The 230,686-nt window shown below is 35.4% G+C and carries 245 protein-coding genes, 6 tRNA genes, 1 riboswitch and 1 other annotated feature (2 of these 253 cut by a window edge); of the genes, 212 read left to right on the top strand and 39 right to left on the bottom strand.

Going from position 1 to position 230,686, the window contains the following annotated elements; genetic code table 11:
• Together rsfS and GGQ92_RS03225 are read left to right on the top strand one after the other, a co-directional pair.
• Nucleotides 1–137, top strand: partial view of a ribosome silencing factor gene (gene rsfS, locus GGQ92_RS03230; protein WP_184244485.1) — the final stretch only. 208 nt of this gene lie to the left of the window's left edge; only the last 137 of its 345 coding nucleotides appear in the window; its start codon lies off the left edge, out of view; its stop codon occupies nt 135–137.
• A 1-nt stretch (nt 138) separates the two neighbouring features.
• Nucleotides 139–891, top strand: coding sequence for a class I SAM-dependent DNA methyltransferase (locus GGQ92_RS03225; protein WP_184244483.1), 753 nt, complete (start codon nt 139–141; stop codon nt 889–891).
• A 46-nt stretch (nt 892–937) separates the two neighbouring features.
• Here GGQ92_RS03225 and GGQ92_RS03220 read toward each other — a convergent pair whose 3' ends face one another.
• From GGQ92_RS03220 to GGQ92_RS03205, 4 genes are all read right to left on the bottom strand, one after another.
• Complete coding sequence (locus GGQ92_RS03220; RefSeq protein WP_184244481.1) at nt 938–1,936, bottom strand: pectate lyase family protein; 999 nt, start codon at nt 1,934–1,936, stop codon at nt 938–940.
• Between the two features lie 310 nt (nt 1,937–2,246).
• Nucleotides 2,247–2,552, bottom strand: a complete 306-nt coding sequence (locus tag GGQ92_RS03215) for a hypothetical protein (protein ID WP_184244479.1) — start codon at nt 2,550–2,552, stop codon at nt 2,247–2,249.
• 204 nt (nt 2,553–2,756) lie between these two features.
• Nucleotides 2,757–3,296 (bottom strand): YcxB family protein, encoded by a 540-nt coding sequence (locus GGQ92_RS03210; protein ID WP_184244477.1) that lies wholly within the window; start codon nt 3,294–3,296, stop codon nt 2,757–2,759.
• A gap of 141 nt (nt 3,297–3,437) precedes the next feature.
• Nucleotides 3,438–3,965: a YcxB family protein gene (locus GGQ92_RS03205; RefSeq protein ID WP_184244475.1), complete on the bottom strand. Its 528-nt coding sequence runs from the start codon at nt 3,963–3,965 to the stop codon at nt 3,438–3,440.
• Nucleotides 3,966–4,261: 296 nt separating this feature from the next.
• Between GGQ92_RS03205 and GGQ92_RS03200 the strand changes: the two genes are divergently transcribed.
• The 3 genes from GGQ92_RS03200 to GGQ92_RS03190 all read left to right on the top strand — a co-directional run bounded on the left by GGQ92_RS03200 (nt 4,262) and on the right by GGQ92_RS03190 (nt 5,955).
• Nucleotides 4,262–4,966 carry a hypothetical protein gene (locus GGQ92_RS03200; protein ID WP_184244473.1) on the top strand — a complete coding sequence of 235 codons (705 nt, stop codon included), beginning with the start codon at nt 4,262–4,264 and terminating at the stop codon, nt 4,964–4,966.
• A gap of 16 nt (nt 4,967–4,982) precedes the next feature.
• Entirely contained in the window at nt 4,983–5,201 is a 219-nt protein-coding gene (locus GGQ92_RS03195; protein ID WP_184244471.1) for a hypothetical protein, read from the top strand.
• Between the two features lie 112 nt (nt 5,202–5,313).
• Entirely contained in the window at nt 5,314–5,955 is a 642-nt protein-coding gene (locus GGQ92_RS03190) for a hypothetical protein (RefSeq protein WP_184244469.1), read from the top strand.
• Nucleotides 5,956–6,017: 62 nt separating this feature from the next.
• On the opposite strand, the gene GGQ92_RS03185 is transcribed toward GGQ92_RS03190, so the two are convergent.
• On the bottom strand, nt 6,018–6,716 hold the full coding sequence (locus tag GGQ92_RS03185; RefSeq protein ID WP_184244467.1) for a cysteine hydrolase family protein: 699 nt from the start codon (nt 6,714–6,716) through the stop codon (nt 6,018–6,020).
• A 75-nt stretch (nt 6,717–6,791) separates the two neighbouring features.
• Nucleotides 6,792–6,897, bottom strand: a riboswitch (SAM riboswitch).
• Between the two features lie 148 nt (nt 6,898–7,045).
• On the bottom strand, nt 7,046–7,159 hold the full coding sequence (locus tag GGQ92_RS16275; protein ID WP_184244465.1) for a YjcZ family sporulation protein: 114 nt from the start codon (nt 7,157–7,159) through the stop codon (nt 7,046–7,048).
• Between the two features lie 151 nt (nt 7,160–7,310).
• Here GGQ92_RS16275 and GGQ92_RS03175 point away from each other — a divergent pair, with 151 nt between their 5' ends.
• A complete protein-coding gene (locus GGQ92_RS03175; protein ID WP_184244462.1) occupies nt 7,311–8,084 on the top strand; it encodes a DUF2935 domain-containing protein in 774 nt (257 codons plus the stop codon).
• 65 nt (nt 8,085–8,149) lie between these two features.
• Here the strand turns inward: GGQ92_RS03175 and GGQ92_RS03170 are convergent, their stop codons facing one another.
• Nucleotides 8,150–9,313 (bottom strand): MFS transporter, encoded by a 1,164-nt coding sequence (locus tag GGQ92_RS03170; RefSeq protein WP_184244460.1) that lies wholly within the window; start codon nt 9,311–9,313, stop codon nt 8,150–8,152.
• Between the two features lie 196 nt (nt 9,314–9,509).
• Between GGQ92_RS03170 and GGQ92_RS03165 the strand changes: the two genes are divergently transcribed.
• The 8 genes from GGQ92_RS03165 (at nt 9,510) to GGQ92_RS03130 (ending at nt 20,057) form a co-directional block, all read left to right on the top strand.
• Nucleotides 9,510–10,361: a patatin-like phospholipase family protein gene (locus GGQ92_RS03165; RefSeq protein WP_184244458.1), complete on the top strand. Its 852-nt coding sequence runs from the start codon at nt 9,510–9,512 to the stop codon at nt 10,359–10,361.
• A gap of 13 nt (nt 10,362–10,374) precedes the next feature.
• Nucleotides 10,375–11,091, top strand: a complete 717-nt coding sequence (locus GGQ92_RS03160) for an HAD-IA family hydrolase (RefSeq protein WP_184244456.1) — start codon at nt 10,375–10,377, stop codon at nt 11,089–11,091.
• Nucleotides 11,092–11,425: 334 nt separating this feature from the next.
• Complete coding sequence (locus GGQ92_RS03155; protein WP_184244455.1) at nt 11,426–15,586, top strand: bacterial Ig-like domain-containing protein; 4,161 nt, start codon at nt 11,426–11,428, stop codon at nt 15,584–15,586.
• 111 nt (nt 15,587–15,697) lie between these two features.
• The gene (locus GGQ92_RS03150; RefSeq protein WP_184244453.1) at nt 15,698–16,261 is read left to right on the top strand and encodes a thioredoxin family protein; all 564 of its coding nucleotides are present in this window, start codon (nt 15,698–15,700) and stop codon (nt 16,259–16,261) included.
• 307 nt (nt 16,262–16,568) lie between these two features.
• Nucleotides 16,569–16,664, top strand: a complete 96-nt coding sequence (locus tag GGQ92_RS03145) for a putative holin-like toxin (protein WP_221437202.1) — start codon at nt 16,569–16,571, stop codon at nt 16,662–16,664.
• Between the two features lie 261 nt (nt 16,665–16,925).
• Nucleotides 16,926–18,458, top strand: a complete 1,533-nt coding sequence (locus GGQ92_RS03140) for a hypothetical protein (RefSeq protein ID WP_184244449.1) — start codon at nt 16,926–16,928, stop codon at nt 18,456–18,458.
• Between the two features lie 2 nt (nt 18,459–18,460).
• Nucleotides 18,461–19,123 (top strand): reverse transcriptase-like protein, encoded by a 663-nt coding sequence (locus tag GGQ92_RS03135; protein WP_184244446.1) that lies wholly within the window; start codon nt 18,461–18,463, stop codon nt 19,121–19,123.
• Between the two features lie 112 nt (nt 19,124–19,235).
• On the top strand, nt 19,236–20,057 hold the full coding sequence (locus tag GGQ92_RS03130; protein WP_184244444.1) for a metallophosphoesterase: 822 nt from the start codon (nt 19,236–19,238) through the stop codon (nt 20,055–20,057).
• 225 nt (nt 20,058–20,282) lie between these two features.
• On the opposite strand, the gene comER is transcribed toward GGQ92_RS03130, so the two are convergent.
• Nucleotides 20,283–21,107, bottom strand: coding sequence for a late competence protein ComER (gene comER, locus GGQ92_RS03125; protein ID WP_184244442.1), 825 nt, complete (start codon nt 21,105–21,107; stop codon nt 20,283–20,285).
• A 79-nt stretch (nt 21,108–21,186) separates the two neighbouring features.
• Here comER and GGQ92_RS03120 point away from each other — a divergent pair, with 79 nt between their 5' ends.
• From GGQ92_RS03120 to GGQ92_RS03110, 3 genes are all read left to right on the top strand, one after another.
• Nucleotides 21,187–21,765 carry a helix-hairpin-helix domain-containing protein gene (locus tag GGQ92_RS03120; protein ID WP_184244440.1) on the top strand — a complete coding sequence of 193 codons (579 nt, stop codon included), beginning with the start codon at nt 21,187–21,189 and terminating at the stop codon, nt 21,763–21,765.
• Nucleotides 21,766–21,810: 45 nt separating this feature from the next.
• A complete protein-coding gene (locus GGQ92_RS03115) occupies nt 21,811–22,260 on the top strand; it encodes a ComE operon protein 2 (RefSeq protein ID WP_184244438.1) in 450 nt (149 codons plus the stop codon).
• A gap of 116 nt (nt 22,261–22,376) precedes the next feature.
• Nucleotides 22,377–24,662 (top strand): DNA internalization-related competence protein ComEC/Rec2, encoded by a 2,286-nt coding sequence (locus tag GGQ92_RS03110; RefSeq protein ID WP_184244436.1) that lies wholly within the window; start codon nt 22,377–22,379, stop codon nt 24,660–24,662.
• Between the two features lie 108 nt (nt 24,663–24,770).
• On the opposite strand, the gene GGQ92_RS03105 is transcribed toward GGQ92_RS03110, so the two are convergent.
• Nucleotides 24,771–24,902, bottom strand: a complete 132-nt coding sequence (locus GGQ92_RS03105; RefSeq protein ID WP_184244434.1) for a YqzM family protein — start codon at nt 24,900–24,902, stop codon at nt 24,771–24,773.
• 375 nt (nt 24,903–25,277) lie between these two features.
• On the opposite strand from GGQ92_RS03105, the gene holA reads away from it, so the two are divergent.
• Nucleotides 25,278–26,333 carry a DNA polymerase III subunit delta gene (holA, locus tag GGQ92_RS03100; protein WP_184244432.1) on the top strand — a complete coding sequence of 352 codons (1,056 nt, stop codon included), beginning with the start codon at nt 25,278–25,280 and terminating at the stop codon, nt 26,331–26,333.
• Between the two features lie 28 nt (nt 26,334–26,361).
• On the opposite strand, the gene rpsT is transcribed toward holA, so the two are convergent.
• Nucleotides 26,362–26,628, bottom strand: a complete 267-nt coding sequence (gene rpsT, locus GGQ92_RS03095; RefSeq protein WP_184244430.1) for a 30S ribosomal protein S20 — start codon at nt 26,626–26,628, stop codon at nt 26,362–26,364.
• Nucleotides 26,629–26,813: 185 nt separating this feature from the next.
• Here rpsT and gpr point away from each other — a divergent pair, with 185 nt between their 5' ends.
• The 36 genes from gpr (at nt 26,814) to GGQ92_RS02915 (ending at nt 64,666) form a co-directional block, all read left to right on the top strand.
• Nucleotides 26,814–27,905, top strand: coding sequence for a GPR endopeptidase (gpr, locus tag GGQ92_RS03090; protein ID WP_184244428.1), 1,092 nt, complete (start codon nt 26,814–26,816; stop codon nt 27,903–27,905).
• Between the two features lie 119 nt (nt 27,906–28,024).
• Nucleotides 28,025–29,197, top strand: coding sequence for a stage II sporulation protein P (spoIIP, locus tag GGQ92_RS03085; RefSeq protein ID WP_184244426.1), 1,173 nt, complete (start codon nt 28,025–28,027; stop codon nt 29,195–29,197).
• The gene (locus GGQ92_RS03080; protein ID WP_184244425.1) at nt 29,194–29,493 is read left to right on the top strand and encodes a hypothetical protein; all 300 of its coding nucleotides are present in this window, start codon (nt 29,194–29,196) and stop codon (nt 29,491–29,493) included. The genes spoIIP and GGQ92_RS03080 overlap by 4 nt, the downstream gene beginning before the upstream one ends.
• Before the next feature lie 161 nt (nt 29,494–29,654).
• On the top strand, nt 29,655–31,469 hold the full coding sequence (gene lepA, locus GGQ92_RS03075) for a translation elongation factor 4 (RefSeq protein WP_425486368.1): 1,815 nt from the start codon (nt 29,655–29,657) through the stop codon (nt 31,467–31,469).
• A 262-nt stretch (nt 31,470–31,731) separates the two neighbouring features.
• Nucleotides 31,732–32,907 (top strand): radical SAM family heme chaperone HemW, encoded by a 1,176-nt coding sequence (gene hemW, locus GGQ92_RS03070; RefSeq protein ID WP_184244421.1) that lies wholly within the window; start codon nt 31,732–31,734, stop codon nt 32,905–32,907.
• A gap of 106 nt (nt 32,908–33,013) precedes the next feature.
• Nucleotides 33,014–34,036: a heat-inducible transcriptional repressor HrcA gene (gene hrcA, locus GGQ92_RS03065; protein WP_184244418.1), complete on the top strand. Its 1,023-nt coding sequence runs from the start codon at nt 33,014–33,016 to the stop codon at nt 34,034–34,036.
• 113 nt (nt 34,037–34,149) lie between these two features.
• Nucleotides 34,150–34,728, top strand: a complete 579-nt coding sequence (gene grpE / locus GGQ92_RS03060) for a nucleotide exchange factor GrpE (protein ID WP_184244416.1) — start codon at nt 34,150–34,152, stop codon at nt 34,726–34,728.
• A gap of 32 nt (nt 34,729–34,760) precedes the next feature.
• Nucleotides 34,761–36,605 (top strand): molecular chaperone DnaK, encoded by a 1,845-nt coding sequence (gene dnaK / locus GGQ92_RS03055; protein ID WP_184244414.1) that lies wholly within the window; start codon nt 34,761–34,763, stop codon nt 36,603–36,605.
• A 146-nt stretch (nt 36,606–36,751) separates the two neighbouring features.
• A complete protein-coding gene (gene dnaJ, locus GGQ92_RS03050) occupies nt 36,752–37,879 on the top strand; it encodes a molecular chaperone DnaJ (RefSeq protein ID WP_184244411.1) in 1,128 nt (375 codons plus the stop codon).
• 27 nt (nt 37,880–37,906) lie between these two features.
• Nucleotides 37,907–38,848, top strand: a complete 942-nt coding sequence (gene prmA, locus GGQ92_RS03045; protein ID WP_184244409.1) for a 50S ribosomal protein L11 methyltransferase — start codon at nt 37,907–37,909, stop codon at nt 38,846–38,848.
• A 14-nt stretch (nt 38,849–38,862) separates the two neighbouring features.
• Nucleotides 38,863–39,615: a 16S rRNA (uracil(1498)-N(3))-methyltransferase gene (locus tag GGQ92_RS03040; protein ID WP_184244407.1), complete on the top strand. Its 753-nt coding sequence runs from the start codon at nt 38,863–38,865 to the stop codon at nt 39,613–39,615.
• Between the two features lie 4 nt (nt 39,616–39,619).
• Nucleotides 39,620–40,957, top strand: a complete 1,338-nt coding sequence (gene mtaB, locus GGQ92_RS03035; protein ID WP_184244405.1) for a tRNA (N(6)-L-threonylcarbamoyladenosine(37)-C(2))-methylthiotransferase MtaB — start codon at nt 39,620–39,622, stop codon at nt 40,955–40,957.
• 94 nt (nt 40,958–41,051) lie between these two features.
• On the top strand, nt 41,052–41,726 hold the full coding sequence (deoC, locus tag GGQ92_RS03030; protein WP_184244403.1) for a deoxyribose-phosphate aldolase: 675 nt from the start codon (nt 41,052–41,054) through the stop codon (nt 41,724–41,726).
• A gap of 449 nt (nt 41,727–42,175) precedes the next feature.
• Complete coding sequence (gene rpsU / locus GGQ92_RS03025; protein WP_184244401.1) at nt 42,176–42,352, top strand: 30S ribosomal protein S21; 177 nt, start codon at nt 42,176–42,178, stop codon at nt 42,350–42,352.
• A gap of 15 nt (nt 42,353–42,367) precedes the next feature.
• On the top strand, nt 42,368–42,814 hold the full coding sequence (locus GGQ92_RS03020; protein WP_184244399.1) for a GatB/YqeY domain-containing protein: 447 nt from the start codon (nt 42,368–42,370) through the stop codon (nt 42,812–42,814).
• A gap of 281 nt (nt 42,815–43,095) precedes the next feature.
• Nucleotides 43,096–44,361, top strand: a complete 1,266-nt coding sequence (locus tag GGQ92_RS03015; protein ID WP_184244804.1) for an NfeD family protein — start codon at nt 43,096–43,098, stop codon at nt 44,359–44,361.
• Nucleotides 44,362–44,375: 14 nt separating this feature from the next.
• Nucleotides 44,376–45,371 carry a flotillin-like protein FloA gene (gene floA / locus GGQ92_RS03010; protein ID WP_184244397.1) on the top strand — a complete coding sequence of 332 codons (996 nt, stop codon included), beginning with the start codon at nt 44,376–44,378 and terminating at the stop codon, nt 45,369–45,371.
• A gap of 42 nt (nt 45,372–45,413) precedes the next feature.
• Nucleotides 45,414–45,938, top strand: coding sequence for a hypothetical protein (locus GGQ92_RS03005; protein ID WP_184244395.1), 525 nt, complete (start codon nt 45,414–45,416; stop codon nt 45,936–45,938).
• A 370-nt stretch (nt 45,939–46,308) separates the two neighbouring features.
• Nucleotides 46,309–46,620 carry a sporulation protein YqfC gene (gene yqfC / locus GGQ92_RS03000; RefSeq protein ID WP_184244393.1) on the top strand — a complete coding sequence of 104 codons (312 nt, stop codon included), beginning with the start codon at nt 46,309–46,311 and terminating at the stop codon, nt 46,618–46,620.
• Complete coding sequence (gene yqfD / locus GGQ92_RS02995; protein ID WP_184244390.1) at nt 46,617–47,846, top strand: sporulation protein YqfD; 1,230 nt, start codon at nt 46,617–46,619, stop codon at nt 47,844–47,846. The genes yqfC and yqfD overlap by 4 nt, the downstream gene beginning before the upstream one ends.
• A gap of 2 nt (nt 47,847–47,848) precedes the next feature.
• Complete coding sequence (locus GGQ92_RS02990; RefSeq protein ID WP_184244388.1) at nt 47,849–48,814, top strand: PhoH family protein; 966 nt, start codon at nt 47,849–47,851, stop codon at nt 48,812–48,814.
• A gap of 39 nt (nt 48,815–48,853) precedes the next feature.
• Nucleotides 48,854–50,989, top strand: coding sequence for an HD family phosphohydrolase (locus tag GGQ92_RS02985; RefSeq protein ID WP_221437201.1), 2,136 nt, complete (start codon nt 48,854–48,856; stop codon nt 50,987–50,989).
• Nucleotides 50,989–51,456 (top strand): rRNA maturation RNase YbeY, encoded by a 468-nt coding sequence (gene ybeY / locus GGQ92_RS02980; protein ID WP_184244800.1) that lies wholly within the window; start codon nt 50,989–50,991, stop codon nt 51,454–51,456. Before GGQ92_RS02985 ends, ybeY begins: the two co-directional genes overlap by 1 nt.
• Nucleotides 51,434–51,820: a diacylglycerol kinase family protein gene (locus GGQ92_RS02975; protein ID WP_184244386.1), complete on the top strand. Its 387-nt coding sequence runs from the start codon at nt 51,434–51,436 to the stop codon at nt 51,818–51,820. The genes ybeY and GGQ92_RS02975 overlap by 23 nt, the downstream gene beginning before the upstream one ends.
• A gap of 341 nt (nt 51,821–52,161) precedes the next feature.
• Entirely contained in the window at nt 52,162–53,061 is a 900-nt protein-coding gene (era, locus tag GGQ92_RS02970) for a GTPase Era (protein WP_425486367.1), read from the top strand.
• A gap of 106 nt (nt 53,062–53,167) precedes the next feature.
• The gene (locus GGQ92_RS02965; protein ID WP_184244383.1) at nt 53,168–53,311 is read left to right on the top strand and encodes a YqzL family protein; all 144 of its coding nucleotides are present in this window, start codon (nt 53,168–53,170) and stop codon (nt 53,309–53,311) included.
• Nucleotides 53,312–53,334: 23 nt separating this feature from the next.
• Nucleotides 53,335–54,081 carry a DNA repair protein RecO gene (gene recO / locus GGQ92_RS02960; protein WP_184244380.1) on the top strand — a complete coding sequence of 249 codons (747 nt, stop codon included), beginning with the start codon at nt 53,335–53,337 and terminating at the stop codon, nt 54,079–54,081.
• A gap of 68 nt (nt 54,082–54,149) precedes the next feature.
• Nucleotides 54,150–54,322 (top strand) — a binding site (T-box leader).
• Nucleotides 54,323–54,414: 92 nt separating this feature from the next.
• On the top strand, nt 54,415–55,308 hold the full coding sequence (gene glyQ / locus GGQ92_RS02955; protein WP_184244378.1) for a glycine--tRNA ligase subunit alpha: 894 nt from the start codon (nt 54,415–54,417) through the stop codon (nt 55,306–55,308).
• On the top strand, nt 55,292–57,388 hold the full coding sequence (gene glyS / locus GGQ92_RS02950; protein WP_184244376.1) for a glycine--tRNA ligase subunit beta: 2,097 nt from the start codon (nt 55,292–55,294) through the stop codon (nt 57,386–57,388). The genes glyQ and glyS overlap by 17 nt, the downstream gene beginning before the upstream one ends.
• Before the next feature lie 25 nt (nt 57,389–57,413).
• The gene (locus tag GGQ92_RS02945) at nt 57,414–58,235 is read left to right on the top strand and encodes a pyruvate, water dikinase regulatory protein (protein ID WP_184244374.1); all 822 of its coding nucleotides are present in this window, start codon (nt 57,414–57,416) and stop codon (nt 58,233–58,235) included.
• A gap of 466 nt (nt 58,236–58,701) precedes the next feature.
• The gene (gene dnaG / locus GGQ92_RS02940) at nt 58,702–60,528 is read left to right on the top strand and encodes a DNA primase (RefSeq protein ID WP_184244372.1); all 1,827 of its coding nucleotides are present in this window, start codon (nt 58,702–58,704) and stop codon (nt 60,526–60,528) included.
• 26 nt (nt 60,529–60,554) lie between these two features.
• On the top strand, nt 60,555–61,661 hold the full coding sequence (gene rpoD, locus GGQ92_RS02935) for an RNA polymerase sigma factor RpoD (RefSeq protein ID WP_184244370.1): 1,107 nt from the start codon (nt 60,555–60,557) through the stop codon (nt 61,659–61,661).
• Between the two features lie 86 nt (nt 61,662–61,747).
• Nucleotides 61,748–62,293 (top strand): hypothetical protein, encoded by a 546-nt coding sequence (locus GGQ92_RS02930; RefSeq protein ID WP_184244368.1) that lies wholly within the window; start codon nt 61,748–61,750, stop codon nt 62,291–62,293.
• Nucleotides 62,294–62,412: 119 nt separating this feature from the next.
• Nucleotides 62,413–62,772: a c-type cytochrome gene (locus GGQ92_RS02925; RefSeq protein WP_184244366.1), complete on the top strand. Its 360-nt coding sequence runs from the start codon at nt 62,413–62,415 to the stop codon at nt 62,770–62,772.
• Nucleotides 62,773–62,874: 102 nt separating this feature from the next.
• A complete protein-coding gene (locus GGQ92_RS02920; protein WP_184244364.1) occupies nt 62,875–63,567 on the top strand; it encodes a tRNA (adenine(22)-N(1))-methyltransferase in 693 nt (230 codons plus the stop codon).
• Nucleotides 63,551–64,666, top strand: a complete 1,116-nt coding sequence (locus tag GGQ92_RS02915; RefSeq protein ID WP_343068742.1) for a Nif3-like dinuclear metal center hexameric protein — start codon at nt 63,551–63,553, stop codon at nt 64,664–64,666. Before GGQ92_RS02920 ends, GGQ92_RS02915 begins: the two co-directional genes overlap by 17 nt.
• A 146-nt stretch (nt 64,667–64,812) precedes the next feature.
• Here the strand turns inward: GGQ92_RS02915 and GGQ92_RS02910 are convergent, their stop codons facing one another.
• Nucleotides 64,813–65,754, bottom strand: coding sequence for a 4-hydroxy-3-methylbut-2-enyl diphosphate reductase (locus tag GGQ92_RS02910; protein ID WP_184244362.1), 942 nt, complete (start codon nt 65,752–65,754; stop codon nt 64,813–64,815).
• Nucleotides 65,755–65,890: 136 nt separating this feature from the next.
• Between GGQ92_RS02910 and GGQ92_RS02905 the strand changes: the two genes are divergently transcribed.
• Both GGQ92_RS02905 and GGQ92_RS02900 read left to right on the top strand, forming a co-directional pair.
• Nucleotides 65,891–67,204, top strand: a complete 1,314-nt coding sequence (locus tag GGQ92_RS02905; RefSeq protein ID WP_184244360.1) for a DEAD/DEAH box helicase — start codon at nt 65,891–65,893, stop codon at nt 67,202–67,204.
• Nucleotides 67,205–67,225: 21 nt separating this feature from the next.
• Nucleotides 67,226–68,119, top strand: coding sequence for a deoxyribonuclease IV (locus GGQ92_RS02900; RefSeq protein WP_184244358.1), 894 nt, complete (start codon nt 67,226–67,228; stop codon nt 68,117–68,119).
• A 43-nt stretch (nt 68,120–68,162) separates the two neighbouring features.
• On the opposite strand, the gene GGQ92_RS02895 is transcribed toward GGQ92_RS02900, so the two are convergent.
• Nucleotides 68,163–68,447, bottom strand: a complete 285-nt coding sequence (locus GGQ92_RS02895) for a DUF2624 family protein (RefSeq protein WP_184244356.1) — start codon at nt 68,445–68,447, stop codon at nt 68,163–68,165.
• Between the two features lie 132 nt (nt 68,448–68,579).
• Here GGQ92_RS02895 and GGQ92_RS02890 point away from each other — a divergent pair, with 132 nt between their 5' ends.
• Nucleotides 68,580–68,978 carry a DUF4190 domain-containing protein gene (locus GGQ92_RS02890; protein ID WP_184244354.1) on the top strand — a complete coding sequence of 133 codons (399 nt, stop codon included), beginning with the start codon at nt 68,580–68,582 and terminating at the stop codon, nt 68,976–68,978.
• A gap of 55 nt (nt 68,979–69,033) precedes the next feature.
• On the opposite strand, the gene ispG is transcribed toward GGQ92_RS02890, so the two are convergent.
• The gene (gene ispG, locus GGQ92_RS02885; RefSeq protein ID WP_184244352.1) at nt 69,034–70,140 is read right to left on the bottom strand and encodes a flavodoxin-dependent (E)-4-hydroxy-3-methylbut-2-enyl-diphosphate synthase; all 1,107 of its coding nucleotides are present in this window, start codon (nt 70,138–70,140) and stop codon (nt 69,034–69,036) included.
• A 178-nt stretch (nt 70,141–70,318) separates the two neighbouring features.
• Here ispG and GGQ92_RS02880 point away from each other — a divergent pair, with 178 nt between their 5' ends.
• The 14 genes from GGQ92_RS02880 to phoU all read left to right on the top strand — a co-directional run bounded on the left by GGQ92_RS02880 (nt 70,319) and on the right by phoU (nt 82,756).
• Nucleotides 70,319–70,951 carry an NfeD family protein gene (locus GGQ92_RS02880; protein ID WP_184244351.1) on the top strand — a complete coding sequence of 211 codons (633 nt, stop codon included), beginning with the start codon at nt 70,319–70,321 and terminating at the stop codon, nt 70,949–70,951.
• A 269-nt stretch (nt 70,952–71,220) separates the two neighbouring features.
• Nucleotides 71,221–72,852 carry a Na/Pi cotransporter family protein gene (locus tag GGQ92_RS02875; protein ID WP_184244348.1) on the top strand — a complete coding sequence of 544 codons (1,632 nt, stop codon included), beginning with the start codon at nt 71,221–71,223 and terminating at the stop codon, nt 72,850–72,852.
• A 155-nt stretch (nt 72,853–73,007) separates the two neighbouring features.
• Nucleotides 73,008–73,082: transfer RNA gene (locus GGQ92_RS02870), tRNA-Asn, on the top strand.
• Between the two features lie 3 nt (nt 73,083–73,085).
• Nucleotides 73,086–73,162: transfer RNA gene (locus tag GGQ92_RS02865), tRNA-Met, on the top strand.
• An 11-nt stretch (nt 73,163–73,173) separates the two neighbouring features.
• A tRNA-His gene (locus tag GGQ92_RS02860) sits at nt 73,174–73,246 on the top strand.
• Nucleotides 73,247–73,271: 25 nt separating this feature from the next.
• Nucleotides 73,272–73,348: transfer RNA gene (locus GGQ92_RS02855), tRNA-Ile, on the top strand.
• A 9-nt stretch (nt 73,349–73,357) separates the two neighbouring features.
• Nucleotides 73,358–73,450, top strand: a tRNA-Ser gene (locus GGQ92_RS02850).
• 43 nt (nt 73,451–73,493) lie between these two features.
• A tRNA-Phe gene (locus GGQ92_RS02845) sits at nt 73,494–73,566 on the top strand.
• Between the two features lie 147 nt (nt 73,567–73,713).
• Nucleotides 73,714–74,325 (top strand): superoxide dismutase SodA, encoded by a 612-nt coding sequence (gene sodA / locus GGQ92_RS02840; RefSeq protein ID WP_184244346.1) that lies wholly within the window; start codon nt 73,714–73,716, stop codon nt 74,323–74,325.
• A gap of 279 nt (nt 74,326–74,604) precedes the next feature.
• Nucleotides 74,605–77,397, top strand: coding sequence for a family 43 glycosylhydrolase (locus tag GGQ92_RS02835; protein WP_184244344.1), 2,793 nt, complete (start codon nt 74,605–74,607; stop codon nt 77,395–77,397).
• Between the two features lie 149 nt (nt 77,398–77,546).
• Nucleotides 77,547–78,764, top strand: coding sequence for an MFS transporter (locus GGQ92_RS02830; RefSeq protein ID WP_184244342.1), 1,218 nt, complete (start codon nt 77,547–77,549; stop codon nt 78,762–78,764).
• A 46-nt stretch (nt 78,765–78,810) separates the two neighbouring features.
• Nucleotides 78,811–80,943: a peptidoglycan D,D-transpeptidase FtsI family protein gene (locus tag GGQ92_RS02825; RefSeq protein WP_343068741.1), complete on the top strand. Its 2,133-nt coding sequence runs from the start codon at nt 78,811–78,813 to the stop codon at nt 80,941–80,943.
• A gap of 317 nt (nt 80,944–81,260) precedes the next feature.
• Entirely contained in the window at nt 81,261–82,073 is an 813-nt protein-coding gene (pstB, locus tag GGQ92_RS02820; RefSeq protein WP_184244340.1) for a phosphate ABC transporter ATP-binding protein PstB, read from the top strand.
• 29 nt (nt 82,074–82,102) lie between these two features.
• Complete coding sequence (gene phoU / locus GGQ92_RS02815; RefSeq protein WP_184244338.1) at nt 82,103–82,756, top strand: phosphate signaling complex protein PhoU; 654 nt, start codon at nt 82,103–82,105, stop codon at nt 82,754–82,756.
• 80 nt (nt 82,757–82,836) lie between these two features.
• On the opposite strand, the gene GGQ92_RS02810 is transcribed toward phoU, so the two are convergent.
• The gene (locus GGQ92_RS02810; RefSeq protein ID WP_184244336.1) at nt 82,837–83,331 is read right to left on the bottom strand and encodes a hypothetical protein; all 495 of its coding nucleotides are present in this window, start codon (nt 83,329–83,331) and stop codon (nt 82,837–82,839) included.
• A gap of 42 nt (nt 83,332–83,373) precedes the next feature.
• Nucleotides 83,374–83,706: a hypothetical protein gene (locus GGQ92_RS02805; RefSeq protein WP_184244334.1), complete on the bottom strand. Its 333-nt coding sequence runs from the start codon at nt 83,704–83,706 to the stop codon at nt 83,374–83,376.
• A 158-nt stretch (nt 83,707–83,864) separates the two neighbouring features.
• Between GGQ92_RS02805 and rpmG the strand changes: the two genes are divergently transcribed.
• The 4 genes from rpmG (at nt 83,865) to GGQ92_RS02785 (ending at nt 86,530) form a co-directional block, all read left to right on the top strand.
• Complete coding sequence (gene rpmG, locus GGQ92_RS02800) at nt 83,865–84,014, top strand: 50S ribosomal protein L33 (protein ID WP_184244332.1); 150 nt, start codon at nt 83,865–83,867, stop codon at nt 84,012–84,014.
• Between the two features lie 100 nt (nt 84,015–84,114).
• Nucleotides 84,115–84,669 carry a 5-formyltetrahydrofolate cyclo-ligase gene (locus GGQ92_RS02795; protein ID WP_184244330.1) on the top strand — a complete coding sequence of 185 codons (555 nt, stop codon included), beginning with the start codon at nt 84,115–84,117 and terminating at the stop codon, nt 84,667–84,669.
• Between the two features lie 53 nt (nt 84,670–84,722).
• Nucleotides 84,723–84,902 carry a hypothetical protein gene (locus GGQ92_RS02790; protein WP_184244328.1) on the top strand — a complete coding sequence of 60 codons (180 nt, stop codon included), beginning with the start codon at nt 84,723–84,725 and terminating at the stop codon, nt 84,900–84,902.
• A gap of 65 nt (nt 84,903–84,967) precedes the next feature.
• A complete protein-coding gene (locus GGQ92_RS02785) occupies nt 84,968–86,530 on the top strand; it encodes a rhomboid family intramembrane serine protease (RefSeq protein ID WP_184244326.1) in 1,563 nt (520 codons plus the stop codon).
• A gap of 136 nt (nt 86,531–86,666) precedes the next feature.
• On the opposite strand, the gene GGQ92_RS02780 is transcribed toward GGQ92_RS02785, so the two are convergent.
• The gene (locus GGQ92_RS02780; protein ID WP_184244324.1) at nt 86,667–87,524 is read right to left on the bottom strand and encodes a hypothetical protein; all 858 of its coding nucleotides are present in this window, start codon (nt 87,522–87,524) and stop codon (nt 86,667–86,669) included.
• A gap of 120 nt (nt 87,525–87,644) precedes the next feature.
• Between GGQ92_RS02780 and GGQ92_RS02775 the strand changes: the two genes are divergently transcribed.
• The 4 genes from GGQ92_RS02775 (at nt 87,645) to GGQ92_RS02760 (ending at nt 92,381) form a co-directional block, all read left to right on the top strand.
• Nucleotides 87,645–89,087: a spore germination protein gene (locus GGQ92_RS02775; protein WP_184244793.1), complete on the top strand. Its 1,443-nt coding sequence runs from the start codon at nt 87,645–87,647 to the stop codon at nt 89,085–89,087.
• Between the two features lie 84 nt (nt 89,088–89,171).
• A complete protein-coding gene (locus tag GGQ92_RS02770; RefSeq protein WP_184244322.1) occupies nt 89,172–89,387 on the top strand; it encodes a YqgQ family protein in 216 nt (71 codons plus the stop codon).
• The gene (locus tag GGQ92_RS02765) at nt 89,380–90,342 is read left to right on the top strand and encodes an ROK family glucokinase (RefSeq protein WP_184244320.1); all 963 of its coding nucleotides are present in this window, start codon (nt 89,380–89,382) and stop codon (nt 90,340–90,342) included. The genes GGQ92_RS02770 and GGQ92_RS02765 overlap by 8 nt, the downstream gene beginning before the upstream one ends.
• 122 nt (nt 90,343–90,464) lie before the next feature.
• Nucleotides 90,465–92,381, top strand: coding sequence for an LTA synthase family protein (locus GGQ92_RS02760; protein ID WP_184244318.1), 1,917 nt, complete (start codon nt 90,465–90,467; stop codon nt 92,379–92,381).
• 126 nt (nt 92,382–92,507) lie between these two features.
• Here GGQ92_RS02760 and GGQ92_RS02755 read toward each other — a convergent pair whose 3' ends face one another.
• Nucleotides 92,508–92,690 (bottom strand): DUF2759 domain-containing protein, encoded by a 183-nt coding sequence (locus GGQ92_RS02755; protein ID WP_184244317.1) that lies wholly within the window; start codon nt 92,688–92,690, stop codon nt 92,508–92,510.
• 158 nt (nt 92,691–92,848) lie between these two features.
• Between GGQ92_RS02755 and GGQ92_RS02750 the strand changes: the two genes are divergently transcribed.
• Nucleotides 92,849–93,466 (top strand): MBL fold metallo-hydrolase, encoded by a 618-nt coding sequence (locus GGQ92_RS02750; RefSeq protein WP_184244315.1) that lies wholly within the window; start codon nt 92,849–92,851, stop codon nt 93,464–93,466.
• Nucleotides 93,467–93,557: 91 nt separating this feature from the next.
• On the opposite strand, the gene GGQ92_RS02745 is transcribed toward GGQ92_RS02750, so the two are convergent.
• The 8 genes from GGQ92_RS02745 to comGA form a co-directional block, all read right to left on the bottom strand.
• Nucleotides 93,558–93,800, bottom strand: a complete 243-nt coding sequence (locus GGQ92_RS02745) for a DUF2626 family protein (RefSeq protein WP_184244313.1) — start codon at nt 93,798–93,800, stop codon at nt 93,558–93,560.
• A gap of 87 nt (nt 93,801–93,887) precedes the next feature.
• The gene (locus GGQ92_RS02740; RefSeq protein ID WP_184244311.1) at nt 93,888–94,262 is read right to left on the bottom strand and encodes a hypothetical protein; all 375 of its coding nucleotides are present in this window, start codon (nt 94,260–94,262) and stop codon (nt 93,888–93,890) included.
• Nucleotides 94,234–94,647 carry a ComGF family competence protein gene (locus GGQ92_RS02735; protein ID WP_184244309.1) on the bottom strand — a complete coding sequence of 138 codons (414 nt, stop codon included), beginning with the start codon at nt 94,645–94,647 and terminating at the stop codon, nt 94,234–94,236. The genes GGQ92_RS02740 and GGQ92_RS02735 overlap by 29 nt, the downstream gene beginning before the upstream one ends.
• Nucleotides 94,634–94,966 carry a hypothetical protein gene (locus tag GGQ92_RS02730; RefSeq protein ID WP_184244307.1) on the bottom strand — a complete coding sequence of 111 codons (333 nt, stop codon included), beginning with the start codon at nt 94,964–94,966 and terminating at the stop codon, nt 94,634–94,636. Before GGQ92_RS02730 ends, GGQ92_RS02735 begins: the two co-directional genes overlap by 14 nt.
• Entirely contained in the window at nt 94,956–95,393 is a 438-nt protein-coding gene (gene comGD / locus GGQ92_RS02725; protein WP_184244305.1) for a competence type IV pilus minor pilin ComGD, read from the bottom strand. Before comGD ends, GGQ92_RS02730 begins: the two co-directional genes overlap by 11 nt.
• Nucleotides 95,386–95,706 carry a competence type IV pilus major pilin ComGC gene (gene comGC, locus GGQ92_RS02720; RefSeq protein WP_425486371.1) on the bottom strand — a complete coding sequence of 107 codons (321 nt, stop codon included), beginning with the start codon at nt 95,704–95,706 and terminating at the stop codon, nt 95,386–95,388. Before comGC ends, comGD begins: the two co-directional genes overlap by 8 nt.
• Before the next feature lie 6 nt (nt 95,707–95,712).
• Nucleotides 95,713–96,768: a type II secretion system F family protein gene (locus GGQ92_RS02715; RefSeq protein ID WP_184244303.1), complete on the bottom strand. Its 1,056-nt coding sequence runs from the start codon at nt 96,766–96,768 to the stop codon at nt 95,713–95,715.
• Nucleotides 96,716–97,738, bottom strand: a complete 1,023-nt coding sequence (gene comGA / locus GGQ92_RS02710) for a competence type IV pilus ATPase ComGA (RefSeq protein ID WP_184244301.1) — start codon at nt 97,736–97,738, stop codon at nt 96,716–96,718. The genes GGQ92_RS02715 and comGA overlap by 53 nt, the downstream gene beginning before the upstream one ends.
• A 102-nt stretch (nt 97,739–97,840) precedes the next feature.
• Here comGA and GGQ92_RS02705 point away from each other — a divergent pair, with 102 nt between their 5' ends.
• Nucleotides 97,841–98,332: a shikimate kinase gene (locus GGQ92_RS02705; protein ID WP_184244299.1), complete on the top strand. Its 492-nt coding sequence runs from the start codon at nt 97,841–97,843 to the stop codon at nt 98,330–98,332.
• A 51-nt stretch (nt 98,333–98,383) separates the two neighbouring features.
• Complete coding sequence (locus GGQ92_RS02700; protein ID WP_184244789.1) at nt 98,384–98,563, top strand: YqzE family protein; 180 nt, start codon at nt 98,384–98,386, stop codon at nt 98,561–98,563.
• Nucleotides 98,564–98,595: 32 nt separating this feature from the next.
• Here GGQ92_RS02700 and GGQ92_RS02695 read toward each other — a convergent pair whose 3' ends face one another.
• From GGQ92_RS02695 to GGQ92_RS02680, 4 genes are all read right to left on the bottom strand, one after another.
• Nucleotides 98,596–99,393, bottom strand: a complete 798-nt coding sequence (locus tag GGQ92_RS02695) for a YqhG family protein (RefSeq protein ID WP_184244297.1) — start codon at nt 99,391–99,393, stop codon at nt 98,596–98,598.
• Entirely contained in the window at nt 99,390–101,042 is a 1,653-nt protein-coding gene (locus tag GGQ92_RS02690; RefSeq protein ID WP_184244295.1) for a DEAD/DEAH box helicase, read from the bottom strand. The genes GGQ92_RS02695 and GGQ92_RS02690 overlap by 4 nt, the downstream gene beginning before the upstream one ends.
• Nucleotides 101,043–101,169: 127 nt before the next feature.
• Complete coding sequence (locus tag GGQ92_RS02685) at nt 101,170–101,565, bottom strand: rhodanese-like domain-containing protein (RefSeq protein ID WP_184244293.1); 396 nt, start codon at nt 101,563–101,565, stop codon at nt 101,170–101,172.
• A gap of 117 nt (nt 101,566–101,682) precedes the next feature.
• Entirely contained in the window at nt 101,683–102,057 is a 375-nt protein-coding gene (locus GGQ92_RS02680; RefSeq protein ID WP_184244291.1) for an SA1362 family protein, read from the bottom strand.
• Between the two features lie 195 nt (nt 102,058–102,252).
• Between GGQ92_RS02680 and GGQ92_RS02675 the strand changes: the two genes are divergently transcribed.
• The 28 genes from GGQ92_RS02675 to GGQ92_RS02540 all read left to right on the top strand — a co-directional run bounded on the left by GGQ92_RS02675 (nt 102,253) and on the right by GGQ92_RS02540 (nt 127,740).
• Nucleotides 102,253–102,801 carry a YqhR family membrane protein gene (locus GGQ92_RS02675; RefSeq protein WP_246383900.1) on the top strand — a complete coding sequence of 183 codons (549 nt, stop codon included), beginning with the start codon at nt 102,253–102,255 and terminating at the stop codon, nt 102,799–102,801.
• 109 nt (nt 102,802–102,910) lie between these two features.
• Complete coding sequence (gene aroQ / locus GGQ92_RS02670; RefSeq protein ID WP_184244289.1) at nt 102,911–103,360, top strand: type II 3-dehydroquinate dehydratase; 450 nt, start codon at nt 102,911–102,913, stop codon at nt 103,358–103,360.
• Nucleotides 103,361–103,365: 5 nt separating this feature from the next.
• Nucleotides 103,366–104,430, top strand: a complete 1,065-nt coding sequence (locus GGQ92_RS02665) for a M24 family metallopeptidase (RefSeq protein ID WP_343068740.1) — start codon at nt 103,366–103,368, stop codon at nt 104,428–104,430.
• Nucleotides 104,431–104,459: 29 nt separating this feature from the next.
• Nucleotides 104,460–105,017, top strand: coding sequence for an elongation factor P (gene efp, locus GGQ92_RS02660; protein WP_184244287.1), 558 nt, complete (start codon nt 104,460–104,462; stop codon nt 105,015–105,017).
• 407 nt (nt 105,018–105,424) lie between these two features.
• A complete protein-coding gene (gene spoIIIAA, locus GGQ92_RS02655; protein ID WP_184244285.1) occupies nt 105,425–106,336 on the top strand; it encodes a stage III sporulation protein AA in 912 nt (303 codons plus the stop codon).
• Nucleotides 106,333–106,845 (top strand): stage III sporulation protein SpoIIIAB, encoded by a 513-nt coding sequence (gene spoIIIAB / locus GGQ92_RS02650; RefSeq protein WP_184244283.1) that lies wholly within the window; start codon nt 106,333–106,335, stop codon nt 106,843–106,845. The genes spoIIIAA and spoIIIAB overlap by 4 nt, the downstream gene beginning before the upstream one ends.
• 14 nt (nt 106,846–106,859) lie before the next feature.
• The gene (gene spoIIIAC / locus GGQ92_RS02645; RefSeq protein ID WP_184244281.1) at nt 106,860–107,066 is read left to right on the top strand and encodes a stage III sporulation protein AC; all 207 of its coding nucleotides are present in this window, start codon (nt 106,860–106,862) and stop codon (nt 107,064–107,066) included.
• Between the two features lie 6 nt (nt 107,067–107,072).
• On the top strand, nt 107,073–107,465 hold the full coding sequence (spoIIIAD, locus tag GGQ92_RS02640) for a stage III sporulation protein AD (protein WP_184244279.1): 393 nt from the start codon (nt 107,073–107,075) through the stop codon (nt 107,463–107,465).
• Between the two features lie 14 nt (nt 107,466–107,479).
• Nucleotides 107,480–108,640, top strand: a complete 1,161-nt coding sequence (spoIIIAE, locus tag GGQ92_RS02635; protein WP_184244277.1) for a stage III sporulation protein AE — start codon at nt 107,480–107,482, stop codon at nt 108,638–108,640.
• A 12-nt stretch (nt 108,641–108,652) separates the two neighbouring features.
• Nucleotides 108,653–109,264 carry a stage III sporulation protein AF gene (spoIIIAF, locus tag GGQ92_RS02630; protein ID WP_184244275.1) on the top strand — a complete coding sequence of 204 codons (612 nt, stop codon included), beginning with the start codon at nt 108,653–108,655 and terminating at the stop codon, nt 109,262–109,264.
• On the top strand, nt 109,261–109,911 hold the full coding sequence (gene spoIIIAG / locus GGQ92_RS02625; RefSeq protein ID WP_184244273.1) for a stage III sporulation protein AG: 651 nt from the start codon (nt 109,261–109,263) through the stop codon (nt 109,909–109,911). Before spoIIIAF ends, spoIIIAG begins: the two co-directional genes overlap by 4 nt.
• 21 nt (nt 109,912–109,932) lie before the next feature.
• Nucleotides 109,933–110,529: a SpoIIIAH-like family protein gene (locus GGQ92_RS02620; protein ID WP_184244271.1), complete on the top strand. Its 597-nt coding sequence runs from the start codon at nt 109,933–109,935 to the stop codon at nt 110,527–110,529.
• 232 nt (nt 110,530–110,761) lie between these two features.
• Complete coding sequence (gene accB, locus GGQ92_RS02615; RefSeq protein WP_184244268.1) at nt 110,762–111,259, top strand: acetyl-CoA carboxylase biotin carboxyl carrier protein; 498 nt, start codon at nt 110,762–110,764, stop codon at nt 111,257–111,259.
• Between the two features lie 12 nt (nt 111,260–111,271).
• Nucleotides 111,272–112,627 (top strand): acetyl-CoA carboxylase biotin carboxylase subunit, encoded by a 1,356-nt coding sequence (accC, locus tag GGQ92_RS02610; protein WP_184244266.1) that lies wholly within the window; start codon nt 111,272–111,274, stop codon nt 112,625–112,627.
• A 20-nt stretch (nt 112,628–112,647) separates the two neighbouring features.
• Nucleotides 112,648–113,037 (top strand): Asp23/Gls24 family envelope stress response protein, encoded by a 390-nt coding sequence (locus GGQ92_RS02605; protein ID WP_184244264.1) that lies wholly within the window; start codon nt 112,648–112,650, stop codon nt 113,035–113,037.
• 324 nt (nt 113,038–113,361) lie between these two features.
• The gene (gene nusB / locus GGQ92_RS02600) at nt 113,362–113,745 is read left to right on the top strand and encodes a transcription antitermination factor NusB (protein ID WP_184244262.1); all 384 of its coding nucleotides are present in this window, start codon (nt 113,362–113,364) and stop codon (nt 113,743–113,745) included.
• Between the two features lie 12 nt (nt 113,746–113,757).
• Nucleotides 113,758–114,606: a bifunctional methylenetetrahydrofolate dehydrogenase/methenyltetrahydrofolate cyclohydrolase FolD gene (folD, locus tag GGQ92_RS02595; protein ID WP_184244260.1), complete on the top strand. Its 849-nt coding sequence runs from the start codon at nt 113,758–113,760 to the stop codon at nt 114,604–114,606.
• A 158-nt stretch (nt 114,607–114,764) separates the two neighbouring features.
• Nucleotides 114,765–116,123 carry an exodeoxyribonuclease VII large subunit gene (gene xseA / locus GGQ92_RS02590; protein ID WP_184244258.1) on the top strand — a complete coding sequence of 453 codons (1,359 nt, stop codon included), beginning with the start codon at nt 114,765–114,767 and terminating at the stop codon, nt 116,121–116,123.
• A complete protein-coding gene (xseB, locus tag GGQ92_RS02585; protein WP_184244256.1) occupies nt 116,113–116,340 on the top strand; it encodes an exodeoxyribonuclease VII small subunit in 228 nt (75 codons plus the stop codon). The genes xseA and xseB overlap by 11 nt, the downstream gene beginning before the upstream one ends.
• Nucleotides 116,340–117,224: a polyprenyl synthetase family protein gene (locus GGQ92_RS02580; protein ID WP_343068739.1), complete on the top strand. Its 885-nt coding sequence runs from the start codon at nt 116,340–116,342 to the stop codon at nt 117,222–117,224. The genes xseB and GGQ92_RS02580 overlap by 1 nt, the downstream gene beginning before the upstream one ends.
• Nucleotides 117,225–117,947: 723 nt before the next feature.
• Nucleotides 117,948–118,529, top strand: a complete 582-nt coding sequence (locus tag GGQ92_RS02575; protein ID WP_184244254.1) for a hypothetical protein — start codon at nt 117,948–117,950, stop codon at nt 118,527–118,529.
• Nucleotides 118,530–118,614: 85 nt separating this feature from the next.
• Nucleotides 118,615–120,519 carry a 1-deoxy-D-xylulose-5-phosphate synthase gene (gene dxs, locus GGQ92_RS02570; protein ID WP_184244252.1) on the top strand — a complete coding sequence of 635 codons (1,905 nt, stop codon included), beginning with the start codon at nt 118,615–118,617 and terminating at the stop codon, nt 120,517–120,519.
• Nucleotides 120,520–120,523: 4 nt separating this feature from the next.
• A complete protein-coding gene (locus tag GGQ92_RS02565; RefSeq protein ID WP_184244249.1) occupies nt 120,524–121,342 on the top strand; it encodes a TlyA family RNA methyltransferase in 819 nt (272 codons plus the stop codon).
• Nucleotides 121,343–121,397: 55 nt separating this feature from the next.
• Nucleotides 121,398–121,847, top strand: coding sequence for a transcriptional regulator AhrC/ArgR (gene ahrC / locus GGQ92_RS02560; RefSeq protein ID WP_184244247.1), 450 nt, complete (start codon nt 121,398–121,400; stop codon nt 121,845–121,847).
• A 15-nt stretch (nt 121,848–121,862) separates the two neighbouring features.
• Nucleotides 121,863–123,587: a DNA repair protein RecN gene (recN, locus tag GGQ92_RS02555; protein WP_184244245.1), complete on the top strand. Its 1,725-nt coding sequence runs from the start codon at nt 121,863–121,865 to the stop codon at nt 123,585–123,587.
• 123 nt (nt 123,588–123,710) lie between these two features.
• Nucleotides 123,711–125,000 (top strand): SpoIVB peptidase, encoded by a 1,290-nt coding sequence (gene spoIVB / locus GGQ92_RS02550; RefSeq protein ID WP_184244243.1) that lies wholly within the window; start codon nt 123,711–123,713, stop codon nt 124,998–125,000.
• A gap of 277 nt (nt 125,001–125,277) precedes the next feature.
• Complete coding sequence (gene spo0A, locus GGQ92_RS02545) at nt 125,278–126,009, top strand: sporulation transcription factor Spo0A (RefSeq protein ID WP_246383990.1); 732 nt, start codon at nt 125,278–125,280, stop codon at nt 126,007–126,009.
• A 378-nt stretch (nt 126,010–126,387) separates the two neighbouring features.
• Complete coding sequence (locus GGQ92_RS02540; RefSeq protein WP_184244239.1) at nt 126,388–127,740, top strand: aspartate kinase; 1,353 nt, start codon at nt 126,388–126,390, stop codon at nt 127,738–127,740.
• 91 nt (nt 127,741–127,831) lie between these two features.
• Here GGQ92_RS02540 and GGQ92_RS02535 read toward each other — a convergent pair whose 3' ends face one another.
• Entirely contained in the window at nt 127,832–128,098 is a 267-nt protein-coding gene (locus GGQ92_RS02535; RefSeq protein WP_184244781.1) for a DUF2627 domain-containing protein, read from the bottom strand.
• A gap of 225 nt (nt 128,099–128,323) precedes the next feature.
• On the opposite strand from GGQ92_RS02535, the gene GGQ92_RS02530 reads away from it, so the two are divergent.
• The 6 genes from GGQ92_RS02530 to GGQ92_RS02505 are packed head-to-tail and all read left to right on the top strand — an operon-like array spanning nt 128,324 to nt 135,673.
• The gene (locus GGQ92_RS02530) at nt 128,324–129,868 is read left to right on the top strand and encodes an AAA-type ATPase lid domain-containing protein (protein ID WP_184244237.1); all 1,545 of its coding nucleotides are present in this window, start codon (nt 128,324–128,326) and stop codon (nt 129,866–129,868) included.
• A complete protein-coding gene (gene buk / locus GGQ92_RS02525; RefSeq protein ID WP_221437195.1) occupies nt 129,855–130,940 on the top strand; it encodes a butyrate kinase in 1,086 nt (361 codons plus the stop codon). Before GGQ92_RS02530 ends, buk begins: the two co-directional genes overlap by 14 nt.
• Before the next feature lie 16 nt (nt 130,941–130,956).
• Nucleotides 130,957–132,375, top strand: coding sequence for a dihydrolipoyl dehydrogenase (gene lpdA / locus GGQ92_RS02520; protein ID WP_184244235.1), 1,419 nt, complete (start codon nt 130,957–130,959; stop codon nt 132,373–132,375).
• Complete coding sequence (locus GGQ92_RS02515) at nt 132,368–133,366, top strand: thiamine pyrophosphate-dependent dehydrogenase E1 component subunit alpha (RefSeq protein WP_184244233.1); 999 nt, start codon at nt 132,368–132,370, stop codon at nt 133,364–133,366. The genes lpdA and GGQ92_RS02515 overlap by 8 nt, the downstream gene beginning before the upstream one ends.
• Nucleotides 133,366–134,349, top strand: a complete 984-nt coding sequence (locus tag GGQ92_RS02510) for an alpha-ketoacid dehydrogenase subunit beta (RefSeq protein ID WP_184244230.1) — start codon at nt 133,366–133,368, stop codon at nt 134,347–134,349. The genes GGQ92_RS02515 and GGQ92_RS02510 overlap by 1 nt, the downstream gene beginning before the upstream one ends.
• 19 nt (nt 134,350–134,368) lie before the next feature.
• Complete coding sequence (locus tag GGQ92_RS02505; protein ID WP_184244228.1) at nt 134,369–135,673, top strand: dihydrolipoamide acetyltransferase family protein; 1,305 nt, start codon at nt 134,369–134,371, stop codon at nt 135,671–135,673.
• A gap of 78 nt (nt 135,674–135,751) precedes the next feature.
• Here GGQ92_RS02505 and GGQ92_RS02500 read toward each other — a convergent pair whose 3' ends face one another.
• The gene (locus GGQ92_RS02500) at nt 135,752–136,438 is read right to left on the bottom strand and encodes a TerC family protein (RefSeq protein WP_184244226.1); all 687 of its coding nucleotides are present in this window, start codon (nt 136,436–136,438) and stop codon (nt 135,752–135,754) included.
• Between the two features lie 173 nt (nt 136,439–136,611).
• Between GGQ92_RS02500 and GGQ92_RS02495 the strand changes: the two genes are divergently transcribed.
• Nucleotides 136,612–137,043, top strand: coding sequence for a BrxA/BrxB family bacilliredoxin (locus GGQ92_RS02495; RefSeq protein ID WP_184244224.1), 432 nt, complete (start codon nt 136,612–136,614; stop codon nt 137,041–137,043).
• Nucleotides 137,044–137,160: 117 nt separating this feature from the next.
• Here the strand turns inward: GGQ92_RS02495 and prli42 are convergent, their stop codons facing one another.
• Nucleotides 137,161–137,262, bottom strand: coding sequence for a stressosome-associated protein Prli42 (gene prli42 / locus GGQ92_RS02490; protein ID WP_184244222.1), 102 nt, complete (start codon nt 137,260–137,262; stop codon nt 137,161–137,163).
• Nucleotides 137,263–137,348: 86 nt separating this feature from the next.
• Between prli42 and GGQ92_RS02485 the strand changes: the two genes are divergently transcribed.
• Nucleotides 137,349–138,464 (top strand): M20/M25/M40 family metallo-hydrolase, encoded by a 1,116-nt coding sequence (locus tag GGQ92_RS02485; protein WP_184244220.1) that lies wholly within the window; start codon nt 137,349–137,351, stop codon nt 138,462–138,464.
• A 10-nt stretch (nt 138,465–138,474) separates the two neighbouring features.
• Entirely contained in the window at nt 138,475–139,584 is a 1,110-nt protein-coding gene (locus GGQ92_RS02480; protein WP_184244218.1) for a DNA polymerase IV, read from the top strand.
• A 138-nt stretch (nt 139,585–139,722) separates the two neighbouring features.
• Here GGQ92_RS02480 and rnz read toward each other — a convergent pair whose 3' ends face one another.
• Complete coding sequence (rnz, locus tag GGQ92_RS02475; RefSeq protein ID WP_184244215.1) at nt 139,723–140,640, bottom strand: ribonuclease Z; 918 nt, start codon at nt 140,638–140,640, stop codon at nt 139,723–139,725.
• A gap of 48 nt (nt 140,641–140,688) precedes the next feature.
• Entirely contained in the window at nt 140,689–141,438 is a 750-nt protein-coding gene (locus GGQ92_RS02470; protein WP_343068738.1) for a glycerophosphodiester phosphodiesterase, read from the bottom strand.
• 114 nt (nt 141,439–141,552) lie between these two features.
• Here GGQ92_RS02470 and GGQ92_RS02465 point away from each other — a divergent pair, with 114 nt between their 5' ends.
• Together GGQ92_RS02465 and GGQ92_RS02460 are read left to right on the top strand one after the other, a co-directional pair.
• Nucleotides 141,553–142,332 carry an SDR family NAD(P)-dependent oxidoreductase gene (locus tag GGQ92_RS02465; protein WP_184244211.1) on the top strand — a complete coding sequence of 260 codons (780 nt, stop codon included), beginning with the start codon at nt 141,553–141,555 and terminating at the stop codon, nt 142,330–142,332.
• A 13-nt stretch (nt 142,333–142,345) separates the two neighbouring features.
• Nucleotides 142,346–142,678, top strand: a complete 333-nt coding sequence (locus tag GGQ92_RS02460; protein ID WP_184244209.1) for an iron-sulfur cluster biosynthesis family protein — start codon at nt 142,346–142,348, stop codon at nt 142,676–142,678.
• Between the two features lie 163 nt (nt 142,679–142,841).
• Here GGQ92_RS02460 and GGQ92_RS02455 read toward each other — a convergent pair whose 3' ends face one another.
• Complete coding sequence (locus GGQ92_RS02455; protein WP_184244207.1) at nt 142,842–143,756, bottom strand: aldo/keto reductase; 915 nt, start codon at nt 143,754–143,756, stop codon at nt 142,842–142,844.
• Between the two features lie 123 nt (nt 143,757–143,879).
• On the opposite strand from GGQ92_RS02455, the gene GGQ92_RS02450 reads away from it, so the two are divergent.
• The 9 genes from GGQ92_RS02450 to GGQ92_RS02410 all read left to right on the top strand — a co-directional run bounded on the left by GGQ92_RS02450 (nt 143,880) and on the right by GGQ92_RS02410 (nt 151,688).
• The gene (locus tag GGQ92_RS02450) at nt 143,880–144,419 is read left to right on the top strand and encodes an NUDIX hydrolase (RefSeq protein ID WP_184244205.1); all 540 of its coding nucleotides are present in this window, start codon (nt 143,880–143,882) and stop codon (nt 144,417–144,419) included.
• A 5-nt stretch (nt 144,420–144,424) separates the two neighbouring features.
• The gene (locus GGQ92_RS02445) at nt 144,425–145,588 is read left to right on the top strand and encodes an endonuclease Q family protein (protein ID WP_184244203.1); all 1,164 of its coding nucleotides are present in this window, start codon (nt 144,425–144,427) and stop codon (nt 145,586–145,588) included.
• 64 nt (nt 145,589–145,652) lie between these two features.
• Nucleotides 145,653–146,285, top strand: coding sequence for a stage II sporulation protein M (spoIIM, locus tag GGQ92_RS02440; protein ID WP_184244201.1), 633 nt, complete (start codon nt 145,653–145,655; stop codon nt 146,283–146,285).
• Nucleotides 146,286–146,397: 112 nt separating this feature from the next.
• Nucleotides 146,398–146,859 (top strand): ferric iron uptake transcriptional regulator, encoded by a 462-nt coding sequence (gene fur, locus GGQ92_RS02435; RefSeq protein ID WP_184244199.1) that lies wholly within the window; start codon nt 146,398–146,400, stop codon nt 146,857–146,859.
• Between the two features lie 70 nt (nt 146,860–146,929).
• Entirely contained in the window at nt 146,930–147,148 is a 219-nt protein-coding gene (locus tag GGQ92_RS02430; RefSeq protein WP_184244197.1) for a DUF4227 family protein, read from the top strand.
• A gap of 2 nt (nt 147,149–147,150) precedes the next feature.
• Nucleotides 147,151–148,050 (top strand): site-specific tyrosine recombinase XerD, encoded by a 900-nt coding sequence (gene xerD / locus GGQ92_RS02425; RefSeq protein WP_184244195.1) that lies wholly within the window; start codon nt 147,151–147,153, stop codon nt 148,048–148,050.
• A 283-nt stretch (nt 148,051–148,333) separates the two neighbouring features.
• On the top strand, nt 148,334–149,518 hold the full coding sequence (gene deoB, locus GGQ92_RS02420) for a phosphopentomutase (RefSeq protein ID WP_184244193.1): 1,185 nt from the start codon (nt 148,334–148,336) through the stop codon (nt 149,516–149,518).
• A gap of 22 nt (nt 149,519–149,540) precedes the next feature.
• Nucleotides 149,541–150,362 (top strand): purine-nucleoside phosphorylase, encoded by an 822-nt coding sequence (locus GGQ92_RS02415; protein ID WP_184244191.1) that lies wholly within the window; start codon nt 149,541–149,543, stop codon nt 150,360–150,362.
• Nucleotides 150,363–150,383: 21 nt separating this feature from the next.
• Nucleotides 150,384–151,688 carry a pyrimidine-nucleoside phosphorylase gene (locus tag GGQ92_RS02410; RefSeq protein WP_184244189.1) on the top strand — a complete coding sequence of 435 codons (1,305 nt, stop codon included), beginning with the start codon at nt 150,384–150,386 and terminating at the stop codon, nt 151,686–151,688.
• 74 nt (nt 151,689–151,762) lie between these two features.
• Here the strand turns inward: GGQ92_RS02410 and GGQ92_RS02405 are convergent, their stop codons facing one another.
• Nucleotides 151,763–152,665 (bottom strand): ArsR/SmtB family transcription factor, encoded by a 903-nt coding sequence (locus GGQ92_RS02405; protein ID WP_184244187.1) that lies wholly within the window; start codon nt 152,663–152,665, stop codon nt 151,763–151,765.
• Nucleotides 152,666–152,946: 281 nt separating this feature from the next.
• Here GGQ92_RS02405 and GGQ92_RS02400 point away from each other — a divergent pair, with 281 nt between their 5' ends.
• The 18 genes from GGQ92_RS02400 (at nt 152,947) to GGQ92_RS02315 (ending at nt 173,804) form a co-directional block, all read left to right on the top strand.
• Nucleotides 152,947–155,838 carry an extracellular solute-binding protein gene (locus GGQ92_RS02400; RefSeq protein WP_184244185.1) on the top strand — a complete coding sequence of 964 codons (2,892 nt, stop codon included), beginning with the start codon at nt 152,947–152,949 and terminating at the stop codon, nt 155,836–155,838.
• A 14-nt stretch (nt 155,839–155,852) separates the two neighbouring features.
• Entirely contained in the window at nt 155,853–156,734 is an 882-nt protein-coding gene (locus GGQ92_RS02395; protein ID WP_184244183.1) for a carbohydrate ABC transporter permease, read from the top strand.
• 14 nt (nt 156,735–156,748) lie between these two features.
• Nucleotides 156,749–157,618, top strand: coding sequence for a carbohydrate ABC transporter permease (locus GGQ92_RS02390; RefSeq protein ID WP_184244181.1), 870 nt, complete (start codon nt 156,749–156,751; stop codon nt 157,616–157,618).
• An 8-nt stretch (nt 157,619–157,626) separates the two neighbouring features.
• Nucleotides 157,627–159,669: a YIP1 family protein gene (locus tag GGQ92_RS02385; protein WP_184244179.1), complete on the top strand. Its 2,043-nt coding sequence runs from the start codon at nt 157,627–157,629 to the stop codon at nt 159,667–159,669.
• The gene (locus GGQ92_RS02380) at nt 159,656–162,007 is read left to right on the top strand and encodes a DUF5696 domain-containing protein (RefSeq protein ID WP_184244177.1); all 2,352 of its coding nucleotides are present in this window, start codon (nt 159,656–159,658) and stop codon (nt 162,005–162,007) included. Before GGQ92_RS02385 ends, GGQ92_RS02380 begins: the two co-directional genes overlap by 14 nt.
• Entirely contained in the window at nt 162,007–162,861 is an 855-nt protein-coding gene (locus GGQ92_RS02375) for a carbohydrate ABC transporter permease (RefSeq protein ID WP_184244175.1), read from the top strand. Before GGQ92_RS02380 ends, GGQ92_RS02375 begins: the two co-directional genes overlap by 1 nt.
• A gap of 17 nt (nt 162,862–162,878) precedes the next feature.
• Entirely contained in the window at nt 162,879–163,877 is a 999-nt protein-coding gene (locus GGQ92_RS02370; protein ID WP_184244173.1) for a carbohydrate ABC transporter permease, read from the top strand.
• A 48-nt stretch (nt 163,878–163,925) separates the two neighbouring features.
• On the top strand, nt 163,926–165,377 hold the full coding sequence (locus GGQ92_RS02365; RefSeq protein ID WP_184244171.1) for an ABC transporter substrate-binding protein: 1,452 nt from the start codon (nt 163,926–163,928) through the stop codon (nt 165,375–165,377).
• A gap of 139 nt (nt 165,378–165,516) precedes the next feature.
• Nucleotides 165,517–166,722 carry a D-alanyl-D-alanine carboxypeptidase family protein gene (locus GGQ92_RS02360; protein ID WP_246383894.1) on the top strand — a complete coding sequence of 402 codons (1,206 nt, stop codon included), beginning with the start codon at nt 165,517–165,519 and terminating at the stop codon, nt 166,720–166,722.
• Nucleotides 166,723–166,925: 203 nt separating this feature from the next.
• On the top strand, nt 166,926–167,279 hold the full coding sequence (gene spoIIAA, locus GGQ92_RS02355) for an anti-sigma F factor antagonist (RefSeq protein ID WP_184244169.1): 354 nt from the start codon (nt 166,926–166,928) through the stop codon (nt 167,277–167,279).
• Complete coding sequence (gene spoIIAB / locus GGQ92_RS02350) at nt 167,276–167,716, top strand: anti-sigma F factor (protein ID WP_184244167.1); 441 nt, start codon at nt 167,276–167,278, stop codon at nt 167,714–167,716. The genes spoIIAA and spoIIAB overlap by 4 nt, the downstream gene beginning before the upstream one ends.
• Before the next feature lie 5 nt (nt 167,717–167,721).
• The gene (gene sigF, locus GGQ92_RS02345; protein WP_425486366.1) at nt 167,722–168,471 is read left to right on the top strand and encodes an RNA polymerase sporulation sigma factor SigF; all 750 of its coding nucleotides are present in this window, start codon (nt 167,722–167,724) and stop codon (nt 168,469–168,471) included.
• A 199-nt stretch (nt 168,472–168,670) separates the two neighbouring features.
• Entirely contained in the window at nt 168,671–169,297 is a 627-nt protein-coding gene (locus tag GGQ92_RS02340) for a stage V sporulation protein AA (RefSeq protein WP_184244162.1), read from the top strand.
• Nucleotides 169,281–169,715 (top strand): stage V sporulation protein AB, encoded by a 435-nt coding sequence (locus tag GGQ92_RS02335; RefSeq protein WP_184244160.1) that lies wholly within the window; start codon nt 169,281–169,283, stop codon nt 169,713–169,715. Before GGQ92_RS02340 ends, GGQ92_RS02335 begins: the two co-directional genes overlap by 17 nt.
• A 32-nt stretch (nt 169,716–169,747) precedes the next feature.
• The gene (locus tag GGQ92_RS02330) at nt 169,748–171,217 is read left to right on the top strand and encodes a spore germination protein (RefSeq protein ID WP_184244158.1); all 1,470 of its coding nucleotides are present in this window, start codon (nt 169,748–169,750) and stop codon (nt 171,215–171,217) included.
• Between the two features lie 200 nt (nt 171,218–171,417).
• Nucleotides 171,418–172,716: a diaminopimelate decarboxylase gene (lysA, locus tag GGQ92_RS02325; protein WP_184244156.1), complete on the top strand. Its 1,299-nt coding sequence runs from the start codon at nt 171,418–171,420 to the stop codon at nt 172,714–172,716.
• Nucleotides 172,717–172,729: 13 nt separating this feature from the next.
• Nucleotides 172,730–173,167 carry a peptidylprolyl isomerase gene (locus GGQ92_RS02320; protein WP_184244154.1) on the top strand — a complete coding sequence of 146 codons (438 nt, stop codon included), beginning with the start codon at nt 172,730–172,732 and terminating at the stop codon, nt 173,165–173,167.
• A 271-nt stretch (nt 173,168–173,438) separates the two neighbouring features.
• Complete coding sequence (locus GGQ92_RS02315) at nt 173,439–173,804, top strand: GNAT family N-acetyltransferase (protein WP_184244152.1); 366 nt, start codon at nt 173,439–173,441, stop codon at nt 173,802–173,804.
• Nucleotides 173,805–173,868: 64 nt separating this feature from the next.
• Here the strand turns inward: GGQ92_RS02315 and GGQ92_RS02310 are convergent, their stop codons facing one another.
• Complete coding sequence (locus GGQ92_RS02310) at nt 173,869–173,958, bottom strand: YjcZ family sporulation protein (RefSeq protein ID WP_184244150.1); 90 nt, start codon at nt 173,956–173,958, stop codon at nt 173,869–173,871.
• Between the two features lie 121 nt (nt 173,959–174,079).
• On the opposite strand from GGQ92_RS02310, the gene GGQ92_RS02305 reads away from it, so the two are divergent.
• The 14 genes from GGQ92_RS02305 to GGQ92_RS02240 all read left to right on the top strand — a co-directional run bounded on the left by GGQ92_RS02305 (nt 174,080) and on the right by GGQ92_RS02240 (nt 185,818).
• The gene (locus GGQ92_RS02305) at nt 174,080–174,802 is read left to right on the top strand and encodes a segregation/condensation protein A (protein WP_281380419.1); all 723 of its coding nucleotides are present in this window, start codon (nt 174,080–174,082) and stop codon (nt 174,800–174,802) included.
• A 22-nt stretch (nt 174,803–174,824) separates the two neighbouring features.
• Nucleotides 174,825–175,427, top strand: a complete 603-nt coding sequence (gene scpB / locus GGQ92_RS02300; protein WP_184244148.1) for an SMC-Scp complex subunit ScpB — start codon at nt 174,825–174,827, stop codon at nt 175,425–175,427.
• Nucleotides 175,428–175,582: 155 nt separating this feature from the next.
• The gene (locus tag GGQ92_RS02295; RefSeq protein WP_425486370.1) at nt 175,583–176,668 is read left to right on the top strand and encodes a D-alanyl-D-alanine carboxypeptidase family protein; all 1,086 of its coding nucleotides are present in this window, start codon (nt 175,583–175,585) and stop codon (nt 176,666–176,668) included.
• Nucleotides 176,661–177,254: a nucleoside recognition domain-containing protein gene (locus tag GGQ92_RS02290; protein WP_184244146.1), complete on the top strand. Its 594-nt coding sequence runs from the start codon at nt 176,661–176,663 to the stop codon at nt 177,252–177,254. The genes GGQ92_RS02295 and GGQ92_RS02290 overlap by 8 nt, the downstream gene beginning before the upstream one ends.
• Entirely contained in the window at nt 177,247–177,780 is a 534-nt protein-coding gene (locus GGQ92_RS02285) for a spore maturation protein (protein ID WP_184244144.1), read from the top strand. Before GGQ92_RS02290 ends, GGQ92_RS02285 begins: the two co-directional genes overlap by 8 nt.
• 73 nt (nt 177,781–177,853) lie before the next feature.
• Entirely contained in the window at nt 177,854–178,576 is a 723-nt protein-coding gene (locus GGQ92_RS02280; protein WP_184244142.1) for a pseudouridine synthase, read from the top strand.
• A 66-nt stretch (nt 178,577–178,642) separates the two neighbouring features.
• Nucleotides 178,643–179,215, top strand: a complete 573-nt coding sequence (resA, locus tag GGQ92_RS02275) for a thiol-disulfide oxidoreductase ResA (protein WP_184244140.1) — start codon at nt 178,643–178,645, stop codon at nt 179,213–179,215.
• 24 nt (nt 179,216–179,239) lie between these two features.
• The gene (gene resB, locus GGQ92_RS02270; RefSeq protein WP_184244138.1) at nt 179,240–180,868 is read left to right on the top strand and encodes a cytochrome c biogenesis protein ResB; all 1,629 of its coding nucleotides are present in this window, start codon (nt 179,240–179,242) and stop codon (nt 180,866–180,868) included.
• Between the two features lie 29 nt (nt 180,869–180,897).
• A complete protein-coding gene (gene ccsB, locus GGQ92_RS02265) occupies nt 180,898–182,088 on the top strand; it encodes a c-type cytochrome biogenesis protein CcsB (protein ID WP_184244136.1) in 1,191 nt (396 codons plus the stop codon).
• Between the two features lie 90 nt (nt 182,089–182,178).
• Complete coding sequence (locus GGQ92_RS02260; protein WP_184244134.1) at nt 182,179–182,898, top strand: response regulator transcription factor; 720 nt, start codon at nt 182,179–182,181, stop codon at nt 182,896–182,898.
• A gap of 159 nt (nt 182,899–183,057) precedes the next feature.
• Nucleotides 183,058–183,435 carry a DUF4430 domain-containing protein gene (locus GGQ92_RS02255; protein WP_184244132.1) on the top strand — a complete coding sequence of 126 codons (378 nt, stop codon included), beginning with the start codon at nt 183,058–183,060 and terminating at the stop codon, nt 183,433–183,435.
• 4 nt (nt 183,436–183,439) lie between these two features.
• Entirely contained in the window at nt 183,440–183,937 is a 498-nt protein-coding gene (locus GGQ92_RS02250; RefSeq protein WP_184244130.1) for an ECF transporter S component, read from the top strand.
• Between the two features lie 170 nt (nt 183,938–184,107).
• Nucleotides 184,108–184,650, top strand: coding sequence for an RNA polymerase sigma factor SigX (locus GGQ92_RS02245; protein ID WP_246383968.1), 543 nt, complete (start codon nt 184,108–184,110; stop codon nt 184,648–184,650).
• Nucleotides 184,631–185,818, top strand: a complete 1,188-nt coding sequence (locus GGQ92_RS02240; RefSeq protein ID WP_184244126.1) for a hypothetical protein — start codon at nt 184,631–184,633, stop codon at nt 185,816–185,818. Before GGQ92_RS02245 ends, GGQ92_RS02240 begins: the two co-directional genes overlap by 20 nt.
• A 129-nt stretch (nt 185,819–185,947) precedes the next feature.
• Here the strand turns inward: GGQ92_RS02240 and GGQ92_RS02235 are convergent, their stop codons facing one another.
• Nucleotides 185,948–186,175, bottom strand: a complete 228-nt coding sequence (locus tag GGQ92_RS02235) for a ferredoxin (RefSeq protein ID WP_184244124.1) — start codon at nt 186,173–186,175, stop codon at nt 185,948–185,950.
• Between the two features lie 149 nt (nt 186,176–186,324).
• Between GGQ92_RS02235 and GGQ92_RS02230 the strand changes: the two genes are divergently transcribed.
• From GGQ92_RS02230 to GGQ92_RS02210, 5 genes are all read left to right on the top strand, one after another.
• The gene (locus GGQ92_RS02230; RefSeq protein WP_184244122.1) at nt 186,325–187,374 is read left to right on the top strand and encodes a YpbB family protein; all 1,050 of its coding nucleotides are present in this window, start codon (nt 186,325–186,327) and stop codon (nt 187,372–187,374) included.
• A gap of 1 nt (nt 187,375) precedes the next feature.
• On the top strand, nt 187,376–188,905 hold the full coding sequence (locus tag GGQ92_RS02225) for a RecQ family ATP-dependent DNA helicase (RefSeq protein WP_184244120.1): 1,530 nt from the start codon (nt 187,376–187,378) through the stop codon (nt 188,903–188,905).
• Complete coding sequence (locus GGQ92_RS02220) at nt 188,898–189,473, top strand: CPBP family intramembrane glutamic endopeptidase (protein WP_184244118.1); 576 nt, start codon at nt 188,898–188,900, stop codon at nt 189,471–189,473. Before GGQ92_RS02225 ends, GGQ92_RS02220 begins: the two co-directional genes overlap by 8 nt.
• A complete protein-coding gene (locus GGQ92_RS02215) occupies nt 189,470–189,682 on the top strand; it encodes a hypothetical protein (protein ID WP_184244116.1) in 213 nt (70 codons plus the stop codon). Before GGQ92_RS02220 ends, GGQ92_RS02215 begins: the two co-directional genes overlap by 4 nt.
• A gap of 101 nt (nt 189,683–189,783) precedes the next feature.
• Complete coding sequence (locus GGQ92_RS02210) at nt 189,784–190,770, top strand: YpdA family putative bacillithiol disulfide reductase (protein ID WP_184244113.1); 987 nt, start codon at nt 189,784–189,786, stop codon at nt 190,768–190,770.
• A gap of 185 nt (nt 190,771–190,955) precedes the next feature.
• On the opposite strand, the gene GGQ92_RS02205 is transcribed toward GGQ92_RS02210, so the two are convergent.
• A complete protein-coding gene (locus GGQ92_RS02205) occupies nt 190,956–191,915 on the bottom strand; it encodes an asparaginase (protein ID WP_184244111.1) in 960 nt (319 codons plus the stop codon).
• An 84-nt stretch (nt 191,916–191,999) separates the two neighbouring features.
• Here GGQ92_RS02205 and prsW point away from each other — a divergent pair, with 84 nt between their 5' ends.
• The 45 genes from prsW to panC form a co-directional block, all read left to right on the top strand.
• Entirely contained in the window at nt 192,000–192,653 is a 654-nt protein-coding gene (prsW, locus tag GGQ92_RS02200; RefSeq protein WP_184244109.1) for a glutamic-type intramembrane protease PrsW, read from the top strand.
• A 288-nt stretch (nt 192,654–192,941) separates the two neighbouring features.
• Nucleotides 192,942–193,973 carry a spore cortex-lytic enzyme gene (gene sleB / locus GGQ92_RS02195; RefSeq protein ID WP_184244107.1) on the top strand — a complete coding sequence of 344 codons (1,032 nt, stop codon included), beginning with the start codon at nt 192,942–192,944 and terminating at the stop codon, nt 193,971–193,973.
• 14 nt (nt 193,974–193,987) lie between these two features.
• On the top strand, nt 193,988–195,325 hold the full coding sequence (gene ypeB / locus GGQ92_RS02190) for a germination protein YpeB (RefSeq protein ID WP_184244105.1): 1,338 nt from the start codon (nt 193,988–193,990) through the stop codon (nt 195,323–195,325).
• A gap of 111 nt (nt 195,326–195,436) precedes the next feature.
• Nucleotides 195,437–196,084, top strand: a complete 648-nt coding sequence (locus tag GGQ92_RS02185) for a flagellar brake protein (RefSeq protein WP_184244103.1) — start codon at nt 195,437–195,439, stop codon at nt 196,082–196,084.
• A 29-nt stretch (nt 196,085–196,113) separates the two neighbouring features.
• Complete coding sequence (gene cmk / locus GGQ92_RS02180) at nt 196,114–196,779, top strand: (d)CMP kinase (protein ID WP_184244101.1); 666 nt, start codon at nt 196,114–196,116, stop codon at nt 196,777–196,779.
• 5 nt (nt 196,780–196,784) lie between these two features.
• A complete protein-coding gene (locus GGQ92_RS02175) occupies nt 196,785–197,375 on the top strand; it encodes a lysophospholipid acyltransferase family protein (protein WP_184244099.1) in 591 nt (196 codons plus the stop codon).
• A gap of 80 nt (nt 197,376–197,455) precedes the next feature.
• Nucleotides 197,456–198,604, top strand: a complete 1,149-nt coding sequence (rpsA, locus tag GGQ92_RS02170) for a 30S ribosomal protein S1 (protein WP_425486365.1) — start codon at nt 197,456–197,458, stop codon at nt 198,602–198,604.
• Nucleotides 198,605–198,667: 63 nt separating this feature from the next.
• On the top strand, nt 198,668–199,348 hold the full coding sequence (locus GGQ92_RS02165; protein ID WP_184244097.1) for a YphA family membrane protein: 681 nt from the start codon (nt 198,668–198,670) through the stop codon (nt 199,346–199,348).
• A gap of 3 nt (nt 199,349–199,351) precedes the next feature.
• On the top strand, nt 199,352–200,242 hold the full coding sequence (locus GGQ92_RS02160) for a YIEGIA family protein (protein ID WP_184244095.1): 891 nt from the start codon (nt 199,352–199,354) through the stop codon (nt 200,240–200,242).
• On the top strand, nt 200,242–200,427 hold the full coding sequence (locus GGQ92_RS02155; protein ID WP_184244093.1) for a capping complex subunit for YIEGIA: 186 nt from the start codon (nt 200,242–200,244) through the stop codon (nt 200,425–200,427). The genes GGQ92_RS02160 and GGQ92_RS02155 overlap by 1 nt, the downstream gene beginning before the upstream one ends.
• A gap of 162 nt (nt 200,428–200,589) precedes the next feature.
• Nucleotides 200,590–201,900 (top strand): ribosome biogenesis GTPase Der, encoded by a 1,311-nt coding sequence (gene der, locus GGQ92_RS02150; RefSeq protein ID WP_184244091.1) that lies wholly within the window; start codon nt 200,590–200,592, stop codon nt 201,898–201,900.
• A 12-nt stretch (nt 201,901–201,912) separates the two neighbouring features.
• Nucleotides 201,913–202,953: an NAD(P)H-dependent glycerol-3-phosphate dehydrogenase gene (locus GGQ92_RS02145; RefSeq protein WP_184244089.1), complete on the top strand. Its 1,041-nt coding sequence runs from the start codon at nt 201,913–201,915 to the stop codon at nt 202,951–202,953.
• A gap of 60 nt (nt 202,954–203,013) precedes the next feature.
• On the top strand, nt 203,014–203,274 hold the full coding sequence (locus GGQ92_RS02140) for a stage VI sporulation protein F (RefSeq protein ID WP_425486364.1): 261 nt from the start codon (nt 203,014–203,016) through the stop codon (nt 203,272–203,274).
• Nucleotides 203,275–203,700: 426 nt separating this feature from the next.
• Nucleotides 203,701–203,898, top strand: coding sequence for a DUF2768 family protein (locus GGQ92_RS02135; RefSeq protein WP_184244087.1), 198 nt, complete (start codon nt 203,701–203,703; stop codon nt 203,896–203,898).
• 20 nt (nt 203,899–203,918) lie between these two features.
• Nucleotides 203,919–204,641, top strand: coding sequence for a hypothetical protein (locus GGQ92_RS02130; protein WP_184244085.1), 723 nt, complete (start codon nt 203,919–203,921; stop codon nt 204,639–204,641).
• Between the two features lie 199 nt (nt 204,642–204,840).
• The gene (gene spoIVA / locus GGQ92_RS02125) at nt 204,841–206,319 is read left to right on the top strand and encodes a stage IV sporulation protein A (RefSeq protein WP_184244083.1); all 1,479 of its coding nucleotides are present in this window, start codon (nt 204,841–204,843) and stop codon (nt 206,317–206,319) included.
• Between the two features lie 452 nt (nt 206,320–206,771).
• Nucleotides 206,772–207,044, top strand: a complete 273-nt coding sequence (locus GGQ92_RS02120; protein ID WP_184244081.1) for an HU family DNA-binding protein — start codon at nt 206,772–206,774, stop codon at nt 207,042–207,044.
• Between the two features lie 435 nt (nt 207,045–207,479).
• Nucleotides 207,480–208,184 carry a heptaprenyl diphosphate synthase component 1 gene (locus tag GGQ92_RS02115; RefSeq protein ID WP_184244079.1) on the top strand — a complete coding sequence of 235 codons (705 nt, stop codon included), beginning with the start codon at nt 207,480–207,482 and terminating at the stop codon, nt 208,182–208,184.
• A gap of 47 nt (nt 208,185–208,231) precedes the next feature.
• Complete coding sequence (locus tag GGQ92_RS02110) at nt 208,232–208,942, top strand: demethylmenaquinone methyltransferase (RefSeq protein WP_184244077.1); 711 nt, start codon at nt 208,232–208,234, stop codon at nt 208,940–208,942.
• Between the two features lie 19 nt (nt 208,943–208,961).
• The gene (gene hepT / locus GGQ92_RS02105) at nt 208,962–209,933 is read left to right on the top strand and encodes a heptaprenyl diphosphate synthase component II (RefSeq protein WP_184244075.1); all 972 of its coding nucleotides are present in this window, start codon (nt 208,962–208,964) and stop codon (nt 209,931–209,933) included.
• A 13-nt stretch (nt 209,934–209,946) separates the two neighbouring features.
• Nucleotides 209,947–210,393: a nucleoside-diphosphate kinase gene (gene ndk / locus GGQ92_RS02100; protein WP_184244073.1), complete on the top strand. Its 447-nt coding sequence runs from the start codon at nt 209,947–209,949 to the stop codon at nt 210,391–210,393.
• 29 nt (nt 210,394–210,422) lie between these two features.
• Nucleotides 210,423–211,193 carry a CheR family methyltransferase gene (locus tag GGQ92_RS02095; protein WP_184244071.1) on the top strand — a complete coding sequence of 257 codons (771 nt, stop codon included), beginning with the start codon at nt 210,423–210,425 and terminating at the stop codon, nt 211,191–211,193.
• A 58-nt stretch (nt 211,194–211,251) separates the two neighbouring features.
• A complete protein-coding gene (gene aroC, locus GGQ92_RS02090; protein ID WP_184244069.1) occupies nt 211,252–212,418 on the top strand; it encodes a chorismate synthase in 1,167 nt (388 codons plus the stop codon).
• Nucleotides 212,418–213,488: a 3-dehydroquinate synthase gene (aroB, locus tag GGQ92_RS02085; RefSeq protein ID WP_184244067.1), complete on the top strand. Its 1,071-nt coding sequence runs from the start codon at nt 212,418–212,420 to the stop codon at nt 213,486–213,488. Before aroC ends, aroB begins: the two co-directional genes overlap by 1 nt.
• 2 nt (nt 213,489–213,490) lie before the next feature.
• The gene (gene aroH, locus GGQ92_RS02080) at nt 213,491–213,859 is read left to right on the top strand and encodes a chorismate mutase (protein ID WP_184244065.1); all 369 of its coding nucleotides are present in this window, start codon (nt 213,491–213,493) and stop codon (nt 213,857–213,859) included.
• A gap of 24 nt (nt 213,860–213,883) precedes the next feature.
• A complete protein-coding gene (hisC, locus tag GGQ92_RS02075; RefSeq protein ID WP_184244063.1) occupies nt 213,884–214,987 on the top strand; it encodes a histidinol-phosphate transaminase in 1,104 nt (367 codons plus the stop codon).
• A 37-nt stretch (nt 214,988–215,024) separates the two neighbouring features.
• A complete protein-coding gene (locus GGQ92_RS02070; protein ID WP_184244061.1) occupies nt 215,025–216,125 on the top strand; it encodes a prephenate dehydrogenase in 1,101 nt (366 codons plus the stop codon).
• Between the two features lie 10 nt (nt 216,126–216,135).
• Nucleotides 216,136–217,431: a 3-phosphoshikimate 1-carboxyvinyltransferase gene (aroA, locus tag GGQ92_RS02065; RefSeq protein WP_184244059.1), complete on the top strand. Its 1,296-nt coding sequence runs from the start codon at nt 216,136–216,138 to the stop codon at nt 217,429–217,431.
• 181 nt (nt 217,432–217,612) lie between these two features.
• Nucleotides 217,613–218,884 carry a tetratricopeptide repeat protein gene (locus tag GGQ92_RS02060; protein WP_184244057.1) on the top strand — a complete coding sequence of 424 codons (1,272 nt, stop codon included), beginning with the start codon at nt 217,613–217,615 and terminating at the stop codon, nt 218,882–218,884.
• A gap of 90 nt (nt 218,885–218,974) precedes the next feature.
• A complete protein-coding gene (locus tag GGQ92_RS02055; RefSeq protein ID WP_184244055.1) occupies nt 218,975–219,541 on the top strand; it encodes a ReoY family proteolytic degradation factor in 567 nt (188 codons plus the stop codon).
• Between the two features lie 86 nt (nt 219,542–219,627).
• Nucleotides 219,628–220,086, top strand: coding sequence for a DUF2487 family protein (locus tag GGQ92_RS02050; RefSeq protein ID WP_184244053.1), 459 nt, complete (start codon nt 219,628–219,630; stop codon nt 220,084–220,086).
• 148 nt (nt 220,087–220,234) lie between these two features.
• Nucleotides 220,235–220,744, top strand: a complete 510-nt coding sequence (locus GGQ92_RS02045; protein WP_184244051.1) for a QcrA and Rieske domain-containing protein — start codon at nt 220,235–220,237, stop codon at nt 220,742–220,744.
• Nucleotides 220,745–220,746: 2 nt separating this feature from the next.
• Nucleotides 220,747–221,421, top strand: coding sequence for a menaquinol-cytochrome c reductase cytochrome b subunit (qcrB, locus tag GGQ92_RS02040; RefSeq protein ID WP_184244049.1), 675 nt, complete (start codon nt 220,747–220,749; stop codon nt 221,419–221,421).
• A gap of 21 nt (nt 221,422–221,442) precedes the next feature.
• Entirely contained in the window at nt 221,443–222,234 is a 792-nt protein-coding gene (locus GGQ92_RS02035; RefSeq protein ID WP_184244047.1) for a c-type cytochrome, read from the top strand.
• Between the two features lie 107 nt (nt 222,235–222,341).
• Complete coding sequence (gene lhaT / locus GGQ92_RS02030; RefSeq protein ID WP_246383889.1) at nt 222,342–222,935, top strand: lipoprotein heptaprenylglyceryl N-acetyltransferase LhaT; 594 nt, start codon at nt 222,342–222,344, stop codon at nt 222,933–222,935.
• Nucleotides 222,936–222,998: 63 nt separating this feature from the next.
• A complete protein-coding gene (locus GGQ92_RS02025; RefSeq protein ID WP_184244045.1) occupies nt 222,999–223,718 on the top strand; it encodes a sporulation protein YpjB in 720 nt (239 codons plus the stop codon).
• Nucleotides 223,719–223,793: 75 nt separating this feature from the next.
• Entirely contained in the window at nt 223,794–224,474 is a 681-nt protein-coding gene (locus GGQ92_RS02020) for a zinc metallopeptidase (protein WP_184244043.1), read from the top strand.
• 84 nt (nt 224,475–224,558) lie between these two features.
• Nucleotides 224,559–224,906 carry a nucleotide pyrophosphohydrolase gene (locus GGQ92_RS02015; protein WP_184244041.1) on the top strand — a complete coding sequence of 116 codons (348 nt, stop codon included), beginning with the start codon at nt 224,559–224,561 and terminating at the stop codon, nt 224,904–224,906.
• Entirely contained in the window at nt 224,899–225,699 is an 801-nt protein-coding gene (gene dapB, locus GGQ92_RS02010) for a 4-hydroxy-tetrahydrodipicolinate reductase (RefSeq protein WP_184244039.1), read from the top strand. Before GGQ92_RS02015 ends, dapB begins: the two co-directional genes overlap by 8 nt.
• 9 nt (nt 225,700–225,708) lie before the next feature.
• Complete coding sequence (gene mgsA, locus GGQ92_RS02005) at nt 225,709–226,101, top strand: methylglyoxal synthase (protein ID WP_184244037.1); 393 nt, start codon at nt 225,709–225,711, stop codon at nt 226,099–226,101.
• Nucleotides 226,102–226,128: 27 nt separating this feature from the next.
• Nucleotides 226,129–227,262, top strand: a complete 1,134-nt coding sequence (gene bshA, locus GGQ92_RS02000; RefSeq protein ID WP_184244035.1) for an N-acetyl-alpha-D-glucosaminyl L-malate synthase BshA — start codon at nt 226,129–226,131, stop codon at nt 227,260–227,262.
• Nucleotides 227,255–228,448: a CCA tRNA nucleotidyltransferase gene (locus GGQ92_RS01995; protein ID WP_184244033.1), complete on the top strand. Its 1,194-nt coding sequence runs from the start codon at nt 227,255–227,257 to the stop codon at nt 228,446–228,448. Before bshA ends, GGQ92_RS01995 begins: the two co-directional genes overlap by 8 nt.
• Nucleotides 228,424–229,392 (top strand): biotin--[acetyl-CoA-carboxylase] ligase, encoded by a 969-nt coding sequence (locus GGQ92_RS01990; protein ID WP_184244031.1) that lies wholly within the window; start codon nt 228,424–228,426, stop codon nt 229,390–229,392. The genes GGQ92_RS01995 and GGQ92_RS01990 overlap by 25 nt, the downstream gene beginning before the upstream one ends.
• Before the next feature lie 11 nt (nt 229,393–229,403).
• A complete protein-coding gene (gene panB / locus GGQ92_RS01985) occupies nt 229,404–230,246 on the top strand; it encodes a 3-methyl-2-oxobutanoate hydroxymethyltransferase (RefSeq protein WP_184244029.1) in 843 nt (280 codons plus the stop codon).
• Nucleotides 230,243–230,686: the 5' portion of a pantoate--beta-alanine ligase gene (gene panC, locus GGQ92_RS01980; protein ID WP_184244027.1), read on the top strand. 429 nt of this gene lie beyond the right edge of the window; the window shows 444 of its 873 coding nt (coding positions 1–444); it begins with the start codon at nt 230,243–230,245; its stop codon lies beyond the right edge, outside the window. The genes panB and panC overlap by 4 nt, the downstream gene beginning before the upstream one ends.

Raw genomic sequence — 230,686 nt, 5'->3', positions numbered from 1 at the left:
AAGGGTTCGATCAAGCTCGTTGGGTGTTAGTTGATTTAGGAGATATCGTTTGCCATATCTTTCATCGCGAAGAAAGAAGCTATTATAATTTAGAGAAACTGTGGGGAGATGCTCCACAATTAGAAGTGAATTTATAAGATGGCTTACTCGAAACTAGCCTACATTTACGATAATTTGATGGAGGATGCTCCATATGAAGAGTGGTATAACTTTGTGAATCACTATATTCAAGAGTTAAATCCAAACGGCAAAAAGCTTTTAGATCTAGGTTGTGGTACGGGTAAAATGAGTATTCGATTTACAAAATCAGGGTTTGACGTGACTGGTGTCGATATGTCGGAGGACATGCTTGCTTATGCTCAAGCTGAAACTGTTAGCGAAGGGGAAAGTGTCCATTTCATTCAACAAGATTTGCGGACATTAGAAGGCATTCATAATTGTGACATTGCAGTAAGTCTTTGTGATGTGGTGAATTATATAACAGAGGAAGATGAGTTAGAGCAAGCATTTACCCGAATAGCGACTTCTTTATCCGAGAATGGCTTATTTATATTCGATGTCCATAGTGTCAATCACTTTGAACATAATATGAAAAATCAAGTTTTTTCTGAAATATATGAGGATTTAACATATATTTGGCTTTGTTCAGAAGGAGAGCGAACTGGAGAACTCATGCATGATTTAACCTTCTTTCTACAAAGTGATCAAAATAATTTATATGAACGATTCGATGAAACACACATTCAACGTACGTTTCCCATCTCGACGTATAGAGAGTTATTAGAAAAAACAGGATTTGTGATTCATCAAATAAGTGCGGATTTTAAACCCGAACCCATTTTGTCAGAAGAGAGCGCAGAGCGGATTTTTTTGGTTTGTATAAAAAAATAAGATATAGAGAAAGAGGCCACTTTGTGACCTCTTTCTTTGCTTAAATCTACGGTTGTACTACCCCGACACCAGCATACTGCTGAACCAGTGATTTCACATCTTCTACTGGAGTAAGTGTGTAGGAGTACGGTACCGTATAATTTGTAGTAGAAGTAGTAGGCTGACTGCCACTACTATTAATATAAAGGTTATTCGAGACGTTCCAATAGCCTGTAGAATTGCTATACCAATAGCCTAAAGGATTGTTGGAATTCTCAAAAACATTATTTTCTACAAGTAACTCCGCACCCATTCTCGCATTGATACCTGTGTCAATAATCCCTTCAAAATAGTTGTTATATAAATGTCCCTTACCATACCGGAAGCTTGGGACCCGAGAATTTAAATCTTTAAAATGATTGTGGTGTAACGTAATATTTCTATCATAGTTGTCACTATCAGATGAACCAAAAAGCATGGATTTCCAGCCGTCATGGACATAATTCCAAGAAAACGTAATATTATAGGCATCACGTTTTACATCAAATAGACCATCATAATAGTCTTTATCGACATTTAAGCTCGCATAAAGCTCATTATGATCGACCCATATATTATTGGAAGGTCCTTCAATACTTATTGCGTCTTTGTCACCAGTACGAACTTCATGAATAGTTAGATTTCGAATAATGATATTCTCAGCTCTCCAAACCTTAATACCAATACCGTCCAACTCACCATTTGTACCTACTCCTAAGATGGATAAATCTGAAACATCCTTCACATTAATTTTGCTATCGGACGTATTACTTGGTGTAATTGTACCATCAACATAAATAGTGAGTGGTGTATTGTTATCTTTATCTTTAATAGCTTGGATTAATTGATCGCCGGTATGAACAGTTACAGTATCTCCACCTTCACCACCGGTCGTACCACCATCGAATGTAGCAAAGCCGGTTTGACTAAAATCAGGACTAGAGGCAACAACGCTTTGTAAAGCTAGACCAAAGGAAAGAAATGCGACGAGAGTAACTACAGCAAAATTACGTAAATTCTTCTTCATTTTCTTTCACGTCCTTTTCAGTTTTTTGGTTCATCCAGCGGCTAATAGACAACGGCTAGTCACCCACCCTCCTTTCCTATAAATTCCATTCTATTATACCAAGAAAACGCATACATAAAATAATCATTATGTAAGGTATTGTAAATTCCGTGCTTTTATAAGCTAAATATAGAAAATAAAGCCATTTATGTCATAGTAAAAGCAAAAATGTACAAGAAAAAAAGATAAATGAAAAAATATTAGCCAATAGAACGGTGAGTAATATGAAAAAATGATTATTGTAATCAAATAAAAAATTGAGAATTTTACATTAAATATTATTAGGTTGATTCTTGATAAATAAATATAGTAATGCAATGAGATTTATAATTCCAGGTAATATAAACAAATAAGCAATAGATATGACACCTAGTACAGTGGATACAATTAACAATAAGAAAGAAATTTTTAGATTTGTATGTATCTTATTAGCACTAATTATTGTTAGAATCCCACTTAGTACTCCAATAAACCAAATATTACCCATCGTGTAGGAGTCATCAATAAAAGCTGTCAATTGCGCAGCAATAGATATGAGTATGGTTAAGATACCAGCAACTTTAATTAAAATTTTCACTGTTAACACCACCTAAAAAATAATAGTAAATCATCGAAAATAGTAGATGTTTAGTGCTAAATAAAAGTGCAGAGTTATGAAGGAAGAAAATACATAACTTTGCACTTAAATTGTATTTTTAAAATGACTTGCCAGCCTTCCATAAAAACTCTGATGATTGGGATAGGAGATTACTGTAAGTAACTTCACTGATTATAACTAAGTTTATACGTTTCTATCAATATCGACATGGTCTCTTTTTAACTTTATTTTTATATTCTCACTTACGATTTTCTTAAATAAAAGTTCATCCTCTTTTGAAGAGAAAAATCTCTTTGGTAACATAAGTATATTATTAGAAAAGTAAATAACAATAAATATCTTATTGAGTTCAAAACCCATTGCTATATCATCCCACTCAATAGACACGTGTGATGCTTCTGAAGAATGAGTAATTCCTTTACATGTTATTTTAAAGTTTCGTTCGAGTTTAACTAATCTATCATTATTGTATTGCTTACGAGCTCTATTCTTGAGAATTATCATGAAAATAAATGTAATTAAAAAAGCGAATAGCAGCACAAGTGGGATTCGAATTATAACAGGCATATCCAACAAAAGTTCAGATGGAATCAAACAATATATCATAGTAACAACAAAGATTAAAATAGAAATTCTTTTTCTGAGAAAAGAATTTAATTGTTCAACTTCTTCTCTAGAATATGTTCCCGATGCGTTTATTTCATGAGTTATATTATTATCCATTTTCTTTATCCCCGTCCCCGTATACAGATAATTACAATCATCCAATCTCTCCCAAAAGACTAGTTTCTGTGTGTAAGAGAAAATCTAGAGAAGTACAATTACTATCCTTTAATAATTTTCAAAAATTACTTTTTAGGTATTTTAAATAAACTTTCTTTTGAATTTAATACTTAAATTTTCCTTTGCCATTTGCTTTACTAAAAGTTCGTCATCTTTTGAATCAAAAAAGCTTTTAGGCAACAAGAGTGAAGTATTATTTGAAATATATAAAACAAACATCTTATCGAGTTCAAAACCTTTGACTATGTCACTCCATTTAAGAGTTATGTATGATTTGTTCGGGATTTTCTGAGTTATACCCACATTAGTAATTATAAACTCCCTTTGAAGTGTGAGGAAGCTATTATTGTTGTACTGTTTACGGTAACCGAACTTGAAAATCAATTTTAAGATTATTATATATAACCAAACAAAAATTAACACAATCGGTGAGATAATAATAAAAGCAGCGATATCTAACAATACATATAGTGGGAGTAAGCAAAAGAATAGAGTAACAAGAAAGAGAACAACAAAAATTTTCCTAAATTGAAAAGCGTATAATTGTACAACGTCAACTTTAGAGTATGTACCAGAAGCATATATTTCGTTCGTTTTGTTATTATCCATTTTTATTCCCTCCGAACACTATTGACAATTTTACCCTATAAAAGATCTATTTACTAGGGTAAATTCAAAAAACTTGGTTTAGTGGTAATTCATCCATGTATATGGAATTAATTGATTTTCGACTAGTACTATTTTCTACAAATAGACCAATTATTTATAAATTTCATAAGTGATGTTTAATTCTAATATAGCATTAGACTTTTTTATAATATTACAATAGAAATACTTATTGTCATAGATTGTATATTATGGAATAATGGTAGCGGATTCTTTTTTACAATTAAAGGAGGGCTGGGATGGAAGTGGAAGAATCAAATCAAAAGTACAGAAGAACATTGCTTTTCCTACGTGTAAGTTTACTTATCATGTTAGTAATCACTCTATCATTGTTTATCTATGGAAAAGTAAATCTAGGAAATGAAAAAGAAAAGGCTAATAAATTGGGTGAAGAACCTTATATTCAACCTATGGAAATGACAGAACGAGAATATGATATTTTTCGAGCTGCAGGGACAGATAATACTTTAGCGTATGATATATATTTCCCTAACGATGCTGATCTCGAATTACACTTACACTATTGGATAGAACATTATCAAAATGGTATACAGCAAGATAATTTGATAGAAAATAGTTTTATTCTCGTATCAGGTGTTAATAAATATAGCTTTATCTTAGTTGAATCTCCGGTGTATGAGAAGACAGAGATTGTCTATAATACTTATAGGGCAAGCCTTTTAGGAGATAGAAAAGGAAATCAAATTGGAGCCATTTTTTCTAGTGTACCTAGGTATCCAAACAATTTAAGCTCTTTTGAAGATTTATCAGTTCGTAAGTCTATTAAATTGAATGAAGAACTAATTCTTGCGACTAAAATAGAATCTGTCGATGGAAAGGTTGATTTCACCGGAATACTAGATGAAAGCGATCCTAATTTCCAGACTATGTTGGATGATGCTGATCATGCATACATATATAAAATAAAAATAAAATCTAAATAGTTAGGAGGAATTCTTTATGTTTGAGATTATTTTTTACTCGGCTATATTAATAACGGTAATAATTATCATAGCAACGTTAATTACTTGGTCCAAATCGGGATTGAATCGATTTCAAGACATAGGTAAGAATAATGCAAACGCAATGCGGGAAGCAATAAAAATTAGAGAAGAAATGTTGCAAGTCCAAAAGGAAATCTTAGAAGAAATAAAGACCTTAAAAAATTCTAAGGAATAATATAAACTCAAAGAATGCAACACTTACAGGAAATTGCAATTAATAATATTAGCTATAACTAATTAGTACGATAAGCCCAATCTGAATCCATTTCTATGGGAAGGAGGGTTTTATGAGAAACAAAAAAAGCATCATTATATCTATATTAGGTGGGATTTTCTTAATAGTTATTTCACTAGGCGTTGTCTATCAATTTCATGATAGAGATGGAACAGAAAATCAAGAAGCTCCTGTAATAAAAAATGAAGTGGGAGAAAAGAATGAAGCTACGACTGTGAATAGTGATGGAAACTCTGATAATAAGGATGAGAATGGAGATATCGGGGTAACAGAGGAAACTGATGAAACAACTCATAATCAGAACATTTCCCTATTTATAGCTGAATACCATCAAATTTTGAATGAAATAACTACCTACAATAGACATGAATTTATAGACTGGGATAACATGAATTCAGTTAGAGAAGAAATGTCCTATCATATTAACAAATTATTAGAACAGAAAAAGTCATTTCCATCTTCAATGCAGATCGATTTAGAGCGAATGCTTCTTTTAGCAGACATAGGGACAGAAAGCCAGGACTCCACAGCAATTATATATATTCATAGAATTCTTCATGATTTAGACGTAGAGTACAATAATTATAAACCGAATAATAAATTTGGCTTTTCTAACTATGATAGTGGGGGAGAAAACCAAATGGTTCTATCTAATTACATAAAAGAGAACGGCTTATCAGAAGATACGTACTAAGTATCTTCTGATATTTAAATTTTTCTTATAATTAGTTTATGAACATACTTGTTGTACTTACATTATTCCTCATCATTAAGTAACGAGACAAACTGTTCAGAAGATAGCACAGGAGCAAAGATATTATTTATTCTCTCGAATGCAGCTGGTTCTTGTTCTTCTAACTCGCACCCTGTAGCATCTCCAATAACAATTGGTAAGTAGCCATTATCCCGTGCAATGCGAACATTACCTTCTACACACCAATCCAGATGAACTCCCGTAAAGACTATTACTTCTACTTGTTTGCGCTGTAATTCAAGAGGAAGTTGAGTACCAAAAAATGCAGATTGAAGTGCTTGTTCAAAGAAGTGATTATCTCCGGGTTGGACAACTTGTTGAAGTTCATCCGCTAACTCATTATCGAAGCGAATTTTATCTTCCGATACATCGATATTTTCTACCCAAGTAGAATATTGTGCCTGGTCAAAGACAGATTGCGGATAATCATGACGGTAGATATTATACCCAACCCAGTTATAAGAAACGAAATTATCTCTTTTCCGCGCTGCTTCTACAGTTCGTATTGTTGCCTCCAAGCTACCACGTTCATAATGTCTTTCGTGGCCTAAACCTCCTTCAGATGTATATAGCCCTTTGTTTTGGCTAATAGATACAAAAGCAGCCTTCTTTTTAAGAATCTCTCTTAAGTTTAATTTTTGCCATTGTGGTGCTAATTCTGGAATGCTATTCACATTAGAATTGAAATTTTTAATTGACATTTTCTCCACTCCTCTGAATAAAATAAAAAATCCCCTTCTTTGATAAGAAGAGGATGATAGACATGGTCAATCTTCTTCTTATCTTCAAAGCATAAAGCTTTCTGGAATTGGCACAGTGCATTCAAAAATGCCTGTTGCCGAGGCTTCAAAGGGCCAGTCCCTCCACCTCTCTTGATAAGAGAATAACTATTCAATTTGCAATTAACAAAATATTACTCTAGAATCTACTTTTTGTCAATGAAAATTTATAAAATAGTTCATTTGTAGTATGTATAAGGCAATCACCTCGAATAGATGATTGCCTGGGAGAGTTTATTATTCATTTTAAATTAAAAACCGAAGCCACCGCCTACATATGCAGTACCGACGATAATTAATAGAATGAACAATACAACGATTAACGCAAATCCGGAACCTGAACTATACCCATATCCGCCGCTCACTGTAACACCCCCTTACAAAGTGGAGTCAGTTTATAGTATGTAAGTTATAAGAGAATGTTATGGCAAATATCCAATTCACAGAGTTAAATAATTAATATTTTTTTGATGGATGAATACAATTAATCGATAAGCAATTAAGGGGGGATGTCCTATGGACGAAAAATATATAAAAGATGCTACCTTTGAACATGAGTTTTGGTTACGAGTTATGGAAGAGCACGCTTTATTTATTCATGATGCCTTAGCATCTAAGGAAAATAAAGATCAAGAGAAGACATTTTACTTCATGAATGGTTTCTATACATTAAGAAGTGAACTTCAAGAGCTTAATCCCTCTAATGCTATTTCGTTCGCTAAAAAGGCAGAAGAACTAACGAAGGAAATGAGAGATTATAAACTATCCATTCTTGAAAGACAATTGAAAGGTAATGTCGTCATCCATTTAACCCCGACTTTTATTAATCATATGGTTAATGAGTTAGAGGAGTATATTTTAATATTAGATTATTTAAAACAAGGTGCAACGCCCCCTATATTTCACGAATTACATCATCATTTACTCTGGTTAAGAGATGCTTCTGGGCATGCAAGCTCTATCAATGATAAGTTGGATGGAGTGGAGAAACGTTTAAAAGAGAAAAGTTTTAGTTTTGCTCACCATTTTGAACAATTTTATATGAAGGCAATAGAATTAACGGATTATTTAAGAACAAATGAAACCTCTTTTCCAGCATTAAAGAGGTTTAACCATGACGTAGAAATAGAACTAAATCTGTTCAAGGTTTTCTTACATGAATTAGAGGAAATGGAGTTAAGTGCTGAAGTATTAAGTTCATTTACTGCATCGATGGCTGATCATATGGCTAGGGAAGAGCATTATTATCTGAGTAAAGTAGCAGCTTCCAAACAAATGACTAATAATTAGCTTGCTTTCTATCATAAATAAAAGGTCCCCAGTTTATGTTTCGAATGTAACTGGGGATTTGCCTATTATTTTAATGTGGGAGTTATTAAATTTCGTTTAAACGTTACTAGTAAGATGACAAGAAATAATCCACTTAATAAATAGAAAAAGCTAACGGAAGGGAATACTTGAATAAACAATCCACCTAAGGAAGGACCAATCAAACTACCAAAACTAAAAAATATTCCACATAAAATATTTCCTGTTGGTAGTAGTTTTTTTGGTGTTAAATCGGCCATATATGAAATACCGAGAGAAAACATCGAACCTACAAACATTCCTGCTATGAAAATAAAGGTTAGCGAACCAAAGTAATTTCCATCGAGCATTCCTGCAAACGTAAAACATACAAATCCGATAAATAATGCTCCAGTAATCGTTTTGTTTCTGCCAATTTTATCTCCAATCATCCCTAATGGAAGTTGAAAAGCAATCGTACCTATAGAAAAAGCTACTAATAAAGTTGAAACACTTGTTAAGTCCATTCCAATTCGTAATGCGTAAACAGGAAAACTAGCATTCAAAGAAGTTTCTAAAAAGCCATAAGCAAATGGAGGTAAAAATGCCACCCATGCATATCGCCAAACATTTGCAAATCGATGAAAAGTTTCCCTGAAGGATGTCATTTCCAAATCTTGTTCAGGAAGTTCATTATGTAATAAGAATAAGAATAGCCAACCAATGAAACTAATGATAGATGTAAGAATAAAAGGTAAGCTTTCACTAACATGGACAAGTGGCACCATCAATGGAGCAACAGCAAATCCGAGTCCAAAAAAGAGACCATAAATAGCAATATTTCTACCTCGTTTATTTGCTGGAGAAAACTCTGTAATCCATGTTTGGGACGCAAAATTCAGAGCATTATCTCCGATACCTACTATTAACCGTAATATAAACCAAAACCAGAAATTTTGCCATACTGGAAACAAAGCAAGCGCGATTAACACTAGCAATCCCCCTGTTATTAAAATTGGTTTATAACCAAATTTTCTTAGTGGGATTTCCATAAACGGGGAGATGAAAAGTATTCCGATATATAGGCCAGTTGCATTCAGTCCATTTAAAAATGAAGAAACACCATTATTTTCAAAAATAACTGCGATAAGCGGTAATAACATTCCTTGGCTAAAGCCGGATATTGATACAATGGATACTAATATCCAAAATCTTCTTCTATACCGGTTCACACTAACACCAACCTTCTGACTATACTAAGATGAATAAATGCTTTGTCTCTATTATGTTATTTTCCCAATAATTTATCCTTTACGGGCGAAATTGCGTTTTTGAATGTTTCTATTTTTTAAGGTAAGATAAAATTATACATTTTCATGAACAGATTGAAAAGGAAAATGAACATCATAGCAAAGAAGGTATGAAAGAATGAAGCAAATGGGCTTAGTTTTAGAAGGCGGCGGAAGTAGAGGTGTCTATACTGGAGGTGTGATACGCTATTTAATGGATAATGATATTTACATTCCATATGTAATAGGCGTTTCAGCCGGTGCTTGTAATGCATCGTCTTACCTTTCACGTCAATTAGAACGAAATAAACAAACAACGATTGATTATGCCGATCATCCTGAATATTTGTCTTTACGTAATTGGTGGAAAAATCGACAACTATTTGGGATGGATTTTATTTTTGACACATTACCTAACCAATTAGTACCATTTGATTTCGACGTATTTAACAATGCGCAGGAAGAGTTAGTTGTTGGTACAACGGATTGTCATACTGGTGACACTATTTATTACAAAAAATCCGAGCGTGCTAGCGATATGTTAACCATTTTAAGAGCTTCTAGTTCATTGCCTTTAGTGGCGCCTGTTGTAAAGTATGATAACCGAATTTTAATGGATGGAGGCATAACGGACCCCATACCTATCAAACAATCGGTTAAAGATGGAAATAAAAAGAATGTCGTCATTCTTACTCAGAACAGAGGATATGTAAAACAACCTCAGTCATTCATTTGGTATATTAAGAGAAAGTATGGTGAATATTCTGGCCTAATCAATGCTATTGAGAGACGACATCATATATACAATGAAACCATCAGCTATTTACTAGATGAAGAGAAAAAAGGTAATGTGTTTATTATCGCACCAACCGAAAAACTCGAGGTCGGACGAATGGAGCGAAATAAAGACAAGTTAAACTATTTATATAATCAAGGTTATCAGGACACTAGTCGATTAAGTGAATCATTAAGAGAGTTTTTAGAAGATTAAAGGAGCCACGATAGTGCAAACCATTATTTTTGATGTAGATGATACCCTATACGATCAATCTTTATCTTTTTATCGAACTGTACGCCACTTAATTAGTAATGAATTATCAGATGAGCAAATAGCAGCTATATTCAAAGCTAGCCGAAAGCACAGTGAATATCTATTTGACTTAAGTGAGGCGGGTAAGATAACGAGAAAAGAATGGCAAATTGGAAGAATGAAAAGAGCGTTGGAGGATTTTAATATAAAGATTACGGAAGAAGAAGCCGAGAACTTTCATAATCATTATGTAAAAGAGCAAAGTAATATAGAACTTTTTCCAGAGATAAAAGAGCTACTACAGGAATTAAAGCTCGCAGGCTATCCACTCGGTATTTTAACTAATGGTGAGAAGAACCATCAACAAATGAAAATTGATCAATTGCAGCTGCATCACTGGGTACGACATGACCACACATTTATCTCCGGGGCATATGGATATGCAAAACCTATGAAGGAAATTTTTGAAATAGTGGAGCATCAGCTGCACCTAAGTAGTGATCAGATCACATATATTGGAGATTCTTATGAGAAAGATATCATAGGTGCCAAGAGTGTAGGATGGAAAGCTATTTGGATGAATCATCGAAAGAAAGCAAAACCTAAGGGGATTAACCTATCTCCTGATAATGAGGTACATAGCGCAAAACAATTATATGAATTAATAAAAGTTGAATTTTTAACTGACTAAAGTATGACGATACGGTAAGGCCAAACAGAAGTTATTCGATATTTTGTTTGGTCTATATTTTCTTTTATAAAATTACCCTTGACTTACAAAATGTATGCGTTTACAATTTAAGATAATTACATCTGCTTTATTCACCTCATTTTAACAACGTTGTTAATTCTGCGCAATGATACCTTACAAACTTAGAACTCCACCCTAGTAATTCCTTATTATTTAATTCCTTTTATGGAAGTTAAATAACATAATCTTCATTAACAACGTTGTTAAGACGTTGTATTTAATAAGAAAAGGAGGATAGCTGTTTTTTTATAATTAATTATAGGGAGGTATATCGTTGAAGTCGTTTAAAAAATATGTAGCTATATTTAGTGTGTTTGCACTTCTCTTTTCTAATGTCCACCTTACGGCATTATCTGCTGTCATTAATGAAGAAAAACATAATTTTAGTGCATTTGGTGCCAGTATAAGTGAGGCTGATAATCCGCCACCTATTTGGAATAATGACAATTCGGTTACGATGGAATCTCGTTCAGGTAAAATAGCAGGAAGCGAGATCGGTATTGCTTTTTTATATGAAGAGTTGGAGGCAGGTAGTAATTTTGAAATTACTGCAAAAGCTATCGTTCAAGACTTTGGTGCAAATAACCAAGTATCTTTTGGCCTAATGATTACGGATGAAGTTGGAGAGAATTATACTAGTTCTAATAAGGATACGAACTATATTGCGGTAGGTGCACTCGATCAAGTGATGAAAGGTTTTTATCACAATGGGGACGGTGACCGTACGAAATTAGAGACATATCAAGAATCGCGAGCGCCGGGAACGAATGAAGAATATCAACTCTCTCTACAAAAGTCAGGTGATATGTATGTATTAACTGTAAACGGAGAAAGTCAGACATTAACAGAATCAGATCTTTTTACAGATGATACTTATGTTGGTGTGTATGTAGCTAGGGATACTCAAGTAACATTTGAAGATATTACAATTTTACAGTCTCAGCAAGTAGAGGCATTAACAATTGATACGTCTCAAATGGTAAAGCAAGAATATTTAGTCGGGGAAGATTTAATTTTGGATGGAATACAAGTAAAAGCTGATTACACAGATGGTAGTTCAGCTTTCTTATCGCCAGATGACTATATTATTACGAATTTTGACAGTAGTGAACCAGGTAAAACAGCTGTGACGATTAACTATAACGGTATAGAAGAAACTTTTTATGTAAATGTAGTTTCTCTAACAGTAACAGACTTACAGGTAATGTACTATCCGGCAAAATTAGATTATTATGTTGGAGACACTTTTGATTCCAGTGGCTTAGTTATCAGAGCAACATATAATGATGGATATGAAACAAAAGATTTGAATTCATCACAATATCGATTTTTAATAGACGGCGAAATTGTTGAAGAGAATGATCTATTACTTGACCCAGGTACAAAAACCGTTATGGTAGAGTCAACGGAAACGGAGGAAGTTGTGACATCTTTTGAAATACATGTTAATGAAGCGAACCTTACCAACCTAGATATAAGGAGAGAACCAGCTAAAACATCCTACTTTATCGGTGAAGATTTAGATTTGCGGGGGATTTCAGTTTTTGCGAAATACGGAGATGGCAGTGAAAAACGTTTGGATAAGGACCAATTAGTTGTTGAGGGATTTGATTCGAGCACAGAAGGAGAGAAGAGTGTCCAAATTAAATACCAAGATGTCGCATCCTCATTTACCGTGACGGTGAAGGAGAGAGAGTTAGTGGGAATGGAACTCACAGATTATCCGCAAACAACGTTCCATGTTGGAGAAGCCTTTAATCATGACGGCTTATCTGTGTCTGTTGTTTATGACAATGGTGACGAAGAAGAACTACCTACTGAAGCATATACGATAGATGCTTCCAACTATGACCAGACGAATCCAGGTGAATATACAATCCATATTAATTCATCACATGCTAATTTATCTTCTATTTCTTATCCTGTCACTGTTCGGGAGAAAGAAGAAGTGGAGTGGAAGATGATACGGTTTGGTCAATCTACGTCTGATAGTAAAAATATAATTGAAGAATTAGATGACGATGTTATAAGAATTATTGCTGACGATGGTGCTGGTAAAGTAACGGGTGATCATGACGGAATAACATTCTATTATACAGAGATGGATGCAACGAAAGATAATTTTACGCTATCAGCAGATATAAAAGTGAACCACTATGCAAAAGATCCACATGATGGACAAGAATCCTTCGGTATTATGGCTCGAGATGCAATAGGAGAACCAGGAGATTCTGCAGTTTTTTCTTCCAATATAGCGGCAATCGGTGGTTATAGTGGAGGGACAAGAAATCCAAATGGCACCCAATTATTTGTTCGTACAGGTGTTCTTTCACCGGATGGAGAAGGAAGTAATGGGATTCAATCTATCATGATAAATGAGGAAAAACCAACAGCTGATAACACCGTAAACAATTATCAACTCACACTTGCTAAAACAAATAGTGGATTTGTTGGTCAATTGAATGATGGAGAAAACCATACTATTTTTGAACCGGAAATCCTCCAAGTGCAAGAGGATACGATGTATGTAGGGTTCTATACGGCTAGAGTAGCTTCCATAGATATAAGCAATATTGAGCTATCCATTACAGACGTTAAGACAGATGCACCAAGAATAGAACCACCTAAAGAACCAATTGAACCAAGTATTGATATTGTTTCACGAACGCAAACCTCAGATAAAACATATACATTAAGAATGCTTGCAAATGTAGATGGATACTTAACAGTAAAAAATGGGGCGGAAACAGTTATTTCGAGTGAACGAGTTAACGCTAATCAATTAGAAGAATTAGAAATTCAATTAGAAGAGAATGAACAATCTAACTTTACTATTGATTTTCTACCTGATGATACACAGTTCTTAACAAATGATGACCGTATCGTAACAAACTTCTCGGTTACAATGAAAACGTTTGAAGGAGAGAATGGAGAACTGTTTGTTTCTCCAGAAGGAAGCCCTAACGGAGATGGGACACGAGGTCAGCCATTAGATTTAGACACTGCTATTACGTATGTACAAAAGGGGCAACAGATTATTGTACAAGAAGGACACTATGTGAGGAACAGCCCATTAGTTATCGAGAAATATAACGATGGAACAGAGGAAAATAGAAAAGTGTTAAAAGCAGATCCTCAAGCTGCAACACGACCTATTATTGATTTTGATAAACAATCCGAGGGTGTCGTCCATAGTGGGGATTATTGGCATGTAATCGGAATTGATTTTGCACGTTCAGCAGGAAATACGAAAGGTTATACGGTAGGAGGAAACCATAATATTATTGAAAATGTCGCCGTGTATGAACATGGAGATACTGGTCTTCAAATTAGTCGAACGGATCAATCTGATAATATAGAAGACTGGCCATCTTACAATCTAATTTTAAATAGTATATCGTTTGATAACCGTGATCCTTCTGAGAACAATGCGGATGGATTTGCCGCTAAGTTAACGGTTGGAGAAGGCAATATATTTAGAGGAACGGTAGCTCATAACAATATCGATGATGGATGGGATTTATATACGAAACTAGGTACAGGCCCTATAGGAGCAGTGCTAATTGAGAATAGTATCGCTTTTAATAATGGGTTCTTAACAGATGGAACAGATGGTGCAGGGGATAAAAATGGTTTTAAGCTTGGAGGAGAAGGTATCCATGTTCCACATATAATAAGGAATAGTGTCGCCTTTGGAAACGGAGCTTACGGATTTACAAGTAATAGTAATCCAGGAGTAATTGCTATAAATAACTTTGCATTTGACAATAGTAAAGGTAACTTGGACTGGTCAACGTACTCTACGATAACGGAAGATTTCCAACTGGAAGGCTTTTTATCATTCCATCGTGAAGCTGAACAACCAAGAGATTCTTATCCTGCTAGATTAGCTGCAGACAATAATTTTTTATATGATGGGACAGACAGTCTTAACCTATCCGAAGATTCTCTACCTGACAATCTAAAGAATCTACTTGCTAGCATCGAAAATGTTGAGAGAGATGAAGATGGACGGATTGATTGGGGGGAGGTTTGGAAAGAATTTGATACATTTATCGCTGAATATTCTTCACCAATAGTACCTGAAGATCCTGAAAATCCTGAAAATCCTGAAGAACCTGAAGAACCTAAAGAATCAGATGACCAAGAGGATAATACGGAAAGCGAACAAGAAGATGATACGACGGACGAAACGGACGAAGAACAAGAAAATAGCTTTAATGAAAATACACATCACGAAGAAAACGATTTAAGCCAGGAGGATGAATCTCCAGAAACAGAGAAAAAATCAGAATCAAGTAAAGAGTTAGATCAACTAAATAATTCTGAAAAAGTTCTTCCAGATACTGCTACAAATATATACAATTTGGTCGCTTTAGGTTTCGTAATTTTATCTCTGGGATATATTCTTTTTAGGCGTTCAAAAGTTAAATAATGAATAAGAAAAGTTATCTGTCCATAAAGGCAGATAGCTTTTCTTATTACGATCAATTGGATAAGATATGTATTAATACAAAACATCTCAATGAAATATAGGAGGGTACATATGAAGACTGAGCAACAGTATTACGAAGAAGGTCAAACGTTACAAGATTATATGGATAATATGTCAAAATTAAAAGAAGAAAGCTTCACTGTATTAAATAATTTTCAACTACCAGATGATGCTACTTTTTTTAATCAATTGAAAAAGGCAGACCTACACTTATTAATCATTACCGAGGACTGGTGTGGCGATGCAATGATGATTAATCCTGTTGTAAGAAAAATAGCAGAAGCTGGAGATTTAGATGTTAGAGTAGCCTTAAGAGATGCAGACACAGATTTGATTGATCGCCATTTAACAAATGGAGGAAGAGCAATACCAATCGTTTTAATATTAAACAATGAAGGCGAATTAGTTGGAAAATGGGGTCCACGAGCACCAGAGGTACAAGAAATTGTTGATGGTTATCGAATTAACTTACCAGAAAAAGAAGATCCTGCTTTCCAAGAAAAACAAAAAGAAATGATTGCTACTTTACAGGATAGATATCTCAAGGAAGAAGCTTTATGGAATTATGTGTATCAAAGCGTAAAAAGTAGTTTATTAAATGTAATAAATGCTTAATTAATATCGATTAACAGTGTCTGCTCTTTATGAGTAGGCACTTTTTTTAGGATAAAGAAGCATAAAACCCAAATTGAAGCCAGATTCAGTTCACATATTTTAAAGGTCTAACTTTCCTAAAAATCTGAGGGAGGACAATTTACCTAAAATAAGACAGGGAAAAACATGGATGATAGTAGTAAAAAGTAATTAAATTAACAACAAACACGAATATATGTTCGATTCTTGTCCATATTATGCTATAATAAAGTTGGATAAAGTTCTTATCGGGTATAATCGGTAAACCCTTGAGAGAGGGGGAATGCCATTGAGTGTATACGAGAGTATCATGACAATGCTGTCTTTCGGCACACTAATAATCGCTTTAATCGCTCTCGTTGTTACAATGAACAAAAAAAAGTAGACCTCCCTATTTATAATTCTGCGACTAGGTGAGGTCTATTAATGTAGAGCCGAGTAGCCCTTAGGTTAGAACAATTTGTCCCTGCCCACAGTAATGGCTGTGGGTAGTCAAATTTAATAATCCGTTTTGTCTATAGTATATCACATATTTGTTTTCGTTTGAATGCTTTAGTAACTATGTTTGATGTATGACTATTATTATTTTTAGATTGCTTGTAATCGAGTGTATAATTAGATTACCAGCATAGGAGGGGTGTATCATATGAATGAAAATCAACTTGTAGACGGACTAGTAAGCCTTAATGGAAAATCATTAAGGATGGTATACTCTTTTTTATATAAAACGAAACCACAACATGTTATTAATAAAACGAAAAAAGATGAAATGCTACGTTACTTTCATTTGATAGAACAAGAAGCTGAGAATTTAACAGAAGTAGAAGATGCTGTCCTACAATTGGATATTTGGTTGCAAATACTTAAATCACTTCATATTAAAATTAACTTTGAGATGAATCAAGACAAAATCACACACTTAACGAATCGAATTGTTACTGAAGTGTATAATTTTTATAAACGAGATGAAAACTTTGAAAAATTCGTACATAGTCAAGGAAATAATGATCGATTAACTACTATTCTTCTCTATGAGATTAAATTGCAAATACAAAGATTTAGTAAAAGAATGAAAAAAGAGAATGTTAACAGTATCCATATCTTTATGAATGATTTTAAAGCGCTAATTGAGTCAATTCCAGAAAATGAAGCAACTAAAAAATCACTTGAAATGTTAGATAATCCAAAATTTGAGGATATTATTATTACTACCCTGAATAAACAAGGGATAAAATATTATCGAGATATACTTCAACTTATATGGAGACATGGAGTGAGCATGGGGATCTTCAATGAGCAGGGGGACTCTGAGATGGAGCCTCTCTATATCATGATGTCACCACTATTTATCGCCGAACAAGTTGAACCTAAAGATTTACGAAGTTATCTACAAATTGAATATTTCAGAAAAAATCTTCTTCCTAATCTATTGCTCCAGTTATATATATCCAGCCTTAATTCCAATGGATTAGCAACTTATGATTCAATATGGAATGAATGGTTGAAGCGAAAGAATCAATATAAAGAAAAAATTTTGGAGCGGGATCAGCTTTTACACGAGATAGCAGACTTAGATAAAGAATTAGAAACCAATCAAATGAAATTAAAAGATATCTATTATGAATCGAAGCAGATAGGCAATCAGATAAAGGCAGATAAGGCAAGTATTTATAATGCGTTAAAGTATGCTGACGTTACAGAATTAGATGTTAACTTAGCTTTTGAAGTTCACCGTCGGGAATTTCTAAATATCCAACACAAGATGAACCATTTATTATACGAAAAACATAAACATACCTCTAAAGCGGGTATTATTAGTAAATTAAAAAGCAAAGTTTCTAATGTCGGAACTACTATTCAATTACAAAATGAAAAACGAAAATTGGATTATTATATAAAAGAAATGACCGAAGACTTACTTGCCTCCTCGTCTGAATTTAAGATGCAGGAAAGAGTTAGAATAAAAGAGGCTGAAAAACGTTTGAAAGAGCTGAAGAAATGGCAAAAACAGCATCAAGATTATCAAAAACTCCTGAAAGCGGACCTTACAAAATGCAAGGCTCGATTATGGAAAGTGAAGCGAGAAGTAAAAGAGTTTGAAAAAGAGTATTATGGAATAAAGGATACATTTACTAATTCTCAAAAGAATTACTTAGAGGAACTTAAAGAGGATGAATAATTGTGAAGCTCACTTTATCGGTTAGCTATAAAGTCCAATCGAAAAGAATAGTAACTTTGACAAGTGAACCACTAGCATTGAAAGATGTTAAAAGCCTTCTTCCTGAATTAAAAAAACAAAAAACTATTATTCGTATTGATATGGAAGATGAATTCGGTTCCTTATGGTCTGAGAAGGAGTTAAATAAGTATTTGGAAAGACTTAACGAGGAACCGCATGAGGTTACATTATATTTTGATGGTGGTTATGATAAAAGTCATAAAATAGCTGGGTTAGGAACCGTGATTTATTTCATAAAAAATAATAAGCGATATCGAAAAAGAGTGAATAGACAACTGGACCTAATTCAGGACAATAATGAAGCGGAATTTGCCGCACTTTATTTTGCTATTCAACAATTAGAAATCATTGGTGTCCACCAGCAATCCATACAAATTCAAGGTGACTCCATGCAAGTTATTCACCAAATGAATGATGAGTGGCCGGTAACAAATGATGCATTTCATTACTGGATAGATAAGATAGAACATCTTCTTAAAAAATTAGGTATTCGTGCTACGTATGAATTATTGCCACGTAATAATAATAAACAAGCAGATAAACTTGCCACTCAAGCTTTAGCAGGCGAGGAAATAGATGCTATATATGAAATTGAAAACGAATAAACATAAAGAAACATTTCTGTTCTTCAAGCGCGTATACTATAGAAAGGTTGTTATAGTTGAGTTAGGAGTTCACTTCCATAACACAAAGTAATGAAATCAGAGGTGTAAATGCATGCAAAGTAAAATTATTCTTTCTGCACTATTCGTAAGCATGGGGATAAAACTTATTAACGACACATGCTCAGTAACTGTTAACAAGGTACAAATTGAAAGCGAAAAATGGAATAATAAACAACCTCTTAGAATCATTCAAATATCAGACATGCATAATAGAAAGTTCGGAAAGAATAATGAAAAAGTGTTTCGTCAGTTAAAGAAATTTACACCAGATATCGTTCTAATAACTGGTGACTTAATTGATCGGAGTACAAAGGAATTCAGTCGTGTGAAAGGATTTATTCAAGAGCTAACATTAAACTATCCGCATGTTTTCTTTGTAAATGGAAATCATGAATGTGAACATCCAAGAGAACAGCAATTGCATCAGATTCTAATTGAAAATGGTGTGAAGATTCTTAATAATGAAAATAGTGTATGTAATGTCGAAGGTACTTCTGTAAACATTATCGGAATCAATGATGCTGCAACAGATCATGACGATTTACAAAAAGCAACAGACAGAGTAGACGGCAATTATTATACGATCTTACTTTCTCATGCTCCTAATATTGTTTGGAAAGAAGAAGAAGCAATTTCCCAAATGAATCTGATTTTATCAGGTCATACACATGGTGGGCAACTCCGGATACCTTTTATTGGAGCGCTAGTTATCCCAGAACAAAAATTCCCTGCAACGTATGATCAAGGCACGTATAAGCTAGATAAAGATTGTACGTTGTATATTGATCATGGATTAGGAACAACTCGATTGCCTGTTAGACTTTTCTGTAGAAGTCAAATCACATATATGGAAGTATTCCATAAGGAGAATTAGAAGAATATAATCGTGCGGCTAGCTTTTATCACTGCTAGCCATTTTTTAATATAAAAAAGAAGGAATTTGCGGATATTTATCGAATTATATTACTTAGAATGGTGTGTCGTAGCTATTCGCGTCGTTTTCTGCGCTTTCCCGGGTAATAAAACTAACCATTTCCATAAAAAAATACCTTTGAAAGTGAGGTCTCAAAGGTTGGAATTTTCTATTAACTTTCTACTATTACCTATAGGATAAAAGACGATTCAATGTTTTTTTCTCATGGTTGAACTTATCATGTGTAGCCTTAATAAGGTGTTGGAAGAGTTGACTACCATTTGCTTCTATTGCAGCTATTCCCTCACCAGTAATTCCACCTTTCACACAAACCTTTTCGATTAATTCCTCTAATGTAAAATGTCCATCCTCAAGTAGCTTACCAAAACCAATAAACATTTCTTGTAATAGAGTTGTTGCTTCTTGATACGATAAATCTGTTAAAGCATCCGCATCTTTAATATACTGTTCTGCTAAAAATGCAAAAAAGGCTGGTCCGCAAGAAACTAAATCAGAAGCTATTCTTACTTTTCCCTCTTCAATTCTAACAGGTTTTGAAAAGGATTTTGCCCATTCCTCTATCCAGAGTTTTTTTGATTCTGGCACTCTTTCCCCAAAAGTTAATAATGATACACCAGCTAAAGAGAAATTAGTAATACTAGGTATTAGTCGCATCACTTGGCAAGAAACATTCTGTTCAAGCTCTTCTACAGAAAAAGCACTTGTTATGGAAATAAGTAATTGGTCTTTTCTTAATTGCTCTCCAAGTATAGGTAGTACAGTGATAATATCCTTAGGCTTCACACATAAAAATACTACATCACAATGAGTAGTTATATCATGTATTTCTTCTACAACATGAATCTTAGGATATTTTTTTTGAAGTAATTCAGCTTTTGCGAGCGTACGATTTGTAACATACAATGCGGATGGATTGGTTACCTCTGCTTCCAATAAAGCAGTGACGATAACTTGCCCCATATTACCTGTTCCTATAACTCCCCAATTCAACATGCTCGCCTCCTTTGGTTGTTCTCTATCGTCATCATATGCCCGGAAAATATAAACTATGATAAAAGGGTGACATTATATGCAATTTTTCAAACAGTATTGGTATGTAATACTTATTGTTATTCTTATAGTAGGGGGAATGATATTTAAGAATGAAGATAACCCCCAAGAGACTAGCGTAATTTTGGAATCGAATGATGAAAATTCTCCTTTAAAACTAGAAAAAGAAAAGGTTGATACGGATGTTTTTGTAGATATAAAAGGTGAGATAAAAATGCCAGGTGTATACACATTAAAGGTAGGAGACAGGGTAGAAAACGCTATAGAGATAGCAGGAGGATTAACCGAAAATGCAGATAGTAACCAAATAAATATGGCTGAACGAGTCTATGATGAAATGGTTATTTATATTCCGTCTACACAAGAAGACGTAGGCATCTCAGAGGGTAATCAAACAGGAAACGATAAGATAAAAATTAATCTTGCTACGGCTGATGAATTAACATCACTTCCGGGTATTGGTCAGTCAAAAGCGAATGCAATTATCGAATATAGAGAACAGTATGGAACGTTTAATACGGTCGAAGACTTAACGAATGTAAGTGGAATTGGCGAGAAAACAGCCGAACGCTTAGCTGAATTTATTATTGTTCCATAGTATAATAAAAATGTCATAGATAGAGAAAGAGAGGAGAAGAGACATATGAAACGAATTTCTTGGCATCAATATTTTATGGCGCAAAGCCACTTACTAGCGTTACGCAGTACATGTCAACGACTCATGGTTGGAGCAACTATTGTAAGGGATAAGCGGATTATTGCAGGAGGATATAATGGGAGTGTGTCAGGAAGTGTCCATTGTATAGATGATGGGTGCTATGTCATAGAGGGACATTGTGTACGAACAATACATGCTGAAATGAATGCTATCCTACAATGTGCAAAATTTGGTGTCCCTACGGAAGGCGCAGAGATTTATGTCACACATTTTCCGTGTTTGAATTGTACAAAGGCCATTATTCAAAGTGGTATTAAAACAATTTATTATGCAGAAGATTATCGAAATCATCCATATGCTATGGAGTTACTAGAGCAAGTAGGAGTACATGTGCAAAAGGTTGAACTGGAACAAACACAACTAAAACTTAAATAGATACATACGCCAATATGGGACAAGGTGCAAATAAACGCGCTAATGTTAACTAACTTGAACGTCTGTTTAATGGATGTACTTTTGTCCCTACTTTTATTAAAGATAGGAGGTATGTAGTGAGTGGTCAATGGCATTGGCTAGTAATAGTATGTTCACTAGCTTATGTTGCAAAGTCTACAGATTTTCCCCTTATTTTCCTTCCCATTATTCTTCTTATCTTTCTTCACAAAAAGTTTAAACCGTTGTTTATATTGTTTTTAGTACTTCTGTTCTGCTTTTTTTATCTGTTGATCGTACCAAACAAATGGGAGTTGACCTGGACCGAAGATATCGTAACTTTTCGTGGGAATATAGTAAAACCACCGAAAGAAACAAATAAAACGATACAACTAGTCATTCAACCAGAGAATTCACCGGTACGAATCGAAGCACTCCATTTTAAAACAGAAGGAACGATTCCTCTTCAAGATATTCATCCAGGAATGACCTGTGAATTTACAGGGAAATTACAGGAAATACAACGAGCAACGAACCCGGGCCAATTTGATTACAAAGGATATGCTCAAACGGATAATATTTACGGACAAATTGTATTAGAACCTCCGTATTTACACGGTTGTAGTGGTAGTAATTTATTTACTAATTTGTATGCTATCCGGCATAAGATGATTGAACGTATTACTCTACACTCTAGTGAAGAAAGCAATGCGTGGCTATTAGCACTATTATTCGGAGATCGCTCTGCTATACCGGATGATGTAACGCAATTATTTCAGGAATGGGGATTGTCTCACCTATTAGCAATTTCCGGATTACATGTTGGATTATTAGCTGCGTGTTTTTATTTTCTATGTTTATATATCTTTAGGCTTTCCTATGAAAGAACAACTATGATTCTTATTTGTTTTTTCTCACTTTATCCACTATTATCCGGTGGTGCACCCTCCGTATGGCGTTCCTCTCTTTTCTATGTCATAATCCTAATTTTTTCTTTATCAAATAAAAAGTGGTCGTTTACAGACTTATTGAGTGTCGTTTTTCTATTGATGATCATTGTAGATCCAATCATTATTGAAAAAATTGCTTTTCAATTTAGTTTTATCGTTACGTTCACCATCCTACTATCAAGAAATATATTGAAAGGCTTATCTATCCATTGGGGATCGCTCGTAATTAGCTTAATTAGTATGCTTGCCATATTGCCCATCCAACTTTATCATTTCTATCAGCTGCAGCCTTTATCCGTTCTTGTAAACTTTTTTGTAATTCCTTATTTTTCAATTTTTGTTATGCCAACATTATTAGTACTTGTAATAACCATGCCTTTTAATCCAATTCACACATTCCTCGATTTTTTATTTATTCAAGTACATGAACGTTTTCTGGATGTATTGTTTATTGTAGACGAGCTATTACTGGATCCATGGGTTGTTGGTCAATTTCCCCTTGAATACTTTTTGGTATATTATTGCTTTTTCTTCTTGATGATGAAAGCATGGGACAGTGGACTTTTAAAGAAGAGTTTTATCTATGGATTGTTATTAACTTTGTTAGTAATGATCGTAAGTGTCACGCCTTTTCTGAAAAATGAAGCAAGGATAACAATGCTTGATATAGGACAAGGAGATGCTATTGTAGTTGAAACATCCAAACGAGAAGGAGTGTATCTCATTGATGCAGGGGGGACTTTTTCTTTCTTGGATAATCAGCCTTCTAATCAAGTGTTTAAACAGGTAATTGACCCGTATTTGAAATATCGGGGTATTACATCGATTGATGGTATTTTTTTAACTCATGAGGATACGGATCATATTGGGAGTGTTCCGTTTATTTTGGATCAATATAAAGTGGATACTATTTATACGCATCCTTATTTTGATCCGGATATTTTAAGACAGTTCCAAGCAATAAGTCCGCAAACAAAATTTGAATTCTTAATAACAGGGGAAAGCTATGGTGTAAAAGGGTTTACATTTACTGTTCTTCATCCTGGGCATGATAGTAAAGATAGAAATGAAAACTCACTCGTCCTGTATGCAAATTTTGGTCAAATTGAAGGTTTATTAACAGGGGATATTGGGGTTGAAACGGAAGAGTTGATCGTTAACAAACTAACACCACTTCAAGTTGATTTCATAAAAGTTGCACATCATGGTAGTAATACTTCAACAGGGCAATATTTCTTAGAAAAAGTAAATCCTAATGCTGCATTCATATCTGTTGGAAGGAACAACCGATATGGTCATCCACACGATGAGGTATTAGAACGTCTTGAAAAAAATGATATCGCAGTTTGGCGAACCGATAAACATGGAGCGATTTCAATAAAAATTAATCAAGGAAGTGGAACGATTACGACTTATTTGCCATATGATGAAGTAGAGAGAGTTGATGAGCACTAATGGATTGTCTGTTAGTAAGAGATATTCTATATTTTACAACACTCTAATAAAAAAACTTGACAAAACAATTGCTTTGCCAAGTTTCTTTGTAAAAGATTTCTTTGTTAACTAATTTAGTGCGTCGAAAATTACCCCAATAAAAAATATAATCATGAAGAATAAAAATGAAGCCACAAATCCAACACCAGCGTCTATAATATCAGGACGTTTTGACTGTGGATCTTTTTCGAATTCGTTCATTCTGATTGCCTCCCTTATACTTATCGCAGTATTCCCTTACTTAGCAAGACTTAACAACCATAAAAAACAGATTTTAGAACAATCTATATAGTGACAAAAACATCGCCTTGTTATTGGACTTCCCGGGACCTTTAATAAGGCGTTTATATAGATTGCTGAGGGAGGACTTCTGTCGCTCCCTCTTTATTTTCTAACTTAAGATAACTATAATTCCTTAAATTATCCATCATATGTAAAGCCGTAAAGAAATTACTGCCATTGATACTTTAACCATTCTTATTATACAATAAAACATATTGTGAAATATTTCAACTTTAAAATAAAGACAGGCTCCTGTAAATGAGCTTAGTTGGGAAAGTTTTTTGAGGTGGTAAGATGGATTATTTAGAGTGTATGCAACAAATAAAAAAAGATAAAATAGCTCCCGTTTATTATTTGTACGGAACAGAGAATTATATGACTGATATGTTACGAGCTACTTTAACAAAGAAAATTGTCGAACCGGAAGACTTAGATACTAATTTATCAACATATGACTTAGAGGAAACAACGATACAAGAAGTAATAATCGATGCGGAAACTTTCCCGTTTTTTGGAGAACGAAAGCTTATAATTGCTCATAACGCAGATTTCCTTAAAGCAAAACCATCCGTAACTGACATACTACATCAGCCGGAATCATTAATAACGTATTTGGAAAATCCTGCACCTTATACTGTGTTGGTTGTTATAGCGCCTTACGAGAAAGTAGATGAGCGGAAAAAAATCGTAAAAGCATTAAAAAAGCATGCTGCGTTTGTAGAATGCCAACCCTTAAAAGAATATAATATGCAACAAACTGTAAAAACGCTTGCGAATGATCTACATATTACAGTTTCAAATCAAGTGGTTGATTTTTTAATTGAGACAATTGGCTCAAACTTAATGGTGATTCAGTCGGAGTTAGAAAAAATGGCTTTGTATGCAGGTGCCGGAAATGAAATTCAACTAGAGACAGCAAAATTACTTATTTCGGAACAAGAGAATAGTACAGCCTTCCAACTTGTTGATGCTGTATTAACGAGTGATTTAAAAGCCGCAATTAATATTAAAAAGGATTTGGAAAAGAAGGGCGAGGATCCGATAGGAATGCTAGCACTTATAACATCTCAGTTCCGGACTATTTTACAAGTTAAAGTGTTAAAACAAAAAGGTTACACACAGCAACAAATAGCACAGCAATTAAAGATTCATCCATATACAGCAAAATTAGCATTAAATAGGCAGGCTAGCTTTACATTTGCTGAGTTAAAAAAAATGATTGATAAAATGGCTGAGACAGACTTACAAATGAAGACAGGAGCAATGGACAAAAGCATAGCCTTTGAGCTACTACTTTACTATTTAATCCAAGAGAGACATAAAAACAATACTAAACCCAGCCTTGCTTAAGGCTGGGTTTAGATGTGAAAAATCGTAATTAAGCTCCTAGACCTTTCAAATGCTTAGCGAGGCGAGCTTTTTGACGATTCCCGTTATTTTGATGAACTAATCCTTTTTGGACCGCTTTATCGATTTTTTTAACCGCAGTAAGGTATGCTGCTTTCGCTCCCTCTACGTCTTTTTTCTCGATTAACTTTTCAACTTTCTTAATATGTGAACGCATTTCAGATTTCACAGGTTGGTTAAGTAAACGACGATCTTCATTAGTACGTACTCGTTTAATTGCTGATTTAATATTAGCCAATATCTTCACCTCCATATTGCTTCATACCCGGTTTTTTCAGGTCAAAAGTCATTTTACCAAAGCTCACCCTTTTTTTCAATAAAAAATTGCTTTACTGACGCTCCTCAATTCATTAATTATTTAACGCATGATAAAAGCTGAGTTGGAGAAAAATAAATTTATCATCATTAGAGGAGTGGAATGAAGTGGATGAGAAGTCTTTTGAAATACGTACTGATCTCGCAGTAGAAGCAAAAGATATGTACGTTAGTCGACAAACGAAGAAAGAATCAGAAATACCTGGTGTGAACATTAAAGAACGAAAAGAAGGCCGTATACGTGTTACTCAAGTAGAAGTGGATGAAACGGGATCCGAGCATATAGGAAAGAAAAAAGGCTCTTACCGAACCATTTATTCGGAAGCAATTAAGCAACAAGATACTAAATATATTGAAGAGACTGCTAAAGTATTTGCTAAAGAATTACTAGATTTGCTTGAGAAAAATAATATTTCTAAAGATGATTCCGTTTTAATTGTTGGATTAGGAAATAGAAACGTAACACCAGATGCGTTAGGTCCATTAACTACTGATAAAGTTTTAGTAACCAATCACTTATTTCTTTACGAGCCACAATATGTAAAGGAAGGGTACCGAAAAGTCGCACTCATGGAGCCCGGAGTGATGGGGGTTACTGGAATTGAAACGAGCGATATTATACTTGGTGTGGTAGAAAAGTATAAACCGGATTGTGTAATTGCAGTAGACGCATTAGCAGCGCGATCAATGGAACGAGTAAACACAACAATTCAATTATCGGACTCGGGTATTCATCCAGGATCTGGTGTTGGTAATAAACGAAAAGAATTAAGTAAACAGACATTAGGAATTCCAGTAATTGCTGCTGGAGTCCCTACGGTTGTCGATGCTGTAACTATAACGAGTGATGCGATAGACTTTACATTAAAACATTTTGGAAAAGAGGTCAGGGAGAAGGATAAGCCGTCAAAATCATTAACCCCTGCTGGAATGACCTTTGGAAAAAGGAAATTATCTGAGGAAGATATGCCCTCGAACGAACAAAAAGAGAAGTTTTTCGGGATGATTGGTACTTTAAACAATCAAGAGAAACGTGCTTTAATTACCGAGGTACTTTCTCCTTTGGGACATAATTTAATGGTTACTCCTAAAGAAGTGGATGGTTATATGAAAGATATGGCGCATTTAATAGCAGAAGGTCTGAATGCAGCATTACACGAAAATGTAACGGTTGAGAATTTTGGATCCTATTCTAGATAATCATAAACATCTAATCTAAAAGGAAAAGTCATTTGGCTTTTCCTTTTTTTGTTCTACTCTCTATTGCATCCACATACACTCTAGTAGAGTTGATAGGCTGTGATAGAAAGGGGAGAAAGATGACACTACGTAAACAATCAAAAAAAGTAATCTTATTATCAAAAAATAAAGTTTTTTTAATCCTAGCAATATTTATTACATCATTTTTTTCCATGTTTATTCTAGTAGGAATGATGACAAGTTTAGATCCATCTTATCGAGTTGCTTCCCATACTGTTAAAAAATGGACTTCAGAGGTTAGTGAATTGCACTATTTAACATTAATGGCTGGAGAAAATCGATTATTTGAAGAAGCTTTACCCGAAGGAGAAGAACCAATTGATATAGGGAGAGTACTATTTGAATTAGGTACAAACGTGCGTGTACATGACGTAAGAAGTTTATTAGGTAGGGAGTTGCCTGGGTTTAATTTTTATGATCGAGAAATATTGATTGCAGGAGAAGGTACCGATTTTACTAATTTGACAGTAGAATCTACTCCTCCTTTAGAAATTGTATTAGAAGAAAGAGAAGCAACGATACCAGAGGAGTTAGAAGAAGAGAAAAAGCCGGCTCCTACACCTAATGATAATAAGAAGGCTGTTTATATATACAATACCCATAACCGAGAGTCCTTTTTACCATATCTACCGAACACAGATGAACCAAATGATGCATTTCATAAAGATATAAACATTACGAGAGTAAGTGAACAACTAGGAAAAGATTTATCTAAATTTGGAATCGGCTCGCAAGTGGAGAAAGCGGATATTGGTTCGATGCTGGTGGAAAGAGATTGGAATTATTCGAGAGATTCTTATAAGGCTTCTAAGGAAGTCGTTACAGCAGCATTAGCAGAAAATCAGGATATACAGTATGTATTTGATCTACATCGAGATAGTGTGAGAAAGGATATTACAACGAAGGAAATAGACGGGAAAAATTATGCGAGACTTATGTTTGTAATTGGCGGGGACAACCCTAATTTTGAGGCAAACTTTGCATTAGCAAATAGATTGCACCATGCCCTTGAAGAAAAATTCCCCGGATTGAGTAGAGGCGTAGAGAAATATGGTGGAGAAGGCAGGAATGGTGTATACAACCAAGATGTCTCGAATAATGCACTACTAATTGAGTTTGGAGGTGTTGATAATACATTTGAAGAACTCAATAATACTTCCGCAGTCTTTGCAGAAATTTTTAGTGAAATCTATTTTGAAGCTGAGAAAGTATCCAAGGAGGAAGGTCAGTGAGATTCCTATTAACCTGTTTGTTATTAGTTGCTATTTTTTCTCTAGGTGTTTATATGGGAGGGAATACGAGCTCTGAAAACTCTTCAGAGCCACCAGTTCCCGAGGTTGAGTTTGTCGATACTACTTCAATAAAGGAAGAAGTTGAGGAAAGTACTGTCGAGATTGTACCGTTGGAAGCAGAAGATTATGAGCCAAGTGTTTTATACACATTTGCGGAAAATGGTGGAAATGCAATTGGGAAAGTAGCGAATAGTATCCTAACAGTTTGTAGTGAATTTATTGATATATTGTTCTAGCTTATTAAAAATAGATATGTAAATTTACTTGTCTTCGTTATAGATATTAGTCGGTTTGTAGCAATTTTGTTTCAAATTTAAATCAGGAATAATTGAACATCTTGCTACAGACTGCTATAATCTAACCTAGTATTGACGTGCTATATAGGAGTTGAATGACGTTGACAAACATAAAAAAACAGAGCAATGTAAGGAATTTTTCCATCATTGCACATATCGATCATGGAAAATCGACATTAGCTGATCGTATTTTAGAACATACAAAAGCACTTACATCAAGGGAAATGAAAGAGCAGTTTCTAGATGCGATGGATCTAGAACGCGAACGCGGAATTACGATTAAATTAAATGCTGTTCAATTAAAATATATCCGAGAAAATGGGGAGGAATATATTTTCCATTTGATTGATACACCAGGTCATGTCGACTTTACATATGAAGTTTCGCGGAGTCTTGCCGCTTGTGAAGGTGCTATTCTTGTAGTTGATGCGGCTCAAGGGATTGAAGCACAAACTTTAGCTAACGTATACTTGGCATTAGACAATGATTTAGAAATCATCCCTGTGATTAATAAGATTGACCTGCCAAGTGCAGATCCTGAACGTGTTAAAAAGGAAATAACGGATGTTATTGGAATTGATGGGGACGAAGCTATTTTAGCAAGTGCTAAAGCTGGAATTGGTATTGAAGATATTTTAGAACAGATAGTTGAACGAATTCCTGAACCCGAAGGCAAATCAGAGGACCCATTAAAAGCGTTAATCTTTGACTCTCTGTATGATCCATATCGTGGTGTTATTGCCTATGTCTGTATTAAAGAAGGTAGTGTTAAAGTAGGCGATAAAATAAAGATGATGGCGACAGGGAAAGAGTTCGAAGTAAATGAAGTTGGTGTATTTAATCCAAAGCCATCAAAACTTGATTACTTAACAGTCGGTGATGTTGGTTATATCACTGCTTCTATTAAGAATATTATGGATACACAAGTCGGGGACACGATAACATTAGCTAATAATGAAGCAACAGATCCACTTCCTGGTTACCGAAAGCTAAACCCGATGGTGTTCTGTGGTCTTTACCCTGTAGATGCAGCAGATTATAACGATTTACGGGAAGCATTAGAGCGATTAGAATTAAACGATTCTTCTCTTCAATATGAAGCAGAAACGTCCCAGGCGCTTGGGTTTGGATTCCGTTGTGGATTTTTAGGATTACTTCATATGGAAATAATCCAAGAACGTATTGAACGTGAATTTGGTATTAATCTCATTACTACTGCACCAAGTGTAGTATACAAAGTAGTTAAAACAGATGGAGAGGAAATCATTATCGATAACCCTTCCGAAATGCCAGATAATCAATCGATCCAAGAGGTTCAAGAACCTTTTGTAGAAGCAACAATTATGGTGCCTAATGATTTCGTAGGTGCGGTTATGGAAATTTGCCAGAAAAAACGAGGCGAATATAAAGATATGCAGTATCTTAATGATAATCGAGTAAACGTTATTTACGAAATTCCTTTATCAGAGATTGTGTATGACTTTTTTGATCAATTAAAATCGAATACAAAAGGATATGCTTCGTTTGATTATGAGATGATCGGTTATAAAGCGTCTAATTTAGTGAAGATGGATATCCTATTAAATGGCGATACAATAGATGCTCTTTCTTTCATTGTTCATCGTGACTTTTCGTTCGATCGAGGAAAGCAAATTGCAGAGAAACTAAAGACACTTATTCCTAGACAACAGTTCGAAGTGCCGATTCAAGCAGCAATCGGGAATAAAATTGTTGCAAGGACGAATATTAAAGCGATGCGTAAGAATGTTCTAAGTAAGTGTTATGGTGGTGACATTTCTAGAAAGAGAAAATTACTTGAAAAACAAAAAGAAGGTAAGAAACGTATGAAGATGGTTGGATCTGTAGAAGTACCACAAGAAGCATTTATGGCCGTCTTAAAAATGGATGATGATTAATACATTTAAAGTACACATATAGAAATAGTAATTGAAAAGAAATCGCTGCTTGTTATTCTTTTTATAACGACAGTTGATTTCTTTTCTGTTTTAATTAAAAAGAGCAGGGAGTTTATAAATCAACTTGGATTTGTCTAGCTCCTGCGCTTAAATGTATTCTGTGGCAAAGAGCGCCACGTCAAGCCTTACTAAAGCTTGTCGAGGTTGGACAAGGCGCCTGCGCTTTTCTATGTGAGAATTCGATATTTAGAGGAGGGGAAGTATGATCACTTCCGCATATATTCATATACCGTTTTGTGAAAAGCTCTGCCACTATTGTGACTTTACGAAGTTTTTTTATGATGAAAAAATGGCAGATGAATACCTTGTAGCACTTGAAAAAGAAATTAGTACGGCTATTGAACAACCGAGGAAAAAAATGAAGACAATCTTTGTTGGAGGTGGAACTCCGACAGCCCTAAATAATCGTCAGCTATTACAATTAGTCGAAATGATCGCACATTATTTTGATGTGAGCGGAGTAGAAGAATATACCTTCGAAGCTAATCCAGGTGACTTAACAAAAGAGAAGATTGATATATTGGTTAGTCATGGAGTGAATCGTATATCAATGGGCGTTCAAGATTTTAACGACGAAATGCTGGAAAAATTAGGCCGACTTCACCGAGTAAAAGATGTGTATCAAAATGTGAATGATTTACAAAATGCAGGACTTACGAATATTAGTATAGACTTAATGTTTAGTTTGCCTAACCAAACGATGGAGCATTTTTCGAAGACTCTTGAAGAAGCGATTTCATTTAATTTACCACATTATTCTGCTTATTCTTTACAAATAGAACCAAAAACGGTTTTTTATCAACGTTATAAAAAAGGTACACTATCTAAACCACCAGAAGAAGTGGAAGCAGACATGTATGAATTGTTACGTAAAAGAATGAGAGAAGAAGATAAGAACCAATATGAAATTAGTAATTTTGCAAGAGCTGGTTACGAAAGTAAGCACAATCTAACGTATTGGAACAATGAGTATTATTATGGGTTTGGCGCTGGAGCGAGTGGCTATTTACCAGGATATCGAACAATTAATGTTCGTCCATTCCCAGCGTATGTAAAAGAAGCTCAAGCATCCGGAAAACCTGTATTATACACGGATGAGATTACAAAAAAAGAGCGCATTGAAGAAGAGATGTTCCTTGGTTTACGAAAAAGTGAGGGAGTTTCATTACAATCGTTCTATTCAAAATATCATTTGGATTTGAAAAAAATATATAGTGATACGTTTGAAAAGCTTATGCAGAAAGGCTGGATGGAACTAAGTGATGGGTTTGTTCGTTTAACGGAAGATGGAAAACCTTTTGGAAACGAAGTATTTCAAGAATTTCTATTAGAAGACGATGTTTGGGAGCAATGGAAAGACGCTATTAAAGAGTCTTAAGCCTAGAAAAAAGGCAGCATTATTGATTGACAATTCTTTCTCTATTTGATAATTTAATAATAGATTTAGCACTCATAATAAGGGAGTGCTAACAGAGGTGATCATCATGCTTACACAAAGGCAACTTCAGGTTTTACAAGTAATAATTGATGAATTCATCCATACAGCTCAGCCAATAGGATCTCGTGCCATTGCTAAAAAGGGTGAAATCTCTTTTAGTTCGGCTACGATTCGGAATGAAATGGCAGATTTAGAAGACATGGGACTTATTGAAAAAACCCATACTTCTTCAGGACGTGTTCCGTCCGAAAGAGGTTATCGCTTCTATGTTGATCATTTACTTTCTCCGATTCGTCTTTCGCAAGCAGAAATGCAACGGATTGGCTTAGCTTTCGAAAAGGACTACATTCACTTTGAAAAGGTGGTCCAAGAATCTGCACGGATTCTATCTGAATTAACAAATTATACATCAATTATACTTGGACCAGAAGTATTTAATAGTACTTTACGTCAGATTCAAATAATCAGTCTTTCTGAAAATACTGCAGTCGCAATTCTTGTAACAAATAATGGCCATATGGAGCATCGTTATTTCAATGTGCCAAAAATGATGAAGATGTCTGATTTAGAGCGTTTAGTAAATATTTTAAATGACCGATTAGCAGGTGTACCGTTAATCCAACTTAAAGAAAAACTTTACGGAGAAATAACCGAGCTTCTGATGAAATACAGTGAAGATTTTGAATCTACCTACTATTTGCTTCAACAAGCTCTGCTAGAAGAGCAGCCTGTAAAGCTATATGTAGATGGTATTTCTAATATCATGTATCAACCAGAATTTAAAGATATTGAAAAAGTACAATCATTATTTACGGTAATGGAACAGGAAGATGAAATGGTTAATCTTCTTCGTAAGTCAGATGAAGGTATTCGTGTTTCTATCGGTCAGGAGATTGAATTAGACGCCATGCAAGATTGTAGTTTAATTACAGCAACTTATACTTTGGACAATAGTCATTTAGGTACGATTGCTTTACTGGGGCCTACTAGAATGGATTATTCTCGAGTTATTTCATTGCTAAATGTATTATCAAAGCAGATGAGTAAATCTCTTGATGGATTGTATTGATGAAGAGAGAAAGGGGTATGGTTGTACTATGCTCTTTTCTCTTGTATGTGTTATCGTTGAAAAGTTTATCAATTTATGTTTATGTATAGAGTGGTCTATAGGAGGTGACTGGAATGGAAAAAGAACAACAAGATGAATTAAAAGATGAAACAGTTGAAGCTGAAGAAATGGATATTGATAACATTCCTGAAGAAAAATTGGACGAACAGAAAGATGAACAAAATGAAGAAGCAGTTGTAAGCATAGAGGATTATCAAAAACTTGTGAACGAACATAAAGAAATGGAAGAGCGATTGTTACGTGTTCAGGCCGAATATGATAACTTTAGAAAAAGATCGCAACGCGAAAAGGAAGCGTCCTTAAAATATAAATCACAAGATGTAATAGAGGAATTGCTTCCGGTTATGGATAATTTCGAGCGAGCTTTACAAGTAGAGGCACATGATGAAGCGGCAAAGAATATTATTCAGGGAGTAGACATGATCTATCGTCAGCTCCATACGGTTCTTGAGAATCAAGGAGTTTCAGAAATCAAAACTGTTGGTGAGGTATTTGACCCTAATCTACATCAAGCCATTGCTCAAGTGAATGAGGAAGGGTTTGAATCAGGTCAGATTACTGAAACCTTGCAAAAGGGATATCAATTAAAAGATCGTGTAATCAGACCAGCAATGGTGAAGGTAAACGAATAATTACATAGTATAGTCAAGGAGGAAATTGTCTTATGGGAAAAATAATTGGTATTGATTTAGGAACAACAAACTCTTGTGTTGCTGTAATGGAAGGTGGAGAACCACAAGTTGTAGCAAACCCTGAGGGTAATCGTACAACTCCTTCCGTTGTTTCCTTTAAAAACGGAGAACGACAAATTGGAGAAGTAGCTAAACGACAAGCTATTACGAACCCAAATACGATTCAATCGATTAAACGTCATATGGGTACAGATTATAAGGAAGAAATTGAAGGTAAGGATTATACGCCTCAAGAAATTTCGGCAATCCTTTTACAATACTTAAAGTCATATGCGGAAGATTACTTAGGTGAAAAGGTAGATAAAGCAGTTATTACAGTTCCAGCTTATTTTAATGATGCGGAAAGACAAGCAACAAAAGATGCTGGTAAAATCGCTGGTTTAGAAGTTGAGCGTATTATTAACGAGCCAACTGCGGCAGCTTTAGCTTACGGTATTGATAAAGCAGATCAGGATCAAACTGTACTTGTATATGACCTTGGTGGGGGAACATTTGACGTTTCTATTCTTGATATTGGAGACGGAACTTTCGAAGTAATTGCTACAGCGGGTGATAATCGCCTAGGTGGAGATGATTTCGACCAAGTAATTATGGATTATATGGTACAAGAATTTAAAAAAGAAAATGGTGTTGATCTTTCTCAAGATAAGATGGCACAACAACGATTAAAAGATGCAGCTGAAAAGGCGAAAAAAGATTTGTCAGGTGTATCTCAAACGCAAATTTCGCTTCCGTTTATCACAGCAGGTGAAGCAGGTCCACTTCATTTAGAAATGACACTAACACGTGCTAAATTTGAGGAACTTTCCTCTGATCTTGTAGAGCGTACGATGGGGCCAACTCGTCAAGCAATGCGAGACGCAGATCTGTCACCAAGCGAAATCGATAAAGTTATCCTAGTAGGTGGATCTACTCGTATTCCTGCAGTACAAGAAGCGATTAAAAAAGAAATCGGCAAAGATCCTTCTAAAGGAGTAAACCCAGACGAAGTAGTTGCATTAGGTGCAGCAATTCAAGGTGGAGTACTTCAAGGTGACGTGAAAGACGTAGTTCTATTAGACGTTACCCCTCTATCCCTAGGTATTGAAACAATGGGTGGAGTGTTTACGAAGTTAATCGAGAGAAATACTACGATTCCAACTAGCCATTCACAAGTTTTCTCAACTGCAGCAGATAATCAAACGGCTGTTGATATCCATGTACTACAAGGTGAACGGGAAATGGCAGCTAATAACAAGACACTTGGCCGTTTCCAACTGACGGACATTCCACCAGCACCACGTGGCGTTCCACAGATAGAAGTTAAATTTGATATCGATGCGAACGGTATTGTAAATGTACATGCAAAAGATTTAGGTACAAACAAAGAACAGTCTATTACTATTCAGTCTTCTTCTGGTCTTAGTGAAGATGAAATAGATAAAATGGTAAGAGAAGCTGAAGAAAATGCTGAAGAAGATAAAAAACGTCGTGAAGAAGTAGAATTAAGAAACGAAGCTGACCAATTGGTTTTCCAAACGGATAAGACGTTAGAAGATCTTGGTGATAAAGTGTCTGACGAAGAGAAGCAATCAGCACAAGAAGCGAAAGAGGAATTGAAGAAAGCTATTGAGTCCGATGATCTTGAGCAAATCAAGGCAAAGAAAGAGGCACTAGAACAACAAGTTCAGGCTCTGACTGTAAAATTGTATGAGCAAGCACAACAACAAGCACAGCAAGCTCAACAGGCAGATGGCTCAGCTACTGGCTCCGAGGAGCAAGCGGATGACGTAGTAGATGCTGATTACGAAGAAGTAGACGATGAAGATAAAAAATAAGCAGGAATTGTAAGGTGAAAAGTCAAAGTCAAACATAGGTGGCTTTGACTTTTCCCATGTTATAAAAGGTCTTTCATTTCTGTTGTTATCTCGGTAATTGAATGTTAAGATAAAATTTATGTTAAGTTCGGGAGCGTGATTCGTTAGTGAGCAAAAGAGACTATTATGAGGTTCTAGGTGTATCGAAGAGTGCCTCCAAAGAAGAGATAAAAAAAGCATACCGTAAACTTGCAAGACAGTATCATCCAGACGTGAACAAAGAAGCAGGTACAGAGGAAAAATTCAAAGAAGTAAAAGAAGCATATGAAGTTTTAGGTAATGAACAAAAGAGAGCCCAATATGATCAATTTGGCCATGCAGGTCCACAAAGTCAAGGCTTTGGTGGTGGCGGCTTTAGTGCTGAAGATTTCGGTGGTTTTGGCGACATATTTGATATGTTCTTTGGTGGTGGCCGAAGACGCGATCCAAATGCACCACAACAAGGAAACGACCTTCAATATACGATGACAATTGAATTCGAAGACGCAATCTTTGGAAAGGAAATGGATATCCATATTCCAAAAGAAGAATCTTGTGATACTTGTCACGGAAGCGGTGCGAAACCAGGTACTTCAGCTGATACGTGTCATCATTGTAATGGAAGCGGTCAGTTAAATGTTGAACAACAAACACCATTTGGAAGGGTAGTTAATCGACGCGTTTGTCATCATTGTCAAGGTTCTGGTAAATTAATTAAAGAAAAATGTACTACCTGTGCAGGAGCAGGTAAGGTGAAAAAACGTAAGAAGATTAGTATTAAAATTCCAGCTGGTATACATGATGGTCAACAAATTAGAGTAACTGGTCAAGGAGAAGCTGGAGTGAATGGTGGTCCTGCAGGTGACTTATTTGTTGTTGTTCAAGTAAAGGAACACGAATTTTATGAGAGAGATGGCGACAATATCTTCTGTGAAATGCCATTAACGTTTGCGCAAGCAGCACTCGGTGATGAAATCGAGGTTCCTACCTTATATGGAAAAGTCAAACTGAAAATCCCAGCTGGAACGCAAACAGGTCGAACTTTCCGATTGAAAGGGAAAGGTGCGCCAAACCTTAGAGGTTATGCACAAGGTGATCAACATATCAAAGTTCGGGTTATTACCCCAACGAATTTAAGTGAGCAACAAAAGAGTTTATTACGTGAATTGAATGAATTAGCGGGAAACCAACCAGCTGATGAACATGAAGATTCTTTTTTTCAACGAGTGAAAAAGGCGTTTAAAGGAGATTCATAATCCTATTGAAAAGTGAGTTGATTCTGTTTGAAGTGGACAGAGTTAAGTATTTATACAACTAACGAAGCTGTTGAGCCAATATCTAATATACTACATGAAGCTGGCTCAGGTGGAGTAGTTATTGAAGATAGTCAAGACCTAAAAAAAGAAAAGAAGGGTTCCTTCGGAGAGATCTATGAATGGGATACTGACAGTTTCTCAGAGGAAGGCGTAAGGCTAAAGGCTTATTTACCTGTAAATAGCTTTTTAGGTGAGACGATATCCGAGATCAAGCAAGCAATTACTAACTTAATTTCATATGACATTGATATTGGCCTTAATAAAATCACATTAACTGAAGTAAATGAAGAAGATTGGGCAACCGCGTGGAAGAAATACTATAAGCCTGTGAAAGTCTCTGAAAGAATAACTATTACACCAACGTGGGAAGAATATAATAAAGAGTCAGCGAATGAGATTGTTATTGAGTTGGACCCCGGGATGGCATTTGGAACAGGAACACATCCAACTACGGTATTGAGTATTCAAGCTCTTGAGAGGCATATTCGTAAGGGTAACCAAGTGATGGACGTAGGATGTGGATCTGGAGTCCTCTCAATTGCAAGTATTTTATTAGGCGCAGACCATGTATTGGCACTAGATTTGGATGATGTAGCAGTACAAACTACGAAAGCAAATATGAAAGTTAATCACTTAGTAAATGAGATTACAGTAAAACAAAACAATCTATTAGAAGGTATAACAGCACAAGTAGAGGTCATTGTCGCAAATATTTTAGCCGAAATTATTCTTCAATTTGAGAAGGATGCTTTTCAACTACTCAAACCGGATGGGATTTTCATCACGTCTGGAATCATCCAAACTAAAAAAGAAGAAGTAAAAGAAGCGCTTATAAATGCAGGTTTTGCTATTCTAGAAATCAATGAGATGGAAGATTGGGTATCCATCATAGCTAGAAAGCCAAGATGAAAGTAGGAACGTAAATGCAACGATATTTTGTCCCATACGAGAATTGGAATGGTGATACTGTCTCAATCAAACAAGATGATTACCACCATATTGTCCGTGTAATGAGAATGAAGATTGGTAATCAAGTTGTTGTTGTGCACCCAAAAGATGGAGCGGCAATCACAACCATAGTAGATATTAACGACAATTCAGTGACATGTAGGATTGATAGTTGGCCTGACTACGATACCGAACTTCCCGTGGATGTAACAATTGGTCAAGGAGTACCTAAAGGGGAAAAATGGGAGTGGATTCTCCAAAAAGGAACGGAGTTAGGTGCGAAACAGTTCATCTCTTTTCAAGCAGAAAGATCAGTAGTAAAATGGGATGAGAGAAAACTCGTTAAAAAGACTTCACGTTGGGAAAAGATAGTAAAAGAAGCAAGTGAACAATCTCATCGTAATTTTATCCCATCTGTTCAGTGGATGAATAGGTGGGAGGAATTTCTTGAATACAGTAAAACATTTGATATCCGTTTATTTGCATATGAAGAAGAGGCTAAGCATTTGTCATCTGTATCACTTCATTCCGTCTATCAAACAATTAACCCAGGTGCTAAAATACTTATATGTATCGGTCCAGAGGGCGGCTTTTCTGAAAAAGAGGCAAGAGACTTGAGATCGCATGAATTTCAATCGATTCGCCTAGGTCCTAGAATATTACGAACAGAGACAGCACCTCTATATGCATTAGCAAGCTTATCCTACTACTTTGAAGAAATGAGGTGATGAAATGCCAACAGTGGCTTTTCATACATTAGGTTGTAAAGTTAACCATTACGAAACAGAAGGTATATGGAATAGATTTAAATCAGAAGGATACGAGCGTGTAGATTTCGATCAACATGCAGAGGTATATGTTATTAATACATGTACCGTAACGAACACGGGAGACAAAAAAAGTCGCCAAGTGATCAGAAGAGCAGTAAGGAAAAATCCCGATGCTGTTATTTGTGTTACAGGTTGCTATGCACAGACCTCACCAGGTGAGATTATGGAAATCCCAGGTGTTGATGTTGTTGTAGGAACCCAAGATCGTGGTAAGATGATTGCGTATATTGAAGAACATTTAGAACACCGACTACCAATTAACGGTGTTTCGAATATAATGAAAAATCGTGTATTTGAAGAAATGGATGTACCAGATTTCTCGGATCGTACGAGAGCATCGCTTAAAATTCAAGAAGGTTGTAACAATTTCTGTACGTTTTGTATCATTCCATGGTCGCGAGGTTTGCTACGTTCTCGTAAGCCAGAGAACGTCTTAAAGCAAGCGCAACAGTTAGTGGATGCTGGATATAAAGAAATTGTACTGACCGGAATTCATACTGCGGGTTATGGGGAAGATATGAAAGATTATAACTTCGCTCAATTACTGCATGAACTTGAAACTAACGTAAGAGGGCTAAAAAGAATTCGTATTTCCTCTATCGAAGCTAGCCAGATAACAGATGAGGTAATTGATGTTCTAAATTCTTCGGAAAAAATAGTACCACATTTACATATTCCTCTACAATCTGGCTCGGATACAGTTTTAGAGCGTATGAGACGTAAGTATTCTACAGAATTTTACAAACAAAGAGTGAATAAAATCAAGAAGATTTTTCCTAATCTTGCTATTACTTCTGATGTCATCGTTGGCTTTCCAGGTGAAACAGAGGAAGAGTTTCAGGAGACAATGGACTTTGTAAAAGAAATTGGTTTCTCTGAGCTACATGTTTTTCCATTCTCCCGTCGTACAGGGACACCTGCAGCACGAATGGATAACCAGGTAGACGATGAGGTGAAAAATCGTCGTGTGCAGCAATTAATTGATTTATCTAATGAACAAGCTCTTTCATACGCAAAAAATTATGAAAATGAAGTGTTGGAAGTCATACCTGAAGAATCATTAGATGAAGAAAATCCTAATGTTCTTGTTGGTTATTCAGATAATTATATGAAAGTAAAATTTGAAGGATCATCGGACTTAATAGGCCAAATTGTAAGAGTAAAAGTAACAAAAGCAGGGTACCCTTATAATGAAGGAGTTTTTGTACGGGTGATGGATGACGCTGCTTTATCTATTTAGTACCCATTACCATAGTTGCTCTATAAGAGAGTTACTATGGTTTTTTATATTAAATCCCCACGCTATTCGCAAAAAAATATTTGGAGGTAAGCTAATGAATACTCAAGAGATAGCAAAAATGATTGATCATACATTATTAAAGCCAGAAACTACGAAATCACAAATCGATCAATTACTTAAAGAAGCAAAAGAATATCGATTTGCTTCCGTTTGTATCAATCCATCATGGGTGAAGTATGCGAGCGAACAATTGCAAGGTACAGAAGTAAAAGTATGTACGGTTATAGGTTTTCCTTTAGGAGCTACGACAACAGAGGCAAAAGTTTTCGAAGCAAAACAAGCAATTGAGAATGGTGCAAATGAAATAGATATGGTGATAGCTATTGGACAATTGAAATCAGGTAACACGGACTATGTAAAAAATGATATAGAACAAGTGAAGAAAGCAGCTGGTAAGGATATTATTGTTAAAGTGATCATTGAAACAACATTATTAACAAATGAAGAGAAAGAGATAGCTTGTAAACTGTCCCAGGAAGCTGGTGCTGATTTTGTTAAAACATCAACTGGTTTTGCAGGTGGGGGTGCCACAGTAGAAGATGTGCAATTAATGCATCGAGTTGTCGGGAGTGATTTGCAAATTAAGGCTTCAGGAGGCGTACGTAATTTAGATGATGCCTTACAAATGATAGAAGCAGGGGCATCTAGACTTGGAGCCAGTGCAGGTGTAGATATATTAAACGGCTTAGAGTCAAAAACGGACTATTAACAGCCACATATTTAGCTGAAAATCAAATCAATCGAAGAGATGAAATTGAGTTACACGAAAAATCAGATGGTTTTTGGATTTCGGATCCTTGTGGAACGATTCTTCGTGTTAATCCTAAAATAAAGTAACGAATGGGAAATATTTAGGAGAAAGATAAGTATATAAGTGAAGCGATATAGAAAACGAACATTGGATACAAATCTATCAATATGTCGTTTTCTATGTTGTTGTTTTGCGTATTTTTAAAAATAAATTATGGAATGTATCGATTACATAGATAGAGCAAATGGATTTTATCCAAGAATCTCAAACATTCATAATCGCTTGCCGATATGGAAAGAAAAACAGTTGACCTCATAAAAAACGTATATTATAATGGCAAATAGACATATGTGATCATACATATGCAGCATAATTTGGTCTTATGCTTCGGAGGGAGGGAAATTAGCATGTCTAACACAACTCGCGTTCGTAAAAACGAGTCTCTTGATGATGCTCTTCGTCGCTTTAAACGTAGTGTATCTAAATCTGGTACATTAAGTGAATACCGTAAGCGTGAATTTTATGAGAAACCTAGTGTACGTCGTAAGAAAAAATCTGATGCAGCTAGAAAGCGTAAATTTTAAAGAGGGTGTAGTCTGATGGCAGTTACAGAGCAGTTAAATCTGGACATGAAACAAGCCATGAAGGATAAGGATAAGCTAAAGCTAGGTACCATTCGAATGGTAAAAGCAGCTTTCCAAAATGAAGCTATTAAATTTAAAAAAGATTCATTATCTGAAGATGAAGAATTAACTGTACTAGCTAGAGAGCTAAAACAGCGTAAGGATTCCCTCCAGGAATTTGAAGAAGCTGGACGTCAAGATTTAGTCGATAAGCTGCATGAAGAGATTGAAGTTATACAAGCATATATGCCTGAACAACTCTCTGATGAAGAACTCGAGCAAATTGTTCAGCAAACGATAGAGGAAGTGCAAGCTGAATCTAAAAAAGACATGGGTAAAGTAATGGGCGCGTTGATGCCTAAAGTAAAAGGTAAGGCAGATGGAAATAAAGTGAATCAACTCGTCCAAAAACATTTATCTTAATGTTGACATAAAATCCTTAACCATTTAATGGTTAAGGATTTTTGCATATATGAAATAACTATGTTCATAATATATTTATATTTTACTATGTTGAGCACAGAACTAGTAATAAAGAGCCGATATATTTTCGCGCTATTTATGAAATTGTGTTACACTAAAATTTGAAACCTTGCTGCGATTCCATACGTATTAACAAATATAACATAAAAAAAGGGGGGGAGATATTGGCTCGTTTCTTTCGGATTCTTTTGCTAGTCCCTTTGCTTTTTCTATCATTGGTTATGAATGAGATAGTTGCAGAGGATAATGGCGATGGAAAGCTGGTATATATCATACCAATTGAAGATAATGTTGAACGTGGATTGGAAGCATTTATACGAAGAAGTACAGACGAAGCAATTCAGGCTAATGCTGACCACATCATATTTGAAATCAATACACCAGGTGGTAGGGTAGATGCTGCACTTGAAATAGGTGCAATCCTACAAAATTTAGACGCAGAGACTACTTCCTTTGTCACCGTTAAAGCACTCTCGGCCGGTTCGTACATAGCTTTAAATACAGATAACATTTACCTTACACCCCAGGCGAGTATGGGAGCGAGTCAAGTGATAACCGGTGACGGTAATGCTGCTGACGATAAATCACAATCAGCGTGGATTGCTGCCATGAGAGGAGCTGCTACTTCTAAACAGCGAGACCCAATCTATGCAGAAGCGATGGCTGATCCAGAAGTTGATTTACCAGACTTCGGAGCTGATAAAGGTAAATTATTAACATTGGATGCTAGTAGTGCTGTAGAAGTAGATTATGCGGAAGGAATCGTCCCACATCGTACTGAGTTGTTGCACCAACTAGGACTGTCGAATGCTGAGATAGTCGAAATGGAAACGACTGCAGCAGAGAGTATTGCACGTTTTCTTACGGATCCTATTGTTGTGCCAATCTTGCTCTCCTTAGCAAGTATTGGACTGGTGGTAGAATTATATTCGCCAGGATTCGGATTGCCAGGATCTATTGGATTAGCTTCTCTCATACTTTATTTTTATGGCCACTTTGTCGCCGGACTAGCGGGTTATGAAGCGCTTATTCTATTAGTTGTAGGTATTATACTTCTGGTGATAGAAGTATTTGCCCCTGGAGGTATTTTAGGGTTCATTGGGATAGGTGCAATTGTAGGATCACTTTTCATGACGACAGACGATGTAGGCCATATGTCGATGAGTATTGCAATTGCACTTGTCTTAACAATTATTGTTTCCGTTATCCTGTTTAAAACAATTGGATTGGAAAAAGGAATTTTTCGACATGTTATTTTGAGAGAAGCAACAACAACGGAAGGCGGGTATATATCCAATGTGAATCGCTTAGATCTTATTGGAAAGGAAGGCAAAACAGTTACCCCGTTACGACCTGCGGGTACAGCCATATTTGATGGTGAACGATTAGATGTTGTTTCGGAGGGTGCTTATATATCTGCCGATGTTGATGTCAAAATTGTTAAAACAGAAGGTTCACGGGTAGTAGTTCGTGAAGCAAACGACTAAAAGGAGGAAATAAAATGGAATCAGAATTAGAATTCATTGTACCGATTATTATTATCGGACTAATCGTTATTGCACTAGCTATATTATTTACGTTTATCCCAGTAATGCTCTGGATTAGTGCATTAGCAGCGGGTGTTAGGGTTAGTATCTTTACGTTAGTAGGTATGCGTTTAAGAAGGGTAGTACCTTCTCGAGTTATTAATCCATTAATTAAAGCACATAAAGCTGGTATCGATGTTACAACAAATCAATTAGAGAGTCATTTTCTTGCAGGTGGAAATGTTGATCGAGTTGTAAATGCTTTAATTGCTGCACAACGTGCCAATATTGGATTAAGCTTTGAAAGATGTGCGGCCATTGACTTAGCTGGTCGTGATGTATTAGAAGCAGTTCAGATGAGTGTAAATCCAAAAGTAATTGAAACTCCATTTATTTCTGGTATTTCTATGAATGGTATTGAAGTAAAAGCAAAGGCTAGAATAACTGTTCGAGCAAATATTGATCGCCTTGTTGGTGGTGCGGGTGAAGAAACTGTTATTGCCCGTGTTGGTGAAGGTGTAGTTAGTACAATCGGTAGTGCAGAACATCATAAAGATGTCTTAGAAAATCCAGATTCGATTTCACATAACGTATTAAATCGTGGACTTGACGCAGGGACTGCTTTCGAAATCTTGTCAATCGATATTGCAGACGTGGATATCGGTAAGAACATTGGAGCAATTCTTCAAACAGATCAAGCTGAAGCAGATAAAAATATTGCACAGGCGAAGGCAGAAGAACGTCGTGCAATGGCTGTAGCGCATGAGCAGGAAATGGTTGCGAAAGTACAAGAGATGCGCGCGAAAGTTGTGGAAGCAGAAGCGGATGTACCACTTGCATTAGCGGAAGCATTACGCTCCGGTAAAATGGGTGTAATGGATTATTTACAATATCAGAATATCAATGCTGATACTGATATGCGTGATTCGATTAGTAAGTTATCTAAAGATGAACAAGATGAAGACAATTAATAGTAATGCAAATTGCACCTCGCTAAAGAGAGGGTGATTAATATGGAAGGAATTTTCGCTCTATTATTTCCCATCTTAGCAATAGTTTTCGGACTAATTGGTTCCAAAAATAATAAAGATGAGAATATGGAGACGCCAACTCCGATTCCACAATCACGGAGAAATCAACAAGAACGCCCAATAAATAACACAGAACCAAGAAGAACGGCAATGAATACATCACAAGAAACAAAGCAACAAGAAACAAAGCAACAAGAAACAAAGCAACAAGAGACATATACGGCTTCTACACAGGAGATGGAAAGAGCTGAGGATCAATTTAATAAGCAAATGGAAATGCTGAAAAAGGATATTACTAGCTCACAGCCGATTAGTGATTTAGGTGAAAGTAAACAGGATCAACCAATTCAGCTAAAATCACGAACTAGAAACTCAACTAACGATAAATCAACAATGTCTATTAGGCAATCCTTAACGAAAAGTGGTATAAGAGAAGCAATCATTATGTCAGAAGTTCTTGCTCCGCCTAAATCGTTGTCTAACAAACGAACTAACAGAGTAAATTAATTAGATGTTAATAAGAGAAACGGAACGATTCATTTATGAATTTGTTCCGTTTCTTTTTGATTATAGAAAGAACGGTTGAATGTCAAGCTAAAGCAGCATGCGTAGTGTCGAAGGTACTTAATAATTCTATTTATTCGTAGCTTGTAGTAACTACTAATCAGTAGCAACCCCTCTATTCCATCCTCTTAAAAACGTTACATCCACACAAATTAACGAATTTTTTTATATGGCATATTCATAGGTTTAACCTATACAGTAACTGCACACCAATACAGAGATATTTACCCTATGCTTTCTCTTTTGGAAAGGAAATTCTATGTTCTTAATTAACGGAATTCTCATACAATGAACATATAAGGAGGGTTGCGGAGTGAAGAAAATAAAAAAGAAAATAATCGAGGTGTTTTCTCGATCATTTGAGCTTCCTTCCGAAGTGACATTAAAACTCCCCCGAATTACTTTAATAGGATCTATCCACGCGTATATTGAAAATCATGATGGACTGGTCGTGTTTTCCAATGACAAACTAGTTCTCGATGTTTATCAAGGACGTGTTCATATTACAGGGAAAAATTTTGTGCTAAAAATGATGTTAGAACACGAAATTTTATTAGAAGGTGATATTTCTGATGTACGATATGAACCAGTAGAATCGAAGCATCAGGGAGAGGAGGGGCTATGAGAGGAAATCGAAAAAATTGGTTAGCAGGTTATGTAGTTGTGAAAGTAAAAGGGGATTATCCAGAACGATTTTTTGAATTATGTGCAAGAAACGGTATAAAAACATGGGACATTATCAAGCAAGATTCACAAACGTGTACAGGTAGAATTTTAAAAAATGACGTACCTTTGTTACGACAGCTTAAACGAAGAACAATCTATAAAATATATTTCAAAAATAAATTCGGCTTACCATTTCAACTACAATCCTTATCGAAACAGAAGCCTTTTATGATAGGTGTTTTTTTAGCCTTTCTTTCCATTTTCTTTTTATCTAATGTTATTTGGCGAATCGATATTGTCGGATTAGATAATGAAATGGAAAAAAAAGTGACGGACAAGCTACAAACCTATGGGGTAACGATAGGAAATTTTCAATGGAATGTTGCTTCTCCCTTAGAAATACAGAAACAATTATTAGAGGATATTCCAGAATTGTTATGGATCGGAGTAAATAAACAAGGCAGTGCCTTTCATTTAGAAGGTGTGGAGAAAACCATTGTAGAAAAAGAGGAAGAGCTAGGCCCTGCTCATATCGTTGCTAATAAGGAAGGTGTCATTGCTGATATATATGCAGAGAACGGCCAACCATTAGTTAAACCAAATGATGTAGTAGCAAAAGGGGACAGGCTTATATCGGGAATAATGGGGAATGAAGAAAATGAGCAAACGGATGATGAGGAGAATGATAAAAAGGAAGAAAAGAAACGCACGCTTACTTCTGCTAAAGGAGAAGTAATTGCCAAGGTATGGTATAGAAGCGAAATTGAGATTCCTTTAGAAGAAAATTATTCCACTCTTACTGGTGAATACAAAAAAAGAAATTATGTAAAAGTTTTCAAGTGGAAAATTCCGATTTTTAGCTTGTCGACTCCTTTTGAGGACGTACATCAAGACATTGAAGAAAAAGATATTTATTTTCTGAAGTGGAAGCTACCTATAACTTGGATAAAGGAAATGAATTATGAAAGAGAGTCTAAATTAGAAAAACGTACAGTAGAGGAAGCTAGAGAATTTGCTAAAAAACAAGCCCAAATTCAACTCCTAAGAAACTTGCCTAAGGATGCGGAAATATTAGAGGAAAAAGTTTTGCACGAAAGAGAAGAGAATGGTAAAGTAAAAATAACTCTATACTATACTGTGTTAGAAAATATCGCAAAAAGACAACCTATTAATCAAGGAGACTGAGTATGTCAGAAGAGTTAAAGATCATGAACTTCGAATTCGAAGATGCAAATGAAACTTTAAAGCTGTTTGGTACAGAAGATAGGCATTTAAAGCAAATCGAACAGCTTATGGAAGTAAATTTAGTTACTAGAGGCGAAAAAGTAAGTCTAAAAGGTGATAAACTAGCAGTTGAACAAACAGAAGCATTAATTGAGGCTTTATTAACTGTCATACGGAAAGGTATCTCTATAACAGAGCGGGATGTCATATACGCTGCTAATTTAGTAAGGCAAGGCAAAATCAATCAATTAGATACACTTTTTGAAGACGAAATCACAAAAAATGCACAAGGCAAACCGATTCGAGTAAAGACATTAGGACAAAGAAATTACTTGCAAGCAATAAAACAAAATGACCTCGTTTTTGGTATTGGACCAGCAGGAACAGGTAAAACATATTTAGCGGTTGTGATGGCAGTACATGCACTCAAAAATGGAAAAGTAAAACGTATTATACTGACAAGACCAGCAGTAGAAGCTGGAGAAAGTCTCGGTTTTTTACCTGGTGACTTAAAAGAAAAAGTCGACCCTTATTTAAGACCCCTCTATGATGCTCTACACGATGTTTTAGGGTCGGAACATACGCTACGATTAATCGAGCGGGGTACCATTGAAATTGCTCCGCTTGCTTATATGCGTGGACGAACGTTGGACGACGCTTTCGTCATATTAGATGAAGCACAGAATACTACAACAGCTCAAATGAAAATGTTCTTAACCAGGTTAGGCTTTGGTTCGAAAATGGTTATAACAGGAGATATTACGCAAATTGACTTGCCTAAGGGCGTTTTCTCGGGTTTAATAGAAGCTAAAGAGAAGTTATCGTCCATTCAGGGGATTGGTATTGTACATCTAAAACAATCAGATGTTGTCCGACATCCAATTGTTCAACAAGTTATTCAAGCATATGAAGGTAAGCAAGAAGATTAATTATACGCTGCGTTTTTCCTAGAACAGGGGTTGAGCTACTTGAAGCTAAAAACATGGTACAAAAAGTCGCATAATACTTGGAAGAAAGTCTTACAATACACCTATATTCGAAACATATTCTTTGCTGTTATAATTGCAGGAATTTTCTTTGCCGCTTGCTATCAACATATAGCGGCAGAAACATATGACATCGAAAAATACACGATTGCACCAGAAACGATTCGCTCGCCAATTACGGTAGAGAATACAAAAGAAACCGATCGACGAATACGGGAAGTTGTTCAATCTGTCGAAGAACATTACGATGTGTCTCTTGATATTGCAGATGAGCAACTCGGCTACGTACAAGAAATTTTTGAAGCAATCGAAGAAATAGAGAGTAGCAATACGGAAGATAGTGAAGTAGAGTTAAACACTGTCGAAGAGAAAATTAATCACTTGAATAATATTATACATCAAGACCTTGTTGTATCCATTGAAAATAGTACCTTTAAGGAACTTTTTCAAGCGAGTAAGGATGAAAGAATTCTAGCAAAAGAATTATTGACTACTGCTCTAAATGACTTATATCATACAGGGATTAAAGCAGACGAAGTTGACTCAGCAATCAACACAGTAAAACAACGTTTAAGCTTTTCTACCCTTGATGACACGTTTGTAGAGAATCTGTCACCTATTGTAGAATTTAGTGTCGAAGCTAATTCTTTTTTCTCTGCTGATAAAACAAATGAAGCGCAAAAACGCGCAAGGGACAGCGTAGAGCCCGTTATGATTCGTGCTGGAGAGGTAATTGTGGAGGATGGTCAGTTAATTACGACGGACATCTATGATCAACTCGATTTAACGGGACTACTTAATGAGGAAGGCAATATCTTCCCTATATTTGGATTAGCTCTTCTAGTAATACTTATGGCTTTAATCATCGTTTTAGAACTACAACAAAACAAGCAAGTAACGATTCCTTTATTAACTGTACTTGTTATTTTATCTGCGGTTGCGGTAGGTATGATGAAATTAGTTAGCTTATATGTAACACCAATTAATCCTGTATATTTTGTTACACCTATAGCAGTAATATCGATGCTAATCACAATGTTGACTAACAGAAGGCTAGCATTGGTAATGGCAGTTTTATATGGTTTAGTGGGAAGCGTTATATTTAATTCTAATATTCCTGGTTTACTTAACATGGAAGCCGGAACGTTTTTAATTTTCTCTCAGTTTGCTAGTACTTACTTCTTATCCATGGTACGTGATAAATCATCTGTTATCTATTCCGGTTTATGGACAGCAGTAGTTAATATAGGGACAGTGTGCTTATTCCTACTCCTGTCTTACGAAAAATACAGTTGGAATGATTATTTAATCTTTAGTGGATATGGCCTTTTATCAGCCGTGCTAGCAACGGTTCTTACAATTGGTATGTTACCATTTTTCGAAACTGGATTAGGCATTTTGTCAGATTCTCGTTTACTTAGTTTATCCAGTCCAAATCAACCACTGTTACGAAAACTTTTGGTAGAGGCACCTGGGACTTATCACCACAGTATTATGGTAGCAAATCTCAGTGAGGCGGCATGTGAATCGATTGGAGCAAATGGTTTACTCGCTCGTGTTGCTGCGTATTATCATGACTTAGGTAAAACGAAGAGACCACATTATTTTATTGAAAATCAAATGGGTAAAAAAAATCCTCATGACTATCTTGACCCTTACCAAAGTGCAGAAATTATTTTGGAGCATCCAAAGGACAGTGCAGATTTATTAAAGCAGGAAAAGATGCCTCAAGAGATTGTAGATGTTGCATTACAACATCACGGCACTTCTTTATTAAAGTATTTTTACTACAAAGCGAAAGAAACGCATACGCTAGTTTATGAAGAAGATTTTCGTTATGAAGGTCCAAGACCAAAAACGAAGGAAGCTGCTATTGTATCACTTTGTGACTCCGTTGAAGCAGCTGTTCGTTCATTGGAAAATCCTGAACAGGAAAAAATTGAAGAAATTGTATCGTCTATCTTTTATGAACGAATCAATGATGGACAGTTAAATGAAAGTTCTTTGACACTAAGTGAGTTAGATACTGTAAAATCAGTCATTTGTGAAACGTTAAAAGGTATTTATCATTCTCGTATACAATATCCTTCAGAGGACAAAAAAATGAAAGAGGCGTGATAAACATGCATATTGACTTCTTAGATGAAACTGGCGATATTACTAAAGAGCAACAAGAATTATTATTAAATGTACTTCAGCTTGCTTCCAATATGGAAGAGATACCAAAAGATGCAGAAGTATCCATCTCATTTGTAAGTGATGAAGAAATACATCGTTTAAACAAAGAATATCGCCAAATAGATCAACCGACTGATGTGTTATCATTCGCTTTAGAAGAAGGGGAAGATAATTATTCCATAGAAGGAAACGAGATTCCTCGTATGCTTGGCGACATCATTGTATCTGTAGATAAGGCGAAGGAACAGGCGGAGACATACAATCATTCTTTTAATAGAGAATTAGCTTTTTTGACTGTCCATGGATTTCTACATCTTCTTGGTTATGATCATATGAGTGACGAAGATGAAAAGAAAATGTTCAGCAGACAAGAGGAGATACTTCATGAATTCGGGCTCAAAAGGTAGGAAGAAACGTTGGTATGATATAGGCCTTCGATATGCCCTAAATGGGCTGATTGAATCCATTAAAACAGAGCGTAATATGAAAGTTCATATTACTGCTACTGTTATAGCAATAATACTTGCGTTTGTTTTGAAGCTATCCGTTATGGAGTGGATGATATTATTATTGACGATAGCAATGGTAATAGGCATGGAACTAGTGAATACAGCATTGGAGCATGCGCTTGATTATGTAGCACCAGAACGCTCGAGTGAGATAAAGATAGCGAAAGACATAGCTGCTTCGAGTGTTCTACTGCTATCCATTGTTGCGTTCGTTATCGGATTGCTTTTATTTTTACCAAAGTTCATAGCTTTCCTGACTTAGTATTTTTACTGTATTCTTTTATTTAATCATAAGAATATAGGAAGGAATACTAAGTTTTTTTGTGGTGCCTACGTAGTAATTAAAGCTTTCCTAGTATAGTGAACAATTTTTAAAAAATAAAAGAAGCGTTGCTCCGATATTAGAACATTGTTTCATTTTTTAGAATAAAGGGAATGAAACGAATTAAAATAACTAAAGACAAGTTATTAGTGAATTAAACAACGATGTGTAATAATGCATAACTTTATCACTAGTTTTGTCGAAAGTATGAATTTTAAATGAAAATATAGTATGCTATACATACAAAACAGACAGCATGCAGCTTAACTGGAGGAATGAATATGACAGAGTATAAATCCGGCTTTATAGCTATAGTAGGTCGCCCTAATGTTGGTAAATCAACTTTTATGAATAGAGTTATAGGTCAAAAAATTGCGATTATGAGTGATAAAGCTCAAACAACACGGAACAAAATTCAAGGTGTATATACAGATAATGAGAAACAGATTATTTTCATCGATACACCTGGTATCCATAAACCTAAACACAAATTAGGCGATTTCATGGTCAAAGTTGCTGAGAACGCTTTAAATGGCGTGGATGCTGTTATGTTTATGATTAATGCAGAAGAGGGATACGGAAAAGGAGATCAGTATATTATTGAACTTCTCCAATCCATTCAAAAGCCTGTTTTTTTAGTCATTAATAAAATTGATTTAATTCACCCGGATGATTTACTACCATTAATTGAGGAATACAAGAGCAAATATTCTTTTAAGGAAATCGTTCCAATATCCGCGTTAGAAGGTAATAATGTCGATCACTTTATGAATGTCCTAGCTGAGTACTTACCGGAGGGTCCGCAATATTATCCAGAAGATCAAATAACCGATCATCCAGAACGATTTATTATTAGTGAATTAATTCGAGAGAAAGTACTTCATCTAACAAGAGAAGAAATCCCGCATTCTGTTGCGGTAGTTATCGAACAAATAAGGAAAAAAGAAGATGAGAAAGTACTAGTACAAGCATCTATTGTAGTAGAACGTAAATCACAAAAAGGAATTATCATTGGTAAACAAGGTAAGATGTTAAAAGAAATTGGTACCCGAGCAAGAAAAGACATTGAATTGTTATTAGGGTCTAAGATTTATTTAGAGCTTTGGGTAAAAGTACAAGAAAATTGGCGAAATAAAAGTTTCCATCTTCAGGAATATGGCTTTAAAGAAGATGAGTATTAATTAGTACTAATACATGGTAAATATTATTAGTCATGTAACTGATTTTTTTGGTGAATCTATTAATGAGCACAATTTCAATCAACCATAATGAAAGGTGATGTTTGTTGTGACCGATATACCATGGAAAATATTCAGTCAAACTGGTAATATTGAAGCGTACTTGTTAATGAAAGAGATGGAAGATACTGAAGAACAATTATATCAAGATCATATGGATGGCCAAGAGTTATTCGAAGACCATCGATTGTAATCGTATAAAGAAGGGTGAAGCTAATGTTTCAAAAAATAGAAGGCTTCATACTAAGAACACAGGATTATGGAGAAACTCATAAAATTGTCACATTGCTTACTCGGGAAATGGGTAAAATTGGTGCTATTGCTCGAGGAGCGAAAAAAACAAGAAGTAGAATGGCTGCTATTACGCAGCCTTTTATTCATGGGAGCTTTTTAATACAGACAGGATCAGGGTTAGGTACGATTCAACAAGGGGATGTCATTCACTCTCATAGGAAAATTAGAGAAGATATTTTTCTAACGGCTTATGCAAGCTATATGGTAGAAATGACGGATAAATTTACTGATCAAAAAAAGTACTACCCTGGTTTAATGGAAGAATTGCTAGAAGCCATGACACGTATGGAATCCGGACAAGATCCAGAGATTCTTGCCTCTATGTTTGAATGGAAGATGTATGAAGTCGCAGGATTTTCTCCAATTGTTCATCAATGTACGAATTGTGGAAACAATCAACCTTACGCTGCATTCTCTATCCAAGAAGGTGGTTTACTATGTTCGCGTTGTCGCCATATTGACGTCCATGCAATTTCTATATCAGAGAAGATTGCTAAGTTGTTACAGATTTTCTCGATGGTACATATTCGTCAAGTTGGAAATATTTCTATTAAGCCGAGCAATAAACAAGTAATACGAAAAATCATGGACGATTATTATGAACAATATGGTGGATTTCATTTAAAATCCAAACGTTTTCTACAGCAGATGAATAAATTAAAAGAGTAAAACATAGAAAAGAACCAATACATTGACTTTTCTGCTTACATTACTTAATATGTATTATTAGAATCAAATATGTTGCGTTGACAGAGAATAGTATGCTTAATGCCTCATTGTAGAGAGTCTGGGATGGTGAAAGCCAGGCATGAGATTAAGTAGAAGGCACTCTCGAGCAAAGATGAAGAAAGTGGTTATTTTCTTATGAAAATAACAATTAGGGTGGAACCGCGGTCTTGCCGTCCCTATGTGTTTATTATCGACACATAGGGACGGCTTTTTATTTGAAAAATAAAGTTTATTAGGATTCAAACAATTATCAATTTTATGGAGGTAATACCAATGAATATCCAAAATATGATACTTACGTTACAACAACATTGGTCTGAGCAGAACTGTATCCTAATGCAAGCCTATGATACAGAAAAAGGCGCAGGAACAATGTCGCCGATGACTCTATTAAGAAGTCTAGGGCCAGAGCCTTGGAATGTTGCCTATGTTGAGCCTTCAAGAAGGCCAGCGGATGGCCGTTACGGTCAAAATCCAAATAGATTGTATCAACATCATCAATTCCAAGTAATTATGAAGCCGTCTCCTGACAATATACAAGATCTCTATTTAGAATCTTTACGCAAGCTAGGGATCAATCCTTTAGAACATGATATTCGTTTTGTAGAGGATAACTGGGAGAACCCAACACTTGGTGCAGCAGGGCTAGGATGGGAAGTATGGCTAGACGGAATGGAAATAACTCAATTTACCTATTTTCAGCAAATAGGGGGTCTAGAAGCAAATCCTGTATCTGTCGAAATAACTTACGGAATCGAAAGATTGGCTTCATATATTCAAGATAAAGAGAATGTATTTGATCTAGAATGGACGGATGGGGTAACGGTTCACGATATTTTTTACCAACCGGAATATGAGCATTCTACTTATACGTTCGACGAATCAGATACTGACATGCTGTTTAATCTTTTCAATACGTATGAGAAAGAAGCAAAACGAACGATGGAGAAAGGTCTGGTTTTCCCAAGCTACGATTATGTTTTAAAATGTTCCCATACATTTAATTTACTTGATGCAAAAGGGGTTATATCGGTTACTGAACGAACTGGATATATTGGCAGAGTAAGAAACCTTGCTCGAGAAATATCTAAGTTATATGTAGATGAGCGAGAAAGATTAGGCTATCCGATGCTGAAAGGAGACCAAAGAAATGACGCAAACATCTAATGTTTTATTTGAAGTCGGTTTAGAAGAAATGCCAGCACGATATATGAACGAAACAGAAGTACAAATGAAAGAAAAAACACAACAATGGTTAGAAGAAATTCAGTTATCTTATAAAAACATAAAAACCTTTATTACTCCTAGGCGAATTGCAATTCAAATTCAAGAATTACAATTGAAACAAGATGACCAAGAAGAAGAGGTAAAAGGTCCAGCTGAAAAAATTGCAAAAGATGAAGCTGGAAATTGGTCAAAAGCCGCAATTGGTTTCTCTAAAGGACAAGGAAAATCAGTCGATGACATTTATTTTAAAGAAGTAAATGGTACAAATTATGTATTCGTAAAGAAGTATACAAAAGGTAAAACACAAGATGAATTACTTCCTGATTTTAAGCAGATTATTATGCAATTAACATTTCCAAAGACGATGCGCTGGAAAAATCACAGTTTTCGCTTTATTCGTCCGATCAAATGGCTTGTAGCATTAAAGGATGATGAAGTAATACCATTTGAAATTACGGATGTATCAACAAGTAATGTGACATACGGACATCGTTTCCTAGGTGGGAAAATAGAATTATCACATGCTCTTGACTACGAACAACTGTTAAAAGATCAATACGTTATTGTGGATAGTAGCATTCGTAAAAATCAAATTCTTCAGCAAACCGAAAAATTACAAGAAGACAAGGATTGGAGAATAAAAATTGACGAAAACCTTCTAGATGAAGTAACGAATTTAGTAGAATACCCGACAACTTATTATGGCGAATTCAATGAGGAGTTTCTCTCCTTACCTAAAGAGGTATTAATTACTTCAATGAGGGAGCATCAGCGATATTTTCCTGTGGAGAATGCAGAGGGAGATCTACTACCATATTTTATTTTTGTTCGTAATGGAAACGATGATCATATTCAAAATGTATCGAAGGGAAATGAAAAAGTACTACGTGCACGTTTAAAGGATGCACAGTTTTTCTACGAAGAAGATCAAAAGCAATCAATACAAGATAACTTAATAAAGCTGGAGAAAATTATTTTCCAAGAGAAGCTAGGTACGATTGCCGATAAAGTGAACCGAACGAAACAAATTGCAGAATTAGTAGCGTCCCAGCTAAATGTAAGTGAAGAGACAGTTAAAAAAGTAACTAGAGCGGCGACTATCTCAAAATTCGATCTAGTAACAAATATGGTCGACGAATTTACAGAACTTCAAGGTACGATGGGACATCAGTATGCTCTACTGGCTGGGGAAGATGAGGAAGTAGCAAAAGCAATTGAGGAACATTATATGCCTACACAGTCTCACGGCCAACTACCTGAGACAACAACTGGCGCAATATTAAGTATTGCAGATAAGATAGATACCATTGTAGGATGTTTTACTGTTGGCTTAATCCCGACTGGATCCCAAGACCCATACGCTTTACGACGACAAGCCATCGGAATTTTAGAAATTATGAAGGAAAATAAGTGGAGTATACCTTTATTTACAATCATTGAACGTAGTTTTGACATCATTAGTACTGGAATTGATCTAGAAACGAATAAAATAGAAATTTTAGACCAATTAAAAACATTTTTTAATCAACGTACGGCATATATTATGAGAGAAGCAGGATTAGAGCAGGATATTATTGACGCTGTGCTCATTCATAGAGTCGAAACATTATCCTTTCTCATTGCAAAGGGAAAATATTTATCCAAGAAACGCAATGATCCTTCCTTTAAAAACAAAGAAGAAGCCTTTGTACGTGTAATCAATTTAGCGCAGAAGGCTGAGGAGAATTATTCCATTGATGAAACATTGTTAACACAGAAAGAAGAAAAAGCATTATACACGACTTGGAATGATATAGTCCCCGAGTATAATCAAGCTCTTCAACAATTCAATGTAGAAGAAGCAATCACTCAGTTGATGAAATTAGTTGAACCAATTCATGAGTTCTTCGATCATATTATGGTAATGGATAAACAGGAAAGCATTCGTAATAACCGACTTGCATTATTAAAACAAATATCCAATAGTATTCTTGACTTTGCAGATTTCACTAAAGTCCAATGGAAGCAAAATCATGCATAAGCTAACATAAAGGAATGAATCGTGTATGCCAAAATCGATTGTTTACGTTGTGTCCGATTCCGTAGGAGAAACAGCTGAAAGTGTAACGAAGGCAGCAATTAGCCAATTTATGCGGGAGGATCAATATGAAATTGTCCGGATACCATATGTAGAAAATAAGGAAATAATTTTAGGTACGGTTTTTCAAGCAAGCAAGTTAAACGCGATGGTTTGCTTTACACTTGTAAATCCAGAATATAGAGATTTACTTATTCAAGAAGCAACTCAAAAAGGCGTAGAATGCGTAGATATTATGGGACCCTTATTACAAGCGATGGAGCGTAAATTTCAATCTAAGCCAAAGGAAGAACCAGGGCTTATTCATCGCTTAGATGAGGAATACTTTAAACGAGTGGAAGCTATTGAATTTGCTGTTCGCTACGATGACGGAAGAGATCCTCAAGGGATAATGTTAGCAGATATCGTGCTTATTGGGGTGTCACGAACGTCTAAAACTCCATTGTCTCAATATTTAGCGCATAAGCAATTAAAGGTAGCCAATGTACCGATAGTTCCAGAGGTTGATCCGCATCCTACATTGTTTACTATTTCATCGAAAAAATGTATCGGGTTAAGAATCAGTCCCGATAAATTAAATACTATTCGTAAAGAACGACTAAAAAGCCTTGGGCTAAATGACATGGCTAATTATGCAAGAATGGAACGAATCCATGAAGAATTGCGTTTTTTCGATGAAATTATTGAAAAGATAGATTGTCCAGTAATTGATGTCACAAACAAAGCAGTGGAAGAAACAGCTAACATAATTCTAAGCAAACTACATCAATCATATCTTTCTATAGATTAATAGTGTCTTTTATTTGCTAGCTGATAGATGTGGTGATAAGATATAGTATTGGTATGAGTTTTTAATAGAATGTCATATTTTAATAAAGAAATGGTAAGAATAGTTCGTAAGTATCTGTTTTCATTCACAATTATGATGTCTTTGGTTTAATTTATATGGAAATCAAAGATGAAAAGGTTCGAAACAAAAATAATTTTCGTAAAAAGAAGGATTTTTACGAAGGGGTGTAGAAATTATATGACAAACACCACTTTAATTTTCGACATTTTTTATTCCTCAAGAGAATGTAGCACTCTTCTTTTTAAAATAAACCAACATGAAATCGAACCGTTTAACAATGGCTGAATAGAGGTAATATGTTACTAAAGGAGGAGTGCGAAAAGCTCCTCCGGTCTTGTTTTTTCTTTTGAGTGAGAAATATGTCGAAAAAATCAATATACTATCTAGGCAAGAATGGTGATGGGTAATGTCAGGTCAGACACAAGTCAGTAACGACCTTATTGATGAAATACGCCGTAGCAATGATGTTGTAGATATAGTTGGTGAATATGTCCAATTAAAAAAACGGGGACGTAATTATTTTGGACTTTGTCCATTTCATTCGGAAAACACTCCATCCTTTTCTGTCAATCAAGAAAAGCAAATCTTTAATTGTTTTGGTTGTAGTAAAGGTGGAAATGTTATTACATTTATCATGGAGATAGAAGGATTTAGTTTTCATCAAGCTTTACAGCATCTAGCAAACAAATCTGGTCATTCTATACCACAGTTTGAGCATGCTCAAGAACAAACAAATAATCATGAGGATCAAACCGTATTGGAAGCCTATGGTTGGCTTACTAAACTCTATCATCATTTACTTCGCCGAACGAAAGATGGTAAAGAGGCAAAGGAATACCTATACGAGCGTGGTTTTACAAATGACACTATTAATGAATTCAAAATCGGATACTCTCCGAGTGTAAAAGACTTTGTCGTACAATTTTTAGAAAAAAAAGGTATTCATAAGCAAATTATGGTTAAAGCTGGTTTGTTAAAGGCGACGGAATCGAATGACTATGTAGATCGTTTTCAAGGAAGAGTTATTTTCCCTATTTCGAACCACTTAGGTAAAACAATCGGTTTTGGCGGTCGATCACTAACGGATAGACAAGAGCCAAAGTATTTAAACAGCCCAGAGAGTTCTTTGTTCCGAAAAAGTAAACTATTATTTAACTTCGACAAAGCAAGAAGTGAAATACGGAAAAAAGAAGAAGTCATTCTTATGGAAGGCTATGCGGATGTCATTATCGCTTATCAATCAGGTCTGAAAAACACTGTAGCTTCGCTAGGAACTTCCTTAACCGAATCTCATGCAACATTACTTCGAAGATATGTAGATAATGTTATTATCTGCTATGACGGAGATGAGGCAGGAATTAACGCTTCCTATAAAGCACTCCAATTGCTAAGAAAAACAGGCTGTAATGTCAAAGTTACCGTAATACCAGACGGTCTTGATCCGGATCAATACATTCGGGAATATGGTAAAGACACATTCCATCAATTAGTTTATCAACAGTCTATGACAGAAATGCAATTTATTATGTACTACTTTAGAAAAGACTTTCGATTAAGTCAAGAAGGTGAACGACTAAGGTATGTAGAAAAGGTGTTAGAGCATATTGCGTTTCTTGAGACTTCTGTTGAAAGAGATTATTACTTAAGAGAGCTGGCTGAGGAGTTTAATCTTTCATTAGATTCATTGAAAGAAGACCTTAATCAGCGTATGCAAAAAAGTAAAAAAAGTGATGATAACAAACGATTGTTTGGCAATACTAATGGTGGTTATCAACATCAACATCAACAAATTAGTACGAAACGAATTTTACCTGCATATCAAAATGCAGAGCGTAGATTGCTTTCTTATATGCTTACCAATCATTATATAGCAGAAAAAGTAAAAAATAAAATTGGATCAAGATTTAATTTAGAAGAACATCAAATTATTGTAACCTATCTCTACGGCTATTATGAAGAAGGAAATGAACCGAGCCCAAGCGATTTTATTACTTATTTACCGGATCAACATTTACAACATTTAGTTGTAGAACTAACGATGAATCCTGTGGACTGGGAAGTATCTGACAGAGAATTAGAGGATTATATTCATCTTATACTATCTGAGCAGACAGAACAAGTGAAGATTAAGCGATTGAAAGAGGAGCAAAAATCACTTGAAAAAACAGATCCTTTAAAAGCAGCGCAAATAGCTATGGAGATAATAAAGATAAAGCAAAGTTTAAATAAATGAATTGTTTTTGGAAGGAGGGGGCACTCATGGCAAACAATCGCTCCAAGGAAGAAGAATTAACTTTGGACCAAGCGAAAGAACAATTGCTTGAAATAGGTAAAAAACGAGGCGTGTTAGCATATGAAGAAGTAGCAGATAGATTATCCCACTATGAACTAGAGACAGAACAAATTGATGAGTTTTATGAGTTCCTAGGCGAACAAGGGGTGGAAGTAATTGGTGAATCGGAGGATGATCCTTCTATGCAAGAGCTCTCCAAAGAGGAAGAATTTGATCTAGATGATTTAAGTGTTCCTTTAGGAGTGAAAATTAATGATCCTGTTCGCATGTATTTAAAAGAAATTGGTCGAGTAGATCTTTTATCTGCAGAAGAGGAAATAGAATTAGCGAAACGTATTGAAGAAGGAAATGAAGAGGCAAAGAAAAGACTCGCTGAAGCCAACCTCCGTCTAGTTGTTAGTATAGCAAAGAGATATGTAGGTCGCGGTATGCTGTTTTTAGATCTGATTCAAGAAGGTAACATGGGATTGATTAAAGCAGTTGAAAAGTTCGATTATCGTAAAGGTTTTAAATTTAGTACGTACGCAACTTGGTGGATACGTCAAGCTATCACACGTGCTATCGCGGATCAAGCTAGAACGATTCGAATTCCTGTGCATATGGTAGAAACAATAAACAAGCTAATACGTGTTCAACGACAACTTCTCCAAGACTTAGGTCGTGAACCAACACCTGAAGAAATAGCTAAAGATATGGATTTAACTCCTGATAAGGTTCGAGAAATCTTGAAGATTGCACAAGAACCGGTTTCCTTAGAGACACCAATTGGAGAAGAGGATGACTCTCACTTAGGTGATTTTATCGAGGATCAGGAAGCTACTTCGCCATCTGATCATGCTGCGTATGAACTTCTTAAGGAGCAGCTAGAAGATGTACTAGATACTCTGACAGACCGTGAAGAAAATGTATTGCGCCTTCGTTTTGGTTTAGATGATGGGCGTACTCGCACGCTAGAAGAGGTAGGTAAAGTGTTCGGTGTAACAAGAGAGCGAATTCGACAAATCGAAGCGAAAGCATTAAGAAAGCTACGCCATCCAAGTCGAAGTAAACGACTTAAAGATTTTCTTGAGTAAGATATTGAAAGTGAAACAGTTCCGTTCGTTTCACTTTCCGCTTTTCTTTTTTTGGTAGAGGAAAACGCTAACCTGGGGAATTAAATATGGATCAAAATAGAAAAAAGATAATTATTGAGGAAATTCGCTATTGGAAAGAACATAAGCTACTGCCAGAAACATATTGTAATTTTCTTCTTACCCTTTATACTCAAGGAAACACAGATATTGATAATGAGATGAAAGAGGATAAAAAGGATAAATTACCATACTATTTATTATGGTATGTAGCAAACACGCTTTTACTTTTAATACCCTTACTATTTTTTGTCACAAACAAGGTTGTTTTTTTAGAATCGTTGATAGGTGGACTAGCTATCGTAATCGCATATATGTTCCATCGAAAGTATAAAAAACATCCGAAGCTAGCACCATCGTATTCCATATTAATTTTATTCAGCCTCTTTTTTCTTGCTACTGTTAGTATAGGGGATGAATATGTTAAAAATAATTTACTTATATACGGTTGGACATTACTAAATTCGGTTATATGGATAATAGTCGGGAAAAAAAGTCGATATTTGTCTTTGCAAATAGCAGGAATCATTGTATTTATTATTATTGGCATCGTTATAATTTTCGACATAATTTAGACAAAAAGGTGAACAATTAGCCTTTTGCTTTAATATTTTAAATTTATAGAGTAAAATAGAGTTGGTTTACGTAACTAAGATTACATATTAGCAACGAGATGGTAAGGAGGGGAAGTTGTATGAGCAGAAATCCATTAATTCCATTTGGACTTATTGCGGTAATCGGGATAGTAGCTGCTATCATTTTTTCAGTTATTGGATTAAGTGAGCAGCAAAACATTGCTGAAGGCGATGAAGGTGGAGAAAATGTTAGTAGCTTAGATCCTGAAGCAATTGCACAATCTTGTATGGGATGTCATGGACAAGAACTTGCAGGTTCTGATACGGCTCCAGGTTTACAGGATGCAGGTAGTAAATTCTCTGAAGAGGAACTTTATGATATCATTGTAAATGGTATTGAAGGTACAGCAATGCCAGGTGGCGTTGTATCTAACGAAGAAGCCCAAGTGCTAGCAGAATGGTTAGCAACACAAGAATAACCGAATAAACCAAAAAAAGCTTTCTGTAGGATTGTTGCAGAAGGCTTTTCTTTTCCTTATTTAACAATTTAGTTGGAAGTTAAACGACAGAAAGGAAACATTATGATATCAAAACGATTAAAAAGAATTGCAGATTATTTAGTAGATCCTATTTATTTTGCTGATATCGGGTCGGATCATGCGTATTTACCAACCTTTGTTTGTTCGAATAATCCACTCGCTCGCGCTATAGCAGGTGAATTGAATAGAGGACCATACGAAAGAGCTGTACAGACTGTTAAGGAACATAACCTAGAAAATAAAATTGAAGTTCGACAAGGCAACGGGTTAGAAGTTTTAACCGTTGGAGAAGTAAACCAAGTTGTTATAGCTGGAATGGGTGGCAAACTCATTAAGAAGATTTTAGAAGAGGGAAAACAAAAATTAGATAGTGTGTCACGTCTAATTCTTCAACCAAACCTTGATGCACCACTCGTCCGAAAATGGTTACATCTACACTCTTACGAAATAACAGCTGAAGAGATTGTTGAGGAAGATGGCTATATTTACGAGCTAATCATTGCTGACAAAGTAGAAAAAACTGTTCAACTTGATGAGATATCTTTTCTATTCGGACCTTTTCTACTGAAAGAAAAAGGCGATATATTTCAAGCTAAATGGGTATCTGAGCTAGGAAAAAGAAAGCGCCTAGTGAAACAGATGGAGAAAGCAACAAACACTCCAGATGAGAAGATCAATCACTTACTACATGAAATAACGTTGATTAAGGAGGTACTAGATGATGACATCGGTTAATCACGTAATTAAATTAATGGAACGTTGGGCACCGAAAACGTTAGCAGAAGAATGGGACAATGTTGGGTTATTAGTTGGAAACAAGAGCCAAAAAGTTAAGAAGATTATGGTTACACTAGACGTATTAGAATCTGTGGTAGATGAGGCAATAGAGAAGAGTGTAGACCTTATCATCGCACATCACCCTCTTATTTTTCCGAAAATAAGTCAAATCAATTTCTCGACTCCAAAAGGAAGGGTATTAGAAAAGCTAATAAAGAATGATATCTCTGTTTATGTAACGCACACTAATTTGGACATAGCAAATGGCGGAGTAAATGATATGATGGCAAATGCTCTTCAGCTTCAACAGATTAAGCCATTGGTTCCAAAGTTTAGTGAGAAGCTATATAAACTTAGTATTTTTGTACCTAAATCCCATGTTGAACAGCTACGTGTCGCACTTGGAAACGCTGGTGCAGGGCATATTGGAAACTATAGCCATTGTACTTTCCAAACGGAAGGAACGGGCTCCTTTTTGCCTTTAGAAGGAACTACTCCATATCTTGGAGAACAGGGAAAGATAGAACACGTATCCGAATATAAGATTGAAACCATAGTGAAGGAAAATGACTTAGATAAAGTAATCACAACAGCAAACAATGCTCACCCATATGAAGAAATGGCTTACGATATCTATCCATTAGAGAATAAGGGAACAACACATGGCTTAGGGAGAATAGGTAAGTCTTTACAGGAAATGAGACTTTCTGAATATGTAGAGGTTGTAAAAGAAGCATTGGACATTCCATTTGTACGATTTACTGGTGATAAGGACAAAATAGTTAAGAAGGTTGCTGTTCTTGGAGGAAGTGGAAAAAGCTATATTCCTTATGCAATATCAGGAGGCGCAGACGTTTACATAACGGGCGATTTAACGTTCCATGAAGCGCAGGACGCGCAACAAGATGGATTGGCACTTATCGATCCAGGACATTATGCGGAAAAGATTATGAAAAAAGGTGTCAAGGAATATTTCGATAATAATAAGGATAAACTGTCAGATGAAGTAGAAATAATACTATCCGAGATTTCAACCGATCCATTTATTTATCAATAGAAAAAAGAGAAGCCGAACTAACTCGGCTTCCACGTTTATTTTAAGAGATAAAGCCCTCGATGGCTTACGTAATGCTATTCTGTGGCGAGGAACACATCAATCCTTACGTAAGCTTGTCGGGGGTGAAAAAGGCACTTGCGCCTTTCTTATTTAGCCTTAACTCTTGGTAGTATTTTATCTTTTTTCACCTTGGATGTTTTATCCCATGTAGATGAATCATTTGCATCATATTGTTCAATAAACGTAATTACTTCTTTCGTAATTGGAGTAGGGGTAGATGCACCAGCTGTAATAGCTACTTTCTCAACACCTTCTAACCAATTAAAATCAATCTCCGTTACATCTGCAATTCGGTATGCAGGAGTATCGGCTAATTCAATTGACACCTGTGCTAGACGGTTAGAGTTATTACTACGTGGGTCACCGACTACTAATGTTAAATCTGCATCTTTTGCTTGTTCAGCAACAGCTTCTTGTCTAACTTGAGTTGCCATGCAAATTTCTTGTTCCATTATGGTCTGAGGGTATTTCTCTTGTACTTTTAGCATGACATCATATACGTCCCATTGACTCATCGTTGTTTGGTTCGTTACCAGAATTTTATCGCTCTTAATATCTAGAGAGTCAACATCTTCTTCTGTCTGAATTAAGTGTACGTGATTAGGTGCAACACCTATCGCGCCTTCCGGTTCAGGGTGATTCTTTTTACCAATATAAACAATTTCGTAGCCTTCACTAACTTTGTTTCGAATAAGATCGTGTGTACGAGTAACATCTGGACATGTTGCATCTAGTACGGTTAATCCTTTTTCTTCAGCACGTTTCTTTACTTCTGGAGATACACCGTGAGCAGTAAAAATAACCGTTCCTTCATCGATGTCCTCAAGTAAGTCTAGCCTACTTTTGCCGTCTAACGTATATACTCCTTGTTCTTCGAAAGCTTTATTAACATGTGAATTATGCACTATCATCCCTAGAATATATATTGGACGAGGCAAGTTAGGATCACGTACTGCATTTTGGGCAATGACCATCGCATCTACCACACCGTAACAGTAACCTCTAGGAGCTATTTTAATAACTTCCATCCTGATTCCCCCTCTGTACATTCATTTTAAGTTCAAGTAAAATATGAATAGCGGACAAAAAATGTCCAATACTTTCATTATAAGGGTTGTTCGCAAAAATGACAAAGATATTCATTTTAGAATAGAAGGAGATCGTATGAAAAACCATCTTTTTAGACAATTTGCATTAGAAGAATGGATGAACCAAGTAATTGATAAATTGGGTTTTTATGAACCTACAACAATTCAGAAGAAAGTTATTCCAGAAACATTAAGAAATAAAGATATTATAGGTCAATCTGAAACAGGATCGGGTAAAACGCATGCTTTCTTAATCCCTTTACTGCAACAATTAGATCCAGATTTGGAAGAGACACAATTTATATTCACGGCTCCAACAAGAGAATTGGCTAGTCAAATTTATGAAGAAGTAAAGAAGATAATGGAGTATTCGAATAATACTGATGTATGGCGTGCTAAGCTAATTATTGGTGGAACAGACAAGAAGCGGATGGTTGAGAAGATGAAACGGCCACCACATATAGTTGTCGCAACTCCAGGTCGTTTATTAGATCTTGTGGAGGAACAAGTACTTCAAGTTTACAAGGCAAAAGCATTCGTTATAGATGAAACAGATTTAATGTTAGAGCTCGGGTTAATTGAAGAAATTGATAAAATCTTGGTACGTTGCGACCCAAATATTCAATTGTTAGTTTTTTCAGCAACAATACCAGAAAAGCTTCAACCCTTCTTAAAAAAATATTTACAGAATCCGACGTACATCAAAATCGAGGACCGTTTAACACCCGAGAAGCTAGAGCATCGACTCGTACCACTTAAGCATCGTAAACAAGCAGATGTGATTCATAATATTTCAAAAACAATCCACCCGTACCTTGCAATCATCTTTACAAACGGAAAAGACAAAGCGGACGAGCTTGCGGGTGAATTGATTGAAAGAGGTTTAAACGTTGGAGTCATTCATGGAGGACTGGAACAGCGTGAGAGAAAAAGAGTACTTAAGGAGATTCAACAGCTTAATTACCAATATATTGTAGCTACTGATTTAGCTGCACGAGGTATTGATATCGCTGGAGTAAGTCATGTCATTAATGCAGAATTACCTAAGGAAGACTCCTTTTATATTCATCGAGTAGGTAGAACTGCTAGAGCTGGTATGGAAGGAATTGCAATCAGTTTATATAAAGAGGAAGACATTGAATTAGTTAAAAAGCTAGAAAATCAAGGATTGAACTTCACATTCTATGATATAGTTAAAGATGAATGGCGAGAAACCAAACCTTATAATGCTAGACAAATCAGAAAAAGAAAAGAAAATGACATTGATCGACAAGCTTGGCAGAAGGTAAGAAAACCTAAAAAAGTAAAACCAGGCTATAAAAAGAAACTTAAAGCAAAGCAACAGAAAATTAAACGGAAACTAAAGCAAAATGAATATAAAAAGAAATAGAGAGAAAAGGTGAGTGGGGAAATGCTAAAATTAGGATCACATGTATCAATGAGTGGTAAGAAGATGCTCTTAGCCTCAAGTGAGGAAGCAGCATCTTACGGGGCGAATACGTTTATGATTTATACAGGGGCACCGCAAAACACGCGCAGAAAGCCGATAGAGGAATTAAACATCGACGCTGGAATTCAACATATGAAGGATAATGGTATTGTTGATATCGTTGTTCATGCACCATACATTATTAATATTGGTAATTCTGTAAAGCCGGAAACATTCGAATTAGGAGTGAATTTCCTGAAAAGTGAGATTGACCGTACAGAAGCTTTAGGAGCAAAACAAATTGTTCTACATCCTGGTGCGCACGTAGGAGAAGGTGTCGAAAAAGGTTTACCGAAAATTATCGAAGGTTTAAATGAGGTACTTGATCCGAAACAAGATGTACAAATAGCTTTAGAAACGATGGCTGGTAAAGGTTCCGAAATTGGTAGGACATTTGATGAATTGGCTCGAATCATTGATGGTGTTACGCACAATGAAAAATTATCTGTATGTATGGATACATGCCATATCCATGACGCTGGTTATCCAATAGTAGAAGATTTTGATGGCGTATTAGAAGAATTCGATAAAATTGTTGGTTTAGACCGTATAAAGGTCGTTCACGTTAATGATAGTAAAAATATCCAAGGGGCTGCTAAAGATAGACATGAAAATATTGGCTTTGGTCATATAGGGTTTGACACGTTACACTATATTGTACACCATCCACAATTGCAGGAATTACCCAAAATATTGGAAACACCATATGTAGGCGAAGATAAGAAAAACAAAAAACCACCTTATAAATTTGAGATAGGCATGTTGAAAAAAGGTCAATTTGATCACGAGTTAAAAAATCAAATTATGGAACAATAAAATAAAATAACGGTCAGATCGTTTTGACCGTTATTTTGCTATTTTACTTAAATATATCCTCGACGCCGTATTGTTTAATTAATTTGTTGAATAACCTATTACATTTTTGAGCTGTTTCTAAGTCAGTGATTTTAGCTAGCTGTTTTAACATTTTCGTACGATCCTGCTGATTTGTTGGATCATATGAGGAAGATTGAATATGTTTAGATATCTGTTTCGCTTGATCTGCTGAGATAGATATCCCATATTCTTTTGCATAGGAATAAATATCTTCGCTTTTAATTTGCTTCCATTTACTTAGTATTATTTTCTTTTTGATTCCATCCATGCTATCACTCCTTCAACACACTATATGCCCTCCGTTAATTTTCAATGCCTGAACTTGTTTAAATTACCATGCAAATAATTTGATATGAAAGCCATACTAGAAATGTACCTCTCAATAAAGGAGGGTTGTACAATGGATGAAAACAAAGGGAAGCACATTGAAGATGCACCAAAAATAGATAACGGTGATATCGAAAGTGATGAATCGAAGCAAATTCCTCAGGTGGATGAGTTGTATGCTATGGATGACACTTATAAAAGAGAAGAAGAGACAGCTCAAGAATTTGCTGGTGATTTCAATCGACCGATGTATTCAAATGCAAATGATCAATCGGAAGTGAATACGGTATTTGGATGGATTGGTATTATCGCAGCAATTGCTTCTTTCTTCATGTGGCCATTGATTATGGGAATTGGAGGAATCGTTTTAGGTTTTATCTCTAAACGACAAGGAGCGGATTCTTTAGGGAATACCGCTATCGTAATCTCCGTAATTTCGATTATACTATCACTAATACTGCCGATGTTTTGATATAGCTAAAGCGTCATCGTCATAGTAAAAAGGAGGCTGAAATCAGCCTCCTTTTTTAGACGTTTTGTTCTTGTTCTGCTTTTTGCTTTTCAAAATATTCTTCAGCTAATTTGTCGACTTCCTTTTTAAGTTCATCTACCATTGTTTCCTCAGGAACTTTTCGAATAATTTCCCCGTGGCGGAATAATAGACCTTCTCCACGTGCTCCCGCAATTCCAATGTCAGCTTCCCTTGCTTCACCCGGACCGTTTACTGCACAACCAAGTACAGCAACTTTAAGTGGTGCTTTAATCGTCGAAATATAATCCTCTACTTCATTTGCAATCTTGATTAGATCAATTTCGATACGTCCACAAGTAGGACATGCAATTAAAGTAGCAGCATTCGAAGAAAGACCAAATACTTTTAGTAGTTCTCTAGCAACTTTAATTTCTTGCACCGGATCCGCACTAAGCGATATACGCATCGTGTTTCCGATTCCTTTATTTAAAAGAACACCTAATCCAGCAGCACTTTTTATACTTCCGTTAAATAATGTACCAGATTCTGTTATACCAAGGTGTAATGGATAGCTTATAACTTCAGCAGCTTTTTCGTATGCCTCTACAGCTAAAAGAATATCGGATGCTTTTAATGAGACAACAATATCATGAAAATCAAGATCTTCAAGGATTTTAATATGGTGTAGCGCACTTTCTACCATACCTTCTGCAGTCGGATAACCATACTTTTCTAAAATATGTCGTTCTAACGATCCAGCATTTACTCCGATTCTTATAGGTATTCCTTTTTCTTTAGCAGCATTAACAACCATTTCTACTTTGTCACGTTTACCAATATTCCCTGGATTAATTCGGATTTTATCGGCGCCTGCTTCAATAGCTTTTAATGCCAGTTTATAGTTAAAATGAATATCAACTACTAATGGAATATTAATTCTTTTCTTAATTTCTGGAAGGGCATTTGCAGCACGCTCATCAGGACACGCCACTCGAACAATTTGACATCCAGCCTCTTCCAATCGTCTAATTTCTTCAACGGTAGCATCCACATCGTGCGTTTTTGTTGTTGTCATCGATTGGATAACTATTTCATCTTTCCCGCCAATGACCACATCGCCTACTTTGACAGGACGTGTGTCTTTACGGTGTGTAAAAGCCATAAATAAAATCGCTCCCTTAATTTCAAATCGATGTAGATTGAACATCTAATAATTTGATACATATTACATTATAAAGCTTATTTATATAATTGAGAAGTATAAAAACTTTTTAAAGAAACTTCATTGTAACTTCACACGTATGATAAGATAGAAAGAGGAAAGAAAGTGGGGGATGAAGATGTTTACATTAACAGCAGACTGGATGAGTATGTTAGTTGTTGGATTTGCTACGTTATTTCTTATCGGTGAAGTCTTAGTAAATGCAAGAGGAATATTTGCAATATTAGGTATCGGCTTTATAACAATTTTCTTTTCTTCATTTCTAGATACCGGGATGTTCTTTATTATGATATTAGTATATATCATTGGAATATTGTTTATTGTGATAGATGGGAAATTATTAAATGACGGTACATTGAGTGTTATCGGCCTAGCCATGATGATATTTTCAGTTGGATTAGCAGCTCCGAATTGGATAAGTGGATTATATGCTGTAATAGGAATTTTTATAGGAAGTGTTTTATCCTTTACATTCTTGAAGGTTTTTAAAAGGAGAAGTATGTGGCAGAAAATCACGTTATTTGATAAATTAACGGAGGAAGCAGGATACTCTAGTATAAATGAAAGTTATCGAGAATTAATTGGTGAAACTGGAATTACTGTTACCGATATGAGACCTATAGGAACTGTAAGAATCAATGACAAAGAATATAGTGCTATTACCCAAGGGAAATGGCTTGTGAAGGATACAGAGATTGTTGTTGAACAGGTCGATGGTACAAAAATACAAGTTAAAGAACTGGAAAATTAAAAAATATAGAGTGTTTATTATCTGGGGTTGAGAACTCCAGATTTTTTTATTTTTAAAATAATCTTGAACAAAATTTTAAATTTACTGATATAATTAATTTGGTTTGTAAAGGTTTTGTAAATTTTTAAAGAATCTCTTTACAAAACGACTAACAATTGATAAAAATGTATTGGTGTGTGATAGAAATACATAGAATTCCGTCGAATACAGAAAATAAGCTATAGTATGACTTTTGAAGTGATAGGTTAATATTAGAAGGGATGAGCATATTGGAGCTAAATATTCAAGCAATGCTTTTCGATTTTATCGGAGGGTTAGGGATTTTCCTTCTTGGTATCAAATACATGGGGGATGGATTACAACGAACAGCAGGTGATCGATTAAGAAATATCCTTGATAGGTTTACTAGTAACCCAGTTATGGGAGTTATTGCTGGAATCGTTGTAACAGTATTAATACAATCTAGTTCCGGTACAACCGTATTAACAGTTGGACTTGTTAACGCAGGATTTATGACACTGAGACAAGCAATTGGAGTTATCATGGGTGCTAATATCGGAACAACGATTACAGCATTTATTATCGGTTTTGACCTAGGAGCCTACTCATTACCTATTATAGGTATTGGAGCTTTTATGTTGTTCTTTTTTAAAAACCCAAAAATAACGAATATAGGATTAACTATATTTGGATTTGGAGCTCTTTTCTTCGGTTTAGATTTAATGAGTTCCGGAGTGAAACCATTAAGTACCTTACAAACATTTAGTGATTTAACATTAAGTATGTCTGAATATCCAATTTTAGGAGTAGTAGTTGGTACTGTATTCACTATGATTGTTCAGAGCTCTAGTGCAACGATTGGTATTTTACAGAGCTTAATGTTGGAAGGTGCTATTGAATTAAAAGCAGCACTGCCAGTACTTTTTGGGGACAACCTAGGAACTACTATTACAGCTATTTTAGCTTCCATTGGTGCTACGATTACAGCTAGAAGAGCAGCGCTAACACATGTCATATTTAACTTACTTGGTACGATAATCATACTAATACTGTTAACACCATTTACATTATTAGTTGCTCATATTCAACAGCTGGTAAATCTAAATCCAGCTATGACGATTGCATTCGCACATGGTATTTTCAACTTTTCTAACACACTTATTCAGCTTCCGTTTATAGGAATACTAGCTATGATTGTAACGAAGCTTGTTCCAGGAGAAGATACCGTTATTCAATATAAACCACAGCATCTTGATCCAATATTCATTCAACAATCTCCGACAGTAGCGTTAGACCAAGCTAAATTCGAAGTAATTCGTATGGGAGAGTATGCGATTCAAGGTTTAGAGGAGACAAGCACCTTTTTAAATACAAATTCAAAAAAGAATGAAGAATTAGCGATGCAAATAGAGGGTGCGTTAAATAATCTCGATCGTGAGATTACAGACTATTTAGTCAAGCTTTCTAGTAGTGAATTCTCTGAGGTAGATCGTACGAAGCACACCATGTTATTGAATTCTGTTCGAGACATCGAACGAATTGGAGACCATTACGAAAATGTCATTGAATTGATTAATTATAAAATATCAAATAAAGTAGATATTACAGAGCAAGGTATGATTGATTTAAATGAAATGTTCGATCTTACAATTAGCACTGTAAAAGAAGCAATTCAAGCACTTAGTGAATTAGATCGTGAGGCGGCACTAAGTGTTGTACAAAAAGAAAAGCAAATTGATAATATGGAAAGAGCATTCCGTAAAAAGCATATCATTCGTTTGAATGAAGGAGCATGTACAGGAACTGCTGGAATTGTTTTTGCTGATATTTTAAGTAACTTAGAACGAATTGGAGACCATGCTGTAAACATGGTAGATGAAGTACTTGGTGAAAAACACTAAATAGTAGTAAGCCAGGAATGCATGTGAATCGTGCATTCTTGGCAATTATTAACTCTATTTCAATGAAAAAAATCTATTTTTTTAAAAAATAGAGATAAAAGTATTGACGAACAAAAATCTATATGGTAAATTATTAAATGTCGCTTCAGTGATATTCCACAGTAGCTCAGTGGTAGAGCAATCGGCTGTTAACCGATCGGTCGTAGGTTCGAATCCTACCTGTGGAGCCATATGGCGGTGTAGCTCAGCTGGCTAGAGCGTACGGTTCATACCCGTAAGGTCGTGGGTTCGATTCCCTCCGCCGCTACCAATATTACAATGGCGATCGTGGTGAAGTGGTTAACACATCGGATTGTGGCTCCGACACTCGTGGGTTCGAATCCCATCGTTCGCCCTTCATACTATACATTGTTAGTCTTGGACCCTTAGCTCAGTTGGTTAGAGCTATCGGCTCATAACCGATCGGTCGCAGGTTCGAGTCCTGCAGGGTCCACCATTTTAACTCGGAGGTATACCCAAGTCTGGCTGAAGGGATCGGTCTTGAAAACCGACAGGCGGGTCAAACCGCGCGGGGGTTCGAATCCCTCTACCTCCTCCATACATATTATATTTTGGAACGCATGAGAAAAATATGAATATTCGGCTCGGTAGCTCAGTCGGTAGAGCAACGGACTGAAAATCCGTGTGTCGGCGGTTCGATTCCGTCCCGAGCCATCATTAAACAAGCAACTAATGCTTGTTTTTTTCTTTCCGTATTTTTTATGCTATTCTTAAAAGCGAAATATTTGCAATTTTTACATATGTTGATTAACATTTTAAGTGGAAGATATTCTATTACGATTAAATAGGAGGAGTTATCACATGGCAAACTTTACATTACCTGAATTACCATATGCATACGACGCATTAGAACCACATATTGATAAGGAAACAATGAACATTCATCATACGAAACATCATAACACGTATGTTACTAAGTTGAATGAAGCTCTAGAGGGACATGATGATCTTGCTGGAAAGTCCATCGAAGAGATTTTAGCAAATCTAGATGCAGTACCTGAAAATATTCGTACAGCAGTTCGTAACAATGGTGGAGGACATGCAAACCACTCATTATTCTGGACCCTATTATCACCAAATGGTGGCGGTAATCCAGAAGGTGAATTAGCAGATAAAATTAATGAAACATTTGGAAGCTTTGAGAAGTTTAAAGAGGAATTTGCAAATGCTGGTGCTGGAAGATTTGGATCTGGCTGGGCTTGGCTTGTAGTAAACAATGGTAATCTAGAAATTACAAGTACACCAAATCAAGATACTCCTATTTCAGAAGGAAAGACACCTATTTTAGGACTAGACGTATGGGAGCATGCATACTACCTAAAATATCAAAATAAACGTCCTGACTATATTGCTGCATTTTGGAATGTAGTAAATTGGGATAAAGTAACAGAGTTATACAACCAAGCAAAATAATAACAATCTTAAAAACTACCATTGGACTTTTGTCCATTGGTAGTTTTTTTATGTATGAAAGAACATGTACAATCAAAAACAACTTGTCAGTCCAACTGTTGTATAGTAAAGTGGGAATTGACAACTTATACGTATGATATGGAAATTTTTAAGGGAATTTCATTCTAAAATTGATTAAATAGGAGGTGAAACCGATTTTGGCCATTACTTTTTGTTAATTAAATAATGAAAGCGTTTTATATACATGCGTATAAGCTAGTGATTTTAGGAGGATTTTAAATGAAAAAAATAGGTGTTTTACTTATAATGATGTTCACGGTAGTATTACTTTCACTTTCATATCCTACACAAGCGCAATCTCCCCAGACTTTTAGCAATGCCTCCGTACATGATCCCTCTGTGATAGAAGTAGATGGGGAATATTATGTTTTTGGTTCTCATTTAGCTCTAGCTAAATCCTCTGATTTGAAGAATTGGACACAGTTAGAGGACAGAGTTCATTCATCCAATAGATTATTTGATGATGTAACAGAAGAATTATCGGAAGCGCTAGAATATGCTGAAACTGATACATTATGGGCACCTGATGTTATTGAATTAGAAGATGGTCGATTCTATATGTATTACAATGCATGTGAAGGCTCATCTCCTCGATCTGTCTTAGGTATTGCTGTTTCAGATAATGTAGACGGACCATATGAAGACTTGGGTATTATTTTACGATCTGGAATGACGCCAGAAGAATCTATCTCAATAGATGGCACACCCTATGATGATATCCATTATCCAGAAATATACGATGCTACTATTCATCCAAATGTAGTAGATCCTCACGTGTTTTTTGATAAAGAAGGTAAACTTTGGATGGTGTACGGATCATATTCCGGCGGGATATTCATTCTGGAATTGGACCCACAGAGTGGTAAGCCTTTTGCCAATCAAGGCTACGGTACAAAACTATTAGGTGGAAATCATAGCAGAATAGAAGCGCCGTATATCGTGTATAGCGATGAAACTGATGCCTACTATTTGTATTTATCCTATGGCGGTTTAGATGCTGATGGAGGCTACAATGTGAGAGTGGCTAAGTCTGCTAATCCAGATGGACCATATTATGATATTCAAGGTAACGATATGAGGACTGTTAAAGGAGAGGATGGTAGCTTTTTTCAAGATGAGGCAATTGCTCCAACAGGATCCAAAATAATAGGAAACCATATATTAACAAGCTCATTAGGAGAGCCCGGAAATTCTGTTGGGTACGTGTCTCCAGGCCATAATTCTGTTTATGTAGATGAAACTACTGGCAATCAATTTTTGATTTTCCATTCTCGTTTTCCTAATCAAGGTGAGTTGCATCAAGTGAGAGTACATTCTTTATATATGAATGAAGATGGTTGGCCAATTGCAGCGCCATTTCGTTATCACGAAGATCGAGTTATGGAAGCAAGTGTTGAAGAAATTACTGGTTCATATAAATTGTTGTTATACTCTTCAGAAATAAACAATGAACTGGATGAGTCCATATCTGTTCGATTAGAATCTGACGGTTCTATCGTAGGTGATGTGTCTGGTTCTTGGACAGTAAATGGACAATATATTCAACTGGAAATAGCAGAAGAGACATATAAAGGGGTTGTATTGCAACAATGGAATCCTATTGCAGAAAAAGATTCTATTACATTCTCCTCTATTGCATCTAATGGTTTAAGTTTATGGGGGGTAGAGACAGAGGATCGAATCTTGTCTGACCAGGAGATAGTAGAAAGAATAGCTGATGACATTGATATAGGCAATACAAATGAGGTTTTAAATGATTTAAGTTTACCGACGGATGGTGGAGAAGGAACGAGTATTAGCTGGTCATCTTCGAATCAAGAAGTAGTGACGGATACGGGTAAGATAAATCGGCCTCCGTTTGGTTCAGATCCTACCCATGCTATCCTCACAGCTACAATTCAAAAAGGTGATGCAATTACAGAAAAAACATTTGATATTTATGTTATACCAGAAACAGTGAAGGGTCTTGTCGCTAAATATAGTTTTGAAAATAATTTACTAAACCAAGTTAATGGAGAAGAAGCAACGATAACAGGCGAATTAATTAATGATGAGGGTGGCAGTATTTCTTTCGAAGAGGGGAGACGAGGAAAAGCAGCAAAGTTTGATGGTTCATCCGGAGTACGATTGCAAGATGGATTGATAAGCGGAAACACGTTTTCTATAGCACTTTGGTTACAACCTGAAGAGCTTACTTCGTTTACTACAAGTTTCTTTGGTAGTGAATCACCTGATAATTGGATTAGTTTAGTACCTGCTGGAATTATGGAAAGAAATGATTGGATGCTATGGTCTGGAGAAAATTGGTTTGACGGTTATTCCAATATAGAGCTTAGTCTTGAGGAATGGTATCACATCGCTCTAGCGGTAGATAATGGTGCACTATCACTTTATATGAATGGGGAATTAATCGAAGAGTATGACGGTTTTCCAACTGTATTTCAAACTACGAATGGAATTTTTAGCTTAGGCGTTAATTACTGGGATATACCTTATAAAGGTTTAATGGACGAAGTGATGGTTTTTAATAACTACGCACTGACAGATGATGAAGTGGAGGAAATTTATCATACTGGCAACTTTTCTCTAGACAGTACGATACTAGACAATTTGTTAGATGAGGCAAAGCAATATCTAGAAGATAACCGTTTTACAGAGGAATCAAGAAAAAATTTAAGAGATATAATTCTAGATATAGAAAGTGATCAATCTTATCTTAATAATGAAGAATTAGAAGCAGATGTGTCTAAAATAAAAGAAGCCATTGAAAATCTAAAGAAGGTACATGTTGATGACTCGATAATTACTGACAATGATAATCAAAAAAATGAGCAAGTAAATTCGAATAACGATGGTGAAACTGAAGGCGATATAGAATCTGAAGGGAATACGCATACTTTGCCAAAGACTTCTACAAACATGTTCTCTGTTTTGTTTATAGGTTTACTTATACTGGCTTCTGGTTTTACAATCTTCCACATAGCTAAGAAAAAAAAGAATTTTAAAATGTAATAATATCAATGTCTGAGTTTATTCATGGAATAGGCTCAGTCTTTTTTTTGAGAAAGTTGTACATGTATCTATATTAATTATGTAAAAAAAGAGCATACCTCGAACAAACTAGCAAACACTAGTGGTTAGATTGATTTGAGGTGAATGTAATGATTCGTTGGAAAGGCTTGAATACCAATCGAGATTTAAAGGTGCTGTTGATGATTGGTGGGTTATTTGCATTTGCAACATTCTTGTCCAACACATTCGTAAATGTATTTTTGTGGAAGCAGTCTAATGATTATCTGAATATTGCAATTTACAACTTATTTGTTTCCATTTTTAGTCCCTTATCTTTCTTATTAGCAGGAAGATTCTCGAAGATGGTTGATCGGACGATTATTATCAGATTTGGTATGGGTTTTCTGATGGGTTTTTATCTTATCATTTTGTTCCTAGGAGATCACACATCATCCTATCCATTTATAATCGGTGCGATTTTAGGGATTGGGAACGGATTTTATTGGATGTCGTTTAATTTGCTCACTTTTGAGGTAACGGAACCAGACACTAGAGATTATTTTAATGGGATACTAGGTTCTTTACAATCGTTTGGTGGTATGGCAGGCCCGTTTATAGCAGGATACATTGTATCTTTATGGGATAACTTTAAAGGATACAGCATTATTTTCTTTATCTCATTTGTCTTTTTTCTTGTCGCTGCTGCATTGTCCTTTCTGTTACATAAACGTCATGTGACAGGAAGACTATATTTAAAAGACGTAATACAAGAAAGAATCGCAAATAAAAATTGGAGACATATTTTATATGCCCATACCTTTCAAGGATCACGAGAAGGCTTGTTCGCCTTTATTATTACAATTTGGATATATGTTGCCACGAGTAGTGAATTTGCTATAGGTACTTTTAATTTACTACTATCCTTATCTTCCTTTATTGGATATTATATCGTATCCAAATTTCTTAAAGATACATTACGAAAAAAGTATATCTTTTATGGAGGATTATTTCTTTATTTATCTGTTTGGTTATTTGTATTTCAAACAGAGACGTGGATGCTATTTTTATATGGTGTATTAGCTGGATTAGCTTATCCGGTATATAACGTGCCGTTTATTTCATTAACCTATGATATTATAGGTACTGCTAAGAAGGCAAGAGAATTACGAGTTGAATATGTAATTTTACGTGAAATCTTTCTTAATATAGGAAGAATAGCGGCAATCGTGATATTTATTATATCGATACAATTTATGGATCCAATTTCGAGTATTCCAATACTATTGCTTAGTTTAGGTGCGGGAAATTTAATTGCTTCTTTATTTGTTAAAAAAATAGAACACCCCCTTATTAAAAATAGCCAATAAAAAGGTAAACGTGCTATACTTAGGAAGTGAGGGAGGGGGAGAACAATTGAACCAACCTATTCAATTAAAGAAAAATAGAAAGCAAATGAAAAAGAAAAAATCACAAATCCCATTACGTTTAAATATACTTTTCATCGTGATATTTTTAATTTTTTCACTATTAATTGTACAGCTTGGAATCGTACAAATTTTGAATGGTGAGGAAGCGCAAAGACAAATAAATGCAACTGAAAATACACCTTCAGAAAAACCTGTACCACGAGGGAAAATGTACGATAATAACTATAATATAATTGTGGACAATAAACCTGTTAAAGCAATCACATATACTCCTCCGAAAAATGGTGAATCCGCGAAAAAGCGATTGGAGTTAGCAGAAGACCTAGCTAAATTTGTTACCGTCATTAAAGATAAGGAAGAATTAAAAGAGAAAATTACGGAACGTGATAAAAAAGAATATTACTATTTATTAAATAACGAAGAAATTCAAGAAAGACTTACAGAGGAAGAGTCAACATTAGAGGGTGGAGAGTTATACCAAGCGCAACTAGATGCAATTACAGAAGCTGATTTAGAGACAATTTCATGGACGGATGAATTGTTAAATATGCTAGCAATTAAAAAAGAATTAGATGCCGCTTATCAGCTTTCACCGCACGTTGTTGTTAATGAAGGAATTACAGAAGAAGAGTACGCACAAGTAGCAGAGCATCTTTCTGAACTTCCAAATATTGATGTCGTAGTGGACTGGGAACGCGAGTATAACTATGAGGATACATTCCGTTCGTTCTTAGGTAATATATCAAGTAGCAACGAAGGTATTCCGAGAGAAAATAGTGAGTTTTATTTGGCAAATGGATATACATGGAACGATCGTGTTGGTACAAGTGGATTGGAACAACAGTACGAGCATGTCCTAAGAGGAAGAAAAGAAAAAACTCAATTTACGACTGATACTCAAGGTAATGTAATTGATTCAGAGATCGTTGCTGAAGGTGAACGTGGAAAAGATTTAGTGTTAACGATAAATATGGAATTACAAGAAGAGATGGACCGAATCGTGGAAGAAGAGCTTCGAGCGGCCATCAATAATTCCGGAAATAACAATGGATATTTGGAAGATGCTCAAGCTGTCATTATGAACCCCCAAACAGGTGAAATTCTCGGAATGTCAGCTGTACACTATGATCGAGAAAAGAAAGAATATAGTGTTCAAGGTCATCGTACGGTTTATGATTCCCATATGCCTGGTTCGTCGATGAAGGGTGCAACTGTCCTAACTGGTTATGCAACAGGTGTGATTGACATTGGTACGTATTTGGATGAGTCAGGTATTAAGATAGCAGGTACGAAAGAAATAAAGTCACACGCATATTTAGGTTCTGCACTCAATGATTTACAAGCGTTAGAGAAATCGTCAAACGCGTATATGATGCGGATTGCATTACGCCTGAGTGGTGCATCATATGTAAGGGATCAACCATTACGTAATTTTGATTTTAATTCGTTTCAAACGATGAGAAATCATTACGAACAATTCGGCTTAGGAACAAAGACAGGAATTGATTTACCGTTTGAAGCATCCGGTGTTATTGGAACCAATCCACAAGCAGGTAACTTACTTCATTTATCGTTCGGTCAATATGATGCGTATACTACTTTACAATTAGCTCAGTACGTGTCAACAATTGCGAATGATGGTTACCGTGTAAGACCAAGATTGGTTAAAGAAATTCGAGATCCTGTTAGTACCGAGGGAGAAATTGGTCCAGTTGTTGATTCATTTGAACCAGAAGTGCTGAATAAAGTTGGAGTCGATGATAAATACATTAAACGCGTTCAAGAAGGATTTCGTCGAGTATATACAAGTGGTACTGCAGCTGGTCAATGGAGAGGTTTTCCATACCCAATGGCTGGAAAAACAGGTACCGCAGAAAACCCGCAATATGTTGTCGAGAATGGAAAAGTAGTTCGAACAACAATGACGCATAATTTAACGTTGGTTGGTTACGCACCTTATGATAACCCCGAAATGGCTTTTGCAGTAGTCGTTCCAAAGAACGGAACTAGCAGCTCACGTAATCCGATACACCATAATATCGGTAAACGAATAACCGAAGCGTATTTCGATTTAAAAAACGGAAAACAACAAGATAACGATGAAGATGATGAAGAGTAATAAGCAAAAAGCTTATTGCTCTTTTTTTGTTCATAAAGTTTTTGGAAATAACACATATGTAAGCAAGATTCGTTAAATTTACATTTACTTTACATAGAGTTAATAGCTGATTAATAAACGTTCGGTAAGATAAGGTTAAGGCTAAAAAGAAATAGAACATTATTCATGATGAGGGCTTATCGTTCTCATCTTGTATGCTTTTTAGTGATCTTGTATCAATTCGAAAAAATGATTAATTGAATTAATAAGCCATTTTTATACGTACTTAAATTCAGCAAAGATATTAGATTATTCAACTATGTAGAAGGAGTGGAAATATGAACGTATCTATAGTCGAAAAGATTAATCCAGTAACTAAACATATAGATGAAAAACGTAGTATTGTATACGATACAAATCAATTGAATTTATGGTATGGAGATACCCATGCATTAAAGGATATTAACTTGGAAATAGAAGAGAATGAAGTTACAGCTATTATTGGACCTTCGGGATGTGGCAAATCCACTTATATTAAAACGTTAAACCGTATGGTTGAATTAGTACCTAGCGTAAGTACAACTGGGACAATTAAATATAAAGGTAAAAATATACTAGATAAATCAGCTAGTGTTGAAGCTCTTCGAACAGAAGTTGGAATGGTGTTTCAAAAACCGAATCCGTTCCCTAAATCTATTTATGAAAACATAGCTTATGGTCCTAAAATCCATGGAATAAAGAAAAAAGCAGTTTTAGATGAGATTGTTGAAAAAAGTTTGAGAGGTGCAGCAATTTGGGATGAAGTTAAGGATAGATTGTATCAAAATGCACATGGCTTATCAGGTGGACAACAACAAAGAATATGTATCGCACGTTGTCTTGCAATTGAACCAGACGTCATCTTGATGGATGAGCCAACATCTGCGTTGGATCCAATCTCCACGTTGAAAATTGAAGAGCTTATTAAGGAATTAAAGCAGAATTATACGATTATTATTGTGACACATAACATGCAACAGGCAGCTAGAATTTCAGATAAAACCGTTTTTATGTTAAATGGAGAAGTGGTTGAATTTTCTAATACGGATCAGCTGTTCTCGAATCCTAGTGATAAGCGAACAGAAGATTATATTACTGGCCGATTCGGCTAACATTATCGATTTTAAAACGGAGGGATTAAATGGCGGGAAGGCAAAGATTTGAAGGGAAATTGTCAGAGGTTGAATCTTTAATAGTGGAAATGGCTAAAGGAACAAAGCAACAATTGACCGAAGCGGTTGAAGCATTGTATCAAAGCAATATAGAAGCAGCTGAACAAATTGTTGAAAATGATAAATTATTAGATAAACTGGATCGTAAAATTAATGAGCGGGCGATTGTTTTACTGGCAAGAGAACAGCCAGTAGCAACAGATTTAAGGAGATTAGTTGTAGCTATACGGATTTCTACTGACTTAGAGAGAATGGCAGATAATGCAAAGAATATTGCAAGAGCAACGATTCGACTTGGTAAAAATCATGGTTTAGAAGTGCATTCATCAATTGATGATATGAGAATTATTGCTGAGGATATGATAGAGCTAGCAATTAAAGCATATGAGAATGAAGATATAACGTTAGCTCGGAAATTATCAGAGATGGATGATCAGTTGGACCATATTTATGCTCATATGATGACAGAGCTACTAACAGCTACTTCTGATAAACAAAAGACACAACTTATTATCCAGATGGCTTTTAGTGGAAGATATGTAGAGAGAATCGGTGACCATGCAACAAACATTGGTGAAGATGTAATGTATTTAGTAAAGGGAGAATCATTTAACCTTAATTAAATATGAACAGAATATCAAACCTTACTTTATAAGAGAAAAACGAATGATTCTAGATAGAATAGAATCATTCGTTTTATCTTTTACTCGCCTGTTATAATTGATACAATTTCTTCATCGGACATATTGGAATGGAGCTCAAAATTGCCGACTTGAATATATCTACTTCTTTCCGATTCTTCTAACGTAGTAATAAAGGAGGCTTCATCGTCAATTATTTGATGATCTAACAAAAGCTGAGTGACATCAGCAACCTGCATTCCCGGCATAATCGAAATATTAATTGCCTCAACATCTTCTTCTAACTCGCTTTCCTCTAGCGACTCATCCTCGTTTGAAGCATTATCAATGTTTTCAAACTCTAATAATTGATTTTCGAGACTTTTCACTTCATTTTCTAAGTCGATAATTTTAGAGTTCATATTTTCTTCATAAATATAATAACCTTCATTCGTAAGTTCTGCTTTCATTGCCGATTCATCCATAGAGGCAGAAGGTGAATCTATGTAATATGCTACTCCAAAAATTCCTCCTGCAACGATGAGTCCTAATGCAAATGCACGGATAAATTGTTTCAACATAATCCCTCATTTAATTCATTTCTATTATTTTAGTATTGTTTAAAATTGATTTAAAATAGATGTCACTTCATATTCATCTAGATTTACTTGTTGTGCAATCGATTTGGTATCATAACCAAGTCGATGAAGCTCCTTAATCTCACGTAATAAAGGTGTATCGTAACCTTCAGTAGGTTGGACAAAACTTTCATCAACCAACAATTCTTCTTCTAGTACTTTTATCTTTCTTTTTAATTGGTAGGTCTCCTGTAAAGATGAAATGGAGACTTGTTCTAGTTGATCCTCTAATTGCTTGAATTTATCTGTCATGAAATAGGAAGCTATCAATAGAACGATTGCGACAGAAATGATAGAAATTATAGCGATAATCAATGATTTACCCCCTTAAATTAATGTTATCTTTATTTATAGTTATACCATAAAGAAGGATTCTATTGAAACATTTACTTGAATTTAAGCTAAGGTTTTGCTATTATATCTAAGGTAAAGATATGCAACCGAAGATGATTGAATAGTTTGGAGGGAAAATCATGCGTGTAAAAATTACTTTAGCTTGTACTGAAACTGGTGATCGTAATTATATTACGACTAAAAATAAACGTGAGAATCCTGAACGTTTGGAGCTTAAAAAATACTCTCCACGTTTAAAAAGACATACGTTACACCGTGAAACAAAATAATTAGTTTGAAAACGAAGACTCTTACCAAATGAAGAATAGGTAGGAGTTTTTAATTTATTCGGATATTTACAATACGGTGTTCATTTTAAGGTGTGAAATTATGAAAACGATAATAAGAAATAAAATGAAACATACAATACTATCTATTAAGAATCGCGCTGAGGTTGAAAAAACAATACACTCTAATCTATTGCAAACTGAATGGTGGAAGAATGCCAAAGTTATTGGTTTGTATTATTCATATGGATTTGAATGGGATACACATGCGTTAATTGATATCGCATTATCGCAGGGAAAAATAGTTACGCTGCCGAGGACAAACCGAAACAACCGCACAATGCAATTCTACCAATTTGAAAATAGAGCTTCGTTAGAAAATGTTTATCAAGATTTATGGGAACCAATTCCAAATCCAGATCTACATTGTGAACCAAATAATCATGATTTAATGATTGTTCCAGGGTTGGCGTTTGACAAGAAAGGGTATCGAATCGGTTATGGAGGAGGCTACTACGATCGTTATCTACAGCATTATCAGCATCGTACGGTTTCGCTTGCACATGATGTTCAAGTAATCGATAAAATACCCATTAACAAATACGACCAACCTATCGAAATGATTATTACGAACACACGGTTACTTGTGTGTACATAATTTATGATGGTTTAACCCAGACTAAGCATACATTTATTAGAAAGGGTGCTTATATGAAGGGATTAAGTGTACTACTTACGATTATTGGAATCGTTCTAGTAATTACGAAATACTCTGGCAAAATTATTTCATTTCTTAGCAAGTTTCCAATGTTACGTCAGAGTGGTGTGAAGCTTGCAATGAATATTCCGGGTGTTCGTGAGAAAATGATTTCTAATTTATTTCAGAAGTAAGATTTTGCGGAATGACATGTACGTTACCGCCATGATATGATAGCACTAATAAGGTTGGTGACGTAATGCAAATCAAACATCAATTTTTACAAGCGCAAATTGCTACGTTATTAATGGAGAATTTAGAGTATGACTTCATTACAGGAACGAGTAATTACGAAGAAATAATATTAAGAAAAAAGGTTAATGGAACCATTCACTTTGTTCGTTTATCTAGAAAGCAACATGATTGGCAAAGGGAAATGGAACGCACACTCCGTCATGTAGAAAATACTTTAATGAACCATTTCCCATCGCCTTTGTTTACTAAAAATGTTCATTTTCATCATCTTTACTTCGTTGACTATGAACCAGTTGACTCGTATGAGCACTTATATAAAACCGAATCCTTTCATAAAAAGGTAAATCAATCTCACCTTTATATTCTTACAAAAGAAACAATTCAATCGGAATTACAAAAATTTGAAAATCAAATTAATTTCAAGCTTATCGATCGCATAACATTCCCAGAGGATCAAATAAGTGTTCTGCATATGGAGCAATTAACATTAGATCTACAACGAAGAATACATACCTTAAAAGAGACAAAGCACAAACAAAGCCGTGAGCTGTTTCATTATGGGAAACCGATACTAACTTTTCTCTTGATCGCCATTAATATTCTTATCTTTATTTTTATCGAATATAAGGGTAGCTCAACTTCAACTGAAACCTTAATCAAATATGGTGCGAAGTATAATATAGCGATTATGGACGGTGAATATTGGCGATTTATAACTTCCATGTTTCTACACATTGGAACTTTCCATCTCCTGTTAAATATGCTAGCACTGTATTTCCTAGGGACTTTAACAGAAAGAATCTTTGGAAATAGTCGTTATTTCTTAATATACATGATTGCTGGTTTAACAGGGGGTCTTGCAAGCTTCGCATTTAATCCAGCGGTGGCAGCAGGGGCTTCAGGTGCAATATACGGCTTATTTGGTGCTTTATTATATTTTGGTTGGCGTAATAAGGAAGTATTCATGAAAACTATAGGTATGAATGTCTTCACTATTCTAGGAATTAATATTATATTTGGATTCATTGCACCACAAATAGATGTTGGTGGTCATCTAGGAGGATTAGTTGGAGGTTTTATTGCCGCTATGGCCGTTGGGCTTCCGAACGCTAAATCAGTCTCTAAGCGTCTAATAGGCTGGCTTGTTTGTGTGGTAGGACTAGGCTCGCTGTTCTTATATGGTGTAAATAATGAAGCAGTACAAAAAAGTAACATCATGCAATTACAACGAATTCAAAATTATATGAAACAAGAAGAATTTGAGAAAATTATACCTGTTGCATCCGATGCACTAGAAAATACAGATGAAAACGAATTTGTTGCAGAATTACTATTTTATCGTTCCTATGCTTATATTCAATCTCAGCAAGTGGATGAAGCAATCGCTGATTTAGAAATAGCTGTTAAGGAATCTCCAGAATTCGAAGAGGCATGGTATAATCTTGCTATTCTATATCAAGGTGAAAATGAAAGAGAAAAAGCAATCGCTGCCGTTGAAAGATTATTAGAGATCGATCAAGATAACGACAGATATGAAGAACTTTTACAATTATTAAGAAAAGAATAAGAAGTTAAAAGAATAGCCTTGGACATACTATTAAACCGTCCCCAAAAGTTGATTAAAAATCATTTTTGGGGACAATTTATACGAATTAAGTTAAATACCACACTAAGGTATTTACGAATTTGTTACATCTCATTAGCTAAAAGGTGTATTGCTGATACAACACTTGAACCTGTTGATCCCCGTCTTCAAATACAACAATAAGGTGTGTATTGTCTTTGGAGAATAAAACAATAGGCATTGGTGTTCCATCTTTCCACTGTTTGTTCAACATAGGTATCACATAATTTTTGTAAAGACCTTCCCATAGCTGGCCTATTACTTTATTTGTTTGTTCTTCTGTTAAGTCAGGTAACGTTTGATCGTTAAAATGAATAAGATCGACTAACTGAACGAGGTCATATTCCTCGATATTAATAGATTTTTCTGTTATCCATTCATTCCAAACATAATGTAAATACTGATTGATAGTTTGATCGACCGTACTGCTCCAGTCTTTTTCATTATCTGTAACCGGTTTGGCAAAGCTAACAAGTTTAGTGTGAGGTGAATCAATTACATACACTTTAGAGGATGACATCGATTGAACCGTTTTTATATCATCTGATGAATAATGTATTTCTCCATGGTGAAAAGTGATTGCTTGAAATAAACTGCTGTCACTCTCTTCAAAACTAGAAGAGAGATGGATATTCTTTTCTTGTTCCTTCCATATGCTCTTCATGCCCTTCAATCTTCCATCCATAAATAAAATAGACACATCTTGTCTTAAGTAAACAGGATCACTAAGTGAGCTGTAACTTTCCCAATCAACGATATACGTATCATCTCCAGTACTCTCTTTGATGGAAATCGATGTGTTGCTTCTATCATATTTCAGACTAGGATCATTAGGAAAATAAGTAATAACTGGCGCAGTAGTTTGATTTAAAAGAATAAATAATAAAATAGCAATGGTTAGAGCTGATGTTATAATAATTTTCCATCTTTGCTTCATCGATATCGCTCCTATAATAATCGGCTTAAACTTCTCCATTATCCTCGCATGAATCTAGAATGTTAGAACAAACTAGGTATGTATATTGAAATGTGAGGAGATGTTAAGTTGGACAAGGAGATGCTTTTATCCAATGACTATGAGCAAAATATCCAATATATACACGATTATTTAGCAATAGACAAAAGTTTTGATCTAATTCAGCTAGATTTACATTACGCCGGGCGAAAAATGGCATTATACTTAGTTGATGGCTTGGCAAAAGATGATATTCTACATTATTTAATGCGATTTTTGGCTGAACTAAAAGAAGAAGATTTAGCCACGAATGCGTTTGAAAAATTAATGAAACGCTATATACCATATGTAGAGGTAGACGAAGAAAAGGATTTAAAAAAAGGTGCAGACAGTGTTCTTGCAGGTTCCTCGTTGCTAATAGTCGAAGGATTAAAAAAAGCAATCGTAATTGATGCCCGTACATATCCAGTTCGCGGCCCAGAAGAGCCGGATCTAGAGAGAGTTGTAAGGGGAGCGAGGGATGGCTATGTCGAAACAATTGTTTTTAATACAGCACTTACTAGACGGAAAATCCGAGATCGTTCGTTAAGAATGGTGTATACCTCTATTGGCCGCCGTTCTAAAACAGATGTTTGTTTATGTTACATTGAGGACATTGCAGATAGCGAAAAAGTCGAAGAACTTAAGAAACATTTAGAAAGTATAGATACCGATGGAATCCCGATGGCAGAAAAGACGGTAGAAGAATTTTTGAGTGGAAAAATGTGGAACCCATATCCGACGATACGGTATACAGAAAGACCAGATACAGCGGCTGAACATCTATACGAAGGGCACATCATCGTTATTATTGATGGTTCACCGAGTGTAATGATTACTCCAGCTAGTTTTTGGCAACATTTACAGCATGCAGAAGAATATCGCCAGAAACCTACTATCGGTGTGTACCTAAGACTTGTTCGTTTTCTTGCTGTATTCGCATCGATATTTCTCATACCGCTTTATTATTTGTTGTCTACTCAAACTGGACTTTTACCAGAAGAATTGTCATTTGTCGGACCTAGAGATCCAGGGACTATTCCGTTATTCTTTCAGTTCATGATTGCGGAAATCGGCATAGATGTACTTCGAATGGCAGCTATTCATACTCCAACAACTTTGGCGACAGCATTAGGTCTCGTATCTGCAATTATTATCGGTCAAATCGCTGTGGATGTAGGGTTATTTTCAACTGAAGTAGTGCTATATCTAGCGGCTGCTGTAATGGGGACATTTGCTACACCAAGTTATGAGTTAAGTTTAGCAAATCGTTTAGCAAGGATCTTTCTATTAGTAGCTGTAGCGTTATTCGGTGTTAAAGGCTTTATTATCGGATCGACATTATTCATTCTATATTTAACACAATTAAAGACATTCTACCTTGGTTACTTCTGGCCATTTATTCCATTTGAGCCAAAGTCTTTTTGGAATATCTTTATTCGACAACCAAAACCATATAATCATACGAGACCTGCATACCTTAATCCTAAAGATCCTGACAAATAAATGTAAACAAGTTATAATAATTTGTAAAGTTAATTAATATTTATTTTTTATAGACCTTCTGCTATAATATCATAGGTGATTAAGATGAAAACCGTCTATGATGTACGACAATTATTAAAAAAGTTTGGTACGATCATCTATATAGGTGATCGTATTGCTGATTTAGAGCTTATGGAAGAAGAATTAATAGAATTGTATAAACAAAAATTACTAACAAATCAAACATTTTTGCAAGCAAGACACATTTTAAACAATGAAATGAGATATATACAATCAAAGGTGGAGAAATCAAATGACTAATAGATTTGTTATCGGTGTTGATATTGGGGGAACAACAGTAAAAAATGCGTTGTTTAGACCTGATGGTGAACTAATAGATAAATGGGAGATTCCTACTCGAAAAACAGACAACGGTTCACATATTCCTGCTGATATTTGGACATCTATTGAAGCGAAAATGAAAACTAACAATTTAGAACGAAACACTTGTTTAGGTATCGGTGCAGGTGCACCTGGTTTTATCGAGCCTGAAACAGGGAAAGTAGCTATCGGGGTAAATATCGGTTGGAAAGATTTCCATTTAAAAAAACAATTAGAAGAATTATCTGGTTTACCAGTATTTTTAGATAATGATGCAAATATTGCAGCACTTGGTGAGACTTGGAAAGGTGCAGGAAAAGATGCGTCCAACATTTTAGCAGTAACCCTAGGAACGGGCGTTGGTGGCGGTATTATTGTGAATCGCCATATCGTTAGTGGTGCTAATGGAACGGCAGCAGAAATCGGACATATAACAGTAGAAGATGAAGGTGCACCTTGTAATTGCGGTAGAAAAGGTTGTTTAGAGACGGTTGCTTCTGCTACAGGAATTGTCCGTCAAGCAAACGAATTACTAGCACAAGGGAAAGCGCCATTGCTTCGTGAAGTAAAAGAAGAATTAGGTAAGATAACAACGAAAGAAATATTTGAAGTAGCATTAAAAGGAGATCAAGATATTCAAAAAATGCTTGATCATGTTTTAGATGTTCTAGGGTTTTCATTATCTAATTTGGCAATTGCTTTAAACCCTTCAAAAATAATTATTGGTGGGGGAGTATCTAAAGCAGGAGACCAAATTCTTACCCCACTTAAGCAAGCATTTAAAAAATATACGTTACCACGTACTGAGGAAATTTGTGAAATTGTTATTGCGAAATTAGGCAATGACGCTGGTGTATATGGTGGTGCATATCTTGTACTTCAGAGCGTAGAATAATAGAAGTGAAAAAACTCTTAAAATATGAAACTTTTTGAGTGTATTTTCCGTCTACTATAAATAGAAAGTAAAATAAAGAGAGAGAAGTAAGATGTTTTTTATTTTTGAGGAGGATAATCATTATGAAAAAGCTGCAGATTCCTTTATATCTTATAGCAGCATTACTGTTCGGTTTAAAAACTTATATAATCTATAGATTTCTGTTTAATATTTCTTTAGATAATATTATGCAAGAATTTATTTTGTTCATTAACGCTTTTATTGTTGCATTCTTTTTATTAGCGTTAAGCACATTATTTAAACAAAGAAGACAGATAAAGTATATGAAATATATTACCTTAATTGGTTCTCTTATTTTATATTTTAATATTGTCTTTTATAGGAACTTTTCAGATTTTATTACGATACCACTTCTATTCCAAGGTAGTAATGCCGCGGATTTAGGCTCTAGTATCTTAAGTTTAATAAAAGTATGGGATATAGTACTTTTTCTAGACGTTGTTATTATTTGGTATTTAGCTAAGAAATACGGTGATGTTTTAACAGCAAGCTATACAAAGCTTCATAGAAGAACTGCAATTGTTTTATCAGTAGGATTACTCGCTTTTAACTATATTTTAGCTGAAATCGAAAGACCAGACTTACTACAAAGAACGTTTGACCGTGAATATCTAGTGAAAAACATTGGTATCTTTAATTATCATGTATATGATGTGGTTCTCCAAACTAAGTCAAAGGCTCAACGAGTTTTTGCAGACGGAAATGAACTAACGCATATCGAAGAGTATCTTAAAGAGGAGACTAAGTTCGAGCCTAGCGAAGAAATGCATGGAGTTGCAGAAGGCAAGAACGTAATCTTTGTTTGGTTAGAATCACTCCAAACATTTGTTTTAAATAATACGATGAATGGTGAAGAAGTAACACCATTTCTAAATAGTTTAATAGATGAGAGTTATTACTTTGATAACTTTTATCACCAAACAGAGCAAGGGAAAACGTCTGATTCTGAATTCCTTGTTGATAATTCCTTATATCCTCTACCTAGTGGAGCTGTATACTTTACACATGCTCAGAACGATTATCATTCGTTGCCTGAAATATTAGGTAACAATGGGTATTTCCCAACAGTGTTTCATGCGAATAATAAAAGCTTTTGGAACCGCGATGTTATGTATGATAATTTAGGCTATGAACATTTCTTTGATGTTGAATCTTACGAAGTTACCGAAGAGAATTCAATAGGTTGGGGATTAAAAGATAAGGAATTTTTTGAACAATCGATTCCTTATATGCAAGAAATACCGCAGCCATTCTATGCTAGATTTATTACGTTGACGAATCATTATCCATTTGATTTAGCACCTGAAGATGCGACGATCGATAAATATGATTCAAACTCACGTACGTTAAATAATTATTTCCAGACCGTTCGTTATTTAGACGAATCGGTTGAGGCTTTCTTCCAGCAATTAAAGGATAGTGGCCTTTATGAAGACAGTATCATTGTTTTAATGGGTGATCACTACGGAATTAGTGATTTCCATAAGAAAGCAATGAGTACGTATTTAGATGAGGAATATACAGACTATTTACACGTACAGCTACAACGTGTCCCACTGTATATCCACATTCCTGGACATGATGGAGAAGTTATTTCCAAAATATCAGGACAAATTGATATAAAACCAACGCTTCTAAATCTACTTGGTGTAGATACAAGTAATGACTTAACGTTTGGTACTGATTTGTTTGCAGAAGAGAGAAAAGATTTTATTGCTTTACGTGATGGTAGTTTTATAACGGACGAATATGTTTATACGAAAGAAACATGTTATGACAGATTTACAGGTGAAATTATAGAGGGTGTAGAAGACGAGGAAACTGGAGAAGTAGTTAACTCTTGCAGTCCTTATATCGAACAAGTAGAGCAAGAATTATCGTACTCAGATCAAATTATTTACGGTGATTTATTTAGATTCTATGATTTTAGAGACCAAACGATTTTATCTGAAGATGAAGTAATAGAAGTGAATAACTAACGGGTGCAATAAGAAAAGGGATAGCGTTCTAAATGAACGTCTATCCCTTTTTGGATTTTCCAACTTTAAATATAAATGCATCTTCCGATTGGCTTTGTATAAAATGAATCGGTTGTTACTGATGGATTATGCATCTGTAAATAGTGGACGTATAATTTCCCAGTAAAGAGTTCCGACTGCAAAAAAGCCGAAGACCAATGTAGATAATCCAGCAAAACCAGATCCGAAAAAGTTTTGTTTCTTTAACTCACGTACTGTTGCAATAGCACAAACAATGGCAACTACGAGAAACATAAAACCTAGCTCCATTATTTTTACCCCCTTCGTGGAATGCATATCATTTCCTTGTTGTTCAATCATCGTTATAATATGTATGAAGAAACTCCTTCTATAATTTTATAGCAAAACGATAGTTTTGTCTAATGAAATAGGGGTTAATTCATTTTTAATACGAAAGGGGTTATTCAGTGAAAATAGAAGTTTTACCATTGGGGCAATTACAAACAAATTGTTATCTCATTCATGATCAACAGGAAGGTTTAATTATCGACCCATCTGGAGATGCAGGTATCATCATTGACACATTAAATAAATTGGATGTTCAACCAAAAGCTATCTTATTAACGCATGCTCATTTTGACCATATCGGAGCATTGGAAGAAGTTCGTAACAATTTTAACATTCCAGTATATGTCCATGAGGCAGAAAAGGAATGGCTATCTAATCCATCTCTAAACAGGTCAGACAAATTCTTAGGGTATGAAGTTGTCGCATCAGATCCTGACTACTTACTTAAAGAAGGGAAACATACGATAGGTGGATTTACGATAGAAGTAAGAGAATCACCTGGCCATTCTCCTGGTGGTTTACTATTTATTTTCCATGAGCAAGAGTGGATTATAGGTGGAGATAGTTTGTTTTATGAATCAATTGGAAGAACCGACTTACCTGGTGGTTCATTAGAACAATTAGTGGATAGTATCCATCAAAAATTTTACACACTTCCTGACACCTATACTGTTTTTCCGGGTCATGGACCTAAAACAAGCATCGCGCACGAGAAAAAGCATAACCCATTTACATGATTTAAAAAATAAAAAATCCGAACATTTCAATTCGAATGGAATCAATCCACGAAGAAATGGTTCGGATTTTTCGTTTCGGTCTCTATCTGTATTAGTGACCAAACCCTGGTACCATGATAAAGTTAGTGTAGAAGGTGAACCCTACAAAGAATACTGTACAATAAGTCGCGAATAAGTATATGTACATTCTTTCAGACAATTTTAGGAAACCAACACCAAAGAAGAAAATAGTTTGAGCTAGAAATAGAAACGCCATCTGCGTCATATCACCAACTAAAAATAAAACAGCGAAAATACCAGTCCAAAATCCTAGCCCTCTGAAAACTCTATCCAATGCTACCCCTCCTTTAACTACAACGATGTATCATCCATATTATAAACGTTTCCTTTAAAAAAGTAAATTAAACTAAAAATAAAATGATTATTTATTTGGAAAAGGGTGACGCACAACAATCTTTCTTTCTGCATTACTATCTGATATTGTTTCTAAGTGCGCATGATAATATGCGGTATCCTCCTCAATTCTATCTAGCCATACTTTTGCCGTGCCATTAGGAAACTGATAATTCAACGGTCCCGGTTCATATGCTGTTTCTTTGCTTAATTTCCGTTTCGTCATATTATATAAAGTATGAAGCTCATACATTTCCTTATCAAGTTTAACTTGTTCTTTTTCCAACTTTATTTCTTCAATACCAGACAGTATAACGATCATCCATAGCATAAGTAGAAATAATAGGAAGGGGTAAACAAAACCAGATTGATTGTTAAGGTGTAATTTCAATATACTTTTCAAGGCTATCTCCATTCCTAAGCGTTATTATCACTTTTAAATGTGAATCTTCTCGTCCACTAACTCGAAAATGTTCAATATCTCTTAATAATATTTCATGACCTTGATAATTGACCTGCTTTCTTATATGAGAGCCATATGTTGAGATACTTATTCTCCGGTTGTTAGTATCTGAGAAAAAAATCGATTGATTGTCCCAACCAATATCTGTGGCTTGTTGTAGCTCTATCTCTAACTGATGATAAAAGAACAGGAGGGGGGATAGCTGATTTTTATTTCCATTCATCAATTGGAACAGTGGGAAAGCCAATTGGATAATGAAAATAAACAAAATGATAGCTAATAACCACTCTGTTAGTATCGCACCTTTCTGATTACGGAAGATCATAGAAACAGACTTCCTTTTGCGTCCGAAAGTTTTCCCACTGTGCACAAGCTTTTACATACGGTTCTTCCACACTCATAATAATGGAAAATTTCTTGTTTTTAATGCTATGTTGAATTTTTTCACCATCTATGATAGCTTGTGTACCCTGTGCTTTTTTTAGCTCTTCGTATAGCGTATGATGAATCAATTTCTCATCATAAAGACTTTTCTTCTCTTGATATATTTGTATGCTTATTGGCAAAATAGTTGTAAGCATACTAAAGAAAAGGATTGTTCCTAACAACACCTCCACAATAGAAAACCCTTTATTATTTTGCATGATAACACCTACCTGATCCGAATGGGCATATAATTTGAAAGCGAAAATGGTTTGTAACAATGCTGAAGGAACCGGGGTTATTCAATGAACCACTACGTGAAAATTGTATGGGCAAGCTAAGACTACCCGTACGGATTTTCCAATGATTAGGTAGTCTTCTTTCTTTTAATGCCTTTCCGTAACCTACTTCTCTAATGGTATAACCATTCTGGTCGGAATGTACGAAAAGCTGATAACGTTGATTTTTTATCATTGTATTCTGCTGCATATATAGCAAATCTTGATTGAATTGGTGTAAAAATTGCTGAAACATCCATCTTTCATACGTAACATAGGTAATGCCCCCAATAACACTTAATAAGAAACTAACAATGCTTAACACAAGTAATAATTCGGTTAATGTATACCCACGTTCTGATTTAAACATCTACTATTTCCAATTCGTAAGGATTTTCTGATTTTATGCTTATTTGCTTTGCGCCATTTCCACATGTTAGATCTTTGATATATCCTTCTTTTACTAACAACTGTAAATTTTGCGGCTTATTACCTTTATCCAACTCGTACGCTAATACCTGATTTTCTACCATGCTTAGTAATGCATCACAGCCTTTTGCCTGGATTTCTGAATTTTGACTAGATAAATTTGGAACCATAATTACAAGTAGAATTGTGATAACAGCAAGAACAATTAACATCTCAATTAATGTGAATCCTTTGTCATTATTAATCACTAGTATCTCTCCTTATAAATATTGAATATATTCGTAAAGTGGTAACATCATTGATAAGTAAATAATCGCGATAAAAATAGCTATAATACCTAATATTATAGGCTGGAACCATTTTAACGTGTTTTCTAGAAACAAATTTATTTCGTTTAATAAATTGGCAGTATACATCTCAAGGTCTTTCATTACCTGTGCATGATGTTTGTTATCCTGTAAAATCCACTGTAATTGTTCTGTTAATAAGGAACAGGTCGGAAGAACGGTTGAGAACGAATAACCGCTAGCCAAATGCTTTTCTATTATGTGTGCATAATAGCTATAGAGAGAATCATTCTCCTCGGCTTTCAATAACTGCATACATTCTTTCAGAGACAAATTTGTATGCATGAAGGATAGTAGATGAGAACAAAGAAGTAATGTTGTTTCTAACGTTTTGTACTTGCGATAAATAGGAAAAAAGCGAATAATCGTAACCTTAGTTTGCGGGGTTATAAGTGGGATGAACCATTTACTAGTACTTGTCCATAGAAGTCCAATAAATAATGTACCTATAATCAAGTAAATAATACTATCGATAATGATATAAGCGTTGTGTAAATAAGGAATTTCTGATTGGAATAGTGAGGTATAGTGGGGGAGTATTACAAGTTTAATCATGATTAACAGAAAAAAGAAGAAGGCTATTAAAAATAACGGATACTTTGAGATGGCAGAAAGTTTTTTCGAAAAGTTTAATTTATTTTCTAGTAGTTGTCTACATAAGGAAATACTATGAAATAGATCGCCATTTTCGATAGCTAAGCTTAATAAAGAAGTAGTATGACTTGAAAAACCAAGGGATTGACAGGTTTTTGAAAAGCTTTGCCCATTTTTTAAAGAATGAACCATCTTTTCTATAAAGGGTTGAATCGATTTATCCCAATGGAGTATGTCAAGAGCCTCTTTTAATGAGTAATTATTTGCTAACAATTGATGGATAGACCGAATGATGATATATTCTTTTTTTATGTGCATAGGACTAATCGGAAGGAGGCGTCGGGCGAACCGGATCATTAATGAAACCATACGCATATGCACGTCTCCTTAATTTTAAAAATGAAGGATTTGGAATTTTATTTTGGTCGTTATCCCCAAATTGAATAATGGACAGTAGGTCATTCCCACTTAATAATTCAATAATGGCTGCTCGTTCATTGTGATATTTTGGGATTGTAAGAGGTAGAAGATTTGTGGAGGCTATAGCAATAAGATTTTGTTCGAGATCCGTGTTCGATATATTCATTTCTTTCAATCGATGGATAGTTCCTATAGTGTTCCTAGCGTGTAGCGTCGAGATAACGAGATGTCCAGTATTAGCTGCTCGAAAAGCAAATTGTGCCGTTTCTTTATCTCTTATTTCCCCGACTAATATAATGTCAGGGTCGTGTCTTAAAGCAGCTTTTAGACCTGTATCATAGGTGAATCCAGAAGATTCATTAATTTGTACTTGCAATACATTGTCTAATTTCTTTTCCACAGGGTCTTCTAACGTTATCGTTTGGCAGTTCGTTCTTTCAACTACAGCCGCAACAATTCCATACATAGTTGTAGACTTACCTGATCCTGTTGGTCCTGTAAACAGAATGATTCCAGATGAATGCTCTAGCAATCGCATCACAGCGTTTGTTTGATTAGGAAATAGGAACAAGCGCTGCAGGCTATAATGAATGCTTTCTTCGAGGATTCGAATAGCTAGGCTTTCCATAGATAGGGAAGGAAGGGTAGAAATACGGAGAGAGTAGTTCGAATTTTTTAATTTAAATGGAATCGTCCCACTTTGAGGTTTACGTGTTTGTCCAATATCCATTTTACCAGTGAATTTTAAATAAGAGAGCAATGTTTGATATTGTGATAGACTAAGCGAGGAGAAGTTGTGTCGATATCCATTAATTCTGTAATATAGTTTGACATTTTCTTCATCTGGAATAAAATGAATATCAGTTGCTAAATGTTTAATAGCTTCTTCAATAATATGGTTGGTAAGGGTAATTGCTTTATCCAATACCTTAGTTAACCTCCTTTTTACTTCGCTATAGTATATAATTCGACAAGGATGTTACTATTCCTTCATTTTTTTGATAATTTTTTTAGAGGAGTCATGTTTATGAAAAGTGTATTTTTAGTTGGATTTATGGGGAGTGGAAAAACAAGTATCGCCAAGGCTTTGCAGACGAAGCTCAGTTGGAAATTGCAGGATACAGATGATATGATTGTTCAAGAATACAAACAAAGTATACCAGAGATATTTAGGGAAAGAGGAGAACAAGTTTTTAGAGATTACGAATCATCTGTACTTAAGAAAACGAACTTAGAGCAAACAATCGTAGCAACTGGTGGAGGAATTATTGAACGAGAAGAAAATCGAAAATTTCTTAAACAACAGGAAATGGTTATTTATCTAGATACTTCATGGGAAGAAATAAATCAACGCTTGTCTGATGATGAAACACGTCCAATTTGGAGCAACGAAAATACAGATAAAAAAGAATTATTAAAGGCTCGCATTTCGAAATATAAAGAAGTAGCTGATTTTATTGTCAAAACAGATGGTAAGTCGGTTGACGAAATAGCGAATGAAATTATTTCATTCATTTAGAATAATATATCCATCCTTGGTAAAGCTAGTTAATAAAAGGATGTGATACCAATAGCAAATCAAGATTATGTAAAATACATGACACAGAGAATTGTAAAGTACATGGATACACCAAAAGATAAAAGAAAGAAACAGAGAGAAGACAAGTCAGAAGAAACGGTTACCTATTCTAACAAATGGTTTGGGATATTGCCGTTTGCATTCCGCCTATTTTTTCAACGAAAGAAATGATAGCTGCGCAGGATATCCTTACGCAGCTATTTTTATTTATCCATCATCAATTTGGATGTGGAGTCATTAGAAATATAAAAAATTCCTGCATTAATAATCTCTATTGAAATGGTAGGATAGAGCCGTTTTGTTAAGTCTTCTTTCTCCTGTTGAAATAACTCCTCTTCATTCTCTTCATAATAAAAATGCTGAAGTAATTCCACTTCCTCATTCAATGTTTGCATTGCTTGCTCCGCCCAGGTTAAATCCTCTTGCTCTATATTACTTTCTATAAAATCGTATACTCTTTTTAATCCACTAACTGGTCGAATGATTGGAGATATCGTGTAGGTATAGTCACTCATCATGCGATCAAATGATAGAGATTCGAGTCGATTCATCATATCTAATAAGATTGCACCGTGTATCAAATGAAGACCAATCGAATAAATTACTTCTTTCTTTTGAAGTCCACAGTAATTAACGCGGAGATTACAGATTAACCATGGATAAAGTGGTTCTTGAACCGTAGACTCCCTTTTTTCGTATAACACAGTATATTTAGCTTTTTTTTCAATAAAATTAAATATTTGTTGTAAACGTGGACTACCAAAATGAATCCACTCTCCATTTGATTCTGATTGCTTTTTATTAATATCTAATTGTAGTGTGGTTGGCTCTCCAACTTGATTTAATTTGTCCATATAGTGCCAATAAAAGGGGCGATTCATTAATGCTTCGTCTAATTCTCTAGTTAGTTTTACATGTAAAAGCCCTTCGTCCGTTTTATGAACTTCACAATCATGAAGCTCGAAAAAATCATGTAGAAAATCATGTAAATTATTTATCATATAGATTTTTCCTCCAATTCAGTATCTGTATTGTGTGAGGAAATAACAGCTGTTAAATTATCTAGCTTGATTTTTGTCTCACCTATTGATTTTGATTCTTTAAAAATAGATTCAATTTCTTTTTCTAAATTACTAACTTGTAGCTCCGATAATATCTCATCTAATTGACCTACAACATTCTCAAACAATTTAATTTTCGAGTAGAGTAAATTCATCACATGTTCATCTATCGTATTACGTATAGCAAAATTATATATATGCACATCATTTTCCTGTCCAAATCGATGCAACCTTCCAATTCGCTGTTCTAGTCGCATCGGATTCCATGGTAAATCATAATTTACTAAGTGATGACAAAACTGAAGGTTTATCCCTTCACCAGCTGCCTCTGTCGCAATCATTACACGGGCCTGATTCTGGAATAGCTGGCGCATCCAGTCCTTCTTACCTTTTTTAAATCCTCCCCGGAAAATAACGGTCGGTATCTTCTCTTGATGCAGCAACCACTGCAAATAGATTTGCGTGGCACGATATTCAGTGAAGACAATAAATTTTTCGTTTGAATTTTTAATTAAGTCGATTAATTTTAAGGCTTTAGAATGGTGTGGTAACTCTCCTATACTTTGTAAAAGTTGCTGTAATTGGACGTCATTATTCTTAGATTCATCTGCTTCTCCCCATTTTTTTAATGACAAATAACAAGCTTCACGGGAACTACATAATTCACGACGATAGGTAAGAGAAGAGATAACCGTTCTTTGTCTGAAAAAATCCTCAATTGCTAAATATGTTTGTTGTTCTTTCTCGGTGAAATCTACCCAAACTGTTTCTATCTTACGGTCTGTCCAGGTTATACCCGTTTCTTTTCTGCGATTTCTTACCATAACCTTACTAATTAGCTGCTTTAAATATGGGTCGCTCACATGTTTGTTTTGTTGACGGTAATTTTTCATAAACTCGTCATAGCTACCTAGATAACCAGGTCGCAAAATAGAGATAAGGTTATAAATGTCCGTTAATTTGTTTTGAATGGGTGTGGCGGTAAGTAATAGACAATATTTCTTTTTCAGTTGTTGCACAAATGCGAAATTCTTTGTTTTATGGTTTTTTAATTTATGTGCCTCATCAACAATAACAAGATCATAATCTTGCTCAAGAATAGCTTTCCGATGTCTTTCGGATTTTGCCATATCTAAGGTAGAAATTATGATATCAGTGTGTTCCCAATTAACTCGCTTAGTAGCAGGGTTTGCAGGTATTAAAAACTTCTGATTAAGTTCGGCGGTCCATTGGTTAACAAGAGATGCTGGAACAAGAATCAATACTTTTTTTACTAATCCACGTACGAGATATTCTTTTAAAATGATTCCAGCCTCTATCGTTTTCCCTAAGCCAACTTCATCTGCGAGTAGTGCTCTTCCGTTCATTTCTTGAATTACAGTTTCGGCACATTCTTTTTGATGCGGCAGAAGTTCTAAATCGGGTAGTAATTTTAAAGAGACTAAATCAGTAAAACTATCAATTTTAACGGTTTCAGCAATTTGGTAGGATTGTTTAAATAAATCCCAGCTTGTTAGACTAGTTGGATCTTCTATTTTATTTTGAAATTGCTCTACATAATCGGTATCTCTATTTATCTGTAGATTCATTTTCACTCTTCCTTTAAATGTGGAATAGTTATTTTCAAATAGTGTTTGCAACAAATTGAATCGTTATACATAAGGAGACAAAAAAACTGCTAACTCATTGAAATAAGTTAGCAGTTTACATTTAAATTTAGTAATCTAATTTTTTCGTTTTCTTAATCTTTCCAGTCCATTTTTTAAAGCCACCCTGTAACTGGTAAAGGTCTTTATAACCATTTTTATTTAACATCAGTGCAGCACGTCCAGCGCGCGAACCTGATTGGCAGTACAAGTAGATAGGTTGGTCCTTGCGTAATTCGGTTAATCGTTGTTTTAATTGAGTAAGAGGAATATTCCTTGCACCAAGTATATGGCCACCGTCATATTCATTAGGTTCCCTTACATCAATTAATTGGGCTTTACGATAACCCTGTCTGAAATCTTCCTCAGGTAAAGAGGTTAGTATTCTTTTTTGTTTGAAAAAACGATAAAGTCCAAATAGGATAAGTAAAGCTATTATTCCTAGTAAAATATATAAGTCTGTCACGTTACATCCCCCAATACAGTTAGAAATTGCTACTACTAGAATTATATCATTACTTTGTTTAAAATAAAGAAAAATCTCTGCTAAAGATAAGCGATCTAAAAAGCAAAAACAGAGCTGTTATAAAGAAGCTCTGTTTTTCTTTTTACCTTTATTTCCCTCAATAACACGTAAGTGAGGTGCATTTTTTCGACTGTTATTAGTTAACTTCATAGAGGAAACATTGAAATTAGACGGATTTGGAGCTCGTTTGCTCTGGGTATGATATTTTCTTTTCGATTGCTTCACTGCTTTTCTATATTTCGTTAATTCATCTGAACGTTTTCTTCTTATAAAAATTAAATAGATTGCTCCAAATAATAATGCACCGATCAATAATGAAGTGACCACGCTAGTAATAAGTCCTGCAGTATCTAAAAACAAAGCAGATAGAAATCCTATAACCGCTAATACAATAACTGCGTAAATCATAATGGGCATTTTATTCGTTTGCATTTCGATAAACCTCCTTTTGTCATCTTGTTGTTTGTATATAGTTATACCCGTTTACTGTCATTTTTTATACAAATAAAAGGAAATTAAGTTAATCTTTATAGATACATGAGAGTCTACCTTTATATTATCTGATGGAAGAGGAGAAAAACAAGTATTAGATAATGAAAGTTTGAGTTGTGAGAGAATATGTTTTGCATGAATTTTTTTGTTCAGGATAAGCTAGCCAATGAGGTGATGATAATGCGAGCAAGGAGAAAAATTGTTCAAACAAACCAGAATGAAAATCCATCTTTTATTCCTAGAGTTTTTAGCGTTGGTATCTTTGGCGGACTAATATGGGGAGTGATTGGGGCGATAACTGGTTATTTTCACTTTACATCAATTACCCCCAAAAGCTTTATTCTTCGTTCCTGGTTGCAGAATGAATGGACTGATACTTGGCTGGGGCAACTAATATCTATACTTGTCTTATGTTTGATATCTTTACTATTCTCTTTTCTAATTTATTTATTAATGAAACAGTTCACGGGCATACTGCCGGGCATAGTGTTAGGAGCCTTGTTATGGTTTGTGGTATTTTGGTTACTTAACCCGATCTTTCCTAATATCCCTGCATTTTATGAGTTAGATAGTGATACTGTAGTTACAACCATATGCCTATTTATATTATATAGTGTTTTTATTCATTACTCGATTTCCTTTAGTTATGAACAGTACGTAAATCAAGCTGATACGGAACAGTAGAGTCTGGAAAATATTTATGTAAAATTAATAGCGCCTGTTTATAAAAATTCCGCTTTTTATGTTAGTATTGTTTGGAGAGGAATTTAAAAGTAGTAAAGAGGTGGCTAGTATGGGGAAGGTGTTAGTTTTAAATGGCCCAAACCTAAACAGACTTGGAAAAAGAGAGCCTGAGATTTACGGTAAAGAAACATTAGCGGATATTGTAAAACGTTTAGAAAGTATAGCTAAAGACGATAACATCTCCTTGGACTCCAAACAATCGAATCATGAAGGTGTTCTTATCGATTGGATTCATGATGCGGAAGGTACTTATGATGGAATTATTTTCAATCCTGGTGCTTATACGCACACGAGTATTGCTTTAAGAGATGCAATTAGTTCGATTAGTATTCCTGTTATCGAAGTACATTTATCAAATGTGCATAAAAGAGAAACGTTTCGCCATCAGTCAATGCTTGCTCCCGTTTGTGCAGGTCAAATAGTTGGCTTAGGAAGTAAGGGGTACGAGTTAGCTTTACAATATTTTATAAATCATATTATTCGAAAAAGTGGAGAGTGAGAAACGTGAGAGTAACAAAATTACGCGAAGCAATGCGCAAAGAGAACTTACAAGCAATGCTTGTTACAAGTGATATCAACAGAAGATATATGACAGGTTTTACTGGAACTGCTGGTGTGTCTGTTATTACCCTAGAAGATGCGTATTTCATAACGGATTTCCGTTATACAGAGCAAGCAAATGAACAAGTAAAAGGGTTTGAAATTATTGAACACAAAGGATTAATCCAAGATGAAGTGGGGAACTTGGTGAAAAAACTTGCTTTAGACCATATTGGATTCGAAAAAAACCACTTAACTTATGGACAGTATGAAATATACAAAAATAAAATTAATGCTCCTTTACTACCTGCTGACAATATCATCGAAAGAATCCGCTTGATTAAAGATAGTGAAGAGATTAATATATTAAAGAAAGCGTGTAAAATTGCTGACGATGCCTTTGAACACATCTTATCTTACATAAAACCAGGCACGAAAGAAATTGATGTTGCGAATGAATTAGAATTCTTTATGCGAAAACAAGGTGCAACTTCTTCTAGCTTTGATATGATAGTAGCTTCTGGTGTTCGTTCCAGTCTACCTCATGGTGTTGCGTCAGAGAAACAAATCCAAGCTGGGGAATTAGTTACACTTGATTTTGGAGCTCTGTATCAAGGCTATTGCTCTGATATTACTAGAACGGTAGCTGTAGGTTCGATTAGTGATGAATTAAAAAACATTTACGATATCGTTTTACAAGCACAAATTACAGGTGTAGAGGGTATTAAAGCGGGTATGAGTGCAAAAGAGGCAGATAGTCTTACACGAGATTATATCGAACAAAAAGGCTATGGTGAGTACTTTGGTCACTCTACTGGACATGGGCTTGGAATGGAAGTTCATGAGATGCCAGGCTTGTCGTTTCGTTCTGAGGAGATGTTAGTTCCTGGCATGGTCGTTACGATTGAACCAGGTATCTACGTTCCTAATGTAGGAGGATGTCGTATCGAAGACGATGTCGTTATTACAGAAAATGGGGCAGAACGATTAACAAAATCAAGTAAAGAGTTAATAATACTCCCAGCCTAACAAGTTATCGATGAACGAGGAGGAATTAAATGATTTCGGTAAACGATTTTAAAACGGGTTTAACAGTAGAAATTGGTGGAGATATTTGGCAGGTGATCGAGTTTCAGCACGTTAAGCCAGGTAAAGGTGCTGCATTCGTGCGTTCGAAATTACGGAATTTGAGAAACGGTAACATTCAAGAAAAAACCTTTCGTGCAGGTGAAAAAGTAAATAGAGCACATATTGAAAATAGAAAAATGCAATACCTATACTCAGCAGGTGATGTTCATACCTTTATGGATACAGAATCTTATGAACAAACAGATCTTCAAACGAGTCAGATTGAATATGAATTAAAGTTTTTAAAAGAGAACATGGAAGTTAGTTTAATGAGTTATGAAGGAGAAACGATCGGTGTATCTCTCCCAAATAACGTGGAATTAGAAGTAGTAGAGACAGAACCAGGAATTAAAGGTGATACAGCTAGTGGAGGTTCTAAACCAGCTACACTAGAAACAGGATTAACTGTTCAAGTTCCTTTCTTTGTAAATGTCGGAGATGTTTTAGTAATTAGTACGAGTGAAGGAAAATATGTATCACGTGCTTAAAATTAAATAATTGAAATATAAAGATGAACTCATATATATACTATGCACTACATTACGAAAAAGCATAGTTATATGAATAGAGTTCATCTTTTTTATTTAATAATTAAAAATCTGTATAAAGTATCCCTACGAGAAAAATCGGATTTTAAAAATTTAATACTACGAACTCTGTTTGTTGATGTATGCTCCAATCAACAAAATAAAATAAATCGTTTTATCCTCGCCATAAATTAGACTAATTTGGAGAGATAATAAAAAATAGATTCTATCTGTAAACCCTCGTTCAGACTGGATTCCCTAAAGATATATCATCTCACTATTTGGTTCCTATTATTTAAGGTAATATCTTGTGTTTGCAAGCATAGAATGTTGATAGAGAAGATGTCATAGGTAAAGGAATGAATGATATGCAAATTATCTATCGTTTATTGCCGGATAGTATAAGAGGGGAACTAGATGAATTTTTTAAACATAGAAGTATAAAGCCCCAAGAAATTAGATTAAGGGTTAATCGTCCGGTTGAAATTAATGATGGTCTTCGGGTGTATTGGTTATCAAAGAGTAGATTTAGTCAGATTGATGCAGAGAATTTTCTAAGTAGTATTTCGGAACATTCCATCTATCGTTTAGAACAAGAATTACGACAAGGATATATTACGATAGACGGCGGTCATCGGATTGGAATTACTGGTCGTGTAAATGTGGAAAATGGCAGGGTAAGATCGATACAACATATTACGTCTTTTAATATTCGGATTGCAAGAGAACAAATTGGTGTCAGTCATTCTCTTATACCAGTACTTTGGGATAATCGTTGGTTAAATACATTAATTATTGGTCCACCTCAATCAGGTAAAACAACTTTGTTAAGAGACATGGCTCGCGTGGGTGCAACAGGCTCTGTTAATAGAGAAGCGACAAAGGTAGGGATTGTTGACGAGCGCTCCGAAATTGCTGCCTCTGTTAATGGAATTCCCCAGATGCAATTAGGATATCGAACGGATGTACTTGATCGCTGTCCTAAATCGGAAGGAATGATGATGCTAATACGATCGATGTCTCCGGAAATAATTGTTGTAGATGAGATTGGCGGAGAAAAAGATGTTTACGCAGTAGAAGAAGCTGTAAGAGCCGGTGCAAGTCTTTTTTGTACAATTCATGGGGAAGATTACCAAGATATTCAAACACGACCAAGTATGAAGAGATTAATGAAAAATCAAGTTTTTGATCGATATGTCATTGTTAAACATAGAAAGATTATCGAAGTTCTTGATAGTAAAGGACAAGCTATACATTGGCATAGCGTGCCTAGCGTATGAAAGTAATTGCTATTCTAATGATCATAGCAGCGTGTAGTGTGGTTGGATTTGAAATATCAAATGGTTTCGCTAGAAGAACAAAAAATCTTCGCTTATGGAAAGATGCATTACGAATTTTAGAAGCCGAAATTGTATATAGTCAGACTCCGATTATCCAAGTTTTTCAAAAATTGAGTAAGCAACTTCCAAAACCAATGAAAGAGCTTTTTGCTCAACTAGCAAAGGAAGTGGCTGATGAGCGGGGCGACTTATATGAAATTTGGAGTGAAAAGTTAGAAGATTTTTCGAAAATCTCTCATTTAAAAACAGAGGATGTAGAAATCTTGAAACAATTTGGTCGAACGTTGGGAAAATACGATATTTTGCAGCATGAAAAGCAAATTCAGTTAACCTTAACACATTTGGATAGAAAAGCAGCTGAAGCAAATGAGCAAAACGCTAAGTTTGGCAAGATGAGTCGTGCTCTTGGCGTGTTATCAGGAATATTTATTGCTTTACTCTTGCTGTAGAGAGGAGTAATAGGATGATCGGAGATACTGGAATACTTTTTCAAGTAGCTGGAATAGGCATCATAGTAGCAATGATTCATACTGTTTTGAAGCAGATGGGGAAAGAAGAGTTTGCACAATTTGTTAGTCTTATTGGCTTTATCATTGTCTTACTCTTTGTATTAAATAGTATTTCAGATCTGTTTCAACAAATCAAATCTGTGTTCTTCTTAAAAGGATAATAAGAGATGGAAATAATCGAAATAGTTAGTTTAGGGATTGTGACAACTATTATTTATTTATTAATCAAGGACAAGCAGCCAGCGATTGCCTTTCTTATCGTATTCATTGCTGTTCTTCTTTTTTTTCTTTACCTCATGCAATACATTCAGCAAATACTTGCTTTAATACAACACTTAGGAGACAAGGCAAATATTAATCAAGTATATATTAAAACCATCATCCAGATTATTGGGATTTCCTATCTAACCGAAATCGGCTCTAACATTGTAAAAGATGCCGGTCTTGACTCGATTGCATCCAAAATTGAAATGGTAGGAAAGCTATTCATTTTAATATTAGCCATACCAATTTTTCACTCACTAATCGAAACCATATTGGGAATTTTCCCTTTATCTTGAAAAGGACGGTTAAAATGAATGTAGCAAAAATTATTATATGCCTTTGTATGCTCTACATCTTTTTACCAATGGTTAATGTTTCTGGAACAGACGGTTTACCGGCAGGCTTTGATTCGCTAATTGATAATTCAGAAGTTGAACAATACTGGGATTACATTGGAGAAGAATATCGTCATGTACTTCCGGATTGGGATAAGGAGAAGTTATGGGCCACAGTAAAAGGGGATACAACAATCTCAATGAAAGAATGGTTTGTAGCAGCATTACACTACTTATTTTATGAAATAGCGGAGAATGGCAAGCTTTTAGCTACACTTTTATTATTAACTCTATTTTGTATTCTTTTACAGACGATACAAAATGCCTTCGAAAAAAAGGTAGTTAGTAAGGTTGCTTATTCCATTGTCTATATCATGCTTATAATTTTGGCAATGCAAAGTTTTTATCTGGCGGCTACCTATGTAGTTGATACGATCAAGCTAACAGAGAATTTCTTAATCGCCTTGTTACCTCTACTTTTAGGGGTACTTGCCTCATTAGGTCATTTGGTAAGTGTATCTTTTTTTCATCCAATGATTATCCTTCTTATCCATGTTTCCGTTTTCACTGTGTCTCGAATCGTTATACCTCTATTTCTCGTGTCAGCTATTTTACAGATGGTAAGTACCATCAGCTCAGAGCATAAAGCAACTAAATTAGCAAATTTAATAAAAAATCTTGCAATTAGTTTAATGGGGATTTTGTTAACTGTATTCCTAGGTGTTATATCTGTGCAAGGTACCGTTAGTGCCATACAAGATGGTATCGCAATGCGTGCAGCAAAATTCGTAACTGGTAATTTCATTCCCGTTATTGGCAGGATTTTCACAGATGCAACGGATACTGTTCTGAGTGCAACAATGCTAGTGAAAAATGCAATCGGGGTAGTAGGTGTCATTATCTTAATTGCAATTGTCTTATTCCCAGCTATTAAAATTTTTGTATTATCGCTTATGTACAAAATAACAACTGCATTATTACAGCCAATTGGTGATGGTCCGATTATTGAATGTTTAGACATCATTGGCAAACATATTTTGTATCTATTTGCAGCACTCTTACTTGTTACATTTATGTTTTTCTTTACAATAGTCATTTTAATGATGCTAAGTAATGTCACGATGATGGTAAGGTAGAGGGGACCAAAAATGATTGAATATTTTATGAATTGGATGCTCCAGATTATCGTCTTTATAATATTAGCGATGTTAGTAGATTTAGTGATACCAGGAAATAAATTAAAGCAATATGTCAAACTTGTCATTGGTTTGCTTCTTATATTAATCATCATTCAGCCGGTCTTGCAGCTATTTAATATGGATCTTCATTTAGTGGAGCGAATGCTGAATACAGATACTTCTACTTTTATAGAAAAAAATATAGAAAATGAGGTAAACGAACAAAAAGAAGAAATAGAATCGATACATCGTGCATATGTATTAGAAGAAATGGTTGTCCAATTAAAAAACGTAGTTGAAAAGGAGTTGATTGAAAATTACCAGCATGAAATAGAGCATATAGAGATAACCATTGATGAGGAAACAACTGATGACATACAATTTTCCAGCATTTATGTCAGATTAAAAGATATCTCCGATCAAACAGGAAGCGAGTACGTAGAAAATGTAGAAATCTCGATCGGTGAATCCGAGGAAGTAACTCCATACCCTGCTGTCAATATTAAAGAAATAAAACAATTTCTAGCAGAGAAATGGGGAGTTGAAGAAGACATTATTAGCATCGGATGGAAGGAGGGATGATTTTGCTCCAATGGCTTAAGAACCTTTTTGAAAAAACAGGTAGTGGTGGTAAGAAACCAACAAAGGTTCAATACGCTGTACTGATAGGTTTAGTTGGTATATTCATATTGCTAGTAAGTCAGTTATTCGACTCGAAGGAAAATACCTCTCCATCTTCTCCGAATCCTATAAATGAGCAACCTGATTTAATGGAGAATGATGCATGGAAACAAAATAGTACTCCTGATTCAGATAAAACTGCCTCAATTACAGAATTAGAGAAAAGTTATGCAAAAGAATTAGAAAACTTATTGAATATGATTACAGGGGTTTCAGATACAGAAGTAATGATTAACATAGACGCTACTGCCGAACAGGTATATCAGACAAATTTAATCGTTGGAACCCAAGTGACGAGTGAGGAAGATCAAAACGGCGGAACTAGAAAAATTGACGATGAAACTCGTGAGCAGAATGTAGTCATTATTCGCAAGGGGGATGAAGAAATACCTTTACTTATTCAAACGAAAAAACCTTCCGTGAGAGGAGTGTTAGTCGTTGCAAAAGGTGTAGATAATTTAGAAATAAAAAGATGGGTTATCGATGCTGTTGCTAAAGTGTTAGATGTACCGGAACACCGAATATCAGTTATGCCGAAAAATAGTTAATTATTTAGGAGGGAAATGATTATGTTAAAAAAGCAGACAGTATGGTTACTAACAATGTTAAGTCTAATGATTGTTCTCAGCGTGTATTATATAAATGCACCTACAGAAGGAGATCTCGCCTATGTTGATAGTAATCAAAATGAAGATGAAGCGTTAACAACAAAATCATTAGAAGAATTTACAGGTGAAGAGGTAAGTAGTGAAGAGACAGAAGGAGATACTGAAGAAAATTCGGAAGAAAACGTTGAAACTGCTACACAAAATCGAGGCGAACACTTCACTGCAGTGAGAATGGAATTAACGAATCAAAGAAGCATGGAAAAAGAAAGGTTAGATACTATTTTATCCTCTAATGAAGCATCATCAACAGAGAAAAATGAAGCCTATGAAGCAATGAAAAATATCGAATTAGTAGAGTCAAAAGAGAGTATAGTAGAAGAGACTTTAAAATCCATTCAAGGGTATAATGAGGTGTTGGTACGAAATGTTTCGGATGACAATGTAGTGGTAACTGTAGAAACAGATACATTAACACCCCAAGAAGCAAATCAAATTATTCAGAAAGCAAAAGAAGAATTTGGAGAAATTAATATAGAAGTACAATATCATACAAGTTAACAAACCAGGCAGTCTCTGCCCGGTTTGTTTTTTCTTACATGTATTCACCTATATTGCTGCTCTTGTTTTCTATTATGTACTTGAAATTACGAGAACTTAATGGTCGTCGTATAACCTCTAATCCATTTATCTTTATAACAAGTGTTGCAGATTTCTTAATGTTTGCGTAAAATGTTAGTAGGTATTATTAGTACCTGTTATTAAATGCGAAGTAATAGAAGGGGTGCAAGACATGTTATCTTTTAATGAAATAGAACAATTAATTGAAAAATTAGATGGATCTTCTATTGATGAATTCAGCTTAGAATCAAATGGAATGAAAATTGCTTTAAAAAAGAATAGAGTAGATATAATAGAACAAGAAGTGGTACAATCAAGACCCGTATCAAACCGTACAGTAACAGTTCCTCAAGTAGAGGAATCTCAATCTGTAGCACAATCAGAAACAAAGCAAGATACAAAGGAAGAATCTACTGCACCAGCAAGCTACGATCACGAAATCGTATCACCTATGGTTGGAACTTTTTATAGTGCACCATCGCCAGAAAAACCGCCATTCGTGCAACAGGGAGACAGTGTAGATAAAAATACGGTTGTATGTATTGTAGAAGCAATGAAATTATTTAATGAAATTGAAGCAGAAGTTTCAGGAACTGTAACAGAGATTCTAGTAGAAAACGGAGAACTGGTAGAGTATGGCCAGCCATTATTCCGCATAAAGACAAAGTAAGGGGTGGACGCTATGATTAAGAAACTCTTAATTGCGAATCGTGGAGAAATTGCGGTACGTATTATTCGTGCTTGTAAAGAGTTAGGAATCGAAACAGTAGCTGTCTACTCAGAGGCAGATGAAGAGTCGCTACATGTGCAGTTAGCAGATGAAGCATACTGTATTGGACCAAAATCAAGTAGTGAAAGTTATTTAAACTTTACGAATATAATGAGTGTTGCTACACTCACTCAGTCTGACGCTATCCATCCAGGGTACGGTTTTTTAGCTGAAAATGCTGACTTTGCAGAGATATGCCAAGCATGTAATGTAATTTTTGTAGGGCCAAGCCCATACGCTATTCAAAAGATGGGAACGAAGGATGTTGCGCGCGAAACGATGGAAGAAGCGGGTGTACCAATAGTTCCAGGTTCAAAAGGGATTATTAAAGATGAGAAAGAAGGAGCTGAAGTCGCTAATGAAATCGGTTATCCGGTAATTATTAAAGCGACTGCAGGTGGCGGAGGTAAAGGAATTCGAGTTGCTAGAAATGAAGAGGAACTTATTAAGGGCATTCGGATTACACAGAATGAAGCCGAGAAAGCTTTTGGTAACCCTGGAGTTTATTTAGAGAAGTATATAGAAAACTTCCGCCATGTGGAAATTCAAGTATTAGCCGATAATCATGGAAATGTTATTCATCTAGGTGAAAGAGATTGTACGATTCAACGTAGATTACAAAAATTAATTGAAGAAACACCTTCACCAGCTATAACGCCTGGAATAAGAAAAGAAATGGGTGACGCTGCAGTAAGAGCGGCGAGGGCTGTTGATTACTCTGGTGCAGGTACGATTGAATTTATTTTTGATTTAAATGATAACCGATTCTATTTTATGGAAATGAACACACGTATCCAAGTAGAACATCCAGTCACAGAAATGGTTACTGGTGTAGACTTAATTAAAGAACAGATTAAAATTGCTAATGATGAAGAACTATCCTATAAACAAGAAGATATAACCTTTCAAGGTTGGTCGATTGAATGTCGGATAAATGCGGAGAATCCTGAAAAAGACTTTATGCCATCTCCTGGTAAAATCGACATGTATTTACCACCCGGAGGATTAGGAGTTCGTGTTGATTCTGCTGTATACCCTGGGTATAGCATTCCACCGTTTTATGATTCAATGATTGCAAAACTGATTACATATGGTGCTACACGTCAGGAAGCAATTGATAGAATGAAACGTGCATTAAGTGAATATGTAATAGAAGGGGTTCATACAACAATACCTTTTCATTTAAAGATGATGGATCACGAAGTATTTAACGAAGGTAAGTTTAATACGAGATTTTTAGAGAATTATAGTATAATGGACAATGATTAGTGAACAAAGGAGGTAAAACAATGGCTGAAAACGAATTGCTAAAGGTTGGAGATACAACGCCTCTTGGAAAAGTTGAAATTGCGCCGGAAGTTCTGGAAGTGATTGCTGGGATTGCAGCTACGGAAGTTGCTGGTGTTTCCAGTATGCGAGGTAATTTTGCTGCTGGTGTGGCTGAAAAGCTTGGTAAAAAGTCACACAGTAAAGGAATTAAAGTTGAATTAACAGATGATGGTGTACAAGTTGACGTTTTTATTGTATTTGATTATGGACATTCTATCCCTACGATTGCACATAAGATCCAGCAAAATGTTAGACAAGCAATTGAAAATATGACCGCGATCTATATTAAAGAGATTAACGTGCATGTAGTTGGTGTGAATACAGAACAAGACGGAAAGCTTGAAGCATAAAGATTGCTTGATGAATCACTAAACATAGAGCTTATATTGACCAAAATTCCGAACAAACTCAAAGATGTAGGTGTTTTATATCTTTGAATCGTTAGTTCGGTTTTTTGTTTCAAAAGTCCAATTTCTTGATAATAGCCATTCACATATTAAGTATGTTATATTTGTTACATAAGAAAAGCGATAAGCACCTTAGTGACTCATTGAAAGCTTCTAATAAAGGCATTGATCGTTCGTTTTATTGTAAGATTTCGTTGAGGTAAGGTGTGGCAGCTAGGTGCTTGACAGTTAAACCAATAAACATCTTCACATAAGGAGAACAAATGCATGAAACGCAGAACGGCTAGAGAAAAAGCTTTGCAAATTTTATATTCAATTGATACAGAGGAATACAACTTAGAATTAACGAAACAAGAAATATTAAAAGAAAATGAGCATCATCCTTTTTTATTAGACCTATTAAATGGTGTAGTGATGAATAAGGATGAAATTGATGAGCGAATTTCGCAATATCTTGAAAAATGGTCATTAAAAAGATTAGCAGGTGTGGAACGAACGTTATTGAGAATTGCTACATACGAACTCTTTTATTTAGAGGATGCACCACCAACAGTGATAATTAATGAAGCGATAGAAATTGCACACAAATTTGGGGATGAAAAATCAGGTAAATTTATTAATGGTGTGTTATCTAAAATGCTTAAGAACTAGGAGGAGAAACAAATGTCTGCTGAAGTTATTTATGGAAGTGAATTATCTCAACAACTTAAAGATGAAATGAAAAATGAAGTTGCTGAAATAAAAAAACAAGGAGTTACCCCAAACTTAACGGTTATATTAGTAGGTGATGATCCTGCTTCGCGGTCTTATGTTCGAGGTAAACAAAAAGCTTCCGATTACATTGGTATAGAAAGCAATCTAATCGAACTTTCATCTGAAACATCTCAAAATGAGTTATTGAAACTTATCACACAATTAAATAATGACCCAAATGTACACGGAATTCTAGTACAGTTACCACTGCCAGACCATATAAATGAACAATCTGTTATTGAGGCAATCTCACCCGACAAAGATGTGGATGGCTTCCATCCGGTTAATATTGGTCGAATGATGACGGGGCAAGATACTTTCTTTCCTTGTACGCCTTATGGGATTATTCAGATGTTAAAATCAAAAAATATCCCAATAGAAGGAAAGCATGCAGTTGTAATCGGTAGAAGTAACATAGTTGGAAAACCAGTTGGTCAGCTTCTATTAAAGGAAAATGCCACGGTTACATATTGTCATTCTCGTACTAAGAATATGGAACAGTTCATTGCGACGGCTGATATATTAATTGTTGCAGTTGGAATCCCACATTTTATTGATGGTACCCACATTAAACCTGGCGCTGTCGTAATAGATGTAGGTGTTAATCGAATAGAGGATGGTAGTTTAACAGGTGATGTAGAGTTTGCTTCAGCGAAACAAAAGGCTAGCTATATAACTCCAGTTCCAAAAGGTGTTGGACCGATGACGATTACAATGCTTATGGGTAACACAATTAAGTCTGCCAAAAACAACCTTTAAACATAGTATAAAATAGGAATTGTATATATCTTCGCTGTTTAAAAAACCGCTAAATGCATGACGAATTTTAGCGGTTTTTCTCATATTAATGACAACTTATTAAATAAAGTAATTGTCATCGTCATGATGAAACTAGAAATTAAAAGAAGGTGTTGGAAGTGGATGATAAATATTTATCCGTTACAGCTCTTACAAAATATATAAAAAAGAAATTTGATATCGACAAGCATTTATCTAATGTATGGCTTCGTGCTGAAATTTCTAATTTTAAACACCATTCACGGGGACATATGTATTTAACCTTGAAGGATGATAATGCGAGTATACGAGCAGTAATGTTTAATCGTTATAATGAAAAATTAGCATTTGAAGTTGAGAATGGGATGAACGTTCTGGTACAAGGATATATTAGTGTTTTTGAAGCTCAAGGGCAGTACCAGTTTTACATTACGGATATGGAACCAGATGGAATTGGAGCGTTACACTTAGCATTCGAACAACTTAAGGAAAAGCTTAATAAAGAAGGACTTTTTGATAGTACTATTAAAAAAGAACTACCAAAGTATCCAAAAAGAATCGCTATCCTAACTTCCCCTACTGGTGCGGCTATTCGAGATATAATCACAACCATAGAAAGAAGATATCCTCTTGTTGATTTACTAGTTGTACCGGTTTATGTTCAAGGTGCGCAAGCAAAGCAGTCCATCGTAAAAGCAATTGATTTCGTGAATGAGAACACTGAGGTCGATACGATTATTTTAGGTAGAGGAGGAGGATCATTAGAGGAACTATGGTCGTTTAATGAGGAAGAAGTAGCAAGAGCTATATATCGATCTAAAATTCCCATCATATCGGCTGTCGGGCATGAAACAGACTTTACAATAAGTGACTTAGTAGCTGATTTACGTGCTCCCACTCCTACTGCAGCAGCAGAATTGGCAGTACCGTCAAAGCAAGATTTATTGGATCGCGTTACACAGTGGAATACCAGATTAGTTGCACAGTTTTCATCTACAGTTCGCCAAAAGAAAGAAACACTAAAATCATTAGAACAAACATATGTATTTAAATATCCACACCGCTATGCACTTGAAAAAGAACAAAAACTGGATCGTGCAGTGGAGCGATTGGATCGTATATCCTCTAGCATTATCGAGAGAAAACATGATGCTTTTTCTCATTTAAATCAGCGATATAAATCTGTGCCACTTCACTATCATATTGAACAACACGGTAATAAAAATAAGGAATTACAGATTCAGCTAAATCGAGTAATCAATCGCCAATTGGAAGCCAAAAAAGATAATTTTTCTAACATTCTGGAACAATTAGAGCTACTCAATCCGATTCACATTATGTCAAGAGGTTATTCTGTAGTTTATAATAAAAATGACGAAATAGTGAGTCGTACAAGCCAAGTCAAACCCGGGGAAACGATTTACATTCAGTTATCAAAAGGAAGAGCAGAATGTACGGTGGAAAATATTAGAGAGGAAGGTACAAATAATGACGAATGATATTAGTTTTGAAGAAGCATTGGAAAAACTAGAAGACATTGTTAATAAACTAGAAGCTGGGGATGTTCCGTTAGAACAAGCAATTGAATATTATGCTGAAGGTTCGAAGTTATCTAAATTATGTCATGATAAATTAACAAAAGCAGATAAACAATTGAAAGAAATTATGAATGAGAACGGGGAAAAAGAGTCTTTTATAATCCAGGAGGAAGAATAGTGAATAAAGAGTTTACTAATTGGCTTGATCAAGAAAAAGAAAAATTTATGGTTGAAATGAATGCTACATTAGATAAATTACATATTCCATCCATGCTACGCGAATCCGTTTATTATTCGATCAATGCTGGTGGTAAGAGATTAAGACCAATACTAATGGGAGCAGCCTGTGAGGCATTTGGAGGAAAGTTAAATAAAGTATATCCTGCTGCGATAGCTTTAGAAATGATTCACACATATTCCCTTATTCATGATGACTTACCTGCGATGGATAATGATATGTATCGAAGAGGAATGCCAACTAATCATATAAAATTTGGAGAGGCCACTGCAATACTGGCTGGAGATGGTCTGTTAACAAATAGCTTTCAAATGATTTCAAGCTCGGACATTTACACTGCCGATCAGAAAGTTTTCTTATTAGATCAGCTTTCAAAAGCTAGTGGATTAGAAGGTATGGTTGCTGGTCAACATCTAGATATGATAGCAGAAACGAAGCCAGTTGATATTGCGAATCTTGAAAAAATCCATCAATTGAAGACCGGCAAGCTTTTAACTTATGCTGTAACGGCAGGTGCATACTTGGCAGATGTAACTATGGAAGAATTGTCTTTAATACAGTCATTTGGAAATGAAATTGGTTTAATATTTCAAATTCAAGATGATATATTAGACGTAATCGGAGACCAACAAATCATGGGGAAACAAGTGGGTAGTGACAAAGGAAACGAGAAGTCAACATATCCTAGCCTTCTAGGATTGGACGGTGCAATTGAAAAACGAGATAGTCATTACAAAATTGCATTAAGTTATCTAGAAGAATTGCAATTAACGAATTCCATGTTAGCTCAATTAACTACCTATTTGGTTCAACGAAATAAATAAGTTAGAATATTTGAGTCAACTATACTTGGTTGTAGAATTTTGTTATTTATGTTATATTATATAGTGAAAAATATGGAATGGTGCAGTATTCTAGTCAATCCTCCGTTTCTGAAGGCGGGCCTAAAAATCCGCTAAAGGGCACATCGATGAAGTTCCTTGTGTAGGCTTGAATCGCCCAGATTTGGGTCTATGCTGGGAGTTAAGGTTGAAGGGCGATCCACAAAGGCATGTGGGCGACGACCCTTCTTCCGTGGAGGCCCATCTCTGTGTTTCTAACTTAGCCAGGTTAGGAAGACGGAATGGGGTATGAACCTGTGTTTATGGGAGTTAGGGATTCCTATGCACAGCGTAGCCTGCCTTGCGTGGTGCGAGGGGGAATACAGGTATTAAATTGTACCCTCATAGGTGGCCACTATGGAGTACAATCTTATGTATGAAATTCGCACTGCAAAAGAGGATAGGAAGCGGTCAAAGATTGTTGAGGAAATCTCCTAGACTGTTCTCAATGGACATTTAAAAGGGATTATAGTATGGACTAAGTGGTAATCCAGTCTAGCATACGGTGACGTAGCTAAAATAGGTTTAAAGGGGAACCGCCATCGTGGCAACACATGGTACCTATTTGGGAAAACCTACTGGACCTAAGCCATAGTTTTTACCTTTTAAATGACCATTCCATATTACATGAATGTTCGGTTGAACTTTAATTGGAGAAATGTACATATGAAAAAGCAAAAGTTGAAAAGATCAATAAGATTCAGTATAAGTATCGCCGTTATCACGTTTGTGTTAGCGGCTATTTTTTCAATAGTATCATCCTCTATTTTAGGTAAAGCAAGTACAATAATGGGCTTAGTTATTGTTTTAGTTATTGTTTTGGTTGGGGTAGTATTCGATATGCTCGGTATAGCAGCAACTGCTGCAAATGAAACTCCATTTCATGCAATGGCAGCAGAAAAGGTAAGCGGTTCCAAACAAGCGATAATCATAATACGAAATGCTGATCGATTTGCAAGCTTTTGTAATGATGTCATTGGTGACATATCTGGTATAATAAGTGGTACTGCTTCAGCTGTTGTTGTTATACAAATTGCTAACGGATTTGGATATTCAGAAAGTAGCCTTGTATTTATTGTTATATCAGTTGTATTAACGAGCTTTGTTGCAGCTTTAACAGTAGGAGGAAAAGCGGTAGGAAAGTACTTCGCTATTCATTCTTCTACCAAAATAATCCACTTTGCAGGCAAAGGGATTGCTTTTTTTGAAGATAAACTTAAAATTAAAGTGTTAAGCAATTCTAAGTAATGTTTGAAATAAACGGAAATGGGAATATTTCCTTAATAATGCTTATTTACTAAAAATATTTATGAACTATAGGGAGGAGTCCTCCATGGACCTTACCAAGATTGAAAACCCAGGCTTTTTAAAAGATTTAAACAACTATGAATTAGAACAGCTTGCAGGAGAGGTGCGTCGATTTCTTATTGAGAAGCTGTCAGTGACTGGAGGACATCTCGGTGCAAATTTAGGAGTTGTCGAATTAACTTTAGCTTTACACCGACATTTTAACAGTCCAGAAGACAAGATTTTGTTTGATGTTGGACACCAGTCGTATATTCACAAAATACTTACAGGTCGAACAGCGGCATTTGACACGCTAAGACAATATAAAGGTTTATGTGGATTCCCGAAGAGAAGTGAAAGTGAGCATGATGTTTGGGAAACTGGACACAGCTCTACATCTTTATCTGCTGCTATGGGAATGGCATTAGCACGTGACATGAAAAAGGAGACACATCATGTTGTTCCAGTTATTGGGGATGGTGCGTTAACAGGTGGAATGGCTTTAGAAGCTCTAAACCATATTGGACATGAAAAAAGAAATCTCACTGTCATATTAAATGATAATGAAATGTCGATTGCTGGGAACGTTGGCGCTCTTCACAATGCTTTAGGTAGAATGAGAAGTGCTGGAAAATATCGGAGAGTTAAGGACGAGTTAGAATATATTTTAAAGAAAATCCCAGCAGTTGGTGGCAAGTTAGCACACACAGCTGAACGCGTAAAAGATAGTATGAAATATTTTATGGTTCCAGGTATGCTATTTGAAGAATTTGGTTTTACGTATTATGGACCTATTGATGGTCATGATTTTAAAGATTTGGAAGAGCATTTAGCATATGCAACGAAAACGGAAGGACCTGTATTGTTACACGTTATTACTCAAAAAGGGAAAGGTTACTATCCAGCAGAGAGTGATCAGAAGGATAAATGGCATGGAGTCGGTCCGTATAAAATTGATTCAGGTGAGAAAATTAAACCTGCTGATAGTGCACCTGCATGGAGTCAAGTTATTAGTGATACAGTCGAAAAGATTGCGGAAAAAGATGAACGAGTTGCAGTTATAACTCCAGCAATGATCTTGGGTTCCAAGCTTGAGAAATTTCAACAGCGTTTCCCTGATCGTCTTTTTGATGTAGGGATAGCTGAGCAGCATGCTGCAACTATGGCGGCTGGACTAGCTACACAAGACATGAAACCTTTCCTCGCAATATATTCTACATTTTTGCAAAGAGCTTATGACCAAGTTGTACATGATATTTGTCGTCAAAATCTAAATGTAGTATTTGGAATTGACCGAGCAGGATTAGTTGGAGCTGATGGTGAAACACACCACGGAGTATTCGATATTGCTTTTCTACGCCACTTACCTAACATTGTATTAATGATGCCTAAAGATGAGAATGAAGGGCAACACATGGTTCATACTGCACTGAGCTATAATGAAGGCCCAATTGCTTTCCGTTTTCCACGCGGTAATGGGTTAGGGGTTCCAATGGATTCTAACTTGAAGACAATTCCAATTGGTAAATGGGACGTTCTTAAACAAGGTACCGACGCTGTTATATTAACATTTGGGACAACCATTCCGATGGCAATGGAAGCAGCGAAAGAACTTCAGAAACAAGGGAAGAATATAGAAGTTGTAAATGCACGCTTTATCAAGCCATTAGATGAAGACTATTTACATACATGTATGCAACGTAACATCCCGATTCTTACAGTAGAAGAAGCTGCCTTAGCTGGGGGATTTGGGAGTGCAATCCTCGAGTTTGCAGAGGAAAACCATTATATGCCAAGAGTAAAACGTATGGGGATACCAGACCGATTCGTTGAGCATGGTAGTGTGAATGAACTACTAGAAGAAATTAATTTAACTAAAGAACAAATAGCTATCGAAATTAATCAGCTCCTTACTCAAGGAAAAGTTGAAAACAATAGAAAAAGGGCATGAGTAAATGGGAAAGAAAATCAGGGTAGATCAACTACTAGTAAATCGAGGACTGTTGGAGTCCAGAGAAAAAGCCAAAACGACTATTATGGCAGGACATGTCTTTTCGAATGGTCAGCGAATAGATAAACCCGGAACGAAAGTAGATGAAGAGATCCCATTAGAAGTAAAAGGAAATCCTTTACCATATGTCGGGAGAGGTGGTTTAAAGCTTGAAAAAGCATTAGACTATTTTAATCTCGATATTTCCAATCGAACAATGGTAGATGTAGGAGCGTCGACAGGTGGTTTTACGGATTGCGCCCTTCAAAATGGGGTCGAAAGAAGTTACGCAATTGATGTAGGATATAATCAATTAGCTTGGAAGTTAAGAAATGATAGTAGAGTGGTTGTCATGGAACGAACCAATTTTCGTTACATGACTCCAGACAAGTTAGAATATGAATTGCCTAGTTTTGCCGGTGTAGATGTATCTTTTATCTCGCTAAAATTAATTCTGCCCCCACTATATGAGCTTCTTACTAATAATAGTGATGCTTTGATTCTTATTAAACCTCAATTTGAAGCAGGGAAGGATCAAGTAGGTAAAAAAGGCATTGTTCGGGATCGTAATGTTCATGAAGAAGTTATTAAAGAGATATTATCGTTCGCCGAATCTGTCGGGTTTCAAATTGCTGGTTTGACATATTCTCCAATTACAGGTGGAGATGGTAATATAGAATTTTTAGCTTGGTTAAAAAAATCAGACGAAAAGACTGTAGACATATCCTATCAGCAACTTATAAAAACTGTAGTGGACGAAGCACATGACACGTTGATAAAATAAATTTATTCGGACTACATCCTTGTAGTCCATTTTCATATGAAAGTTGGAGGATAATATGAATAAAGCTCAGCGTCATATTAAAATACGTGAAATTATAACGGAAAGTATTATTGAAACTCAAGATGATCTTGTAAATGAGTTGCAAAGCCAAGGATACAATGTAACACAAGCAACCATCTCAAGGGATATTAAAGAGCTACATTTAGTGAAAGTTCCAGCAATCGATGGAAGATATAAATACAGCTTACCTGCAGATCAAAAATTTAATCCTCTAAATAAACTACGGCGCTTTATTGTCGATGCTTTTGTTAGTATTGACATAGCTACACATTTTATCGTTATGAAGACGTTGCCAGGAAATGCTCAAGCAATGGGAGCTTTAATAGATAATTTAAGCTGGAAAGAAATTGTTGGTACCATTTGTGGTGATGATACCATATTAATTATTTGTAAAACTGAACAAGACGCAAATGATTTAAAACAAAAATTTCTGGACATGCTTTAAAAGGACGGTGAGGACATGTTAACCGAACTATCGATTAAAAACTTTGCTATTATAGATAAATTATCAATTTCATGGAAAGAAGGATTAACTATAATCACTGGTGAGACAGGTGCTGGAAAATCCATTATTATCGATGCACTTGGACTTTTGGTCGGTGGGCGTGGGTCAAGTGAATTTGTTCGCCATGGAGAAAAACGTGCAGAGTTAGAAGGTTTATTCATTATCGAAAACCCTGAACACCCTGTTTACAAGAAAGCTCTGGATCTAGGTTTTGATATTGATGAGGATAACATGGTTGTTCTTCACCGTGCTATATCAGCTTCTGGAAAAAGCGTTTGTCGTATTAATGGTAAGCTGACAACCCTTGCTATCTTAAAGGAAATAGGTCAAACATTATTAGATATCCATAGTCAGTATGAAACACAATCATTACTCCATCAGGATAAGCACATTAATTTATTGGATCAATTTGTCGAAGCGGAAAATCCAGGTTTCATGGATAACTTTCATTCACTTTATAATCAATGGAAAGAGCTAAAAACAGCGTATAAAAATTTTAGTCAAAACGAAAAAGAATTAGCACAGAGATTAGATTTGTTGCAATTTCAGCTTAATGAGATTCAAGAAGCAAACCTCCAGCCAAATGAAGATAAAGATTTGATTAGCGAGCGAAATAATTTACGTAACTTTGAAGTAATATTTCAAAATCTTACGGAGTCTTATAACGCTTTAAGAGGAGAACAACGAGCAATGGATTGGTTATCCCATGCTTCTAATTATTTGGAAATAGCTGGTGAATATCAAGAGGATATTAAAACTATCCATCAAAAATATATCGATCATTATTATATGTTAGAAGAACTTTCATTTAATATTAGAGACTATCTCGATCAGCTTGAGTTTGATCAGGAGCGATTAGATATAGTGGAAGCCAGACTTGATGAGATTAATCAACTTAAGCGAAAGTATGGTAACTCGGTTGATGAAATTATGGAATTTAGTGCTAAGGTGGAAGAAGAAATGGAAACAATTACGAATCAAGATCAACATCTAAGCAATTTAGCTGAGCAATTAGAAGAAATTGCTGATGACCTCTTAATTGAAGCGGAGGATATTCATAAAAAAAGATTGAAAGCTGCATCGCAATTAGAAAAAGCAGTACAAGATGAATTAAAGGATTTATATTTAGATAAAGCTGTTTTTAATGTGAATATCCACCTGCAAGAGTCTTTAGATGGTTTGGAATATAGAGGTAAAAATGTACACTTAAATGAACTAGGAATGGACCGAGTAGAATTTTTCATTTCTACAAACCCAGGTGAGCCTCCAAAAGAATTACGTAAAATAGCTTCGGGAGGAGAAATGTCTCGAATTATGCTCGCGTTAAAAAATATATTTGCTAAACATCAGCGGATTACAAGCGTTATTTTTGATGAAGTAGATACAGGTGTAAGCGGAAGAGTTGCTCAGTCCATGGCTGAAAAGATATATAACATTTCAAATGGTTCCCAAGTAATTTGTATATCACACCTGCCACAAGTAGCATCTATGGCGGATACACACTTGAAAATTGAAAAGATATTAGAAAATAATCGAACGTATACAACTGTTTCTGAATTAGCCTTTGAAGACAGAATAGAGGAAATTGGTAAAATGATGACCGGTGCTGAATTAACAGAAACTTCTAAGATACATGCCCGAGAATTAATCGAGCGCAATATGTCATCCTCCCATTCCTAAAACTTTAGAAGAAGTGGAAAACATCACCCTAATTTGTTATGTTTAACGGGTTTAAAAAAACCCCGATAAGGTCAAATTAAGGATACAGATTAGAAGTCTGTATAACACAAGGAGGGTGATGTTGTGAACGAGAATGTTGTAAGGAGAATGATTGGAACTATACTCCTTGTCGTTTTATTTCTACTCCCATGGTATTCACCATTTCAAATATATCTTTCCATACCTAATCAGATTACAACTTTTAATAATGCAGAAGCATTCAGTGTCCCTACTTTAGGTGAAAACAGCATAAATGTCCAACACGAGAATGATACAGAAGAAGTTCAATATGCAGCAGAATTTGCTGATATACCTGTTCATTCAAGCGGAGAAAAGGAATTAACTTATACGGTTTCTAATTTTCCTGTTAAGAAAGTGAATGTGGATGTTTATGATGATTATCAATTAATCCCAGGTGGTCATTCAATAGGAATTAATTTGCAAACTGAGGGAGTGCTGGTAGTAGGGTTTCACCTAGTAGAAACGGAAGAAGGTGAGATCTCCCCTGGAGAGAAGGCGGGAATTAAAATTGGAGATAGCATCTTATCCATTAATGGTAATAAAATTACGAAAATGGATGAAGTAACTCCGATTGTAAAAGAAGCTGGTGAAAGTGGTAAGGCCTTAGATGTGGAAGTGAAACGTGGCAAAGAAACATTTAAAACAGAATTAACCCCCATTTTAAATAAGGAAAAAGAGAATTTCCAAATAGGTCTTTTTATACGTGACTCTGCTGCTGGGATTGGAACAATGACATTTATCGATCCAAACACGAAAAAGTATGGAGCTTTAGGACATGTAATATCAGATATGGACACACAAAAGCCTGTTGATATACATGATGGCTCAATTGTGCGCTCAAAAATAACTCAGATTCAAAAAGGTTCTAACGGTATACCAGGTGAAAAAAGAGCTGATTTTGTGAATGAGGCTGAATTAGGTAATATAACGAAAAACTCTCCATTTGGGATATTTGGCGAAGTTGATGAAACGGACAAATTTACCGATTATTCAAAGCCGCTATCCATTGCTTTTCCTCATGAAGTAGAAGAAGGAGAGGCAGAAATTTTAACGGTAATAGATGGAGAAAAAATCGAAACCTTTGATGTAAATATAGTAAATAGTGTGGATCAAAGTTCACCTGCAACTAAAGGATTGATCATAGAGATTACAGATGAACGTTTACTGGAAGCAACTGGAGGTATTGTACAGGGGATGAGTGGAAGTCCTATCATTCAAAACAATAAGATTATTGGAGCTGTCACTCACGTTTTTGTTAATGACCCTACAAGTGGATACGGTGTTCATATTGAATGGATGCTTAAAGAAGCGGGTATCGACATATACAAAAAAGAGAAAAAACAAGCGAGCTAATTGTAAAATAAAGGGCACTTGCATAATAAAATGCAGGCGTCCTTTATTTTTTTGTAGAATCTAGACAGTTTTCGAATATTTGACCTTTCTACTATATATATTTGTAAAAAGAAAGAATGATTTATGAGATAAGTTTGAGATATATGGAAGGATTTTCTTTTCCTATGTCGAATAAGTAAAAGGGACAGATAAATTTCAACATTGATTGAAGGAGGAACTTTTAGTGGAAAAAACAAGAGTTTTATTGGTAGATGATAATCAAGAATTAATTGAATTGATGAGAAGTTATCTAAATGAACAAGACGATATGAAAGTTGTAGGGACAGCTTTTAATGGGAAAGATTGTCTCTCCTTTTTAGAAAGTGACATTCCTGATGTCATTATCCTAGATATCATCATGCCTCATATAGATGGTCTTGCTGTGTTATCTCAAATTAAACGTAATCCTGAAACTAAACATGTTAACGTTATAATTTTAACAGCATTTGGACAAGAGGAAGTAACGAAAAAAGCAGTTAATTTTGGTGCTTCTTATTTTATTCTGAAACCATTTGATCTAGAACATTTAGCGGAACAGATTCGCCAAACACAAGGGCGAACAAATGAATTACCGTTTCATGATCAATTAATCACCTCCAAAGCTCCTGAAAAGAAATTTGATCTGGAAGCAAGTATTACGAACATTATTCATGAAATTGGTGTACCGGCACACATTAAAGGTTATATGTACTTAAGAGAAGCCATTACGATGGTATACAATGATATTGAATTGTTAGGATCAATAACCAAAGTGCTTTACCCTGATATTGCTACTAAGTTTAACACAACCGCTTCCCGAGTGGAAAGAGCAATTCGTCACGCAATAGAAGTTGCATGGAGTAGAGGAAATATTGATTCTATATCTTCCTTATTCGGATATACAGTAAATGTCTCTAAAGCAAAACCGACAAATTCAGAATTTATCGCGATGGTAGCAGATCGACTAAGACTCGAGCATCGTGCCTCTTAATAGGATAATTTATAATTGTTAACGTCACCGAACCGCTTGAAAATTTCTACAATTCAAGTGTGTTCGGTTTTTCATTCCCAATAAAGAAGTATAAAATTCTGCTTGAATTTGTCTAGTACAAGCATCCTACCTCCTCAAGGCCTTAAGTAATGCTATTCATTGGTCAACAAGACGCATACTCTTTTCTTATTGTTTTGATTGTAATCCCCGATATTCACGTATATTTAGTTAAAATATGTTGCCTGAAGACTAACATTCAATCATACAAGGAGTTCCTTCCATTAAAAAGAATTAAGTATGCTACTTTCTGATAACAAAATTCTGAAAAATATGATAATATTTTATTGTTGCAAATATTTATATTGGAGAGGTTAAAACATGAAAGTAGCAAAGTTTGGTGGAAGTTCAGTAGCAAATGCTGAACAATTAAGAAAGGTAGCAAATATTATTCAAGATGATAAAGAAAGACGAGTTATCGTAGTATCCGCACCAGGAAAACGATCATCGGAAGATATTAAGGTAACAGACCTTTTAATTGATCTAGGTGAAACATATTTCAAAAATGAAAAATATGAAGATAAATTGGAAGTCATTTTAGGTCGATTTCAAAATATTACGGATGATTTAAATCTTTCGAATCACGTTATTGAAGAAATTCGAAATGGGATTGAGGATATATTAGCGTCAAACTTAGAGGATATTTCGAAGATGGATGCATTAAAAGCTACTGGAGAAGACTCATTAGCAAAAATATTGGCCTTATATTTACAATCATTAGACGTGAATGCAACCTACTTAAATCCAAAGGATGCAGGAATTTTTCTAAGTGACGAGCCAGGAAGCGCAAGAATTCTTGAAGAAAGTTATCAGCACCTCTATAAATTAAATGAACGTGAAGAAATTGTAATTATACCAGGATTTTTTGGTTACACAAAAGGTGGTAAATTAGTTACATTTTCTCGTGGTGGTTCCGATATAACGGGTTCTATTGTAGCTGCTGGTGTTAAAGCAACATTGTATGAGAACTTTACAGATGTAGACTCTGTATACAGTGTTAACCCGAACATTGTAGAGAATCCTAATAAAATTACATCACTTACATACAAGGAGATGCGAGAGCTTTCTTATGCAGGTTTTTCAGTGTTTCATGATGAAGCATTAATTCCAGCCTTTAAAGCTGATATCCCAGTATGTATTAAAAATACTAATAATCCTTCTGGAATGGGGACAATCATTGTTTCCCAAAAAGAACCACAACCTAATCCTGTAGTAGGAATTGCTAGTGATACTGGATTCATAAGTATTTACGTTAGTAAATATTTGATGAACCGTGAGCTTGGTTTTGGACGTCGATTATTAACGATTTTAGAAGACGAGGATATTTCCTTTGAACATACACCTTCAGGAATTGACGATATGTCAGTAATTATAAGGCAATCCCAATTGACTAAGGAAAAAGAAGAACGAGTAATAACACGAATTAAAGAGGAACTAAACCCTGATTTAGTGCATGTAGATCGTGATTTAGCATTAATCATGGTTGTAGGTGAGGGGATGAACAGCACAATCGGGTTAGCGGATAAAGCAACTCATGCTTTTGCACGAGCTAATGTTAATCTAGAAATGATCAACCAAGGTTCTTCTGAAGTCTCGATGATGTTTGGTATAAAAACGGATAAAGTAGATGAGGCAGTTCGATCGTTATATAAGATATTCTTTGAAGGAGAATAACACTAGAAAAAGACAGTGGATACTTATAAAAGTCCACTGTCTTTTTGTTTGAGTTATATTTCAACGATCTTATGCTTTATTAATTTGCGCTCTAATTCGTCTCGTTAGAGTCATGGTGGTGTTTATATCGATTATTTCTACCACCCTTAGTAAGTTGCCTTTTACGATCACGATGGACAATAAACCCACCAATAAAAAGTAATCCTCCAATAAATAAAACCAATCCAATAAAGAATTGTATATAGATATGAAAGAAGATGGAGACCAATTCTCCAAAAAATGCATCTCTCATTAGTTTTATGCCATATGTAGCCAATATTCCTGGTATAACAAGAATTGCTAATGCAACAAGTCTCAGTGTAATCTCCCCCTGTTAGTATCCCTAAAACATCTAGGATAAGTATATCATAATCTTTTCGGTATTTGGAAAGAGGATACTTGAGTACATGATAATACAACTAATGAAATCAACTGCACGATACTTTGCTCTTACGTACTATTCATTATAACCTATATTTCCTTGATTTAATTCCTTGAAAAGTTTATGATGGTATCATGCAAATAAATGCAGGATGTGATGAAGTTGTCTGCAAAAAATATCATATTAAATGAAGAGTTGTTGCACAATTTACCAATTGGGGTTGTTCTAATCAGCAATGATAGTCATATACTATTAGCAAATAAAAAGGCAGAGCAACTTCTCTTAAAAGATAAAAAACTGACAACACGCACAAAGTTGTATAGTGTACTTGTGGAGTCGAAAAATATAGAGGTACAGCAATTACGACGGATTATTAAACAAGTCGATTATGCAATAGAAACAGACCAAAAAATTGTGACACAATATTCTCCCTTGCTAGGTAAAAACCATGAATTACAAGGTGTTATTCTATTATTACAAAGTTTTAACGAATTTAATGATATGGTTTACGACTTTACAAAACTAGAGTATTGGCGTTCTGCTATGCAAAAAATTGCGCACTTTCCAGGTAAGTCTTTTCGCATTGTAAATAAATCCGGACAAACAGACGTAGCAAGTAGCGATTGGAGTAAGATAATCGAATATACTGAGAAGTTGACGGAATATACGGAACAGCAATTTACGCAAGCAATGAATAAAAGAAGAACAATCCAAACTGTCATAAATACTGAAACAATTATAAATCAAAGTTTGATATTAATAACGGAACCAATATTTCATAATGGGAAAATTGCAGGTTGCTTACAAGAAATAAAAGTTAAGAAACAGAATCAAGATACCGAAAGAAAATTAGAAGTGATGACCAAATTAGTTCGTAAATTAGAGAATAATTACAAGTTAGTCGATATTATCGGTCAAACAACAGAAATGCAATTAGTAAGAGAACAAGCAAAGCTTTATTTGAAAACAGCAAGACCAATCTTAATATCGGGCGAGAAAGGGACAGGTAAGAGAACTCTTGCAAAAGCAATTCACAATGAAAGTAAGCTTCAATACGAAGCTTTTCTAACATTTGATTGTAATCATCCGAGTTTTTCATTGAATAAGATAAAAATCCATTTAGCACAATTTAAAAAAGGAACGGCATTTATTTATAACGTTGGCAATTTGTTTTCCGCAGATAACTTACTAAGAACATTAGAAGAGTATACCGATTTTCAACTAATTCTTAGCAGCACCAATATCGAAACGTTTAATAGCTTGAAAAACCACATTAGCCTACCACCACTAAGGGAGCGTGTGGACGATATTCCGTTTTTAGTTACTTATTTTATTGAGTTGTTCAATAACAAATACAATTTAAATATTGAAAAAGTAGATGAAGATTTAATGAAAGTGTGGATGAAAAACGAATGGCCTGGAAACGTAGCAGAACTCGAAATAACGGTAGGCAATATGATGAACGCTGTTTCCAGTAATCAGACGAAGTTAAATATTGAAGACTTAAAAGTTTTTACAACAAATGATTCTGTAGAGGTAGAAACTGACACATTACAAAATGCGGTAGATCAATTTGAGAAAAAATTTATTGTTCAAACATTGAAGGAATGCAACCATAATAAAACGAAAACAGCAAAGCTACTTGGAATTTCTATAAGAAGTCTATATTACAAGATGGAAAAATATCAAATTGATGGAGGAGATTAGAATAGTCAAAGATAGCTTTAGAATTCTGGTTGTTAATCCCTTAATAGATTACACCAAATATGGAATCTTTGAGAATGATACATCTCTTTATGAATGGGACGTTCCGGTTAAAAAGGAATGGGAGAAGCTATCCATTCATGAACAAGCGAAATACCGCACAAAGTCGATTATCAATCATATAGAGGATATTGGAATCGGACTTACTTCAATTGATGCAGTTTGTGGGCGTGGAGGACTTCTTCGACCAATTAGCGGAGGAACTTATCGTATCAATGAAAAAATGATAAACGATTTAGAGCAAGCACGATACGGTTTTCATGTCTCCAATTTCGGAGCATTAATAGCAAATAAAATAGAAGAAAAACTAAATATCCCTTCTTATATTGCGGACCCAGTTGTTGTAGATGAGATGATGGATTTAGCAAAATCAACAGGTCTCCCAAAGAGAAAGCGAAAAAGTATTTTTCACGCATTGAATCAAAAATCAGTGGCAAGAGAAATTGCCTCACAATTAAATGCTAATTACGACGATTTATGTTTCGTAATTGCGCATTTAGGTGGTGGTGTGACGGTAGGCGCCCATCAATATGGTCGAGTAATTGATGTGAATAATGGATTTGACGGAGAAGGACCGATGTCTTTTGAACGAGCGGGTAGTATTCCTAATCATCATTTAATCGATATGTGTTTTCTAGAAGGAAAAACGGAGAAGCAGATCAAACAAAAAATTATTTTCGAGAGCGGATTGAAGAGCTATTTAGAAATTCAAGATTTCGATGAATTAGATAGAGCTTATGCTGAAAGACAAAAAGAAACCGAAGAAGTATTTGATATTTTAGCTTATCAAGTTTCAAAAGAGATAGGAAAGATGAGTGCAGCGTTATCTGGTAATGTTAACGCTATTGGCTTAACAGGAAATCTTGCAAATTACTCCTATCTAACAGATAAAATTATCAATCAAACGAGCTGGATAGCTGATGTGTACATTATGCCAGGTGAAAATGTTTTATCTTCACTTTATCAAGCTGCTTACCGTGTGTTGACAGAGCAGGAACAAGCAATCCAATATTAAGAAAAGAGGTGGTTACGTGGCTGAAAATTATGATTTAGTCATTTTAGGTGGCGGAACAGGTGGATATGTCGCGGCCATTTGTGCAAGTCAAGCTGGATTAAAAACAGCTATCGTAGAGTCTGACAAAATAGGTGGCGTGTGCTTGCATAAAGGGTGCATTCCTACTAAATCTTTACTAAAGAGTGCCGAAATATATCAGCTGACGAAACATGCCGAGCAATTTGGAGTAGAGACAGCTGATCCAACATTTAATTGGTCCAAAGTGATTGCTAGAAAAGATGAGGTAGTCAATCGTTTATATAACGGAGTGCAGTCTTTAATGAAACAAGGCAAAATCGATGTCTATCATGGATTTGGTCGATTACTAGGTCCATCTATATTTTCTCCGATGGCTGGCTCTATATCTGTTGAGTATGAGGACGATAAAGAAAATGACATACTTATTCCCAAAAATGTCATTCTTGCTACTGGATCATCAGCTAATAGTATTTCTAAAATTGCTCCAGATGGCGAAGTTGTTATTACTTCAGATCACTTATTTGATTTAGATGACATACCACAAAATATGGTCATTATCGGTGGAGGAGTAATCGGTATCGAATGGGCATCTCTTTTTGCTGATGTAGGATGTGATGTCACAATTGTGGAAGCATCAGGAAATATATTGCCAGGATTTGATTTGGATATTATCTCATTTACAGAAAAAAGGCTAAAACAAAGAGGAATTAACATTCTAAAAAATGCATTAGTAGAAGATGTCAAAAAGGATAAAAATTCTGCTGAAGTACATATACAAACAAATGAAGAAAACCAAGTTATTACAACGGAAAAAGTATTGGTCGCTGTGGGTAGAAAGCCAAATACATTTAACATTGGTTTACAAAATACAGAAATCGAATGTGATGATGACGGTTCGATTATCGTGAATGAACATCTCCAAACAAAAGAAAGTCATATATATGCGATAGGTGATGTTACAGGTGGCAACATGCTTGCACATGTAGCAATGTATGAAGCTAGGAAGGCAATAAGTCATATTACAGCAAGTCAATCTCTACCGACGGAGAGTTCTATACCTTCGTGTGTTTATAGTAACCCAGAAATTGCAATGATTGGATTAACCGAACAGCAAGCCTTGGATCAAGGTTATCAGGTTGAAGTGAAAAAGACGTATTTTCCATCTGTAGGTAAGTCATTTGTGAATGGGGAGGAAGATGGCTTCATTAAAATGATTAGTGATCAAAAAACGAAGGATTTAATCGGTATTCATATCGTTGGAGGTACTGCAACGGAGTTAATCACGCCTGGTAGTATGGCTTTTTACTTCGATGCATCACCACTTGAGCTTTCCGAAGTCATCTATCCGCATCCTTCAATGAACGAAATTTACAGTGAAGTGGCTTTAGCAATCGAGGGGAGGAAATTACATGGTTAAAACAACTACTTTAAAAAAAGAAGACAAAACATTGTTACTGGATATGTATCGAGAAATGCTACTTGCTAGAAGAATTGACGAAAGAATGTGGCTTTTAAATCGGTCTGGTAGTATTCCGTTCGTCGTTTCGTGTCAAGGACATGAAGTTATGCAAGTTGCAGCATCATTTGCTTTAAACAAAGAGAAAGATTATATTTTACCTTATTACAGAGATATCGGTGTTGTTCTGCATTTCGGTATGACTCCTAAAGAAATCTTTTTATCTGCTTATGCGAAAGCAGAGGATCCGAATTCTGGTGGAAGACAAATGCCGAACCATTTCAGTCATCGACGACAACGTATCGTGACGGGTTCTTCTCCTGTAACAACTCAAATACCACACGGAGCAGGATTTGCTTTAGCTTCTAAGATGGAAGGGAAAGACGAAGTTACGTTTGTGACATTGGGAGAAGGTTCAACGAATCAAGGAGATTTCCATGAGGGATTAAACTTTGCTAGTGTTCACCGCTTACCGTTGATTGTATTTGTAGAAAATAATAAATATGCGATCAGTGTTCCATTAGCTAAGCAATTAGCTTGTGATTCAATCGCTGACCGAGCAATTGGATATGGTATAAAAGGTATTGAAGTGAATGGAAATGATCCATTTGAGGTTTACAATGCTGTTAGTGACGCTCATGAACGAGCTCTAAATGGAGAAGGACCAACTCTTGTAGTAGCGAATGCCGATCGACTTACCCCTCATTCTAGTGATGACGATGATATGTTATATCGAACAAAAAATGAAGTTGATAAAGCGAAATCAGAGGATGGAGTAGTAGCATTCCGCGAATATTTAGTAAATGAAGGTATTTTAACAGAGTCCGAGGAAAACACGATGGAAGAAGAAATTAAAGATGTGATTAACGAAGCTAATGAGTACGCAGAGAAGGCTCCATACCCGGATAAAGAGTCATTACTGAGTTATGTGTATGGTGAGGAGGTTAAATAATGGCGGTAAAGAATTATATCCAATCCATTACGGAAGCAATGTATGAGGAAATGGAACGAGATTCAAAAACATTTGTGCTAGGAGAAGATGTTGGTATAAAAGGTGGCGTCTTTCGAGCAACTGATGGTTTATACGAAAAGTTCGGAGAAGCACGAGTAATTGATACACCACTTTCGGAATCTGCAATAGTGGGAGTTGGAATTGGTGCAGCTATGTATGGAATGCGACCTATTGCTGAAATGCAGTTTGCAGATTTTATTATGCCGGCAGTAAATCAAATTATTTCCGAAGCTGCTAAGATACGGTATCGATCCAATAATGATTGGAATTGTCCCATTACAATACGTGCCCCATATGGTGGTGGCGTACATGGTGCTTTATACCATTCACAATCGATTGAAGCGATATTTGCGAATCAGCCAGGATTAAAAGTGGTAATGCCGTCTAGTCCTTATGATGCAAAAGGTCTTTTAAAAGCATCTATCAGAGATGAAGATCCTGTTCTCTTCTTGGAACATAAGAGAGCTTATCGTTTATTGAAAGAAGAAGTACCAGAAGAAGATTATGTTCTTCCGATAGGTAAAGCAGATATTAAGCGTGAAGGAACCGATGTAACTGTAATCACATACGGATTGTGTGTGCATCTTGCTAAAGAGGCAGCTGAAAAATTAGAAAAAGAAGGAATATCTACTGAAATACTTGATTTACGAACTGTCTACCCACTAGATAAAGAAGCGATTATCGAAGCTGCTTCTAAAACCGGGAAGGTACTATTAGTAACAGAAGATAACAAAGAAGGAGCAATTATTGGTGAAGTTGCTGCGATTATTGCGGAAAATTGCTTGTTTGACCTTGACGCACCAATCCAAAGACTAGCAGGCCCGGATGTTCCTGCGATGCCTTATGCTCCTCCATTAGAAAAGGAATTTATGATGAATGCCGAAAAAGTAGAAACAGCGATTAGAGACTTAGCAGAATTTTAAGAGACGGGAGGGAGATACAATGGAATTACGTCGAATTACGATGCCACAATTAGGGGAAAGTGTGACGGAAGGAACTGTTAGTAACTGGTTAGTCAAGGAAGGCGATTATATAGAAAAATATGATGCCATTGCGGAAGTGATGACAGATAAAGTGAATGCTGAAGTACCGTCTACTTTCTCTGGAACGATAAAAGAAATAGTGGCTAACGAAGGGGAAACAATCGCAGTAGGTGAGCTTATGTGTTATATAGAATCAAACACCCAAGAAGATAAGGTGGTCGAACCTTCAACGAATCACCCTACAACGAATAGTCCTATAACAACTAAAACATCGAATGAATCGTCTACTATGAAGCAGAGGTACTCACCTGTTGTTATGAGATTAGCACAAGAGCATGCCATTAATTTAGAAGAAGTAACTGGTACAGGTAAGCATGGTAGGGTCACAAGAAAAGATATTGAAAAGAGGATTTCTGAAGGACAAAAAGATACTACCAAGAAAGAAATTAAGCAAGTTGTAGCAGCTACAACTGATAGTCAGGCAGCTTCTTCTACAGAGAATGGTAATGCTTTCAATGAGTTTATTCCTCCAATTACACGAAGAAAGCCGATTAAACCGAATCCTGGCGATACGGAGATTCCAGTTACAGGACTTCGACGTACGATAGCAAACAACATGGTAAGGTCGAAAACCGAAATCCCACATGCTTGGATGATGATAGAGGTTGATGTTACAGAGCTTGTTTCTTATCGTAACGAAGTGAAAGACGCATTCAAGGAGAATGAAGGCTACAATCTTTCTTATTTTGCATTCTTTCTTAATGCAGTTGCAAAAGCTTTAAAGAAATTCCCAGAGTTAAATAGTTGTTGGGCAGGAGATAAGATTATTCAAAGAAAAGAAATCAATCTATCTATTGCAGTAGCTCACGGTAAAGAGTTATACGTCCCTGTAATTAAAAATGTAGATGAGAAAAGTATAAAGGGAATCGCAAAGGAAATTGCTGAATTGTCCCATAAAGCACGTACAGGTAAACTAACTCAACAAGATATGGAGGGTGGAACTTTCACCGTAAATAATACAGGTTCGTTTGGTTCTGTTCAATCGATGGGTGTAATCAATTACCCACAAGCTGCTATATTACAAGTTGAGTCGATTGTTAAGCGGCCAGTTATTATTGATAATATGTTTGCTGCACGTGATATGGTTAATCTATGTCTATCTCTTGATCACCGTGTACTTGATGGTGTAATTTGTGGGGCGTTTATGTCACACGTAAAATCCATTTTAGAAAATATATCTAGTGACACAACACCTATTTATTAATTATACGTAAAGAAAACAAATGGTATGAAGGTTAGTCGAAAACCTATACCATTTGTTTTTTTACTATTAGAAGTGGTGTTATGTCTTATTACTGACTCTTTGATTTTGTATCCAACCATTTGCAATAATTCCAGCTGTAATAATAATACTAACGGTAATCACAATCCATTTTCCTTCAAGTTGTAAAAGGTCCATAAGCCACTTCTCTTTTACCATCATTTCAACCCCAGTATAGACCAGAATACCTGCGCCTGCATAAAGCAATATTGGATATTTATTAAGTAAAACGACAATAAATTTAGCACCAAAAATCATAATAGGTATTGAAATAGCTACACCGAATACAAGTAAGGAAAGATTCCCTTTTGCCGCTCCTGCTATAGCTACAACATTATCTAGACTCATAATAACATCAGCTGTAATAATTGTTGTTATAGCTCTGAATAAGGTTGAATGAGATTGAATCCCTTCCAAATTTTCCTCTTCTTTTTGGATTAATTTATACCCAATAAAAATTAATAATAGTCCACCAATAAAATAAATCATAGGTAATTTTAATAAAAATACGACTCCACTAGCAAAAGCAATTCTTAGAATTACTGCTCCAGCCACCCCGAATAATATTGCTCGATGTTGGTGTTGTTTTGGGAGATTTTTTGTTGCTAAAGCAATCACTAATGCATTATCTCCCGAAAGAATGATATCAATAAGGATGATTTGTAATAGGCTTATCCAGTCTAACTCTTGTAGAAATTGAAGGTCCATTCCGTTCAACCCTTTCCCATAGAATCAAATATACTCTATAAACTATATGCCTTGTCCATCATATGATATTCCATATAGTCGCATTAATCTTCATAGATTGAATAGTTGCGATTATTGGAGTTCGAATGGTATCATAAAGCTATCAAATATACATTGCGAAAGGTTGGAGAAACATGGATTTCAATATATTTATGGGTGATGTTGTAGAGACAGCACGCCGTGAGATAAAAGAAGCAGGGTATGAAGAAATGACGACACCTGAAGAAGTAGATGAAGTGTTAAGTAAAGAAGGGACTACTCTTGTAATGGTGAATTCAACTTGCGGATGTGCAGGTGGAGTGGCTAGGCCGGCAGCAGCAGGAGCGATTCATTATGATAAGAGACCAGATCAACTGGTTACAGTTTTTGCCGGTCAAGATAGAGAAGCAACAGAAAGAGCTAGAGAGTTTTTTGAAGGTTACCCACCATCCTCACCTTCTTTTGCTTTACTAAAAGACGGCAAGATCTTAACGATGGTTGAGCGACATGAAATTGAAGGCCATTCACCGGTAGAAGTAGTTTCTAAACTGCAAAAAGCTTTTGATGAGTATTGCGAAGAGGTATAAAGAATTTTCAATATATATAACAGAAAAGGTAACCAACAATCTTTAAGTTGAAGATATGGTTACCTTTTCAATTTATATAGGATTGTACGGGAGTACGGTAACATTCATTTTATTTCTTTAAATAAACATTGCCAATCCATAAGTGATGGTAGATAGAACCATAGCTGCAATCATAATATAAATAATAAGCTTCATTCGTTTCTGGCGTTTCGATGCCATATAAATTCCCCCTTTAATTGGCAGATGATATAATATATTGTACACGGATTGCGGTTTTTCAACAAGTATAAAAAAGGAGTATATGCATGTCAAAACATTCTAGAATTGTAAAGCAATTTATTGATCTTGTAACAATTGATTCGGAATCAGGTAAAGAAAGAGATATCGCGGATTATCTTCTATCCTTATTTGAAGAGCTAGGAATTGAGGCTTATGAAGATGGGACAGCAGAAATAACTGGACATAGTGCGGGAAATATCATAGCTAAAATTCCTGGTAATAGTAAAGGAACACCCATTTTCTTCACATCTCATATGGATACAGTAGTTCCAGGGAATAATATTAAACCAATCATAAAAGATGGGTATATCTACTCAGATGGTAAAACGATTCTCGGAGCGGATGATAAAGCTGGAATAGCAGGGATAATTGAGACGATTCATCAGCTTAAAGAAGATGCAATTGATCATGATGATATTTATATCGTACTAACAAGTGGCGAGGAAACTGGATTAGTCGGATCTGGCGCTTTCCAAGAAGATTTGCCAGTACAATATGGCTATGCACTAGATAGTAACGGAGAGATAGGTAAAATTATTTCTGCAGCACCTTCCCAAGCGCGAATGTCTTTTGTTATAAAGGGGAAGTCATCCCATGCAGGTGTTAGTCCTGAAAAAGGAATCTCCGCAATTACGATGGCAGCAAAGGCAATTTCGAAAATGCCACTAGGGAGAATTGATGCTGAAACGACTGCCAATATTGGAAGTTTCGAAGGAAAAGGCCCAACGAATATTGTCTGTGATCAAGTATCTATTATTGCCGAAGCACGTTCCTTAAACCAAGACAAGCTTGAAAAACAAATTCAAGCAATGGAAGAGGCAATAATGGAAGTAACAGAGAAGATGGGTGGAGCTGCTGAAATAGATAAAAAGCAAATGTATTATGCATATAGCTATACAGAATCTGACGCAGTTGTCAAAACAGCGATGCAAGCTGTTACTAATCTAGGAAGAAAAGCAGAGGTTCAACCTAGTGGTGGTGGGAGCGATGCTAATCACTTTAATAGAAAAGGTCTGCCTACCATTAATTTGGGGGTTGGATATGAATTTATTCATACAAAACAAGAAAGAATAGCTTTGAGTGAGTTAGAATTAATTCCATCGCTAATTAAGGAAATAATTAAACTAGCGAATAGTAAATGAGCGAATCATAATGAATCATAAAAAAAGCTGGTATCCTAAAAAGGGACGAGTTATCTTACATGCGGATATGAATAGTTTTTATGCTTCCGTAGAGACAGCAGATGATCCACGATTAAGAGGCAAACCTCTAGCTATTGCGGGTAACCCTGATGAACGTAAAGGAATTATCGTTACTTGTAACTATGAGGCAAGGGCGTATGGTATTAAGACTACGATGGCATTATGGCAAGCGAAGAAGCTATGTAAAGACTTAATCGTTAAGCGGCCTAATATGGATAGGTATCGAGAGATTTCTCGGGAGATTTTTGCTATTTTTGAGGAGTTCACTCCCTTTGTTGAACCAATATCGATCGATGAAGGATATTTAGATATCTCTGAATGTTACGAACAAGGCACTCCGCTAGAGATAGCAAATAGGATTCAGATGAAACTTAAGGAAAAACTAGATTTACCTTGTAGTATTGGAATAGCACCGAATAAATTCTTAGCAAAGATGGCGTCAGATATGAAAAAGCCAAATGGGATTACAATACTAAGAAAAAGAGATATACCTAATAAACTTTGGGTACTACCTATAGATGATATGCATGGTGTTGGGTATAAAACAGCAGAGCGAATGAGAGAGAGAAATATTAAGACAATAGGTGATTTAGCCAAAGCAGATCCTTTCCTTATTAAAGGAGTCTTCGGTATAAATGGAGAAAAGTTAAGGAGAAGAGCTTTAGGTGAAGATCCAAGACCTGTTGATCCGAACAGTGTTTCGGTATATAAAAGTATTGGAAGCTCTCAAACATTTGCACAGGATATTAGTGTCCTTGAGGAACTCACATACAAATTAAATGATTTAGCTAAAAAAACGGAGCAACGTATCATAAAGAGCGGTGTAGTTGGAAGAGCGGTCCAACTTACTATTCGCTATGAAGATCGGACAACAATCACTCGTCGAATTAGTGCTTCACAATACGTTTATGAGGCAAAAGATATATTCTACTATGGACGTAAACTTTTAGAAAAGCACTGGAACGAAAGACCAGTAAGACTTTTGGGTATTACATTGCAGGAAGTAATACCAAAAGAACAAGCAACCTATCAATTAGAATTTTTTGATGAGACAAAATAAAAATGAAAAAATAACACGGGTTAAGCCAAATGGTACAGGCTTACTCGTGTTATTTTTATGAGGCATATCTTTATTCCATATCTGGTTTGGTAGTTTCATATTTGATCCGTAAATAGCAGTGAACAATTTTATCTCGTATTAGAGAATCGGAAACGTGTCAAAATCATTCGCAATATAACTATTATCAAAAATCTGCTTTGCTTCTTCAAGAAGATGCGCCACATCTTGAGATTGATATCTAGACGATAGATGGGTCAGTATTAGTTTTTTAACATTTGCTTCTTTAGCTATCGTGGCTGCATCTGCAGTAGTAGAGTGGTAATAAGCCATTGCTAGATCTTGGCTCTCTTTAGAAAAAGTAGCTTCGTGGACCAATACGTCCGCATTCCTTACAATAGGGATCACGCTACTATCAAATTTCGTATCACCGAAAATGGCTATTTTTTTACCCTTCTTTACTGGGCCCCGGTAATTCTTTGATTTAATTATTCGTCCGTTAGCCAATTTAACTTCTTCATTTTCCTTAATTAGTTGAAAGATTGGTCCTGGTTGAATGCCTTCTGCAATCAACTTCTCTGCTAATAGAGGTCCAGGCAAATCCTTTTGTTGAATAATGTAACCGTAGCTATCAACACCATGTATTAATTGCTTTGCTTCTATAATAAATTGGGAATTCTCGAAAATAACTCCTTCTCTTGTCTCAAAAAATTCAAGCGGATAATTAAGTTTTGTATCGGCTACATGGAGAGCAGTTTGCACAAAATTTTCAAGTCCTTTTGGTCCATAAATTTGCACAGGGCTATCTCCACCTTGGAAGGATCTGCTACTTAAAAAACCTGGTAACCCATAGATGTGATCACCATGTAAGTGGGTAATAAATATTTTAGAAATTTTTCTAGGTCGTATAGATGTAGATAAAATTTGGTGTTGGGTAGCTTCTCCGCAGTCAAACATCCACATCTGGTTTGTTTCTTGTAGTAGGTCTAGTAGGACAGAAGAAACATTGCGGAGTTTACTAGGAATTCCGGCACCGGTTCCGAGAAAGTGCAGTTGCATATTGTATGATTCCTTTCGTAAATTGTCTAGTGTATATTAGATATTAAGTCAATCTTCTTGTTGGACTCTATTTCGATACCGAACGGCTATATCCGGTACATCAGTGATTACAGCATCGCAAGGAAATTGAAATGCACGAGTTAGCGTTACGGGATGATTCAGTGTATAAACGGCAATATATAAGTTGTTATTTTTTGCGCTACGAAATAATCTTCGGTTTAATAAACGGTAACGGATATGAATACCGGAAGCACGTAGCTCTTTAGATTTCTCAATAAAGCCAGGTATGTTTTTACTCGTGAGAAAAGCATATGGGATTGGCGAATTCAACTCACATAAATTTTTAATAGAATTCATACTAAAAGTCGAGATAATGCACAAATTCTCCATATTAAATGCTTTAATTTTCTTTATGACAATTTCCTCTAGTGAGTTACTGGATAATTTACTATTTTTTAATTCAATATTTAAACGAAGTCGTTTTTTTTGATTCCATTTTAATAGGTCATCCAGTGTTGGAATTCTAGTGCCTATAAATCGATAATGAAATGACAAGCCAGCATCCAATTCTCGTAATTGTTCATATGTATAGTCATGGACAAATCCCTTACCGTTTGTTGTTCTATTTACCATCTCGTCATGAATTAATACTGGAACATTGTCTTTTGTTAATTGAACATCTGTTTCAATTCCATCTGCTTTTTGTTCATATGCTAAATTAAAAGCAGGCATCGTGTTTTCGGGTGCATATTTGCTAGCTCCGCGGTGCGCATAAATGAGTGTTTTCAAATATATCACCCCTTTAAAAAGATTTATCATGATTGTCGGTTATTTAGATATAATTGTCAATAAAATATCCGTTATTCTATTAAAAAGCTCCTTTGTTTTGTTAGAATAGAGATAGGTGATAAAATGGGGAAAAGGTTAAAAAATAAAAATGTTTTGATTACTGGAGCAACAGGAGGTATTGGAGAAAAGCTTGCACTTCATACTGCTAGACAAGGAGCAATTCCTATTCTGATAGGTAGAAACGAAGAAAAACTTCAGGCGCTAAAGAGAAAAATTGCAACTATGTATGATGTGAAACCTATATGTTTTACTGGAGACTTAAAAGAACCACGATTTGTTTATACGATTGTGAAAAGTGTTCAACGTGTAGATGTTCTTATTAATAATGCAGGAATTGGTTTATTCGAAAAATTAGAACTAACGCCAGAAGAAGCAATTGACGAGATGCTGCAATTAAATATTCACGCAGTAGTAAATTTAACAAAGGGTCTTCTTCCTAGTATAAAGGAAAATGAAGGGCATATTATCCAAGTTGCTTCAATGGCGGGAAAAATACCTACGCCAAAATCAAGTATTTATGCAGCATCAAAAGCCTTTATCATTAATTTTTCGAATGCATTAAGAATGGAAATGAAAGGTAGCAATGTAAAGATTACAACTGTTAACTTAGGGCCAGTGAGAACAGGCTTTTTCGATAATGCGGATCAATCTGGTAATTATCGAGAAAGTGTAGAAAAATATATGTTAGACCCGGACAAAGTAGCTGCTAAAATCGTCCACTCCTTATATACGAGCAAAAGAGAAATTAATTTACCCTTTTGGATGCAAATAGGGAGCTACTTTTTTTACTTCATGCCTCGAGCTATGGAGAAATTATTTGAACCGATGTTCCGCAAAAAATAGAGGAGGAATCGTAATGGAACTTACAATAACAGATAGAGCTCTTGAAAAAATAGCCGAAGTTAATAAGGAAGACCGAAACTATTTACTACTTGCATACGACGCGGATGGATGTGGTTGTGGTGTTAATGGGTTACCTTCCATTCGCTTAAAAGAAACTAAGGATTCATCCTTTCAACCTGTAAATTGTGAAGAAATGGATACTATTGTCCACTACCAACAAAAAACCTTCTTTGCTAAAGAGATGAAGTTAGATTATAATGGGGCAACATTTCGTTTATCGAGTCCAAATGAAATGTTAAATCCTATAATATCTGTGCAAAGTTTACTGGAGAAAGATTTTGATTAAGCCTAATTGAATTGTATGTGTAATTTCGTATTTTTAGAATTAAAACATAACGAGAACTGACTTAGTTAACAATTGATTTCCTGATAAAAAGTAGGAGCTGGTAAACTAATTTGCTCAGCTCCTATCTATATAACGCTACTCGCATTATGTTATGATCACCTGACTATCGATGTTTGTCATAATAGTTTTCCATAGTTAGTGCTTTAGCTGCATCTAACTGGTCCTCGCTAAAAGCCTCATTGAATGCATCATAATTTTCTTCGAGCTGCTGAATGGAGCTACCTCCAATCACAGCGGAAGTAACAGCAGGTTGAGACAAAACGTAATGAATTGCTAGACCGTTTAATGTCTGCCCTTCATGTAGAATTCCTTCTAATTTTTTAACTGTATTTTTAAGTTGCTCGAAAGAATAGGATTGATAGCCTTCTGTTCCTTTCTTCTTCACAACTTCTAAACTATTTTTACTAAGTATTCCTTTTGCTAAACTACCTCTAGTAACGACACTAATCTTATTTTTGGCAAGTAATTCTAAAACACTTTCCTCTGGTCGTCGATCAAGCAAGCTATGTTGCAGCATAACACTTACAATACTAGAATGTTGAACATATTCACGTATTACATTAGGACGAATGGAAGATATCCCATAATAGCGGATAGTACCTTCTTGTTTAAGCTCTTCAAATGCTTCGATTGTTTCATCGATTGGGTCATCGATCGTACCACCATGTAGTTGATATAAGTCAATATAATCCGTCTGAAGCCTACGTAGACTTTCTTTAACTTGCTCTTTTATATAGGATTTTGATGGGTCCCAGAACCAAGTACCATCATTGTTAAGATGATTTCCTACTTTGGTTGCTAGTACAATTTCATTTCTACGTTCCTTTATGGTCTTTCCGACAATTTCTTCATTCCATCCTTTATCATATAAATCAGCAGTATCTAAATAATTAATACCTAAATCCAAGGCACGGTGAATGATATCGGAAGCTTTTTTTTCGTCTGTTCCTAATGACATACAACCTAAAGATATAGGGGAAACAAATAAATCCGATGTACCTAATTGCTTTTTTTCCATAATATCTGTCCTTTCATATATGATTCTTACCTCATTGTACAAACCGTTAGAAAGAATTACAATGAAAGTGGAAGATACGAATAATAAATTTCTAAAATAGGAAACATAGAGAGGATTATTTGAATGAGCATGAATGAGAAGACATTGTCCACGCAAAAAATATTTGAGGGTAGAGTTATTTCTGTGCAAGTAGATGATGTTGAATTACCAAACGGGAAACAATCTAAGAGAGAGCTTGTCAAGCACCCAGGTGCAGTCGCAATTATTCCAATAACATCAGAAGGTAAAATAGTGATGGTAAAACAGTTTAGAAAACCGTTGGAAAAGGAAATTATCGAAATACCAGCAGGAAAACTTGAAGAAGGTGAGTTACCTGAGGTCACCGCAAGACGGGAGTTAGAAGAAGAAACTGGATATACTACGAATAAATTAGAGTATATTCAATCTTTTTATACGTCTCCAGGGTTTGCAGATGAGATTCTTTATGTATATATGACAAATGAACTTAAAGCTATGACAGAGAAAGCTTCTTTAGATGAAGATGAATTTGTTGAATTAATGGAAGTAAAATTAGAGGAAGCAGAACAACTAATAAAAGAAGAGAAAATTCATGATGCAAAAACGGTATTTGCAGTAATGTATCTTAAGCTAAAAGGTATGTGAGATAAATGGAAAATTTTTATGTAGATTTACATATGCATATAGGGAGAAATAAATACAATAAACCTGTCAAGATTACAGCCTCAAAAAATTTTACGTTAACTAACTTACTAAAAGAGGCTAGTGATAGAAAAGGTATGGATATGGTTGGGGTAATTGACTGTCATGCACCAGCAGTTCTTAGTGAGCTAGAAGAACATATAGAGAAAGGAACTGCAATACCTTTAGAAAAAGGTGGGATACGTTTTCGAAATACTACGTTAATACTCGGTTCTGAAATAGAAATATACGACTCAAATTGCCAAGGGCCGATACATGTGCTAAGTTATTTTGAGAGTTTAGAAAGTATGAAAAAGTTCTCGCAATGGCTACGAGATCGTGTAACAAATATAGAATTGAGTACACAGCGTTTTTATGGAAGTGCTCATGATTTACAAGATAAAGTTAAAGAATTGAACGGGCTTTTTATTCCTGCCCACATTTTCACCCCTTTTAAGAGCTTATACGGTAAAGGTGTAAAATCGACTCTAACTGAAATTCTATTGCCGGATTTAATAGACGCAGTAGAATTAGGGCTTAGTTCGGATACCGTAATGGCGGATCAAATCGGAGAATTACACTCCTACACCTTTGTAACGAATTCAGACGCCCATTCCGCAAGTAAAATTGCAAGAGAATATCAAACGATAGCAATGAAAGAGGCGAACTTTTTAGAACTGAAGCTCGCATTACATGAAAAAGACGGGCGTGGTATTAGAACGAATTATGGTATGAATCCTAAATTAGGAAAATATCATACAACAGTTTGCGAAAAATGTCTCCATCCTATTACAGAATTACCTTGTACACAGTGTGGCAGCATGCGAATGGTTAAGGGTGTGAAACAGAGAATTGAAGAATTAAGAACAAGTGATCAGACAATACGAAAGCGACCACCTTACGTTTATCAAGTCCCATTAGACTTTGTTCCAGGGATTGGACCGAAAACGTTAGATAAACTTCTGAATACGTTTGGGACGGAAATGAGCATTATCCACCAAGCGACAGAAGAAGATTTAAAGAGAGTGGTTGATATAAAAATAACGGATAATATTTTGGCCCTTCGAAATGGAAATCTTGCTATACAGCAAGGAGGCGGGGGGAAATACGGAAAAGTAATAAAAAATGGCTAGTTCTATTTCTACCATTTCTTTCATAGATTTGAACTAACAATCTAAGTGAAGGAAGTGGAAATAGATGCGGATTAGACAAAGCAATTGGATAACTCATATGGAAAAATACCATACAATCTATATATTTACGATTATATTATTTCTTACAGGAATAATATTCGGAGCGATTATTGTGAATAGTATGGCATTTCCTCAAAAACAAGATTTATTCTTTTATCTAGAAAGGTTTTTTCATGGCTATTTACAAGAGGATGCTCTTACCAATAATAATATATTTAAAAATTCTTTTATTTATCATATTCAAACATTAGCAGTTCTCTTTTTCTTAGGGTTTGCGGTAATCGGTATGCCAGTTATCTGGGTACTTTTGTTTTTAAAAGGGGTAGCTATTGGATTTACGGTTGGTTTTTTTGTTAATCAATTAGGAACACAAGGGCTTTTGTTTGCTTTTTCTGCAATAGCACCACAAAACCTAATTTTAATACCGCTCTATATTGGTGCTTGTAGTATTGCAATGATTTTCTCACTTAATCTAATTCAAAGTATTGTTTCTAAACGATATAAACATTCTATCATGCAAACATTTACACGCTATGTAGCAACATTTGTGATTCTAGTTGCCATTGCAGGGGTTGCTGCATTTTTAGAATCGATTGTATCGTTCGAGGCGATGCGATGGGTAGCCAACATAATGTAATGATTATTAAGTTATAATTATTATTATTTAGTATTTTATTTAGTTTATAATAATTTTAATTGACACCCTTACTTTCCCTATTTATAATTAGGAGAGTGAGGGAGGCCATTGTATGGAACATCGACTTGATCGTATAAAAAAAGAATTACACGCCAAAAGCTACAAACTGACGCCTCAGCGAGAAGCTACGGTACGTGTATTATTAGAACGTGAGGAAGATCATCTCAGTGCAGAAGATGTTTATCTACTTGTTAAAGAAAAAGCTCCAGAAATCGGCCTTGCGACTGTGTATCGAACGTTAGAACTTTTAACGGAATTGAATATAGTAGATAAAATTAACTTTGGTGATGGTGTTTCGAGATACGATCTTCGAAAAGAAGGTGCAAAGCATTCTCACCACCACTTGGTCTGTACAGATTGTGGTTCAGTAGAAGAAATTATCGAGGATCTATTAGATGATGTAGAAAAAATTGTTGCAAAAGAATGGGGATTCCTTGTAAAGGATCATCGATTAACTTTCCATGGTATTTGTAAAAATTGCCAAGAGAAAGATAATGAAGAGAGAAGTGAATAAAAAAGGTATATTTTGTATCATTTCTGGTATAAATTCTAATAGAGTATATTTTCTATTAGGAGAAGATGATATGACACATATATTAAAGCTCTGCTATGAAATTGCGAAAATGGCTATTATATTTATATTATGTACTGTTTTATTTTATTATGTGTTAAAAGCATTGGATCATGAGTATCAGAATTTAGACCGATATGATGCACCACAAGGTAAAGCAATGAAGGTATCTAGTTCGCAAGAGAACGATATTATTGATAGAATTGGGATATTTTTTCGGTTAGGAGAGTAAGGATGGAACCGTTACAAGAACCGATGGAAGAATTCTTTCATTATCTTCAAATAGAAAGAGGGCTATCCGAAAATACATTACAAGCGTATAAACGTGATTTAAAACAATACGCTAGTTTTTTAATAGAAAATAGGAACATTCAAAAATGGGAAAATGTAGATCGTAACGATACAACGAGGTTTATTTACTCGTTAAACGACCACGGAAAGTCGTCAACAACCATTGCTAGAGTGTTATCGACATTAAGACATTTTCACCAATTCTTAATTCGGGAATATCAATTAACAACTGATCCCAGTTTACATATAGAAACACCTAAAGCAACTAGAAAACTTCCGAAAGTATTATCGAGTGAAGAAATTGACCGTTTATTAAGTTTTCCAATAACGAATAAATTTGATGTTAGAAATAAAGCAATGTTAGAGACGTTATATGCTACTGGATTGCGTGTAACGGAACTTATTTCGTTGAAAATGGATGATTTACATTTAAATATGGGATTTGTAAGATGTTTTGGTAAGGGCTCAAAGGAAAGAATTGTGCCATTAGGAGACATGGCAAAGGATGCCATTGAGAACTATCTTTCGGATAGTAGGGAAAGCTTGCTTAATAAAAAAGAGAGTGACTACCTTTTTTTAAATCACCATGGGAGACAATTATCTAGGCAAGGTTTTTGGAAAGTGATGAAGCAAATTTCTAAAGAAGTTGGAATACAAAAAGACTTGTCGCCACATATGCTACGCCATTCTTTCGCTACTCATTTACTTGAAAATGGTGCAGATTTACGTGCAGTTCAAGAAATGCTTGGACACGCAGATATTTCAACTACACAGATATATACACATGTCTCAAAGCTTCGACTTAAAGATATTTATCAAAATTTCCACCCACGGGCGAAATAGTTATGAATAATGCTGTCAAATCTCCTTGATTAGGAATGTTTGACAGTTTTTATTTTCTTTAAAGGACAAAATTAGATGGTTTGTTCTTCTCTCTGACTAAAGAGATTTTAAACAATGGTTACACGTCAAAATAATTCAGTGAGGTTTAATAAGGAGATTTGATTCTGCACTCATGTGTATGGAGTAAAAAAAATTACGAATACGAGACAATTAGCCTAAATTAATAAAGATTGGGCATAATACTGATAGTATGAGGGTAATTGAAAGTAGGAGGGTGATAGTAATGAAACAATTTAATCGTATATTTCTTATCGTTCTAGATTCGGTGGGAATTGGAGAAGCGCCAGATGCAGAAAAATTTGGTGATATAGGTGCAGACACACTAGGTCATATTGCAGAGCATCGAGATGGTTTACATATGCCGAACATGGGTGCATTAGGTCTTAGTAATATACGTGAAATAAAAGGTATATCAAAAACTGAGCATCCATTAGCCCATTATACCAAAATGCAAGAAAAATCGAATGGTAAAGATACAATGACTGGGCATTGGGAGTTAATGGGGCTGTATATAGAAAGTCCATTTCAAACTTTCGAAAAATTCCCGGATGAACTCATTCATGCGATTGAAGCAAAAACAGGTAGAAAAATTATTGGAAATAAACCAGCCTCAGGGACTGAAATTATAAAAGAGCTAGGTGAAGAACACATGCGGACAGGCAATTTAATTGTCTATACGTCTGCGGATTCCGTTTTACAAATTGCAGCACATGAGGAGATTGTTCCGATTGAAGAATTATATGAAATTTGTGAAATTTCCAGAGAGTTAACACGAGATGAGAAATATTTAATCGGTCGAGTAATTGCTAGACCATTTATAGGACTACCAGGCGCGTTTGAGCGAACATCTAACCGACATGATTATGCATTAAAACCATTCGGATATACAGTGATGAATGCACTTAAAGATGGTGGCTTAGACTCCATAGCGATTGGGAAAATTTCTGACATCTATGATGGTGAAGGCGTTACGGAGTCTATCCGGACGAAAGATAATGACGATGGAATGGAAAAGTTCATTCAATCTATGGATAATGACTTTAATGGATTGAATTTTATAAACCTCGTTGACTTTGATGCCAAATACGGTCACCGTCGCGATCCTGACGGTTATGCTGCTGCATTAGAAAAATTTGACCAAAGACTTCCGGAAGTGTTAGAACGTTTAAGAGATGATGATTTACTAATCATTACGGCAGACCATGGAAACGATCCAACCTTCCCAGGTACAGATCATACACGTGAATATGTGCCATTGCTCGTTCATCATAAAGGAATTCAACAAGGCAAGGAATTACCAATCCGACAGACATTTGCCGATATTGGTGCTACCATAGCAGACAATTTTAACGTTTCAATGCCTGAGTATGGGGAAAGTTTCCTTCATGAAATTAGTAAAAATGATTAAGTTACACTAAAGGGAGATGTATATGACTAGTATAAAAATCAAAAATGCAGCTGAATTTTTAATGAATGAATGGAATGATACACCTGATATTGCACTTATATTGGGTTCTGGTTTAGGTGTTATTGCAGATGAAATTGAGTCTCCTATTGCAATACGATATGAAGACATTCCTGAATTTCCAGTATCTACTGTAGAAGGACATCAAGGAAAGTTAGTTTTTGGTAAATTAAATAATAAAAAAGTTGTAGCAATGCAAGGCAGATTTCATTTTTATGAAGGATATACGATGCAGGAAGTTACCTTTCCAGTTCGCGTCATGCAATATATCGGAATTAAGAATCTTATTGTTACGAACGCAGCAGGTGGTGTAAACGAGGAATTTTCACCAGGCGATTTGATGATTATTACAGATCATATTAACCAGATGGGAGATAATCCTCTAATTGGTCGCAATGATTCAGCATTAGGTGTACGATTCCCTGATATGTCTAATGCCTATTCTACTAATTTAGTAACCCATGCATTACGTTGTGCTGAACAATTAAATCTAAAGGTTAAGCAAGGTGTCTATGCAGCTAACACAGGACCGGCTTACGAAACGCCTGCAGAAGTCCGAATGTTACGCACGCTAGGAGCGGATGCAGTTGGAATGTCTACTGTACCTGAAGTAATAGTAGCGAACCATGGAGGCATGGATGTGTTAGGTATTTCATGTATTTCTAACATGGCTGCTGGGATATTAGATGAGCCACTATCTCATACAGAAGTCATCGAGACAACTGAGAAAGTGAAGGTAGATTTTATTCAACTAATTAAGAAAATTGTAGAGACCTATCCACTATAAACAGTTTGGAGTGATAACACGATGCGAATGGTAGATATTATCAGTAGAAAACGTAACGGTGAATCCTTATCTATAGATGAAATAGAGTTCTTTATCAATGGTTATATGGAAGATGAAATTCCAGATTACCAAGTTTCAGCATTAATGATGGCTATCTACTATAAAGGGATGTCTGAAGAAGAGACGGCTCACTTAACAAACAGTATGGTTCAATCAGGAGAAATAATTGATTTAAGTTCCATTGAAGGTCATAAGGTTGATAAGCATTCAACCGGAGGAGTTGGTGATAAAACAACATTTATAGTTGGTCCATTAGCTGCGGCGGCAGGTCTTCCGGTAGCTAAAATGTCTGGTAGAGGACTTGGTCATACTGGTGGGACGATTGATAAATTGGAAGCAATTCCTGGCCTTCAAGTGGAAATAAGCAATGAAGACTTTATGAAACAAGTTAACGATATAAAGTTGTCTGTCGTTGGGCAAACTGGTGATTTAGCACCCGCAGATAAAAAATTATACGCATTAAGGGATGTTACAGCTACAGTCGATTCGATTCCACTTATAGCAAGCTCTGTAATGAGTAAAAAAATAGCTTCTGGCGCAGATAGCATCGTATTAGATGTGAAAACGGGTTCGGGTGCTTTTATGAAAACAATTGAAGATGCCAGGGAATTAGCCAAACGTATGGTAGAAATCGGCAATAAGCTAGGTAGAAATACAACAGCTGTTATTAGTAACATGGATCAGCCTTTGGGTTTCGAGATAGGGAACGCAAATGAAATAAAAGAAGCTGTTCAAGTCCTCCAAGGTGAGAAAATAGCAGACTTGCGTGAGCTTTCAATTGAATTGGTTTCACATATGACGATATTGGCAAACGTCTATTCAGATGTAGAGACAGCAAAGAAAGAATTAGCTAAATTATTGGATAATGGCCAGGCTTTCGAGGTGTTTAAGCAGTTTATCAAAGCTCAACATGGGGACACGTCGGTAATCGATGATTTAACGAAGTTGCCATCAGCGGAGTTTCAACTAGAAGTAGAGGCACCAAAAGAAGGTTATGTTTCTGAAATAGAAGCAGAAAAAATTGGTTTAGCGGCTATGCACTTAGGTGCTGGAAGACAAACAAAGGATGACTCCATTGATCATGCAGCAGGGATTACATTGCAAAAGAAGATTGGTGATTATGTGAAGAAAGGAGAAGTTATAGTTGAGCTTCATAGTAATTCCAACAATATGGAATCATCAAAAAAGTTATGTTTAGAAGCGATTACGATTTCTGAGACTAAACCAGAAAAATCACCTATGATCTATGAAATAATTACAGAGTAGTCAACTATAAAAAAATGAACCGGAGCGGCTCTGTGAAGAGTGCTCCGGTTTGAGTCATTTTATGCAGGAAACTATTAAATATAGTATAGTTTAAATTTTATATCTTGATCGTGATTACCAAAACCTTTACCGAACAACGTAAGACCTCCTACATGCTTCGCGTCTTCCTTCACTTCAAAGCGTAACTTCCATACATCCGTGTTTGAATTTAAATCTTGGATTGTGATTGTAGATATTGGATCACCATCGATATATGTACCATGAGAGGTAACTCTAACTGTTTTTAGAAGACCGTATTGATTGACATTATGTGGCCACCAATCGGGTGTATATTTTCCTCTTGTATCCGCAAAGTCACCAGGACTAATCCATGTACCTAATTCGATATCGTTCAAGTAAAAGGTGATATCGGATGGCCAGATTGAATTAGAAAACGGGAATTCTGATGAAATTTCAAAGCTAAAATCTAACTGCTGTAATTTATCTTCTTCTTTTAAGAAATTAGGCGTTTTATACTCTACAAACCCTTGTGTAAACCAAAGTATACCAGCATCCACACGTTTAGGATCCATAAAATACTTTGGATCATCAACCGGCCCAATAAAATCCTTACCTGTAGCGATTCCACATGTTGGAACGACGTGATAATCTATATAATGTCCGACAGGAATATAAGTTTCATATGTAGCAAACGAATGATAAATTTTCTTAGGGAAATTAATTTCAATATGATCTACTTTTAAAATAGATATTCTTTGGATACCAGACTTTCCTGGTATTTTTTCCGTTTTGATAATACCTGCAGTTTCCAATTTTTCTACATGTTTTTTAACGATAGGGCTACTAATCCCTAATTCATTTGCTAATTCTTTAAGATTCATTTTGTTTTTAGAAAGTAACTGAATAATTTCTAGTCTTACTTCACTAGCTAATGCCTCATATACTGGTAAATAAGATTTATCTATCTCTAACTGCATACAACCATCCCATTCCTTAATGTTTTTAAAACTCTCAGAAATTTAAATATATGCATCGATAAGCATTACAAAAATACACTTTGTTTATCGGGTGTATTAATTAATATATCATTATTTCAGCAAGTAGTAAACAAATTAGTTAATCAAATGAACAAAAAATATATCTTAAAATATAAAAATGTTATTGACTATTATTTAACTTGTATGTATATTTAATTTAAGAATAAATTAAAAAAATAAATAACTCTTATGAAAATATATACGTTAACGAGGTGGTATGCATGGGGTTAAAGCCTTTAATTACTAGTGTTACTATTATTGCTTGCGTCACAATCCTACTCAATGTAACTAAATTGAACGTACAAGCTGAAGAACCAACTTCAGAGATTTTAGACACCATACGTAGTGAACAACTAGTAGAAAAGAAGTACAGTAAACTTCAAGAAGAAGGATTGAACTTCTATAAGGGTGATATTATTGCTTCCCAAAATGTAAGCGATTTAATTAAGGACTCTACTAAGTTGAAAAATGTAGATGGTGAAATAGCAGCAAGCATTGAACATGGTGAAACGGTTGACATTTATATCAACGCTCCGCAAGATGGTGCTTATCAAATAGGATTAGAGTATTTCATTGAAGGCAACCAAGTTCTACCTACTCAAACCGAGGTCAAGGTAAACGATGAAATTATGTTTTACGAATTACGAAACATTGTATTCGAAAGCAAATGGAAAAACCCATTAGATTTATCTTTAGATAAATATGGCAATGAAATTATTCCCCAGCCAATCAAAATGGATAGTTGGCAAACAAAATATTTAATCGATACGAGTTATCGTGAATCAGAACCTTTTTTTATTCCATTACAAAAAGGTGAAAATAAACTAACATTAACGTCCACGGAAGGAAATTTAAATATAAAAAGTGTTTACTTAAAAGGTAAAGAAGACCTACCGACCATGCCTGATGAAGAAGTAAGCGGAAGTGCTTATATCGAAATAGAGGCAGAGAACCATACATATAAAAATGATTCATCCATCCGGTCAGCCGGAGTATATAACCCTGAGATTACTCCGTATAGTTCTGAGAATATAAAACTAAACCATATAGATGGTAGTTCATTCAAAAATGCAGGTCATAAAATAACTTTTGAAATAGAGGTAGAGGACAGTGGATATTATTATTTAGCAACACATTACCAACAGAAAGCAAAAGCTGACTTTCCGGTATTTATGGATATATTGATAAACGAAAGCATCCCATACAAAGAACTCCAACACTACACAATTCCCTATCAATCATCTTATGAACTTTTACACTTCCAATCAGACAACCAAAAGATTCCTTTATACCTTGAACAGGGAACGAATACACTAAGCTTTCAACTAACTTTAGGGCCGATAAAAGAAGCAATTGAAGAAATAGAACAAATTAGTTCAGAGGTTCAATCGTTGTCTTTAGAACTTACCAATTTAATTGGTCCTAATCCTGATCGCAATAGAGATTTAGACATTGAAGGATACCTACCTGGAACGGAACAACTATTAAACGATTGGGCGGACAGTCTCGATAACTTGTACGCACGAATAAAAGCGTTTAACAAAGATACAAATGAAATTGGTGCATTTTCATCACTTGTGATTGCTTCGGAACAACTAAGAAGTATATCAGAAGAAGTAGATAAATTAGTTGTAAGGAAATCGGAATTGTCTACGGGTACTAATTCTATAACTGCTCATTTAGGTAATTTACTACAAGATATAAATAATAATGGTGTTTCAATAGATAAAATCTATTTATATCAAAATGAAGATGACATTCAAGTAGGTACAGGCTTCTTTGAGAAACAGTGGGGGAATGTGAAACGACTTGTAAACTCATTTGGTAGTCAAGATTATGCAGTTAACAATGTGAATCCAAATAATTTACAAGTTTGGGTTAATCGACCAAGACAATATATCGAAATAATGCAGCAGCTGATAGATGAACAGTTTACACCTGAAACAGGTATGAAGGTCGATTTATCGCTAATGCCGGATCAAAATAAATTAATATTAGCGAACGCTGCAGGTGAAGCACCTGATGTCGCTTTAGGAGTTAACTATGCTCTTCCTTTTGAGATGGCGATACGTGGAGCGTTAGTAGATTTAAGTCAATTAGATGAATTTGATGATACAATATCCAACTTCCCTGAAGGTATGTTAGTACCAGCTACCGTACAGGAGGGTGTTTATGCATTACCGGACACGATGAATTTTTGGGTGCTTTTCTATAGAAGAGATATTTTAGAAAGATTAGAATTACCTGTCCCTAATACTATTGAGGAAGTAAGAAGTTACTTACCAGAATTACAAAGAAAGGGTATGAATTTCTTTTATCCTACTGCCGGAATGGAAGGATTGAAAATATTTGCCGGGACAATGCCAATTATTTATCAGAATGATGGTCGGTTTTATGGTGACACCATTGACCGTACATTGCTTAACGACAATACAGCTATTCACGGAATGAGAGAATTAACCGAGCTATTTACTATTTATAATGCGCCGTATGATGTACCAAGTTTTTATCAGCAATTCCGTGATGGGTCCATTCCGATTGGGATATCTGATTACTATATGTACAACTTAATCTTAAACGCAGCTCCTGAAATTCAGAATCAATGGGAAATCGCACTCATTCCGGGTGTCCAAAATGAATCAGGTGAAATTGAACGTTGGTCAGCAGGAGGAGCAGAAAGTAATATTATGTTCCGTGATTCCGATAAGAAAGATGCAGCGTGGGAGTTTTTAAAATGGTGGTCTAGTACGGAGGTACAGTCAGCCTTTGGAAATGCGCTACAAATCACTTATGGAAAAGAATATATGTGGAATACAGCAAACATAGAAGCATATAACGGATTACCTTGGTCTCAAGACCATAAGGATGTAATTTTCGCACAGGCCGATTGGATAACAGAGGTTCCAAGAGTTCCAGGAAGCTATATGCTTGAGCGTGAGTTATCAAATGCTTATAACTCGATCGTTTTAGATGGCGAAAATTTACGAACAGCGATAGATCTTTCGAGTAAGCGAATTAACCGGGAAACGGAAAGAAAACTTGAAGAATTCGGATTCTGGAAAAATGGCGAGTTAATAAAACCTTATTTTAATCCGGAGCTTTATTATGAATAAACGGAGGGCAAAACATGAAAAAAGATAATAGAACTTCCTATTTATTCTTGCTCCCATATTTATCAATGTTTATGTTGTTTATTATTGTACCAGTGGTAATGGCTATTGTATTATCATTCACCAATTTTAATACGATTGAAATGCCTGATTTTGTTGGTTTTCTCAATTATATAAATTTACTAACACAAGACGAGATTTTTATGCAGTATGTATTACCTAACACTGTACTATTTGCCTTGATAGTTGGACCAGGCGGTTATGTATTGTCTTTTGTTTTGGCTTGGTCATTAGCGCAATTAACCGCAATACCTAGAACTATCTTGGCGTTAATATTTTATTCACCTTCAATGACCCAAGGTGTCGCAATGGCAGTAGTATGGAAAGTTATATTTAGTGGTAATCAATCAGGTTATGTAAATAGCTTACTGATGCAAATAGGTTTCATAAACGAACCTTTGATTTGGCTTCAAGACACACGCTTTATCCTTTTAATAATGATTGTAGTAGCATTATGGAGCAGTATGGGAGTAGGGTTTTTAGCAATGCTAGCAGGTGTTCTCAATGTAGATGAAACGTTGTATGAGGCAGCAGCAATAGATGGGATAAAAAACCGTTTTCAAGAATTAATTTATATCACTATTCCGTCAATGAAACCACAGATGTTGTTTGGAGCAGTTATGGCGATAGTTGGTACATTTTCTACTGGTGCAATTGGAGTGGAGTTGACAGGATCTAATCCAACTCCATCCTATGCTGGTCAATTAATGGTGAACCATATAGAAGACTACGGATTTATCCGCTTTGAAATGGGCTATGCCGCAGCATTATCCGTCGTTCTGTTATTAATCATTTACTTATTTTCCTATGTATCAAAGAAACTGTTTAGTGAGTCTTAGAAAGGAAGGTTGATATGGCTTTTAAAAGCAGTGGAGTTAATCCAAAAAGGTTTCATCGAAGCCAATTAAAATTCTATGTCTTCCTGATACCATTTGCTATTTTTATGTTACTACCTATTGTTTTCATATTTAATCATGCATTTAAACCTTTAGATGAGTTATACGCTTTTCCACCTAGATTTTTTGTTATTAAGCCAACCGTAGAGAATTTTGAAAACCTCTTTGATTTAGCAAATACATCTGGTATTCCACTAAGTAGATATATATTTAATAGTTTATTAGTGACAGGAGCTGTTGTTTTCTTATCCGTATTTATTTCTACTTTAGCGGGCTATGTTTTATCGAAGAAACAATTTCGTGGTAAAAATGCTATTTTCGAGATTAATAATGCAGCATTAATGTTTGTACCGATTGCTGTAATGATTCCAAGATATTTGACTGTTTCTATTCTAGGGATTGAGGACACGTATTTTGCTCATATTTTCCCGCTAATTGCCATGCCAGTTGGGTTATTTCTAATCAAACAGTTTATTGATCAAATACCAGATACTCTAATAGAAGCAGCAGTTATAGATGGCGCAAGTAATTTTAAGATTTACTGGAAGATCATCTTGCCATTAATTAGACCCGCTGTGGCAACAGCTGCAATACTCGCTTTTCAACTCGTTTGGAATGACTTAGAAACATCCACATTATTTACAACGAGCGAGAATATGAGAACGCTAGCATTTTATATGAGTACCTTGGCTATAGAGACAAATGTAGTAGTTGGACAAGGGATGGCTGCTGTAGCAGCATTGATAATGTTTGTTCCGAACTTATTACTATTCATTATTTTACAAAGTAAAGTAATGAATACGATGTCACATTCGGGATTAAAGTAGGTGTAATGATGAAGAAGATGAATAGAATACTGGTCATTCTGCTTGTAATGTCTGCAATGTGGCTTATCAACACCATCCCGGTACAGGCAGAAACGGCATATAAAACATTTACAGAGGATGGGTATGGGCAATACGTAGAAACGCAAACTGCTTACACAGTGAATGAGACTATCATTCAATTTGATGATGAAGTATTTTTACAAGCACAGGATATGAAGGTTGATGAAAGTGGTCTCATCTACGTAGCGGATACTGGAAATAAAAGAATCTTGGTAGGAAATAAAAACGGATCCTTAGAACGAATCATTGGAGACGGGATTCTTCAAAAGCCAACAGGTATTTTTATATCACATGATGAAAAGTTATATGTTGCAGATGAAGTTGCTGCAAAGATATTTATATTTAGCAAAAATGGTGAATTACTTCAAGAATTTGAACGTCCAGAAAGTATACTTTTTGGAGAGAAAGCCACGTTTGTTCCTGAAAAAGTTGCAGTAGATAAAAGAGATAATATTTACATTATCTCTCGTGGAAATTCGAATGGTATTATCCAAATCAATGCAAATAGTGGAGAGTTTATCGGTTATTTTGCTCCTAATCAAACCGTTGTTAGTCCGCTTACTGCATTTAGAAGAGCAATTTTTACAGAAGAACAGTTAAGTCGAATGATTGATATGGTACCAGCTACAGCGAAAAACATTAATATTGACGAGAAAGGTCTTGTTTACGCAGTCTCACAAGGAGAGAACGCGGAGGGGATACGTAAACTGAATGTAGCAGGAAGAAATATATTGGATACGAAGGTGTTTGATGAATTTCCCATATCCGTAGAGATAGGTTCTCTAGAAAATATATTTGTAGCAAGCGAAAATGGTTTTATCTATGAATATACAAGTGAAGGTAATCTATTATTTGTGTTTGGTGGTCGGGATGATGGCCGACAGCGTGTGGGCTTGTTTAGTAAGATATCTGCTATTTCGGTAGATGAGAGCGGCAATATTTATGCGCTTGATCCGGAAAAAAACCAAATACAAATTTTCGAGCCAACAGAGTTTGCATCCCTAGTTCATGAGAGTCTGAATCTTTATCAAAATGGAGACTATGAGGCAAGTAAAGAACCATGGAAAGAGGTTATTCGTTTAAATGGATTATTCGATTTTGCTCAGCTAGGATTGGGTGAAGCATATTTCAAGGAAGAAAATTACCAAGAAGCAATGGATGCATTCCGGCAAGCGAAGTATAAAGATGGTTATTCAGATGCATTTTGGGAAGTTCGGAACGTTTGGATGAGAGAAAATGTTATTTATCTATTCTATATCGTGATTATTTGGCTCATAGCTGCTCAAGTATGGAAGCGGTTAAATAAAAAGTTCCAATGGAAGGAACGTTTCCGACAGCGATTCAATGAAAGCGAAAGATGGAATTGGTTACGAAAAATAGTTTTTATAAAAAATTTAATTCGTCACCCAATCGATAGTTATTACAGTATACAGCATGAAAAGAAAGCTTCCGTTCCAGCCGCACTATTTTGGCTCATTATCATTTTCGCTATTTACGTAGCAGATAAATATTATTCTGGATTTATTTTTCGAATTGTCCAAGATGGAGAATATAATTTTGCGAATGATGTAATTAGTTTTTTTGCTATATTTCTATTAGTTATAACGTGTCACTATTTAATTTGTACGATTAATGATGGGGAAGGTAAATTCAAGCATGTACTAACTGGATTTATCTATGCCTTTGCACCTTATGTTTTCTTTAAACCACTTTTAATTATTTTGAGTAATTTTTTAACGTATAATGAGGCCTATTTATTAAGTTTAGCAAATTTTATTATATATTGCTGGGTAGGGATATTACTCTTTCTAATGATTAAAGAAATAAACGGCTACAGCATACGGGGGACATTTAAAATAATCTTTTTAACTCTATTTATGATACTGATTACGGTTTTACTTCTATTTATCGTCTATGTGCTAATCGTCCAAATGATTCAGTTTGTTGTTTCTGTCTTCAATGAGGGGGTGTATCGAATTGAAAATCGGTAAATGGAGAATTTCAACCATTTTTAAACTACTCTTATTCTTACTAGTAGTAGGAAGTTTTATCTATGTTGTCTCTCAGACGGAAGAATCCGATCAGGTATTAGATATTCCTGCAGCTCCAGAAGTGCCGGCAGAGGAAGAAGAACCTGTAGAAGAAGAAGGCGAAGGAGATACAATCCCTGAAGAAGTAATCCCTGAACAGGTGGTAGAAGATGCACCCTTAGAGGAGACACGTCCGCTGTTTCTCCATTCAAAACAGGAGAAAATTGATAATCATCCATTTTTAATAGAAAACGACCACTATGAACTTTATTTAAATGAAGAGAATTTGTCTATTATTTTAAGAAATAAACATTCAGGTGCATTGATGTATTCTACTGTTCAAGATCCAATCGATAGCAATGAATCCTGGAAGAATTTTACTCAATCCGGAATCGTTATGGAGTACTTGGTGGACACAAATATCGTAGTGTATCAAGCAGATATGTATTCTGAAAATCCAGAAAAGAAAATTACGAATACCGAATCTGGTTTTATTGCTTCGATTCATTATCCAGAGCTACAAATATCTTTTGATGTGCATGTGCAGTTAACGGATAAAGGCATCACGGTAGAGATACCACAAGAAACCATTATAGAAGAATCCGATAAATATAAAATGGCATCACTGTACATTTATCCTTTTCTAGGTTACTCCATATTAGGTGAGCGTAACGGCTACATGTTCATTCCGGACGGGTCGGGTGCATTGATTCATCTAAAGGATAATAACGGAAAATTTAAGCAACCATACTCTAATATGGTTTATGGAGAAAATGTAGGAATTGATGAATCGTATGTACTTTCCTTATTTAATCGAATGAATCCTTTCAATGATCCAGAGAATATATTAATGCCAGTATTTGGAATGATACATACGGATTCAGAATTTGGTTACTTAGGAATTATCGAAGAAGGACAATTTAGTGCAAAAATAGAAGCCTATCCAAGCGGTGCTATCCTTCCATACAATTGGATCACATCCAAATTTATCTACCGACAAGTATATAATCAACCAACGAGTCAAGATACAGGAACAATGGTCGTTCGTCAAAAAAATAGAAACAATTTTGATATAAAAGTACATTACCAATTTGTACAGGAAGAGTATGCGAATTATATGGGATTAGCCTCGTTATATCGTGAATATTTGGTTGACAATAACTTAGTCGAAAAGAAGGACATACGATTTCAATCAAGGATTGATTTTCTTGGAGCAGAAGTAGAACAAGGATTAATAAGGAAGAAAGAGGTCCCAATGACAACTTTTGATTCGGGGAAAAGGATATTGGAAGACTTACAGGACCGTGGAGTAAACGATATTTTATCCATATACAAAGGTTGGCAGAATAAAGGTATACATGGTGGATTACCAATTCTCTCTAGTTCTGCAGATAAATCTCTTGAAAATGAAGTTACATTAGAAGACTTCATCCAATTTAGCCAAGAGAACAACATAGACATGTATCTCTATCATAATGCCCTAAGATTTAATTCAGATGAGTTTTCAAGTAACCGTCATAAACTGATGAAAAAATTTAACAAAAGAACACATGAAGAGAAAGTGTATGGGAACGTTTATGAAGGCTTTCAGTTTCTACATCCCGAGTCTACTATGAAAATATTAGAGAGAATGAACAAGGAATATGAGAAAGCTAACATTGATAACGTGATGCTCGGTGGAATTACGAATCACTTGTTCTCTTATAGTGATGGAAACAAGGAGCAGGATAGGATAAAAACAAAGAGTATTTATGAAGAAGTGATCACGGATTACGATGAGAGCTTCAATCTATTATTAGAACAACCATTCTCCTACTTATGGGATAAAACAGAAGCACTAATAGATGTACCAATAAGCTCGTCGAATTATGTTTTCACAGATGAAGATATACCATTTATCTCGCTTACTCTAAGAGGCTTAGTACCAATGTATGCAGAATACACGAATTTTCAAGCAAATCAAGAAGAGTTTTTTCTACAACTTGTAGAGCAAGGGTTATACCCGTCATTCTATATAACAGATGAGAATCCTTCCGCTTTAAAAAATACAAATTCCTCTGACATTTATAGCTCAGAATATGAGCGTTACGAGGAAATGATTCCGAGTTATCACGAAGAATTACAAGCAATACATGAAACTGTAGGGGACGCTGTTATAATAAATCATGAAAAGAAGGAAACAATCACAAAAGTTACTTTTAGTAATGACACTATTATTTATGTGAATTATGCTGACGAAGTACAAGAAATAGATGGCTATACATTAGACGGTTTAAGTTATAAGGTGGTGACCAACTAATGAAAATAAAAAGAAAAACTGTATATGGATACCTCTTTATAATGCCGTGGTTAATTGGATTTTTATTGTTTGTACTATGGCCAATGGGACAATCTTTTTATTATAGCTTGAATAGTATGCGAATAACGCCAGTGGGCTTACAGTTTAGATACGTAGGATTCAATAATTACTTAGACGTTTGGCTGAAAGATATGTTCTTTTTACAGGAGCTTTTAAACTTCTCAGTAAGCGCTTTATTAAGAGTGCCGGTAATAGTTGTCTTTGCTTTAATTATCGCAATGCTATTAAATCAAAATGTTAAATTTAAGGGAACCTTTCGTACGATTTTCTTTTTACCAGTAATAGTGGCAAGTGGTCCTGTAATTAACCAATTGGTTGATCAGGGAGCCACTTCCATTCCTATGGTGAATCAGGACATTATAGTAGGTTTACTGAGTCAAATTTTCCCGATGTTTTTGACAAGCGCAATTGCAGATTTATTTGGGCAGATTATTGTTATCCTATGGTTCTCAGGCGTTCAAATATTAATATTCTTAGCAGTACTACAAAAAATAGACCCGACCTTATATGAAGCAGCAAAAATTGACGGTGGTTCGAGCTGGGAATGTTTTTGGAAGATAACGTTACCTACTATCAAACCTATTATTTTAATTAATACAGTCTATACATTAGTGGCTCTTGCAAATAGTGGTCAAAATCCAATTATTGACCTAATTTATGCAAATATGTTTAATGCTACGAGAGGGTATGGGTTTGCTTCAGCCATGGCATGGATGTATTCCGTCATCATAGGAATATTACTTCTTCTAATTTTCTTAGCTTTTCGAGAAAGAAAAACCAAGCACACTATTTAATGAAAGGAGAGAGGTTAATGGCGAAAAGTCCAAGTGGATTTATACAAGTTTTTAAAGATCCGACGCTCTCCTTCAAGGAAAAAGGGCGATTATTCAGTGTAAAAGTCAATCGTTTTTTATTTGGTATGAATGATAAGAAAGGTTTTTTAATGAAGCTTGTTATTTATACGCTCTTACTTTGTATTGGCTTTGTGTATCTATATCCTATGATGCATATGTTTGTAACGAGTATGATGTCATTAGCGGATTTACTAGATTCATCGGTGAGATGGATACCTTCTGTATTTTATACAGATAACTATCAACAAGCATTTTCAGTAATGAATATTAGAAAGTCATTACTAGGCAGTTTTATTATTGCTTTCATACCTACTATTTTTCAAGTAATCGTCGCTTCATTAGTAGGTTATGGATTTGCTAGATTTGATTTCCCATTTAAAAAGATATTGTTTGGTTTGATGATTTTCAGTTTCATCATACCTCCACAAATTTTAATGATGCCTACGTACCGCTTGTTTAGTGAGATAGGATTGACAGGTTCTATCAATGCCTTCTGGATTCCAGCGGCATTAGGACAGGGGATTAACAGTACCATTTTCATCTTAATTTTTTATCAATTTTTCAAACAGACACCGACATCCTTATATGAAGCGGCAGAAGTAGATGGTGCTGGTCAGTTAACAGCATTTTTTAGAATAGCAATTCCAATGGCTGTCCCTGCTTTTATTGTGTCCTTTCTATTCTCCTTTGTTTGGTATTGGAATGAAACGTATTTAACAACGCTGTATCTGACAAGCAAATCAACAGATATTACAACCATATTGCTTCAACTCCAACAATTTGAACAAAATTATGAAGCAATGTACCCAGTAACCGAAAACAGCCCTAATAAGATTAATGAAGGAATTAAAATGGCTGGAACATTTATTAGTATTCTACCACTTTTAATCGTATACTTTTTTCTACAACGGTATTTCGTAGAGAGTGTAGATCGTACTGGTATTACCGGTGAATAGTTCACCGTAATATAAATTAATTAGTGAAAATAGGAATGGGGGAGAAATATGTTACGTAAGAAATGGTGGTTATTGTTGTTAGCAAGTGTCTTCATTTTTGTCATAGCTGGTTGTTCTTCTGATAGTGCTTCTGAAGATGATCAAGTAAATGAGGGAGGGGAAAGCAACACTGAAGAAGGAGCAGATGAAACGAATGAATTAGTAGACATTACAGATGAGGAAATTACATTAAGTTATGCGTCCTGGGCAAACCATGAGCTAAACCAATATTTAGCAGATAAGTTCATGGAAAAATATCCGAATATTACTGTAGAACTGGTTCAGTTAGAGCAAGAAGGATGGAACGATCATTTAACTAACTTAGCAAGTACTGGAGAGCTACCGGATGTCTTCTGGTATTTAGGAAATGTAGATATTGCAATTCGGAATGCTTGGCTAGGAGATATGACAGAATATTTTGAAGCAGATCCAGAGAATGAAAATCTTTTAGACACAATCAAAGATGCAGGATATTTTGATGGGGAAAGAAAGCTTGCAGCTCCAGCTAATTATTACCCTTATACTGTCTTTCTTGATGAAAATGTATTTGAACAGCTAAATGTTGAAATGCCATCTCCCGATTGGACATATAGTGAGATGATTGATTTAATGCAACAGATGACGGTACCAGAACAAGGTATATTTGGTTATAATACATTTACAAAACTAGTAACAATTGCTCCTATCGTAAATCCAGATGGCTATGGCGAGTTCGGATGGGATGGGGAATCCTATGATTTAACAGCTGATTGGGCAGATGCCGCAATGCAACATGCAGAGTTTGTTCGAAGTGGAGTTCACGCTCCATTCTTTGATACCGATGAGGCAGAAGCTGCATTTGGTGATCGTGAATTGTGGGTTGCGAATACAGGCCGATTAGCGATGCAACTTGATGCTTGGTGGACAGTAGGTTTATTTGCAGAACCGGAATTTGTAGATAAGGGTATTAAATGGGTGCCATACGTAGTTCCAAAAGGAGACAACGCCTCAACAGAAAATAAGCCTGCATTTATAGATTTTGGTGCAATTTCTTCAGCGACAGAGCATCCTAGGGAAGCATATGAATTGTTAAAGTTCTTTGGTTGGGGTTCAGAAGGCTGGGAACACAAGTTAACAGCATTTGAAACATTACAGGATGAAAACGGTCAACTGATATTCCAACACCCAGATGGTCTACCATTAGTAAAAGATCAAGAAATTTGGGATGGTTTACGAGCATTACTACCGGAAAGTCATTATTATGATGACTTCTTAGCAAGAGCAAAGCATCCGATTCCACTTGGCGGAGCAGCTCAGCCAGGCTTCCAAACATTCTTGGATGAAGTCTACTTTGGTGGAGAATATGGTGATGTTGAATCAGCAACTGCGAATGGCGAAGTAAATGCTCACGATATTGCGCAAGATTTAACAGAGAAAGCAAATCAATATCGAGAGGAAGCAATACAGGAATTATTCTATTAAGATAAAAATTTAGTTTTTCAAGCTGTTGGTCTCCTAATTGTTGGAGATCAACAGCTTTTTTAATTTAGCTAGAAATGTAAGTTATAAAAATAAACAGTTCGGGGAATACTAGAGCTGTTATTATGTGGAGGTGATCGTATTGGTACAAAAAATCTTCAAACTCTTTATCTTGATATTTCTATTCGTGTCTATTGTTGCATCCCCAGTAATGGCTCACCATCATGAAGAATCGATAGGTACTGAAGAAACAGCTATTGAGACAGCAAGCCCGCAGTTAGCTAGTAATTCAAAATCAGCTATTTTAATTGAAAGGGATACAGGTCAGATTCTATTTGACAAAAATCCTCATGAAAAACTTTCTCCAGCAAGTATGACGAAAATAATGACATTATTGTTAATTATGGAGGCCATTGAAAATGGTAAAATTACGATGGATGAGAAGGTTAGGACTAGTGAATATGCTGCATCCATGGGAGGATCTCAAATATTCCTTGAAGAAGGGGAAGAAATGTCTGTCGATGAATTACTCAAAGGAATAGCAATTGCTTCCGCGAATGATGCAAGTGTAGCTATGGCTGAAAGAATTGCTGGGAGTGAAGAAGCCTTTGTGCAATTAATGAATGATAGGGTGAAGGAATTAGGTTTAAAGAATACGTTATTTCAAAATACAACAGGACTACCAGCTAAAGAGCACTATAGTACAGCATATGACATGGCTATGATTTCGAAAGAATTACTTAAATATGAAATGGTTACAGAATACACAAGTATTTATGAAGATTACTTAAGGAAAGGCGAAGAAAATGAATTTTGGCTAGTTAATACAAATAAGTTAGTGCGATTCTATGATGGAGTCGATGGTCTAAAAACTGGTTTTACAAATGAAGCTAAATATTGCTTAACTGCTACAGCTGAAAAGAATGGAATGCGTGCAATAGCTGTTGTATTTGGGGCAGAAACTTCCAAGGATAGAAATAGCGATGTTAGTCAATTACTTGATTATGCATATAGCAAGTTTGAGACAAAGCCAATATTTCAAAAAAATGAAAAGGTAACAGAATTCAAATGGATGAAAGCAAATCGTGAGAAAGTTAATGTCGTAACGGATGATTCCGTATCCTTACTTTATGAAAAGGGATCAGATTTAAACAATTTAGAAACTAGAATAAAAATTAATCAAGATATACAGTTGCCACTTAAAAAAAATCAAGCAGTCGGTGAGCTTGAAGTACTTCTTGATGATGAAGTAGTGCAAAAAACCGACTTAATTATTCAGGATGATGTAAAGAATGCAAGTATATGGCAATTGTTTCAACGAACGGCTAGTAAGTTTCTATCCAGATAGTATGTAATGAAAAGGCTCATAGGAGTTAAAGATTCCTATGAGCCGTTAACCGCTTTTTTTGCATTTCTAGTGAATCTCTACTTACGGAAGATTAGCAATTTATGAGTATTGAAGGCGAATCTCTTCTAGTTTTGTCGTTAAAAAGGAATCATTAACAGAAATATAGAAGTTTAACTATGTGAAAAAAATTGGGAGGGAAAGGCATGCAGCTTCTATCAGATTTTTCTATTGTTGAAAATGTATTGATTGTGCGTTTGGAAGGTGAATTAGATCATCACTCAGCAACTAAACTTAAAACAGATTGGCAAGAACATTTGAGAAAGCATTCTGTTCAACATGTAATATTAAATTTAGACAAATTATCGTTTATGGATAGCTCTGGGTTAGGTGTAGTACTGGGGCGATATAAAGAAATCACAGAGCAAGGTGGAGAAATGGTAGTGTGCTCGGTCAATAATGCAGTAAAGCGTTTGTTTGATATGTCCGGGTTATTCAAAATTATTCGTTTAGCGGAGGATGAGAAATTTGCATTAAACAAGCTGGGGGTGGCTTCATGAATAATAGTATGAAACTGCAATTTAAGAGTCTGAGTCAGAATGAAGCTTTTGCTAGAGTAACTGTAGCATCCTTTGTTTCTCAATTAGACCCTACTATGGATGAATTAACAGAAATAAAAACAGTAGTGAGTGAAGCAGTTACGAATGCGATTATACACGGCTATGAAGAGGACCCGAATCAAGAAGTGTATATTACATGTGAAATAAATGAACACGTTCTGCATTTAGAAATCCGCGACCATGGGGTAGGCATAAATAATATTGATTTAGCAAAAGAGCCGCTTTATACCTCAAAACCAGAATTAGAACGTTCAGGTATGGGCTTTACAATTATGGAGAATTTTATGGATAAAATAGAAATAGAATCTGAGATAGGTAAAGGTACAACAATTAAACTAATCAAAGAGTTTCAAACTACGAAGACGTTGAGTAATTAAGGGTGATGCAGATGAAGACAAATACTAGTTCATCACCATTAACTGATCAGGAAGTAAAAAAGCTAATTCGAAATAGTCAGGCCGGAGATAATTCGGCTAGAAGTCTATTAGTAGAGAAGAATACACGATTAGTATGGTCTGTCGTACAAAGATTCTTAAATCGAGGGTATGATCAGGATGACTTATTTCAAATAGGGTGTATCGGATTATTAAAATCTATTGATAAATTTGATTTAAATTATGATGTGAAGTTTTCTACCTATGCCGTTCCAATGATTATTGGAGAGATTCAAAGATTTATCCGAGATGATGGCACAGTAAAAGTTAGTCGTACATTAAAGGAAATTAACAATAAAATTAGACGGGCATCTGATGAGCTAACAAAACGTTACGGACGTTCGCCAACAATCAATGAACTTGCAGAATATTTGCACTTAGACCCTGAAGAAATCATTCATGCTCAAGAGGCAACGAAAAAGCCCCAGTCTATCCATGAAACAGTCTATGAAAATGATGGTGATCCTATTACGTTATTAGACCAAATTGCAGACGAAGGCGATAATTGGTTTGATAAACTGACAATTGAACAAATAATTAACGAATTAGACCATCGAGAAAGATTAATCGTTTATTTACGTTATTATAAAGATTTCACGCAAACAGAAGTTGCAGTAAGATTGGGTATATCTCAAGTACAAGTGTCTAGAATTGAGAAAAAAATACTCGAAAAAATAAAAATTGAAATGCTTAATTAATAGGATGAAATACAATAAATAATCTTAATCGATATTAAATAAAAGGATAGGTACTAATCAGGTTATAAAAACTGATTGTATCTATTCTTTTTTTGTGTAGATTCACACTATTACTAATATGCCTTTTGGTACATTTCACGTATAAGCCATTTCTTTTCATCCATACTAATACAACAGCCGCAACTGAAGAGGTGAAATTATGTCGGAGGAAAAAATCTACATACGTTTAAAGAAAAAAGTTTCGCTTCACCCATACCAGTTGATACGAATGGAGGATCTGGCGTATTTAACTGGAAACAAATCCATTATTAAGCGAATAAAAAATTTCCCTATTTACCAGATTACAAAAAGCGATAAAAATTACGTAGTGATAGATGGTTTCTACTTATTAGAGAAATTAACAGATGAATTTCCTCACATTACTTTTGACGTACTGGGTACAACACAAGTAATCGTTGAAATTAAAATTAAAAAGAAACAACCAAAACTTTTTGTTGTTTTGCCAATTTGGATTCTTTTATGCATAGGGTCTGCAATGGCCATTATGAACTTTCATTATGATGTAAATATGCCCCAGGTTCATCAAGGATTATACCGTTTTTTAACCGGTGAGGAGGTAGACAAACCACTTTGGATCCAAATACCTTATTCTATCGGTTTAGGGGCAGGGATGATTTTATTTTTTAATCACGTTTTCAAGAAAAAATTTAATGAAGAACCAAGTCCGATGGAAATAGAGATGTTTAACTATCAACAAGATTTAGATAATTATGTCATTCACCATGAAAATGAATTAATGAAGAAGGATAATGACCCTAAGTCTTAACTACTTGTATCAAATCGTTATCGGTCTTGGTTCAGGTTTAATTGTTGGTGCAGGTTTTGTGGCGTTTTTGGCTGTTCTTGGTATTATCCCTAGATTAGTACAAATAAGTAAGTTTCGAGCCTCGTTAACAGGATGTCAAAATGTAGTGGTAATCGGTTCGTTGCTTGGTCTATTTATTACCTTTACTGACTACACACTTACGCTTCCGTATGTTTTGGTTCTTATATGGGGATTAATACAAGGTATGTTTGTCGGTATGCTCGCTGCAGCACTAACTGAAATATTGAATGTCTTCCCTATCCTAATGAAAAGAATTAGATTAGATAATTTTATACAGTGGTTAATTATGTCTCTTGTTATTGGGAAAATAATCGGTTCATTATTCCACTGGATAGTGTTTGTTGATTGGATGCCGTAAAAAGATAAAGAAGCTTATAAAGGATGTCGTGAATGTCTAAATTAAAAAACGCTAAAAAAGTTGATTCTGTCTTAGAAAAGAATGAAAAGTTTCTTAAAGAAAAAGTAGGAGTAGATGTTTCCTTTGATGTAGGTTTTCGCGCCGTTAAAATACTGAAAAAAGATGTTCAACTATATTATGTTAACGGCTTAGTAGATAGTGTTCTTATCGTTGAAATCATGAAAAAGCTTATCACCATTAATGATGACGAAAACACAGATACAGATATTTTGTCCGTAGTTAAAAATAGAGTTGTTCATCAGCAAGTAGAAACGGTGCCAACTTTAGATGAGGCAATTGACCAATTGTTATCTGGATTACTTGTAATCTTTATGGATGGTATTACGGAAGCTATCGTGGTAGATGTTAGAAGCTATCCGGGTAGAGCCCCAGAAGAACCTGATACTGAAAAGGTCATTCGTGGTTCAAGAGATGGGTATACAGAAAATATTATTGAGAATACTGGTTTAACGAGACGACGAATTCGTGATGAGCGTTTAAGAAACGAAATCATTCAAGTTGGTGAAAGATCTAAAACGGATATATGTATTTCTTATTTAGAAGACGTAGCTGATAAACAGTTAGTAACGTATATTAAAGATGAACTTAATAAAATTGATGTAGATGGTTTATCTATGGCGGATAAAACAATAGAAGAATATCTAGTCCATCAAGGGTTTAATCCGTACCCACTTGTGCGGTATACAGAGAGACCGGATGTTACGGCAACCCATCTGTTTGAAGGTCATGTCGTTATTATGGTTGATACTTCGCCTAGTATGATTATTACACCTACTACATTCTTCCATCATGTGCAACACGCAGAAGAGTTCAGAGAAGCACCAGCTGTAGGAACTTTCGTTCGTTGGGTTCGGTTTATAGGGATTTTTGCTTCCTTATTTTTACTACCTTTATGGCTACTATTAGTTTTGAATCCTGAGTTATTACCAGAAGAGCTTCAATTTATAGGACCAAATGAAACAGGTAATGTACCTATTTTTATCCAGATGATTATTGCAGATATAGGTATTGAATTTTTGAGAATGGCAGCAATTCATACCCCGACGCCACTATCTACAGCAATGGGTCTAATTGCAGCTGTCTTAATAGGACAAATTGCCATCGATGTTGGTCTATTTAGTGCAGAGGTCATTCTTTATGTTGCAATAAGCGCGGTTGGCTCATTTGCTACTCCAAGTTATGAGTTGAGTGTAGCCAATAAAATAGTACGTATCGCTCTTGTTATTGTTACAGCGATATTTTCTGTGAAGGGGTTTATGATAGGAATTACGATATATATTCTTTGGTTAATCAGTATACGTTCTTTAAGAACTCCTTATCTGTGGCCCCTTATACCTTTTAATGGCAAAGCTCTAGGAAGAATCATATTCCGAGTTTCCATGCCATTAGCAAAAACAAGACCGAGCATTGTACGTCCTAAAAATCAACAAAGTCAATCATAATGTAAGTATAAAGTCTTGAATTGACGCGGTTCATATGGTACATTATTTTTAGACTTTTTTATCGGGAAAGCTCGCTGATCCCTTGTCTGCCAATTTAAAAGCGGATAAGGGGTCTTTCTTTGCTCAAAACTCGATTTTTGTCAAAATAATCTCTTGAAATAGTGATTAAATAGTTACGGCAGTCCTTGGAGGTATTAAATATGAAGCATCCATTTAAAGTAAATGATGAAGGACATTTGATGGTTGGGGGCATTGATACATTAGAACTTGCAGAAAAATATGGGACCCCATTGTTTGTATATGATGTCGAACGAATTCGAAAAAATGCAAGAGCTTTTGTTGATACATTTAAAAAACGAAATATACGTGCTCAGGTTGCTTATGCTAGTAAAGCATTTTCTTCTATTGCAATGGCACAAGTTGCTAAGCAAGAGAACCTTAGTCTGGATGTCGTTTCACAAGGGGAACTATACACAGCGATTAAAGCCGGTTTTCCGGTTGAACGAATCCATATGCATGGTAACAATAAGAGTAGAGAAGAACTGAAGATGGCAGTAAAATATCAAATTGGCTGTATTGTTATTGATAATTTCTATGAAATAGAGTTATTAAATGAAATTGTTAACGAAATGAATACTACAATGAATGTATTGATTCGAGTTACACCGGGAATTGAGGCACATACCCATGATTATATTTTAACTGGAAACGAGGATTCTAAGTTTGGATTTGACCTAACGAACGGACAGGCAACCCAAGCATTGAAAAAGTTGAAAGAAACACCTTCCCTTCATTTAAAAGGAATCCATTGCCACATTGGTTCGCAAATTTTTGAAACAGATGGGTTTATAATGGCAATCGAAAAGCTATTTACTGCTTTAAATACTTGGAAGGAAGAAGAGGATTTTGAGTGTGAAGTCTTAAACCTAGGTGGAGGCTTTGGAATTAGATATACAGAAGAAGACCAACCATTACCACTTGAAAATTATGTCGACGCTTTAATCGACGAAGTAGAAAAACAGACAAAAAAATACCATATCCCGTTCCCAGAAATTTGGATTGAACCAGGTAGATCCATCGTTGGCGATGCTGGTATCACACTTTATACGATAGGTTCCATGAAAGAGATACCAGGTGTAAGAAAATATATATCTGTTGACGGTGGCATGACAGATAATTTGCGTCCAGCTTTATACGATGCAAAATATGACGCAGTGCTTGCTGCAAACGTAAATGGAAATAAAGAAGAAGAAGTATCGATTGCTGGTAAATGTTGCGAGTCAGGTGATATGCTTATTTGGGATATACATCTACCAAAGATTCGACCAGATGATGTTTTAGCTGTATTCAGCACAGGAGCATATGGTTATTCAATGGCGAATCACTACAATAGATTCCCGAAAGCTGCTGTTGTATTCGTTGAAAACGGAGTAGATAAACTAGTAGTTAAGCGTGAATCTTTTGAAGATATGCTAGACAATGATTTATCTTATAACTAGGAGGAACTGAAAAATGAAACAAGCAATTATTGAAATGGAAAATGGAAAGCAAATTAAGATTGAATTATATGAAGAGGCAGCTCCAAACACGGTAGCAAATTTTGAGAAATTAGCAAACAGTGAATTTTATGATGGGGTTATATTCCATCGTGTCATTCCTGGATTCGTAGCTCAAGGTGGAGATCCTACAGGTACTGGAATGGGTGGTCCAGGTTATACCATTAAATGTGAAACAGAAGGAAACCCTCATAAGCATGTAGCAGGTGCGCTATCCATGGCTCATGCTGGTAAGGATACTGGGGGAAGTCAATTCTTTATCGTACATGAACCACAACCACATTTAGATGGTGTGCATACTGTCTTTGGACAAGTAACAGATGGATTGGATACTGCACTATCCATTAAACAAGGTGAGGCAATGAAATCGGTTCGTGTGTCTGAAAGTAATTAGACTGTTAATAAATAAAAATCTTAATTGACAGTAGTCATGTTATATACTATTGTTAATAATAGGGAAAACTATATAAGGAAGTTAGATATATGCGTAAGAAAAACATTATCCTGTATATCGTTTTGTTGACAGCTAGTATTTTATGGGGCTTATATTATTGGTTCTTTATGGTTGACTAGGTTCAAATGAGGTTTAATTAACCTATTTGCTGTCAATAACATAACATAGGTATATGTACACATTTATGTTATGAAATAATGAGGGGTTTAGTATGTTAATACGTTTTAAAAAAAGATTTGAAAAAATTGCGATGGGTTTATTATCTTTCATGCCAGATGCGAAGGAAGTAAAAAAACTCCAAGATATCATTAAAGAGTACGAAGAAAATGATGCTTGGCAGTTATTCCTTTGGAAAGAAGATGATGATGTTCTAGGTGCAATTGGGCTAAAAATAGACAGTGATCATAAAGAAATTACGGTTCAACACATTTCAGTAGATCCGTCTCACCGTAACTTAGGTATTGGAACACACATGGTAAAAGCCTTATCCAACTTTTACGATGAAACCTATGAGATTATACCAAACGAACAGACAGCGCGTTTTTTAGAAAAATGCAATGGATCTAGTACAGAATGATCGGATAAATGGAAAAAGAACCTTTGCAACAGTAGCAAAGGTTCTTTTTCCGATTCGTCGATGATTATAACCAAGCAGCACCAACAATGATTAATAAAATAAACAACACAACGATTAAGGCAAAGCCACTGCCGCCGCCATATGAGTAACCCATAATATATACCTCCTAAATTTTTTTGAGAAATCTTATCTCGCAATTAATGTATGCCGAAAACGGTTAGGATGTATAGGCGTTTGTAATAAATTATGGCTGTTTTAGTAAAGGGGAAGGGAAAATGACTTTGCGATATGAAGTAAAGTTAGACAGTTTTGAAGGTCCTTTAGATTTGCTACTTCATTTAATTAATAAATATGAGATTGATATATATGATATACCTGTCGCACAAATTACTGCACAATATATGGAATATATTCACGCAATGCAGGAGTTAGAATTAAATATCGCAAGCGAATATTTGGTTATAGCAGCAACACTTTTAGAGATTAAAAGTAAAATGTTACTACCGAAACAAGAAGTAACGCTAGATGATGAATATGAGGAAGATCCACGAGAAGAATTGATGAATCGACTAATCGAGTATCGGAAATTCAAGGACGCCGCTACGCATCTCAAAGGTAGAGAACTGGAACATAGTCAAATTTGGACACGCCCGCCTATTCAAGTTGATTCAGATGAAAGAATCGTCCAACGTCAATCAGCAGACATCTATGATATCATAGGTGCGATAGCTAAAATTACAGAAAGAAGAAAATGGACGAGACCATTAGAAACATCTGTCCAAAAACAAGAAATTCCAATTGAACAGCGGATGGATGAGGTGCTACAACAAGTTAAAACAAAGCGTGAAGGCATCTCCTTTTATCAGCTATTCCCAGTCATTACGAGAACCTATATTGTGGCAACATTTATCGCATTGTTAGAGTTAATGAAACTACATAAGGTAGAATGCTACCAGGCGGAGCATTTTGAGGATATTATAGTGCGCTTGAAAGATTAGAGAAATGATGGAGGAACCGGAAGTGCAACTACATGAAATTAAAGCTGTTATAGAAGGATTAGTATTTGCATCTGGTGATGAAGGTATTACGAAAAAGGATATTCAAAAAGTCTTAGAATTAGACAAGGATATGCTACACCATTTGCTAGAAGAATTAAAATACGAATACGAACAAACAAACAGAGGTTTTATGCTTATCGAATCTCAAGAATTACTATTTCTAACGACTAAGCCAGAGCATAGTGAATATTATAGTAAATTCAAAGAAGCAAGACTTAATTCCAAATTATCACAAGCCGCACTAGAAGCGTTAGCCATCATTGCTTATTTACAACCAATAACGAGAATTGAAATTGAAGAGATTAGGGGAGTTAAGAGCGATCGACCAATCCAAACATTGATTCAAAGAGCACTCATTGAAGAAGTTGGAAGGAAAGATAGTGTAGGAAGACCAATACTTTATGGTACTACAGTTGATTTTCTAACTTATTTTGGACTTCGTTCAATAGAAGATTTACCTCCTTTACCAGATAATTTTTCAGAATTGGATATGGTGGAGGAAGCAGATTTGTTTTTTGATCGATTGGATAAACTCAATCAACCTGAGAGTGATGAAAATTCTTAGTGTCGGTTGTTACACAAGGAATTAATAAAGAGATATTTACGTTATGAGAAATAAACTATTAAATGCATATGCTTGTCTTTTTCGCATACAATGTTAAAAAATCGTATGTCAGCAAAAGAGGTGAGCCTTTGCGTTTAATAGTTTCTTTTTGTTTAATGCTCCTTGTTTTTAATTTAGTTCCTCCTATATCCCATGCTTCTGTATCCGTCTCAGCTCAAAGTGCTATTTTAATGGACCAAACTACAGGCCGAGTATTGTATGAAAAAAATGCGGACAACCCTGAATTAATTGCAAGTATTACAAAAATCATGACTGCAATAATTGCGATTGAATCAGGGAAGTTAGCCGAAAAAGTGAAAATCAGCCAGAATGCAATTTATACAGAGGGTTCCTCTATATATCTACAAGAAGGCGATCAATATACTTTAGAAGAATTAGTATATGGTCTCATGCTTCGTTCAGGAAATGACGCAGCAGTAGCAATTAGTGAACATGTCGGTGAAAGTGAGGAAGGATTTGTTTATTTAATGAATGAGAAAGCAAGATGGCTTGGAATGGCAAATACACATTTTGATAATCCACATGGCTTAGACTCCGAAACGCATTATTCATCAGCTTATGATATGGCTCTGTTAATGCGTTATGCTTCACAAAATGAGATATTTCAAGAAATATCGTCGACTAAGAACTATAAACCAGAAGGAAAGCATTATTCTTGGACTAATAAGAACAAGTTACTAACTCAACTGTACGAACATTGCACTGGTGGCAAAACAGGTTTTACAAAAGCTGCTGGTAGAACCTTAGTGACAACAGCAGAAAAAAGTGGCCAAACTTTAATTGCTGTAACCATTGATGCTCCGAGTGATTGGAACGATCACATATCTATGTTTGAATACGGGTTTGACCATTATCCTTTACAGAAGATACAAGAGAAAGGGATATTCCCATGGCAAGTTGATGATACGGAAACGATTCAGAAGGGTAAAATAGAGGAGATGGTATACTATCCTCTTACGAATGAAGAATTAGAACAAGTAGAAAGTCAGACGTTTTTAACAGAGAATACGTTGCCATTTAATAAAATTGGTGAAAAAGTATTTTATTTAAATGGGGAAAAAATTGCCCAAGTGCCTATTTATGAAGTAGAGGGAGCAAATCGAGGGAAAGAGGAAAAAGAAGGCTGGATAGATCGCTTATTTAATATGTTCCAACATTCTTCTGGTGATAAAGATGGTTAATATCGTTTGGGCGTTGATGGCGATTATTGGAATTCTTTATGCCATGGTCAATGGGACGATGGACCAGGTTAATGAGGCTATCTTTGACAGTGCTGCTGACACAATTACATTAGTCATTAGTCTGTGTAGTGTACTTATTTTCTGGTTAGGAATGATGCGAATAGCCGAAAAAGCAGGATTATTGAATGGATTGTCCAAACTGTTTCGGCCAATTGTAAAGAAACTATTTCCTGAAATTCCTGATAATCATCCGGCTATGGGATATATATTGGCCAATTTCAGTGCAAATTTATTCGGCTTAGGAAATGCTGCAACACCAATGGGAATCAAAGCGATGCATGAATTGAAGAAATTAGAAGGTACAGATAAAGCTAGTAATTCAATGATTACATTTCTTATTATTAACACATCAAGCATTACACTTATACCAACTACTGTCATTGCAATACGAATGCAGTACGGTTCTGCTAATCCTACTGAGATTGTAGGCAGTACTATTCTAGCATCGATTTGTACGACGATAGCCGCTATTATGATTGATAGATACCTCCGTTCCAAAAGGAAGGTGAAGCATCGCAATGGTTGAAGTGATAACTACTATTAGTATATGGATAATTCCGGTTACGATTTGTTTTATATTGATTATCGCTCTAATTAAAAAAGTACCTGCTTATGAGGCTTTTGTTGAAGGAGGGAAGGAAGGACTGAAAATGTCAGTTTCTTTACTTCCCTTTTTATTAGGAATGATGGTTGCTATAGGTATATTAAGGAGTTCAGGGGCAATGGATGCCTTTATCGGGTTACTTGACCCAGTCCTTGATAAAATAGGCTTTCCTTCAGAAGTAGCGCCGCTTGCGTTGATACGATCCATATCGGGTACAGCTGCACTTGGAGTAACGGCAGAAATCATTCAAACGTATGGCCCAGACTCTTTTATTGGCAGACTAGCTTCTACTATGCAAGGAAGCACGGATACTACTCTCTACATTTTAACCGTATACTTTGGTGCAGTAGGCGTTAAGAAAATGGGCGAAGCGTTAAAAGTTGGACTGATCGCAGATTTTATTGGTATAATAATGTCGGTAATTATCGTTACCTGGCTATTTTTATAGTAGCGTTTTAGAACGCTACTATTTATTTATTAATAGACCTTATAGAATACTCAGAAATGAGGAGCGTATACCTATGAATGAAGAACGACTACAGAAAGTGATTGCTAGAAGTGGAGTGGCTTCAAGAAGAAAAGCAGAACAACTTATTCTGGATGGCAAAGTTGTAGTAAATGGTAAAAAAGTGACAGAATTAGGGACAAAGGTCACTTCAAAAGACGAAATAAGCGTTGAGGGTATACCAATTGAAAAAGAAAAGCTTGTATACTATGTATTATATAAACCGCGTGGAGTTATTTCGAGCGTAAAGGATGAAAGTAATCGTAAAATCGTACTTGACTATTTACCAGAGATCGAGGAAAGAATCTATCCAGTTGGACGGCTAGATTATGATACTTCCGGTTTACTGTTACTAACGAACGACGGTGATTTTACGAACCAATTATTACATCCTAGTCGTCGTATTAATAAAGAGTATGTTGTGAAAACAAAAGGTATTCCAGACAAAAGAGGTCTGGAGTTATTTAAAAAAGGAATTAGAAGTGAAGGGGAAACTCTAAAGGCGGTTTATGTAAAAATAAAATCGGTAGATCGAAAGAAAAACACTGCTATTGTTAAGCTAACGTTACACCAAGGTAAGAACCGCCAAGTGAGAAGAATGTTTGATGCGATTCATACACCCGTGATGAAGTTAAAACGTGAAAAATTTGGTTTTTTAACTCTTGAAGGGCTACAACCAGGAGAATATCGAGAATTAACTCCACAGGAAGTAGCGGATTTACTTAATTTAGCAAAATAAATGTTGGATATCTGTCACATTTTCCTAACATCTTGAATGGTACAATGGGCAAGGGGTGAGTGAACTTTGGATAAGATTAATGCTGCTAACGTTAAAAAACGGCGTAAAAAAAGAAATAGGTTTATTTTTCGAACGGTCATTCTCTGTGTTTTATTTGGAGCGCTTGTATTTGCTATTGTATCTAATCTTAAAGAAGACAGTAAAGCAGTCGATGTAGGGGACAAGGCACCTAACTTTGAATTACCTCAAGTTCGAAATGTAGAAGGAGAGGTCTTACAGCTTTCCGACCTTGAAGGTAAAGGGGTAATGCTTAATTTTTGGGCAACTTACTGTGAACCTTGTGAAAAAGAAATGCCTTATATGGAGTCTCTATATCCTGAGTATAAGGAAAGAGGAGTAGAAATCGTCGCTGTGAGTGTAGATGCAACAGAGCTCGTAATTCAAAACTTTGTTGACCGATATGATTTAACGTTTCCTATCTTACATGATAATAGAAGTGCTGTGCTAGATCATTACGGAGTAATTCCATTACCAACTTCCTATTTTATTGATGAAAATGGAGTTGTAGTGGAGCGTGTTATTGGTGAATTAACATTAGAAAAGCTTGAAGGTTACTTACAACAAATCGAACCTAGTTAACAAAAGGGGATTAGGTGAATTTATATGAAATGCGGTCATTGTGGAACTGAAAACCAAACAGGTACTGCAATTTGTAACAATTGTGGTCAACCTCTTGATAATAAAAATGAAACAAAATTATTAAATATGCGATATGATGGAGCGGCAATTCGGTCTAAGACTCGAAATAAATCGTTCGTTGATAAAGTATGGAATTTTTTCTCATCGGTCAAAATCGGCGTAACCTTAATTGCAATTGCCCTAATTGCGTCTGCATTAGGGACAGTCTACCCGCAACAAATGTACATACCACCAACTGTGAATCCATCGGAATATTATGAACAAGAATACGGGATAACAGGACTTATCTATTACCAATTAGGATTTCATGAGCTATATAGTTCATGGTGGTATATGTTAATCATAGCTCTAATAGGAATCTCTATATTTATCGTGAGTATTGATCGAGGAGTACCATTATACAAAGCGTTGAAAAATCAAAATCCGAAAAGACACCCATCATTCATAAAACGCCAAAAACTTTTGAGCCACACGGTACATGTGACGCAAGAAGAAAAAGAGCAATTCATTGAGAGATTAAAAAAGAAAAGATATAAAATTTATGAGAAAGATGGTCATATCTTAGCTGAAAAAGGACGTTTTTCAAGATGGGGACCGTATGTGAATCATTTCGGTCTTATCGTATTTCTAATAGGAACGCTACTTCGCTTCGTACCAGGTATGTACGTAGACGAATTTTTATGGATACGAGAAGGTGACACAGCTGTTATACCTGCAACGAATCAAGAGTATTACATAGAAAACCATGACTTCATAATGGATATTTATGGACAAGACGAAGAAGATGAAAAATTTGCAGATGCCTTAGAGCAAACAGGTTCATTAGTTCCTAAGAATTTTCAAACAGACGTGACGATTTACAAGGATGATGCAAAAGACGTTGTAGGTGCGCAGCCTGAGTTACAAGAGGTGCAATCAGGCTCCATTCGTGTAAATCAACCGATAAAAGTTGCAGGACTCACTTTGTATCAGGATAGTTATCAGCAGAACGAATTTCAATCGATGTCATTTAAATTACATGAAGTAGAAGATTCGGATGAAGTAGCAATTGCTGAATTAACGGTAGATTTAACAGATCCTAATAAAGAATACCAGTTTGATAACGGATATACGATTATGCTAAACGAATATTTTCCTGATTATACGATGGAAAATGGTGTACCACGATCTCAAACGAATTTTCCAAGAAATCCTGGATTTGTATTTTTTGTATATCCACCCGGTGAAACAGACCCAGAAGTTAGTTTTCTCGCTATTGGGCAAAACATACCCGGAGATGAGACTAATAACTACAAGCTCAGTTTAACAGGATTTGATGTAAGGGATGTATCAGGATTAAGTGTGAAAAAAGATCTAACTCTACCGATTGTTGCAATTGGAGCGATAATTTTTCTAATTGGTGTTGTTCAAGGTATGTATTGGCCACATCGAAGAATGTGGATTCATCCACAGGAAAATGAGTTACTCATAGCATGTCATACGAATAAAAATTGGTATGGATTAACAAAAGAGTTCGAAAAATTAACGGATGGCACACCAATTGCGAACGTCGTAGATCAAGAAACAGATACAGAAATGGAACCTGATAAGTAATTGTCATTGGTAGTAGAAGGAGGAAGCCTATGGAACAATTAATTTCCATAAGTGGTGGCTTATTATATGCATCTTTTGTAATCTATTTGATTGCAACAGTTTTATTTGCCGCTACGATAAGAGATAAGCGTAAAGAAAAAAAATTCTCGTTAATTAATAAACTAGCTATAGGAACTACTATACTTGGTTTTCTAACACAGCTAGGTTACTTCATTACTCGTTGGATGGCCAGTGGTCATGCACCGGTAAGTAATATGTTTGAGTTTGTTACATTCTTCGGTATGATGATTGTCTTAGCATTTATTATCATCTATTTTATTTATAGACTGGATATACTAGGTGTGTTCACGTTGCCAGTAGCTCTTCTAATTATTGGCTATGCTGCCATGTATCCTAGAGATATTACACCACTAGTACCATCGTTAAAGAGTCATTGGCTATGGATTCATGTGACAACAGTCGCTTTAGCTGAGGCAATATTAGCAGTTAGTTTTGTTGCAGGTGTTTTGTATCTTATTAAAAATATTAACCAATCTAAGTCAACTGCAAGAACTAAGTGGTTAGAAATTATTATGTATTCTCTTTTTGCTACACTAGCCTTTGTAATTATTACAACTGCTTTCAATATTGCAGATTATGAAGCAACGTTTGAATATGAAGTTGATAACAATCAAGTTGAAATTGAATATCATCTCCCCGCTATTTTTGGACCTAAGGATGGAGAACTACTGACCGAAGACCGTATGGATGCATGGCTTCCGACTCCAGAATGGATGCGAGGAGCAGAGGCACCTCGTAAGTGGAATACACTTGTTTGGTCATTAGCAGGAGGATTAGTTCTTTACCTACTAACAAGACTCATACTTAGAAAGCGAATTGGTGCAGCTCTACAACCAACGTTGAAGAAGGTTAATCTCCAACTATTAGATGAAGTATGTTATCGTGCAGTAGCAATAGGTTTTCCTTTATTTACTTTAGGTGGATTAATATTTGCTGCAATATGGGCTCAAGAAGCTTGGAATCGATATTGGGGCTGGGATCCAAAAGAGGTATGGGCTCTTATTACTTGGTTCTTTTATGCTATATTCTTACATTTACGCTTATCAAGGGGATGGCATGGAGAGAAATCTGCTTGGTTAGCTGTTGTAGGATTTGCTATTATTATGTTTAACCTCATTGTAGTTAATCTCGTTTTAGCTGGTCTTCATTCGTATGCATAGTCGATTTCCGGGAAAAGTACAAGTGAGAATTGTCACTTGTGCTTTTTCCATATATACTTGAGTAAGCAGGGTTGATGGAGGGATTAAATTATGTTAGAAGAGTCAAAAAAAATCCTAGTTGTTGATGACGAAGATAGAATTAGAAGACTATTAAGAATGTACTTAGAACGAGAAAATTTTGAAATAACTGAAGCAGCTGATGGAGACGAGGGACTAAGCTATGCATTAGCTGAAGACTTTGATGTAATACTATTAGATGTTATGATGCCAAAGATGGATGGAATAGAGGTATGTAAAGAGTTACGAGCAAAAAAATCTACTCCAGTTATTATGCTTACGGCAAAAGGTGAAGAAATTAGTAGGATCCATGGGTTCGAGGCAGGTACGGACGATTATATCGTAAAGCCTTTCAGTCCAAGGGAAGTAGTTCTTCGAGTAAAGGCATTGTTAAGAAGAACGAATTCGATTCACTCTTCAAGTTCTACAAATAGACCAAGAGATATTATCCAATTCTCTCACTTAATGATTGACAATGATGCTCATCGAGTGATGGCTAACAATCAAGAAGTCGATCTTACGCCAAAAGAATATGAACTACTCTTATTTTTAGCTAAATCTCCAGATACGGTATTTGATAGAGAAGAATTGCTTAAAGAGGTATGGGAGTATGAATTTTTTGGGGATTTACGTACGGTAGATACTCATGTGAAACGACTTAGAGAAAAATTAAATAAGGTATCCCCTGAAGCTTCGAAAATGATTGTTACCGTTTGGGGAGTAGGGTACAAATTTGAAGGAGTTCCTAATTAACGGGTAATATACATCCTCTTTTCCTGAAAATATGCTTTGTTATTAATCTAGACTAACCTAATTAGTGTTAGTCTAGTTTGATGATAAGTAAGAAAGTAGTTCCATTAAGTGAAAACTAATACTTTACATATAATACAAAACAAAAAGGAGTAGTAAATAATGAAATTCCGTACGATAGCATTCTTGCTATTAATTCTGACTAGTGTATTTGTAGTAGGGTGTAGTTCTGATACTACTACTGAAGATGATATAGAAGTTACGATTACTCTATATGATGAAGTAAATGATACAACGATTGCAAGTGATGATTTGGTAGTACAAGAAGGACAAGTACTACAAGACATACTAGAAGCTAACTATGATGTTGAAGTTCAACAAGGTGGTTTTATCACTTCTATTGAAGGTCATTCACAAAACGAATCGGACAGTATTTTTTGGGTTTTTGAAGTGAATGAGGAAGTTGTTAATGAAGGAGCATCTAGTTACGAAGTACAGGATGAGGATTATATTGAATTTAAATTAATGCAATTTGAGTAAAAAAATGAAAACTTCACAAATAGCTTTTTTATCCGTGTTTGCAGCATTCATTGTCGTAGGTCGAATTATGTTTCAATTTCTACCTAATATCCAACCTGTAACTGTAATGTTGATTTGTTTGGCAATATTTGCTGGTACAAGGTCTGCTGTATTATTGGCGATTATAAGTACATATGTAAGTAATATTTACTTAGGTCTAGGAATTTGGGCAATTTGGCAAATCTTAGGCTGGGTACTTGTTTGTTTAGTATCAGGTCTATTGTCGAAACTATTACGAGAAGCGAATATATATGTGTTTGCATTATTTTGTGGAATAATGGCCTATATTTACGGACTTGTTATCCAAATTGGAACATTTAGCTATACAGGAAATTTTATCGCTTATTACTTAGCTAGTCTCCCATTTGATACAATGCACGCAATCGGTAATATTGGATTTGCTATTGTATTAGGTCCTATCTTGAAGCGAATTTTGCCACGTTATTTACAAACTATACAATAATCCATTCATGTAATTTGAATGGACAATTATATATACCCAACTTTAGACTGCTGAAAATCTCTTACTTAAGATCTCAGCAGTCTTTTATTATCTTTAAATAAATCGATGTAACTTTTTGAAGACATACACGACTAATTAATCGAATGAGGGGGTCTTATAAAGTGGAGACCATGTTCGAAAAAATTTATCATCAATATCATGAAGATATATATCAATATATTTTTTATATGGTGAAAGACAAACAGGAAACAGAAGATATAATTCAAGAGGTTTATATTCGTGTACTTCGCTCTTATCATAGCTTCAACCATGAAAGCTCTGAGAAAACATGGATTTTCTCGATTGCGCGTCATGTTACGTATGATTATTTTCGAAAGTTAAAACGAAAGAGAAATCGGATTGTAGAGTTTTTTAATTGGAGTGAAAAAGGTAATCATATACGAGCTTCTAATAAGACACCGGAAGAAGTAGTGGTGCTATCTGATGAGATTATCCAAATGTATCACTGCCTAGACACATGCACAGCAAATCAAAGAGAGGTAATTATTTTACGGTATTTACAGCAATTATCTATCAAGGAAACTGCAGATATTTTAGGATGGACGGAGAGTAATGTGAAGACTACTCAACATAGAGCGCTTAAAGCTCTAGAGAAATGTATGCAACTACAAGATGAGGGAAGGAGTGGCCACAATGAGAAAACAAACGAATGACAAATCTCAAGTGGAGAAGTATCTAACTCAACTTCCAACTATTAAGGATAAACGGAGTAAATCTGGAATATATCATAGAATGGAACATCAACTTCAACAGAAAAATAAGTCTTCTTTATGGAAAAAGAAAAGATGGATACCGATAGTAGCAGTTCTAAGTCCGATAGTAATTTTATTTATTATCGTTCAAACGGTCAACCTCCAACAGTTAGACTCGAATTCTTCTGGAGAAGTTACGTCAGAAGCATATGATAGTGGTGAAGGCATTGAAATAGAAGAATCCATTGACTTATTTGAGTCTAATGAAATTCGAGAAAATCTGATAGAAGATGATGAAGTAGCAGACCTAAGGGAAGTTACCGATTTCAACTATCTATTAATGGACATGACGGAATTGGATACGACTTCTATCGTAACAATACCTTTTGTTACGCATCAACAACAGACAGTTATTCCTATTCATATCCTTGCTAGAGCAGATGAACAAACAATCACTCAACTTCTTGATCGACTTAACAAAGATATGAAATTCGATGAATATGGAGTTAATCCATCTCCGTTACAGGGGATTTCTATCCCACTAACTAATAATGATACTAAGGTTAACATTCATTTAACAGAGGATTCTAAATCGATGTACACAAGTACGAATTTATATCTATTTGAACAAGCATTACATTATTTTTACCAACATAGTAATGTGGAGTATGTGCAAATAGAAGGAAATCAATTTGTTAAAGATCAATATAATCATGGAACGTTGCCGATTAGACAAATAACTAATCATCCGGTTAAAGTGTACAGAAGTGGATTAAATTCTCTGTTAGTGCCGGTGCTACATGAGAGCTTTACGACAATAAACGAAGCTTTAGAGGAAATGAAAGAGGACGAAGAAAGTTTTCATATTTACCATACTATCCCTAAGCAAGCAACGATAGACACGAATGAAATTAGTAATCAACACGTCAAAATCGAGCTTTTTACTGAAGACATAACGAATAACCAACAAACTGTATGGATGATAGAGTCTATTATCGCAACAGCTGCTCTTTTTGGCTATGATCTTGTCACCCTAGATATCGGTATTGATTTCGTAGGTAAATATGATTTAACAAAACCAATTCATACGAAAAAGGTGTTAAATTATATACCTTTAGCGAACGAATAACGATCAATTGATACGATGATTAGAAGTATTATTGCATCACCAACTTTGGATAGAAAAAAAGTGCCAGCAGTAAGCAATCACAACTTTTAGCTGGCACTTTATATGATTATAAAAATTAGTGCTTATCAATTATTCTGTCTGTTCCCATCTAATTTTTACTGATTCCGTTGGACAGCCTTCCTGTGCATCTATGACATCCTCTACATATTTAAATGGTACTTCTTCTGTACCTTTATTATCCCCTAACAAAGAAAAAGCAATTCCTTCATCGTCATAATCGTATATAGAAGGTGCTGTTGCGCCACATACACCACAAGCAATACAGGTCTCTTGATTGATCCATGTGTATAAAGCCATACTATTTCTTCCTTTCTGTTAACCTCCTATATTTTAGCATGTAATTGTATGTTCACCAAAATGAAGCAACTTTCGATATTACTAAAATACTGTTAGAATAGTAATAGTAGGTATACTAGTTTACTATTTTGTATTTGGGGTGTTTGTAATTGTTCGATTATTTACTTTTGTTAAGTATACAGAAAATACAAGCTCAGCGCACTATATCTAGCATTTATCATTTATTAAAGGGTAAAAAATCTATTCAAACAATTCAAGACAGCTATTTATTTAACCTCTCCTTTCTGTTTGGCGTTTATTCCAAACTAGAACGAAGAGATTTTGATGAAGCAATCCTCCAATTACATAAACGTCACTATTTGCTTTTCTTAGATAATGAGAATATAGCTACTTTAACAGATGAGGGTGCAAAGTATCTAGAACAACTTGAACGTAAGTATACCCCACTTTATTTTGATGGAATGAAGTATGATAAACAACCAGAAAAGTTATTACAAATTATCTATTTATTAACTCAAACAACTACCTACTTGGCTTCAAACCAAAATCGCTTTCTGCCTATCATAGACGATATGAATGCACAAAAGGCAGTGAAAAAATATCTTAAAGAAACCAATATCTCGATGGAAGAGACGGTAATAAACATCTATCAAGATTTAAAACAGGCGCTAACTATTTTTCCTACTACTACTTCTGAAATGATAGTAGACACATTGACCACTCCGAGACAAACGGGGCTAACTAGTTTTCAATTAGCAGACAAGTATTCAATGTCTACAGATGATATTCATTTACATATCATGCATTTCGGGCATTATATCGTACAGCAATCTCATTCTGGTCAATTATTTCAATATTTAACATATTTTCTCGCTAAGGAACAAAGTACAAAGGTATTAACATACTCTGCCAAACAAACTCTAACATTGCTACAGAAAGGTTATTCCCTTACGGAAGTAGCTCATATCCGAAAGCTTAAAATTGCAACGATTGAAGATCATATTATCGAAATTATCTATTGTAACGATTCATTTAATTGGGCAGAATTTTTGTCGGAAGAAATGCTTAGCATGATTTCCACAGTTATTGATAAAACACAAACAGTGAAACTAAAACTATTAAAAAATCAATTACCTGAAGATTTTACTTACTTTCAAATAAAGCTTGGACTGGCACTGTACCATAAAGGAGAAAGATAATATGACCTTTCAATTCGAGACAGAGTTATATAAACATTTTAATCTTACGTCATTTCGAGATGGACAAAGAGAGGTAATCGAGCATGTAATGAATCGTAAAGATGTACTTGCTGTAATGCCAACTGGAACAGGCAAATCCCTTTGCTATCAACTACCTTCGAAATTACTACCAAATCCCGTAGTTGTAATCTCTCCCTTATTATCACTTATGTTTGATCAAGTGAAGAAATTAAAAGCAACAGGGTATAAACAGGTAGTTGCGATAAATAGCATGATGGACTATCAGCAAAGAAAAACAGTCTTACGTCAATTACAATTCTATAAGCTAATTTATGTGTCGCCTGAAATATTTCAAAGTCAAGAAGTACTCTCTGCTGTACAAAAAGTTCAGCCCAGCCTACTAGTTATTGATGAAGCCCACTGTATTTCTCAATGGGGCCATGAATTCAGACCTGACTATTTACGGTTAAAGCACATTCATGAATCGATTGGTAAGCCACCATTATTAGCGTTAACCGCTACTGCAACACCAGATGTTCAGAAGGATATTGTAGATTACCTACAAATGAATCAACCAGTAAAGGTTATATTTCCAATCGACAAGCCTAACTTATCATTTGTAGTAGAAAAGATAAACCATCCTAATGATAAGATAAATAGACTGATTGCCCTACTAGAAGAGCATCCCGTGCCTACGATGATTTACTTTTCAAGTCGGAAAGCAGCGGAACATACTGCAGCTGTTCTTCAACATTCTTTGAATATAGCTGTGGGATACTATCATGGGGGTTTATCAACAGAGGATCGAATGCTCATACAAGAACAATTTATGCGAAATGAATTAACTGTCATTTGTTGTACAAGTGCTTTTGGCATGGGTATTGATAAACCGGATATACGTCAAGTAATTCATTATCATATTCCTACACAGGTGGAGTCCTTTATTCAAGAAGTCGGTAGAGGAGGACGTGACGGTTTACCAGCGTTAAGTATTGCATTTTATCATCCGTCTGATATACACGTCTCAAGAAATCTTTTAATGAACGAACTACCTAGTCTTCCTTCTATTAAGCATTTCATTCAATTTATTTTTACAAACAGACCTTCCTATCAACTTGTAGAAGATTATATTCGTAACAATGAAGATTTAAAAGAAACTCATGAACGATTTCTTTTTTACCACCTTGAAAAATATGGTATCTTAAAAAATAAGAAAATAGATGCTAGTGATGTTATAAAGGAAGAACTCTTTCTTTATTTTGAGACTATTATTAAGGAACGCATGGATTATAAGCATGAAAAGTTGATAGAGATGATTAGCTTAGTAGAAACCGATAAGTGTCGACGAGAAGCACTATTTCAAACCTTCCAAGAAACCGTTCAAAAACCTGATAAGAACTGTTGTAATAACTGTGGGTTTGATTGGAGAAAATGGAAACCAGTTAACAGAAAACTAAAGGTGGTCCAAAAATACTCATGGGAGCAAAGGCTATCATTTATAATGCTACAGGATGTATTAACAAATGAATAAACAGAGAATTATCATTCAAGAAATGACGAGTCGAGAACTAAAAAATCAAGTATGGCTAACTCAAATGATTTGGGTAATAATTAATACAGTATTACTCATTTTTTTAGTAGATATAGCGGAATTCATTGCGCTATTCGATTGGGATTTAACTGAAATTGTATTATATGGTTGCTTAATTGGTCTACTTATTTCCATTATTAATAGTTGGATGATTCAAGTATTTCCTAAGGAAACATGGGATGATGGAGGAATAAATGAAAAAGTATTTCGAGAAGGAAGTAAACTAGAAATTGTATTACTATGTCTTGTAATCGCGGTAATGGAAGAGATTTTATTTCGTGGAATCATTCAATCTGTATTTGGATATTGGATTGCGAGTTTACTATTTGTAGTTGTTCATTTCCGTTATTTAAAGAAGCCTCTACTATTAGTATCTATTATATTTTTGAGCTTTGGGATAGGGTATATTTTTATCTATACCTCAAATTTATTAGTCGTTATCGCATTACATTTTGTATTAGATGTAACACTAGCATTAAGAATAAGACGTAAAGGAGAATGGGGATGAAATACGAAAAACAAGATCAAGCTTCTTCATTACGTAACCAAGTAGAACAAACAAAAAATGAAGAGATAGTCAACCTTCCACCTCGAAGTGAAGTCCATGCTAAAAAGAAGGGGAAAATGCATGTTAAGTTCTCATTCCCGGTTATAAGAATTACTTTACTTTCGGTTTTCATAGCCATTATTATTTTGTTTATATTTATTTTTAATTAACGTATTACAGGAAGCAGGCAACTTCTTTCACCAGATGAATGAAAAGTGATAATATGATTTATAGTTTGCGTTAATATGCAAAAATTAGAGGAGTGAATATTGTGCAACATGAGAAGGTAATTATCGTTGGAGCAGGGCCTTGTGGTATGTCTGCGGCCATCGAATTACAAAAAGTTGGTATTGATCCATTAATTATTGAAAAAGGGAATATTGTTCATTCTATCTATCAATATCCTACCCATCAGACCTTTTTCAGTTCAAGCGAGAAACTAGAGATAGGGGATGTCGCTTTCGTTACTGAAAAACCTAAACCAGTAAGAAACCAGGCATTGTCCTATTATCGAACTGTTGCTGTTCGTAAAAATCTCCGTATCCATAATTTTGAAGAAGTTAAATCCATTGAAAAAAATGAGAACCAATTTAAGCTTACAACACGAAACCAATGGAACGAGGAACAATTGTATACGGCTGAATATGTTATTTTAGCAACAGGTTATTACGGTCAACCAAATATGATGGGAGTAAAAGGTGAAGAGCTACCAAAGGTGAGTCATTACTTCAAAGAAGCCCATCCTTATTTTCGTAAAAATGTAGCCATCATAGGTGGTAAAAATTCAGCAGTAGATGCAGCAATTGAATTAGAGCGTGCAGGTGCACACGTTACGGTTCTATATAGAGGATCTGACTACTCACCAAGTGTAAAACCTTGGATATTACCTGAATTTGTATCTCTTGTAAAACATGAGAAAATCAAACTCGAATTTAATGCTACAGTAGATGAAATTACTGAAAATGATATTACGTATACAGTTAATCAACATAAAACTACGATAGCAAATGATTTTGTTTTTGCGATGACTGGTTATAAGCCAGATCAAGAATTTCTAAAAAATATTGGGATAACGATTGATAGAAAGACGGGACGTCCTACATTTCATGAGAAAACAATGGAAACCAACATCGAGAATGCCTATATAGCAGGAGTGATTGCTGCAGGCTACGATAATAATGAGATATTTATTGAAAATGGTCGTTTCCACGGGGGAATAATTGCACAATCTATAAAGAACAAAGAAAAAAGTTTGTGATTTGCTCCATAACTTATAAATTATGGATATGAGGCCGAGACAGAAGCATTGAATCATAGTAAATTAAGATACCGAACGATTTGTTAGAATCGGTTCGGTATCTATGCTTTGTGGCAAAGAGTGCCACGTCAAGTCTTACTTAAGCTTGTCGGGGGTGAGCAAGGCGCCTTCGCTTTTCTTATGTGCTATTGGAATGCTTGGACTATTTCTGTTTTACTAGCGTTAATTTCTAAAAGTAATAGTAGTTTTATTCTTGATTTTTGTCCGCTTAGTTCAGTTGAGAATATAGCCCCTTTCTCTTCTAACTCACCACCACCACCTTCATAATAATAAGTAGGTAACACAACTCCTTCCGGACATCTTGAGGTAATTATTACCGGTATTCCTTTATGAATCCAGTCTTCGATAATCGGTGCAACTGAGGGTGGAACATTCCCCTGTCCTAATGCTTCAATTACAATTCCATCAATTTTAGACAAATCTAAGTTCGCAAACAAATCTGTTGTCATACCAACGTAAGTTTTGATGAGTAGTACATTTTTCGTTATGTTACTAACTTGATATGTTACTTGCTGCTTTGCAACCCCGAAAAAGTGAACATTTTGTTGATGAACTCTCCCTATTGGTCCATAATTGATACTCTTGAAAGCATCCAGATTACTCGAGGATTTCTTCATCACATAGTGAGCTTGATGAATCTGATCATTCATTACAACTAGCACGCCTTGTTGATGTGCTTGCTCATGAAGCGCTACATGAATAGCTGATTGCAAATTGTAAGGTCCGTCAGCACCAATTTCGTTGCTCGATCTCATTGCCCCGGTAAAAATGATAGGAATGGATAATGCAACAGTTAAATCAATGAAAAATGCTGTTTCCTCCATCGTATCCGTTCCATGAGTTATGATAATTCCGTCATATTCTTCCGCATTTTTTTCAATTGCTTGCTTTAGTTTCAACATATGTTGAAATGTGATGTGCGGAGAAGGTATTTGAAAGAAATTCCATTCATCGATTGAATAACGTGAGTCGGTGTTTTCTAGACTTTGATGTAGTGGGTGTTCTTCTGTTTCTTTTACTTTCCCCATTTCATCTCTTTCCATGGAGATCGTTCCACCTGTATGAATAATTAGTAATTTTTTCATTTAATGTATGACCTGCTTTCTATTTCTTATGGTACAATTATTATGCCATATTCTTTTTATTGTTAAAAGTAGGTGTTTATTACTATGTTAGCACTAATATCCGCGGCAATAGCGCCAGCTTTTGCTTTATTATCTTTTTTTTACTTAAAGGATGAATACGAGCTTGAGCCTATTTTAGATATATTTCGTAACTTTCTCTATGGTTTTTTATTAGTGTTTCCGATTATGTTTATTCAATTTGCGATGATAGAAGAGCAATTAATTCAGGATGCTGTACTACAGTCTTATTTATTATATGGATTATTAGAGGAATTTTTTAAATGGTTCTTATTTTTATTTGTTACCTTTAAAAACACAAAGTTTCTTACAGCCTATGATGGCATTGTTTATGGAGTCTCTATCAGTCTTGGATTCGCAACCTTTGAGAATATATTATATCTCTTAGCGCATGGCATTGAATTTGCTTTTACACGTGCTCTATTCCCTGTTTCTGCTCATGCTTTATTTGGTGTTATCATGGGGTATTATATGGGAAAAGCTAGCATTCGAGCGAAGAATAAGTATTTTTATTTATTTCTTGCGTTCATTTTACCATTCTTACTACATGGTACGTACGACTACATATTAATCGGGATAGGAAATAAGTGGATATATGGAATTGTTCCATTTATGATTTTTTTATGGGTGTATAGTTTAAGAAAAGTAAAAGTAGCAAATGAAATTAGAAACAATATTTAACAAGTTGTTTAACTCTAGGAAGAGTCCAAACAACTTGTTTTTTTGTGAAAAAATACGAATCGTATCAATTGATCGAGTTCATGTTGCAAAGCCTCTTGAGCTGGTCTATCTCGGATATGAAAATGATTAGAATTTCCTTGTGGGAAAAAATAAATTATGAACAGCATCTAAACACCATTTTCCATATTGAACTTCTGAATTTAGATAATTGTGCATAAAAAAGGGTGATTTATTTCATTCTAATTTTAAACAATGAAATATATGGTTGAGAATTAGTGGAGGGATACTATGAAACGAAAACAATATTTTTTCATACTTATATGTGTCTTACTATCTTTTCTCGTAATTGGAGAAGATGATAATCAAGTCGAGGCGTTCTCTGATCAAATCATCCAACAAGGTGCTGTCGGAGAAGATGTTATTGAGTTACAGGCTAGACTACAATATTTAGGTTTCTATAACGGTAAAATAGATGGAGTATTTGGTTGGGGTACCTATTGGGCGTTACGTAATTTCCAATATGAATTTGGATTAGAAAAGATTGATGGTTTAGGTGGTCAAAAGACGAAAGAAATGTTAGAAAGAGCGAGTGAATACAATAAAAGCTATGTTCACGAGCAGCTTAAACAAGGAAATAAGTTTACACATTATGGCGGTATGCCGCTTGAACATCAAACAAAAAAGCAAGATCCAAAAAAAGAAGCAGGTCAAGGAGAACAAGGTAAGGGCGGTTCAAGTCAACCTGAACAAAAGCGGGAAGAGACACAAGAAGCTCCTCCTGAAAATCAGCCAACAGAAGAACAACAAAATCAAGAAGGAAATCAACAACCAACTAGAGACCAAGAAGAAGCTACACCAGCTCCTCAAGAAGAGGCTCCACCTGCACCTCAAGAAGAGGAGACTGGAGAAAATGCAAACGAAGATGTTGATTTAGAACCAACTGCGGTAAACGTTCCTCAAGGATTCTCACAAAATGATATTAATTTAATGGCAAATGCTGTGCATGGGGAAGCTCGAGGCGAGCCATATGAAGGCAAAGTTGCAGTTGCTGCAGTTATTTTAAATAGACTGGAGAGTCCTACATTTCCTAACACGATTTCAGGTGTAATTTTCGAACCAGCAGCTTTTACGGCTGTTGCAGATGGTCAAATATGGCTTACACCAGATGATTCTGCAAGACGAGCAGTGATTGATGCAATTAATGGATGGGATCCAACCGGTGAAGCAGTATATTACTTTAATCCAGATACTGCGACCAATTCATGGATATGGTCACGACCTCAGATTAAGCGAATTGGTAAGCATATATTCTGTATGTAGAAGGGGGCTAAACAATGATTAGATGGATATTAATTGGAGTGTTATCGTTAGGTATTGCCGGTGTGTCAGTCTGGGGTTACCAAGAACATCAAGATAAGAATGCTATTTTAATTCAAGCGGAAAACACGTATCAGCGTTCTTTTCATGAACTAACCTACAATATTGATTTGCTACATGATACGATAGGTTCTTCTTTGGCGATGAATTCCAGTGAACAGCTATCTCCACAACTTGCAGAGATATGGAGAATTACATCCCTAGCACATAATAATGTCGGTCAGTTGCCTTTAACGTTAATACCTTTTAATAAAACGGAAGAATTTTTGTCGAAAATGGGCGATTTTAGTTATAAGGTTGCTGTTCGAGATTTAAATAAATCCCCGTTATCTGATGAGGAAATTGATACATTACATTCCTTATATGAAATGTCCGGTGAGATTGAGCAAGAATTACGACGAGTTCAAAATATGGCATTGGAAAATAACTTAAGGTGGATGGACGTTCAGCTAGCGTTAGTAAACAATGATGAAACAGCTGACAATACAATCATTGACGGATTTAAAACAGTGGAGAAAACTGTAGAAGGATACTCTGAAGCAAACTTTAATGAAACGTTGTTAGGTGTAAGCACTGCGCCAGATGAAGGTTATAAAACACTAACTGGTAAAGAAATAACCGAGAAAGAAGCAGAGCGTAAAATTCAAAAACTACTCTCTGTTAACGGTGATACAGATATAACGGTAACTGAAACAGGAGAGGGAGCAAATGTTGCTTTATATTCTGGATCGTTTCAAGAGGATGGAGTATCTGGATATGTAGATATTAGTAAAAAGGGTGGTCATCCATTTACCGTAATGGTTAGTAGGGAATTAAATGATGCAGAAATCAGCCTACATGATGCTCTAAATAAGGCAGATGAGTATATGGAAGAGCAAGGTTTCTCGAATTTTTCACTCTTAGCTAGTAATCAATACGATACGGTTGGTGTCTTTCATTATATACCGGAGGAAGACAATGTATTAATCTATCCAGATGCAATTCAAATTAAAGTGGCGTTAGATAATGGTGATGTACTAGGTTTTGTAGCAAAAGACTACTATCAAAACTATAAAAAAAGAGAAATACCTGAACCAGGTGTGTCAGAAGATGAGGCATTAAAGCAGGTGAATCCGAATTTAGAGATACAAGATAAGCATATGGGCATAATCAAGAATGATATGGGGGAAGAAATACTAGCCTATGTTTTCCTTGGAACTTTAAACGATGATACGTATAAAATATTCATTAACGCTTCTGACGGTAGCGAAGAGAGAGTAGAAAAACTTAAAAAAGCGGAAATGAAATATTCTTAAAACGCAACTAATATAATATTTAATCGATGAGTGGGGATTTTTTTCCCCTCTCTTTATTTTTTGTGATAATATAAAGACAGATAATAAAACGGGGAGAGAGAGGAAGGCGCGTTGATAACTGTTGGAAAAACACTTCAATTAACTTTATCTAATGATTTAGAAACCGTCTATAGATGTAGGGTCATTGACTTGAGAGATGAAACTATAATAGTAGACATTCCAATTAACCAAGAAACAAATCGGCAATCAATTTTTGATATCAATTCCATTGTCGATGTAAGTTTTTCTCACCAAGATGCCGTATATAGATTTCCTAGTATCATCTTAAAAAAGAATATTTCAGATAAGGTACCATGGATGGCTCTTTCCTACTTTCCAGATCGATTACAGAAAATACAGCGGCGAGAGTACATACGGGTAGAAACCATTTTAGATGTGTCTGTCCATTTCCCGAATGGCGAATTAGCAGACTTCGTAACTGTTACACATGATTTAAGTGGGGGTGGATCGGCACTATTAGTTGATAAGAGTATGAAAATACCTAAAAAGGTCGAGGTAGATCTCTTATTTATCCTGCCTTTAAAGGGAGAAATAGAATACGTTCCTGTTTATGGAGAAACCGTGAGAATTGTGGAGCGTAAAGAGGAAAAAAATATTTTATCGATTAAATTTAACAACATGACACAAGAGGATCAGCAAAAAATCATTCAATATTGCTTTCAAAAACAACTGGCAGATCATAAAAAGGGTCTCGTTTGACGTGTTATTGTTAAAAGGAAGGTGCAACAATGGTGAAAGAAATCGCAGTAGCTATCGATGGTCCAGCAGCAGCAGGTAAAAGTACGGTTGCTAAGCAGGTAGCTAAAGAATTAGGGTATACGTATATTGATACAGGTGCGATGTATCGCTCTATTACATTCGCAGCATTAGAATCAAAAGCAGATCTCAATAATGAAGAGAAGCTATTAGACGTATTACATCAAATGGATTTAGAAATGAATGAAAAACTGCAAGTGTTTATTAACGGAAGAGACGTTACGAATGAGATACGTTCGGAAGAGGTATCAAGAAATGTTTCAAAAGTAGCATCCTATGCAAGCATACGAAAAGAAATGGTCAGAAGGCAACAATTAATGGCCAAGAAGCGTGGGGTAGTTATGGATGGTAGAGACATCGGCACACATGTAATTCCAGATGCAGAGGTTAAAATCTTCATGATTGCATCCGCAGATGAGCGTGCTAAAAGAAGACATAAAGAAAATAAAGAAAAAGGATTTCCATCCGACTTTAACCAATTGAAAAAGGAAATAGAAGAACGTGATCGTTTGGATATGGAGAGGGAAGTCTCACCTTTAAAAAAGGGTGACGATGCAATCGAATTAGATACTACTTCCTTATCTATTCGGGAAGTTGTAGAAGAAATCATGCAAATTATAAAGAGGTACAAGGGGTAAACATTATGAGTTTTTATAGTTTTGCGAGAGGTCTCGTAGCAATTGTGTATAAAATGAAATTCAAAATCACTGTAGTAGGTAAAGAAAATATACCATCTACAGGTCCTGTTATTATTTGTGCAAATCATATCTCTAATTATGATCCACCATTAGTTGGAATAACAACGTCTCGTCACATACACTTCCTAGCAAAAGAAGAGTTGTTTTCTAATAAAATAATAGGCGCAATCTTAAAGAAAGTAAATGCATTTCCTATTAAACGAGGAATGAGAGATCGAAATGCTTTAAGACAAGGTTTACAAGTTTTAAAAGAGGGAAATGTTTTAGGGCTGTTTCCAGAGGGTACTAGAAGTAAAACAGGAGAATTAAAAAGAGGATTGGCCGGGGCAGGGTTCTTTGCACTTCGCTCCAAAGCACAAATAATACCATGTGCAATTATTGGTAGCTACGAATCAAAAAAATTGTTGGTTGTGTATGGAAAAGCAATGGAAATGGACGCTTTCAGAGAAGAAAAGGCAAATGCACAAGACGTAACGGATGCTATCATGGCTGAAATAAAAAAATTGCAAGAGAATCATCCGTTCGAAACAATATAACTTGACAAATGTAGCTAAATGTAAGAAGTTAGAAAAAAGTACTTTAACAGTTTTGTTGGAAATTGAAGGAGGTCTTTATCGTGGAAGAAATGAATCAAGAAATGTCTAATATCAAAGAACTTTCAGTAGGAGACATAGTGAAAGGGAAAGTTGTAAAAGTAGAAGAAAAACATGCTTTAGTCGACATTGGATATAAAGTTGAAGGCATCGTACCTATTAGTGAACTTTCTCCTGTTAGAATTGAGACAGCAAGCGACGTTGTTTCAGAAGGGGATGAATTAGATCTTTTTGTGAAAAAAATTGATGATGAAGAGATTGTTCTTTCCAAAAAAGCAGTTGCAGCTGAAAAAGCATGGGAAGAACTACAAACAATCTTCGATAACAACGAAACGTTAAAAGCAACTGTAAAAGATATTGTAAAAGGTGGACTTGTAGTTGATGTAGGTGTAAGAGGATTCATACCAGCTTCACTTGTTGAAAACTACTATGTAGAAGACTTTAGTGATTATAAAGACAAGGAACTAACATTAAAAGTAGTTGAACTAGATAAAGAACAAAATAGAGTAATCTTATCGCATCGTGCGGTAATTGAAGAAGAAGCAGGAAAGCAAAAAGAAGAAATTTTAAATAGTTTAGAAGAAGGACAAGAGATTAACGGTACAGTCCAAAGAATTACCGACTTTGGTGTATTCGTTGATATCGGCGGTATTGATGGTTTAGTACATATTTCACAACTTGCACATAACCATGTTGAGAAAGCTTCCGATGTTGTATCAGAAGGGGATTCCCTTAAAGTAAAAGTATTATCTGTTGATAAAGACAATGAGCGCATTTCTTTATCGCATAAAGCTACTTTACCAGGTCCATGGGATAATGTCGCGTCAAAAATTTCTGTGAATGACGTTGTTGAAGGAACAGTAAGACGTTTAGTAGGCTTTGGCGCATTTGTTGAAGTACTCCCTGGAGTAGAAGGATTGGTACACATTTCTCAAATATCTACAGAGCATATCGGAACACCTATGGAAGTACTTGAAGTAGGGCAAGAAGTAAAAGCAAAAGTATTAGAGGTAAACGAGAGTGAAAAACGTATATCTCTAAGTATAAGAGAAATAGAAGAAGAGCAAGACAGAGCAGAAAGAAAACAATATGAATCCGATGAAGATTCTAGCGGATTCCAACTCGGAGATATGATTGGCGATCAGTTAAGCAAGTATCGAAATAACAACTAATAACTATATATTGCGACTATTAAAGGCTTTGTTTATCAGTTTCTGATAGGCAAAGTCTTTTTTTTGCTTCATGTCCTAGTACATGATCATTTCCAAAAATATTTTACATATATGGGTCTATTCCGTGAGCGCGAAGGCAATAATAGTGGTGGTGATGGTATGTACAGTTATTTTTATCTTTGGGCAGTTTGGATTTTGTGGGTAATGGTTGCATTTTATTTGCCAAAAAGTGTTTTTCGTACGATTTCATTTGTAAGTGTATTATTGTTACTAATCAGCTTTCGTTATAATCATCTGTTTGCTGTAGAATTGCCTTTCCTTATATTAATGATCTATTCATTCATTTTATTATGGATATTCCGAATAAGCTGGCGAAAGTATATTCAACTAATACTCTTATCACTTTTATATGCTACCTATATGTTATGGGCCTTGCTAAGTCCTATTTTTGATATATTAACTTTTTTTATTATTGGAATAGCAATAGGTTTTCTCTATTTACAATATATTGGTGAGTCATTAATTGAAAAATTAATTATCTGGAATATCGGGCTGTTAATCGGACACTTTATATATAGTGTGGTTTTAAATTATTATGGCCTTGGTTTGAACCGTAATGATTTATATTTTTGGAATCTACACACAGCTGTATTACTGTTATTAGCCATGCACAGTCTCTGGCTAAAAGGATTAGAAGCAATCGAGCAACTAGAGAGAAATTTAAACAGAAAAAAAGAGGTGTGATCAATGAATGAATATACATACCCTATATTAATCGGTGTCTTAGTTGGTACTCTTTTTAGGATATTTATGTTAAAAACGGACTATCGACAATACCCAACATACCTACATGGTAAAATTATTCATATTGCGTTAGGGTTTATTGCGGCTAGTCTAGGAGCAGTTGCTGTACCAGCAATTATGGAAAAAGAGTTTACAGCAGTTACTTTTTTAACAATTGCAGCTTCTCAATTTCGAGAAGTGCGAAATATGGAAAGAAATACGCTCTCAGAAATGGACAGCTTTGAGCTAGTACCTAGAGGGAAGACCTATATAGAAGGAATAGCAATTGCTTTCGAGAGTCGAAATTATTTAGTGATTTTCACATCACTACTTACGACCCTAGCTTATTTAGTATTCGGCATATATGTTACCGTCATCGTAGCTGTTATTTGTTTCTTTTTATGCCAACGATTAATGAGCGGTTCCACTATCGGTCAAATTGTGGATATAGAACATGCCGATGTTAGTTTCGATGGTGCAGGAATGTATGTAGATAATATATATATTATGAATATTGGTTTACCTGAGAGACAGAAGGAGATCTTGAAATATGGGATGGGCTTTATCTTAAAACCAAAATCATTTGATGTAAGGTCTACCATTGCTAATTTAGGTCAGAGACAGGCAATTTTGCATGACGTGTCTGTGTCACTTGGAGTTTTTAGAGATTCAGGTACACCAGCATTAGTGCCACTTATAAAGCGTGATTTAGATGATGGACGAATTGGTGTTTTTATTTTACCGCAAGATAAAGATGTAGAAAAGGCAATGAAAGTTATTAGTGCTGTACCAGTACTTGAAAATGCTATACGCATGCCGTCTGAATCGAAAGCGCACAAAAAGGAGGGAAGCTAATGGAGCTAAATAAAGCAATTTTAGCTACCATTACTACTAATTCGACTAAGGTAATGCCGGGCTCACCAATTTTTGTTTGTGAAACAAAGGACGAAATGGATAAAGTGGCTGCTAATTTGGAAGCAATTCTAGATGGGATAAGTCATGCGTTAAGTGATGAAATTTATATAATTGTTAGGCATTAATCGACTATAATTTTATTATGTAAACAAGCGATAAAAAACGTAATGCTACGATACGCATTGTTTGTTTAGGCTATAACTTGTTTTATTATCTATAGTTATGGTAATTTAATAACGTATCAAAGTATATCAATTCATTGATAGAGATAGAAAGGATGTGCCTTCATGAGAAACTCTGTTGTTGCCATCGTTGGAAGGCCAAATGTAGGGAAATCCACTATATTTAATCGGCTAGTAGGTGAACGAATTTCAATTGTAGAAGATATACCAGGAGTTACGCGGGACAGAATATACTCTTCCGCTGAGTGGTTAAACGTTAGCTTTCGACTAATCGATACAGGCGGTATTGAAATAGGTGATGAGCCTATTCTTGTTCAAATTAGAGAACAAGCATCTGTAGCAATTAGAGAAGCAGATGTTATTATCTTCCTAGTTAACGGTAGAGAGGGCGTAACAGCTGCAGATGAAGAAGTTGCAAAAATATTATATAAATCCAATAAACCAGTTGTACTAGCGGTTAATAAAATTGACAATCCTGAAATGAAGGAACAAATGTACGAGTTTTATTCATTAGGTTTTGGTGATCCATATCCAATCTCAGGTACACACGGACTTGGGTTAGGGGATTTATTAGACGCAGTTGTTGAACTATTTCCAGAGCATGAGAATGAAGATGAAAAGGAAGATACGATCCATTTTAGCCTAATTGGAAGGCCGAATGTCGGAAAATCATCATTGGTTAATGCTCTCTTAAACGAGCAACGAGTGATTGTAAGTAATGTTGCAGGTACAACTCGTGATGCGATTGATACAAGCTTCAATCGAGATGGCCAGGATTATGTTATCATCGATACAGCAGGTATGAGAAAACGAGGAAAAATCTATGAAACTACTGAAAAATACAGTATACTACGCGCGTTAAGAGCTATCGAAAGATCGGATGTTGTTCTTCCTTTAATTGATGCGGATACCGGAATTATTGAACAAGACAAAAAAATTGCAGGATATGCTCATGAAGCGGGTAGAGCAGTCGTTATCGTTGTGAATAAATGGGATACGATTGATCAACACGATAAAGCAATAAAAGAATTTGAAGAAAAAATTCGCGCACACTTTCCGTTTCTTGATTATGCTCCTATTGTATTTCTTTCTGCGAAAACAAAGAGGAGATTGCACACCCTTTTACCGGAAATAGACATCGCTAGTGAAAATCATAGTAAAAGAATTGAAACAAACGTATTAAATGACGTCATTATGGATGCACTTGCAGTTAGTCCTCCACCAACGAAACATGGTAAAAGATTGAAGGTTTTATATGCAACACAAGTATCTGTAAAACCGCCAACATTCGTTGTCTTTGTTAATGACCCTGAATTAATGCATTTTTCTTATGAGCGATTTTTGGAGAATAAAATACGAGAAGCATTTGGTTTTGAGGGAACCCCGATTAAAATATTTGCTAGAAAACGTAATTAGAGGAGATGGAAAATGAGTAAAATAACTGTACTCGGTGCTGGAAGTTGGGGAACTGCTCTAGCACTTGTTTTATGTGATAATCAACACCAAGTTACACTTTGGACACATAATTCTGAACAAAAGTTACAGCTCGAGAAGGATAGAGTGAATAATAAATATTTACCAGGTGTTTCTCTCCCTAATTCCTTGCACATATCGGATAATTTAAATCAATCTGTTGACGAGGCAGATGCCATTTTATTAGTTGTTCCTACGAAAGCAATTCGCAACGTTTGTAAACAGTTAAACGCAATATTAGATAAACCTACATTAATTATCCATGCCTCAAAGGGGATTGAGCCGGATACACACTTACGAATTTCAGAAATGATTCGGGAAGAACTTGATGAGAGCCAAATAAAGGATATTGTTGTATTGTCTGGACCAAGTCACGCGGAAGAGGTTGGATTGCGGCACCCAACTACAGTTACCGCTGCTTCAGAAATCAAGGATACAGCTAAAACAACTCAAGAGCTGTTTATGAATAGCTATTTTCGTGTTTACACAAGTACAGATGTAATTGGAGTAGAGCTAGGGGGCGCACTGAAGAATATTATTGCACTCGGTGCAGGTATATCTGATGGACTAGAGTATGGAGACAATGCGAAAGCAGCACTTATCACGAGAGGTTTAGCAGAAATAACACGACTTGCAACCAATCTCGGAGCTAATCCGTTAACATTTATCGGTCTCTCAGGAGTAGGCGATTTAATCGTAACATGTACGAGTGTACATAGTCGAAATTGGCGTGCTGGTAATTTATTTGGAAAAGGTATGAATATTGATGAAGTAGAGGAAGAATTAGGTATGGTTGCTGAAGGAATAAGGACAACCAAGGCTGTTTTCCAACTCGCAAACAAGATAAATGTAAAAATGCCAATTACACAAGGGATTCATACTATTATTTTTGATGATGAGGAACCGAAAAAAGTAGTAGATTATCTTATGAAGCGAGCTCCCACCAATGAAATGGACGATATATCCGAAATGCTTCGAACACGACTTTCGGATTAACTGTTTACTTTCTTCTTGCATAACATAAATAGAACGATATTATGCAAGGAGGAAAACAAAGTGACGGACCAGAATAATAAAATGTTTGACCAAATTTCTAAAAAAACGAATATGAAGCCGGATGATATTTTAAAAGTTGCTCAGTCTGTACAAAATGCCGATTTTTCGGATCAGAAAACAGTACGGCAGCTTGTAAAACAATTATCTCAAATGACAGGTAAACCTGTTTCCAAACAAAAAGAAGATAAAATTGTTCAAGCTATAACAAATAATAATCTTCCAAAAGACATGAATACTCTTACTAAGTTATTTAAACAATAAATCATCTAGGCACTTGAGGATACAAGCAACCATTGCAATGCATATGATAAAACGCACGAGTTATTCATATTAGGGTGTTAGGGTATTTATTTAGTCAAACCGGATGAGAGAGCCCCCCTCTCTATCCGGTTATTTCTTTATTTATACGAGATATTAACTACGACTTTTACTCGGATAGACAAAAATATGAATTCAGTTAAACCAGTATAGGAAGACCTACATAATTGTAACTGATTCGACAAGATGCAGAGTGAGTTTTACTAATATCTATGTTATAATAGCATAGGATTTTGAACATTTTATAAATATCAGATCAGTACCTTGAATTACTAGGAATACTCTGGTGTAATTGCTTTTCTTAACAAGCTTTAAAAGGAAATGATACTTACATATTAATTTTTATATAAATAGAAAGGATGAGAAATATTGTCTGTTTCCATGATGATGATGTGGGTCTCATTTGCTGGAATGGGAGCCTTGATTTTTGCAATTCTTTTAATCTTATTAAGTAGGTATAAATTGAAAGGTGTACTTGCTAATATAACCGCTTTAATTGCTTATTTATTCTTAATAGTTGGTAGTTTAATTATTGCATTCGTAGTCTTTAGTGGACCAACCGCATAGTTTAGGAGGAAAGATGTATCATGACGAAAAAAAGTGTTACAGCTTATCTAGTTTTAAGCCTATTACTACTAGCAGGTTGTATGTACCCTGAAGAAAATCTATCTAAAAACCAAATCACTAACGATGAACAACTTGTTATCGTTCAACAAGCTGTTAATCAATACGCTGAACAAACAGGTGGACTCCTACCTATTGTAACGAAGGATAGTGATACACCGATATATCAAAAATATGTGATTGACTTTTCGTTATTAAAACAAAGAAGTTTACTAGCTGAAATTCCTGGCTCGGCATTTGAAAGTGGTGGTACCTATCAATACGTTTTAATAGACGTTGAGACGGACCCAACGGTAAAAGTGATAGACCTACGCATTTCAAATGAACTTCGAGAAATACAACAACGATTATCGATGTTTAGAGCAGAGCACACATACCCACCTTACGGAAAGAAAATTGATCAATATGTGTACTCACTAGACTATAAAGAATTAAATTTAGACACAGACCCTTATGTGAAAAGCCCCTATACGGGGGATAACTTACCTGTATACATTACTACCGAAGGCGATCTAATCATTGATTATCGCTCTGATATTTATCGAATCATGCAAGAAAATGATTATGAATACGAAGAAGGAGATGACATACGTCAACTCTTAACAGACCATTTCCCGATTGTGCCAGCGTATAGTGTACCGTATACAATAAAAGAGGGTGAGCCGGTTTTTGCTAATGATTTATAAAAACTTTTAAGCTCTTATATATAATAGGAATAACTCATTGACTATTGCGTATAGATTAGTAATGAAATAATTTACTTTCATTATTACTATGTGATAGACAATGAGTTTTTCTTTTTTGAAAAACAATTGCATATTTCAGTAGGACAACATCATAGAATAGAATTGTCAAATGAACGAGGAAAGATGGGGAGGAGATCTCTTGGAAAGAGTCGATATCTTCAAGGATATTTCTAAGCGGACAAATGGGGATATTTATTTAGGAGTTGTAGGAGCGGTTCGGACAGGAAAATCAACGTTTATTAAGAAGTTTATGGAGAAAATGGTGTTACCAAGTATCGAGAACGAAAGTGATAGGGTAAGGGCACAGGACGAATTACCACAGAGTGCTGCAGGTAGAACAATTATGACAACAGAGCCAAAATTTGTGCCCAATCAAGCTGTTTCATTAACAGTAGAAGATGGTTTAGATGTTAATGTACGGCTTGTAGATTGTGTAGGCTATACCGTAAAAGGCGCTCAAGGGTTTGAAGATGAAAATGGACCACGGATGATTCATACACCGTGGTATGAAGAGCCAATCCCTTTTCATGATGCTGCAGAGATTGGAACTAGAAAAGTAATTCAAGAGCATTCCACTATGGGAATTGTTATTACAACCGATGGCTCGATTGGTGACATCCCTCGAGAAGATTACTTAGAAGCTGAGGCAAGGGTAATTGAAGAACTTAAAGAAGTTGGCAAGCCATTCATTATGATTATTAATACAGTCCAACCTTATCACCAAGAAACGGAGATGCTAAGACAGGAACTTGTAGAAAAGTTTGACATCCCGGTACTTCCTATGAGTGTAGAAAGTATGACGGAACACGATGTTCATAATGTATTAAGAGAAGTTCTATATGAATTTCCTGTATTAGAAGTAAATGTTAATCTCCCAAGCTGGGTACTCGTTTTAGAGGAAGATCACTGGCTGAGAGCGAATTATCAAATGGCGATTGAAGATACGGTAAAAGATATAAAACGATTGCGAGACGTTGATAGTGTCATTGGTCACTTCGATCAATATGATTTTATTGAACTTGCACAATTAGCAGGAATAGAAATGGGAGAAGGAGTAGCAGATATTGATCTTCATGCTCCAGATGAACTTTACGACCATGTGTTAAAAGAAATAGTCGGAGAAGAAATCCGTGGTAAAGATCATCTCTTGCAATTAATGCAAGATTTAACAAAAGCTAAGAAAGAGTATGATCAAGTAGAGGAAGCATTAAGAATGGTGAAACAAACCGGTTATGGAGTGGCGGCTCCAACGTTACATGATATGGCCTTAGAAGAACCTGAAATCATTCGCCAAGGTAGTCGATTTGGAGTACGGCTAAAAGCTGTTGCACCATCGATTCATATGATTAAGGTAGATGTTGAATCAGAGTTCGCTCCAATCATTGGTACAGAAAAACAAAGTGAAGAGCTAGTTCGATATTTGATGCAGGATTTCGAAGAGGATCCATTATCAATCTGGCAATCGGATATATTCGGTAGGTCTTTAAGCTCTATTGTGCGGGAAGGTATCCAAGCAAAACTAGCGCTAATGCCGGAGCATGCGAGATTTAAGCTTAAAGAAACATTGGAAAGAATTATTAACGAAGGATCAGGCGGTTTAATTGCGATCATTTTATAATAACCGCAAAAAAACTACTTAGATATAGAACCTGTTTTACATTACACGTTGTGGTTGTGTGGATGTGAACAGGTTTTTTCGTGTTTAACAACCTTTTAATAGAATTTATGAAACTATCTACACTTACTCTAACCATTATGTTATATATTAAAGAATAGGATAAAAAAAGTATGGCAATACTGGAGTTAACGAGCTATACTCAAAATAAGAATGATTTTACAAAAGTCTTGAAAACAGTTGCAACCTAGTAATCTGTATGATAAGATTCTTTGTAAATTGACAAAATTACACATTGTTTAAAGAAAAAAGTCTCAAAAACACTGTAAATTGTTGAACTCTCAGAGATTTTCGGTTATTATTAGCCTTGTCATCATTAATTGGTGACCTTAGCTATAGATGATGTTTATCATTCTTAATTATTGCTAGTAGTTTAATGGGAGGAGGTGAATATCATGAACAAGACAGATCTTATTAATGCAGTTGCTGAAAAAAGCGAACTTTCTAAGAAAGATGCAACAAAAGCTGTAGATGCAGTTTTTGAATCTATCATGGATTCACTTAAAGACGGTGAAAAGGTTCAACTTATTGGATTTGGTAACTTTGAAGTACGTGAGCGTGCTGCACGTAAAGGGCGTAACCCGCAAACTGGAGAAGAAATCGAAATTCCAGCAAGCAAAGTTCCTGCGTTTAAACCAGGTAAAGCCCTTAAAGATATCGTAAAATAATATGATATTACATATGGGCAAAAAAAGGGTGCATCGTCGCCCTTTTTTTCTTTTTTAACCTATGAAACTTATCAAATATTATATCTATCCATATTCCTATTAACAGTAACGGAAATGAACGACACGCTTGCAAGTATAAAAAAACGTATGACTACATCCATGTTCAAAACATTCCCATTCTTCTCAATCCTTCCCTCTTAAAGAAATCTACCGAGATATAAGATAGAGCATTATTTTACTACCCTACTAAACAAAAGATTGTCCTTAGGCAAAAAGAGAGTTTTCATTATTCAGTAATCGATACAATATGCTATACTAAGTTAGTATAATGAGAAATACAATGGATATTTTATTTCAGAAGAAGTGAATAGTAACTAAATCGATATTGTCGAAGTAGTATACATAAATTGTGCTTATAGGATTGTGGTGAATGAAGTGGAAACTCTAACTCAATCGATACCTAGCTATCGTAAACTAATTGAAAATGAAATAGAACACACCTATTTAACGTTACATATTGAACAGCCTATTATCGAAGAAGATAAATTAAAGCTTTTACATATTTTATTGATGAATTATGAGGATATCGAGGATTCTATTGTTTCGGTAATGCTCGTACAAATCGCATTAAATACGCATGATTTAATAGCACAAAAAACAACCGTCGATTCAAGTGACAGAAAAAGCCAACAACTAACAGTTCTTGCAGGGGATTTTTATTCTGGTTTATACTATAAACGATTATCGGAGGCTGACAATATCCTTTTAACGGGTGTCCTTGCAAACGGTATATCAGATATAACCGAACAAAAGATGGATTTCTTTTATACAAGCCCTCAAGAGGCTACTCAATTTGCAGAAGGTTTTTGTGAACTCGACTTTGTACTAATTAAGCATGTAGCATTTTATTCTAATTGGCATAGTGAAGAAGATCATCGTTATATGAAGAATTGGCTTTTCTATAGAAGGCTATTGCAAGAAGCAGATTTTATGGAAGAAGAAAAGGAGACATTGTTTTCTCAGTTGTTCCACAAGAACGTGCAAAAAACTGATTATAAAACGTTTTTAAAAGATGAAATTCAAAAAAGGGAGAAGTATCTTGGAGAATCTAATTCGATACTGAAGCAATATCTCTCCTAATATTGACGATATAGGAATTAGCAAAATGCAGGAGAAGGGTAGTTAACATGAATAAATTAGAAAAAGAAAAGAAAGTTCATCAAGTCTTTGAAACAATTTACGAAAACTATGACCATATGAACTCTATTATATCTTTTAAACGTCATATTAAATGGCGTAAGGATATAATGAGCCGCATGCAAGTTACACCAGGTTCTACTGCATTGGATGTTTGCTGTGGCACAGGTGATTGGTCTTTTTCTTTAGCAGAAGCTGTTGGTGAATCAGGGACAGTAATAGGTCTTGACTTTAGTGAAAATATGCTTTCAATAGCTAAAAAAAGAAATGAAGAAGTCAACTACGATAACTTATCCTTTATACATGGTAATGCAATGGAACTGCCATTTGAAGATAATCATTTTGACTACGTTACGATAGGATTTGGTTTACGAAACGTACCAGATTATATGCAAGTATTAAAAGAAATGTACCGTGTTGTTAAACCAGGTGGAAAAGTAGTTTGTCTAGAAACTTCACATCCGACTCTCCCGATCTATAAGCAGCTATACTATTTTTATTTTGGAAACATCATGCCCTTATTCGGAAAGTTATTTGCAAAAAGCTACCAAGAGTATGCGTGGTTACAGGAGTCAGCTAAAGACTTTCCAGATAAAAATGAACTTAAAAGAATGTTCCAACAAGCGGGATTCATTAATATTGAAATAAAAGGTTATACTGGTGGCGTAGCTGCTATGCATATGGGTGAAAAAAGTTTGTAGATAAAGTTAGGTGGCAGAAATGAGGTTAACTAAATCATATAATTTTATAAAAAAAGATTTAATAGAAGTTGAGAGTATATTAGAAGAGTTAGTATACTCTGACCATACGGTACTTCATAAGGCTAGTGATCAGCTGTTGAAAGCAGGTGGCAAGAGGTTAAGGCCGCTTTTTGTTCTATTATCTTCTCGTTTTGGCGAGTTTAACCTTGATCATGTAAAAAAAGTTGCTAGTTCCTTAGAATTAATACATATGGCTTCATTGGTTCATGATGATGTGATTGATGATTCAGACATGAGGAGAGGAAAGCCAACTGTAAAAGCTAGTTGGGACAATCAAGTCGCCATGCTGACAGGTGACTATATCTTTGCCAAAGCTATTGGACAATTATCGGCTATATCAGAACCAAGACTCCATCAAATTTTGGCAGATACAATGATTGAATTGACAATAGGAGAAATTGAACAAATTAAAGATAAATATGTAATCAATCAAAATCTACGTACATATTTACGTAGAATTAAAAGGAAAACAGCACTTTTAATATCTTCCAGTTGTCAACTTGGTGCCATAGTGACGAAAACTTCACCAATGGTAGAAGAATCATTGTTCCGGTATGGTTATTATATTGGGATGAGTTATCAGATTATCGATGATATATTAGATTTTACCGGTACAGAAAAAGACTTAGGAAAACCTGCCGGCGGTGATTTGTTGCAGGGTAATATCACCCTCCCAGTGTTATATGCAATGGAAGACCCTACACTTAAAGAAAAATTAGCGTTCGCCTTTCAGGATACAGCTAAAATTGATGAAAAAGAAGTTAGTAGTATCACGAAGGAAATTGCCAAGTCTTCTGCGATTACTAAATCAAGAGAGTTAAGTAATCTATATTTAAAAAAAGCATATGAAGCTCTTGAACGACTTCCGGATAATGATGCGAAGGAAGCACTCCAATATATAGCAAATTACATTGGCCAACGAAAAACATAATGAGGTGATGAGGATGGAACAAACTTTTTTAATGATAAAACCAGATGCTGTACAACGGAATTTAATCGGTACAATTATTGGGAAATTTGAACAAAAGGGTTTCAAGCTTGTTGCAGCAAAACTCATGCAGGTTAACGAAACATTAGCTGAAGAGCATTATAAAGAACATATTGGAAAACCTTTTTTTAAGGGACTAGTAGAATTTATTACATCCGGACCTGTATTTGCAATGGTATGGGAGGGTGAAAATATCATTGAAAATTCGCGCCAATTAATTGGTAAGACCAACCCTCTAGAAGCAGCCCCCGGTACTATTAGAGGGGATTATGGAATTGTAACCCACCGGAACATTATTCACGGATCTGATTCTAAAGAAAGCGCTGATCGAGAAATTGGATTGTTTTTTAAAGAGGAAGAAATACTTTCTTATCAAAAGGAAATCGATTCTTGGTTACGATAATGATGAATAACTGACAGGAGTAGGAAATAATGCAGGAGTATCAGTCTTTTATACGGCAAGTAAACAAAAGCATAGGTTTAGATCTCTCCCTTTATAAGGAAGCGCAAATGAAGAGGAGATTAACCTCTTTACGCAATAGAAGGGGATTTGATAGTTTTCAAAAATATTTTGACGCTATCATGGAAGATAGAAGTTTAATGGAAGAGTTTCTAGATAAAATAACGATTAATGTCTCTGAATTTTATCGTAATCCAAATCGGTGGAAAGTATTAGAAGATTCTATATTCCCAGCGTTAAAGAAAAAGAAAGATAAAATTAAAATATGGAGTGCTGCTTGTTCTACAGGTGAAGAACCTTATACTCTTTCCATCTTAGCTCAACAGTTTTGGGATAAACAGAATATCTCCATTATAGCTACAGACATCGATGATAATGTTCTTTCGCATGCGAAACAAGGATTATACAAAGAACGTGCATTACAGGAAGTGTCTCCTAACATAAAGAAGAAGTATTTCAATCAAGTAGCAGATACATATAAAATTAGTGACGATATTAAACAACCAATAACTTTTAAGAAACATAACTTATTGGCGGATACCTTTCCACAAAATATGGATCTTATCGTTTGTAGAAATGTGCTGATTTACTTTACTGATGAAGCGAAAGAGGAACTTTACAATAAGTTTAGTAACGCTTTATCAGAGGATGGTATATTTTTTGTCGGAAGTACAGAACAAATATTTAATCCAGAGAATTTCAATTTAAAAGTACATGATACATTCTTTTATCAAAAAATGTAACAACAGATATATATATTGTGCTATGATATTATGTAAAAAATAAATAAGGGGGATACACATGCGTTATTTAACAGCGGGAGAATCTCATGGTAAGCAACAAACAACAATAGTTGAAGGAATCCCGGCAAGAATGCCGATAACTCAAGACGATATTAATGAATCATTACTAAGACGTCAAAAAGGTCATGGTCGAGGGAAGAGAATGCAAATTGAAAAGGACTTAGTGGACATTGCAGGTGGCGTAAGACATGGTTACACGTTAGGTTCTCCGATTGCATTAGTTGTAAAAAACGATGATTATAAACATTGGACGGATGTTATGGGAGAAGATCCGATTGAAGACGACCAAAAGATCCGTCGAGTTGTAACTAGACCACGACCAGGTCATGCGGACTTAAATGGTGCTATTAAATATGGACACCGAGATATGAGAAATATTTTAGAAAGATCATCTGCACGAGAAACTACAGCACGTGTAGCAGCTGGAGCAGTTGCAAAAACGCTATTAAAACATTTAGATATTAAAATAGTTGGATATGTTAAAGAAATTGCAGGAATTAAAGCAGAAGAAAGACCGGATTTAACGATAGATCAAAAAATTGAAATTTCAGAAGAATCTCCGGTTCGTTCTTTAGATGATAATGCTGGGCAACAAATGATGGACGCTATTGATAAAGCAAAGAAAGACGGAGATTCCATCGGTGGAGTATGTGAAGTATATGTTGAAGGCTTACCTGCTGGAATTGGTTCCTATGTACATTATGACAGAAAGCTAGATGGCCGAATTGCTGGAGCAGTCCAAAGTATTAACGCATTTAAAGGTGTAGAATTCGGTATTGGTTTTGAAGCAGCAAGAAAAAATGGTAGTGAAGTCCATGATGAAATTCTATGGTCTGAAGAACAAGGTTACTATCGACGAACAAATCGACTAGGTGGATTCGAAGGCGGAATGTCTACAGGAATGCCAATTGTTGTTAAAGGTGTAATGAAACCTATTCCTACCCTATACAAACCACTACAAAGTGTAGATATTGAAACAAAAGAGACATTTAATGCTAGTATTGAGCGTTCCGATTCTTGTGCAGTGCCTGCAGCAGCAGTTGTTATGGAACATGTAGTAGCTATTGAAATTGCTAAAGCTATTTTGGAACAATTCCCAAATGACCAATTTCCTAAATTAAAAGAAGCTCTAGATCAATACCGTGAGGAGATTAAACAATTCTAATGGAGACGGTATCGATACGAACAAGTACGAATCAATATGATGTTGTGGTGGGAAATGGTCTTATCGAACAAATTTCTAACTTCTTACCTAAAGACTATTCGAACATTCTAGTGATTTCAGACGAAACCGTTTATGAACAGTATGGAGAAAGAATCAAAAATGGTCTAGGTAATCGAAAGATTGCACATTCGATTGTTCCAGCTGGAGAGGCATCGAAAAATATTAATAACTATTATAAATTACTTACAAATGCTTTGAATCAAGAACTTGATCGTAAGGCACTAATCATTGCATTAGGTGGTGGAATGATAGGTGATTTAGCAGGCTTTGTAGCCTCTACTTATATGAGAGGTATAGATTTTATTCAAGTACCTACAACAATTCTAGCTCATGACAGTAGTGTTGGAGGCAAAGTAGCTATTAATCATGAAAAAGGAAAGAATATGATTGGTAGTTTTTATCCACCGACCGCAGTAATTTATGATATAAATACATTACGTACGTTACCTCAACGAGAAATACGTTCCGGTTATGCAGAGATTATGAAACACGGATTGATTAGTAGTCATTCTTTCTTTGAAGAATGTTTAAATACGGACTTAACCAATACGTTGTCCGATCAGACCCTAAAAGATCAACTTGTTAAAGGGATAAAGGTTAAGGCTGACATCGTACAAAGGGACGAGAAGGAATCAAATATTCGAAAGTTTCTGAATTTTGGCCATACTTTAGGTCATGCAATTGAGGCGGAGGCTGGATATGGCAATATGACCCATGGGGAAGCAGTAGCTATTGGTATGCTATTTGCACTTCAGCTTAGTGAAACCATTTATCATAAACCGATGCCATTTGACTCATTATACGAGTGGATGAAGCGTAACAAATACCCTGTACATGTAAAGGGATTTGAAATGAGTCGACTAATTAAGAGAATGAAAATGGACAAAAAAGCGGAAAATGCCAACATTCAAATGGTTCTCCTCCAAGATATCGGTAAACCATCCGTTTATACAATCGACGACAACGTATTGCTAACACAGTTAAAAAAATTTGCGGAAAAGGTTGGATGACTATGATGAGAGGAATTCGTGGGGCTACGACTGTCCGTGAAAACGATGCGAATGAGATTATTCAAGAAACGAAACGAATGATTGAGGAAATGGCAGTAAAAAACGAGATAAAACCAGAAGAGATTGCCTCTGTACTTATATCCGTTACAAAAGATTTAGATGCGACATTTCCTGCTAAAGCATTGCGCTTAATTGATGGTTGGAAGTATGTTCCAGTCATGTGTATGCCAGAAATTGAGGTTCCTGGAAGTTTACCACAATGTATACGAGTGATGATGACTGTAAATACCAACTTAAATCAAAAGGACGTTCAACACGTTTATTTAAATGATGCGGTTCAATTGAGACCTGATTTATTAAAAGATTCATAAATTATAAGAAAGGATGTTTTTCATTTGCAAGCAAAAAAAGTGTTTAATGCTATGTCACCATATACACCAGGAAAGCAAATTGAAGATGTAAAAAAGGAATACGGGTTAACAAAGATTGTTAAATTAGCATCGAATGAAAATCCTTTCGGTTACTCAAAAAAGGTAAAAGAAGCGATCCCATCAATGTTAGATCATTTGGAGATTTACCCTGACGGTAACGCTACATTACTTAGAAATAAATTGTCGACACATTTAAATGTCTCCGCAGACCAGTTGGTTTTTGGTTGTGGGTCAGATGAAATCGTTGAAATCATTAGCCGTAGTTACCTAGAGGAAGGAACGAATACGATTACTGCTTGGCCGACGTTTCCTCAATATAGACATTGTGCAAAAATTGAAGGAGCAGACGTAAAAGAAGTGCCTCTAAAGAATAACGGTGACCATGATTTAGCTGGTATGCTTGCTGAAGTGGATGAAAATACGAGAGTTATTTGGTTATGCTCTCCGAATAACCCTACAGGTAATCTAATTCAACGTAATGAAATGGAAGATTTCTTAAATGAATGTCCAAAAGATATTTTAGTTGTATTAGATGAAGCATATTATGAATATATAAATAAAGCTACTAATCCAAACACCATTGATCTCTTAGAAAAGTATTCGAATGTGATTGTTTTACGAACGTTCTCGAAAGCATATGGTTTAGCAAACTTACGTGTTGGTTATGGTATTGCTTCTAAAGAAATAGCAACATTATTAAACATCACAAGAGGTCCTTTTAATACAACATCTATCTCACAAATGTCGGCAATTCACGCGTTAGAAGATCAAGATTTTATTAAGTATAGCTATGAACAAAATATTGAAAATAAATCCTATTTCAAAAGAGAAATGGAAAGTCTCGGTTTAGAATGTTATGAATCGGAAGCTAACTTCTTATTTGTAAAACTACCTACATCCGGAGATCAATTATTTGAACATTTACTTTCAAAAGGATATATCGTTCGCTCGGGTGAGGCACTTGGTCACCCAAATGGTGTACGAATAACAATTGGTACAAAAGAACAAATGACAGAATTAAGTCAGCTTATTAAAGAATATTTAAGTGCTGTCCAAACTACTTCTTAAGTTAAGTAAAGTTTGTTCGTTATAAAGGAGAATTCTCGTGAAGGAAACAGTGTTAATAGCGGGCCTTGGATTAATTGGTGGCTCGCTAGCTTTAAATATGAAAGAACATGATAATATGCGAATTATCGGCTATGATGCAAATAAAAGTACATTAGAATACTGTAAAATGAATGGAATTACAGATGAAACGTATGATAATTTCGCAGAGGCTGTCAAACAAGCAGATATTTGTATTCTTGCTGCTCCTGTTTCCGTTACGGTAGGCCTTATTAAGGAGTTAGATACTATTGCTTTAAATAAAGATATTCTTGTTACGGACGTAAGTTCTGTAAAAGGGCCAGTAATGGATGCTGCCAAGAACCTTACTAATGAAAGGATTTCCTTTATTGGTGGTCATCCAATGGCAGGTTCACATAAAAAGGGAATACAGGCAGCCAAACAACATCTGTTCGAAAATGCAATTTATGTGTTATCACCTTCAAACGAAAATATGGAGGAACACATCGCAAAATTAAAGGCATTATTAACTCCAACGAAATGTAAATTTTTAATTTTGGAACCTGAAGAACATGATGAAATGACTGGTGTTATTTCACATTTTCCTCATTTAATTGCTTCTTCCCTAGTACAGCAGGCAAAAAATTGGCAACAAAAACACCCATACATACCTAAATTAGCGGCAGGTGGATTTCGAGATATTACAAGAATTGCCTCAAGTAATCCTTCCTTATGGAAAGACATATTTTTTCAAAATAAACAAAAAATGAGTCGACTTCTTACGGACTGGATTGAGGAAATGAACCATTTAAAGCAACTAATTGATGAAGGTTCTGAGGATGAAATGCAAGAATATCTCCAGTTAGCAAAAAACTATCGGGATGGGTTGGATAGTGCTAAAAGGGGCGCTCTTTACACAACATACGATATCTATGTAGATATTTTTGATCAGCCAGGTGCACTTCTTCGAGTGATTGAACTTCTAGCAGAACATGAGATTAGCATTAGTAATATTGAAATACTAGAGATTCGAGAAGGAATCACAGGTGTATTGAGATTAAGCTTTCAAAACGATAACGACCGTCAACTTAGTCATGCCATTTTAAGAAAAAATAAGTACGATACAGTTATACAAGAATAGAGGTGGAAACATGGTTGAAACCAAACAACTCGATTATGGGAAACAATCTTTACAAGGTTCAATTGCTGTACCAGGTGATAAATCAATTTCGCATCGTGCTGTCATGTTTGGTTCCTTGGCTAGTGGTGAAACGAAGATAACGAATTTCTTAGCTGGTGAGGATTGTATTAGAACGATCGATGCTTTTAAGGCAATGGGCGTCAATATAACGAGAGATGAGCAGACAGTCATTGTTAAGTCTACTGGTGTAGCTGGACTAAAAGAACCAGTGATTCCTATTAATTTAGGTAATTCAGGGACAACTGCAAGACTTCTAATGGGAATATTAGCTGGTTTACCGTTTCATTTTACGTTATTCGGAGACGATTCTTTGTCTAATAGACCTATGGACCGTATTACGATACCTTTAAAGCAAATGGGTGCTAAAATTGATGGTAGAGATTCAGGAAGACTATTACCGATTTCTTTAAGAGGCGGAAATTTGAAACCAATTGATTACCAAACGCCAATGAAAAGCGCTCAAGTTAAATCTGGTGTCTTGCTAGCTGGACTCATGACAGATGGAACAACAACTGTAGTAGAAGAGAGTAAGACGAGAGACCATACTGAAAATATGTTAAAGGCATTTGGTGCGGAGATTGAGTCAGAGGGCACTACTGTCCGTATAACTGGCAACCAGCCATTACAGGCGTGTAATATCGAAGTCCCTGGGGATATTTCCTCTGCTGCATTTTTCCTTGCAGGAGCTGCTATTATCCCTGGTAGTCATATAACGATTAAAGATGTTGGTTTGAATCCTACTAGGTCGGGAATCATTGACGTATTAAAAATGATGAGTATCGATATTGAAGCTACTGTTACGAGAACGGTTGGCGGTGAACCAATTGGTGATGTGTCTGTCAAGTATTCACAAGCAAAAGGCACTACAATAGAAGGCGAAATTATCCCAAGAATTATTGATGAAATACCTATTATCGCATTAGTTGCCTCACAGGCAAAAGGTACAACAATTATTAAAGATGCAGAAGAATTAAAATTTAAAGAAACCGATCGAATTGAAGCAGTAGTGACAACTTTAAAAACACTTGGAGTGAACATTGTACCTACGGATGACGGAATGGTTGTTGAGGGTGGTGCTTCCATTAAAGGAGCGAATGTTCATTCTTATGGTGATCATCGAATTGGAATGATGATAGCTATTGCTTCATTATTGACAGAAGATCGGGTTGAATTGGAAAACCCATCATGTATCAATATTTCTTATCCGCAATTTTTTACGGATTTAGAAAAACTGTTCCATTCTTAATTATATAAGTAATAAATAGTATCCCGGATGATATCGATTCTTTGTATTCGTTTATCATTCGGTTTTTATTTTAGCTGGCTATTACGACAAAACAATACAATTTGTTCACTTGCCTGGAGATTTTAATTTAGATATGATGGAATAATAGAATACGACGCTAAAGCAGAAAGGATGGTTATTTATGAATACTATAGATAACGCTATTGCATTAATCCAACACGGTAAAACAGAGGAAGCTCTTGAAATATTAGCTTCTGAAGCAAAGAATGCGAATGACGAAGAACGATTGGATATTGCGCAAATTTATATTGAACTTGGTTTAATTGATCGAGCGGAAAAACTATTAACTAAAATAATTGATAAACAACCATCCTTGTCGGTAGCTAAATTAATGTTAGCAGAGATTTATACGGATGAACAAAAAGATGACGAAGCGATATTATTGTTAAATGAAATTAGAGAAACAGATCCTTATTATTTACAAGCACTGTTACAATTAGCAGATGTATATCAAGCGCAAGGACTAAATGAAGTTGCGTTATCAAAAATGTTAGAAGCGAAAAATATCGATCCTAACGAACCACTAATTGACTTGGCTTTAGGTGAATTAACATTTGCTTTAGGTGATTATCAAAGAGCATCTATTTATTTTCAAAAACTTAGCCACGACCCTGATTTTAGAGAAGACAAAAATATACTATCAAAACTAGCCGAATCGTATGGATTAATTGGTGATTTTGAAAATGCTTTGCTCTTTTATGAAAGATTAGATTCTGATAATCCAGATACATTATTTCGGTATGGCTTTATTGCATATAAATTGGAACGTTATGAATTAGCTGTTCAAATTTGGGAACAAGTAAAGGAAGAAGCATTTGAGTACACTTCTCTCTATCAGTATTTAGCTGATGCTTATGAACAAACAGGGCAAGAAGATCTTGCATTTCAAACACTAGAAGAAGGAATGCAAGTGGATACGTTAAATAAGGAGCTATATTTAGAGGCAGCAAAATTAGCTCTGAAGCTTAATCATTTCGATAAATCCATTAAGTATGCTAATCAATCACTTTCCCTTGATAATGAGTATGAGGACGCAATACTTTTCCTAGTAGAAACATATAAAAACCAAGGAGATACAGACGCACTAATTGATTTATTAACGCACCAAACGGATATAGATGTATTAAATGGAATCTTTGAGTGGGAACTTGCTAAAACATTAGCGGAGGAAGAAGTTTTTGACCAGGCATTAAATCACTATCAGAATGCATATAATAAATTGAAGCATGATTCCGAGTTTCTTAAGGAATACGGTTATTTTCTTTTAGAGGAAGGGAGGAAAGAAGAGGCTACGTCCATCTTACGTTCCTATATCAAGTTAGAACCTGCCGATTTCTCCGTTGCAGAGTTGTTGCAACGTATTATAGAGGATGACGAAGTTATTTCCGATTAGCTTGGAATAAAGAGTGTGTCAGATACGCACTTAAAAGAACTCCATCTCGAACGTTACATTGAAAAGCGTAATATAAATGGAGGGGTGAAAATGGAGACGTCTGTTCAAACGAAGGATAAGAAAGAATTCATTCAGTGGTTTTTAGGAAATTATCAACTTAAAAAGCGAGAAAGTGTATGGATTTTAAATTATTTACTGAATGATGAACGTCTATTATCACAGGTACATTTTGTCTTGGAAGCTCGTTTTTGTCCTCGGGCCATCATCATCTCTACTCATTGTTCATCAGAGGTCCCATTCAGATTTTATAAGAAACATATTGTAACAACAGATGCAGACAAATCGTTTCATGATATTAGAATGCATAAAGATGAACCGATATATATTCAAGTCAATTTTCGTGATGCCAATCGAAATATACATTATATGAAGGTGCTCGAGGATAATCCATTTATCCCAGACGATTACTTTTTAACGAAACAAGATAAAAAAATCGTAAAAGACTTACTTGATCATTCTCTTTATTATTATCAAAAAGAGAAATTAACAGATTTAATTAATCGTGCGTTAGATTCAAAGAACTTTGAGGATTTTATGGAATATAGTAATGCTCTCCGTAAGCTAGAGAAAGAATTTCAAAGCTACCCTCAATCGTAGCCATAAATTATAACGAAGTTCACAACGAAAAGAGGTGAATTTCGTTATTTTTTATGTTACATTTAAAATGGACAAGGAGGGAAGACATGCAGTGGCATCCAGATGACTTACAAGGTTTTTTTAAGGCAAAAGAATATATTGATACCGTTATTCTTCCAATTACTTCAATTAGCTTTAAGAATCAAGCAGAAGCTGAAAAATTAGCTATACAAAAGAAATCGATAGAGATTATCACTCAGGAATTGGAAAGAAACTATGCAGGTAGGATTTTTGTTTGTCCTATATACATATATCAACACGCGGTAGACAGAGAACAAGAAATAGCTCGTCTTAATAGTTGGACGGAAGAGATGCTAGCAGAACAATTTGAACATCGCTTTATTATAAGTCATGATATTTTGTGGAAAAAGTACGAAAAACAATTTGACTCGCATTTTATTTGGACACCATCTTTTTCGATGAGTAATTTTCAATCTGACGATGCGAGACTATTTGTTAAGGAACAAACAAATGAATTGAGTGAACTTATTCGTTCCTATTGGTAAAATATGTATTTTATTATGCGAAATTCGTCTTTAAAAATTACATTTTGTTGACCCTATCAATAGTTTGCGCTATCATAGTAATGTCCTAGTAATATAAGAGAAATAATATTTCCATAGTAGTCGGAATAAGTGTAGAGGGGGGTAAAGGATGTCTGAGAAGAAAAACGAGGTATCCCGTCGCCAATTTTTAAACTATACGTTAACAGGTGTAGGTGGTTTTATGGCTGCCGGAATTCTTGCGCCTATGGTACGGTTTGCGATTGACCCGGTATTGAAGGCAACAAGTGGTAGTGAGATGAGTCCAGTAGTAGATGTATCTGAATTAAGTAATGAGCCACAGAGATTTGACTGGACAATTGAGCAGGTGGATGCTTGGTATACATCTGACGTAACCAAAAGTGCTTGGGTTTATCTAGATGATAATGATGAAATTGTTGCATTATCTCCTGTTTGTAAGCATTTAGGTTGTGCAGTTAACTGGGCAGGTAATTCAGATTACCCGGACCAATTCTTCTGCCCGTGTCATGATGGTAGATATTATAAAGATGGTACAAATGTGCCTAACACGCCACCAGATGCGCCACTTGATGAGTTTGAATTAGAGGTTAAAGATGGCACATTATACTTAGGAAATCCTAAACCGAGAGGGGAGGCTTAACATTGCTTCAAAAAATTTATGATTGGGTTGATGAACGTTTTGATATTACACCAATGTGGCGTGATATTGCGGACCACGAAGTTCCAGAACACGTCAATCCAGCACACCATTTCTCCGCATTCGTTTACTGTTTTGGAGGACTTACCTTCTTCGTAACAGTAATTCAAGTATTGTCTGGTATGTTTCTAACAATGTACTATGTACCGGATATTGAAAATGCATGGCGTTCTGTGTATTACTTACAAACAGAAGTTGCTCATGGACAAATTGTAAGAGGGATGCACCACTGGGGAGCTAGTGTTGTAATTGTCATGTTATTCTTACATACATTACGAGTCTTTTTCCAAGGTGCGTATAAAAAGCCTCGTGAATTAAACTGGATGGTCGGTGTCTTGCTATTTTTCGTTATGCTTGCGCTAGGCCTTACAGGGTATTTATTACCGTGGGATAATAAAGCCTATTTCGCTTCTGTAGTTACACTTCAGATTGCAGAAGGTGTTCCGTTTATCGGTGAATTTGCTAAGACACTATTAAGTGGAGATCCTTCCATTGTAGGTGCTCAAACGTTGACGCGATTTTTTGCAATTCATGTTTTCTTCCTTCCTGCAGCATTGTTTGTGTTAATGGCTATTCACTTTATATTGATTAGAAAACAAGGTATTTCTGGTCCACTATAAAATTAACAAGGAGGGAGATCAGTGAAAAGAGGAAAAGGAATGAAGTTTGTCGGCGATTCTCGTATTAACGCCGATCAACAAAAATTCACACCAAAAGATTACTCTGAATATCCGGGAAGAACAGAAGCGTTTTGGCCTAACTTCTTGTTAAAAGAATGGTTAGTTGGTGCTGTATTCTTAGTAGGATTTTTATGTCTAACAATTGCACATCCTGCACCGTTAGAGAAACTAGCTGATCCTACTGATACTGCATATACACCATTACCGGATTGGTACTTTTTATTCTTGTTCCAATTATTGAAATATAAATTTGCAAGTGGTTCGTATTTTGTATTAGGTGCTTTAATTATTCCTGGACTGGCATTTGGAGCTTTATTCTTAGCACCTTTCCTTGATAGAGGAAAAGAACGTCGTCCACATAAAAGACCGATTGCTACTTCGTTAATGCTATTAGCTTTTATTTCTGTTTTTTGGTTAACATATGAGGCTGCTAGCGCGGTAAATTGGGAAGAAAAGGCAGAAAATAATAAAGCTGTATGGCCAGATGATAAACCAGCAGTTGAAATAGACACTACAGATCCTGGGTATGCACCATATGAGAATAGCTGTATGGCTTGTCATGGTGGTGAATTAGAAGGGACTGGAGCTGCTCCTACTTTAATAGGAATTGACTTTACAGCAGAAGAAATTATGGATATTGCTGTGAATGGTATTGGAACAATGCCAGCTGATCAATTCCAAGGATCAGATGAAGAGCTTCAGCAACTAGCAGACTTTATCGTTTCTGTTAACGAACAAGCAGCTGAAGAATAAACATGATTGCCCTCGCTTTTTGGATAAGGCGGGGGCTTTCTCTATCTTTTTACGGGTTAAAATCTAAATAACATGCGTTTCAAGTGAAAATGAGAGGAGGAACATGCTTGAGAAAGATACTTTATCACCCGCTATCATTATCCGCTCTATTTGTCATTAATTTCTTCGGAACGATATATGGTTACTATTGGTATCGTTTTCAGTTAGCGGAAACACCGTGGTATTTTGTACTATTTGTACCTGATAGTCCTACCGCATCTTTATTTTTTACTATCGTTCTATTCTTTATTTTACAAGGGAAAAGAGCTCCACTTATTGAGGCGCTTGCAATGATAACGCTGATGAAATATGGTGTTTGGGCAGTTGTAATGAATATTCTGACTCTAATACAGGATGGCGGTTTAGATTGGACTGGCTATATGCTAATTGCATCTCATGGCTTAATGGCCGTGCAAGCTTTATTATTTGCAGGATTATACACGTTTAAAATGTGGCATTTAGTCGTTGCGAGTATATGGACCTTACATAATGATGTCATTGATTATTTATATGGTATGATGCCTACCTATGGCAGCTTATCTACCTATTCACATCATATAGGGTATTTTACTTTTTGGCTAAGTATTATTTGTATCCTTATTGCCTATTACGTCGTTATTCATCGATCCAAACAATACAGTAGTTTAACAACACGTACATAGTCATAACTTGTTTCCTTTCTTCATATCATGGTGAAAAAGAGATATGTGGAAGAAGGGATATAGATGCACCGAATATTTTATAGAATTGTACTATTTCTTACTCTAATAGCAGTAATTTGTTTCACTATTCCATCCGTAACATGGAGTGCGGAGAGTTTTGATTTGTACAAGTATGAACAATTTGTAAATGAAGGTAGATACCATCTTGCTGAAGACTATCTCCTCTCTAAAGAAGATATCATTATCAGTAATGTTACAAGAGAAAGGCCAACAATGAAGCAAACGGTTCAAGAATACTTAGATAAAAATAAAGAGATACTTGCTTCAGAAGAAGCCTCTCATCAGAATAAAATAACAGCGACTCTACAATTTATCGTTCTCTATGATGCAGCTATTAATGATGAAGCTTCGTTATGGCATGTTTGGAAGGAGAATCTAGAGCATAATTTATCTAGAATAATGGAAGGGTCGCCGTCGGACGAGAAAGTGATGGAAGATATTGCAATTCAAGTAGAAGTGCTGTCACCTATCTTGGCGATTCATTATTCTCAGGAAGAAATTAACGCATGGAATCAGGAAGTATTAACTGCTGATAAACCAATGGATCACCAACAGCTTCAAGCAGTATATCAAGAGGTCTCTTCCTTTGATATACACGAAATACGTAGCGAACAATTTCAATTTTATTTGGAATGGCTTTTATTTATTGTTGTTGGTTGTTTATTCCTTAGTTTAAGTTATGTAGGATGGGTAAAATATAAAGCAGAAGTAAAGGATAATTAACACTAATTTATTGACAACTAGTTTATTGTTGACTAAAATTGACCATAGATAATCAGATTATTTTGGGGGTATAGAATGTCACTAACAACGTATATAATCTACATTGCCATATTAATGATTGTTCCTTTATTAGCACAAGGAAAAGTAAAGAGCACCTATCGTAAGCATTCGAAAATAGGTAATAGTAGCATGATGACAGGTGCACAAGTTGCTAGAAAAATTTTAGATGACAATGGATTATATGATGTAGGTATAGAAGAAGTTCGAGGAACATTATCCGATCACTATGACCCAAGAAAAAAGGTAGTACGTCTTTCGAGTGATAACTACCATGGTCATTCACAAGCTGCGGCAGCGATTGCTGCACATGAGGTAGGGCATGCGATTCAAGATGCAGAGTCTTATGCATTTCTCCGTTTCCGACACGCATTAGTTCCAGTAGCTTCTTTTGGAGATAGAATGTCGTTTATTTTCATTTTAGCCGGAATATTCTTAGACGCGATGAATCTTGTATTAGTAGGTATTATCTTCATGGCGTTTGCGGTATTATTCCAGTTAGTCACACTGCCTGTTGAATTTGATGCATCGAATCGAGCAATGGGTCAACTTGTTTCTTCTGGTATTATTCGTAATAACGAAGAGCGCTCAACGAAAAAAGTACTTAATGCTGCGGCATTAACATATGTAGCTGCGGCAGTAGTAGCAGTTGCAGAACTATTAAGATTCGTTCTTATATTCCTGTCCAATGATGATTAAGGAAAAGACTAATAATTAATATGTTTTATCGAGACAGATGGGTTAGTACATCTGTCTTTTTACTTTATTTGAGGAGGACAAGCAATGTATAATGAGATAAAGATGAAAGAAATGCAAGAACGTGTCGATCAATACATATCACAATTCAAGGAAGGCTATTTTTCTCCACTTAGTATGCTAGCGCGCTTTACAGAAGAAATTGGTGAGTTAGCTCGTGAAGTGAATCATACATATGGCGAAAAGCCGAAAAAGAAAGAAGAAAAAGATAACTCCATTGAAGCTGAATTAGGAGATCTCTTGTTCGTAATGATTTGTTTTGCTAATTCACAAAACATATCGTTAGCTGAAGCGTTCACAAAAACAATGGATAAAATTGAAACAAGAGACAAGGATCGTTGGACACGAATTGATGAGGAGGATTTGAATGGATAAAATTAAGGTAATTGTAGCAGGACCTAGAGGTAAAATGGGTAGTGAAGCACTACGAATGATTGAGAAAGAAGAAAGTTTAGACTTAGTAGCCTGTTTAGATCATAAATATGATGGAAAGAACATTTCTGAGTTCAATGAGCTTCCTGCATTGGATGCGTTAATCTATACAGATATAGAGAAATGCTTATCAGAAGTAAACGCTGATGTATTAATCGATTTAACAACACCAGAATTTGGCTATTTACATACAAAAACTGCATTACAGCATGGTGTTCGACCAGTAGTAGGTACGACTGGATTTACAGACGTGCAAATCGAGGAGCTGTCCCAGTTAGCAGAAGAAAAGCAATTGGGTGTTATTATCGCACCGAATTTTGCCATAGGCGCAGTTCTAATGATGCAATTCGCGAAATGGGCGGCAAAATATTACCCGGACGTCGAAATCATTGAAAAGCACCATGATCAAAAGTTAGATGCCCCATCTGGAACCGCAGTTAAGACGGCAGCTCTTATTAAAGAAGTAAGAGAATCCAAACAACAAGGACATCCGAACGAAAAAGAAACGTTAAAAGGATCTCGTGGAGCGGATTATGATGGCATGAGGGTTCATAGTATGCGATTACCTGGACTTGTTGCACACCAGGAAGTTATTTTTGGTGGGGAAGGCGAAATTTTAACAATAAAGCATGATTCCATGCATCGCAAATCCTTTATGAGTGGTGTTAAATTAGCTGTTGATCAGGTTATGAAGTTAGATGTACTTGTTTACGGTCTTGAAAATATTTTGGAGTAGGTGAAAATAATGAAAATTGCACTTATAGCTCATGATAAGAAAAAAGATGACATGGTGAATTTTACGATCGCTTATACAAACATTCTTAAGGATCACCAATTATTTGCAACTGGTACAACAGGAAAAAGGATTGAAGAAGCTACAGGATTAGAGGTATATCGTTTTGCTTCCGGTCCATTAGGAGGAGATCAGCAAATTGGAGCAAGGATTGCTACCGATGAAATGGACCTCGTTATCTTTTTCCGAGACCCACTGACAGCACAACCACATGAACCAGATATTAGTGCGTTAATGCGTCTATGTGATGTTTATCAAATTCCATTAGTAACGAATATCGGCGGAGCAGAAGTCATGATACGTGCATTGGATTCTGGGTTCTTTGGTTGGCGACAACTTAAATAATATAACGAAAACGGGCGGGATTAATTTATGTTAAAGATAGGAATTGTTTGCTATCCTTCTGTAGGCGGATCAGGTATTGTTGCAACGGAGTTAGGGAAGATGTTAGCAAAAAAAGGACATGAGATTCACTTTATTACTTCCAGTGTACCATTTCGTTTGGATTCTTTTTATCCTAATATATATTTCCATGAAGTTGAGATGAATCATTATCCCGTCTTTCAATATCCACCGTATGATTTTACGTTAGCAAATAAAATAGCTGAAGTAATTGAGTCAGAGAAACTTGATATTATTCACGCGCATTATGCGATACCACATGCAATTTGTGCAATCTTAGCAAAACAAATTGCTAAACATCCGGTAAAAATCGTAACAACTTTACATGGTACTGATATTACTGTTTTAGGAATTGATTTATCATTAAAAAAAATAATTGAGTTCGGTATACAACAATCTGATGCTGTGACAGCAGTTTCTGAAAGTTTAGTAAATCAAACGCAAGAAATGCTTGATATACAAAAAGAAATCCAAGTAATTTATAATTTCGTTATAGAAGATGAGTACTCTAAGCCTTTTCACAATAGTTTTCGTGAAAGATACAATATCAATGCTGAAGAAAAAATTATTGTCCACATCTCTAATTTTAGAAAAGTAAAACGTGTGGAAGATGTCGTAGTGAGTTTTCAGAAAATACTAAATAAAACACCTGCTAGGCTTCTGCTCGTTGGTGATGGACCTGAATATTCGCGGATGAAAGCTTTAACGAAAGAGTTAGGAATCAATGAGAAAGTTCATTTTTTAGGGAAACAAAAAGATATTCCCATGATATTGGCAGATGCTGACCTACTGCTTTTATTATCTGAAAAGGAAAGCTTTGGACTTGTTTTACTAGAGGCAATGATAGCAGGTGTGCCATGTATAGCTACTGAGGTTGGTGGTATACCTGAGGTAATTGAGCATAATGAAACAGGTTTTATTGTCCCATTGGGTGACACAGATGCTACAGCTGAATATGCATATCAACTATTATCTAATACAAGTACATGGAAACAGTTTTCTGAGGCAGCAAATCAATCTGTCTATCGCAAATTCGCTTCTGAAAAAATCGGTTCGCAATACGAAGCACTTTATGAAAGAGTTCTAGGTGAGACAAATGATTGAATCGAGCTTTAAAAAAGCAGGTAAAATAATTGAGAAAATAGAAAAGGCTGGTTTTGAAGCATTTATTGTCGGAGGTGCGGTAAGAGATAAACTATTAAATCGAGCTGTACATGATATCGATATTGCCACATCCGCACTTCCAAATGATATTATTCGAATATTCCCTAAAACCTTTCCAACTGGCATTGAACATGGCACGGTCTTAGTAAGATATGAGCAAGAATCATTTGAGATTACTACTTTCCGAACAGAAAAAGGTTATTCAGATTACAGAAGACCAGATGAAGTACAATTTGTTACTTCTTTACGTGAAGACTTGGCAAGGCGCGATTTTACAATTAATGCGATGGCTTTTACGAAGGACCAACGTTTAATCGATCCGTTTAACGGTAAATCAGACCTTGCGCGCGGTATTATACGAACCGTTGGTGAAGCCTCGCAACGATTTAAAGAAGATGGCCTCAGAATGATGAGAGCCATTCGTTTTAGTGCGCAGTTAAACTTTCATATCGATGAATCTACATTGATTGCAATAAAACAACATGCATACCTTTTAAAGAAAATATCAGTAGAACGTTTAGCTGATGAATGGGGAAAGTTAATTGTAGCTAATGGGATGAGACAGGCTCTTCACTCTATAGAAAATACTAAGTTATCTGAGTTTTTACCCATTTTCAAGGAACATAATAATTTACTAGCATTACTATTAAACCAGAAAGAGCCTTTTATAAGCCTAGAAGAGTGCATTAGTTATATCCACCTTTCCTGTCCATCTGTAACAATCTCTGATTGGATAAGAGAGTGGAAACTGTCGAACCGTATTAAACAGGACACAAAGCATCTTGTGGTGATCTATCATCAATATGATAGAGAAAAATTAAAATGGATTGCATATCAACTCTCTCCACATTTAATTCAGTCATTCTCTTCTTTGATTAGAAGAATGGGATATTTACAAAAAGTGGACTTTTATGAACTTCAGGAATCATTACCGATACGAAACCGACGTGGACTAGTTATTAATGGTACCGACTTAATTCAACTGTTTCCGAATAAACGACCTGGAGCATGGTTGGAAGAAATGTTAGTGTTAATAGAGAAGCAGGTTGTATTAGGGAAATTAAAAAATGAGAAAAAAGTGATTGGTGAGTGGTTAATAAAATGGCATCAAAACGTGACAAGCTGATTCGGTTACTATCGAAAAATGGTGAACAATACATTTCAGGACAAGAATTATCAGAACAATTAGATATTTCGCGTACTGCTATTTGGAAGCATATAAACGAATTGAAAAAGGATGGCTATGAGTTTGATTCAGCCCCTAAAAAAGGGTATCGATTAACGCGAATACCCGAATCTTATAATGAATCGACCATTAAATGGGGATTATCCACTGAATGGTTAGGTAACGTGTTGTATTTTAAAGAATCCATTGATTCCACCCAAAATATGGCTCACGATCTAGCTAAGAAACATGCACCACATGGCACTGTAGTTATCGCGAATGAACAAACATTAGGAAGGGGACGGCTAGAAAGGCCTTTCGAATCGAATAAAGGCGGTATCTGGATGAGTGTGATTCTAAGACCTCAAATGGCTCCACATCAAGCTGCTCAAATTACGTTGTTTACGAGCGTTGTCATTGCAGAGGTTCTTTCTACATTGACAGGATTACCATTGAAAGTGAAATGGCCAAATGACTTGTACATTAATGACAAAAAGGTTTGTGGAATACTAACGGAAATGAATGGTGAATTGGATTCGATTAACTATTTAATTATAGGTATAGGAATTAACATTAACCAGAATGAAAATCAATTTTCTAGTAATCTACGAGAAAAAGCAACCTCTATTAATATAGCTTCCAATTTAACGTGGAATCGTGCTGAGATTGTCCAAGATATTTTGACAGCTTTAGAAAAAAACTATGAGCAATATATGGATACTGGTTTTCATACATATAAACAGAAATGGGCGTCAATGGCTTACAAAATGAATGAAATGATTACCATTCAAACACCACAAAAGACATATTCCGCAAAGCTTATAGGAATAGACGATAATGGTGCATTACTTATTGAACATGGAAACGAAACCGTTCCTTTATATAGTGGTGAAATAATTTGGTAAGGAGACATAACATGAAAACGATAAATGATTGGAAGAAAATGAAGCAAGCTAATGAAAAGATATCAATGGTTACAGCTTATGATTATCCTTCAGCAAAGCTTGCAGAACAGGCTGGTATCGATACTATATTAGTCGGCGATTCATTAGGGATGGTCGTACTTGGCTATGATTCAACGATAGAAGTAACTGTAGAGGATATGATTCATCACGCAAAAGCAGTAAGACGAGGCGCAAAGGATACGTTTATGGTTGTAGATATGCCTTTTATGTCCTATCATCTTTCGATCGAACAAGCGATGATTAACGCTCAAAAAATTGTACAGAAAACAAGAGCTGAGGCTCTTAAACTAGAGGGGGTAACGGATGACACCCTTCACTTAATCGAAAAATTAACCGCTGCAGGTGTACCTGTAGTTGCCCATATTGGTTTAACGCCACAGCTTGTAAATGTCTTGGGAGGATTTAGAGTACAAGGGAGAGACAAAGAAACCGCATTAAAGCTCATTAAGGATGCAAAGGCATTGGAGAAAAGTGGAGCTATCGCGATTGTTCTTGAATGTGTTCCAGACTTATTAGCTAAACACATAACCGAATCCATTTCCATACCAACGATAGGCATTGGAGCTGGAGTAGACTGTAATGGTCAGGTGCTAGTTTATCATGATCTGTTAAAATATGGATCAGACTTACAACCATCATTTGTTAAAACATATTCCAACACAGAGGAAGAGATTGTGCGTGGGTTAAAGAAATATCATGAAGAGGTAAAAGAAGCTTCGTTTCCTACATCTGACCATTCCTTTAAAATAAAAGAAGAAATAATGGATTCGATTAGGTTGGAGGACAAACAATGAAGGTAATCCGAACGGTCAAGGAAATGAGCAGTGTAACAGATGAGTTTAAGAAACGAGGACAGACAATCGGTTTCGTTCCAACTATGGGTTATTTACATGAAGGACATACTGCTCTAATCGATTATGCAAAGCAACAATGTGATATTGTCATTACAAGTATCTTTGTAAATCCATTACAATTTGGTCCAAATGAGGACTTTGATCAATATCCTCGTGATGAGGAAAGAGACACTGAACTGGCTGAAAAACACCGAGTAGATATTCTTTTTATGCCTTCAGTGGATGAAATGTATCCGGATGATACGATAGCAAAGGTAAGCATTGAAAAACGTACAAACTGCTTGTGTGGCAAAAGTAGACCAGGACATTTTGATGGAGTAGCAACGGTCCTAATGAAATTATTTCATATAACGAAAGCAGACTACGCATACTTTGGTTTA

Origin of the sequence: Gracilibacillus halotolerans, assembly GCF_014206945.1 — a bacterium.
Classification (GTDB): domain Bacteria; phylum Bacillota; class Bacilli; order Bacillales; family Amphibacillaceae; genus Gracilibacillus; species Gracilibacillus halotolerans.
The sequence above is the reverse complement of the archived record's forward strand: the minus strand, read 5'-3'. Positions and strand labels throughout refer to the sequence as shown.

What these genes read in the sequence shown, in the direction of transcription:
- GGQ92_RS03165 (WP_184244458.1), top strand. Translation starts at nt 9,510, where the DNA reads ATGAAGCAAATGGGCTTAGTTTTAGAAGGCGGCGGAAGTAGAGGTGTC.
- recN (WP_184244245.1), top strand. Translation starts at nt 121,863, where the DNA reads ATGTTAACCGAACTATCGATTAAAAACTTTGCTATTATAGATAAATTA.
- GGQ92_RS02130 (WP_184244085.1), top strand. Translation starts at nt 203,919, where the DNA reads ATGACGAAAAAAAGTGTTACAGCTTATCTAGTTTTAAGCCTATTACTA.
- spoIIAB (WP_184244167.1), top strand. Translation starts at nt 167,276, where the DNA reads ATGAATAATAGTATGAAACTGCAATTTAAGAGTCTGAGTCAGAATGAA.
- GGQ92_RS01995 (WP_184244033.1), top strand. Translation starts at nt 227,255, where the DNA reads ATGATTGAATCGAGCTTTAAAAAAGCAGGTAAAATAATTGAGAAAATA.
- GGQ92_RS02050 (WP_184244053.1), top strand. Translation starts at nt 219,628, where the DNA reads ATGCAGTGGCATCCAGATGACTTACAAGGTTTTTTTAAGGCAAAAGAA.
- GGQ92_RS02320 (WP_184244154.1), top strand. Translation starts at nt 172,730, where the DNA reads ATGAAACAAGCAATTATTGAAATGGAAAATGGAAAGCAAATTAAGATT.
- spoIIIAF (WP_184244275.1), top strand. Translation starts at nt 108,653, where the DNA reads ATGATTGAATATTTTATGAATTGGATGCTCCAGATTATCGTCTTTATA.
- GGQ92_RS03040 (WP_184244407.1), top strand. Translation starts at nt 38,863, where the DNA reads ATGCAACGATATTTTGTCCCATACGAGAATTGGAATGGTGATACTGTC.
- bshA (WP_184244035.1), top strand. Translation starts at nt 226,129, where the DNA reads ATGTTAAAGATAGGAATTGTTTGCTATCCTTCTGTAGGCGGATCAGGT.
- GGQ92_RS02605 (WP_184244264.1), top strand. Translation starts at nt 112,648, where the DNA reads ATGGCTGAAAACGAATTGCTAAAGGTTGGAGATACAACGCCTCTTGGA.
- lysA (WP_184244156.1), top strand. Translation starts at nt 171,418, where the DNA reads ATGAAGCATCCATTTAAAGTAAATGATGAAGGACATTTGATGGTTGGG.
- GGQ92_RS03200 (WP_184244473.1), top strand. Translation starts at nt 4,262, where the DNA reads ATGGAAGTGGAAGAATCAAATCAAAAGTACAGAAGAACATTGCTTTTC.
- GGQ92_RS02255 (WP_184244132.1), top strand. Translation starts at nt 183,058, where the DNA reads ATGAAATTCCGTACGATAGCATTCTTGCTATTAATTCTGACTAGTGTA.
- spoIIIAD (WP_184244279.1), top strand. Translation starts at nt 107,073, where the DNA reads ATGGAAATAATCGAAATAGTTAGTTTAGGGATTGTGACAACTATTATT.
- hemW (WP_184244421.1), top strand. Translation starts at nt 31,732, where the DNA reads ATGATCACTTCCGCATATATTCATATACCGTTTTGTGAAAAGCTCTGC.
- ahrC (WP_184244247.1), top strand. Translation starts at nt 121,398, where the DNA reads ATGAATAAAGCTCAGCGTCATATTAAAATACGTGAAATTATAACGGAA.
- GGQ92_RS02260 (WP_184244134.1), top strand. Translation starts at nt 182,179, where the DNA reads ATGTTAGAAGAGTCAAAAAAAATCCTAGTTGTTGATGACGAAGATAGA.
- GGQ92_RS03015 (WP_184244804.1), top strand. Translation starts at nt 43,096, where the DNA reads ATGAATGAGATAGTTGCAGAGGATAATGGCGATGGAAAGCTGGTATAT.
- GGQ92_RS02460 (WP_184244209.1), top strand. Translation starts at nt 142,346, where the DNA reads ATGGAACTTACAATAACAGATAGAGCTCTTGAAAAAATAGCCGAAGTT.
- GGQ92_RS02920 (WP_184244364.1), top strand. Translation starts at nt 62,875, where the DNA reads ATGATATCAAAACGATTAAAAAGAATTGCAGATTATTTAGTAGATCCT.
- GGQ92_RS03005 (WP_184244395.1), top strand. Translation starts at nt 45,414, where the DNA reads ATGGAAGGAATTTTCGCTCTATTATTTCCCATCTTAGCAATAGTTTTC.
- spoIIIAC (WP_184244281.1), top strand. Translation starts at nt 106,860, where the DNA reads ATGATCGGAGATACTGGAATACTTTTTCAAGTAGCTGGAATAGGCATC.
- GGQ92_RS02910 (WP_184244362.1), bottom strand. Translation starts at nt 65,754, where the DNA reads ATGGAAGTTATTAAAATAGCTCCTAGAGGTTACTGTTACGGTGTGGTA.
- dnaG (WP_184244372.1), top strand. Translation starts at nt 58,702, where the DNA reads ATGTCAGGTCAGACACAAGTCAGTAACGACCTTATTGATGAAATACGC.
- GGQ92_RS02295 (WP_425486370.1), top strand. Translation starts at nt 175,583, where the DNA reads ATGCTCCTTGTTTTTAATTTAGTTCCTCCTATATCCCATGCTTCTGTA.
- GGQ92_RS02400 (WP_184244185.1), top strand. Translation starts at nt 152,947, where the DNA reads ATGGGGTTAAAGCCTTTAATTACTAGTGTTACTATTATTGCTTGCGTC.
- GGQ92_RS02390 (WP_184244181.1), top strand. Translation starts at nt 156,749, where the DNA reads ATGGCTTTTAAAAGCAGTGGAGTTAATCCAAAAAGGTTTCATCGAAGC.
- mgsA (WP_184244037.1), top strand. Translation starts at nt 225,709, where the DNA reads ATGAAAATTGCACTTATAGCTCATGATAAGAAAAAAGATGACATGGTG.
- GGQ92_RS02990 (WP_184244388.1), top strand. Translation starts at nt 47,849, where the DNA reads ATGTCAGAAGAGTTAAAGATCATGAACTTCGAATTCGAAGATGCAAAT.
- GGQ92_RS02880 (WP_184244351.1), top strand. Translation starts at nt 70,319, where the DNA reads ATGTTTACATTAACAGCAGACTGGATGAGTATGTTAGTTGTTGGATTT.
- GGQ92_RS02015 (WP_184244041.1), top strand. Translation starts at nt 224,559, where the DNA reads ATGTATAATGAGATAAAGATGAAAGAAATGCAAGAACGTGTCGATCAA.
- GGQ92_RS02715 (WP_184244303.1), bottom strand. Translation starts at nt 96,768, where the DNA reads ATGCGTATGGTTTCATTAATGATCCGGTTCGCCCGACGCCTCCTTCCG.
- glyQ (WP_184244378.1), top strand. Translation starts at nt 54,415, where the DNA reads ATGAATATCCAAAATATGATACTTACGTTACAACAACATTGGTCTGAG.
- GGQ92_RS03130 (WP_184244444.1), top strand. Translation starts at nt 19,236, where the DNA reads ATGCAAAGTAAAATTATTCTTTCTGCACTATTCGTAAGCATGGGGATA.
- GGQ92_RS02455 (WP_184244207.1), bottom strand. Translation starts at nt 143,756, where the DNA reads ATGGAAAAAAAGCAATTAGGTACATCGGATTTATTTGTTTCCCCTATA.
- GGQ92_RS02375 (WP_184244175.1), top strand. Translation starts at nt 162,007, where the DNA reads ATGAAAATAAAAAGAAAAACTGTATATGGATACCTCTTTATAATGCCG.
- GGQ92_RS02060 (WP_184244057.1), top strand. Translation starts at nt 217,613, where the DNA reads ATGAATACTATAGATAACGCTATTGCATTAATCCAACACGGTAAAACA.
- GGQ92_RS02830 (WP_184244342.1), top strand. Translation starts at nt 77,547, where the DNA reads ATGATTCGTTGGAAAGGCTTGAATACCAATCGAGATTTAAAGGTGCTG.
- sigF (WP_425486366.1), top strand. Translation starts at nt 167,722, where the DNA reads ATGCAGATGAAGACAAATACTAGTTCATCACCATTAACTGATCAGGAA.
- GGQ92_RS02835 (WP_184244344.1), top strand. Translation starts at nt 74,605, where the DNA reads ATGAAAAAAATAGGTGTTTTACTTATAATGATGTTCACGGTAGTATTA.
- deoB (WP_184244193.1), top strand. Translation starts at nt 148,334, where the DNA reads ATGAAACAATTTAATCGTATATTTCTTATCGTTCTAGATTCGGTGGGA.
- GGQ92_RS02620 (WP_184244271.1), top strand. Translation starts at nt 109,933, where the DNA reads ATGTTAAAAAAGCAGACAGTATGGTTACTAACAATGTTAAGTCTAATG.
- GGQ92_RS02240 (WP_184244126.1), top strand. Translation starts at nt 184,631, where the DNA reads ATGAGAAAACAAACGAATGACAAATCTCAAGTGGAGAAGTATCTAACT.
- GGQ92_RS02410 (WP_184244189.1), top strand. Translation starts at nt 150,384, where the DNA reads ATGCGAATGGTAGATATTATCAGTAGAAAACGTAACGGTGAATCCTTA.
- GGQ92_RS02945 (WP_184244374.1), top strand. Translation starts at nt 57,414, where the DNA reads ATGCCAAAATCGATTGTTTACGTTGTGTCCGATTCCGTAGGAGAAACA.
- deoC (WP_184244403.1), top strand. Translation starts at nt 41,052, where the DNA reads ATGAATACTCAAGAGATAGCAAAAATGATTGATCATACATTATTAAAG.
- GGQ92_RS02690 (WP_184244295.1), bottom strand. Translation starts at nt 101,042, where the DNA reads ATGAATCTACAGATAAATAGAGATACCGATTATGTAGAGCAATTTCAA.
- sleB (WP_184244107.1), top strand. Translation starts at nt 192,942, where the DNA reads ATGAAACGAAAACAATATTTTTTCATACTTATATGTGTCTTACTATCT.
- GGQ92_RS02330 (WP_184244158.1), top strand. Translation starts at nt 169,748, where the DNA reads ATGTCTAAATTAAAAAACGCTAAAAAAGTTGATTCTGTCTTAGAAAAG.
- spo0A (WP_246383990.1), top strand. Translation starts at nt 125,278, where the DNA reads ATGAGAAGTTATCTAAATGAACAAGACGATATGAAAGTTGTAGGGACA.
- GGQ92_RS02795 (WP_184244330.1), top strand. Translation starts at nt 84,115, where the DNA reads ATGAAAACGATAATAAGAAATAAAATGAAACATACAATACTATCTATT.
- spoIIIAG (WP_184244273.1), top strand. Translation starts at nt 109,261, where the DNA reads ATGATTTTGCTCCAATGGCTTAAGAACCTTTTTGAAAAAACAGGTAGT.
- GGQ92_RS02335 (WP_184244160.1), top strand. Translation starts at nt 169,281, where the DNA reads ATGACCCTAAGTCTTAACTACTTGTATCAAATCGTTATCGGTCTTGGT.
- GGQ92_RS02975 (WP_184244386.1), top strand. Translation starts at nt 51,434, where the DNA reads ATGAATTCGGGCTCAAAAGGTAGGAAGAAACGTTGGTATGATATAGGC.
- GGQ92_RS02450 (WP_184244205.1), top strand. Translation starts at nt 143,880, where the DNA reads ATGAGCATGAATGAGAAGACATTGTCCACGCAAAAAATATTTGAGGGT.
- GGQ92_RS02735 (WP_184244309.1), bottom strand. Translation starts at nt 94,647, where the DNA reads ATGATCTTCCGTAATCAGAAAGGTGCGATACTAACAGAGTGGTTATTA.
- dxs (WP_184244252.1), top strand. Translation starts at nt 118,615, where the DNA reads ATGGACCTTACCAAGATTGAAAACCCAGGCTTTTTAAAAGATTTAAAC.
- buk (WP_221437195.1), top strand. Translation starts at nt 129,855, where the DNA reads ATGGAGGAGATTAGAATAGTCAAAGATAGCTTTAGAATTCTGGTTGTT.
- prli42 (WP_184244222.1), bottom strand. Translation starts at nt 137,262, where the DNA reads ATGGCATCGAAACGCCAGAAACGAATGAAGCTTATTATTTATATTATG.
- GGQ92_RS03105 (WP_184244434.1), bottom strand. Translation starts at nt 24,902, where the DNA reads ATGAACGAATTCGAAAAAGATCCACAGTCAAAACGTCCTGATATTATA.
- xseB (WP_184244256.1), top strand. Translation starts at nt 116,113, where the DNA reads ATGACGAATGATATTAGTTTTGAAGAAGCATTGGAAAAACTAGAAGAC.
- GGQ92_RS02305 (WP_281380419.1), top strand. Translation starts at nt 174,080, where the DNA reads ATGACTTTGCGATATGAAGTAAAGTTAGACAGTTTTGAAGGTCCTTTA.
- grpE (WP_184244416.1), top strand. Translation starts at nt 34,150, where the DNA reads ATGGAAAAAGAACAACAAGATGAATTAAAAGATGAAACAGTTGAAGCT.
- GGQ92_RS02705 (WP_184244299.1), top strand. Translation starts at nt 97,841, where the DNA reads ATGAAAAGTGTATTTTTAGTTGGATTTATGGGGAGTGGAAAAACAAGT.
- spoIIP (WP_184244426.1), top strand. Translation starts at nt 28,025, where the DNA reads ATGACACTACGTAAACAATCAAAAAAAGTAATCTTATTATCAAAAAAT.
- GGQ92_RS03150 (WP_184244453.1), top strand. Translation starts at nt 15,698, where the DNA reads ATGAAGACTGAGCAACAGTATTACGAAGAAGGTCAAACGTTACAAGAT.
- GGQ92_RS02395 (WP_184244183.1), top strand. Translation starts at nt 155,853, where the DNA reads ATGAAAAAAGATAATAGAACTTCCTATTTATTCTTGCTCCCATATTTA.
- GGQ92_RS02760 (WP_184244318.1), top strand. Translation starts at nt 90,465, where the DNA reads ATGAAAAAGCTGCAGATTCCTTTATATCTTATAGCAGCATTACTGTTC.
- GGQ92_RS02175 (WP_184244099.1), top strand. Translation starts at nt 196,785, where the DNA reads ATGAGTTTTTATAGTTTTGCGAGAGGTCTCGTAGCAATTGTGTATAAA.
- GGQ92_RS02465 (WP_184244211.1), top strand. Translation starts at nt 141,553, where the DNA reads ATGGGGAAAAGGTTAAAAAATAAAAATGTTTTGATTACTGGAGCAACA.
- GGQ92_RS02250 (WP_184244130.1), top strand. Translation starts at nt 183,440, where the DNA reads ATGAAAACTTCACAAATAGCTTTTTTATCCGTGTTTGCAGCATTCATT.
- spoIIM (WP_184244201.1), top strand. Translation starts at nt 145,653, where the DNA reads ATGCGGATTAGACAAAGCAATTGGATAACTCATATGGAAAAATACCAT.
- GGQ92_RS02445 (WP_184244203.1), top strand. Translation starts at nt 144,425, where the DNA reads ATGGAAAATTTTTATGTAGATTTACATATGCATATAGGGAGAAATAAA.
- GGQ92_RS02675 (WP_246383900.1), top strand. Translation starts at nt 102,253, where the DNA reads ATGAATTTTTTTGTTCAGGATAAGCTAGCCAATGAGGTGATGATAATG.
- GGQ92_RS03225 (WP_184244483.1), top strand. Translation starts at nt 139, where the DNA reads ATGGCTTACTCGAAACTAGCCTACATTTACGATAATTTGATGGAGGAT.
- GGQ92_RS02500 (WP_184244226.1), bottom strand. Translation starts at nt 136,438, where the DNA reads ATGGACCTTCAATTTCTACAAGAGTTAGACTGGATAAGCCTATTACAA.
- GGQ92_RS02405 (WP_184244187.1), bottom strand. Translation starts at nt 152,665, where the DNA reads ATGCAGTTAGAGATAGATAAATCTTATTTACCAGTATATGAGGCATTA.
- GGQ92_RS02480 (WP_184244218.1), top strand. Translation starts at nt 138,475, where the DNA reads ATGAATCATAAAAAAAGCTGGTATCCTAAAAAGGGACGAGTTATCTTA.
- GGQ92_RS02565 (WP_184244249.1), top strand. Translation starts at nt 120,524, where the DNA reads ATGGGAAAGAAAATCAGGGTAGATCAACTACTAGTAAATCGAGGACTG.
- GGQ92_RS02495 (WP_184244224.1), top strand. Translation starts at nt 136,612, where the DNA reads ATGGATTTCAATATATTTATGGGTGATGTTGTAGAGACAGCACGCCGT.
- GGQ92_RS02485 (WP_184244220.1), top strand. Translation starts at nt 137,349, where the DNA reads ATGTCAAAACATTCTAGAATTGTAAAGCAATTTATTGATCTTGTAACA.
- GGQ92_RS02025 (WP_184244045.1), top strand. Translation starts at nt 222,999, where the DNA reads ATGCACCGAATATTTTATAGAATTGTACTATTTCTTACTCTAATAGCA.
- phoU (WP_184244338.1), top strand. Translation starts at nt 82,103, where the DNA reads ATGGCGGGAAGGCAAAGATTTGAAGGGAAATTGTCAGAGGTTGAATCT.
- ispG (WP_184244352.1), bottom strand. Translation starts at nt 70,140, where the DNA reads ATGGCTTTTACACACCGTAAAGACACACGTCCTGTCAAAGTAGGCGAT.
- panB (WP_184244029.1), top strand. Translation starts at nt 229,404, where the DNA reads ATGAAAACGATAAATGATTGGAAGAAAATGAAGCAAGCTAATGAAAAG.
- GGQ92_RS02510 (WP_184244230.1), top strand. Translation starts at nt 133,366, where the DNA reads ATGGCGGTAAAGAATTATATCCAATCCATTACGGAAGCAATGTATGAG.
- efp (WP_184244287.1), top strand. Translation starts at nt 104,460, where the DNA reads ATGATTTCGGTAAACGATTTTAAAACGGGTTTAACAGTAGAAATTGGT.
- GGQ92_RS02205 (WP_184244111.1), bottom strand. Translation starts at nt 191,915, where the DNA reads ATGAAAAAATTACTAATTATTCATACAGGTGGAACGATCTCCATGGAA.
- GGQ92_RS01990 (WP_184244031.1), top strand. Translation starts at nt 228,424, where the DNA reads ATGGCATCAAAACGTGACAAGCTGATTCGGTTACTATCGAAAAATGGT.
- GGQ92_RS02515 (WP_184244233.1), top strand. Translation starts at nt 132,368, where the DNA reads ATGGTTAAAACAACTACTTTAAAAAAAGAAGACAAAACATTGTTACTG.
- aroH (WP_184244065.1), top strand. Translation starts at nt 213,491, where the DNA reads ATGATGAGAGGAATTCGTGGGGCTACGACTGTCCGTGAAAACGATGCG.
- aroA (WP_184244059.1), top strand. Translation starts at nt 216,136, where the DNA reads ATGGTTGAAACCAAACAACTCGATTATGGGAAACAATCTTTACAAGGT.
- GGQ92_RS02225 (WP_184244120.1), top strand. Translation starts at nt 187,376, where the DNA reads ATGACCTTTCAATTCGAGACAGAGTTATATAAACATTTTAATCTTACG.
- prsW (WP_184244109.1), top strand. Translation starts at nt 192,000, where the DNA reads ATGTTAGCACTAATATCCGCGGCAATAGCGCCAGCTTTTGCTTTATTA.
- GGQ92_RS02540 (WP_184244239.1), top strand. Translation starts at nt 126,388, where the DNA reads ATGAAAGTAGCAAAGTTTGGTGGAAGTTCAGTAGCAAATGCTGAACAA.
- GGQ92_RS03140 (WP_184244449.1), top strand. Translation starts at nt 16,926, where the DNA reads ATGAATGAAAATCAACTTGTAGACGGACTAGTAAGCCTTAATGGAAAA.
- accB (WP_184244268.1), top strand. Translation starts at nt 110,762, where the DNA reads ATGTTATCTTTTAATGAAATAGAACAATTAATTGAAAAATTAGATGGA.
- GGQ92_RS02790 (WP_184244328.1), top strand. Translation starts at nt 84,723, where the DNA reads ATGAAGGGATTAAGTGTACTACTTACGATTATTGGAATCGTTCTAGTA.
- fur (WP_184244199.1), top strand. Translation starts at nt 146,398, where the DNA reads ATGGAACATCGACTTGATCGTATAAAAAAAGAATTACACGCCAAAAGC.
- era (WP_425486367.1), top strand. Translation starts at nt 52,162, where the DNA reads ATGACAGAGTATAAATCCGGCTTTATAGCTATAGTAGGTCGCCCTAAT.
- GGQ92_RS02340 (WP_184244162.1), top strand. Translation starts at nt 168,671, where the DNA reads ATGTCGGAGGAAAAAATCTACATACGTTTAAAGAAAAAAGTTTCGCTT.
- GGQ92_RS02155 (WP_184244093.1), top strand. Translation starts at nt 200,242, where the DNA reads ATGGAGCTAAATAAAGCAATTTTAGCTACCATTACTACTAATTCGACT.
- GGQ92_RS02505 (WP_184244228.1), top strand. Translation starts at nt 134,369, where the DNA reads ATGGAATTACGTCGAATTACGATGCCACAATTAGGGGAAAGTGTGACG.
- rpoD (WP_184244370.1), top strand. Translation starts at nt 60,555, where the DNA reads ATGGCAAACAATCGCTCCAAGGAAGAAGAATTAACTTTGGACCAAGCG.
- GGQ92_RS02755 (WP_184244317.1), bottom strand. Translation starts at nt 92,690, where the DNA reads ATGGAGCTAGGTTTTATGTTTCTCGTAGTTGCCATTGTTTGTGCTATT.
- spoIIIAA (WP_184244285.1), top strand. Translation starts at nt 105,425, where the DNA reads ATGCAAATTATCTATCGTTTATTGCCGGATAGTATAAGAGGGGAACTA.
- dnaK (WP_184244414.1), top strand. Translation starts at nt 34,761, where the DNA reads ATGGGAAAAATAATTGGTATTGATTTAGGAACAACAAACTCTTGTGTT.
- GGQ92_RS03205 (WP_184244475.1), bottom strand. Translation starts at nt 3,965, where the DNA reads ATGGATAATAACAAAACGAACGAAATATATGCTTCTGGTACATACTCT.
- rpmG (WP_184244332.1), top strand. Translation starts at nt 83,865, where the DNA reads ATGCGTGTAAAAATTACTTTAGCTTGTACTGAAACTGGTGATCGTAAT.
- resB (WP_184244138.1), top strand. Translation starts at nt 179,240, where the DNA reads ATGAAATGCGGTCATTGTGGAACTGAAAACCAAACAGGTACTGCAATT.
- ccsB (WP_184244136.1), top strand. Translation starts at nt 180,898, where the DNA reads ATGGAACAATTAATTTCCATAAGTGGTGGCTTATTATATGCATCTTTT.
- GGQ92_RS03220 (WP_184244481.1), bottom strand. Translation starts at nt 1,936, where the DNA reads ATGAAGAAGAATTTACGTAATTTTGCTGTAGTTACTCTCGTCGCATTT.
- GGQ92_RS02245 (WP_246383968.1), top strand. Translation starts at nt 184,108, where the DNA reads ATGTTCGAAAAAATTTATCATCAATATCATGAAGATATATATCAATAT.
- aroC (WP_184244069.1), top strand. Translation starts at nt 211,252, where the DNA reads ATGCGTTATTTAACAGCGGGAGAATCTCATGGTAAGCAACAAACAACA.
- GGQ92_RS02730 (WP_184244307.1), bottom strand. Translation starts at nt 94,966, where the DNA reads ATGCAAAATAATAAAGGGTTTTCTATTGTGGAGGTGTTGTTAGGAACA.
- GGQ92_RS02145 (WP_184244089.1), top strand. Translation starts at nt 201,913, where the DNA reads ATGAGTAAAATAACTGTACTCGGTGCTGGAAGTTGGGGAACTGCTCTA.
- nusB (WP_184244262.1), top strand. Translation starts at nt 113,362, where the DNA reads ATGAAACGCAGAACGGCTAGAGAAAAAGCTTTGCAAATTTTATATTCA.
- GGQ92_RS02575 (WP_184244254.1), top strand. Translation starts at nt 117,948, where the DNA reads ATGAAAAAGCAAAAGTTGAAAAGATCAATAAGATTCAGTATAAGTATC.
- der (WP_184244091.1), top strand. Translation starts at nt 200,590, where the DNA reads ATGAGAAACTCTGTTGTTGCCATCGTTGGAAGGCCAAATGTAGGGAAA.
- GGQ92_RS02120 (WP_184244081.1), top strand. Translation starts at nt 206,772, where the DNA reads ATGAACAAGACAGATCTTATTAATGCAGTTGCTGAAAAAAGCGAACTT.
- rpsU (WP_184244401.1), top strand. Translation starts at nt 42,176, where the DNA reads ATGTCTAACACAACTCGCGTTCGTAAAAACGAGTCTCTTGATGATGCT.
- GGQ92_RS02220 (WP_184244118.1), top strand. Translation starts at nt 188,898, where the DNA reads ATGAATAAACAGAGAATTATCATTCAAGAAATGACGAGTCGAGAACTA.
- GGQ92_RS02385 (WP_184244179.1), top strand. Translation starts at nt 157,627, where the DNA reads ATGAAGAAGATGAATAGAATACTGGTCATTCTGCTTGTAATGTCTGCA.
- GGQ92_RS02775 (WP_184244793.1), top strand. Translation starts at nt 87,645, where the DNA reads ATGCTTTTATCCAATGACTATGAGCAAAATATCCAATATATACACGAT.
- recO (WP_184244380.1), top strand. Translation starts at nt 53,335, where the DNA reads ATGTTTCAAAAAATAGAAGGCTTCATACTAAGAACACAGGATTATGGA.
- GGQ92_RS03190 (WP_184244469.1), top strand. Translation starts at nt 5,314, where the DNA reads ATGAGAAACAAAAAAAGCATCATTATATCTATATTAGGTGGGATTTTC.
- GGQ92_RS02930 (WP_184244368.1), top strand. Translation starts at nt 61,748, where the DNA reads ATGGATCAAAATAGAAAAAAGATAATTATTGAGGAAATTCGCTATTGG.
- yqfD (WP_184244390.1), top strand. Translation starts at nt 46,617, where the DNA reads ATGAGAGGAAATCGAAAAAATTGGTTAGCAGGTTATGTAGTTGTGAAA.
- GGQ92_RS02235 (WP_184244124.1), bottom strand. Translation starts at nt 186,175, where the DNA reads ATGGCTTTATACACATGGATCAATCAAGAGACCTGTATTGCTTGTGGT.
- GGQ92_RS02780 (WP_184244324.1), bottom strand. Translation starts at nt 87,524, where the DNA reads ATGAAGCAAAGATGGAAAATTATTATAACATCAGCTCTAACCATTGCT.
- GGQ92_RS02160 (WP_184244095.1), top strand. Translation starts at nt 199,352, where the DNA reads ATGAATGAATATACATACCCTATATTAATCGGTGTCTTAGTTGGTACT.
- GGQ92_RS02695 (WP_184244297.1), bottom strand. Translation starts at nt 99,393, where the DNA reads ATGATAAATAATTTACATGATTTTCTACATGATTTTTTCGAGCTTCAT.
- GGQ92_RS02110 (WP_184244077.1), top strand. Translation starts at nt 208,232, where the DNA reads ATGAATAAATTAGAAAAAGAAAAGAAAGTTCATCAAGTCTTTGAAACA.
- GGQ92_RS02095 (WP_184244071.1), top strand. Translation starts at nt 210,423, where the DNA reads ATGCAGGAGTATCAGTCTTTTATACGGCAAGTAAACAAAAGCATAGGT.
- holA (WP_184244432.1), top strand. Translation starts at nt 25,278, where the DNA reads ATGGATTATTTAGAGTGTATGCAACAAATAAAAAAAGATAAAATAGCT.
- spoIIIAB (WP_184244283.1), top strand. Translation starts at nt 106,333, where the DNA reads ATGAAAGTAATTGCTATTCTAATGATCATAGCAGCGTGTAGTGTGGTT.
- GGQ92_RS02915 (WP_343068742.1), top strand. Translation starts at nt 63,551, where the DNA reads ATGATGACATCGGTTAATCACGTAATTAAATTAATGGAACGTTGGGCA.
- GGQ92_RS02785 (WP_184244326.1), top strand. Translation starts at nt 84,968, where the DNA reads ATGCAAATCAAACATCAATTTTTACAAGCGCAAATTGCTACGTTATTA.
- GGQ92_RS02680 (WP_184244291.1), bottom strand. Translation starts at nt 102,057, where the DNA reads ATGCAAACGAATAAAATGCCCATTATGATTTACGCAGTTATTGTATTA.
- GGQ92_RS02055 (WP_184244055.1), top strand. Translation starts at nt 218,975, where the DNA reads ATGGAGACGTCTGTTCAAACGAAGGATAAGAAAGAATTCATTCAGTGG.
- spoIIIAE (WP_184244277.1), top strand. Translation starts at nt 107,480, where the DNA reads ATGAATGTAGCAAAAATTATTATATGCCTTTGTATGCTCTACATCTTT.
- sodA (WP_184244346.1), top strand. Translation starts at nt 73,714, where the DNA reads ATGGCAAACTTTACATTACCTGAATTACCATATGCATACGACGCATTA.
- GGQ92_RS02315 (WP_184244152.1), top strand. Translation starts at nt 173,439, where the DNA reads ATGTTAATACGTTTTAAAAAAAGATTTGAAAAAATTGCGATGGGTTTA.
- GGQ92_RS03195 (WP_184244471.1), top strand. Translation starts at nt 4,983, where the DNA reads ATGTTTGAGATTATTTTTTACTCGGCTATATTAATAACGGTAATAATT.
- GGQ92_RS02890 (WP_184244354.1), top strand. Translation starts at nt 68,580, where the DNA reads ATGGATGAAAACAAAGGGAAGCACATTGAAGATGCACCAAAAATAGAT.
- GGQ92_RS02900 (WP_184244358.1), top strand. Translation starts at nt 67,226, where the DNA reads ATGCTAAAATTAGGATCACATGTATCAATGAGTGGTAAGAAGATGCTC.
- GGQ92_RS02905 (WP_184244360.1), top strand. Translation starts at nt 65,891, where the DNA reads ATGAAAAACCATCTTTTTAGACAATTTGCATTAGAAGAATGGATGAAC.
- aroQ (WP_184244289.1), top strand. Translation starts at nt 102,911, where the DNA reads ATGGGGAAGGTGTTAGTTTTAAATGGCCCAAACCTAAACAGACTTGGA.
- spoIIAA (WP_184244169.1), top strand. Translation starts at nt 166,926, where the DNA reads ATGCAGCTTCTATCAGATTTTTCTATTGTTGAAAATGTATTGATTGTG.
- GGQ92_RS02370 (WP_184244173.1), top strand. Translation starts at nt 162,879, where the DNA reads ATGGCGAAAAGTCCAAGTGGATTTATACAAGTTTTTAAAGATCCGACG.
- glyS (WP_184244376.1), top strand. Translation starts at nt 55,292, where the DNA reads ATGACGCAAACATCTAATGTTTTATTTGAAGTCGGTTTAGAAGAAATG.
- GGQ92_RS03210 (WP_184244477.1), bottom strand. Translation starts at nt 3,296, where the DNA reads ATGGATAATAATATAACTCATGAAATAAACGCATCGGGAACATATTCT.
- GGQ92_RS02770 (WP_184244322.1), top strand. Translation starts at nt 89,172, where the DNA reads ATGAAAACCGTCTATGATGTACGACAATTATTAAAAAAGTTTGGTACG.
- GGQ92_RS02020 (WP_184244043.1), top strand. Translation starts at nt 223,794, where the DNA reads ATGTCACTAACAACGTATATAATCTACATTGCCATATTAATGATTGTT.
- GGQ92_RS03185 (WP_184244467.1), bottom strand. Translation starts at nt 6,716, where the DNA reads ATGTCAATTAAAAATTTCAATTCTAATGTGAATAGCATTCCAGAATTA.
- GGQ92_RS03115 (WP_184244438.1), top strand. Translation starts at nt 21,811, where the DNA reads ATGAAACGAATTTCTTGGCATCAATATTTTATGGCGCAAAGCCACTTA.
- rnz (WP_184244215.1), bottom strand. Translation starts at nt 140,640, where the DNA reads ATGCAACTGCACTTTCTCGGAACCGGTGCCGGAATTCCTAGTAAACTC.
- GGQ92_RS02765 (WP_184244320.1), top strand. Translation starts at nt 89,380, where the DNA reads ATGACTAATAGATTTGTTATCGGTGTTGATATTGGGGGAACAACAGTA.
- GGQ92_RS02310 (WP_184244150.1), bottom strand. Translation starts at nt 173,958, where the DNA reads ATGGGTTACTCATATGGCGGCGGCAGTGGCTTTGCCTTAATCGTTGTG.
- aroB (WP_184244067.1), top strand. Translation starts at nt 212,418, where the DNA reads ATGGAGACGGTATCGATACGAACAAGTACGAATCAATATGATGTTGTG.
- cmk (WP_184244101.1), top strand. Translation starts at nt 196,114, where the DNA reads ATGGTGAAAGAAATCGCAGTAGCTATCGATGGTCCAGCAGCAGCAGGT.
- GGQ92_RS02215 (WP_184244116.1), top strand. Translation starts at nt 189,470, where the DNA reads ATGAAATACGAAAAACAAGATCAAGCTTCTTCATTACGTAACCAAGTA.
- GGQ92_RS02285 (WP_184244144.1), top strand. Translation starts at nt 177,247, where the DNA reads ATGGTTGAAGTGATAACTACTATTAGTATATGGATAATTCCGGTTACG.
- dapB (WP_184244039.1), top strand. Translation starts at nt 224,899, where the DNA reads ATGGATAAAATTAAGGTAATTGTAGCAGGACCTAGAGGTAAAATGGGT.
- GGQ92_RS02280 (WP_184244142.1), top strand. Translation starts at nt 177,854, where the DNA reads ATGAATGAAGAACGACTACAGAAAGTGATTGCTAGAAGTGGAGTGGCT.
- mtaB (WP_184244405.1), top strand. Translation starts at nt 39,620, where the DNA reads ATGCCAACAGTGGCTTTTCATACATTAGGTTGTAAAGTTAACCATTAC.
- GGQ92_RS03020 (WP_184244399.1), top strand. Translation starts at nt 42,368, where the DNA reads ATGGCAGTTACAGAGCAGTTAAATCTGGACATGAAACAAGCCATGAAG.
- GGQ92_RS02430 (WP_184244197.1), top strand. Translation starts at nt 146,930, where the DNA reads ATGACACATATATTAAAGCTCTGCTATGAAATTGCGAAAATGGCTATT.
- GGQ92_RS02290 (WP_184244146.1), top strand. Translation starts at nt 176,661, where the DNA reads ATGGTTAATATCGTTTGGGCGTTGATGGCGATTATTGGAATTCTTTAT.
- GGQ92_RS03120 (WP_184244440.1), top strand. Translation starts at nt 21,187, where the DNA reads ATGCAATTTTTCAAACAGTATTGGTATGTAATACTTATTGTTATTCTT.
- GGQ92_RS02045 (WP_184244051.1), top strand. Translation starts at nt 220,235, where the DNA reads ATGTCTGAGAAGAAAAACGAGGTATCCCGTCGCCAATTTTTAAACTAT.
- ndk (WP_184244073.1), top strand. Translation starts at nt 209,947, where the DNA reads ATGGAACAAACTTTTTTAATGATAAAACCAGATGCTGTACAACGGAAT.
- floA (WP_184244397.1), top strand. Translation starts at nt 44,376, where the DNA reads ATGGAATCAGAATTAGAATTCATTGTACCGATTATTATTATCGGACTA.
- hrcA (WP_184244418.1), top strand. Translation starts at nt 33,014, where the DNA reads ATGCTTACACAAAGGCAACTTCAGGTTTTACAAGTAATAATTGATGAA.
- comGD (WP_184244305.1), bottom strand. Translation starts at nt 95,393, where the DNA reads ATGTTTAAATCAGAACGTGGGTATACATTAACCGAATTATTACTTGTG.
- accC (WP_184244266.1), top strand. Translation starts at nt 111,272, where the DNA reads ATGATTAAGAAACTCTTAATTGCGAATCGTGGAGAAATTGCGGTACGT.
- GGQ92_RS02895 (WP_184244356.1), bottom strand. Translation starts at nt 68,447, where the DNA reads ATGGATGGAATCAAAAAGAAAATAATACTAAGTAAATGGAAGCAAATT.
- GGQ92_RS02365 (WP_184244171.1), top strand. Translation starts at nt 163,926, where the DNA reads ATGTTACGTAAGAAATGGTGGTTATTGTTGTTAGCAAGTGTCTTCATT.
- pstB (WP_184244340.1), top strand. Translation starts at nt 81,261, where the DNA reads ATGAACGTATCTATAGTCGAAAAGATTAATCCAGTAACTAAACATATA.
- ypeB (WP_184244105.1), top strand. Translation starts at nt 193,988, where the DNA reads ATGATTAGATGGATATTAATTGGAGTGTTATCGTTAGGTATTGCCGGT.
- xerD (WP_184244195.1), top strand. Translation starts at nt 147,151, where the DNA reads ATGGAACCGTTACAAGAACCGATGGAAGAATTCTTTCATTATCTTCAA.
- GGQ92_RS02415 (WP_184244191.1), top strand. Translation starts at nt 149,541, where the DNA reads ATGACTAGTATAAAAATCAAAAATGCAGCTGAATTTTTAATGAATGAA.
- GGQ92_RS03175 (WP_184244462.1), top strand. Translation starts at nt 7,311, where the DNA reads ATGGACGAAAAATATATAAAAGATGCTACCTTTGAACATGAGTTTTGG.
- folD (WP_184244260.1), top strand. Translation starts at nt 113,758, where the DNA reads ATGTCTGCTGAAGTTATTTATGGAAGTGAATTATCTCAACAACTTAAA.
- GGQ92_RS02925 (WP_184244366.1), top strand. Translation starts at nt 62,413, where the DNA reads ATGAGCAGAAATCCATTAATTCCATTTGGACTTATTGCGGTAATCGGG.
- hepT (WP_184244075.1), top strand. Translation starts at nt 208,962, where the DNA reads ATGAGGTTAACTAAATCATATAATTTTATAAAAAAAGATTTAATAGAA.